226 protein-coding genes, 6 tRNA genes, 1 other RNA gene, 1 pseudogene and 1 other annotated feature (2 of these 235 only partly in view) are annotated in these 224,947 nt (G+C 61.4%); of the genes and pseudogenes, 137 read left to right on the top strand and 97 right to left on the bottom strand.

All coding sequences use genetic code 11. The features are described from left to right. The 35 genes from L9O85_RS14280 to L9O85_RS14110 all read left to right on the top strand — a co-directional run. A protein-coding gene (locus L9O85_RS14280) for a hypothetical protein (RefSeq protein ID WP_301579006.1) crosses the window boundary here: on the top strand, positions 1 to 197 show its 3' portion. 40 nt of this gene lie to the left of the window's left edge; 197 of the gene's 237 nt are visible here — the last part of the coding sequence; its start codon lies off the left edge, out of view; it ends in the stop codon at positions 195 to 197. After that, positions 194 to 895 carry a hypothetical protein gene (locus L9O85_RS14275; RefSeq protein WP_301579004.1) on the top strand — a complete coding sequence of 234 codons (702 nt, stop codon included), beginning with the start codon at positions 194 to 196 and terminating at the stop codon, positions 893 to 895. The genes L9O85_RS14280 and L9O85_RS14275 overlap by 4 nt, the downstream gene beginning before the upstream one ends. Before the next feature lie 393 nt (positions 896 to 1,288). Further along, positions 1,289 to 1,603, top strand: a complete 315-nt coding sequence (gene rpsJ, locus L9O85_RS14270; RefSeq protein ID WP_050623197.1) for a 30S ribosomal protein S10 — start codon at positions 1,289 to 1,291, stop codon at positions 1,601 to 1,603. A 146-nt stretch (positions 1,604 to 1,749) separates the two neighbouring features. After that, the gene (gene rplC / locus L9O85_RS14265) at positions 1,750 to 2,481 is read left to right on the top strand and encodes a 50S ribosomal protein L3 (protein ID WP_050623198.1); all 732 of its coding nucleotides are present in this window, start codon (positions 1,750 to 1,752) and stop codon (positions 2,479 to 2,481) included. A 19-nt stretch (positions 2,482 to 2,500) separates the two neighbouring features. Further along, entirely contained in the window at positions 2,501 to 3,121 is a 621-nt protein-coding gene (rplD, locus tag L9O85_RS14260; RefSeq protein WP_050623199.1) for a 50S ribosomal protein L4, read from the top strand. Then, entirely contained in the window at positions 3,121 to 3,414 is a 294-nt protein-coding gene (gene rplW / locus L9O85_RS14255) for a 50S ribosomal protein L23 (protein WP_050623200.1), read from the top strand. The genes rplD and rplW overlap by 1 nt, the downstream gene beginning before the upstream one ends. Before the next feature lie 15 nt (positions 3,415 to 3,429). After that, the gene (rplB, locus tag L9O85_RS14250) at positions 3,430 to 4,263 is read left to right on the top strand and encodes a 50S ribosomal protein L2 (protein WP_050623201.1); all 834 of its coding nucleotides are present in this window, start codon (positions 3,430 to 3,432) and stop codon (positions 4,261 to 4,263) included. Between the two features lie 14 nt (positions 4,264 to 4,277). Then, positions 4,278 to 4,550: a 30S ribosomal protein S19 gene (gene rpsS, locus L9O85_RS14245; RefSeq protein WP_050623202.1), complete on the top strand. Its 273-nt coding sequence runs from the start codon at positions 4,278 to 4,280 to the stop codon at positions 4,548 to 4,550. 14 nt (positions 4,551 to 4,564) lie between these two features. Continuing rightward, a complete protein-coding gene (gene rplV, locus L9O85_RS14240) occupies positions 4,565 to 4,897 on the top strand; it encodes a 50S ribosomal protein L22 (protein ID WP_050623203.1) in 333 nt (110 codons plus the stop codon). A gap of 15 nt (positions 4,898 to 4,912) precedes the next feature. After that, a complete protein-coding gene (gene rpsC / locus L9O85_RS14235; RefSeq protein ID WP_256183297.1) occupies positions 4,913 to 5,779 on the top strand; it encodes a 30S ribosomal protein S3 in 867 nt (288 codons plus the stop codon). Further along, on the top strand, positions 5,779 to 6,210 hold the full coding sequence (gene rplP / locus L9O85_RS14230) for a 50S ribosomal protein L16 (RefSeq protein WP_050623205.1): 432 nt from the start codon (positions 5,779 to 5,781) through the stop codon (positions 6,208 to 6,210). The genes rpsC and rplP overlap by 1 nt, the downstream gene beginning before the upstream one ends. Beyond that, positions 6,210 to 6,407: a 50S ribosomal protein L29 gene (rpmC, locus tag L9O85_RS14225; RefSeq protein WP_050623206.1), complete on the top strand. Its 198-nt coding sequence runs from the start codon at positions 6,210 to 6,212 to the stop codon at positions 6,405 to 6,407. The genes rplP and rpmC overlap by 1 nt, the downstream gene beginning before the upstream one ends. Positions 6,408 to 6,423: 16 nt before the next feature. Then, positions 6,424 to 6,684, top strand: a complete 261-nt coding sequence (gene rpsQ / locus L9O85_RS14220; RefSeq protein WP_050623207.1) for a 30S ribosomal protein S17 — start codon at positions 6,424 to 6,426, stop codon at positions 6,682 to 6,684. A gap of 12 nt (positions 6,685 to 6,696) precedes the next feature. Beyond that, complete coding sequence (gene rplN / locus L9O85_RS14215) at positions 6,697 to 7,065, top strand: 50S ribosomal protein L14 (protein ID WP_050623208.1); 369 nt, start codon at positions 6,697 to 6,699, stop codon at positions 7,063 to 7,065. A gap of 15 nt (positions 7,066 to 7,080) precedes the next feature. Then, positions 7,081 to 7,398: a 50S ribosomal protein L24 gene (gene rplX / locus L9O85_RS14210; protein WP_108980320.1), complete on the top strand. Its 318-nt coding sequence runs from the start codon at positions 7,081 to 7,083 to the stop codon at positions 7,396 to 7,398. 20 nt (positions 7,399 to 7,418) lie between these two features. Further along, positions 7,419 to 7,970, top strand: a complete 552-nt coding sequence (gene rplE / locus L9O85_RS14205; protein WP_108980321.1) for a 50S ribosomal protein L5 — start codon at positions 7,419 to 7,421, stop codon at positions 7,968 to 7,970. A 15-nt stretch (positions 7,971 to 7,985) separates the two neighbouring features. Continuing rightward, complete coding sequence (locus tag L9O85_RS14200) at positions 7,986 to 8,171, top strand: type Z 30S ribosomal protein S14 (RefSeq protein ID WP_050623210.1); 186 nt, start codon at positions 7,986 to 7,988, stop codon at positions 8,169 to 8,171. Between the two features lie 428 nt (positions 8,172 to 8,599). Then, the gene (gene rpsH / locus L9O85_RS14195) at positions 8,600 to 8,998 is read left to right on the top strand and encodes a 30S ribosomal protein S8 (protein ID WP_050623211.1); all 399 of its coding nucleotides are present in this window, start codon (positions 8,600 to 8,602) and stop codon (positions 8,996 to 8,998) included. 13 nt (positions 8,999 to 9,011) lie between these two features. Next, a complete protein-coding gene (gene rplF / locus L9O85_RS14190) occupies positions 9,012 to 9,557 on the top strand; it encodes a 50S ribosomal protein L6 (protein ID WP_050623212.1) in 546 nt (181 codons plus the stop codon). Between the two features lie 14 nt (positions 9,558 to 9,571). Further along, positions 9,572 to 9,931, top strand: coding sequence for a 50S ribosomal protein L18 (gene rplR, locus L9O85_RS14185; protein WP_050623213.1), 360 nt, complete (start codon positions 9,572 to 9,574; stop codon positions 9,929 to 9,931). 17 nt (positions 9,932 to 9,948) lie between these two features. Continuing rightward, positions 9,949 to 10,449 (top strand): 30S ribosomal protein S5, encoded by a 501-nt coding sequence (gene rpsE / locus L9O85_RS14180; RefSeq protein ID WP_050623214.1) that lies wholly within the window; start codon positions 9,949 to 9,951, stop codon positions 10,447 to 10,449. A gap of 13 nt (positions 10,450 to 10,462) precedes the next feature. After that, complete coding sequence (gene rpmD, locus L9O85_RS14175) at positions 10,463 to 10,645, top strand: 50S ribosomal protein L30 (protein ID WP_050623215.1); 183 nt, start codon at positions 10,463 to 10,465, stop codon at positions 10,643 to 10,645. Positions 10,646 to 10,664: 19 nt separating this feature from the next. Then, positions 10,665 to 11,105 carry a 50S ribosomal protein L15 gene (gene rplO, locus L9O85_RS14170; RefSeq protein ID WP_050623216.1) on the top strand — a complete coding sequence of 147 codons (441 nt, stop codon included), beginning with the start codon at positions 10,665 to 10,667 and terminating at the stop codon, positions 11,103 to 11,105. Further along, positions 11,106 to 12,476, top strand: a complete 1,371-nt coding sequence (secY, locus tag L9O85_RS14165) for a preprotein translocase subunit SecY (RefSeq protein WP_108980322.1) — start codon at positions 11,106 to 11,108, stop codon at positions 12,474 to 12,476. Positions 12,477 to 12,494: 18 nt separating this feature from the next. Continuing rightward, positions 12,495 to 13,127, top strand: a complete 633-nt coding sequence (locus L9O85_RS14160; RefSeq protein WP_050625386.1) for an adenylate kinase — start codon at positions 12,495 to 12,497, stop codon at positions 13,125 to 13,127. An 11-nt stretch (positions 13,128 to 13,138) separates the two neighbouring features. Then, positions 13,139 to 13,903, top strand: a complete 765-nt coding sequence (gene map / locus L9O85_RS14155) for a type I methionyl aminopeptidase (RefSeq protein WP_050625387.1) — start codon at positions 13,139 to 13,141, stop codon at positions 13,901 to 13,903. After that, positions 13,896 to 14,195, top strand: coding sequence for a KOW domain-containing RNA-binding protein (locus L9O85_RS14150; protein ID WP_050623218.1), 300 nt, complete (start codon positions 13,896 to 13,898; stop codon positions 14,193 to 14,195). Before map ends, L9O85_RS14150 begins: the two co-directional genes overlap by 8 nt. Continuing rightward, on the top strand, positions 14,182 to 14,400 hold the full coding sequence (gene infA / locus L9O85_RS14145) for a translation initiation factor IF-1 (RefSeq protein WP_050623219.1): 219 nt from the start codon (positions 14,182 to 14,184) through the stop codon (positions 14,398 to 14,400). The genes L9O85_RS14150 and infA overlap by 14 nt, the downstream gene beginning before the upstream one ends. A 228-nt stretch (positions 14,401 to 14,628) precedes the next feature. Continuing rightward, positions 14,629 to 14,742, top strand: coding sequence for a 50S ribosomal protein L36 (rpmJ, locus tag L9O85_RS14140; protein ID WP_008982609.1), 114 nt, complete (start codon positions 14,629 to 14,631; stop codon positions 14,740 to 14,742). Between the two features lie 19 nt (positions 14,743 to 14,761). Further along, the gene (rpsM, locus tag L9O85_RS14135) at positions 14,762 to 15,130 is read left to right on the top strand and encodes a 30S ribosomal protein S13 (RefSeq protein WP_050623220.1); all 369 of its coding nucleotides are present in this window, start codon (positions 14,762 to 14,764) and stop codon (positions 15,128 to 15,130) included. Positions 15,131 to 15,142: 12 nt separating this feature from the next. Continuing rightward, the gene (rpsK, locus tag L9O85_RS14130; protein WP_050623221.1) at positions 15,143 to 15,544 is read left to right on the top strand and encodes a 30S ribosomal protein S11; all 402 of its coding nucleotides are present in this window, start codon (positions 15,143 to 15,145) and stop codon (positions 15,542 to 15,544) included. A gap of 25 nt (positions 15,545 to 15,569) precedes the next feature. Next, positions 15,570 to 16,172 (top strand): 30S ribosomal protein S4, encoded by a 603-nt coding sequence (gene rpsD / locus L9O85_RS14125; RefSeq protein ID WP_050623222.1) that lies wholly within the window; start codon positions 15,570 to 15,572, stop codon positions 16,170 to 16,172. 81 nt (positions 16,173 to 16,253) lie between these two features. Beyond that, positions 16,254 to 17,207 (top strand): DNA-directed RNA polymerase subunit alpha, encoded by a 954-nt coding sequence (locus tag L9O85_RS14120; RefSeq protein WP_050623223.1) that lies wholly within the window; start codon positions 16,254 to 16,256, stop codon positions 17,205 to 17,207. 153 nt (positions 17,208 to 17,360) lie between these two features. After that, a complete protein-coding gene (rplQ, locus tag L9O85_RS14115) occupies positions 17,361 to 17,705 on the top strand; it encodes a 50S ribosomal protein L17 (protein WP_050623224.1) in 345 nt (114 codons plus the stop codon). A gap of 175 nt (positions 17,706 to 17,880) precedes the next feature. Then, on the top strand, positions 17,881 to 19,437 hold the full coding sequence (locus L9O85_RS14110; RefSeq protein WP_301578985.1) for a MerR family transcriptional regulator: 1,557 nt from the start codon (positions 17,881 to 17,883) through the stop codon (positions 19,435 to 19,437). A gap of 47 nt (positions 19,438 to 19,484) precedes the next feature. Here the strand turns inward: L9O85_RS14110 and L9O85_RS14105 are convergent, their stop codons facing one another. Beyond that, positions 19,485 to 20,906, bottom strand: a complete 1,422-nt coding sequence (locus L9O85_RS14105; RefSeq protein ID WP_050623226.1) for a glycine--tRNA ligase — start codon at positions 20,904 to 20,906, stop codon at positions 19,485 to 19,487. A gap of 81 nt (positions 20,907 to 20,987) precedes the next feature. Next, positions 20,988 to 21,194, bottom strand: a binding site (T-box leader). A gap of 171 nt (positions 21,195 to 21,365) precedes the next feature. Here L9O85_RS14105 and L9O85_RS14100 point away from each other — a divergent pair. The 12 genes from L9O85_RS14100 (at position 21,366) to L9O85_RS14045 (ending at position 29,063) form a co-directional block, all read left to right on the top strand. Then, a complete protein-coding gene (locus L9O85_RS14100; protein WP_301578984.1) occupies positions 21,366 to 22,124 on the top strand; it encodes an alpha/beta fold hydrolase in 759 nt (252 codons plus the stop codon). 152 nt (positions 22,125 to 22,276) lie between these two features. Then, positions 22,277 to 22,534, top strand: a complete 258-nt coding sequence (locus L9O85_RS14095; protein ID WP_133248287.1) for a hypothetical protein — start codon at positions 22,277 to 22,279, stop codon at positions 22,532 to 22,534. Positions 22,535 to 22,629: 95 nt separating this feature from the next. Next, positions 22,630 to 23,007: a RidA family protein gene (locus L9O85_RS14090; RefSeq protein WP_050623228.1), complete on the top strand. Its 378-nt coding sequence runs from the start codon at positions 22,630 to 22,632 to the stop codon at positions 23,005 to 23,007. 283 nt (positions 23,008 to 23,290) lie between these two features. Next, positions 23,291 to 24,388: a redox-regulated ATPase YchF gene (gene ychF / locus L9O85_RS14085; protein ID WP_050623229.1), complete on the top strand. Its 1,098-nt coding sequence runs from the start codon at positions 23,291 to 23,293 to the stop codon at positions 24,386 to 24,388. Positions 24,389 to 24,482: 94 nt separating this feature from the next. After that, complete coding sequence (locus L9O85_RS14080; protein ID WP_050623230.1) at positions 24,483 to 24,929, top strand: GNAT family N-acetyltransferase; 447 nt, start codon at positions 24,483 to 24,485, stop codon at positions 24,927 to 24,929. 74 nt (positions 24,930 to 25,003) lie between these two features. After that, complete coding sequence (locus L9O85_RS14075; protein ID WP_082203499.1) at positions 25,004 to 25,489, top strand: NUDIX hydrolase; 486 nt, start codon at positions 25,004 to 25,006, stop codon at positions 25,487 to 25,489. Then, positions 25,486 to 26,364 carry an aldose 1-epimerase family protein gene (locus tag L9O85_RS14070; protein ID WP_301578982.1) on the top strand — a complete coding sequence of 293 codons (879 nt, stop codon included), beginning with the start codon at positions 25,486 to 25,488 and terminating at the stop codon, positions 26,362 to 26,364. Before L9O85_RS14075 ends, L9O85_RS14070 begins: the two co-directional genes overlap by 4 nt. 19 nt (positions 26,365 to 26,383) lie before the next feature. Continuing rightward, entirely contained in the window at positions 26,384 to 26,629 is a 246-nt protein-coding gene (locus tag L9O85_RS14065) for a hypothetical protein (protein ID WP_050623233.1), read from the top strand. A 507-nt stretch (positions 26,630 to 27,136) separates the two neighbouring features. Then, positions 27,137 to 27,370 carry a helix-turn-helix transcriptional regulator gene (locus L9O85_RS14060; protein ID WP_050623234.1) on the top strand — a complete coding sequence of 78 codons (234 nt, stop codon included), beginning with the start codon at positions 27,137 to 27,139 and terminating at the stop codon, positions 27,368 to 27,370. Next, positions 27,354 to 27,779, top strand: a complete 426-nt coding sequence (locus tag L9O85_RS14055; protein ID WP_050623235.1) for a hypothetical protein — start codon at positions 27,354 to 27,356, stop codon at positions 27,777 to 27,779. Before L9O85_RS14060 ends, L9O85_RS14055 begins: the two co-directional genes overlap by 17 nt. A 49-nt stretch (positions 27,780 to 27,828) precedes the next feature. Beyond that, the gene (locus L9O85_RS14050) at positions 27,829 to 28,563 is read left to right on the top strand and encodes a hypothetical protein (RefSeq protein WP_276758045.1); all 735 of its coding nucleotides are present in this window, start codon (positions 27,829 to 27,831) and stop codon (positions 28,561 to 28,563) included. 86 nt (positions 28,564 to 28,649) lie between these two features. After that, positions 28,650 to 29,063, top strand: a complete 414-nt coding sequence (locus tag L9O85_RS14045; protein WP_050623237.1) for a DUF2178 domain-containing protein — start codon at positions 28,650 to 28,652, stop codon at positions 29,061 to 29,063. 116 nt (positions 29,064 to 29,179) lie between these two features. Here the strand turns inward: L9O85_RS14045 and L9O85_RS14040 are convergent, their stop codons facing one another. Genes L9O85_RS14040 through L9O85_RS14030 form a run of 3 tightly spaced genes read right to left on the bottom strand, consistent with a single transcriptional unit; the run spans position 29,180 to position 32,547 of the window. Continuing rightward, positions 29,180 to 29,809 (bottom strand): MBL fold metallo-hydrolase, encoded by a 630-nt coding sequence (locus tag L9O85_RS14040; RefSeq protein ID WP_157954700.1) that lies wholly within the window; start codon positions 29,807 to 29,809, stop codon positions 29,180 to 29,182. Next, positions 29,806 to 31,098, bottom strand: a complete 1,293-nt coding sequence (gene mtaB / locus L9O85_RS14035; RefSeq protein ID WP_050623239.1) for a tRNA (N(6)-L-threonylcarbamoyladenosine(37)-C(2))-methylthiotransferase MtaB — start codon at positions 31,096 to 31,098, stop codon at positions 29,806 to 29,808. The genes L9O85_RS14040 and mtaB overlap by 4 nt, the downstream gene beginning before the upstream one ends. Before the next feature lie 45 nt (positions 31,099 to 31,143). Beyond that, positions 31,144 to 32,547, bottom strand: coding sequence for an AAA family ATPase (locus L9O85_RS14030; RefSeq protein WP_050623240.1), 1,404 nt, complete (start codon positions 32,545 to 32,547; stop codon positions 31,144 to 31,146). Between the two features lie 253 nt (positions 32,548 to 32,800). On the opposite strand from L9O85_RS14030, the gene L9O85_RS14025 reads away from it, so the two are divergent. From L9O85_RS14025 to L9O85_RS14000, 6 genes are all read left to right on the top strand, one after another. After that, entirely contained in the window at positions 32,801 to 33,724 is a 924-nt protein-coding gene (locus L9O85_RS14025) for an SH3 domain-containing protein (RefSeq protein WP_050623241.1), read from the top strand. A gap of 123 nt (positions 33,725 to 33,847) precedes the next feature. Further along, on the top strand, positions 33,848 to 34,222 hold the full coding sequence (locus L9O85_RS14020) for a BlaI/MecI/CopY family transcriptional regulator (RefSeq protein ID WP_050623242.1): 375 nt from the start codon (positions 33,848 to 33,850) through the stop codon (positions 34,220 to 34,222). A 1-nt stretch (position 34,223) separates the two neighbouring features. Beyond that, complete coding sequence (locus L9O85_RS14015; protein ID WP_301578979.1) at positions 34,224 to 36,152, top strand: M56 family metallopeptidase; 1,929 nt, start codon at positions 34,224 to 34,226, stop codon at positions 36,150 to 36,152. Positions 36,153 to 36,260: 108 nt separating this feature from the next. Then, complete coding sequence (locus tag L9O85_RS14010) at positions 36,261 to 38,183, top strand: NAD(+) synthase (RefSeq protein WP_050623244.1); 1,923 nt, start codon at positions 36,261 to 36,263, stop codon at positions 38,181 to 38,183. Between the two features lie 101 nt (positions 38,184 to 38,284). Beyond that, complete coding sequence (locus L9O85_RS14005; protein ID WP_301578977.1) at positions 38,285 to 38,893, top strand: chromate transporter; 609 nt, start codon at positions 38,285 to 38,287, stop codon at positions 38,891 to 38,893. Continuing rightward, the gene (locus tag L9O85_RS14000) at positions 38,890 to 39,456 is read left to right on the top strand and encodes a chromate transporter (RefSeq protein ID WP_050623246.1); all 567 of its coding nucleotides are present in this window, start codon (positions 38,890 to 38,892) and stop codon (positions 39,454 to 39,456) included. The genes L9O85_RS14005 and L9O85_RS14000 overlap by 4 nt, the downstream gene beginning before the upstream one ends. Positions 39,457 to 39,500: 44 nt before the next feature. On the opposite strand, the gene L9O85_RS13995 is transcribed toward L9O85_RS14000, so the two are convergent. The 4 genes from L9O85_RS13995 to L9O85_RS13980 all read right to left on the bottom strand — a co-directional run bounded on the left by L9O85_RS13995 (position 39,501) and on the right by L9O85_RS13980 (position 44,429). Then, on the bottom strand, positions 39,501 to 40,556 hold the full coding sequence (locus tag L9O85_RS13995) for a DUF4340 domain-containing protein (protein ID WP_301578975.1): 1,056 nt from the start codon (positions 40,554 to 40,556) through the stop codon (positions 39,501 to 39,503). Then, entirely contained in the window at positions 40,556 to 42,592 is a 2,037-nt protein-coding gene (locus L9O85_RS13990) for a DUF7088 domain-containing protein (RefSeq protein WP_077138693.1), read from the bottom strand. Before L9O85_RS13990 ends, L9O85_RS13995 begins: the two co-directional genes overlap by 1 nt. Continuing rightward, positions 42,589 to 43,644 carry an ABC transporter ATP-binding protein gene (locus L9O85_RS13985; protein WP_301578973.1) on the bottom strand — a complete coding sequence of 352 codons (1,056 nt, stop codon included), beginning with the start codon at positions 43,642 to 43,644 and terminating at the stop codon, positions 42,589 to 42,591. The genes L9O85_RS13990 and L9O85_RS13985 overlap by 4 nt, the downstream gene beginning before the upstream one ends. A 173-nt stretch (positions 43,645 to 43,817) precedes the next feature. Then, a complete protein-coding gene (locus L9O85_RS13980; RefSeq protein ID WP_050623248.1) occupies positions 43,818 to 44,429 on the bottom strand; it encodes an MBL fold metallo-hydrolase in 612 nt (203 codons plus the stop codon). Between the two features lie 109 nt (positions 44,430 to 44,538). On the opposite strand from L9O85_RS13980, the gene L9O85_RS13975 reads away from it, so the two are divergent. From L9O85_RS13975 to L9O85_RS13935, 9 genes are all read left to right on the top strand, one after another. Continuing rightward, positions 44,539 to 44,721, top strand: coding sequence for a hypothetical protein (locus L9O85_RS13975; protein ID WP_050623249.1), 183 nt, complete (start codon positions 44,539 to 44,541; stop codon positions 44,719 to 44,721). A gap of 85 nt (positions 44,722 to 44,806) precedes the next feature. After that, positions 44,807 to 45,295 (top strand): tRNA (cytidine(34)-2'-O)-methyltransferase, encoded by a 489-nt coding sequence (locus tag L9O85_RS13970; protein WP_301578972.1) that lies wholly within the window; start codon positions 44,807 to 44,809, stop codon positions 45,293 to 45,295. Positions 45,296 to 45,349: 54 nt separating this feature from the next. After that, positions 45,350 to 46,546: a phosphoglycerate kinase gene (locus L9O85_RS13965; protein WP_256183141.1), complete on the top strand. Its 1,197-nt coding sequence runs from the start codon at positions 45,350 to 45,352 to the stop codon at positions 46,544 to 46,546. 314 nt (positions 46,547 to 46,860) lie between these two features. Further along, entirely contained in the window at positions 46,861 to 47,634 is a 774-nt protein-coding gene (gene tpiA / locus L9O85_RS13960; RefSeq protein ID WP_050623252.1) for a triose-phosphate isomerase, read from the top strand. A gap of 203 nt (positions 47,635 to 47,837) precedes the next feature. Further along, positions 47,838 to 49,352, top strand: a complete 1,515-nt coding sequence (gene gpmI / locus L9O85_RS13955) for a 2,3-bisphosphoglycerate-independent phosphoglycerate mutase (protein WP_301578970.1) — start codon at positions 47,838 to 47,840, stop codon at positions 49,350 to 49,352. 109 nt (positions 49,353 to 49,461) lie between these two features. Next, complete coding sequence (gene eno, locus L9O85_RS13950; protein WP_050623254.1) at positions 49,462 to 50,763, top strand: phosphopyruvate hydratase; 1,302 nt, start codon at positions 49,462 to 49,464, stop codon at positions 50,761 to 50,763. A gap of 206 nt (positions 50,764 to 50,969) precedes the next feature. Then, positions 50,970 to 51,542, top strand: coding sequence for a prolyl-tRNA synthetase associated domain-containing protein (locus L9O85_RS13945; protein ID WP_050623255.1), 573 nt, complete (start codon positions 50,970 to 50,972; stop codon positions 51,540 to 51,542). A 147-nt stretch (positions 51,543 to 51,689) separates the two neighbouring features. After that, positions 51,690 to 52,598 carry a PstS family phosphate ABC transporter substrate-binding protein gene (locus L9O85_RS13940; RefSeq protein ID WP_276758013.1) on the top strand — a complete coding sequence of 303 codons (909 nt, stop codon included), beginning with the start codon at positions 51,690 to 51,692 and terminating at the stop codon, positions 52,596 to 52,598. Positions 52,599 to 52,600: 2 nt separating this feature from the next. Then, the gene (locus tag L9O85_RS13935) at positions 52,601 to 53,926 is read left to right on the top strand and encodes a hypothetical protein (RefSeq protein WP_276758010.1); all 1,326 of its coding nucleotides are present in this window, start codon (positions 52,601 to 52,603) and stop codon (positions 53,924 to 53,926) included. 162 nt (positions 53,927 to 54,088) lie between these two features. Here the strand turns inward: L9O85_RS13935 and L9O85_RS13930 are convergent, their stop codons facing one another. From L9O85_RS13930 to L9O85_RS13920, 3 genes are all read right to left on the bottom strand, one after another. Continuing rightward, positions 54,089 to 56,440, bottom strand: a complete 2,352-nt coding sequence (locus tag L9O85_RS13930) for a stalk domain-containing protein (protein WP_301578966.1) — start codon at positions 56,438 to 56,440, stop codon at positions 54,089 to 54,091. Positions 56,441 to 56,642: 202 nt separating this feature from the next. Continuing rightward, positions 56,643 to 57,350: a coenzyme F420-0:L-glutamate ligase gene (locus L9O85_RS13925; RefSeq protein WP_256182272.1), complete on the bottom strand. Its 708-nt coding sequence runs from the start codon at positions 57,348 to 57,350 to the stop codon at positions 56,643 to 56,645. Between the two features lie 155 nt (positions 57,351 to 57,505). Then, the gene (locus L9O85_RS13920) at positions 57,506 to 58,270 is read right to left on the bottom strand and encodes a tRNA 2-thiocytidine biosynthesis TtcA family protein (RefSeq protein WP_108980340.1); all 765 of its coding nucleotides are present in this window, start codon (positions 58,268 to 58,270) and stop codon (positions 57,506 to 57,508) included. Between the two features lie 266 nt (positions 58,271 to 58,536). On the opposite strand from L9O85_RS13920, the gene rplM reads away from it, so the two are divergent. Both rplM and rpsI read left to right on the top strand, forming a co-directional pair. After that, complete coding sequence (gene rplM, locus L9O85_RS13915) at positions 58,537 to 58,965, top strand: 50S ribosomal protein L13 (RefSeq protein ID WP_301578963.1); 429 nt, start codon at positions 58,537 to 58,539, stop codon at positions 58,963 to 58,965. 18 nt (positions 58,966 to 58,983) lie between these two features. Then, positions 58,984 to 59,388, top strand: a complete 405-nt coding sequence (rpsI, locus tag L9O85_RS13910) for a 30S ribosomal protein S9 (protein WP_050623262.1) — start codon at positions 58,984 to 58,986, stop codon at positions 59,386 to 59,388. Between the two features lie 110 nt (positions 59,389 to 59,498). On the opposite strand, the gene L9O85_RS13905 is transcribed toward rpsI, so the two are convergent. The 6 genes from L9O85_RS13905 to L9O85_RS13880 all read right to left on the bottom strand — a co-directional run bounded on the left by L9O85_RS13905 (position 59,499) and on the right by L9O85_RS13880 (position 66,903). Then, positions 59,499 to 60,350, bottom strand: coding sequence for an MBL fold metallo-hydrolase (locus tag L9O85_RS13905; RefSeq protein ID WP_276758605.1), 852 nt, complete (start codon positions 60,348 to 60,350; stop codon positions 59,499 to 59,501). Positions 60,351 to 60,382: 32 nt separating this feature from the next. Next, the gene (locus L9O85_RS13900) at positions 60,383 to 61,423 is read right to left on the bottom strand and encodes a TRAP transporter substrate-binding protein (protein ID WP_276758603.1); all 1,041 of its coding nucleotides are present in this window, start codon (positions 61,421 to 61,423) and stop codon (positions 60,383 to 60,385) included. Positions 61,424 to 61,452: 29 nt separating this feature from the next. After that, positions 61,453 to 62,739 carry a TRAP transporter large permease gene (locus tag L9O85_RS13895; RefSeq protein WP_276758601.1) on the bottom strand — a complete coding sequence of 429 codons (1,287 nt, stop codon included), beginning with the start codon at positions 62,737 to 62,739 and terminating at the stop codon, positions 61,453 to 61,455. After that, a complete protein-coding gene (locus L9O85_RS13890) occupies positions 62,736 to 63,239 on the bottom strand; it encodes a TRAP transporter small permease (RefSeq protein ID WP_108980344.1) in 504 nt (167 codons plus the stop codon). The genes L9O85_RS13895 and L9O85_RS13890 overlap by 4 nt, the downstream gene beginning before the upstream one ends. Before the next feature lie 256 nt (positions 63,240 to 63,495). Continuing rightward, positions 63,496 to 65,787, bottom strand: a complete 2,292-nt coding sequence (locus L9O85_RS13885; protein ID WP_301578958.1) for an AraC family transcriptional regulator — start codon at positions 65,785 to 65,787, stop codon at positions 63,496 to 63,498. Positions 65,788 to 66,243: 456 nt separating this feature from the next. Then, complete coding sequence (locus tag L9O85_RS13880) at positions 66,244 to 66,903, bottom strand: helix-turn-helix transcriptional regulator (RefSeq protein WP_108980346.1); 660 nt, start codon at positions 66,901 to 66,903, stop codon at positions 66,244 to 66,246. Between the two features lie 239 nt (positions 66,904 to 67,142). On the opposite strand from L9O85_RS13880, the gene L9O85_RS13875 reads away from it, so the two are divergent. From L9O85_RS13875 to L9O85_RS13860, 4 genes are read left to right on the top strand one after another with little or no spacing between them, the layout of a single operon-like run. Further along, positions 67,143 to 68,465, top strand: coding sequence for a metal-dependent hydrolase family protein (locus L9O85_RS13875; RefSeq protein ID WP_050623264.1), 1,323 nt, complete (start codon positions 67,143 to 67,145; stop codon positions 68,463 to 68,465). Positions 68,466 to 68,507: 42 nt separating this feature from the next. Then, positions 68,508 to 68,888 (top strand): RidA family protein, encoded by a 381-nt coding sequence (locus tag L9O85_RS13870; protein WP_050623265.1) that lies wholly within the window; start codon positions 68,508 to 68,510, stop codon positions 68,886 to 68,888. A 54-nt stretch (positions 68,889 to 68,942) separates the two neighbouring features. Then, the gene (locus tag L9O85_RS13865) at positions 68,943 to 70,238 is read left to right on the top strand and encodes a GntP family permease (RefSeq protein WP_050623266.1); all 1,296 of its coding nucleotides are present in this window, start codon (positions 68,943 to 68,945) and stop codon (positions 70,236 to 70,238) included. Between the two features lie 4 nt (positions 70,239 to 70,242). After that, positions 70,243 to 71,472 (top strand): pyridoxal phosphate-dependent aminotransferase, encoded by a 1,230-nt coding sequence (locus tag L9O85_RS13860; protein WP_050623267.1) that lies wholly within the window; start codon positions 70,243 to 70,245, stop codon positions 71,470 to 71,472. 68 nt (positions 71,473 to 71,540) lie between these two features. On the opposite strand, the gene L9O85_RS13855 is transcribed toward L9O85_RS13860, so the two are convergent. The 6 genes from L9O85_RS13855 to L9O85_RS13830 form a co-directional block, all read right to left on the bottom strand. Then, complete coding sequence (locus tag L9O85_RS13855; protein WP_276758596.1) at positions 71,541 to 72,458, bottom strand: NAD(P)/FAD-dependent oxidoreductase; 918 nt, start codon at positions 72,456 to 72,458, stop codon at positions 71,541 to 71,543. A 127-nt stretch (positions 72,459 to 72,585) separates the two neighbouring features. After that, the gene (locus L9O85_RS13850; RefSeq protein ID WP_301580172.1) at positions 72,586 to 74,961 is read right to left on the bottom strand and encodes a ribonucleoside triphosphate reductase; all 2,376 of its coding nucleotides are present in this window, start codon (positions 74,959 to 74,961) and stop codon (positions 72,586 to 72,588) included. 277 nt (positions 74,962 to 75,238) lie between these two features. After that, positions 75,239 to 75,928, bottom strand: coding sequence for an anaerobic ribonucleoside-triphosphate reductase activating protein (locus L9O85_RS13845; protein WP_301578954.1), 690 nt, complete (start codon positions 75,926 to 75,928; stop codon positions 75,239 to 75,241). 47 nt (positions 75,929 to 75,975) lie between these two features. Then, complete coding sequence (locus L9O85_RS13840) at positions 75,976 to 77,307, bottom strand: MATE family efflux transporter (protein WP_301578952.1); 1,332 nt, start codon at positions 77,305 to 77,307, stop codon at positions 75,976 to 75,978. Positions 77,308 to 77,718: 411 nt separating this feature from the next. Continuing rightward, positions 77,719 to 78,381: a hypothetical protein gene (locus L9O85_RS13835; RefSeq protein WP_301578950.1), complete on the bottom strand. Its 663-nt coding sequence runs from the start codon at positions 78,379 to 78,381 to the stop codon at positions 77,719 to 77,721. Positions 78,382 to 78,496: 115 nt separating this feature from the next. Next, complete coding sequence (locus L9O85_RS13830) at positions 78,497 to 79,756, bottom strand: HlyC/CorC family transporter (RefSeq protein ID WP_108981548.1); 1,260 nt, start codon at positions 79,754 to 79,756, stop codon at positions 78,497 to 78,499. Between the two features lie 233 nt (positions 79,757 to 79,989). On the opposite strand from L9O85_RS13830, the gene L9O85_RS13825 reads away from it, so the two are divergent. Both L9O85_RS13825 and L9O85_RS13820 read left to right on the top strand, forming a co-directional pair. After that, positions 79,990 to 80,427: a LytTR family DNA-binding domain-containing protein gene (locus tag L9O85_RS13825; protein WP_050623272.1), complete on the top strand. Its 438-nt coding sequence runs from the start codon at positions 79,990 to 79,992 to the stop codon at positions 80,425 to 80,427. A 14-nt stretch (positions 80,428 to 80,441) separates the two neighbouring features. Next, complete coding sequence (locus tag L9O85_RS13820) at positions 80,442 to 80,897, top strand: DUF3021 family protein (RefSeq protein ID WP_050623273.1); 456 nt, start codon at positions 80,442 to 80,444, stop codon at positions 80,895 to 80,897. 64 nt (positions 80,898 to 80,961) lie between these two features. Here the strand turns inward: L9O85_RS13820 and L9O85_RS13815 are convergent, their stop codons facing one another. The 3 genes from L9O85_RS13815 to L9O85_RS13805 all read right to left on the bottom strand — a co-directional run bounded on the left by L9O85_RS13815 (position 80,962) and on the right by L9O85_RS13805 (position 83,075). After that, a complete protein-coding gene (locus L9O85_RS13815; protein ID WP_050623274.1) occupies positions 80,962 to 81,393 on the bottom strand; it encodes a flavodoxin in 432 nt (143 codons plus the stop codon). A 101-nt stretch (positions 81,394 to 81,494) separates the two neighbouring features. Then, the gene (locus tag L9O85_RS13810; RefSeq protein WP_050623275.1) at positions 81,495 to 82,079 is read right to left on the bottom strand and encodes a DUF3793 family protein; all 585 of its coding nucleotides are present in this window, start codon (positions 82,077 to 82,079) and stop codon (positions 81,495 to 81,497) included. A gap of 189 nt (positions 82,080 to 82,268) precedes the next feature. Next, on the bottom strand, positions 82,269 to 83,075 hold the full coding sequence (locus tag L9O85_RS13805; protein ID WP_050623276.1) for an EcsC family protein: 807 nt from the start codon (positions 83,073 to 83,075) through the stop codon (positions 82,269 to 82,271). Positions 83,076 to 83,311: 236 nt separating this feature from the next. Between L9O85_RS13805 and htpG the strand changes: the two genes are divergently transcribed. The 3 genes from htpG (at position 83,312) to L9O85_RS13790 (ending at position 87,267) form a co-directional block, all read left to right on the top strand. Further along, a complete protein-coding gene (gene htpG / locus L9O85_RS13800) occupies positions 83,312 to 85,228 on the top strand; it encodes a molecular chaperone HtpG (protein ID WP_277102566.1) in 1,917 nt (638 codons plus the stop codon). A gap of 314 nt (positions 85,229 to 85,542) precedes the next feature. After that, a complete protein-coding gene (locus tag L9O85_RS13795; protein WP_277102565.1) occupies positions 85,543 to 86,082 on the top strand; it encodes a flavodoxin family protein in 540 nt (179 codons plus the stop codon). Positions 86,083 to 86,094: 12 nt separating this feature from the next. Then, positions 86,095 to 87,267: an iron-containing alcohol dehydrogenase gene (locus L9O85_RS13790; RefSeq protein ID WP_276758582.1), complete on the top strand. Its 1,173-nt coding sequence runs from the start codon at positions 86,095 to 86,097 to the stop codon at positions 87,265 to 87,267. A 64-nt stretch (positions 87,268 to 87,331) separates the two neighbouring features. On the opposite strand, the gene L9O85_RS13785 is transcribed toward L9O85_RS13790, so the two are convergent. The 3 genes from L9O85_RS13785 to L9O85_RS13775 all read right to left on the bottom strand — a co-directional run bounded on the left by L9O85_RS13785 (position 87,332) and on the right by L9O85_RS13775 (position 90,066). Beyond that, positions 87,332 to 88,123 carry a TIGR03915 family putative DNA repair protein gene (locus tag L9O85_RS13785; RefSeq protein ID WP_301578944.1) on the bottom strand — a complete coding sequence of 264 codons (792 nt, stop codon included), beginning with the start codon at positions 88,121 to 88,123 and terminating at the stop codon, positions 87,332 to 87,334. Continuing rightward, positions 88,120 to 89,391, bottom strand: coding sequence for a putative DNA modification/repair radical SAM protein (locus tag L9O85_RS13780; RefSeq protein ID WP_276758578.1), 1,272 nt, complete (start codon positions 89,389 to 89,391; stop codon positions 88,120 to 88,122). The genes L9O85_RS13785 and L9O85_RS13780 overlap by 4 nt, the downstream gene beginning before the upstream one ends. 165 nt (positions 89,392 to 89,556) lie before the next feature. Continuing rightward, on the bottom strand, positions 89,557 to 90,066 hold the full coding sequence (locus tag L9O85_RS13775; RefSeq protein ID WP_276758576.1) for a hypothetical protein: 510 nt from the start codon (positions 90,064 to 90,066) through the stop codon (positions 89,557 to 89,559). A gap of 126 nt (positions 90,067 to 90,192) precedes the next feature. Here L9O85_RS13775 and L9O85_RS13770 point away from each other — a divergent pair, with 126 nt between their 5' ends. Continuing rightward, entirely contained in the window at positions 90,193 to 90,495 is a 303-nt protein-coding gene (locus L9O85_RS13770) for a helix-turn-helix domain-containing protein (RefSeq protein ID WP_050623283.1), read from the top strand. 51 nt (positions 90,496 to 90,546) lie between these two features. On the opposite strand, the gene L9O85_RS13765 is transcribed toward L9O85_RS13770, so the two are convergent. From L9O85_RS13765 to L9O85_RS13700, 14 genes are all read right to left on the bottom strand, one after another. Further along, entirely contained in the window at positions 90,547 to 91,515 is a 969-nt protein-coding gene (locus L9O85_RS13765) for a lysine exporter LysO family protein (protein WP_301580170.1), read from the bottom strand. A gap of 871 nt (positions 91,516 to 92,386) precedes the next feature. Then, a complete protein-coding gene (locus L9O85_RS13760; protein ID WP_301578940.1) occupies positions 92,387 to 93,823 on the bottom strand; it encodes an aldehyde dehydrogenase family protein in 1,437 nt (478 codons plus the stop codon). 225 nt (positions 93,824 to 94,048) lie between these two features. After that, positions 94,049 to 94,273 (bottom strand): hypothetical protein, encoded by a 225-nt coding sequence (locus L9O85_RS13755; RefSeq protein WP_256182971.1) that lies wholly within the window; start codon positions 94,271 to 94,273, stop codon positions 94,049 to 94,051. Positions 94,274 to 94,280: 7 nt separating this feature from the next. Further along, complete coding sequence (lepA, locus tag L9O85_RS13750) at positions 94,281 to 96,089, bottom strand: translation elongation factor 4 (RefSeq protein ID WP_050623286.1); 1,809 nt, start codon at positions 96,087 to 96,089, stop codon at positions 94,281 to 94,283. 95 nt (positions 96,090 to 96,184) lie between these two features. Continuing rightward, positions 96,185 to 98,290 (bottom strand): penicillin-binding transpeptidase domain-containing protein, encoded by a 2,106-nt coding sequence (locus L9O85_RS13745; RefSeq protein WP_108980360.1) that lies wholly within the window; start codon positions 98,288 to 98,290, stop codon positions 96,185 to 96,187. Between the two features lie 29 nt (positions 98,291 to 98,319). Continuing rightward, the gene (locus L9O85_RS13740) at positions 98,320 to 98,832 is read right to left on the bottom strand and encodes a rod shape-determining protein MreD (protein WP_108980361.1); all 513 of its coding nucleotides are present in this window, start codon (positions 98,830 to 98,832) and stop codon (positions 98,320 to 98,322) included. A gap of 57 nt (positions 98,833 to 98,889) precedes the next feature. After that, entirely contained in the window at positions 98,890 to 99,732 is an 843-nt protein-coding gene (gene mreC, locus L9O85_RS13735; RefSeq protein WP_050623289.1) for a rod shape-determining protein MreC, read from the bottom strand. After that, positions 99,729 to 100,325, bottom strand: a complete 597-nt coding sequence (locus L9O85_RS13730) for a Maf family protein (RefSeq protein ID WP_050623290.1) — start codon at positions 100,323 to 100,325, stop codon at positions 99,729 to 99,731. Before L9O85_RS13730 ends, mreC begins: the two co-directional genes overlap by 4 nt. 39 nt (positions 100,326 to 100,364) lie before the next feature. Continuing rightward, positions 100,365 to 101,285, bottom strand: a complete 921-nt coding sequence (locus tag L9O85_RS13725; RefSeq protein ID WP_301578939.1) for a DUF2262 domain-containing protein — start codon at positions 101,283 to 101,285, stop codon at positions 100,365 to 100,367. A gap of 29 nt (positions 101,286 to 101,314) precedes the next feature. Then, positions 101,315 to 101,764, bottom strand: a complete 450-nt coding sequence (gene dut, locus L9O85_RS13720) for a dUTP diphosphatase (protein WP_108980363.1) — start codon at positions 101,762 to 101,764, stop codon at positions 101,315 to 101,317. 37 nt (positions 101,765 to 101,801) lie between these two features. Next, positions 101,802 to 103,088, bottom strand: a complete 1,287-nt coding sequence (locus L9O85_RS13715) for an acyl-CoA reductase (protein ID WP_256182968.1) — start codon at positions 103,086 to 103,088, stop codon at positions 101,802 to 101,804. After that, entirely contained in the window at positions 103,085 to 104,209 is a 1,125-nt protein-coding gene (locus L9O85_RS13710; protein WP_301578937.1) for an acyl-protein synthetase, read from the bottom strand. The genes L9O85_RS13715 and L9O85_RS13710 overlap by 4 nt, the downstream gene beginning before the upstream one ends. A 30-nt stretch (positions 104,210 to 104,239) precedes the next feature. After that, positions 104,240 to 106,324 carry a U32 family peptidase gene (locus L9O85_RS13705; protein WP_050623295.1) on the bottom strand — a complete coding sequence of 695 codons (2,085 nt, stop codon included), beginning with the start codon at positions 106,322 to 106,324 and terminating at the stop codon, positions 104,240 to 104,242. An 89-nt stretch (positions 106,325 to 106,413) separates the two neighbouring features. Continuing rightward, positions 106,414 to 106,728 (bottom strand): cell division protein ZapA, encoded by a 315-nt coding sequence (locus L9O85_RS13700; RefSeq protein ID WP_050623296.1) that lies wholly within the window; start codon positions 106,726 to 106,728, stop codon positions 106,414 to 106,416. Between the two features lie 183 nt (positions 106,729 to 106,911). Here L9O85_RS13700 and L9O85_RS13695 point away from each other — a divergent pair, with 183 nt between their 5' ends. Together L9O85_RS13695 and L9O85_RS13690 are read left to right on the top strand one after the other, a co-directional pair. Further along, positions 106,912 to 107,862: a DnaD domain protein gene (locus L9O85_RS13695; RefSeq protein WP_108980366.1), complete on the top strand. Its 951-nt coding sequence runs from the start codon at positions 106,912 to 106,914 to the stop codon at positions 107,860 to 107,862. A gap of 3 nt (positions 107,863 to 107,865) precedes the next feature. Then, entirely contained in the window at positions 107,866 to 108,870 is a 1,005-nt protein-coding gene (locus L9O85_RS13690) for an ATP-binding protein (RefSeq protein WP_276854139.1), read from the top strand. Positions 108,871 to 108,919: 49 nt separating this feature from the next. On the opposite strand, the gene L9O85_RS13685 is transcribed toward L9O85_RS13690, so the two are convergent. Next, the gene (locus tag L9O85_RS13685) at positions 108,920 to 109,315 is read right to left on the bottom strand and encodes a hypothetical protein (protein WP_050623298.1); all 396 of its coding nucleotides are present in this window, start codon (positions 109,313 to 109,315) and stop codon (positions 108,920 to 108,922) included. Between the two features lie 158 nt (positions 109,316 to 109,473). On the opposite strand from L9O85_RS13685, the pseudogene L9O85_RS13680 reads away from it, so the two are divergent. The 3 genes and pseudogenes from L9O85_RS13680 (at position 109,474) to L9O85_RS13670 (ending at position 112,789) form a co-directional block, all read left to right on the top strand. Further along, positions 109,474 to 109,957, top strand: a pseudogene (locus L9O85_RS13680) (deoxycytidylate deaminase). Between the two features lie 400 nt (positions 109,958 to 110,357). Then, on the top strand, positions 110,358 to 111,902 hold the full coding sequence (gene rny / locus L9O85_RS13675) for a ribonuclease Y (protein WP_050623300.1): 1,545 nt from the start codon (positions 110,358 to 110,360) through the stop codon (positions 111,900 to 111,902). Between the two features lie 155 nt (positions 111,903 to 112,057). Then, positions 112,058 to 112,789 carry a TraX family protein gene (locus L9O85_RS13670; RefSeq protein WP_301578935.1) on the top strand — a complete coding sequence of 244 codons (732 nt, stop codon included), beginning with the start codon at positions 112,058 to 112,060 and terminating at the stop codon, positions 112,787 to 112,789. Between the two features lie 57 nt (positions 112,790 to 112,846). Here the strand turns inward: L9O85_RS13670 and L9O85_RS13665 are convergent, their stop codons facing one another. Next, a complete protein-coding gene (locus tag L9O85_RS13665; RefSeq protein WP_301578934.1) occupies positions 112,847 to 113,752 on the bottom strand; it encodes a LysR family transcriptional regulator in 906 nt (301 codons plus the stop codon). Positions 113,753 to 113,894: 142 nt separating this feature from the next. On the opposite strand from L9O85_RS13665, the gene L9O85_RS13660 reads away from it, so the two are divergent. The 7 genes from L9O85_RS13660 (at position 113,895) to lepB (L9O85_RS13630) (ending at position 122,190) form a co-directional block, all read left to right on the top strand. After that, positions 113,895 to 114,578 carry a DUF6198 family protein gene (locus L9O85_RS13660; RefSeq protein ID WP_336454702.1) on the top strand — a complete coding sequence of 228 codons (684 nt, stop codon included), beginning with the start codon at positions 113,895 to 113,897 and terminating at the stop codon, positions 114,576 to 114,578. Between the two features lie 3 nt (positions 114,579 to 114,581). After that, a complete protein-coding gene (locus L9O85_RS13655; RefSeq protein WP_277102852.1) occupies positions 114,582 to 116,510 on the top strand; it encodes an FAD-dependent oxidoreductase in 1,929 nt (642 codons plus the stop codon). A 230-nt stretch (positions 116,511 to 116,740) separates the two neighbouring features. Next, positions 116,741 to 117,520: a TIGR00282 family metallophosphoesterase gene (locus L9O85_RS13650; RefSeq protein ID WP_108980371.1), complete on the top strand. Its 780-nt coding sequence runs from the start codon at positions 116,741 to 116,743 to the stop codon at positions 117,518 to 117,520. A 47-nt stretch (positions 117,521 to 117,567) separates the two neighbouring features. Continuing rightward, positions 117,568 to 118,656, top strand: a complete 1,089-nt coding sequence (locus L9O85_RS13645) for a metallophosphoesterase family protein (protein WP_301578931.1) — start codon at positions 117,568 to 117,570, stop codon at positions 118,654 to 118,656. Next, positions 118,653 to 120,926 (top strand): AAA family ATPase, encoded by a 2,274-nt coding sequence (locus tag L9O85_RS13640; RefSeq protein WP_301578929.1) that lies wholly within the window; start codon positions 118,653 to 118,655, stop codon positions 120,924 to 120,926. The genes L9O85_RS13645 and L9O85_RS13640 overlap by 4 nt, the downstream gene beginning before the upstream one ends. Next, complete coding sequence (lepB, locus tag L9O85_RS13635; RefSeq protein WP_301578927.1) at positions 120,923 to 121,483, top strand: signal peptidase I; 561 nt, start codon at positions 120,923 to 120,925, stop codon at positions 121,481 to 121,483. The genes L9O85_RS13640 and lepB (L9O85_RS13635) overlap by 4 nt, the downstream gene beginning before the upstream one ends. 95 nt (positions 121,484 to 121,578) lie before the next feature. Continuing rightward, positions 121,579 to 122,190 carry a signal peptidase I gene (gene lepB / locus L9O85_RS13630; protein ID WP_050623308.1) on the top strand — a complete coding sequence of 204 codons (612 nt, stop codon included), beginning with the start codon at positions 121,579 to 121,581 and terminating at the stop codon, positions 122,188 to 122,190. A gap of 47 nt (positions 122,191 to 122,237) precedes the next feature. Here lepB (L9O85_RS13630) and mnmE read toward each other — a convergent pair whose 3' ends face one another. The 5 genes from mnmE to L9O85_RS13605 all read right to left on the bottom strand — a co-directional run bounded on the left by mnmE (position 122,238) and on the right by L9O85_RS13605 (position 127,423). Continuing rightward, positions 122,238 to 123,620, bottom strand: coding sequence for a tRNA uridine-5-carboxymethylaminomethyl(34) synthesis GTPase MnmE (mnmE, locus tag L9O85_RS13625; protein ID WP_301578925.1), 1,383 nt, complete (start codon positions 123,618 to 123,620; stop codon positions 122,238 to 122,240). A 382-nt stretch (positions 123,621 to 124,002) separates the two neighbouring features. Further along, a complete protein-coding gene (locus L9O85_RS13620) occupies positions 124,003 to 125,403 on the bottom strand; it encodes an NAD(P)/FAD-dependent oxidoreductase (protein ID WP_108980375.1) in 1,401 nt (466 codons plus the stop codon). Between the two features lie 127 nt (positions 125,404 to 125,530). After that, positions 125,531 to 126,049, bottom strand: coding sequence for a Gx transporter family protein (locus L9O85_RS13615; RefSeq protein WP_242850279.1), 519 nt, complete (start codon positions 126,047 to 126,049; stop codon positions 125,531 to 125,533). After that, positions 126,030 to 126,404 carry a NusG domain II-containing protein gene (locus L9O85_RS13610; protein WP_108980377.1) on the bottom strand — a complete coding sequence of 125 codons (375 nt, stop codon included), beginning with the start codon at positions 126,402 to 126,404 and terminating at the stop codon, positions 126,030 to 126,032. Before L9O85_RS13610 ends, L9O85_RS13615 begins: the two co-directional genes overlap by 20 nt. Next, on the bottom strand, positions 126,401 to 127,423 hold the full coding sequence (locus L9O85_RS13605; protein WP_256183239.1) for an FAD:protein FMN transferase: 1,023 nt from the start codon (positions 127,421 to 127,423) through the stop codon (positions 126,401 to 126,403). Before L9O85_RS13605 ends, L9O85_RS13610 begins: the two co-directional genes overlap by 4 nt. Before the next feature lie 349 nt (positions 127,424 to 127,772). Between L9O85_RS13605 and L9O85_RS13600 the strand changes: the two genes are divergently transcribed. The 8 genes from L9O85_RS13600 (at position 127,773) to L9O85_RS13565 (ending at position 133,928) form a co-directional block, all read left to right on the top strand. Next, complete coding sequence (locus L9O85_RS13600) at positions 127,773 to 128,165, top strand: zinc ribbon domain-containing protein (protein WP_050623313.1); 393 nt, start codon at positions 127,773 to 127,775, stop codon at positions 128,163 to 128,165. Between the two features lie 10 nt (positions 128,166 to 128,175). Beyond that, a complete protein-coding gene (locus L9O85_RS13595; RefSeq protein WP_301578922.1) occupies positions 128,176 to 129,000 on the top strand; it encodes a purine-nucleoside phosphorylase in 825 nt (274 codons plus the stop codon). A 51-nt stretch (positions 129,001 to 129,051) separates the two neighbouring features. Continuing rightward, positions 129,052 to 129,282 carry a hypothetical protein gene (locus L9O85_RS13590; protein WP_108980380.1) on the top strand — a complete coding sequence of 77 codons (231 nt, stop codon included), beginning with the start codon at positions 129,052 to 129,054 and terminating at the stop codon, positions 129,280 to 129,282. A gap of 11 nt (positions 129,283 to 129,293) precedes the next feature. Then, complete coding sequence (locus tag L9O85_RS13585; protein ID WP_256183237.1) at positions 129,294 to 130,598, top strand: amidohydrolase family protein; 1,305 nt, start codon at positions 129,294 to 129,296, stop codon at positions 130,596 to 130,598. A 33-nt stretch (positions 130,599 to 130,631) separates the two neighbouring features. Further along, entirely contained in the window at positions 130,632 to 132,443 is a 1,812-nt protein-coding gene (locus L9O85_RS13580; RefSeq protein WP_242850280.1) for a putative polysaccharide biosynthesis protein, read from the top strand. A 41-nt stretch (positions 132,444 to 132,484) separates the two neighbouring features. Then, positions 132,485 to 133,273, top strand: a complete 789-nt coding sequence (gene mazG, locus L9O85_RS13575) for a nucleoside triphosphate pyrophosphohydrolase (RefSeq protein ID WP_301578919.1) — start codon at positions 132,485 to 132,487, stop codon at positions 133,271 to 133,273. Positions 133,274 to 133,350: 77 nt separating this feature from the next. Beyond that, positions 133,351 to 133,626: an HU family DNA-binding protein gene (locus tag L9O85_RS13570; protein WP_050623318.1), complete on the top strand. Its 276-nt coding sequence runs from the start codon at positions 133,351 to 133,353 to the stop codon at positions 133,624 to 133,626. Between the two features lie 59 nt (positions 133,627 to 133,685). After that, positions 133,686 to 133,928 (top strand): RNA-binding S4 domain-containing protein, encoded by a 243-nt coding sequence (locus L9O85_RS13565; protein ID WP_108980383.1) that lies wholly within the window; start codon positions 133,686 to 133,688, stop codon positions 133,926 to 133,928. A gap of 53 nt (positions 133,929 to 133,981) precedes the next feature. Here L9O85_RS13565 and L9O85_RS13560 read toward each other — a convergent pair whose 3' ends face one another. After that, positions 133,982 to 135,625, bottom strand: a complete 1,644-nt coding sequence (locus tag L9O85_RS13560) for a Na/Pi cotransporter family protein (RefSeq protein ID WP_050623320.1) — start codon at positions 135,623 to 135,625, stop codon at positions 133,982 to 133,984. A gap of 549 nt (positions 135,626 to 136,174) precedes the next feature. Here L9O85_RS13560 and L9O85_RS13555 point away from each other — a divergent pair. After that, on the top strand, positions 136,175 to 140,182 hold the full coding sequence (locus tag L9O85_RS13555; RefSeq protein WP_301578915.1) for an S-layer homology domain-containing protein: 4,008 nt from the start codon (positions 136,175 to 136,177) through the stop codon (positions 140,180 to 140,182). A 57-nt stretch (positions 140,183 to 140,239) separates the two neighbouring features. On the opposite strand, the gene L9O85_RS13550 is transcribed toward L9O85_RS13555, so the two are convergent. Next, positions 140,240 to 140,827, bottom strand: a complete 588-nt coding sequence (locus tag L9O85_RS13550) for a hypothetical protein (protein ID WP_256183312.1) — start codon at positions 140,825 to 140,827, stop codon at positions 140,240 to 140,242. A 612-nt stretch (positions 140,828 to 141,439) separates the two neighbouring features. On the opposite strand from L9O85_RS13550, the gene L9O85_RS13545 reads away from it, so the two are divergent. From L9O85_RS13545 to L9O85_RS13535, 3 genes are read left to right on the top strand one after another with little or no spacing between them, the layout of a single operon-like run. After that, complete coding sequence (locus L9O85_RS13545) at positions 141,440 to 141,868, top strand: hypothetical protein (protein ID WP_301578913.1); 429 nt, start codon at positions 141,440 to 141,442, stop codon at positions 141,866 to 141,868. Next, entirely contained in the window at positions 141,865 to 142,395 is a 531-nt protein-coding gene (locus tag L9O85_RS13540; RefSeq protein WP_050622769.1) for a hypothetical protein, read from the top strand. The genes L9O85_RS13545 and L9O85_RS13540 overlap by 4 nt, the downstream gene beginning before the upstream one ends. 44 nt (positions 142,396 to 142,439) lie before the next feature. Beyond that, positions 142,440 to 143,066 (top strand): hypothetical protein, encoded by a 627-nt coding sequence (locus tag L9O85_RS13535; protein WP_301578911.1) that lies wholly within the window; start codon positions 142,440 to 142,442, stop codon positions 143,064 to 143,066. Positions 143,067 to 143,570: 504 nt separating this feature from the next. Here L9O85_RS13535 and ssrA read toward each other — a convergent pair. From ssrA to L9O85_RS13475, 12 genes are all read right to left on the bottom strand, one after another. Then, positions 143,571 to 143,936, bottom strand: a transfer-messenger RNA (tmRNA) gene (gene ssrA, locus L9O85_RS13530). A 188-nt stretch (positions 143,937 to 144,124) separates the two neighbouring features. Then, the gene (locus L9O85_RS13525) at positions 144,125 to 144,652 is read right to left on the bottom strand and encodes a peptidylprolyl isomerase (RefSeq protein WP_050625366.1); all 528 of its coding nucleotides are present in this window, start codon (positions 144,650 to 144,652) and stop codon (positions 144,125 to 144,127) included. 26 nt (positions 144,653 to 144,678) lie between these two features. Beyond that, positions 144,679 to 145,140 (bottom strand): SsrA-binding protein SmpB, encoded by a 462-nt coding sequence (gene smpB / locus L9O85_RS13520; protein WP_050622771.1) that lies wholly within the window; start codon positions 145,138 to 145,140, stop codon positions 144,679 to 144,681. A 102-nt stretch (positions 145,141 to 145,242) separates the two neighbouring features. After that, entirely contained in the window at positions 145,243 to 146,055 is an 813-nt protein-coding gene (locus L9O85_RS13515; protein WP_050622772.1) for an NYN domain-containing protein, read from the bottom strand. A gap of 53 nt (positions 146,056 to 146,108) precedes the next feature. Further along, positions 146,109 to 146,777, bottom strand: a complete 669-nt coding sequence (locus tag L9O85_RS13510; protein WP_242850264.1) for a thiamine diphosphokinase — start codon at positions 146,775 to 146,777, stop codon at positions 146,109 to 146,111. 302 nt (positions 146,778 to 147,079) lie between these two features. Further along, positions 147,080 to 148,240 carry a molecular chaperone DnaJ gene (dnaJ, locus tag L9O85_RS13505; protein ID WP_050622773.1) on the bottom strand — a complete coding sequence of 387 codons (1,161 nt, stop codon included), beginning with the start codon at positions 148,238 to 148,240 and terminating at the stop codon, positions 147,080 to 147,082. A gap of 176 nt (positions 148,241 to 148,416) precedes the next feature. Continuing rightward, positions 148,417 to 150,273: a molecular chaperone DnaK gene (dnaK, locus tag L9O85_RS13500; protein ID WP_050622774.1), complete on the bottom strand. Its 1,857-nt coding sequence runs from the start codon at positions 150,271 to 150,273 to the stop codon at positions 148,417 to 148,419. A 41-nt stretch (positions 150,274 to 150,314) separates the two neighbouring features. Further along, positions 150,315 to 150,452: a hypothetical protein gene (locus L9O85_RS13495; protein ID WP_154669718.1), complete on the bottom strand. Its 138-nt coding sequence runs from the start codon at positions 150,450 to 150,452 to the stop codon at positions 150,315 to 150,317. Positions 150,453 to 150,480: 28 nt separating this feature from the next. After that, positions 150,481 to 151,041 carry a nucleotide exchange factor GrpE gene (gene grpE, locus L9O85_RS13490; RefSeq protein ID WP_050622775.1) on the bottom strand — a complete coding sequence of 187 codons (561 nt, stop codon included), beginning with the start codon at positions 151,039 to 151,041 and terminating at the stop codon, positions 150,481 to 150,483. Positions 151,042 to 151,057: 16 nt separating this feature from the next. Then, a complete protein-coding gene (gene hrcA, locus L9O85_RS13485; protein ID WP_050622776.1) occupies positions 151,058 to 152,131 on the bottom strand; it encodes a heat-inducible transcriptional repressor HrcA in 1,074 nt (357 codons plus the stop codon). 206 nt (positions 152,132 to 152,337) lie between these two features. Next, positions 152,338 to 153,186 (bottom strand): MBL fold metallo-hydrolase, encoded by an 849-nt coding sequence (locus tag L9O85_RS13480; RefSeq protein ID WP_301578907.1) that lies wholly within the window; start codon positions 153,184 to 153,186, stop codon positions 152,338 to 152,340. A gap of 53 nt (positions 153,187 to 153,239) precedes the next feature. Further along, entirely contained in the window at positions 153,240 to 154,379 is a 1,140-nt protein-coding gene (locus tag L9O85_RS13475) for a cysteine desulfurase family protein (RefSeq protein WP_301578906.1), read from the bottom strand. Positions 154,380 to 154,725: 346 nt separating this feature from the next. On the opposite strand from L9O85_RS13475, the gene L9O85_RS13470 reads away from it, so the two are divergent. From L9O85_RS13470 to L9O85_RS13455, 4 genes are all read left to right on the top strand, one after another. Continuing rightward, positions 154,726 to 155,388 carry a hypothetical protein gene (locus L9O85_RS13470; RefSeq protein WP_108979952.1) on the top strand — a complete coding sequence of 221 codons (663 nt, stop codon included), beginning with the start codon at positions 154,726 to 154,728 and terminating at the stop codon, positions 155,386 to 155,388. Between the two features lie 293 nt (positions 155,389 to 155,681). After that, entirely contained in the window at positions 155,682 to 156,527 is an 846-nt protein-coding gene (locus L9O85_RS13465; protein ID WP_050622780.1) for a transketolase, read from the top strand. A gap of 1 nt (position 156,528) precedes the next feature. Then, the gene (locus L9O85_RS13460; RefSeq protein WP_050622781.1) at positions 156,529 to 157,473 is read left to right on the top strand and encodes a transketolase family protein; all 945 of its coding nucleotides are present in this window, start codon (positions 156,529 to 156,531) and stop codon (positions 157,471 to 157,473) included. Positions 157,474 to 157,616: 143 nt separating this feature from the next. Beyond that, entirely contained in the window at positions 157,617 to 157,886 is a 270-nt protein-coding gene (locus L9O85_RS13455; protein WP_301578905.1) for a helix-turn-helix domain-containing protein, read from the top strand. Positions 157,887 to 157,946: 60 nt separating this feature from the next. On the opposite strand, the gene L9O85_RS13450 is transcribed toward L9O85_RS13455, so the two are convergent. Genes L9O85_RS13450 through L9O85_RS13435 form a run of 4 tightly spaced genes read right to left on the bottom strand, consistent with a single transcriptional unit; the run spans position 157,947 to position 160,641 of the window. After that, positions 157,947 to 159,794 carry a heavy metal translocating P-type ATPase gene (locus tag L9O85_RS13450; RefSeq protein ID WP_276758415.1) on the bottom strand — a complete coding sequence of 616 codons (1,848 nt, stop codon included), beginning with the start codon at positions 159,792 to 159,794 and terminating at the stop codon, positions 157,947 to 157,949. Positions 159,795 to 159,846: 52 nt separating this feature from the next. Then, a complete protein-coding gene (locus L9O85_RS13445; RefSeq protein WP_050622784.1) occupies positions 159,847 to 160,068 on the bottom strand; it encodes a heavy-metal-associated domain-containing protein in 222 nt (73 codons plus the stop codon). A gap of 40 nt (positions 160,069 to 160,108) precedes the next feature. After that, positions 160,109 to 160,270: a hypothetical protein gene (locus L9O85_RS13440; RefSeq protein WP_276853671.1), complete on the bottom strand. Its 162-nt coding sequence runs from the start codon at positions 160,268 to 160,270 to the stop codon at positions 160,109 to 160,111. Positions 160,271 to 160,287: 17 nt separating this feature from the next. Then, entirely contained in the window at positions 160,288 to 160,641 is a 354-nt protein-coding gene (locus L9O85_RS13435) for an ArsR/SmtB family transcription factor (RefSeq protein ID WP_050622785.1), read from the bottom strand. Between the two features lie 207 nt (positions 160,642 to 160,848). Here L9O85_RS13435 and L9O85_RS13430 point away from each other — a divergent pair, with 207 nt between their 5' ends. The 5 genes from L9O85_RS13430 to L9O85_RS13410 all read left to right on the top strand — a co-directional run bounded on the left by L9O85_RS13430 (position 160,849) and on the right by L9O85_RS13410 (position 165,354). Beyond that, complete coding sequence (locus tag L9O85_RS13430; RefSeq protein ID WP_108979955.1) at positions 160,849 to 161,376, top strand: nitroreductase family protein; 528 nt, start codon at positions 160,849 to 160,851, stop codon at positions 161,374 to 161,376. A 116-nt stretch (positions 161,377 to 161,492) separates the two neighbouring features. Continuing rightward, positions 161,493 to 162,461, top strand: coding sequence for an Ig-like domain-containing protein (locus tag L9O85_RS13425; RefSeq protein ID WP_301578903.1), 969 nt, complete (start codon positions 161,493 to 161,495; stop codon positions 162,459 to 162,461). Between the two features lie 66 nt (positions 162,462 to 162,527). After that, a complete protein-coding gene (locus tag L9O85_RS13420; protein ID WP_108979957.1) occupies positions 162,528 to 163,931 on the top strand; it encodes an MBOAT family O-acyltransferase in 1,404 nt (467 codons plus the stop codon). Positions 163,932 to 163,943: 12 nt separating this feature from the next. Next, positions 163,944 to 165,071: a DHHW family protein gene (locus L9O85_RS13415; RefSeq protein WP_276758410.1), complete on the top strand. Its 1,128-nt coding sequence runs from the start codon at positions 163,944 to 163,946 to the stop codon at positions 165,069 to 165,071. 106 nt (positions 165,072 to 165,177) lie between these two features. Beyond that, positions 165,178 to 165,354, top strand: coding sequence for a hypothetical protein (locus L9O85_RS13410; RefSeq protein ID WP_170116196.1), 177 nt, complete (start codon positions 165,178 to 165,180; stop codon positions 165,352 to 165,354). 667 nt (positions 165,355 to 166,021) lie between these two features. Here the strand turns inward: L9O85_RS13410 and L9O85_RS13405 are convergent. The 5 genes from L9O85_RS13405 to L9O85_RS13385 all read right to left on the bottom strand — a co-directional run bounded on the left by L9O85_RS13405 (position 166,022) and on the right by L9O85_RS13385 (position 168,988). After that, positions 166,022 to 166,642, bottom strand: a complete 621-nt coding sequence (locus tag L9O85_RS13405; protein ID WP_301578900.1) for a TatD family nuclease-associated radical SAM protein — start codon at positions 166,640 to 166,642, stop codon at positions 166,022 to 166,024. Positions 166,643 to 166,711: 69 nt separating this feature from the next. Further along, positions 166,712 to 167,476 (bottom strand): TatD family hydrolase, encoded by a 765-nt coding sequence (locus tag L9O85_RS13400; protein ID WP_301578899.1) that lies wholly within the window; start codon positions 167,474 to 167,476, stop codon positions 166,712 to 166,714. Between the two features lie 11 nt (positions 167,477 to 167,487). After that, positions 167,488 to 168,012: a DUF4352 domain-containing protein gene (locus L9O85_RS13395; RefSeq protein WP_082203469.1), complete on the bottom strand. Its 525-nt coding sequence runs from the start codon at positions 168,010 to 168,012 to the stop codon at positions 167,488 to 167,490. A 107-nt stretch (positions 168,013 to 168,119) separates the two neighbouring features. Then, positions 168,120 to 168,548 (bottom strand): cupin domain-containing protein, encoded by a 429-nt coding sequence (locus L9O85_RS13390; RefSeq protein WP_050622793.1) that lies wholly within the window; start codon positions 168,546 to 168,548, stop codon positions 168,120 to 168,122. A 35-nt stretch (positions 168,549 to 168,583) separates the two neighbouring features. Continuing rightward, positions 168,584 to 168,988, bottom strand: coding sequence for a MerR family transcriptional regulator (locus L9O85_RS13385; protein WP_050622794.1), 405 nt, complete (start codon positions 168,986 to 168,988; stop codon positions 168,584 to 168,586). A 463-nt stretch (positions 168,989 to 169,451) separates the two neighbouring features. Between L9O85_RS13385 and L9O85_RS13380 the strand changes: the two genes are divergently transcribed. Then, complete coding sequence (locus L9O85_RS13380; RefSeq protein WP_301578898.1) at positions 169,452 to 172,988, top strand: S-layer homology domain-containing protein; 3,537 nt, start codon at positions 169,452 to 169,454, stop codon at positions 172,986 to 172,988. A 70-nt stretch (positions 172,989 to 173,058) separates the two neighbouring features. Here the strand turns inward: L9O85_RS13380 and L9O85_RS13375 are convergent, their stop codons facing one another. Further along, complete coding sequence (locus L9O85_RS13375) at positions 173,059 to 173,280, bottom strand: hypothetical protein (protein ID WP_301578896.1); 222 nt, start codon at positions 173,278 to 173,280, stop codon at positions 173,059 to 173,061. Positions 173,281 to 173,869: 589 nt separating this feature from the next. Beyond that, a tRNA-Leu gene (locus L9O85_RS13370) sits at positions 173,870 to 173,957 on the bottom strand. A 351-nt stretch (positions 173,958 to 174,308) separates the two neighbouring features. On the opposite strand from L9O85_RS13370, the gene L9O85_RS13365 reads away from it, so the two are divergent. Continuing rightward, positions 174,309 to 174,869, top strand: coding sequence for a manganese efflux pump MntP (locus L9O85_RS13365; protein WP_050623323.1), 561 nt, complete (start codon positions 174,309 to 174,311; stop codon positions 174,867 to 174,869). Positions 174,870 to 174,998: 129 nt separating this feature from the next. Continuing rightward, positions 174,999 to 176,219, top strand: a complete 1,221-nt coding sequence (locus L9O85_RS13360) for a dicarboxylate/amino acid:cation symporter (RefSeq protein ID WP_050623324.1) — start codon at positions 174,999 to 175,001, stop codon at positions 176,217 to 176,219. A gap of 155 nt (positions 176,220 to 176,374) precedes the next feature. Here L9O85_RS13360 and L9O85_RS13355 read toward each other — a convergent pair whose 3' ends face one another. Further along, a complete protein-coding gene (locus tag L9O85_RS13355) occupies positions 176,375 to 177,301 on the bottom strand; it encodes a hydroxymethylglutaryl-CoA lyase (RefSeq protein ID WP_336454703.1) in 927 nt (308 codons plus the stop codon). Positions 177,302 to 178,051: 750 nt separating this feature from the next. Here L9O85_RS13355 and L9O85_RS13350 point away from each other — a divergent pair. From L9O85_RS13350 to L9O85_RS13255, 20 genes are all read left to right on the top strand, one after another. Then, positions 178,052 to 178,891, top strand: a complete 840-nt coding sequence (locus L9O85_RS13350; RefSeq protein WP_050623325.1) for a sugar phosphate isomerase/epimerase family protein — start codon at positions 178,052 to 178,054, stop codon at positions 178,889 to 178,891. A gap of 61 nt (positions 178,892 to 178,952) precedes the next feature. Beyond that, positions 178,953 to 179,813: a shikimate dehydrogenase family protein gene (locus L9O85_RS13345; protein ID WP_050623326.1), complete on the top strand. Its 861-nt coding sequence runs from the start codon at positions 178,953 to 178,955 to the stop codon at positions 179,811 to 179,813. 199 nt (positions 179,814 to 180,012) lie between these two features. After that, complete coding sequence (locus L9O85_RS13340; protein ID WP_276854321.1) at positions 180,013 to 180,573, top strand: TRAP transporter small permease; 561 nt, start codon at positions 180,013 to 180,015, stop codon at positions 180,571 to 180,573. Next, complete coding sequence (locus L9O85_RS13335) at positions 180,573 to 181,865, top strand: TRAP transporter large permease (RefSeq protein WP_050623328.1); 1,293 nt, start codon at positions 180,573 to 180,575, stop codon at positions 181,863 to 181,865. The genes L9O85_RS13340 and L9O85_RS13335 overlap by 1 nt, the downstream gene beginning before the upstream one ends. Positions 181,866 to 181,958: 93 nt before the next feature. Further along, positions 181,959 to 183,074 (top strand): TRAP transporter substrate-binding protein, encoded by a 1,116-nt coding sequence (dctP, locus tag L9O85_RS13330; protein WP_301578891.1) that lies wholly within the window; start codon positions 181,959 to 181,961, stop codon positions 183,072 to 183,074. A gap of 191 nt (positions 183,075 to 183,265) precedes the next feature. Further along, positions 183,266 to 184,174: a DMT family transporter gene (locus L9O85_RS13325; RefSeq protein ID WP_256183483.1), complete on the top strand. Its 909-nt coding sequence runs from the start codon at positions 183,266 to 183,268 to the stop codon at positions 184,172 to 184,174. Positions 184,175 to 184,282: 108 nt separating this feature from the next. Continuing rightward, complete coding sequence (locus L9O85_RS13320; RefSeq protein ID WP_050623331.1) at positions 184,283 to 185,206, top strand: LysR family transcriptional regulator; 924 nt, start codon at positions 184,283 to 184,285, stop codon at positions 185,204 to 185,206. A gap of 353 nt (positions 185,207 to 185,559) precedes the next feature. Beyond that, complete coding sequence (locus tag L9O85_RS13315) at positions 185,560 to 187,392, top strand: thiamine pyrophosphate-binding protein (RefSeq protein WP_301578888.1); 1,833 nt, start codon at positions 185,560 to 185,562, stop codon at positions 187,390 to 187,392. Positions 187,393 to 187,653: 261 nt separating this feature from the next. Beyond that, the gene (locus L9O85_RS13310) at positions 187,654 to 188,358 is read left to right on the top strand and encodes a 5-bromo-4-chloroindolyl phosphate hydrolysis family protein (RefSeq protein ID WP_301578886.1); all 705 of its coding nucleotides are present in this window, start codon (positions 187,654 to 187,656) and stop codon (positions 188,356 to 188,358) included. A 163-nt stretch (positions 188,359 to 188,521) separates the two neighbouring features. Beyond that, complete coding sequence (locus tag L9O85_RS13305) at positions 188,522 to 189,727, top strand: toxic anion resistance protein (protein ID WP_108980399.1); 1,206 nt, start codon at positions 188,522 to 188,524, stop codon at positions 189,725 to 189,727. Between the two features lie 36 nt (positions 189,728 to 189,763). Then, a complete protein-coding gene (locus L9O85_RS13300) occupies positions 189,764 to 190,855 on the top strand; it encodes a TPM domain-containing protein (protein ID WP_256182856.1) in 1,092 nt (363 codons plus the stop codon). Positions 190,856 to 191,234: 379 nt separating this feature from the next. Then, positions 191,235 to 192,467 (top strand): aromatic amino acid transport family protein, encoded by a 1,233-nt coding sequence (locus tag L9O85_RS13295; protein WP_256182857.1) that lies wholly within the window; start codon positions 191,235 to 191,237, stop codon positions 192,465 to 192,467. 18 nt (positions 192,468 to 192,485) lie between these two features. Continuing rightward, entirely contained in the window at positions 192,486 to 193,379 is an 894-nt protein-coding gene (locus L9O85_RS13290; RefSeq protein ID WP_301578884.1) for an acetamidase/formamidase family protein, read from the top strand. 181 nt (positions 193,380 to 193,560) lie between these two features. Beyond that, positions 193,561 to 194,601, top strand: coding sequence for a sensor histidine kinase (locus L9O85_RS13285; protein ID WP_301578883.1), 1,041 nt, complete (start codon positions 193,561 to 193,563; stop codon positions 194,599 to 194,601). Then, positions 194,582 to 195,292, top strand: coding sequence for a response regulator (locus L9O85_RS13280; protein WP_050623338.1), 711 nt, complete (start codon positions 194,582 to 194,584; stop codon positions 195,290 to 195,292). The genes L9O85_RS13285 and L9O85_RS13280 overlap by 20 nt, the downstream gene beginning before the upstream one ends. 343 nt (positions 195,293 to 195,635) lie before the next feature. Further along, positions 195,636 to 199,709 (top strand): S-layer homology domain-containing protein, encoded by a 4,074-nt coding sequence (locus L9O85_RS13275; protein WP_301578881.1) that lies wholly within the window; start codon positions 195,636 to 195,638, stop codon positions 199,707 to 199,709. Between the two features lie 715 nt (positions 199,710 to 200,424). Next, positions 200,425 to 200,652 (top strand): hypothetical protein, encoded by a 228-nt coding sequence (locus L9O85_RS13270; protein WP_301578879.1) that lies wholly within the window; start codon positions 200,425 to 200,427, stop codon positions 200,650 to 200,652. Then, a complete protein-coding gene (locus tag L9O85_RS13265) occupies positions 200,649 to 200,996 on the top strand; it encodes a hypothetical protein (protein WP_301578877.1) in 348 nt (115 codons plus the stop codon). The genes L9O85_RS13270 and L9O85_RS13265 overlap by 4 nt, the downstream gene beginning before the upstream one ends. Next, on the top strand, positions 200,989 to 201,309 hold the full coding sequence (locus tag L9O85_RS13260) for a hypothetical protein (RefSeq protein WP_050623343.1): 321 nt from the start codon (positions 200,989 to 200,991) through the stop codon (positions 201,307 to 201,309). The genes L9O85_RS13265 and L9O85_RS13260 overlap by 8 nt, the downstream gene beginning before the upstream one ends. Before the next feature lie 11 nt (positions 201,310 to 201,320). Further along, entirely contained in the window at positions 201,321 to 201,980 is a 660-nt protein-coding gene (locus tag L9O85_RS13255) for a CHAP domain-containing protein (RefSeq protein ID WP_108980420.1), read from the top strand. A gap of 308 nt (positions 201,981 to 202,288) precedes the next feature. Here the strand turns inward: L9O85_RS13255 and L9O85_RS13250 are convergent. From L9O85_RS13250 to pyrB, 7 genes are all read right to left on the bottom strand, one after another. Next, positions 202,289 to 202,364: transfer RNA gene (locus tag L9O85_RS13250), tRNA-Lys, on the bottom strand. Between the two features lie 67 nt (positions 202,365 to 202,431). Then, positions 202,432 to 202,506: transfer RNA gene (locus L9O85_RS13245), tRNA-Gln, on the bottom strand. Between the two features lie 78 nt (positions 202,507 to 202,584). Further along, positions 202,585 to 202,661: transfer RNA gene (locus L9O85_RS13240), tRNA-His, on the bottom strand. A gap of 27 nt (positions 202,662 to 202,688) precedes the next feature. Next, positions 202,689 to 202,765: transfer RNA gene (locus L9O85_RS13235), tRNA-Arg, on the bottom strand. A 3-nt stretch (positions 202,766 to 202,768) separates the two neighbouring features. Then, a tRNA-Gly gene (locus L9O85_RS13230) sits at positions 202,769 to 202,842 on the bottom strand. 113 nt (positions 202,843 to 202,955) lie between these two features. Beyond that, complete coding sequence (locus L9O85_RS13225; RefSeq protein ID WP_256183519.1) at positions 202,956 to 204,290, bottom strand: hemolysin family protein; 1,335 nt, start codon at positions 204,288 to 204,290, stop codon at positions 202,956 to 202,958. Between the two features lie 288 nt (positions 204,291 to 204,578). After that, positions 204,579 to 205,640, bottom strand: a complete 1,062-nt coding sequence (pyrB, locus tag L9O85_RS13220; protein WP_050623345.1) for an aspartate carbamoyltransferase — start codon at positions 205,638 to 205,640, stop codon at positions 204,579 to 204,581. 236 nt (positions 205,641 to 205,876) lie between these two features. On the opposite strand from pyrB, the gene L9O85_RS13215 reads away from it, so the two are divergent. Next, entirely contained in the window at positions 205,877 to 206,422 is a 546-nt protein-coding gene (locus tag L9O85_RS13215) for a putative ABC transporter permease (RefSeq protein ID WP_050623346.1), read from the top strand. Between the two features lie 77 nt (positions 206,423 to 206,499). Further along, positions 206,500 to 206,664, top strand: coding sequence for a hypothetical protein (locus L9O85_RS13210; RefSeq protein ID WP_187120328.1), 165 nt, complete (start codon positions 206,500 to 206,502; stop codon positions 206,662 to 206,664). Positions 206,665 to 206,898: 234 nt separating this feature from the next. Here L9O85_RS13210 and L9O85_RS13205 read toward each other — a convergent pair whose 3' ends face one another. The 5 genes from L9O85_RS13205 to nrdD all read right to left on the bottom strand — a co-directional run bounded on the left by L9O85_RS13205 (position 206,899) and on the right by nrdD (position 213,539). Then, positions 206,899 to 208,239 carry a butyryl-CoA:acetate CoA-transferase gene (locus L9O85_RS13205; RefSeq protein ID WP_276757283.1) on the bottom strand — a complete coding sequence of 447 codons (1,341 nt, stop codon included), beginning with the start codon at positions 208,237 to 208,239 and terminating at the stop codon, positions 206,899 to 206,901. Positions 208,240 to 208,271: 32 nt separating this feature from the next. Further along, a complete protein-coding gene (locus L9O85_RS13200) occupies positions 208,272 to 210,104 on the bottom strand; it encodes a DEAD/DEAH box helicase (RefSeq protein WP_108980421.1) in 1,833 nt (610 codons plus the stop codon). Between the two features lie 85 nt (positions 210,105 to 210,189). Further along, the gene (locus tag L9O85_RS13195; protein WP_108980422.1) at positions 210,190 to 210,696 is read right to left on the bottom strand and encodes a shikimate kinase; all 507 of its coding nucleotides are present in this window, start codon (positions 210,694 to 210,696) and stop codon (positions 210,190 to 210,192) included. 136 nt (positions 210,697 to 210,832) lie between these two features. Beyond that, positions 210,833 to 211,354 (bottom strand): anaerobic ribonucleoside-triphosphate reductase activating protein, encoded by a 522-nt coding sequence (gene nrdG, locus L9O85_RS13190; protein WP_301578871.1) that lies wholly within the window; start codon positions 211,352 to 211,354, stop codon positions 210,833 to 210,835. A gap of 58 nt (positions 211,355 to 211,412) precedes the next feature. Continuing rightward, complete coding sequence (gene nrdD, locus L9O85_RS13185; protein ID WP_050625397.1) at positions 211,413 to 213,539, bottom strand: anaerobic ribonucleoside-triphosphate reductase; 2,127 nt, start codon at positions 213,537 to 213,539, stop codon at positions 211,413 to 211,415. Between the two features lie 308 nt (positions 213,540 to 213,847). Here nrdD and mnmA point away from each other — a divergent pair, with 308 nt between their 5' ends. Genes mnmA through L9O85_RS13165 form a run of 4 tightly spaced genes read left to right on the top strand, consistent with a single transcriptional unit; the run spans position 213,848 to position 216,606 of the window. Continuing rightward, positions 213,848 to 214,924, top strand: a complete 1,077-nt coding sequence (mnmA, locus tag L9O85_RS13180; RefSeq protein ID WP_050623351.1) for a tRNA 2-thiouridine(34) synthase MnmA — start codon at positions 213,848 to 213,850, stop codon at positions 214,922 to 214,924. Next, a complete protein-coding gene (locus L9O85_RS13175) occupies positions 214,921 to 215,235 on the top strand; it encodes a hypothetical protein (RefSeq protein ID WP_050623352.1) in 315 nt (104 codons plus the stop codon). The genes mnmA and L9O85_RS13175 overlap by 4 nt, the downstream gene beginning before the upstream one ends. Before the next feature lie 7 nt (positions 215,236 to 215,242). After that, positions 215,243 to 215,809: a DUF3795 domain-containing protein gene (locus L9O85_RS13170; RefSeq protein ID WP_108980424.1), complete on the top strand. Its 567-nt coding sequence runs from the start codon at positions 215,243 to 215,245 to the stop codon at positions 215,807 to 215,809. Positions 215,810 to 215,844: 35 nt separating this feature from the next. Beyond that, positions 215,845 to 216,606 (top strand): class I SAM-dependent methyltransferase, encoded by a 762-nt coding sequence (locus tag L9O85_RS13165; RefSeq protein WP_301578869.1) that lies wholly within the window; start codon positions 215,845 to 215,847, stop codon positions 216,604 to 216,606. Positions 216,607 to 216,991: 385 nt separating this feature from the next. Here L9O85_RS13165 and obgE read toward each other — a convergent pair whose 3' ends face one another. The 6 genes from obgE to L9O85_RS13135 all read right to left on the bottom strand — a co-directional run bounded on the left by obgE (position 216,992) and on the right by L9O85_RS13135 (position 221,512). Continuing rightward, positions 216,992 to 218,272: a GTPase ObgE gene (gene obgE / locus L9O85_RS13160; RefSeq protein ID WP_050623356.1), complete on the bottom strand. Its 1,281-nt coding sequence runs from the start codon at positions 218,270 to 218,272 to the stop codon at positions 216,992 to 216,994. 112 nt (positions 218,273 to 218,384) lie between these two features. Continuing rightward, positions 218,385 to 218,669, bottom strand: a complete 285-nt coding sequence (gene rpmA / locus L9O85_RS13155) for a 50S ribosomal protein L27 (RefSeq protein ID WP_050623357.1) — start codon at positions 218,667 to 218,669, stop codon at positions 218,385 to 218,387. A gap of 3 nt (positions 218,670 to 218,672) precedes the next feature. Further along, a complete protein-coding gene (locus L9O85_RS13150) occupies positions 218,673 to 219,002 on the bottom strand; it encodes a ribosomal-processing cysteine protease Prp (RefSeq protein WP_050623358.1) in 330 nt (109 codons plus the stop codon). Positions 219,003 to 219,004: 2 nt separating this feature from the next. Beyond that, entirely contained in the window at positions 219,005 to 219,316 is a 312-nt protein-coding gene (gene rplU / locus L9O85_RS13145) for a 50S ribosomal protein L21 (protein ID WP_050623359.1), read from the bottom strand. Between the two features lie 146 nt (positions 219,317 to 219,462). Then, positions 219,463 to 220,380 (bottom strand): DUF2156 domain-containing protein, encoded by a 918-nt coding sequence (locus tag L9O85_RS13140; RefSeq protein WP_050623360.1) that lies wholly within the window; start codon positions 220,378 to 220,380, stop codon positions 219,463 to 219,465. Positions 220,381 to 220,384: 4 nt separating this feature from the next. Further along, positions 220,385 to 221,512: a metallophosphoesterase gene (locus L9O85_RS13135; RefSeq protein WP_301578867.1), complete on the bottom strand. Its 1,128-nt coding sequence runs from the start codon at positions 221,510 to 221,512 to the stop codon at positions 220,385 to 220,387. A gap of 298 nt (positions 221,513 to 221,810) precedes the next feature. Here L9O85_RS13135 and L9O85_RS13130 point away from each other — a divergent pair, with 298 nt between their 5' ends. Next, entirely contained in the window at positions 221,811 to 222,398 is a 588-nt protein-coding gene (locus tag L9O85_RS13130) for a GNAT family N-acetyltransferase (RefSeq protein WP_256183351.1), read from the top strand. 561 nt (positions 222,399 to 222,959) lie between these two features. On the opposite strand, the gene L9O85_RS13125 is transcribed toward L9O85_RS13130, so the two are convergent. The 3 genes from L9O85_RS13125 to L9O85_RS13115 all read right to left on the bottom strand — a co-directional run. After that, the gene (locus L9O85_RS13125) at positions 222,960 to 223,835 is read right to left on the bottom strand and encodes a prephenate dehydrogenase (protein WP_108980430.1); all 876 of its coding nucleotides are present in this window, start codon (positions 223,833 to 223,835) and stop codon (positions 222,960 to 222,962) included. Positions 223,836 to 223,936: 101 nt separating this feature from the next. Continuing rightward, positions 223,937 to 224,629: a polysaccharide deacetylase family protein gene (locus L9O85_RS13120; protein WP_301578864.1), complete on the bottom strand. Its 693-nt coding sequence runs from the start codon at positions 224,627 to 224,629 to the stop codon at positions 223,937 to 223,939. 177 nt (positions 224,630 to 224,806) lie between these two features. After that, positions 224,807 to 224,947, bottom strand: partial view of a phosphoglycerate dehydrogenase gene (locus L9O85_RS13115; RefSeq protein ID WP_050623365.1) — the final stretch only. Its footprint extends 1,032 nt past the window's final position; 141 of the gene's 1,173 nt are visible here — the last part of the coding sequence; its start codon lies off the right edge, out of view — the gene reads right to left on this strand; it ends in the stop codon at positions 224,807 to 224,809.

Genomic DNA, 224,947 nt, shown 5'->3' with positions numbered 1-224,947 from the left:
GGCCGGATTCCCCGGAGGACCCGGAAACGGGCGGACTGCTGAACGGGATGAGCCAAATGGGCTTCGGGCCCTTCCACAGCGGCTATGAACTGTATCTGGAGGACTGGGACCCGGAGGCGGAGTGGGTCCGGCTGGACTACGGCCCAGGGAGCCCGATATTCACTTTTACTGTGGACTTGGAGGAGGAGAGGGCGTGAAGGGAGCGTGGAGGGCGCTGTGGGAGCGCCGCCCCCGGCTGGGGCACAAGGGAAGGGCTGCCCGGAACCTGCTGCTGGTCCTGGCGCTGGCCGCCCTGGTGTGGGGGCAGTACGGCTGTCCCATGCCCACAGCGGAGATGGCGTTCCGGCAGCTGGAGGGGCAGTATCTGCTGCCCCGGAGCGAGATCGTATATCAGAGCGGCTTTTGGAATACCGGAGATATAGGGAGTGTGGAGAGCCGGGATGGGACCTATCTGAGTGTGTTCGATCCGTTTGTGGTGGGTGTTGCCCAGAATCGGGTCTATTCTGTCACCTTGGACCGGCCCGGGCGGCAGGTCCTGGGGGTCTTTCCCCTGGGGGAGGGGCCGGCTCCGGTCCCGATCAACGGTGTGATTGCCTGGGTCCCGGAGCCCGGAAGGACGCGGATGAGCGGCTGCAACCTCCTGTTTCTCCAGATCCCAGGGGAGCCGGCCCGGGCGGAGCTGGATGTGGACACCGCGCTTCCGGGGGGCGAGCGCTTCCTCCGCCGCGCCCAGGAGGGCTTCTGTCTGGAGGACGGCGTGTGGCTGTTTCCGCTGGAATCACCGGAGGGAGCGTACTCCGGGGACTGGTACGAGGGGGCGGCGTACACCCTCCGCCTGTACCGGGAGGATGGGGCGCTGCTCCTGGGGCAGAGCGGCACGGTGCGGGAGTCCTGAGCGCAGGCGGCGGGCCGCCCTGGCAGGATGCCCAAAGAGGCCGGAGGAAAAAGCCGGGGAAATTGGCGGAACACCGCCGAAAAATTTTCAAAACACCCTTGACACACACGGGGGTGTTGTTGTATGATAGCAAAGCGCCTGTGAGGGCGCAGTCTGCGATGATGCGGGAGATTGCTCGGAAACGAGGTAACTTCCGCGGAGTATGTCCGAGAATCGGGCGGCTGAGAGGATCCGTGTCACGGCGTATATCGCCTGGCAGGGATAAAACCGGCCTGTCTATGCGCCGGTTTTCTTCATGACCCGGAGTGATACGCACGATAGCGTGGACGGAGATCTCTCACCGTACGAAGCGCGACAGAGTCAACTTCGTATGTATGTTAAGGAGGAACACCCATGGCAGCTCAGAAAGAAATGATCCGCATCCGTCTCAAGGCCTATGATCATCAGCTCATCGACCAGAGCGCTGAGAAGATCGTGGAGACCGCCAAGCGCACCGGCGCCACTGTCTCCGGCCCCATCCCCCTGCCCACCAAGAAGGAAGTCGTCACCATCCTGCGGGCCGTCCACAAGTACAAGGACAGCCGTGAGCAGTTCGAGCGCCGCACTCACAAGCGCCTGATCGACGTCATCAAGCCCTCCCCCAAGACTGTGGAGGCCCTGATGAGCCTGGAGCTTCCCGCCGGCGTGGAGATCGAGATCAAGCTGTAAGCGCTGAGATCTCCCCTAACCCTGTTGAACCCGCAGTCCGCCGCGTCATGGAGGCGGACGGGTCAAGTCGTCGGAGCAATGGCCCCCAGCCCGATGGGGCGACCAACTACGCCGACCAATAACCTTTATATAGGAGGAAATCCAATATGGAGAAAGCGATCATCGGCAAAAAGATCGGCATGACCCAGATCTTCGATGAAGCCGGACACGCGGTCCCTGTGACCGTGATCGAGGCCGGCCCCTGCACCGTGGTGCAGAAGAAGACTGCCGAGAAGGACGGCTATGAGGCCGTTCAGCTGGGATTCCAGACCATCCCCGAGCGCAAGCTCACCAAGCCCGAGGCCGGCCACCAGAAGAAGGCCGGCATCACCGAGTTCCAGAAGGTGCTGAAGGAGTTCGCCCTGAAGGACAGCGAGAAGTACAACGTGGGCGACAAAGTCACCGCTGACACCTTCGCCGCCGGCGACTTTGTGGACGTGACCGGCATCAGCAAGGGCCACGGCTACCAGGGCGTCATCAAGCGCCACGGCGCCCACCGCCTGAAGGAGACCCACGGCTCCGGCCCTGTGGTCCGCCACGCCGGCTCCATGGGCGCCAACAGCAGCCCGTCCAAAATCTTCAAGGGCAAGATCGGCGCTGGCCAGATGGGCGACGAGCAGGTCACCGTCCAGAACCTGGACGTGGTCAAGGTGGACCCCGAGTACAACCTGATCGCGGTCCGCGGCGCCATTCCCGGCCCCAAGGGCGGCATCGTGTTCGTGAAGAGCACTGTCAAGACTCACGTGGAGAAGAAGGGCCCCGCCGCCGGCATCAGCAACAACCCGCAGAAGGCTTCCGCACGTGTCAACCCGCAGAAGGCCTCCGCCCGCAACAAGTAAGGAAAGGAGAGTGTAAATCATGGCGAAAGCAAACGTGTACAACATGGCCGGCCAGCAGGTCGGTGAGATCGAGCTCTCCGAGGCGGTCTTCGGCATCGAGCCCAACCAGGCTGTGGTCCATGAGGTGGTCAAGAACCACCTGGCCAACTGCCGTCAGGGCACTCAGTCCGCTCTGACCCGCGCTGAGGTCTCCGGCGGCGGCAAGAAGCCCTGGCGCCAGAAGGGCACCGGCCACGCTCGTCAGGGTTCCACCCGGGCTCCCCAGTGGACCCACGGCGGCATCGTGTTCGCCCCCAAGCCCCGCTCTTACAGCTATGCGCTGAACAAGAAGGTGAAGCGCCTGGCTCTGAAGTCCGCCCTGTCCGCCAAAGCCGCCTCCGGCGACATCAAGGTGGTGGACGGCCTGAAGCTGGACGAGATCAAGACCAAGACCATGCGCGGCTTCCTCGCCGGTATCGGCGCCGGCAAGTCCGTGGTCATCACCCCTGAGGTGGATGAGATCGTGGTCAAGTCCGCCCGGAACATCCCCGGCGTGGTCACCACCACCGCCAAGGTCCTGAGCGTCTATGACATCGTCAACGCCAACCAGCTGGTCATCGATAAGGCCGCGCTGGCCATCATCGAGGAGGTGTTTGCGTAATGACCGCTTATGATATCATCAAGCGCCCCATCATCACCGAGCAGTCCATGGCGGATACCGAGATGAAGCGCTACACCTTCGAGGTGGCCAAGTCCGCCAACAAGATCGAGATCGCCAAGGCGGTGGAACAGATCTTCGGCGTCAAGGTCGCCAAGGTCAACACCCTGAACATGCAGGGAAAGCTGAAGCGCATGGGTGCCCGGCCCGCCGGCCGCCGCCCCAGCTGGAAGAAGGCCATGGTCACCCTGACCGCCGATTCCAAGGCCATCGAGTTCTTCGAGGGCATGGTGTAAGGAGGAAATTGAACAATGGCTATTAAGACTTATAAGCCCACAACGCCCTCCCGCCGTCACATGACTGTGTCCGCCTTCGAGGGCATCGATAAGAAGGCCAAGCCCGAGCGCAGCCTGACTGAGGTCCTCAGCAAGCACGCCGGCCGCAACAGCTATGGCCGCATCACGGTCCGCCACCGCGGCGGCGGCAACAAGCAGAAGTACCGCATCATCGACTTCAAGCGCGATAAGGAAGGGAAGGCCACTGTGGTGAACCTGCAGTATGACCCCAACCGCTCCGCCAACATCGCCCTGATCGAGTATGAGGACGGCGAGCGCCGCTATATCCTGGCCCCCAACGGCCTGAAGGCCGGCCACATCATCATGACCGGCCCCGACGCCGACATCCTGCCGGGCAACTGCCTGCCCATCGCCAACATCCCCGTGGGTGAGATGATCCACAACATCGAGCTCTACCCCGGCAAGGGTGCCCAGCTGGTCCGCGCCGCCGGCGTGGCCGCCCAGCTGATGGCCAAGGAGAATGGCATGGCCCAGGTCCGCCTCCCCTCCGGTGAGGTGCGCTATATCCGGGAGAACTGCAAGGCCACCATCGGCCAGGTGGGCAACACCGACTGGGCCAACATCCAGATCGGCAAGGCCGGCCGCAAGCGCCACATGGGCTGGCGGCCCACTGTCCGCGGCTCCGTCATGAACCCCTGCGACCACCCCCACGGCGGCGGCGAGGGCAAGAGCCCGGTGGGCCGTCCCGGCCCTGTCACCCCCTGGGGCAAGCCCGCCCTGGGCTACAAGACCCGCAAGACGAAGAACCGTACTGAGAAGTTCATCGTCAAGCACCGCAACGCGAAGTAAGGAGGCAGTAAAAGATGAGCAGAAGTATCAAGAAAGGCCCCTTTTGCGCCCCTGAGCTGCTGAAGCGGGTCGATGAGATGAATCAGACCGGCGAGAAGAAGGTCCTGAAGACCTGGAGCCGCGCCTCCACTATCTTCCCCGCTTTCGTGGGCCACACCTTTGCTGTCCACGACGGCCGCAAGCATGTCCCCGTCTATGTGACCGAGGACATGGTGGGCCACAAGCTGGGCGAGTTCGTGCCCACCCGCACCTTTAAGGGCCACGCGGGCAGCAAGACCGGTAAGTAAGGAGGAGAGAAAAGATGGAAGCAAAAGCCAACCTGAAATATCTGCGGATCTCTCCCCGTAAGGTGAAGATCGTCCTGGACCTCATCCGGGGCAAGGACGTGGCCACCGCCACCGCCATCCTGCTGAATACGCCCAAGGCTGCCTCTGAGCCCGTGCTCAAGCTGCTGAAGAGCGCCGCCGCCAATGCGGAGAACAACCACCAGATGGACCCTGAGAAGCTGTATGTGTCCGCCTGCTACGCCAATCCCGGCCCCATCATCAAGCGCATCATGCCCCGCGCCCAGGGCCGTGCGTACCGGATCAACAAGCGCACTTCTCACGTCACCATCGCGGTGAGCGAGCGCTAAGGGAGGAGGAGAACTATGGGACAGAAAGTTAATCCCCACGGCCTGCGCGTGGGTGTCATCAAGGATTGGGACTCCCGCTGGTATGCCCGCAACGAAAAGGTGGGCGACCTGCTGGTGGAGGACAAGAAGATCCGGGACTACCTGAAGAAGACCCTGTACTCCGCCGGTATCCCCAAGATCGAGATCGAGCGCGACAACGCCAAGGTCCGCGTGTATCTGCACTGCGCCCGGCCCGGCGTGGTCATCGGCAAGGGCGGCGAGGAGATCAACAAGATCCAGGCCGGCCTGACCGCCATGGTGGGCAAGCCCGTTGACCTGAAGATCATCGAGGTGCGCAACGCCGACATGGACGCCCAGCTGGTGGCGGAAAACATCGCTCAGCAGCTGGAGAAGCGCATCGGCTTCCGCCGCGCCATGAAGAACGCCATGGGCCGCGCTATGCGCGCCGGCGCCCGCGGCATCAAGACCTGCTGCTCCGGCCGCCTGGGCGGCGCTGAGATCGCCCGCACCGAGCACTATCACGACGGCACCATCCCCCTGCAGACCCTCCGCGCCGACATCGACTACGGCTTCGCGGAGGCCGCCACCACCTACGGCCGCATCGGCGTGAAGGTGTGGATCTACAAGGGCGAGGTCCTGACTCAGACCCTGCGCACCACCCCCCGCACCCTGGATACCAGCAAGCCCTATCAGGAGCGCCGGGAGCGTCCCCGCCGGGACCGCCGCGACGGTGACCGCCGTCAGGGCGGCTTCAACCGGGACCGCCAGGGCGGCGGCTTCAACCGCGGCCCCCGTCCCGCCGGTCAGGGTGGTTTCAATAACAATCGTGGCCCCCGTCCCGCCGGTCAGGCCAATGCTCCGAAGGAAGGAGGCGCTCAGTAATGCTGCTGCCTAAGCGCGTAAAGTACCGCCGTGTCCACCGCGGCCGCATGAAGGGCAAGGCCAGCCGCGGCAACACCGTCACTTACGGCGAGTGGGGCCTGCAGGCCATCGAGCCCAGCTGGATCACCAGCAACCAGATCGAGGCCGCCCGTATCGCCATGACCCGCTACACCAAGCGCGGCGGTAAGGTCTGGATCAAGATCTTCCCCGACAAGCCGGTCACTGAGAAGCCTGCCGAGACCCGCATGGGCTCCGGTAAGGGCTCCCCTGAGTACTGGGTGGCCGTGGTCAAGCCCGGCCGCGTCATGTTCGAGATCGCCGGCGTCTCCGAGGAGGTCGCCCGCGAGGCTCTGCGTCTGGCCAGCCACAAGCTGCCCGTCAAGTGCAAGATCGTCAAGCGTGAAGAGACCGAGAAGGGTGGTGAAGCGTAATGAAGGCCAATGAAGTTCGTAAGATGTCCGCCGCCGAGCTGGAGAGCAAGCTGGTGGACCTGAAGAAGGACCTGTTCAACCTGCGCCTCCAGCACGCCACCAACCAGCTGGATAACCCAATCCGGATCGCTCAGGTCAAGAAGGATATCGCCCGGGTCAAGACCATCATCCGCGAGCAGCAGCTCGCCGGCCGCTAAGAGGAGGAACTAAGACATGGAAAACAGAACTTCTTCCCGCAAGACCAGAGTCGGCCTGGTGGTTTCGGACAAGATGGACAAGACCGTGGTGGTCGCCATCGCCGACCGCGTGGCCCATCCTCTGTACAAGAAGATCGTAAAGAGAACCTATAAGCTGAAGGCTCACGATGAGAACAACCAGTGCGGCGTGGGTGACCGCGTCCGCGTCATGGAGACCCGCCCCCTGTCCAAGGATAAGCGCTGGCGCGTGGTTGAGATCATCGAGAAGGCGAAATAAGGAGGTGCCGGCATGATCCAGGAAGAAAGCTATCTGAAGGTCGCCGACAATACCGGCGCCAAGGAGATCAAGACCATCCGCGTTCTGGGCGGTTCCAAGCGCAAGTTCGGCAACATCGGTGATGTGGTCGTGGCTTCCGTGCGCAAGGCCGCTCCCGGCGGTCAGGTCAAGAAGGGCGAGGTGGTCAAGGCCGTCATCGTCCGCTCCGCCAAGGGCGTGCGCCGCGCGGACGGCTCTTATGTCCGGTTCGACGACAACGCCGCCGTCCTCATCAAGGAGGACAAGAACCCCCGCGGCACCCGTATCTTTGGCCCAGTGGCCCGCGAGCTGCGTGACAAGGATTACATGAAGATCCTGTCCCTGGCTCCCGAAGTGCTGTAAGGGAGGGTTTGAACGATGAATAAAATGAGCATCAAGAAGGACGACGTGGTCGTGGTCCTGTCCGGCAAGGACAAGGGCAAGCAGGGCAAGGTGCTGGAGGTCCAGCCCAAGGCCGGCAAGGTCATCGTGGAGAAGGTCAACGTGGTCTCCCGCCACACCAAGCCCCGCAAGCAGGGCGACCAGGGCGGCATCCTGAAGAAGGAAGCCCCCATCTATGCCTGCAAGGTGCAGCGCGTCTGCCCCAAGTGCAATAAGCCCACCCGCCCCGCCCACAAGCTGCTGGCGGACGGCAAGAAGGTCTGCGTCTGCAAGAAGTGCGGCGCCGAGATTTGAGAGAGGAGGAGTGAATCGAAATGGCTAACACGCCCAACCTGAAGAAGCTGTATCAGGACGAGGTCGCTCCTGCTCTGATGCAGAAGTTCGGCTATAAGTCCACCATGCAGATCCCCCGCCTGGAGAAGATCGTCCTCAACGTGGGCTGCAGCGAAGCCCGGGAGAACGCCAAGGTGCTGGATGCCGTGGTGTCCGACCTGACCGCCATCACCGGCCAGAAGGCCGTGGTCACCAAGGCCAAGAAGTCCGTGGCCAACTTCAAGCTGCGTGAGGGCATGCCCATCGGCGCCAAGGTCACCCTGCGGGGCAACAAGATGTGGGAGTTCCTGGACCGCCTGTTCAACGTGGCCCTGCCCCGCGTCCGTGACTTCCGCGGCATCTCCGCCGATTCCTTCGACGGCCGCGGCAACTACGCCCTGGGTGTCAAGGAGCAGCTGATCTTCCCCGAGATCGAGTACGACAAGATCGACAAGATCCGCGGCATGGACATCGTGGTGTGCACCACCGCTCAGACGGACGAAGAGGCCCGGGAGCTACTCAAGCTCGTCGGCGCCCCCTTTGCCACCCGCTAAGGAGGAGGAGAAGTTATGGCTAAGAAATCCATGATCCTGAAGCAGCAGAGAGAGCCCAAGTTCTCCACCCGGCAGTACAACCGCTGCAAGCTGTGCGGCCGCCCCCACGCCTACCTGCGTGACTACGGCATCTGCCGTATCTGCTTCCGCGAGCTGGCTTACAAGGGCCAGATCCCCGGCGTGAAGAAGGCCTCCTGGTAAGGGGCGCTCTGACTGCCTGGCAGTTTGTTCCCTATAAGATCTTCAGGGAAGGGGCCAAATCCTGGCCCCTTCCCAAAGAATCTTTCCACGCACTCACGAGTGCGTGATTAAAAGCCCTTGCCAACCGGGAAAAACAGGGGTATAATAAACCGATTGCGTCTCAAGGGCGCAGAAAAGAATTTCCCACGCTTTCAGGTGTGCGAAACCCGTAATCCGCTGGACGCAGTCCGCGGCTACGGGGCTTTGCGCTGCTGTGAGCGCGCGGCCGCCCGAGGCGGTCGCCAGTGGTGGTCAACTCCGTCTGCGGGCGGTTTTGATAGATGCGCCCAAAGGGCGCAGAGGCGGTCAACAGGTCGGGGACGAGCCTAATTCCCGATACCTTGCCGTCTGTACCGGCTTGCCGGTAATCTGAATAGGAGGTAAGACTCATGCACATCACCGATCCCATTGCGGATATGCTGACCCGGATCCGCAACGCGAACAACGCCAAGCATGACACCGTGGATGTCCCCGCGTCCAACATGAAAAAGGCCATCGCGCAGATCCTGCTGGAAGAGGGCTATATCAAGAACTTCCAGCTGATCGACGACGGCACGCAGGGCGTGATCCGCATCACCCTGAAGTACAATGCCGGCAAGGAGAAGGTCCTCAGCGGCCTGCGCCGGGTGTCCAAGCCCGGTCTGCGCGTCTATGCCGGTGCCGATGAGCTGCCCCGCGTCCTGCGCGGTCTGGGTACTGCCATCGTGTCCACGTCCAAGGGCGTCATGACCGACAAGAAGGCCCGCGAGGCCCATGTCGGCGGCGAAGTCCTGGCATTCATTTGGTAAGGAGGGTATAGGAATGTCGAGAATCGGAAGAGCTCCTATCGCCATCCCTGCCGGCGTGGAGATCAAAATCGAAGAGAACAACGTGGTGACCGTCAAGGGCCCCAAGGGCACCCTGACCCGTCAGTTCCACCCCAACATGACCATCGCCCAGGAGGGCGCCGAGCTGAAGGTGACCCGTCCCAACGACGCCAAGGAGAACCGCGCGCTCCACGGCCTGACCCGCACTCTGCTCCACAACATGGTGGTGGGTGTGACCGAGGGCTTCAAGAAGGAGCTGGACGTGAACGGCGTGGGCTACCGCGTGGCCATGGAGGGCAGCAAGCTGGTCATGAACCTGGGCTTCTCCCATCAGGTGATCGTGGAGGAAGTCGAGGGCATCAAGATCGAGGCCCCCACCCCCAACAAGATCATTATCAGCGGCTGCGACAAGCAGCAGGTGGGCCAGTTTGCCGCCGAAGTGAGAGAGAAACGTCCCCCCGAGCCTTATAAGGGCAAGGGCATCAAATACACCGACGAGGTCATCCGCCGCAAGGCTGGTAAGACCGGCGCCAAGAAGTAAGGAGGTGTGCCACTATGATCAACAGACCTGATACTCGTTCCCAGCGCATCAAGCGCCACAAGCGTGTGCGTGCGAAGATTTCCGGCACGCCCGAGCGTCCCCGCCTGAACGTCTTCCGCAGTGAGACCAACATCTACGCCCAGATCATCGACGATGTGAACGGCAAGACCCTGGTCTCCGCTTCTTCCCTGGAGAAGGATTTCTCCTGTGAGGGCACCAAGACCGACGCCGCCAAGCAGGTGGGCGTCAACGTGGCCGAACGTGCCAAGGCGAAGGGCATTGAGAACGTGGTGTTCGACCGCGGCGGCTATGTGTACCATGGCCGTGTCAAGGCTCTGGCCGAAGGCGCCCGTGAGGGCGGCCTGCAGTTCTAAGGGAGGAGGAAACGACAATGGCTAGATTTGAGAGAGAACCCAGCGAGTTCGTGGAGAAGCTCGTTTCCCTGAACCGCGTATCCAAGACCGTCAAGGGCGGCCGCGTGATGAAGTTTGCCGCCCTGATGGTGGTGGGTGACGAGAAGGGCCGTGTGGGCTTCGGCACCGGCAAGGCCGCCGAAGTGCCCGAGGCCATCCGCAAGGGCATCGAGGATGCCAAGAAGAACATGATCACTGTGTCCCTGGCGGGCACCAGCATCCCCCACGAGGTGATCGGCGAGTTCGGCGCCGGCCGCGTGCTGATGAAGCCCGCCGCCCCCGGTACCGGCGTCATCGCCGGCGGTCCCGTCCGTGCGGTCATGGAGGCCGTGGGGATCAAGGACATCCGCACCAAGTGCCTGCGCTCCAACAACCCGCAGAACGTGGTCTCCGCGACCTTTGAGGGCCTCAAGTCCCTGAGGAGCCCCGAGGAAGTGGCCCGCATCCGCGGTAAGAGCGTGGAAGAGATCGTGGGTTAAGGAGGACGTTCCAATGGCTAATCTGAACATTAAGCTGGTCAAGAGCCTGAACGGCCGCATCGCCAAGCATCAGGCGACTGCCGAGGCCCTGGGCCTCCGTAAGATCGGCGACACCACCGTGCAGCCCGACAACGCGGCTACCCGGGGCAAGATCGCCCACATCGGCTACCTGCTTCAGGTCACCGAGGAAAACTGACGAAGGAGGCGCTCGAGAAATGAATCTGCATGAACTCTCTCCCGCAGCCGGCGCGAACAAGCAGCCCTACCGCAAGGGCCGCGGCGCCGGTTCCGGCAACGGCAAGACCGGCGGCCGTGGACACAAGGGCCAGAAGGCCCGTTCCGGCGGCGGCGTCCGCGTCGGGTTCGAGGGCGGCCAGATGCCTCTGGCCCGCCGCCTGCCCAAGCGCGGTTTCCACAACATTTTCGCCAAGCCCCTGGAGTCCATCAACGTCTCCGCTCTGGAGAAGTTCGAGGACGGGGCTGTGGTCAACGCCCAGGCTCTGCTGGAGAAGGGTATCCTCTCCAAGTGCCAGTACGGCGTCAAGATCCTGGGCAACGGCAATCTGACCAAGAAGCTGCATGTCCAGGCTTCCGCCTTCTCCGCTTCCGCGAAGGAGAAGATCGTCGCGGCTGGCGGAAAGTATGAGGTGATCTAAGTGATCGAAACAGTACGCAACGCGTGGAAGGTCCCTGAGTTGCGCAAGAAGATCATGTTCACCATCTTTGCGCTGCTGATCTTCCGCCTGGGTTCCGCCGTGCCGGTGCCCTATATTGACTCCACCACCCTGGAGACTTATCTGGCGGCTCAGAGCGGCACCATCCTGGGCTTGATGAACGCCATGAGCGGCTCCGCCTTCTCCATGGCCACCGTCTTCGCCCTGAGCATCCAGCCCTATATCAACGCATCCATTATCATCCAGCTGCTGACCGTGGCCATTCCCGCTCTGGAGCGGCTGGCCAAGGAGGGCGGCGAGGAGGGCCGCAAGAAGATCGCCTCCATTACCCGGTACACCACTGTGGCCATCGGACTTCTGCAGGGCTTCGGCTACTACACCCTGATCAAGAGCTACGGCCTGGTGGAGAGCGGCAGCGTCAACGGCATCTGGGCGGGCATCGTCATCGTCCTGTCCTTCACCGCCGGTTCTGCCTTCCTGATGTGGCTGGGTGAGCAGATCACTGAGTTCGGTATCGGCAACGGCATCTCCATCATCCTGTTCGCGGGCATCGTCTCCCGCGGTCCCCAGATGGTGGGCGACATCTACACCGGCGTGACCAGATGGGCCGCCGGCCTGAGCGCGGAAGAGCTGACCCAGATGGGGATGAGCGAGACCGCTATCACTGCCTACCAGAAGAGCCTGCTGCCCCCCTGGGTGGTGGCCCTGATCGTAGTGGGCATGCTGGCCCTGGTGATCTTCATCGTGTTCATCTCCAACGCTGAGCGCCGCCTGCCTGTGCAGTACGCCAAGCGGGTTGTGGGACGGAAGATGTACGGCGGCCAGTCCACTCACATCCCTATGAAGGTGAACATGAGCGGCGTCATGCCCATCATCTTTGCCCAGTCCATTGCCTCTCTGCCCGCCACCATCGGGGCCTTTACCGGCCACACCATGGATTCTCCGGGCTTCTGGGGCGGCTTCCTGAAGCTGTTCGACACCAGCAAGCCGTTCTACAGCATCCTGTATTTCCTGCTGATCATCGGCTTCAGCTATTTCTATGCCACCATGCAGTTCAACCCCATTGAGGTGGCCAATAACCTGAAGAAGAACGGCGGCTTCATCCCCGGCTTCCGTCCCGGCAAGCCTACCGCTGACTTCATTACCAAGGTGCTCAACAAAATCACCATGTTCGGTGCGCTGTACCTGTCTGTGATCGCCATCGCGCCCATCATCACCGGGAACCTGGTGGGTTACAGCTCCCTGGCCATCGGCGGTACTTCCGTCATCATCGTGGTAGGCGTGGCCCTGGAGACCGTCAAGCAGCTGGAGGCCCAGATGCTGATGCGCCACTACAAGGGCTTCCTGGAGTAAGGGGCTTTGATCATGGGTATGAAGCTGATCATGCTGGGCGCCCCCGGTGCGGGCAAGGGTACACAGGCTGAGATCCTCAGTGCCAAGCTGGGCATTCCGACCATATCCACCGGCAATATCCTCCGCGCCGCCATCAAGGACGGCACGCCCATCGGGCTCCAGGCCAAGTCCTATATGGACGCGGGCAAGCTGGTCCCCGACGAGGTCATCATCGGCATCGTGGCCGAGCGCCTGGCTCAGCCCGACTGCGCAAGCGGCTTCATCCTGGACGGGGTGCCCCGCACCATCGGCCAGGCCGAGGCCCTGGATCAGGCCGGCGTCACCTTTGATCACGTGCTCTCCATCGAGATCTCCGATGCGGAGATCGAGGAGCGCATGGAGGGACGCAGAGTCTGCTCCACCTGCGGCGCACCCTACCACATTCACGCCAAGCCCCCCAAACAGGAGGGGATATGCGACAGCTGCGGCGGCGTACTGATGCAGCGCGATGATGACAGGCCGGAGACGGTGCGTCACCGCCTGGAGGTCTACCACAGCGAGACCGAGCCGCTGAAGGGGTACTATGAGTCCAAAGGGATCCTGAACCCCATCCCGAATCAGCCCACTATAGAGGGGACCACTGAGGTCATCATGGAGGCGCTGAAGGCGTGAAAGGCGTAGAACTGATTTCCATTAAATCTCCCAGGGAGATCGAGGCCATGCGCCGGGCCGGGCGGATCACCGCCCAGGCCCGGGCCCTGGCTGGTTCCATGGTGGCACCCGGCGTCACTACCCATGAGATCGATACAGCGGTCCGCCGCTTTATCGAGAGCCACGGGGCCAAGCCCTCTTTTTTGGGCTACGGCGGTTTTCCCGGTTCGGCCTGCATCTCGGTGAACGACGAGGTGATCCACGGCATCCCCGGTCCCCGGAAGCTGAAGGAGGGCGACATCGTCAGCGTAGACGTAGGTGCTTTCATCGGCGGCTTCCACGGCGACTGTGCCGCCACCTATGCCTGCGGTCAGATCAGCGATCAGGCAAAAAAGCTGATCGAAGTGACCCAGCAGAGCTTTTGGGAGGGCATCAAAATGGCTCGGAAGGGCTGCCGGGTGTCCGATATCGGCCATGCGGTCCAGGCCTATGTGGAGGCCAACGGCTTCTCTGTGGTCCGGGACTATGTGGGTCACGGTGTGGGCGCAAAGCTCCACGAGGCCCCGGAGGTACGTAATTTCGGCCCCGCAGGCCACGGCCCCCGTCTGCTGCCCGGCATGACTCTGGCGGTGGAGCCCATGGTCAATGTGGGCGATTGGCAGATCCGGGTGCTGCCCGACGGCTGGACCGTCAAAACGCTGGACGGCTCTCTGGCCGCCCACTATGAAAATACGATCCTCATCACCGAAGGTGACGCCGAGGTCCTCACAGTCACCGAGGATGGAGCCTATGTTTGATTACACAGGCCAAATCGTCCAGGCGACCGCCGGACGGGATAAGGGCGGCGTGTTCTGCGTCGTTGCTATGGACCAGCGGCAGGAGCGACTGCTGCTGGCAGACGGGAAACGAAGAAAGGTCTCCCGGCCAAAGGCAAAGAAGCTGGGCCATGTACGGCAGCTGACCGAGGTCCGGCAGGAGTATGACCACCCGGCCATCCACAAGCTGAGACAAGGGGAACCGGTATCAGACCGAGAACTGAGAAGGGCGCTGGCCGCCTTCAAGGAGGGAATCACGCTTGGCGAAAGATGATATGATTGAGCTGGAGGGAATCGTCACCGAATCCCTTCCCAATACCACCTTCCATGTGGATATTGGCAATGGCCACATCATTCTGGCCCACATCTCTGGGAAACTTCGCATGAACTTCATCCGTATCCTGCCCGGGGACAAGGTGACCGTGCAGATGTCACCCTACGACCTCACCCGGGGCCGTATCACCTGGCGTTCTAAGTAACTATTAACGACCGCGCTGTCACAGGCTGGTTCCTCTGGAGCCTTGCCTCCGGGGAATCCGTTCCCTCAGCGGCCGCAGGCCGCCTTAAAGCGAAGCCCAGCGAAGCGGGTCCGCTTTGGAGAGGAGGGGCAGTGAAGCGAACGAACATTCAGCTCTGGCTGGATGTGAGCGATGCGAAGCTTGTGACAACGACGGGGCCATTCAGGCATTCATCAGGAGGTTATCACAATGAAAGTAAGACCGTCCGTGAAGCCCATGTGCGAGAAGTGCAAAGTCATTAAGCGCAAGGGCAAAGTCATGGTAATTTGCGAAAACCCCAAGCATAAGCAGAGACAAGGTTAAATTGGAGGTGCTGTAATAAATGGCTCGTATTGCCGGTATTGACCTGCCGAGAGAGAAGAGAATCGAGATCGGCCTCACTTATATCTACGGCATTGGGCGCACCAGCGCCAACAAGATCCTGGCCGAGGCCGGGATCAACCCTGATACCCGCGTGAAGGACTTGACCGAGGAGGACGAGGCCAAGCTGCGTGAGGTCATCGGCCACAGCTACGTGGTGGAGGGCGACCTGCGCCGCAATGTGGCGATGGACATCAAGCGGCTGACTGAGATCGGCTGCTATCGTGGCATCCGCCACCGCAAGGGCCTGCCTGTCCGCGGCCAGAGATCCAAGACCAACGCCCGTACCCGTAAGGGTCCCAAGCGTACCGTCGCCAATAAGAAGAAGTAAGGAGGGATAAGCATGGCTACTGCTACTAAGGGTAAGAAAGTTATCCGCAAGCGCCGCGAGCGCAAGAATGTTGAGAAGGGCCAGGTGCATATCCGCTCCTCCTTCAACAACACTATGGTCACCGTGACCGATATGCAGGGCAACGCCCTGTCCTGGGCCTCCTCCGGCGGCCTGGGATTCCGCGGTTCCCGGAAGTCCACCCCCTTCGCCGCTCAGACCGCCGCCGAGACGGCTGCCAAGGCCGCGATGGAGTTTGGCCTGAAGAGCGTGGAGGTCTTTGTCAAGGGCCCCGGCGCCGGCCGTGAGGCCGCCATCCGTGCGCTGCAGGCCGTGGGCCTGGAGGTCACCCTGATCAAGGACGTGACCCCGGTCCCCCACAACGGCTGCCGCCCCCCGAAGCGCCGCCGCGTCTGATCTGGAAGAAGGAGGTTTTTGACACATGGCTAGAAATATGCAGCCTATTGCCAAGCGGTGCAAGGCCCTGAACCTGTCCCCCGCTGCCATGGGCTATGCCAAGAAGAACACCAACCGCAACCCCAAGGGTCAGATGCGGAAGAAGCAGTCCGAGTATGCCCTTCAGCTGACCGAGAAGCAGAAGGTCAAGTTTGTCTACGGCATCATGGAGAAGCAGTTCCACATGTACTATGAGAAGGCTTCCCGGATGCCCGGCAAGACCGGTGAGAACCTGCTGACCCTGATCGAGCGCCGCCTGGACAACGTGGTGTACCGCCTGGGCTTCGCCATGACCCGCCGTGAGGCCCGTCAGCTGGTGACCCATGGCCACTTCACCGTGAACGGCCAGCGGGTGGACATCCCCTCCTTCCTGGTGAAGGTGGGCGACGTCATCGAGGTCCGGGAGAAGAGCCGTTCCTCTGTCAAGTTCAAGCGCCTGCTGGGCGAGGACGCCATCCAGGTCAATGTGCCCAAGTGGCTGGACCACGCGAAAAATACCCTCCAGGGCAAAGTCGTTGCTATGCCCGCACGGGACGACATCGACTTCCCCGTGGAAGAGCACCTCATCGTCGAGCTGTACTCTAAGTAATTCGCTTAGAAAACCCTCAGAATTGGTGAGCTGAATGAGACAGTGCTTGCAAGCTGTCGCGAAAAGGAGGGTATATAGCATATGGTAGAAATCGAAAAGCCCCGCATCGAATGTATTGAGAACCCCGGCGATAATTCCTATGGCAAATATGTAGTGGAGCCGCTGGAGCGAGGCTATGGCACCACGCTGGGCAACTCTCTGCGCCGCATCCTTCTCTCCTCTCTGCCAGGTACGGCGGTGACTTCCATCAAGATCGCCGGCGTCCAGCATGAGTTCACCACCATTCCAGGTGTGAAGGAGGATGTGACCGAGATCGTCCTCAACGTGAAGAGCATCATTGCCAAGCTGTACAGCGAAGGCGTCAAGACGGTCTACATTGAGGCAAACGGCGAGTGTGAGGTCACGGCCGGCGATATCAAGTCCGACGGCGAGGTGGAGATCCTCAACCCGGACCTGCACATCGCCACTCTGGGCCCCGACGCCAGCCTGAACATGGAGCTGACCCTGTCCCACGGCCGCGGCTATGTCCCCGCCGACAAGAACAAGACGCCCCAGACTGTCATCGGTGTGATCCCGGTAGACTCCATTTATACCCCGGTGCGCAAGGTCAACTACACCGTGGAGAACACCCGTGTGGGCGACGCCACCGACTATGACAAGCTGACCCTGGAGGTCTGGACCAACGGCACCATCGATGCCCGGGACGCCGTTTCCCTGGGTGCCCGCATCCTGTGCGATCATTTCGCCCTGTTCACCGACCTCAGTGAGACCATGGGCAACCGCTCCACCGTGGTGGAGAAGGCGGAGACCCAGCGGGACAAAGTGCTGGAGCTGACCATCGAGGAGCTGGACCTGTCCGTCCGTTCCTTCAACTGCCTCAAGCGCGCCAATATCAACACGGTGGAGGACCTGATCTCCAAGACCGAGGAAGAGATGATGAAGGTGCGCAACCTGGGCCGCAAGTCCCTGGAAGAGGTCATCAACAAGCTGGCCATGATGGGCCTGTCCCTGGCCAGCGACGACAGCAACGGCTGAGAGGCGTCCCGCCTCCCGGGACAGGGCGGAGGTATGTAACGTTCCGCTTCGCCTGGCAGGGTCCTCCCTGTCCCCGCAAGGGTGTCCTCCGGGGCCGTCCGGCCCCTGAACGAATTCAGAAATTTCGCCGCGCGAAATATAGGAGTGTCTGATATGTCTCTGAAACACCGTAAACTGGGCCGCACCAGTGACCAGCGCCGGGCCATGCTCCGCGCTATGGTGACCTATCTGCTGGAGAACGGCCAGATCAAGACCACCATCACCCGCGCCAAGGAGGTCGCTCCTCTGGCCGAGAAGATGATCACCCTGGCCAAGCAGAACGACCTGGCTGCTTACCGCCAGGCTCTGGGCTTCATCACCAAAGAGGATGTGGCCAAGAAGCTGTTCCAGGAGCTGGGCCCCAAGTATGCCGGCCGCAACGGCGGCTACACCCGCGTTGTCCGCATCGGTCCCCGCCGCGGCGACGCCGCTGAGATGGCCATCATCCAGCTGGTGTAACAGCAAGATTTCCCAAAGTGAGTCCCCGCCTGCTTTCCGAGCAGGCGGGGCTCTTTTCTTTTAGGGCAGGGAGAGGGGGGCGGTGCTGGAAGGGCAAAAAAGGAGGAGAAAGGAAATTTCCTCTTGACTGTCAACCTGGTGCATACTTTATACTGGGGACAAAGGAGGGAGGACCATGACCATTAAGGAGCTGGAGCGGCAGACCGGCCTGCCCCGGACCACTATTCGCTTCTATGAACAGGAGGGCCTGATCGCTCCGGAGCGCCGGGAGAACAACTATCGTGACTACTCGGAGGAGGATGCGGCGACTCTGGAGAAGATCAAGCTGCTGCGGAAGCTGAGCCTGGAGGTGGGGACCATCAGCCGGCTGAAGGCGGGAGAGCTGACCCTGTCTCAGGCCCTGCGGGAGCAGGCCGCCGTGCTGGAGGCAGACCGGGGGGATCTGGAGCGCTACGCCCAGGTGTGCCTGGAGATGAGCCGGACAGAGGTGGACTTCGGGACGCTGGACCCGGAGCCCTGGCTCAAGGAGCTGGAGAGCCGGCCCCTGCCGCCCTCCCGGCAGGTGGACCTGTCTCGGGACTCCATTGCCGCCGCCCCCTACCCCTGGAGAAGATACTTTGCCCGGGGGCTGGATGTAGGGCTGTGCACCTGTCTGTGGATGGCCGTGCGCTATCTGGTGCTGGAATGGTATGCCCCCGACCAGGTCCTGGATGGGGCGCTGAGAAGCCTGGCTGATATGTACGGGGGCTGGCTGTTCCTGTTCCTCCTGGAGCCGATCCTGCTGGCCGCCTGGGGTTACACCCCCGGCAAGTGGATCATGGGGCTGCGGGTACGGCGGGAGGACGGCCGGAAGCTGACATGGGAGGAGGCGGGCGACCGGCTGGTGGGCGTTTTCTTCCGCGGGACGGGGCTGGGCATCCCTATCTACAACATTGCCCGCCTTTGGGACTGCTATGAGAAGTGTGCCAAGGACCAGGTAATGTCTTGGGACCAGGGGCTGAGCTATACCGCCCGGCCCATGAAGTGGGGGCGGGGGGCAGTCCTGGCGGCGTTCTGCCTTCTGGTCACGGCCGCAGAATTTCTGGTGACCGACCGGAGCTATCTTCCCCCTTATCCCACGGAGCCGCTGACCGCAGAGCAGGCAGTGGAGAACTATAACTGGTATGAGAGACGCCGGACGGAGCTTCTGGGGACTACACCCAGGACCTCTCTGAACAGAGACGGGAGCTGGGCGGTCCAGCCCTCCGCCTATGTCAGCTGGAGTCAGTGGATCGAACTGGAGAAGGGGGCTGGGGAGTGGAGCCCGGTCGCCTGGACAGTGGACCAGGATGGCCGCGTGACCGGATGGAGCGTGACATGGGACGCGGCGGGCAACCCCTACCAAACGGAACTGGAAGTGCTGGAGCCGGCCATGAACATTTTGTCCCCCCTCCTCTTCGCCCTGGCCCCAGAGGCTGGGGAGGGGAGCTTCCTCTGCCAAGAGCGCTTTACCCAGGCCCGGCGGGCATCGCTGCACATGGTGTTGAGCATCCTTGAGGACACCCGCCTCCAAGGGGCGGGGACTCAGGGGAAAGTCCAGGGGATGGGGGGCGTCACCCTGGAACTGGAGGTGCTCACCGCCCGGGGATATAGCCGCACCTCGTACAGCGATGGGATGACCAAGCTGGATCAGGAGGACCCCGGCGCGGGAGATCTGGTCATTCGGTTTACGGCCTCCCTGACGGAGGGATGAAAAAGAGGCCCCCTGGAGCTCCAGGGGGCCTCTTTTGATAGGAAAGATCAGTAGGTCAGCTTCTCCTCCAGCCAGCTCTTCAGCTCACTGATGGGAACACGCACCTGCTCCATCGTGTCACGGTTCCGGATGGTGACTGCGTTGTCCGCGGGGGTCTTGTCGTCGCCCACGGTCTGGAAGTCCACGGTGATGCAGTAGGGAGTGCCGATCTCATCCTCACGGCGGTAGCGCTTGCCGATGGAGCCGGCGTCGTCATAGTCCACCATGAAGTACTTAGACAACTCGGCCTGGATCTCCCGGCCTTTGTCGCCCAGCTTCTTGGACAGAGGCAGCACAGCACACTTGAAGGGGGCCAGGGCGGGGTGGAGGCGCAGGACGGTGCGGACATCGTTCTTCTCGGCATCCACCACCTCCTCGTCATAGGCGTCCACCAGGAAGGCCAGGGTGACCCGGTCGGCGCCCAGGGAGGGCTCGACTACATAGGGGATGTAGTGCTCGCCGCTCTCCTGGTCAAAGTAGGTCTGATCCTTGCCGGAGGTGTTCTGGTGGGCGGTCAGGTCGAAGTTGGTGCGGGAGGCCACGCCCCACAGCTCGCCCCAGCCGAAGGGGAAGACAAACTCAAAGTCGGTGGTGGCGTTGGAGTAGTGGCTCAGCTCCTCGGGGTCGTGGTCCCGCAGACGCAGGTTCTCGTCCCGGATGCCCAGGCCCAGCAGCCAGTCGTGGCAGAACTGCTTCCAGTAGGCGAACCACTCCAGCTCAGTCCCCGGCTTGCAGAAGAACTCCAGTTCCATCTGCTCAAACTCACGGGTGCGGAAGGTGAAGTTGCCCGGGGTGATCTCATTGCGGAAGGACTTGCCGATCTGACACACGCCGAAGGGCAGCTTCCGGCGGGTGGTGCGCTGGACGTTCTGGAAGTTGACAAAAATGCCCTGGGCGGTCTCGGGGCGGAGGTAGACGGTGTTCTTGGCGTCCTCGGTGACCCCCTGGAAGGTCTTGAACATCAGGTTGAACTGGCGGATGTCCGTCCAGTTGAACTTGCCGCAGGTGGGGCAGCAGATGTTGTGCTCCTCCACAAAGGCCTTCATCTCCGCCTGGCTCATGGCGTCCACGCTGTGGCCCAGCTCGAAGCTGTTCTCCTGACACCAGTCCTCGATGACCTTGTCGGCGCGGAAGCGCTCCTTGCACTCCTTACAGTCCATCAGGGGGTCAGAGAAGCCGCCCACATGGCCGGAGGCCACCCACACCTGGGGATTCATCAGGATGGCGGCGTCCAGACCCACGTTATAGGGGTTCTCCTGGACAAACTTCTTCCACCATGCCTTCTTCACATTGTTTTTCAGTTCCACACCCAGAGGACCGTAGTCCCAGGTGTTGGCCAGGCCGCCATAGATCTCAGAGCCGGAGAAGATAAATCCCCGTCCCTTGCACAGAGCGACGATCTTTTCCATGGTCTTTTCACTGTTTTTCATGTGTCAAGCTCCTTTTTGTCGTGATTTTAGTTGTACACGGTCATTCCGGCGGGGCAAAAAAAACGCCCTGAGCCGGTGTCGGCTCAGGGCGAACAAAAACTTGTCCGTGGTTCCACCTGAATTCGTGCCTGGCTGGCACGCACTCTGACCCGATAACGGCGGGGGACCGGCGGGCCATTTCCTGCCCGCGGCTCCAGGGGGCCTTCACCCGCGCCATCGGAGGACTCGCACTGTCCGTCCTCTCGCTGCACCCCGGCGGGGGTTACTCTTCCCTTTCAAAGCCATGCGGCTGTTTTTAGATACAGCATCATTCTACTATAAAAAAAACACGGCGTCAAGGGCCGACGGGCCTTTTCCCCGCTTGTGAGGCGGCAGGGAAAGTGGTATCATGGAAAAAATGAAGGAGGGGTAGCGGTGCTTGGCGTGGAGCGCGGAACCGTGCGGGGGGAGGGCTGGGAGATGGATCACATCCGATTTGGAGCGGGGGGACGGGTCCTGGTCATCCTCCCTGGACTGGGGGACGGCCTGAGGACCGTCCGGGAGACGGCCCTGCCCCTGGCGGCAGCCTGCCGGGAGTACGGCAGGGAGCGGAAGGTCTATCTGTTCAGCAGGAGGCGGGGGCTGGAGCCCGGGGCCACCATCCGCGGGATGGCGGAGGACCAGGCGGAGGCCATGAAAAAGCTGGGGCTCTGGGGTGCGGATGTGCTCGGCATCTCCCAGGGCGGAATGGTGGCGCAGCACCTGGCGGCGGAGGCACCGGGGTTGGTGAGGCGCCTCGTCCTGGTGGCGACAGCCGGCTGGGCCAACGAGACGGTGCAGGAGACCGTGGGGCGCTGGCTGCTGCTGGCGGAACGCGGGGATTACCGAAGGCTGATGCGGGACACAGCGGAGCGCTCCTACTCCCAGCGGTATTTGCGGCGATACCGGCTGCTGCTGCCCCTGCTGGGCACCATCGGGCGGCCCAGGAGCTACCAGCGCTTCCTCATTCAGGCCAGAGCCTGCCTCGGGCATGACGCCCGCGGCGCGCTGGGACGGATCGGCTGTCCTGCACTGGTGGTGGGCGGCGGCCGGGATCAAGTGGTGGGGGCAGAGGCGGCCGGGGTGCTGGCAGAGCACTTGAGCCAAAGCCGGCTGTGGATCTATCCCGAGCTGGGACATGGACTCTACGAGGAGGCCGCAGACCTCCCAGCGCGGGTACTGGCATTTTTGTCCCAGTGAATCGAAAATATGTTCCATTTCTCTTGACAAAATAGAACATATGTTGTATTCTAAAAGTAGAACATATGTTTTCTTGCAGGGCAGAGAAAAAGTCCGGTTTTTGGGACCGGCACACTGTCATACTGCAGATAAGATTCAGGAACGGAGGGAACATGATGCAGACCCTGTACTATACCACCCATAATTTCGTCCGCCGCTCCGGCAATGTGATCGATCTGTGCGAATACCGCAGCCGGATGCAGGACGTCCAGGAGGAGCCGGTTTCCGCCGCTCCCGCAGCCCGGACAGAGCGCACACGCCGCCGCCATCCCCACCAGAACGCCTTTGCCCTGCTGATGGACAGCTTTGCCAGCATGAGCGTGATTCTGATGACCCTGACTTTCACCTTCTGGGTGCTGGACAAACTGTGAGGTTGCGCCCGTGGGGGAAACGTGCTACAATGACGGCAGCCGCCGGGCACCGCCGCCCCGGCGCAAATCGGATCGATCGAGAGGAGCTTGATTCCATGAAGGAAGCCATTCATACTGACCGGGCCCCCGCCGCCATCGGGCCCTATTCCCAGGCCGTCCGGGCCGGAGGGTTCCTGTTCACCTCCGGGCAGATCCCGGTGGACCCCGCTGCCGGGGATATCCCGGCGGGCATCAAGGCCCAGGCCCAACAGTCTCTGAATAACATCGCCGCCATCCTGGCCCAGGCCGGGCTGGACCGGTCCGCCGTGGTGAAGACCACCGTGTTTCTCAAGGACATGAACGATTTCGCCGCCATGAACGAGGTGTACGCCCAGTTCTTTGAGGGACCCGCCTATCCTGCCCGCTCCGCGGTGGAGGTGGCCCGTCTGCCCAAGGATGTATTGGTGGAGATCGAGGCCGTGGCCCTGCTGTAAGGGGACGGAATGCACAGAAAAAGCGCTCGGGAGGCCGGCTTGTCCAGCCCCGGGCGCTTTGCGCGTCCAGAGACAGGGGCCTCTGTGGCCCCGCCGGACACATCTCCCCGGCGGCGGGCCGCCTGCTTTGCCGACGGGGACAAGACAGGCTGCCCCGCATAATGGGGGCCCCAGCCCGCCGAGGGGAAAGACGGCGGGAGTTGGGCCGGAAGCCCTTGCAAGACAGAGAAAAATCCGATATAATAACAGGCACTGAATTTTAAGAGAAAAGAGGGCTTCTGCCGTGAAATTAGGTATCGTGGGTCTGCCCAACGTGGGCAAGAGCACCCTGTTCAACGCGATCACCAACGCCGGCGCCGAGAGTGCCAATTACCCCTTCTGCACCATCGACCCCAATGTGGGCATGGTGGCTGTCCCTGACCACCGGCTGGACAAGCTTTCCGAGATGTACCACCCCAAAAAGACCACCCCCGCAGTCATTGAGTTTGTGGACATCGCTGGTCTGGTAAAGGGCGCCTCCAAGGGCGAGGGACTGGGCAACAAGTTCCTGTCCAACATCCGTATGACCGATGCCATCGTCCATGTGGTCCGCTGCTTCGACGACGAGAACGTCATCCACGTGGAGGGCTCCACCGACCCCATCCGGGACATGGATACCATTGACCTGGAGCTGGTCATGTCCGATATGGAGATGGTGGACAGGCGCATTGACAAGGCACAGAAGGCCGCCAAGGGGGACAAGAAGTTTCTTCATGAGGCGGAGGTGTTCCAGGGCCTGCGGGAGTGGCTCGACCAGGGCAAGTCTGCCCGGGGCTATCTGCCCCAGGTGCCGGAGGATGATGCCGCCCTCATCGCCACCAGCGAGCTGCTCTCCCTCAAGCCGGTGATCTACGCCGCCAATCTGGATGAGGATGGCTTCTCCGACCCGGAGGCCGTCCCCTACTACCGGCTGGTGGAGGAGCGGGCCGCCGCCCAGGGCGCCCAGGTCATCCCGGTCTGCGCCAAGCTGGAGGCGGAGATCGCCGAGCTGGATGCGGAGGAGAAGAAGATGTTCCTGGACGATCTGGGGGTGGCCGAGTCCGGCCTGGACCGCCTGGTGAAGGCCAGCTACACCCTGCTGGGCCTGATCTCCTACCTCACCAGCGGCGAGGACGAGTGCCGGGCCTGGACCATCCGTAGGGGGACCAAGGCCCCTCAGGCCGCCGGCAAGATCCACTCCGACTTCGAACGGGGCTTTATCCGGGCTGAGGTGGTCTCCTACGACGACCTGATGGCCTGCGGCTCCATGGCCGCCGCCCGGGAGAAGGGCCTGATCCGCTCCGAGGGCAAGGAATACATCGTCCAGGATGGCGATATCATCCTGTTCCGGTTCAATGTATGACCGGCATCCCGCTATATTCTGATCTGCACCCATTTAAGCTCGGTCCGGGCCCCGAAGGGGCCCGGACCGTTTTTCCCGAAAGGAGCCTTTTGCCTTGAAACTTTTGGAAATCAATGCCCGCTCTCAGGAGCTGCTCACCTGCCTGTGCCAGGTGTGGGAGTCCTCCGTCCGGGCCACCCACCACTTCCTGTCCGAAGAGGACATCCGTTCCCTGGCCGTCTACGTCCCCCAGGCTCTGGCCCAGGTCCCGGTGCTGGTGGTAGCCTTCTCCGATCAGGGCATCCCCGTGGGATTTATGGGCATCGACGGCACCAGGCTGGAGATGCTCTTCCTCTCCCCAGACGTGCGGGGGACCGGTCTGGGCCGGCAGCTGCTCCAGCGGGGCATCCGGCGGTACGGTGTCACCTCTTTGTGCGTCAATGAGCAGAACCCTCAAGCCCTCGATTTCTATCTCCACATGGGTTTTCAGGTCCGCAGCCGCACGGAGACAGACGAGCAGGGCAATCCCTTCCCTCTCCTCTGCATGTCCCTGCCGGGATAGGCGCCTCCCTTGCGCCCTTCTTCCCGCCGTGCTATACTGAGGGCAGCACTATTATGGAAAGGCGGTATCCTGCCATGATCAACACCACCCTCTGCTACATCCGTCAGGGCGGTCAGTGTCTGATGCTCCACCGGGTCAAGAAGGAGAATGATCTGAATCAGGGCAAGTGGATCGGCATCGGCGGCAAGTTCGAGGACGGGGAGAGCCCCGAGGACTGCATGTTCCGGGAAGTGAATGAGGAGACCGGACTCACCCCAGCGGAATACCGCTATCGGGGGCTGGTCACTTTTGTCTCCGACCGCTGGCCCACGGAGTACATGCATCTGTTCACCATCGACCGCTTTACCGGAACCCTGAGGGCCGACTGCCCGGAGGGCGACCTGGAGTGGCTGCCCTGGACACAGCTGTGCACCATCCCCCACTGGGAGGGGGACGAGATCTTTCTGAGGCTCATTGAGGAGGATGTCCCCTTCTTCTCTCTGAAGCTGCGTTACCGGGGGGACATACTGGAAGAGGCTGTCCTCAACGGCCGGCATGTGAAGGGAGGGCCCCAGCTATGACCTATACGCTCTCCAACGACCTGCTCACCGTCTCCATCCAGGACGCCGGTGCCCAGCTCTGCTCCGTCCGGAGCGCTGGGGGCACTGAGTACCTGTGGCAGGCCGACCCCGCCGTCTGGGGCAGGCATGCCCCGCTGCTATTCCCCCTGATCGGCCGGCTCCAGGACAGCCAGTACACCCTGGACGGCCGGGCCTGGTCCATCTCCACCCATGGGTTTGCCCGGGACGCTCAGTTCCAGGTGTCAGAGCAGGGCCCCACCGCCCTCTCCTTCCAGCTGGAGGACAGCGAGGAGACCCGGCGGGTGTACCCGTTCTCCTTTGTCCTCACCGTCACCTACACACTGGAGGGCAGCCGCCTCACCAAGGCCCACCGGGTGGAGAACCGCTCCGCCGTTCCCATGCTCTATGAGCTGGGCGGACACGACGGCTTCCGGACCCCCCTGGAGCCCGGAGAGACTATGGCGGACTACGCCGTTACCGTCTCCGGGGTGGAGGAGCTCCGTCCCTACGGCATGGACAGCAGGTGTATGCTGACCATCGGAGAGGCCCGCTTTCCCCTGGAGGGAGGGCGCATCCCCCTGTCCCCCAGGGCCTTCGGGCTGGACACCATTGTCCTGGACCTGGAGGGGGAGCGCCGGGCTGCCCTGGTGGACCGCTCCGGCCGGGAGCGGGTGGTGGTGGAGTGCCCCGATTTTCCCTATCTGGGACTGTGGACGGCGGACAAGCCCTTTGATACCGGCTACTTCTGTATTGAGCCCTGGTCTGCCCTCCCCGACGCGGTCTTTGTGGGCCGGGGCCTGGAGGACAAGGCGGGCATCCGCCGGCTGGAGCCGGGGGGCGTCCATGTCCTGACCTATACCACCACATTTCAGTGAATCGGAAGGAGAAGATCCCATGAAACCGGAATACGCCAACACCTTCGGCCTGCGCAAGGTCGCTGACCCCCAGGGCCAGATCCTGGAGGTCACCCTGGATATCTCCTATAAGTATATGGAGAATGCCCTCACCGTCACCTCCAACGGGCTGGAGAACGTCTCTACGCCCAATGCGGATCACGTGGCCTCCATCGTTATGAACCGGCAGAGTGCCATTTCTCTGCGCAACCTCCTTATCCAGTCCCTGGGGGACGAGACTCTCTGAGCCGGGTGGAAAGGCCGGAGCCTTTTGATGGGACAACGGCCATTCGGCCAAAAGGTCCGCAGCTGCGGAAGAAAATATTGAAAACAGGTAAATTGCGGCGGAGAGGACGTGTGTCCTCTCCGCCGCCCAGCTTGTGGGTCCCTCTTTTTCAGAGAAAGATGGTTCAGGATCAGGCGGGGGAGCTCGAGGGGGCGGAAGCCCGCCTCGAGCTCCCCTGCCTCCCTTGCACAGCAAGGGAGGCGGCGAGCAAAGCGAGGACTTTTCCGCCCGGGCGGGGCGGAAAAGCAACGGGATACAAGGCTGTGGAAAAAGTCCACCAGGGACGGGACTTTTTCCACAGCCTGAGCGGCGGAGAGGACGCGTGTCCTCTCCGCCGCCTTTTTGTACAAGAAAAAATATTCTTTCAGGCGGGGCTTGACAGACGGGCGGACCTGTGTATAATATGAAGTACACTTCACGTGAAGCTAACTTCATGTTTTGGAGTGAAGTGAAAGGGGGGAGAGGGACATGAAGAACCGGGTGAAGGAGCTGCGCACCGCCGCGGGGATGACGCAGCAGCAGCTGGCCGACCGGGTCCACGTCTCTTCCCGCACCATTATTTCCCTGGAAAAGGAGCTGTACAACCCCTCGCTGCTGCTGGCCTATCGCATCGCGGAGCTCTTCGGCGTGACGGTGGAGGACCTGTACTGCCTGAAAGAAAATAGGGAATTGGAGGACCGGCAGTATGAAGATCTACAATAAGAAAAAGTTTGCGGACGGATGTTTTTTCCTGGTCCTTGGAGCGGCCCTGGCTGGGGCCATGATCTGGAAGCGGGAGATAGATGGAAAGAGTGTGGTGCTTGCCCTCATAGCCCTGGTCATCGGGGCAGACGCATTGGTCCGCAGCCTCTCCAGACGCCTGTCTTACCAGGACAAGGTGGAGGCACTGGACGAGCGCAACATCCAGGTGGAGTTGCGGGCCAGGAGCCGGACGCTCTCCCTGCTGCGGGGCACCCTGATGGCGGTGCTGATCCTCAGCCTGATCGGCGCCCTGGCCAACCCGGAGGGCGAGCTGGTGTACGGCGGGATGATGGTCGTATCCGGCGTGCTGTACACCCTCTCCCTGTTCATTGAGCTGGCATGCAGCTTCTATTATGAAGGCAGGATATAGGGATCGGATCACGGAAGATCCGGATGAAAAGGAAAGCGAGGAATTCCATATGAGCCATACCCGTGAAGAGGAGTGGAAGCAGGTCCGGGCGCTCCACCTGGTCCGGGACGAGCGGGACCGGGAGGTGGGGGCCGCGGCTAAAGGCCGGGCGGGGGATGCGGTGCTGGCTGCCTCCCAGCTGTTTGCGGCGGTCTGTCTCCTGAGGGGGGACCCGGCCTGGGCCGCCTTCCTGTCCCTCACCTTCGTGGGGGGCGGGGCGCAGTGCCTTCATCGGTTCTGGGAGGATAGGGAGAGGTTTTTCCTGATCTGCGGCCTGGCCGCGTCGGCCTGCGGCGCGGCGCTGGGATGCTGGTATCTGCTCCAGGACCCGGGGACAGGGCCGTCCCTGGGGCGGCTGGCGGCCTTTGCCCTGCTGATCAGCCTGCTGACCAGCCTGTCCGGCCTGATATTTGTCCCCCTTCTGCTGGGGGCCGTATGGCTCAAGTATAAGGTGGGCCGTATGGATGGGGAGGCGTGGGAGCACTATTTCCAGTCCGTGTCCACGGTGGGGCTCCTGCTGCGGGGCGGCGTGCTGCTGCTGTTGGCCCTGGGGCTGACCGCCCTGCTGAGCTGGCCGCTGTTCGCCCTGCTGGGCTTCCCCATGCCGGAGCGGCTGGCCCTGCTGTTCTTTTTGATCGGGGGCGCGGACCTGTTCCGCAAGCTGAGCCAGGAGCGGGACGAGCTGGTGCGGAAGCTGCTCCGGCTGAAGCTCCCCGGGGGGCGGAAGGGCGTCACGGAGCAGTGAGTGCCCCTCCGGACGGAAAAGAGGGCCGTATGGGGCCTGCGGGGCGCTCTGGCCCGATCTGTTAAGCGGGAAAGGAAGGGATCGAATTGAAGGTCAAAAACATCCGGCACCTGATGCTGGGGATCATCTGCCTGGTGCTGGCGGTGATCTGTCTCGCGGTGGGGGCGGCAGGCGGATCTGCGCCCAAATATCTCATCAGCGCCGTCCTGCTGCTGGCTCTGGGCGCTGTGAACTTTCACGGCGCGCTGAAGGGCGGGGCGGAGCAGGAGCTGCTGCGCTGGACGGACGAGCGGGACCGGCTGGTAGCCATGCGGAGCTGCCAGATCACCCTGCAGGTGATGAACGGCCTGCTGTTCGGCGGCGCAATGACCGCGCTGCTCTGCTACGCCATCACCCGCAGGGCCCTGTTCCAGACAGTGGGCATCACGCTGTGTGCCGTGATCCTTACACTGTTTTTTGTGACGATGGCCGCCAACCGCTACTTTGAGCGGCGGATGTAAGATGGGAAAAGTCCCGGTGCATTTTCTGCACCGGGACTTTTCAGCTTGTAGAAAAAGCCGCGCAGAGTTCGCGCCCGCGCGCGGCAGACTGCGATATTCTCGAAAAGGCGGTTTCCTTATCCAGGGAGGTGAGCTGGACGGCCATGGCCGAAATAGAGGGATCTGGGACCGAGAGAGCGGATGCGGGCGATGCTGTCCCGCTGGGCGGCGGGGTCGGAGCAGAGGCAGGAGGGGCCCGGGCGGAACAGGTTCATCATGGCGTCCCCCACAATGAGGGAGTGCCCCTCCACGTCCAAGCCAATGGAGCCCGCCGTATGGCCGGGCAGCTCCAGAACCCGGGCGTCCACACCCCAGGGGGCCAGGCTGTCCCCTTCCCGCAGCTCCACTGTGGGTGTAAAAGGGAGGAACGCCTGGGTCTGGAAGCTGTGACGGGAGAGAGACAGCAGGAGCCGGCCCGCCGGTCCCTGGGCGGACAGGGGCTGAGATTGCTGATCGGTGAGCAGGCCCAGATCCGCCGGATGGAGGGCGGCGGGAACGCCCAGCCGCTCCATGAGCAGGGCGGTGTTCTGAATGTGGTCCAAGTGGCCGTGGGTCAGCACGATCAGCCGCACCCCGGCCCCCAAGCAGGTATCCAGCAGGCGCTCCACGTAGCCGGTGTAGCCGGTGTCCACCAGGACGGCGCCCTCCTCCCCCTGCACCAGATAGCAGTTCACATTGCCGCAGGGGATGCGGCGGATGCCCCTCACAGGACCACCCCCTTGAGGGTGTTCCCCTCCAGCCCCTCCAGCTGTACCTGTACCAGGCAGTTGTGAAGATCCCGGGGACTGGGAGCGGCCACAGCGCAGTAGTGGGCGGTATGGCCCCGCCAGAGACCGCCCTGCTCCTCCTCGAAAAGCACCGGAACGGTCTGCCCCACCCACTGGGACAGATAGGTGTGCTCCATCTCTGCGGCTGTCTCAGCGGCCCGGCGGGCCCGCTCTTCCTTCACGGCGTTGAGGACCTGGCCGGGCATTTTGGCCGCCGGAGTGTCGGGGCGCTTGGAGTAGGGAAAGATATGCATGGCGGCGAAGGCGCACCTATGGAGGAATGTCAGGGTCTGTTGGAACTCCTCCTCCGTCTCACCGGGGAAGCCCACGATCAGGTCTGTGGTAATGGCGGGGCGGTCAAAGTATCCATGGAGCAATTGGACGCTCTCATAATACCGCGCGGAATCATATTTCCGATTCATCCGGGCCAGAACGGCGTCACAGCCGGACTGCATGGACAGATGGAAGTGGGGGCACAGATTGGGCAGGGCGGCCGCCCGGCGGCAGAAGTCAGGGGTGATGGTGCGGGGCTCCAGGCTGCCCAGGCGGATGCGGACCTCTCCGGGCAGGTCCCGGCAGACGGTTTCCAGCAGGTCGATAAGGGTCTGCTCCCCTGGCAGGTCCTGTCCCCAGGAGGAGATCTCAATGCCGGTGAGGACGATCTCCCGATACCCCGCCTCCAGCAGCCGCTCCAGCTCCCGCCGGGTGTCCTGGGGGGAGAGGGAGCGCACCCGCCCCCGGGCGTAAGGGATGATGCAGTAGGAGCAGAAGTTGACGCAGCCGTCCTCGATCTTCAGCATGGCCCGAGTGCGGCCCTCCAGGCCGCCGGCGGGCAGGATCTCAAAGGAGCGGCGGTCGAAGGCGTTGTCCAGGGCGGTGACGGGCTGGCGCTCCTGCCAGGTGCGCTCCAGCAGACCGGCGAAGCCCAGCCGGTCCCCGGTGCCGGACACCAGATCCACCCCCAGGCCGTCCATGGCGTCCGGGTGGGTCTGGGGATAGCAGCCGCACACAGCGATGACAGCGTCGGGGGCGGCCTTGCGGGCCCGGCGGATCATCTGCCGGGATTTCTTGTCACTGACGGCGGTGACAGTGCAGGTATTGATAATATAGGCGTCGGCCTCCCCGTCGAAGGGGACCAAGGTGTGGCCCCGGCCGGTGAGCACCTGTTCCAGGGCCTGGGTCTCATATTGATTCACTTTGCATCCAAGGGTATAAAACGCGATCTTCATGGTCAGGGCACCTCATGTTCCGGCGGAGCGGGGCGGCCGCGCCCATCACGCCGTCTCTGTCTCGTTCAGGTCCTCCACCCGCAGCTCCATCAGCTGCTCCCGGGTGGGGGACTCCAGCTGGGCCACCCGGTCGGACTGGCGGGACACCGCCTTCTCGAACAGGTTGCGTACGTCCCGGGCATTGCCGAAGTTCTCGTCCCGGCCTTCATAGAGGGAGAGAAAGTCCTGCTCCGCCCATTGGGCGGCCTCCGGGGAGAGGACATACCCGTTTTTTTGGCACATGGACTGAAAGATCTCCATGAGCTGGGGACCGGTGTAATCCTCGAAATAAAAATATTTGTTGAAGCGGGACTCCAGGCCGGGGTTGGAGTGGATGAACTTCTCCATCAGACCGGAGTAGCCCGCCGCAATGACGATCAGGTCATCCCGGTGGTCCTCCATGTTTTTCAGCAGGACCTCGATGGCCTCACGGCCGAAGTCGTTGCCGTTCTCCTGGTTGACCAGAGCGTAGGCCTCGTCGATGAACAGCACACCCCCCAGAGCCTTCTGGACGGCCTCCTGGGTCTTGATGGCGGTCTGGCCCACGAAGCCGGCTACCAGGCCGGAGCGGTCCACCTCCACCAGCTGGCCCTTGGAGAGGATGCCGATGGCGTGGTAGATCCTGGCCAGCAGACGGGCTACGGTGGTCTTGCCGGTGCCCGGGTTGCCCAGAAAGACCAGATGGAGAGACATGGGCGAGACGGGCAGGCCCTGCTCCTGGCGCAGCTTCTGCACCTTCACCAGGTTGATGAGACTCTTGACATCCTTCTTCACCCGCTCCAGGCCGCACAGGGCGTCCAGCTCGGCCAGCACCTGGTCCAGGTCCGGGGGAGGGAGAGGCTTGTCCTCCGCCGGGGCGGGCTCCTCTTCCGGTGGAGCGCTGGTCCGGGGCCGGGTGACGAACTCGTCTGCTTTCAGGGCGGGCCGGTCTCCCTCCAGGCCTCCGCACAGGGCCAGCAGGAGGTCGGAGCAGGCATTGACAAAGCCGGCCTCCGGCTCGCTGACCACGTCATCCACCGCAGCAAAGAGCAGCAGGAGCAGTGTCAGCTGGTCAATGAAGGTGCGGGACAGACGGCTGTGGGTGAGGCGGTCATACTCCCGGAGACGGTCAAAAAAGGCGGGGGGCTGGAACTGGTCAAAGCCGGCTACCCCGGTGGCCACCTCCCAGTACAGGGCGGAGGGGGCGGAGGAGCCGTTGGTATAGATGGCGTTGTAGAACTCCACATGACGGGGGGTGATGGAGCTGGCGTTGTCCGCCTGCCACACCCCCAGGGCGCAGCGGCGGAAATAGCCGTCCGCCTCCCCATCGAACCGCGCACGCAGGGCCGGGTCCGCGATGAGCCTGCGGAATGCGGAGACCACCTCATTGTACTGCTTGTGGACGGTAGCTGCGGACATGGTTCCTTTCATAGCGGTCACCTCTTCAGGGTTAGTGGTGCGGGGCCGGGGCCCCAGCGGGCTGACAGATTTCATTATAAGAGGCCGGGCCCCGGCGGTCAAGGGTGAGGGAAGAAAGAAGTAGACATAAAAACGGAGAAAAACAATTATTTCATGGTTTTCCGTTGACGCACCTGTAAATTCACGCTAAAATAGAGACAAGTACCCGGCTGCCAGGCCGCAGGCCGGGCCATCCTGATCCAAGATTAAGGCGGAGGTGCGTGCCATGGCCAGCAGCCCCAAAGATCCCAAGCAGCAGAAGACGAAGCCCATTCGGCGCAACGACGTGATCCACTGTGAAAACTGTGGCGAGGACTACTCCGTCACATATAAGCGGTGCCCGTTCTGCGACGAGCGGCCGGCCAAAAACGGGCGCCCCAGAACAGCGGGTGGCCGCAGAGTGGCCGGCGGAGGCCGGAGCGGCCGGCCGGCCAACCCCCTTCAGGTGGCGGCGCTGGTGGGCTCCCTGGTGCTCATCATCGTGGCCATGTATATTGTCTTCACCTCCCTGGCTCCCCTGTTCAGCAAGGGAGAGGATGATCCCGGCGGGAGCCAGGCAGACCCCGGCGCCTCCACCAGCCAGACCGGTCCTGATGCCTCCAGCACCCCCAGCGGCTCCCAGGGAGACATCTCCCAGCCTGAGCCCGAGCCCCCGGTGACGGTGGATGTGACCTCCCTGACGCTGGATAAGAGCGACTTCACCCTTCAGGCCGGGGAGTCCGCCACCATCCAGGCCGCCGTGGTTCCCGCCGACGCAGAGATCACCTGGAGCAGCAGCGACGAGTCTGCGGCCACCGTCAGCCCGGAGGGCGTGGTGTCCAACGTGAACACCGGCTCCTCCCAGGTGAAGGTGACCATCACCGCCACCGCCGGGGACAAGACGGCGGAATGTGTCGTCTTCTGCCGCGCCGGCGGCGGGGCCGGGTCGTCCTCCTCCGGCACCACCGGAACAGTGACCGGCGCAGGTAGCGGCCTGTTCGTCCGCTCCGGACCGGGCAGCGGCAATGAGGCCATTGCCACCATTCTGGAAGGAAACACCGTTACCATTCTGGAGGACATGGGCAACGGCTGGTACCGGATCAGCTTTATCGGAAGCGGCGGCAGAGCCACAGAGGGCTATGTGTCCAAAGATTATATCAAGGTCTCCTGAACTGCTGTGTTCCGGGCCGTCCCCCAGGGGACGGCCCGGAATTTTTGCAGTTTTCGGCTTGACAAAATAATTAGACAGTTGTAAAATCTAAAAAGACAAACGTCTAATAAAGGGGGAGATGACATGAAGCAGATCTCACGTCTGCCCGACGCGGAGCTGGAGGTGATGCAGGCCCTGTGGGCCGTCCCAGAGTATCCGGCCCGCACCAGCGATCTTGCGGCTCGGCTGGACCGGGACTGGAAAGCGCCCACCCTGCTCAAGCTCCTGTCCCGGCTGGAGGAGCGGGGCTTTGTCCGGGGGGAGAAGGAGGGGCGGTCCAACGGCTACACCCCTCTGGTGAACCGGCCGGACTATCTGGCTGCGGAGAGCCGATCCTTCCTGGAGCGGGTCCACGGCGGTTCCCTGTCCAGCCTGATGGCTGCCCTGTACCCAGAGAAGGAGCTGAGCCGGGAGGACATCGCCGAGCTGGAACGCATCCTGGAGAAAGGGGGGAAATGAGGTGCTGGAGCAACTGACGGCCCTGCTGGCGGCCAGCCTGGGGGGTGGGGCAGCCATCCTGGTGCTGCTGACCCTGGGCCCTCTGCTGACGCGGAAGGTCTCACCGCACTGGCGGTATTGGGCCTGGGCCGTGGTGGCTGTCAGCCTGATGGCCTATCCCATTCTCGGCCCCGTATTGGGGGCCCTCTTTCCCGCTCCCATTCAGCTGGATGTCCCCCAGATGGTGGCTCATGGCGCCTATGACCGGTACAACGCCTATCATTTGGATAACCAGCGGATCGTGGAGGCCGGAGCAGGGGGAGCAGGAGGGACAAATACCTACGTGGACGGAGAACAAATGTGGTACAGTCATCACGTCCACTATACAGACCGGCAGGGCAGGGAGGTGAGCATCCGGGACAACGACTACCTCCGCACCGTCACTGTGGAGGGGGTGACCTCTTACACCGTCCACTGGACGGGGGTGATCTATGGAGCATATCGGGGGGTGGCCGTCCTCTTTCTCCTGTGGATGGCTGCGGGCTATGGACTGGGCCGCCGGCGACTGCTGCGGTGGAGCACCCCGGCGGGGGAGGAGGATCTGGCCGCGCTGGAGCGGGCCAGGCAGGAGACGGGCTGCCGGAAAAAGGCGTCCCTGTACCGCTGCCCCAAGGCAGGCTCCCCCCTGCTGCTGGGCTTTGCCCACCCGGTGATCCTTCTGCCTGAGACTCTGCAGGAGGGGGGACGGGAGGCCGCCCTGGCCCACGAGCTGACCCACCTGAAGCGGAGGGATACAGGCTATCTGCTCCTGCTGACCTGTGTCCGGTGCATCCATTGGTTTAACCCACTGGTGTGGAACATGGTCCGGACGGCCCGGCGGGACATGGAGCTGTGCTGTGACGATGATCTGCTGGCGGGCCGGGACCAGGAGGCCCGCCGGGCCTACGGCCGGGCGATCCTGGACCAGATGACCGCCGGAAAAGGGGGGAGGACCGGTCTGACTACCGGCTTTACTGGGGACCGGGGAGGGATCTTTCTCCGGTTTCGGGCCATCATGGACACCACGCCAAAGAGGAGGGGACGCCTGCTGCTGGCCTCTGCCTCCATCCTGATCCTCCTGGCCGGGGGACTGGTAAGCTGTGCGCCCGCCGCGGCAGAGAGCAGCGGAGGCGCGTTGGAACTGTCGGGAGCGGACGCGGGACCCGGGGAGATGCTGCCCTTGGAAGAGCGGTTTGAGTCCTACAACCGGGAAAGAGGACGCTCCCTCCCTGTTTCCCGGGGGGAGTGGGCTGGAGAGGTCCGCTACCGCTTTGCCGACCAGGAGCAGGGGGTGGAGGTGCTGGTCGGACTCAGCCCGGGGAAGGGGGACCCCTTTCCTGCGGAGGTCCTGTTCCAGAGGCGGAGCTTTGGCTTCGACATGCCAGTCCTTCCGCTGGCCCAGGGCGGCGCAGAGGGGAGTGCCTCTTTGTCCCTGGCCGACCTGACGGGAGACGGCGTCCCGGAGCTGGTGTACATCTGGGGCGGCGGCGGGACCGGCGCCTGGGAGGACAACTGCCGGGTATTCGACCTGTCTACCGGGGAGGAGTACCCCATCATCCTGGACCCGGAGCTGATGCTCTCCCAGGTGCGGGCGGAGCGGCTGGAACGGCGGGAAGATCATCTCATTTATCAGGTCACCGGCCCCGGCGGTCAGTCGGGGGAAGCAGCCTTGTGGTGCCCCGAGTCTGACCAGGAGCCGGAAGGGGGACCAGCCCTGGGGCAGATCAGCCTGATCCGGATGAACGAAACGGGGGATGCGCTGGAGTGGACCGCCTCCCTGACGCTGGAGGGCCCGCCGGTCCTGTACGGGAACAGCCTGGGTGAGCTGACGGCGGTGCTGGAGTTCTCCCCCTCCCTGCGGGCGTTCACAGCGGCACCGCCCTGGGGGATGGTGCTCTACCCCCTGGAATAACACAAAATTTTTAAGGGGAGGGCCCTGGAGGGGGGCCCTCCCCTTGTATTTGCCCCCAAATTACGGTATGATATCCCTTGATGCAAAGACCACAAAGGAGGGTTTTTTATGCGGGACGGATTTATCAAAGTGGCAGCGGGCACCCCGAAGATCCGGGTGGCGGACTGCCGCTATAACGCGGAACAGATCTTTACCATGATGCGGGAGGCGGACAAGCAGGGCGTCAAGGTCCTCTGCCTGCCGGAGCTGTGCCTCACCGGCTATACCTGTGGGGACCTGTTTTTGCAGGACACCCTGCTGTGTGGGGCGGAGGAGGGGCTTCAGACCATCCTGGAGGCCACTCGAAACTTGGATATGGTGACCGTGCTGGGCCTGCCGGTGCGGTGCAAATGGGACAACAAGCTGTATAACTGCGCCGCAGTCATCCAGAGCGGCGAGATCCTGGGACTGGTGCCCAAGACCTATCTGCCCAATTACGGGGAGTTTTATGAACAGCGGTGGTTTGCCTCCGGAGCGGGTGTGGAGACCAGTGTGGACCTGTGCGGGGAGACCGTGGACATGGACGCCGCGGGGCTCTTTGCCTGTGAGACAGTGCCCAACCTGGTCCTGGGCGTGGAGATCTGTGAGGACCTGTGGGCCACCGAGCCCCCCTCCGCCCGGCTGGCCCGGGGCGGGGCTACGGTGATCCTGAACCTGTCGGCCTCCAACGAGCTGGTGGGCAAGTCTGGATACCGCCGCAATCTGGTGGTGGGGCAGTCAGGGCGCCTGGTGTGCGGATATGTGTACGCCGATGCTGGGGAAGGAGAGTCCACCACCGACCTGGTGTTCACCGGCCACAACATGATCGCCGAGAACGGTGCCCTGCTGGCGGAGCGGCGCTTTGCCACGGGGCTCACCATCAGCGAGATCGATGTGGACCGGCTGGCCTATGAACGCCGCCGGATGACCACCTTCAACGGCCAGAGACAGGCGGATCTCTGGCGGGCCTCCTTCTCCCTGCCCCTGGAGGAGACACGGCTCACCCGGGCGGTCTCTCCCGCCCCCTTCGTCCCCGCTGATGCGGAGGACCGGGCGGAGCGGTGCAATGAAATTTTGAAAATTGCGGCCCTGGGCCTGAAAAAGCGTTTGGAGCATACCGGGGCCAGGACGGCGGTGGTGGGCCTGTCCGGCGGGCTGGACTCCACCCTGGCCATTCTGATCACCGCAGTGGCTATGAAGCTGCTGGACCGCCCGGCCAGCGATATCATCGCGGTGACCATGCCCTGCTTCGGAACCACCGACCGTACCCGGGATAACGCCGTGGAGCTGGCCGAGCGCCTGGGGGCCACCCTGAAGCGCATCGACATCGGCAGCGCGGTAAAGGTCCACTTCAAGGACATCGGCCAGTCCATGGAGGACCACTCGGTGACCTTCGAGAACGGCCAGGCCCGGGAGCGGACCCAGGTGCTCATGGACATCGCCAATCAGAACGGCGGGCTGGTCATCGGCACCGGCGACCTGTCCGAGCTGGCCTTGGGCTGGGCCACCTACAACGGGGATCACATGTCCATGTATGGGGTCAACGCAGGCATCCCAAAGACTCTGGTGCGCCATCTGGTGGCCTTCGTCTCCGACGACAAGGGCAGCGAGGACCCACGCCTGTCCGCCGTACTGGACGACATCCTGGACACCCCAGTCTCCCCGGAGCTGCTGCCCGCCATCGAGGGGAAGATCAGTCAAAAGACGGAGGACCTGGTGGGCCCCTATGAGCTCCACGACTTCTTCCTGTACTACGCCATCCGCTGGGGCTTCCCTCCCAGGAAGGTGTTCCGTCTGGCGGAGCACGCCTTGGGCCGGACCTACGACCGGGCCACCATCCTGAAGTGGCTGAACAGCTTTTACCGCCGGTTCTTCACTCAGCAGTTTAAACGTTCCTGCCTGCCAGACGGCCCCAAGGTGGGCTCTGTCACCCTGTCCCCCCGGGGCGACTGGCGGATGCCCAGCGATGCGGTGGCGGCGCTGTGGCTGGAGGAATTGGAGGGCCTGGAGTAAGAGCTCTCCCGATCCGCCGGCCGCCGCGGCCGGGGCACCGCGGGGGTCGGGCCGGGCGGGCCGCACTTTGCTGAAAAATTTATGGAGAGGACGTTGATCTGTTGAACCTTTATTTGGACCTGTTTCTGACCTTTGCCAAGGTGGGAGTATGTACCTTCGGCGGTGGCTACGCCATGCTGCCCATCCTCCAGCGGGAGGTGGTGGAGAAAAAGGGCTGGGTCACAGAGGAGGAAGTCACTGACTACTTTGCCATCGGACAGTGCACTCCGGGCATCATCGCCGTCAACACATCGGTTTTTATCGGCCACCGTCAGCGGGGGGTCCCAGGAGGAATTGCCGCCGCCCTGGGAGTGGTGTTTCCCAGCTTTGTGGTCATCACCATCATAGCCGCATTCCTCACAAAATTTGCGACCTATCCGGTGGTTCAGCACGCCCTGGCGGGCATCAATGCCGCAGTGGTGGCACTGATTGCAGTCAGCGTGCTCAAGCTGGGAAAGACAAATTTGAGGGGGAGACCCGCAATATGCATCTTTTTGGGAGTTCTGGTGCTGGGAGAGCTGTCCGGGCTGCTGGCTGTGGACCCGGCCACCCCGCTGGGAGCGGTGCTGGATCTCCTCTCCAATCCTGCATTCCTTGTGGTGGCAGCCGGAGCGACAGGCTGGCTGCTGGGCCGGGTGAAGCTCCCATCCCAAGGAGGTGAGGATACATGATCCTGCTGCGCCTCTTTTATGAGTTTTTTAAGACTGGTCTGTTCTCTGTGGGCGGGGGTATGGCTACGATTCCCTTTCTGCAGCATATGGGGGAGACCACCGGCTGGTTCACCAATCAGGATCTGACTACTATGATCGCGGTTTCCGAGTCCACACCGGGCCCGCTGGGGGTGAACATGGCCACCTATGTTGGCTACCAGACCGCTGGAGTCCCCGGGGCGCTTGTGGCAACGCTGGGGGTGATCACGCCGGGGGCCATACTGATCCTGATAATTGCGGGATTTTTGCAGAAGTTTCGGAGCAACCGGAGCGTGGAGGCGGTGTTTGCCGGGCTGCGTCCCGCCTCCACTGCGCTGATCGCGGCAGCGGGCCTGAGTGTGGCGTATTCAGTTTTTACGGCATCAGACGCCCTCTCACCGAACAGCTTTCCGGCCATTCAGTGGACAGCGGTGGTGCTGACGCTGGCGATGTTCGCAGCAATGAAGTGGACGCCCCTGAAAAAACTTCACCCTATCGCCTTTATTGCGGCAGGAGCGGCAGCCGGCATTTTACTTCAGCTCTAAACGAAAAAAGTGTCCTCTTCCCATGGCGGGAAGAGGGCACTTTCTTATTCCGCCTCTTCATCGGCGGACAGGGACTCATAGTTCAGATCCGACAGGGTCCGGGCCTTATCGGCTGAGATGAGGAAGAGGTCGCAGCCGGGGGCGGGTGCCTCCAGGGCGGCGTAGACGTAGCTGCCATCCTCGGTCTGGCCGCCGATGGCCAGGGTGAAGGTCTCGCCGGAGGTCAGGGAGACGGTGAGAAGGGAGGCGCCGTCCATGCCGCAGGCGGACAGCTCCTCCTGGTCCGCCTTAAAAGCGGAGCAGCTGTCCAGGTATAGGGTGGACAGGTCGTACAGCCAGTCCTCCAGCCCGACGGCCCCCTCGGGCAGCGGCTGCCCGTCCAGCGACCATAGGGTGATCTCCTCCGTCTCCGTGGTGGTCTCATAGATGGGCTCCCTGTTCTCGTCGGTCTCGCCGGTTTCGGTCTCCACCTCCGTCTCCCGGGTCTCCACAGCGGAAGTCAGCTGGCGGACAGTGCCGTCGCTCAGCTCCAGCTGGGCGGAGGTGATGTTCTTCTCGTCCAGGTCAGGCAGCTGGGGCAGCTCCATCAGGTCCAGCAGTTCGCTGTCCAGGGAGGAGGTGATGGAGCCGTCCACCGTGTAGACCTCCGTCCCCCCGTCGAGCATGGCGTACCGGTGGCTGCCCCCAGGGTCCAGGCTGCCCAGAAGCAGGGTGGTGGACTCCCCGGAATCAGTGCGGGCGGTGAGGGTGTAGGCGGGCTCCTCCAGGCCGTAGTCGGCCAGTGCGTCGGGTTCCGGAATGATCCGCTCCGCCTTCAGGGCGGCCAGGTCCTCTCGGAGGGCGTCCAGCTCCGTGCCGTTCACCGGGAACTCGCTGTCCCCGTCCCAGGTCCAGCCCGTCTCCTCCAGGGTGAAGGAGAGGGGGCCGTCCCCGGAATCAAAGGAGAGGGCGGTGACATCGCTGAGCTGGAGCACATAGTCGGCCTGGGCGGCCTCCCGCTCCTCCTCCCCCGCGTTCCAGACCCGCAGGGCGGCGTAGGCGCCCAGCCCGACGGCGAGGACACCGGCGAGAGCCAAAAGCTGTTTTGTCTGTCGGTTCATCACAGTTTCCTCCGCTTGATCCAGTAGGCCAGGCCGCCGATCAGGACCCCCAGGGGGATGACGGCCAGATAGAGGGTGCTCCACATGCCCGGGTTGAGAACGGTGTTATAGGTGATCTCCAGGCTCTTGGCGGGGATGGAGATGGCGGAGATGTCCTCCATGCCGGAGGTGGCCGCGTTGAGGAAGATGTCCAGGTTCACCATGCTGGGGTTGAAGGTGAGGATGCTCTGGTCCACTACGCTCTCGGTGGTGAAGACGGTGAGGCGGGCGGTGCCGCCGTCGGTCTCCTCCTCCGCCTGGGCGCCCAGGATATAGGTGCCGGTCTGCCCGCCGGCGTCGGAGTAGCCGCTCTCCGTGGTGGTCATGAAGGGGGTCACGGTGATGGTGTCACGGACCGGATCGCACTGGGTCATGCCGTGGGCGCCGTAGATCAGAGTCAGGTCGTCGTCCCCGAACTGAGCAGTGATGGGGCTGGAGGCGGACAGGGTGGCGCTGAAGTAGAAGCGGCCGTACTGGGCATAGTACCGGGCGGTGTCCCCGATATAGCCCTGGGCCATGGCGAGGCCGTAGTCGGCGAGGATGGCATTGAAGTTGGCCAGGTCCGTGCGGGTCAGCAGGATCATCACCTGGCCGCCCCCCTCCAGGTAGTCCCGAACCATCTGGGCCTCGTCGGCGGACAGGTCGGTCTGGGGCTGGTTGAAGACCAGCAGGGAGCAGTCGTCAGGCACCCCGTTGTCCAGCAGGAGGCTGACGGTGGAGGTAGACAGGTTGGCCTTGCTGATGGCGTCGGTGACCGAGCCGCCCAAGGCGCTCTCCCCGTGGTTTTCGGCGAGATAGAGGATGTGGCTGTTGTCTGAGGTGACGTAGTCCACCGCGGAAGTAAGCTGCCCCTCGGCGTCGAACTCGGAATAGGTATAGGTGCCATAGGTGTAGTAGGACATGAGATCGGCCACCAAAATGTCGGAGAAGGGGACCACCCGCTGCCTGCCGGTGTCGGCACAGCGGACCACGACAGTGTTCTGGTCTGCCTCATACTCCGTCAGGGCGGAGGGGTGCTCCACAGGGTCCACGAAGGAGAGGGAGAGATGGCCGGACAGGGCGGCATAGTTGTGCAGAAATTTGGTGATGCGCTGGTCCGTGGTGTCCTCGCTGGCCAGGACGACCAGCTCCACGTCCCGCTCCAGGGCGGAGAGGTAGTCCACAGAAGTGTCGCTGACGGTGTAGAGACTGTTGTCCGAGATGTCCCGCTCCACCAGGTCAGAGGGCAGCTGCCCCACCACCAGGTTGACCACCACGGCGATGGCCAGCACCACCGCAGTGGTAGCGGCGGAGGTGATCCCCTTCCGGCGCTGGAGGACCTGCACGGTGAGGAAGACGAAGACGGCCGCCATGGACAGATAGAGCAGCAGTCCCCCCAGATCGAACACGCTGTAATAGGCGAAGTTGTCCAGCACGCCCTGGAAGTCGAAGCTGGAGAGGAGCTGGGCCAGGGAGTCGGGGAGAAAGGACACCAGATCGGTCCACAGGTAGAGGACCAGCAGCGCGGCAAAGGTGCCCACGGCGGCGATGATCTGGCTCTCGGTGAGGGCGGAGACGAACATGCCTACGGCGATGTACACGCAGCCCATGCAGAAGAAGGCCAGGATAGCGGCGTAGTCCGCCGTCAGAGTGGCGGAGCCGTTCATGGCGATGATGAGCGGGCAGAAGCAGATCAGCAGGATGGGGACCAGCAGCACGGTGACCATGGCCAGATATTTGCCCAGGACGATGCCGGTGAGGGAGACGGGGGAGGTGAGCAGCAGCTGGTCGGTCTTGCCCCGCCGGTCCTCCGCCATGGAGCGCATGGTGAGGATGGGAACGGCCACCATGAAGATGATGGTGCAGCTGAGCAGGACATAGCCGAAGGAGGGGTAGCCGCCGAACAGGTTGTAGGCCATGAAGTAGATGCCTACAAAAAAGATGAGGATGGCGATGAACACATACCCCACCATGGAGGTGAAATAGGAGCGCAGCTCCCGCTTGTAGACCGCAGTCATGGCTCCGCCTCCTCTCCGTGTTTCGTGATGGCTGTCTCCGGAGCGGGAGCGGGCTCCGGCTCCGCCGAATCTCTGCGCCCGAAGGGGCGCCTGCGGCCGCCAGCCTGTCCGGCGGCGGAGGCGTCGGAGGTCAGCTCCAGGAAGATCTGCTCCAGGGACAGGGACTCCCGCCTCATCTCCAGGATCGGCAGGTCCGCCCCCGCACAGGCGTGGAAGACGGCCTCCCTGGGATCGGCCCCCTCCGCGGGAGTCAGGCGCAGCAGGGCAGCGCCCGCCTCCCCGCAGGGCAGCGGCGCCACCTCCGCTACGCCGGGGACGCCGGAGAGCAGGACCCGGCCTTCCTCCGGGGCGGCCTTGAGCAGCAGGGTGATGGCAGGGGTGCCTGCCAGCTCCCGCTCCAGCTGGGCCGGAGTGCCTTGGGCCACCAGCCGGCCGTGGTGGATGATAAAGATGTGGTCGCAGACCTCCTGGACCTCGGAGAGAATGTGGGAGCTGAGGATCACCGTGTGCTCCTGGGCCAGCTCCCGGATCAGGGCGCGGATCTCCAGGATCTGTTTGGGGTCCAGGCCTACAGTGGGCTCATCCAGGATCAGGATGTGTGGAAAGCCGATCAGCGCCTGGGCCAGCCCCACCCGCTGGCGGTAACCCTTGGAGAGGTTGCGGATCAGCCGGCCGGACACGTCGGCGGTCCGGGTCATCTCCAGGATGCGGTCCAGCTGAGCGGCCCGCTCTCCCCTGGGGATCCGCTTGAGCCCGGCGGCGAACTCCAGATACTCCCGCACCGTCATGTCCACATAGAGGGGCGGCTGCTCCGGCAGATAGCCGATGCAGGCCTTGGCCCCCGCCGGGTCCTGAGTCACACTGTGGCCGTCTACCCGGACCTCCCCTTCAGTGGGGGCGAGATAGCCGGTCATCATATTCATGGTGGTGGATTTCCCGGCGCCGTTTGGGCCCAGGAAGCCGCAGACGCAGCCCTTCTCCACTGTGAAGCTCAGGTGGTCCACCGCCAGATGGCCGCCGTACCGCTTCACCAGATTTTCTACTTCGATCACGGTCTAACCTCCCGTTCCAAATCAAAGATCAGGAACAGGATAACACCCAAAGCTGAAAGAAACCTGAAAGGCTGGCCGAAATTTTGTAAACATTTTGGGAACAAAAAGGGCGCGTCCCGGAACGAAAGTGTCCCAGGACGCGCTGAGAGCGGGAAGGGGCTGTCCAGGCAGGCTCAGCCCAGATAGGTGAGCACCGCCGTCTGGGCGGGGGTGTCTTGGGTCAGCTCCAGGACGTTGCCCTCATAGCGCACCACGCCGCTCTGAAGGGCGAGGAAATCCTCCACCGGACCGATGACCTCGTAGCCGAAGTCCTTGCCGCGGTAGTGCATGGGAACGACCACCCGGGGCTTGAGCTGGTCCACTACCGCCTTGGCCTGGCCGGCATCGATGGTGTAGAAGCCGCCCACCGGGATGAGCAGAGCGTCCAGACCGGACAGGGCCTCTGCCTGCTCCGGTGTCAGGCCGCAGCCCAAGTCTCCTAGATGGGCCACCCGAAGCCCCTCGGCAGAAAAGATGCGCATGGTGTTCGGGCCCCGCTTGGCGCCCTGAACCTCGTCGTGCCAGGTGGCCAGCTCTTCCACCTCCACGGCACAGGGCTTCCCGCTGAGGGCCACCGCGGCCCGGTTGCCGTGGTCCCGGTGCTCGTGGCTGCAATAGACGGCGTCAGCCTCCAGATGGAGGGGGGACAGACCGGGGACGGAGCCGTCCTCATAGGGGTCGATGACAAGGGTGCCCGCCTCAGTGGCCAGGGTGAAGCAGGAGTGGCCGTTCCAGATCAATTTCATTTCAAAATACCTCCTGATATGGGTTTGGATGGGCAAAATATGGAGAGGAATAATAAAATTATAGCACGCTTTTCTCCGTTTGAAAACAGAAAATCCAGGAGGCCCTTCTTTGAAGGCGGAAAAAGGCGGGAAGGCAGCTGCTGATGGGCGGATGGGCAGGGGAAGCGGCAGGTTGAGGGGAAGGAAAAGAAAACAAGGAGAGGAAAAAACAGAGAATCGGGAAAAAGAGAACGAAAATGCGCATAGAAGAACTTCAAAATTGCACTTGAAGCTATTTTGGGGGAAATTTTGATTTTTTTGCATTTTTTCGACCAAATTACAGTTGAATTTCCGGGCGAATTGGAATACAATGATAGCCGAAACGCGAGGTGGACCCATTGCTGAACATCGTATTGGTAGAGCCGGAGATCCCCCAGAACTGCGGGAACATTGCCCGGACCTGCGCCGCCACCCGCAGCCGCCTCCACCTGATCCGCCCTCTGGGGTTCGACATCAGTGAGAAGGCGGTGCGCCGGGCCGGGCTGGATTACTGGCCCATGGTGGACCTGCGGGTCTACGACGGACTGGAGCAGTTTTTTACCGAGCATCCCGCTCCCGACCTCTGGCTGGCCACCACCAAGGCGCCCCGAAGCTATGACCAGGCCCAGTTCCGGGATGGCTGCTACCTGTTCTTTGGCAAGGAGACTGCGGGCCTCCCCCTGGGCTTTCGGGAGGAGCACAGGGAGCGGTGCATCCGCATCCCTATGCGCCCTGACACCCGCAGCCTGAACTTGGCCAACTCTGTGGCAGTGGTGGCCTACGAGGCCCTGCGCCAGCTGGGCTTTCCCGGGCTGTCCGGGCAGGGCGAGATGGCGGAGGGGCTGTGACCTGTTTATTTCCCTTTCCCACGCCTGACGAGAAAGAAAGGAGCTCATAGAAGAATGAACTACAACAAGAAGACAGTGCGCGACATCGATGTGGCGGGCAAAAAGGTGCTGCTGCGGTGCGACTTCAACGTGCCCATGGCCAAGGACGGCAGCGGCGTCATCACCGACGACAAGCGCATCCGTGCCGCCCTGCCCACCATCCAGTATCTGCTGGAGCAGAACGCTGCGGTGGTCGCCTGCTCCCACATGGGCAAGCCCAAGGGCGAGGTCAAGCCCGAGCTGTCTCTGAAGCCGGTGGCCGCCCGCCTGAGCGAGCTGCTGGGCAAGCCGGTCATCATGGCGGAGGACGTGGTGGGCCCCGATGCCCAGGCCAAGGCCGCCGCCCTGAAGCCCGGCGAGATCCTGCTGCTGGAAAATACCAGATTTGAGCCCGGCGAGACCAAGAACGACCCCGCCCTGGCCAAGGCCATGGCCTCTCTGGCCGACGTGTACGTGTCCGACGCCTTCGGCGCGGTCCACCGCGCCCATGCCTCCACCGCCGGCGTGGCCGACTACCTGCCCGCTGTGTCCGGCTTTCTCATCCAGAAGGAGCTGGAAGTTATCGGCGGCGCCCTGGCCGATCCCAAGCGCCCCCTGGTGGCCATCCTGGGCGGCTCCAAGGTATCCAGCAAGATCGGGGTCATCAACAACCTGCTGGAGATCGCCGACACCATCATCATCGGCGGCGGCATGGCCTACACCTTCTCTGCCGCCCAGGGCGGCAAGGTGGGGGACTCCCTGCTGGAGGCCGATTGGGAGAGCTACGCCAATGAGATGGTCCAGAAAGCGGCGGCTAAGGGCGTGAAGCTGCTTCTGCCGGTGGACACCGTGTGCGCCGACGCCTTTGCACCCGACGCCAACAGCCAGGTGGTCAAGGCCGGGGAGATTCCCGACGGCTGGCAGGGCCTGGACATCGGACCCGAGACCGTGAAGCTGTACTGCGGCGCCGTAGCCGGCGCGGGCACAGTGATCTGGAACGGCCCTATGGGTGTGTTCGAGTTCCCCGCCTTTGCCAAGGGGACTGAGGCGGTGGCCGAGGCTCTGTCAAAGACGGACGCCATCACCATCATCGGCGGCGGCGACTCCGCGGCCGCAGTGCAGCAGCTGGGCTATGCCGACAAGATGACCCACATCAGCACCGGCGGCGGCGCCAGCCTGGAATTCATGGAGGGCAAAGAGCTGCCCGGCGTAGCCTGCCTGCTGGATAAATAAAGAACTGCCCGGGCAGCTCCGGGAACCCGCGCGAGCCCAGCGAAATGGGGATGGGCTTTCACCGGCAGGCGAAAGTGAAAAATATGGCGCATGCTTTGACGACGCTGAGATACAGGAAAGAGGGATCGTGCATGAACAAAAAAATGAGAAATATCCTTCTGACCATTCTGGGGGTCCTTCTTGTAGTGATGCTTTTAAGTTTTGCGGCGTAGTGCGGGACAAATCACAGCTGGGAAGCCAAGATCCGGGCAGACTAGGCTCAAGTGTGTAACAAACTAGGAAGAGAAGGAAAAATAGAAAGGGGCTTTACCGCCATGAACAGAAGATATCGCAAGACCATTATTGCCGGAAACTGGAAGATGAACAACACCCTCTCCCAGACCAAGCAGTTCGCCGAGGAGATCAAGCCCATTATGCCCCGGGGAAAGTGGTGCAACGTGGTCCTGTGCGTCCCGGCCGTCAATATCACCACCGCCGTCCGCCTGTTCAAGGACTGCCACATCGCCATTGGCGCGGAGACCTGCCACTATGAGGACCACGGCGCCTATACCGGTGAGATCACTGCGGAGATGATCAAGGAGGCGGGGGCCAAGTATGTTATCATTGGCCACTCTGAGCGCCGCCAGTACTACAACGAGACCGACTTCACCGTCAATAAGAAGGTCCACGCCGCCCTGGAGGTGGGGCTGAACCCCATCGTCTGTGTGGGCGAGAGCCTGGAGCAGCGGGAGCTGGGAGTGACCATGGAGCTGATCGCCTATCAGGTGAAGGCTGCCTTGGCCGGCGTGCCCGCCGACAAGATGCGCCATGTGGTCATCGCCTATGAGCCTCTGTGGGCCATCGGCACCGGCAAGACCGCCACCGCCGAGCAGGCTGGTGAGGTGTGCCAGGCTATCCGTGCTGTCATCCGCAAGCTGTACGGCGCCCATGTGGCCCGCTCCGTCACCATCCAGTACGGCGGCTCCATGAACGCCAAGAACGCCGCCGAGCTGCTGGCCCAGCCCGACGTGGATGGCGGCCTGATTGGCGGAGCCTCCCTGAAGCCTGCGGACTTCGTGGAGATCATCAACGCGGCAAACCAGGAGTAAGCGAGCCGTCCATGCCGGATGGGTCCCCAACGAAAGCCCAGCGCAGCGGGTTTTGTTGGGAGAGGCGGAGCGGGGGAGCGGCAGGCATTTTGCCTCTCCCCATCCCGCACCATCGAAACACACGGAGAGGAAGACACGGAATGCGGAGCGGGAGCCTGCTCTTCATGCCCCTTCCCTCTGGATTCTCTCAAGAAAGGGTTTCTATGAAAACACCAACAACTTTGATCATCATGGACGGCTTTGGCCTGGGCCCCAAATATCCGGGCAATGCGGTGGAAAATACGCCGAAGCCCCATCTGGAGAATATCTTCAAGGAGTGTCCCGGGTGCCGCCTGTCTGCCTCCGGCCTGGACGTGGGCCTGCCTGAGGGGCAGATGGGCAACAGCGAGGTGGGCCACACCAACATCGGCGCGGGCCGGGTGGTATTCCAGGACCTGCCCCACATCAGCCGGGACATCGACAGCGGGGAGTTCTTCAAGAATCCTGCCTATTTGGAGGCCATGGAGCACTGCCGGGAATGGGGGACCGCCCTGCACCTGATGGGCCTGCTGTCCGACGGCGGCGTCCACAGCCACATTACCCACCTGTTCGCCCTGGTAAAGATGGCCAAGGAGCAGGGGCTGGAGAAGGTGTATGTCCACTGCTTCCTGGATGGCCGCGACGTGCCCCCCAGCTCTGGAAAGAGCTATGTGGAGCAGCTCCAGGCCAAGCTGGATGAGCTGGGCACCGGCAGGATCGCCACCGTCATGGGCCGCTACTACGCCATGGACCGGGACAAGCGGTGGGACCGGGTGCAGCGGGCCTATGATGCCATCGCCCTGGGGGAGGGGATCTTTGAGGAGAACCCCGCCGCCGCTGTCCAGAAGTCCTATGACTCCGGCGTCACCGACGAGTTCATGGAGCCGGTGGTCTGCGCCAAAGGGGCTCAGGTCCGGGACAACGACTCCATCATCTTCTACAACTTCCGCCCCGACCGGGCCCGGGAGATCACCCGCTGCTTTGTGGATGAGGACTTTCAGGATGTGGAGCGGAAAAAGGGCTTCGTCCCGGTGGATTTTGTCTGTACCACCGAGTACGACGCTACCATGCCCAATGTGACGGTGGCCTACCCCCGGCAGAAGCTGGAGAACATCTTCGGCGAGTATATCAGCAAGCTGGGGCTGACCCAGCTGCGCATCGCTGAGACGGAGAAGTATGCCCACGTCACCTTCTTCTTCAACGGCGGCGTTGAGACGGTCTTTCCCGGGGAGGACCGGGTGCTCATCGCTTCCCCCAAGGTGGCTACCTACGACCTCCAGCCGGAGATGAGCGCCTATCAGGTGACGGAGGAGGCGGTCAAGCGCATCGAGAGCGGAGCCTATGATGTCATCATCCTGAACTTTGCCAACTGCGACATGGTGGGCCACACCGGCGTGTATGAGGCTGCCTGCAGGGCGGTGACTGCCGTGGACGAGTGCGTGGGCCGGGTGGTGGAAGCCACCTCCCGCATGGGCGGCGTCTCTCTCATTACCGCCGACCACGGCAATGCCGAGCGGATGGCGGACGAGGATGGGGAGCCCTTCACCGCCCACACCACCAACCTGGTGCCCTTCTATATCGTGGGGGCCAGCGTCCGCCTGCGGGACGGCCGCCTGGCCGATATCGCCCCCACCATGCTGGACCTGATGGGCCTGGAAAAGCCCAAGGAGATGGACGGGGAGACTCTGATCGTCAACTGACGGACTGGGCCCCCGCTGGACCGATGCACCGGTGCGGAGCTGCTGCACAGGGCATATACGCTCCGGGCGGGAGGACCCGCCCATAAAAGAAAAAAGGAGACTGATTATCATGAAGCAGATCATTGAGATCGTAGACGTTTTGGGCCGCGAGATCCTGGACAGCCGGGGCAACCCCACCGTGGAGGTGGAGGTCTACCTGGAGGACGGCACTGTGGGCCGCGCCGCGGTCCCTTCCGGCGCCTCCACCGGCATCTATGAGGCCTGCGAGCTGCGGGACGGCGACAAGGGCCGTTACCAGGGCAAGGGCGTGGTGACCGCGGTGAACAACGTGAATACCGAGATCGCTGAGGCCCTCATCGGCACCAACGTGCTGGACCAGGTGGCCATCGACAAGATGCTCATCGACCTGGATGGCACTCCCAACAAGAGCCGCCTGGGCGCCAACGCTATCCTTGGCGCCTCCCTGGCCTGCGCCAAGGCCGCGGCAGAGAGCCTGGGTGTCTCCCTGTACAGCTACATCGGCGGGACCAACGCTAAGATGCTGCCTGTGCCCATGATGAACATCCTAAACGGCGGTGCCCATGCCACCAACAACGTGGAGATCCAGGAATTCATGATCATGCCCGTGGGGGCCCCCAGTTTCCATGAGGCTCTGCGCATGTGCACTGAGGTGTTCCACACTTTGAAGAACACCCTGAAGGAGAACGGCACCCCCGCCGCCGGTGTGGGCGACGAGGGCGGCTACGCCCCCAACCTGAAGAAGGACGAGGATGCCCTGAAGGTCATCGTGAAGGCCATCGAGGAGGCCGGCTACAAGCCCGGTGAGGACTTCAAGATCGCCATCGACGCCGCCTCCTCCGAGTGGTGGGACGAGGAGCAGAAGTGCTATATCCAGCCCAAGTCCGGCAAGAAGCTGACCCAGCAGCAGCTGGTGAACATGTGGAAGAAGTTTGCCGACACCTACCCCATCGTCTCCCTGGAGGACGGCATGGCCGAGACCGACTGGGAGGGCTGGGCTATGCTGACCCGTGCCATCGGCGACAAGGTCCAGCTGGTGGGCGACGACCTGTTCGTCACCAACGTGGAGCGCCTGGCCACCGGCATCGAGAAGAAGGTGGGCAACTCCATCCTCATCAAGGTCAACCAGATCGGCACCCTGACCGAGACCCTGGATGCCATCCAGATGGCAAACCGGGCCGGCTACACCGCCATCGTGTCCCACCGCTCCGGGGAGACCGAGGATACCACCATCGCCGACATCTCCGTGGCTACCAACGCCGGTCAGATCAAGACCGGGGCCCCCAGCCGCACCGACCGAGTGGCCAAGTACAACCAGCTGCTCCGCATCGAGGAGGAGCTGGGCGACATCGCGGAGTACCCCGGCATGAAGGCGTTCTTCAACCTGAAGTAAGTTTTCAAATTTTGCTGCAAAGCCGCCCAATCGGGCGGCTTTGCTCTTCCTGTCGTCCAGCTCCTGGGGGCCCCATCGCAGATGGGGCGCGCCGTGCACTGGGAAGCGGCGACGGCCATCCAGTCCCTTCTGTGCCGCCGGACTGTACTTTTTGTTCCAGCTGTGGTATGATGCAGCAAGACCATTGAAGAAAAGGAAGGACCGCTATGTACATCGACCCCACCGTCTACCAGGGACGCCCCTCCGATGACCGTATCCCCCAGGAGCTGGCTGTCTACGACAAACTGGAAGAGCTGGGCATCTCCTTCACCCGGGTGGATCACGACCATGCCGACACCATGGAGGACTGCCTGCTCATCGAGCGGACCCTGGGGGCCCGCATCTGCAAGAACCTGTTTCTGTGCAACCGGCAGCAGACTGACTTTTACCTGCTGATGATGCCGGGGGACAAGCCCTTCAAGACCAAGGACCTCTCCCCGCTGCTGGGCTGCTCCCGACTCTCTTTTGCCGGCCCGGAGCATATGGAGCGCCTGCTGCGCACCATCCCCGGCTCGGTGAGCGCCCTGGAGCTGATGTTCGATACGCAGGCACAGGTACGGCTGGTCATCGACCGGGACCTGCTGAAGGACCGGTATCTCAGCGGACACCCGGGGATCTCCACCTCCACCCTGTGCCTGGAGCGGGAGGAGATGATCCGCTTCGTGGAGGCCACCGGCCATACCCCCACCTATCTGGACCTGCCGGACCCGCGCCTGTCGGAGCAGGGCGGAGGTCTGTAACGAAATCGTAGCCGTTTTGTCTCTCTTTGCCACCGGTTTGCAAACCTTTCGCAACCCCTTTTTCCCCTGGCTCTGGTATGATGGAGGCAGAAGGAAAAAGGGGCTTTCCTTTTGCCCCGAGCCATGCTGGAAGAGAGGAGGATCAGGATGAAGAAGACCCGCGTATGGCCCGCCCTGCTGGCGGCCCTGGTGATCCTGGCGGGATGCGCCGCCGCTCCGCCGGAGGAGAGCGATCCGCCGACAGAGGAGTTCGTCTTTACCCGGGAGAATATGCCCCGGCTCAACGGGTCCACCTCCGCCGTCCCCCTGGCGGAGGCGGTGTGCTCCGTCCTGCTGGGAGAGAGCCGGGAAGAGGTGGCCGATCTGGTCCAGTTCTCCCGCACCACCGCCTCCTATGAGGCACTTATGGCGGGGGAGGCCGACCTGCTGCTGGCCGGCGAGCCAGAGCAGGCGGTGATGGAGCGGCTGGAGGCGGGGGACCGGTGGCTCCTGACCCCCTTCGCCACCGACGCACTGGTCTTTGTAGTCAACGCGGACAACCCGGTGGACGGCCTGACCACGGAGCAGCTCCAAAAGATCTATACCGAGGAGATCACCAACTGGAGCCAGGTGGGGGGCGAGGACCGGGACATCATCCCCTTCCAGCGCAACCCGGAGGCAGGGAGCCAGGCCCTGATGAAGAAGCTGGTGATGGACGGCCTGGAGATGATGGAGCCTCCGGTAGACTACACGGCGGGCTCCATGTCCTCTCTGCTGGAGGGGGTGCGGCAGTATGACAACAGCCCCGCCGCCATCGGCTACACCGTCTACTACTATGCCCACGATATGGAGATGGCCCAGGGACTGAAGCTGCTCTCCATCGACGGGACCGCCCCCAGCCCGGACACCATCCGCAGCGGGGAATATCCTTTCCTCAATCCTTACTACGCTGTCATGGACAAGGACGAGGCGGAGGACAGCCCCGCCCGCATCCTCTACGACTGGCTGCTGGGAGAGGAGGGCCAGTCCCTGGTGGCCCAGGAGGGCTATGTGTCCATTCTGGAACAGGAGGGGTGAATATGAGAGGGCGCGGCGCGGCCTGGGTCCTGGCCCTGGTGCTGCTGGCGGGGTGCGCCCCCGCCCCGGCGGCGGAGCCCCCGGAGGAGCCGGAGGTCCGGGTGCGGACCCACTGGGAGGCTCTGGAGACCCGGGCGGGGTCCCTCCCCGACGTGGAGACTCCGTGGCCGGGCGGGATCGGGGAGGATCTGATCCCCGGGGAGGACTACGGCCCCCTCTACCCCTATGCGGGGACAGTCATCAATGCGGCAGAGTGGGAGGGGGGTCCCTTTCGCTATGACAGTTTGACCTACGGCCTGATGACCCGGGCGGGGGAGCTGGTGACGGAGTCGGTGTACACCCGGGTGGAGGTCCCTACCTATTACGACAGAGAGGGGACGGATGTCTTTCTCCCCCTGCTGGTGCTGAAAAAGTCGGTGGGAGAGGGAGGCTGGCCCTATGGGGACGGCACCCTTTTGGCGGTGGCCGCCCGGGACGGCAGCTGGCGCACCCCCGCCCGGTGGTGGACCTATGCCGCCGGGGCGGAGGGCCTGATCCTCTACGGGCCGGAGGGGGTCTGCTGGCTGGGCACGGACGGGACCGTCCAGGGGGAGTGGCCCTGGGAGGAGCTGGTGGCCGTTCCGGAGATGGCGGCCGAGGTGATGAACTGGGAGCGGCTGATGTTCGAGCCGACCTGGCGGGATGACTTGGTGTGGATGGGCTGGACCGACGAGAGCCGGAGCCGGAATCGGCTGCTGGACCTGTCTCTGGGCCGGGTGCGGGAGGAGGAGCCGGGGGAGTGGCGTGCCATCCAGGACACCTGGCTCGTGGGCCGGGGGGAGGGCTACACCTACTTTGACGGGGAGGATACCTTCGACGGCAGCTGCACCCGCCTGGAGATCGGCGGGCAGATCTGTGAGATCCCCTACGGCGGCACCGAGCTCTACTGCACCCTGAAGCGGGGCCTGCTCTTTTTCAATGACAGCAGCTCCCGGCAGAGCTCTCCGTCCGGGGCGGTCTACCGCCTGGACGGCATGCCGGTGGTGGAGGCCGGGACCTATACATCCATCTCCCTCGTGCGGGACGAGATGGGGGAGGAGGGGCCCGTCCTGCTGATGGGAGAGCGGACTGACGGGAGCTGTGACCTGCTGGATGAGGACGGAGCGCTGTGGATGGAGGATGTGCCCTCCTATACTTACCCTTACCTTACAGGTGAGATCCTGCAGCTGGAGGAGAAGGTCTCCGGCCGGCAGGTGGTGAGCTGCTATGACACAAGGACGGGAGAGCTCCTCTACCGCCGCACTCTGGGCCTGGGGGACGACCAGCAGGAGCCCTTGGAGGACTGGTGAGCCTTGACAGGGGGACGGACAGGAGGGATCCATTCTGGCGGCATGGAGACTGCATAAGATCACGCGCCCCGGAGGAAAGCCTCCGGGGCGCGCGTGTCATACTTTGCAGATGATCATCAGACGCTTTGGCGGATCAGCGGAGCGGGACGCAGTGCCAGAGAATCAGGCGCCAAACTGGATCAGGACCTGATCGTCCCGTTCGAAGGCGGAGGCACTGTAGTAGCGGGCGGTCACAGCGCCGTCTTCGTCCCGCTCACAGCGGTAGTGCTCCAAGAAGTCCCACAGCATGGGGATCTCGGAGGTCAGGCAGTTGTGGGGGCGGTACAAGCTGTTGGTGTACTGGACCAGGGGAATGTCCTGTCCATTGATCCAGGTATAGGTCTCGAAACGGTCATAGGGGCCTGTGACGGTGAAAACAGGCTCGGAGACAGGCACGCCGAAGGTGGTGACTGTTCCGTCAGCGGCGTAAACCGCCGGGGTGTACACAAAGCCGTTGACTCGCAGGAAATACTGTGCCCAGTCGTCTGTGCGGTTCCAGCGGTCGTCATAGGGGGTGCCGGTGTCATCTTTGCCATTGCCCTCGCCATTGATCAGGTAAGTGGGGATGGGCTTGTCAGAGTGGGCGTCGGGATAGTCCTGATAGAAAGAGGTGGAGGCTACAGCGGCGTAGTAATCCGGGGTCTCCTGGGCAAACTGCTGAGATTCCATAGAGCCCATGGACTGGCCGGTGCTGTAGATCCGGCTGAGATCAAACTGGAATTTGCCGGAGTCATTCCAACCCTCCAGGAGATCCAGCATGGCGTGGTAGCAGGCATCCACATCGGCGGGGGTGACAGCGACAGAGGTGTTGTAGGCTTCGTTGGTAAAAATCAGCGCGATGCCGTTTTGGTTTGCAGTTTCCCACCAGCAGGTGGAGTCAAAGAAGATGATGTTGGTCTGGCTGCCGCCAGCCCAGACGGTGATGACAGGGGCGCCGTCGGGCTGGAGTTCGGATGCGTTGTCAGGGATGTAGAACAGGATCTCGCGGGGCTCGCCCTCGATGTCCACGATGGTGCAGATCATTGTGGCGGTCGCGCCATCGGGCATAGTGACCTTCTGTTCAGCATAGCGGTCAGGGGACTTGTGGGCGTTGACGATCACGTCGGTATAATCCCCCCGCAGCATCAGGGCATTTCCGTAGGCGGAAGTGTTGTCATAGCGGGTGTAGCAGGTCAGGAAATCATGGATCTCCCGGCCGGAGAGGGACTGTCGGCTGTCCACAGCCACCTTGGAGATGGGGCCCGCATACTGGGTCTGCCAGGCGTCAGAGTCCCCGGCCTGGACATATACGGTGCCGTAGTCGGCGTTCTGGGTGCCGGAAGGGGAGCAGTCGTTGGCAGTCTTCCAATACTGAAGGCTGTGGTCCGCGGCATCATAGTTGACGAACCAAGTGGGAACAGGGATGTCCTGATTGGTGATCATCTGATCGCCGCGGGCCGCCAGGCGGCTCTTCACATTCTCTGTGATGTCATAGCCGTTGGTGCCTACCGCATAGACCTGGCTGCCTACTTCGGACAGATATGCCTCGCCGGCGCTGACGCCGTTCAGATACACCTGAGCGATGACGAAGATGGGATTTTTGGCTGACCAAGCCTCCAGAGGGGCACACCCTTCACCATAGCCTACAAAATACCACTCGCCAAAGGCGGACCAGTAATTTTTGTTTTTGTCAGGCGCGTTGGGATCGGCCTCGTCGGCCACAGGCGTGTTCAGCCAGGAGAGAGCGGCAGTCAAGAAAGGCAACTCTTCCTCCACGGACCCCCAGCCGCCGCTGCCGGGGGCCAGCACAAACAGACATTCGCCGTTTTCTTCCGCCAAATCGAACCAGCCATTTTCCATCAGAAATTGGGTGGGATCGACCTTGTCGGGCAGGGCGATCACGTAAAAATAGGGCCGACAGGAGGCATGCTCGGAGATATAGATGTAGGCCTCTCGCTGGGCCGAGTTCCCCTGGAGATCGGGATAGGTCAAAGTCTTGCTGAAATAGCCCGTCATGGGCAGCTGGTTGGCATCGGAGTAATCAAAGGCGGGGGCCGGTACGCCATCCAGCGAGATGGGGCCTGTGGAGGTGGTAGACACAGAGACTGCCTTGGAACCTGCATCCCAGGAGACCGGCATGTTGTAAGCCTGGGCCAGATAAGCGAGGGGGACGTACAAGGTCCCATCCCGCAGAGCAGGGACAGTGTCCATCTCAGAGCCGGAAAAAGTGGCATCGCTACCGGTGAAATAGGTGCTGACGCCGTTCCGGGTGAACTGTACTCTGGAGCCTTCCTGCTTCTGAGTCAGTCCCAGAGCGTCCGCGATATCCGGCGAGACCATGGTGCGGTCGTTTTGATCAATGTATGCGGCGGACTGTACCGTCTTGCCGTCTACCTGCACAGAAACACTGCCCTCTGCCGAGGCGGAGGAGATGAGCCCCAGGGCAAGAGACACACCGAGGGTAAGGCCAAAGAGATGTTTGATCGATTTCCTCATGAAGATGCTCCTTTCAGATAGATCCCTGGATTTGTGCTGTTTAAATAAAAAGTGGAGAGATATAAATAAATTATATCACGGATAAAATAAACTTTAACTCTAATTTTTGCATAAATTCATGAAAGATATAAATGAATTCAAGACAAAGAGGGAGTAAAAAGCGGCGCCCCGGAGGATTCCCTCCGGGGCGCGGGCTCGTATGTCATACTTTGCGGATGATGCCCATTGGGGTGCACTCACTGGACTGACCCAAGGGGTTGTCCCCCAGGATCCTGGCCAGCAGGGCCATGGAGGGCTCCTTCTGGGAGCAGCCCAGGATGTTGGCCCCCAGGTCGTTGATGTCCACGATTGCCACCGGGTGGCCCAGAGCCTGGGCCAGCCTGCGGGAGGTACCCATGGGGTCGGCGGGGGTGAGGACCACGTAGTGGTCATAGGGAGGGATGGTGCCCTCGGTGGGGCCGTCGATGCCCCGGGCCTTGGGCCCGGCCACGATGTAGAACCAGCCCTTCCGGCGTAACAGCTTGCCAATGACGCTGCAGAAGGCGGCGAACAGGATGCGCAGGGTGCCGCACTCCCGCAGGGCCATCTCCATAGTCTCCGGGATGCCCAGACCGATGCCGGCGGGGGTCTTGGTCACATAGCGGCTGAGGGTGACGGCCAGCTTCCGGGGCTTGATGTCCTCCATGGGGATGGCCCGGTTCTGGGTGCAGGCCACCGCCTTCTCGGAGATGAAAAGAATGTCCCCCTCCTGCATCCGGTCCTTGGCGTAGCGGACCACCACGTCGGCCATGTCGTCAGTGTTGGTGATCAGGTGGGTCTTTACCGGGATACGCTGGTAGTCCACCCCGTCCACCGTGCGGACCAGCTGCTTGCCGGGGTTTGCGGAATAGGTGCTCTGTTCTTCGCTCATGGAGATGCTCCTCTCAGGCGGCAGTCCTGCCGCTGCGTTGTATCAAGGTAAGGATGCCCAGTTTTCCAGGGCATCCAGTCCTGTGCGTTGATTTGATTTTCCTATTATATCACCAGGGGCTCCTGTTTTCCACGCTTTGGCGCAAGTTTTCCCGCTTATTCGCCGATCTCTTCCGGCAGAGGGCGGCGGCGGTGCTCCACCGGGCCCCACTCGGGCAGGGGGAGGCGCTGCATGGAGCCGAAGACCCGGGACTTGAGTCCGGGGTAGCGGCCCTGGAGCTCGTAGATCAGCTCCTTGATCTCCTGGCGCTTGGTGTTGCCGTTGGCAGGGCAGGGGTTCTCCACCACCGGGAGAGAGAGGCGCCGGGCGGTGTGACGCACCAGATTCTCCCCGCAGTAAAGCAGGGGGCGGATCTGGGTGATCTGAGTCCGGTCCAGCCAGGTGACAGGCTGGAAGCAGGACAGGCGGCCCTCAAAGATGAGGGACATGAAAAAGGTCTCCACTGCGTCATCGTAGTGGTGGCCCAGTGCGATCTTGTGGATGCCCCGCTCCAGCAGGGCACTGTGGAGGGCCCCCCTCCGCATCTTGGCACACATGGAGCAGGGGTTTTTCTCCTTCCGCACATCAAAAATGATGTGCTGGATCTCACTGCCGAGGATGGTGTAGGGGACCTCCATCTCCCGGCACAACTGGGCAATAGGAGAAAAGTCCATCCCGGGCCGGCCCTCTGCCGCCCCCATGTCCAGGGTGAAGGCCTCCACTGTGAAGGGGATGGGGTAGAATTCCCGCAGCTTGGCCAGCGCCACCAGAAGGGTGAGGGAGTCCTTGCCGCCGGAGACCCCCACCGCCACCCGGTCGTCAGGCTGTATCATGTCGTAGTCCTCCACACAGCGGCGGACCAGAGAAAGGATTCGGTTCATAGGGCCTCCTTTTCAGGTTTTTTCCTCATTTTCACAACTTTTTTCAAAAAATAAAATTCAAATTGAAAATGAGATAAAAAGAGATAATAACAGAAAACAAGAGAAAACGGGAGATTATGAAATAGAAATTAAAAAAGATGGAAAAACCCGTTGACATTGGGATTCCCAAATACTATAATACAAAACGCTCCGCTTGTACAGGGGAGCGACTGATTTTGTCTGCAAAATGATTTTTCAGATAAGGAAAGAAAATGGAGGTCTCACCTATGTCCACTTTTATGGCCAACAAGGGGAACATCGTGCGTAAGTGGTACGTCCTCGATGCTGCTGGCAAGCCTCTGGGCAAGACCGCTGCCGCCGCCGCCAACCTGCTGCGGGGCAAGCTGAAGCCTGAGTACACCCCCCACACCGACTGCGGCGACTTCGTCATCATCATCAATGCGGAGAAGGCCGTCCTCACCGGCAAGAAACTGGAGCAGAAGTATTACCGCACCCACTCCGGCTGGATCGGCGGCCTGAAGGAAGTGCAGTACAGCACCCTGATGCGGGAGCGCCCCGAGCTGGCCATGAAGCTGGCTGTCCGCGGCATGATGCCTCGCAATGTGATCAGCAAGGATTCCATGTCCCGCCTGAAGATCTATCGCGGCGGTGAGCATGAGCACGCCGCTCAGAAGCCTGAGCTGTGGGCTCTGTAAGCAAGGAGGTAGACGAGCATGTATAAGAGCAAGAAGCCTTATTTCTATGGCACTGGCCGTCGGAAGTCCTCCGTGGCCCGCGTTCATCTGTTCCCCAACGGCACTGGCGCCGTGACCATCAACGGCCGCGACATCGATGAGTATTTCGGCCTGGAGACCCTGAAGCTGCTGGTCCGCCAGCCCCTGGTGACCACCGGCAGCGAGGGCAAGTTCGACATCGTGGCCACCGTCTCCGGCGGCGGCGTCACTGGCCAGGCCGGTGCCATCCGCCACGGTGTGGCCCGCGCCCTGCTGCTGGCTGACGAGAATAACCGCGCCGCCCTGAAGGCCGCCGGCTTCCTCACCCGTGATCCTCGTATGAAGGAGCGCAAGAAGTACGGTCTGAAGGCCGCCCGCCGTGCGCCCCAGTTCAGCAAGCGCTGATTTTTTCCTACAAGTGCTCCCAGAGGGACGCCGCAGAAGCGGCGTCCCTCTTTTGTAGCAAACAAAGTTACTTTTTAAGCAGTAAATTTTTAAAAAAGTGGGCCCAACATTTAAGAAGAACTTTTAGCGCTGTATTTGAAAGGAACAACAAAAGGTTCCCCTGGGGCTAAAATAAGACCACGTTGTAATGAATTTGTAATATAGGGATAAATATCTTCAGGTTCTCCACAGTGGGCTGCTACAGTGGGACAGTCATAAGTACCATAATGAAAAGGAAGCAAATAGGCCTTTGGAAAATGATTTGCCAGTACAATAGCAGATGTGTGGTTCAAGTGATACTCGCAGGTAGAAACATCCAGCGCCAAAACATCAATATCTGAGAGAGAAAGATGATATTCCATCAGGCGCGTATCTCCCGGAAAGTAGAGACGACCCTCCGGTGCATCTATAAGAAAGCCACAGCATTCTCCCATCCGGTAGGGAGGGCCACCCCGCTCTAAGTCCTTAAGCTGCCAGGGATGGTCAGCAGGAACAGAATGTATCTGGACTCCGGAAATATCCATATGTTCATGAATACGCAGAATCTGAATATTTTCATGAGGAACACCGAGTCGAACAAGACGTTCAAAGACACGCAAAGTGCCTACCATAGTAATATTTTTTTTTGCCAGCGCCAGTGCTGTACCAGGGCCTAGGTGATCTGCGTCAGCATGGGTATAAAGGATGATAGATCGATCAGGAATTAAGTCAGGATCCAGAGGGAGGGTGACTTTGAGCGGTAGGCCAGACTCGCTGCGGGAGGCATCGCCTGATGCTGTCATAAGAACAGGGTCGATCAAAATACAAGTTCCATGACAGTTAATCAAAAAGCCAGCCCCAGACAACCAGTAAATGGTAGTGCTTCCGGTATTACAGAAATCGTATGCCGTCATAATGCGGGATGGTTTGCGAATATTTTTCATAATAAAAAATTCTCCTTCCGGCATCCGAGCAATTATTTCCCAGCAGCATCGATAGCAGCAAGGTAGTCATCTACCAGATCTGCACCCACATCTTCCCGGATCATATCGTAAACAGGCTGGGCTTTCTCACGCATCTGAGATAAGGTAGTATCATCTAAGTCGATAATGGTTACGCCAGTATCTCGGACAGCCTGAAGGTTGGCCTCCTCTGCCGTTTGGCCCAATTGAGTACCATACTGGCCAATTTCAACAAAGCACTCATTCAGAATTTCCTGCAAGTCGCTGGGCAGGCTATCCCAGGTGTCTTGGTTCATTAGCAGAGTTGCGACAAATACATTGTGTTTGGTGTTGATGACATAGTCCTGCTGCTCATAGAACTTTGAACTCAGAAAAATATCCAAAGGATTTTCCTGTGCATCTACCAACCCCTGCTGCAAACCGATATAGAGCTCACTAAAATCGAGCGGGGTTGCAGTAGCACCGAGGGAATTCCAATAGGCCATATGATAAGGATTGGTCATAGTACGAATTTGAATACCGGAAAAATCATCAATACTGTCGATGGCCTGGCTGCACGACATATAGCGAAATGCGGTTGGAAATATCTGGCACAAATGCAGGCCTGTATTATCAAAGCTAGGGATCATTTTTTCGGTAAAGTCAGAGAGTACAGTCTGCGCCTGAGTAATATCTACATAGGTGTTTGGAAGGTCAAAGAGGGCAAGATCCGGAACAAAAGTGACCTGGGGTGCAGTATTGCCGATCACCATAGTAATACTACCCAGTTGGACCCCCTCTACTAGTTCGCTGTCTGATCCTAACTGAGAATCAGGATAGCAGGTCACCGTGATTCGACCATCAGTGCGCTCTGTAATGAGGTCGGCCGCGTATTGCATGGTTTGTCCAATTGTAGAATCTTTGGTAGCGGAGGTACCTATTGTAAAGTTATATTCCCCAGAGGAAGAAGCTGTTGAAACAGAGGAGCCTGAGACCGCAGGATTGGTGGGCGCATTGGAGGAACAGCCGCTGAGGATGAGTGCGGCAGACATAGCCAGAGCAAATATTTTTTTCATATAAATTACTCCTTATAAAAAATAGAGATTTAAACTAAGCACAGGGAAATGGATGGAACAAATGTAATCAAAATCAGAGCTACAAGAAATGCAAGGATAAAGGGCACGACCTTTCGGCTGATCTCCATAATGGGGGCCCCATTTGTGGAACTGGCTACAAACAGATTCAGACCGAAAGGAGGAGAAGCAAGGCCGACAGCTAGATTACACACCATGATAATGCCAAGATGAACAGGATCTATACCGAACTGCTGGGCGATAGGCATAAGTAGCGGGGAGAGAATAAGAATGGCGGGTGCACCGTCAATAAACATACCTAAGATCAGGAGTACTATATTAAGTAAAATAAGGAAAGAAATGCGACTGGAAATTATACCAGAAAGGAAGGAAGCCAAGACCTGTGGGGCATTGAGCATGGTCAGGATCCGGCTGAAAGCAGTTGCAAGAGCGAGCAATGCACAAAGAGGCGCGCAGGCGTGGACCGACTCCAGCATAAGAGTCCAAAGTTGCTTTAGGGAAATGGTGCGGTAAATAAAGACAGAGACCAGAGCAGCATATACAACAGAAATACAGGCTGCTTCTGTGGGGGAGAAGATGCCGCTGTATATTCCTCCCAAAATAATTACAGGGGAAAGCAAAGCCCAGAAGGCGCTGCGTAGTACCTGAAAAATTGTTCGGCGGTGGAGCTGCTCATAGTTTTTGCGGATCTTTTCCTTATCTTCCCCGTGAACACGGCAGTAAATGTAACAATACAGCATTAGGCATCCACCAATAAGACATCCGGGCAGGATTCCTGCCATAAATAGGGAGGTAACAGAGGTACCAGTGACAAGGGCGTAATTAACAAATGAAATGCTGGGAGGAATAATTAAGCCCAGGCCTCCAGCGGTGGCCACCATTGCGGAACAGAACGCCTTATCATAACCAAGAGAGACTAACAGAGGAATGGCCATAGCTCCTACAGCGGCACAGGTTGCCGGACCAGAACCGGAGATTGCACCGTAAAAAAGACAGGTCGCAATCGTAGCACATAACAGACCGCCAGTTTTATTTCCTAAGAAATAGGAGAATACATCGAAGAGCTTTCCGGAGATCCCCCCCTGAGCCATCATAGTACCCGAAATAATGAATAAGGGAATGGCTAGAATAGGAGTGGAATCAATGCCTACCACCATTGTCCGGATAATATAGACAAAATCAGCTGAGAAACTTGAGTCTATTAAGGCGGGAACACAGGAAGAGAGACCCATAGCAATGGCTACCGGAAAGGAGAGGATTAGGAACAAAATAAATGCCAAAAACATAGCCGCTGTCATAAGGATAATACCTCCCCTTTTTTAAAATGCCCTGCGAGAGCACGCCAGATACGCTGTGCTGTACGGAAAAGGGCCAATGCGAAACCGACCGTAGTAGAAAGATAAATATAAAAATATGGAATACCTAACGCGGCACTTACTCGGCCAGTCTCTCTCATTGATTGAAGCAAGTCAAAAGAGTATAAAAGCATGATGAGAAAAAATGCTGCTGAGATTAGGATAACTATAACCTGAAGTACATCCCAAGCTTTTTTCGGCAGTACCTCTTTGATAATATCTAACCGAAGCATAGAGTCATGCTGAATACAGTAACCAAAGGTTAAAAAGGTAATATAAACGAAACAGTAGCGGCTAAATTCTTCCGGCCAAGATAAGGAGTGCTGAAATACATATCGCATTACAATTTGAAGAAGCATAACGAATGTAATTGCAATTAAAAACAGTGCGATTAGATACTCTTCCAAATGCTGATTCAGGGCGCGTAAAAATTTTTTAAACATGCAGACTCTCCTTTCACAAAATTGTTACTCAGGCCTTGAGTGCCTTCAGTATAAATGGAGAGTTAAATGCTGAAAACTCAGAATTTTTGATTATTTCATTTTTTGCCGATAAAAAGAACAAAAATGAAGACTATAGTAAAAAAATTTGAGTATTACTGCACAATGGGACGAGGGGTAAAAAATCCGTTTGTGGCAGGTTGCCTTTTCCAATAAAGAGGATCGGCCAAACCCTGCCACAAACGGTGAAATGGTCCTATCAAGAAACGTCCTTTTGTTTAATCCGATATTCACCCGGGGGATCACCCGTCATGCGTTTAAAGATTCGGAAAAAGTTCTGTATGGAGTGAAAACCAGTTTGATATGCGATATCCTTAATTTTTAGCTCTGATTGAGCCAAAAGAAACTTGGCTTTCTGGACTCTGACTGTATTGACATAGTCCACAAAAGAACTCCCGGTTTCCTTTTTAAATAGGCGGCTTAGGTAAGAGGAAGTGATGCCAATTCGCTCTGCGACGGATTCCAAAGATAGTGTGCTGTCAGAATAGTTTTCCAAAATATACTCCTGTACCCGGGCAATATGCTGTGAGGCACGAGTACGGTCCTTACGTTCAATGTTATGAAGCAGATCATATACTGCATTGATCAAAGGACCTTCTTTTGGGGGAAAAGAAGCACTTTCAAGAAGCTCTAAGATAACTTGTTCCTGTTGTAGCAGTTCTTCTCTATCTCCCATGCGCAGAGTATCAGCCAATTCAAACAGAGTGCGAAAAAAAGAGCGATATTGTCTGCGCTGTTCCTGAATATCTGGATTGCATCTGGAGAGTGTGTTCATGTTTTGCATGAGTTGCTCATAGGCGGAGATAGGGTCTCCAGCTTGAATAGCAAGCAAAATTTTTTGGACAGACTCAAAATAGCGGTTATGGGAAGGAAAAAGGTCCGATGAGTCCTCAATATCCTCGTCCTGGTAGAAACGACGGCGGCTTTGGGCTTTCTGTGCCTCGAGGTAGGAATACTGGAGGTCGGAGAGATGGTGATAAAGATTCCCACAACTTAAATCTAAATGATAGGGGGGAATAGAGAGCCTCTGAGAAATCTCCTTAATAGATGCCTGAACCATGAGTTGGATTGAGGTTTCGGAAATATCGCAGGGAAAGACCAGTACAATGGCAGCAGAAGAAAATTCTTGTGGGACAAGGTAACTGGAACTGGGGGGAGACAAAAGTTGATGCAATTGTTCCTGGATCTTACTGAGCAAAAGATTGCACTCCAATGGGGTAAGACTACTGGGAGAACTGCTGGAGATTGTGAGAGCCATGGCCAAAAAAGTTGCTTCCTGGGGAAAAGGATTGCCGATGCCGGACAGGATAGAGGAGATATGTTCTTCACTAAGGGGACGTCCGCTGAGCAAATGCCCAAACAGACGCTCTAGCACCAGCGGAGTGATGCCCTGAATTGCTTGGCTGAGTTCCTCGTTTTGTCGGGTGGTATATGAATAAGTTTTGGAGAGGTAGTCCACTTCATTTTCTGCATCCACATCGGGAGAACGAGAGGAAGGACCAGCCTCAAAAAGCAAGCGGCGGATAGGTTGATTGGCCTTGGATGCGATTAGAACAGAGAGAAGCACCGAACATACCAGACCTAAGATGCAAAACAGGATGATTTGAGACAACGGGGTATAAAATTGAAGTTGGCTGGTACTGATTTGTAAAATATAGGACCAGCTGGTGGAAGAAGAACGGTGATAAAAGTAGGTCAAGCCGTTTTGGGCATAAAGGACTGTCTGTGCAGGGACAGAGGATAGTGCTGCCAGAGGAAAAAGAGAGGCAAGGGAGGACGGGAGTTCTCCCCTGAAAATAGGCAATCCGTTTGTATCAGTGATGAAACAGGGTAGCCTTGAGCTCGATTCTGGATTAAAAATGGAAGACAGAGGAAAGGATGCTAGGTCCAACTCTATAATTAGGGCCCCTAGACTATCCAGATAATCGGGATAAAGATGCTGACAGATAATGGTTTTACCAGCTAATTGTTTTATAAAGAAGGATGTATGGGACTTAGAGAGTCTGGCACCAGAGTAGGATAAAAGATGCTCAGGATTCTGAAAAAGCTCGTTAGAAGCTTCTTCTACCGGTTGATAGGTCAGATCGGAACCATATACCATTTGAGATGTAGGGCAATATAGGAAAGCTGATCGAATGAAAGGATAAACATCAACAAGTTGCTGAAGATGTTCTAAAATATTTCGGGTGCGGTCATAGGTATCATCAAAAGGGACTACAAGGGCATTTGTAAAGTCGGAAGTCCAGATGGTATCCAGCATAATCTGCTGTAGATTTTGCATAGTCAGCTCTAGCGTAGTGCTAGTACTCTCCAAAATGTTAAGATAGGAGTGCTCTGCTGCCTGTTGAAGATTATGGTTTTCCTGTCGAAAGACATATACAAAAAATATTCCTAATGTCATCGAAATAATAAGAAAAAGAATCGAAAAGATTTGAAGAAAAGAGCTGTAAAAGCGGAGGCACTTACGATACTGTGAAAAAAACTGTTTCATAAAAATACGCCCGCCCTTTTTAGAAATGTGTATTTTTATCATAAACTAAAATGTTGTGGAAATCAATGGAACAAAAAGGGAGCTAAAATCTTTTTTAAAATTAAAAGACAGAAAATAACTTTTGCGATAATTGCATCGGAAAGAATTAGATGGAGTAGTGAGAGGGCTGCCGCCCGCTATGGATCGGCCTTAAGCAAAAAGACTGCGGGTCTGCGTGCTGTCAGACTGGCAGATAAGCCTTTTTATCTTGGCTGTTCTCTGCCTGAGCATCTGTTTCTGCCGGTTTGGTCAATAATTTTCACATATAGAATTGGCTAAAAAAGTGTGAAATCTATTTTTATACAAAAACGGCATTGATAATTTGAGTTATGTGCTAAAAGAATAATTTATAAAGGGCTCCTGACAGTTTAAAACTGCCAGGAGCCCTTTGTAATCGTCATACTAAGAGTTTCACTGCTACTCTAAAGATTTCAAATGCAGATACACCGTATTTTTGGAGATATTGAGGATCTTCGCCACGCTGGTGACTGCGCTCTTGATTTGGAAGATCCCCTGACTGCTGCATCGCTTGATGATCTCCTTGTTTTTTAGAGAAGGAAGAATATGGATGTCCTGCTCCACTTCATCCCTGATTTGTTCCACGACCCGGGTAAGCAGTTCCTCCGCATTGTCCACAAAAGTTTCTGTCAGCATAGGGCGCTCATCCATCGCATCTTCGGTCAGATGGCCGATCAGTTTATAGAGGGGGGTGTTCAGATAAAAGTTGATACACAGCAGGCCAATGGCCCGGCGGTTTTCACCATAGATAACGATGGTAGTGGAGCGCAGCGGTTCGCCGCTGCGGTTGCGGGAAAAATAGGAAATATGGCTTTTCCCATCCTCCTGCTGGATGGAGCGAAGCATATCCAGGGCCAGATCAGTAATGGGAGAACCCTCGTGACGATTTGTATAGTGCCCATTGGCGATGGCAATGACAGAGTGCTCCATGGACTCCAGGCTGTGCAGCACGATCTCATATCCTATGCCCAGATAATCCTCCAGACCGCACACCAGATCCCGGTAAGAGTTCAGGATCAGCCGCTCCGCGGGAGTCAACACGATTTCTGTCTGTTCCATAACATCTTCCTTTCCTGAAAGCCTGTTAAATTCAAAATATCACAAACGAAAATGGCGCACAACCTTTTTTGCAAAAAAAGAGTTTATTTATGAAAAAGAAACAAAAATAAAAGGGAGATATAGTAGGAATCAGACATTGACATGATAAAAATTCAGTATATAATAAAATTTATTACAGTATATGAAGAGCAAGTGATTTGCTGCTAAGAACGGAAAGAAATTTGAAAGGAGCATCAATCATGTCACGCACCTATCTGAAAAATGTCCGCATCGTGGATGGAACCGGCGCACCGGCCATTGAAAACGGCCTCTATGTCTTTGACAATATAGAGGACAAATTCAATGAGGACGTGGTGGAGTATGTGGGAGAAATGGACCAGAGTGTCCTGGCCAAGGCGGGGCCCGAGGATGCGGTCTTTGACCTGTCCGGGCACACCATTCTGCCCGGACTGATCAACTGCCATGTCCATCTGGACCTCATGCTCCCCTATCGGGGGCTGGGCAACAGCTTTGATGAGTTTGGCATCCCCTACCGCACACTGCTGAGCTACCGGCGGGCGGCCGAGGCGCTGGACTGCGGCGTTACCACCATCCGCAGTGCCGCTATTCCCGATGACATCGACATTGGACTGAAAAAGGCCATCAACAAGAACATGCTCTGCGGCCCCAACATCATTGCCTGCGGAAAGGGACTGGTGGCCCACAATGGACACGGCTCAGAGGAAAACTCCGTGGTCATGTGCAGCGGTGTAGACGCATTTATGAAGGCTGCCCGGGAGCAGCTGGCGGCAGGGGCAGACCAGCTGAAGATGATGTACACCGGGGGAATGGCTTCCGCGAATGAGGGCCTGTGCGATATGCAGATGACGGATGAAGAGGTAAAGGCAGTGGTGGACGTGGCCCACCGGGCCGGAAAGAAGTGCTTCGCTCATCTGTCCAACGACAAGGCCATCCGTCAGTCCGTCCTGCTGGGGGTGGATTCGGTGGAGCACGGCTACACGCTGTCTGAAGAGACTGCCAAGCTGATGGCAGAGCACGGCACCTATTTTGTCCCAACGATCTCTGTCTCCTCCAGCGATGATTATCTGCTGGCCCACGGATGCCCGGCTCACCAGGTGGAAAAGGGGCGCGAGGCCGCCAAGACCCACCGGCAGGGCGTGACCTGGGCCCATAAGCACGGCGTAAAGATCTGCGTGGGCACCGATCTTCTGCCCTCTGACCCGGTGGACGGCACCAACGCCACCGTCCGGGAGATCGAGCTGCTGGTCCAGTGCGGCCTGTCTCCGATGGAGGCCATCAAGGCAGCTACTTCCACCGGTGCGGAGCTGTGTGGGCTGCAGGATGTGACCGGCACCCTCAAGCCCGGACTGATGGGCGACTTCATTGTGGTGGAAGGCAAGCCGGATGAAAATATCTCTGATCTGCGGAAGCTGCGCCTGGTGGCCAAGCACTGCAGGCTGATTTGGAGCACCCTGCCCAACCTGAATGTCCGCCGCTTCAGCGTGCTGGCCCCCGGCTATGAGATGAAGGGCGGCACCTTCTGCGATTGGCGCCTGATCTGAGTGAGGAGACAAACCATATCACGGTAAAAAGGAGAGGAAACCATGACAAAACGCATCAATACCGAAAAGGCCCCTGCCGCTATTGGCCCCTATTCTCAGGGGGTAGCAGCGGGAAATTTCCTGTTCGTTTCCGGCCAGCTGCCGATTGACCCCAAGACCGGCAGCATCGACGCGGACAACGTGGCCGACCAGGCGAGACAGTCCCTGACCAATCTGTCTCAGATCCTGGAGGCCGCAGGCACCTCCATGGACAAGGTGGTCAAGACCACCGTATTCATTCAGCATATGGATGACTTTGCGGTGATGAATGAGGTCTATGCCCAGTTCTTCCAGGGAGAGGTCCTGCCTGCCCGCAGCGCTGTGGAGGTAGCCAAGCTGCCCAAGGGCGCACTGGTCGAAATCGAGGCGGTCGCGGCGCTGTGATGCTGCGGCCCAGCTCTCCCACCCAATCATAGAAATTAGAAAGGCGGGAACTCCATGGAAATTATCAGCTTTATTGGCATCGTAGCGGCACTGATCCTGATCATCCTCGGCTCCGTCCGAGGCTATTCCCTGATCCTGCTGTCCACTGTGGCGGCTCTGCTGGTGGCAGCCACCGGCGGCGTGAATGTGTTTGAAAATTACGCCAATGTCTATATGGGCGGCGTGGCCAACATGGTGCTGGCCCTGTTCCCCATCTTCCTGGGCGGCCAGATGTTCGGCAAGATGCTGGAGATGTCCGGCCTGCCCATGGCGGTGGCCAGCGGCGTGTTCCGCAAGCTGGGGCCCGCCAGCGCGGTGGCGGCGGTCTATCTGGCTACCCTGGCCATGTCTGTGGGCGGCATCGACGTGTTCGTCATTATTTTCACCATGTATCCCCTGGCCGCTGCCTTCTTTAAGGCTGCCGGCATCTCCCGCAGCCTGATCCCCGCCTGCGTATTGGGCGGTGCGGTGGCAATGCAGACCCTGCCCGGCATGCCTATCAACAACATCGTGCTCCCCGCCAATGCCTTCGGCACCACTCCCATGGCCGGTTTCTGGATGGCTATCGCCGGCTTTGCCATCGTGGGCGGCGGCAACCTGTGGTATCTCCACCGGGCAGGACAGAAGTACATCGCCAAAGGGGAAGGCTTTATCCCCCGTGAAGGCGACACCGACGACGTGGATCTGAACACTGAGGGACTGCCCAACCCCTTCCTCCTGCTGATCCCCATGGGTATCGTGGTCCTTCTGCTCAACCTGATCCACTGGCCCGCCTGGGCGGCCCTGTTTATCGGCTGTGTTGTGCTGGCACTGATGTTCTGGAAGCGATACGAGGGCTTCCACAAGATCGTCAATACGATGGCAGAGGGAGCGAAGAACTCTCAGTCTGTGATCCAGACTGCCGCTATCTGCGGCCTGGCCTCTGTGGTGGGCGCGGTGCCCGGCTACAACCTGCTGCTGGGCCTGCTGGAAAAGGCCTCTTTTGGCAGCCCATACATCATGCTGTTTGTGTGCATCGCGGTGATCGCTGGCTTTACGGGCAGCGCCACCGGCGGCCTGGCCTTTGTCCTGGACAATTTTACGGACAAGCTGGTAGCTATGGGCGGCAATCCGGAGGCGTTGACCCGGATCGCCAACATCTCCCAGATCACCTTTGACTCCCTGCCCCACAACAGCGCGATTGTCCTGACCCTGTCCTACTGCGGCGTGACCCACAAGGAGGGCTACAAGCACCTGTTTGTGGTGACTGTCGTTACTACCACACTGGCCACGATCGTCAACATCATCATGGCCCATTTGGGAGTGATTTGAGCTTATGAGCATAAGAGACAAGATGCGGCCCCTGTTCCGTACCCTGGACGGCGGCCTGTTTTCTGAAAAAGCGGGAAAGGCAGACGTGGGAGATGCGGTGTCCAAGCTCCAAGCGGAGGGCGGCACCCTGATGTGCTGGGCGGACCCTTTCTATCCAGACCGGGTGATCCCACAGAAGGTACTGGAGCGCAGTGTGGAGGTCATCCAGCAGGGGGTGGCCTGCCACTATACCCCGCCCATCGGCAATGCGGACCTGAAAGAGGTCATTGCGAAAAAAATCGAGCGGGACAACCACATCAAAGTAAACCCCCAGCGGAATATCATCATCAATCCCGGCTCTGACGTGGGCCTGTATTTTGCCATGACCCCCTTTATTGAGCCGGGAGACGAGGTGCTGGTCCACGACCCCAGCTATCCAAGCAATTTCCTGGACCCCCAGCTGCTCAACGGCGTGGTGGTGAAGGTGCCCACCTATGAGGAGGACAATTACCGCCTGCGGGTGGAGGAGTATGAGAAGCGGCTGACGCCCAAGACGAAGATGGTGCTGCTCTCCTCCCCCAACAACCCCACCGGCCGGGTGTTCACCCGGGAGGAGCTGACAGAGCTGTCCCAGTTCATCATCAAGCATGACCTGATCTGTGTCTGCGATCAGGCCTTTGAGGATACCGCGTTTCCGGGACATGAGATGGTCACCATGGCCTCACTGCCCGGCATGTGGGAGCGCACGGTCACAGTCTGTTCCTGCTCCAAGGGCATGGCCCTGAGCGGCTACCGGGTGGGCTATATCTTCGCGGATGATGTGATCATGGACACCATGTACGCCACTGCGGTGAATATCCAGGGTGCGGCCAATACCATGGTCCAGATGGCCATGATCCCCGCCTATGAGGACACATCCTTCATTCAGGACTATGTGGCGGAGCAGGACTTCCGCCGCCGCTATGCCTATGAGAAATTCAATGCGGTGCCCGGAGTATCCATGCCCCTGATGGAGTCGGGCTTCTATGGCTGGGTCAATGTCAGCCGCTTGGGAGACTCCAGCGAGATCACCGCCTATCTGGCGGAGGAGGCCAAGACGCTGGTCAACGACGGAAAATTTTACGGAGACCAGGGAGCCGGCCACCTGCGCATCATCTACGGTGTGTTCGCTGACCGACAGAAGAGCCTGGACGGGATCGACCGCCTGTGCGCAGCTCTGGCCAAGCGGGCCGCCCAGCTGGGCATCACAGAATAAGAAAGAGATCTCCCTCCCTGCCGGTGTCTCCGGCGGGGAGGGAGATCTGTGTTTTGGAGGGTGAAGATTCAGCCTTGTCCGTCCTCTACGAACCGGGCGGCGGCCAGGCCGGCCACCGCGCCGTCGCCCACAGCGGTGGCCAGCTGGCGCACCTCCTTGGCCCGGCAGTCCCCGGCCACAAAGACGCCGGGGAGGCGGGTGCGGCAGTCCTCACCGGAGCGGAAATAGCCCTCATCGTCCAGCTCCAGCTGGGCCCGGAAGGGGGCGGTGCCGGGGACCCGCCCCACGGCGGCGAACACCCCGTCCAGGGGGAGCTCCAGGGTCTGTCCGGTGGAGGCCTGGCGGACCCTCAGACCGGTGAGCCTGCCCTCCGCCTGGAGCAGGGCCTGCGGTGTATAGCCCAGCAGCAGGCGGATATTGTCCCGGGTCCGTACCCGCTCCGCCAGCTTTGGACTGCCCCGGAACTCCAGCCGGCGGTGGATCAGGGTCACCCGGCGGCACACGCCGGAGAGGAACAGGGCCTCCTGCAGGGCGGTGTCCCCGCCCCCCACGATGGCGGTGTCCCGGCCCTGATAGAAGGGGCCGTCACACACGGCGCAGTAGGACACCCCCTGTCCGGTGAGGGCCTCCTCCCCCTCCAGGCCCAGAGGGCGGTGCCGGGTGCCAGGGGCGAGGATCAGGGCGCGGCAGTGGAGGGGGCCGCCGTCGGTCTCCACGGCAAAGCCCCCCTCCTCCGGGCGGAAGCCCAGCACCTGGGCATAGTCCAGCTCCACCCCCTGCTCCTCCGCCTGGCGGGTGAGGGCCTCAGAGAGCTGGAGGCCGCTGACGCCGGGCAGGCCGGGGTAGTTCTCCACCAGGGGGGAGAAGTTGATCTGTCCGCCGGGAGCGGCCTCCTCCAGGACCAGCACGGAGCGGCCGGCCCGGACGGCGTACAGGGCGGCAGTGAGGCCGGCGGGGCCGCCCCCCGCCACGATGATATCAGTCATAAGGGTCCTCTCTCCTTTGAAAAAGCGGCTCCAGGAGACCCGGAGCCGCTCTCTTTTCCTGATGTCCCGATCCGTCTCAGTGCCCCCGCCGCCGCAAGGGGGGAGGGAACTTGGGATCAAGGCGCGGTCAGCCTACTTCCCGGGCCCGGTGCTCCTCCGCGAACCGCTTGATGGGGCCCAGTCCGGTGATGCTCTCCCCCTGGACCACCAGGGTGGGGGCCTGACGCACCCCGTACCGGGTGGTCAGGTCGGGAGACTCCTCTGCCACCACCTTCTGATAGGGCACTCCCGCCTTCTGGAGCAGGGCCTCCGCCTGACGGCAGTTGGGGCAGGTACGGGTGGTGAACAGCAGGGACTCCCCGCCGGACGCCTGGGGGGCGCCCTCCTGGGAGAAGGTCACCTGGCTGCCGGCCCGGCCCGCCTTCCGCAGGTGGGAGGCGGTGAGGTCATATACCTTCCGGTCCTTGAACTCCTGGGTCTTGCCGTCATTCCAGTTCTGCACCGGCCGGTAGTAACCGGTGATGCGGCTGTACACCTCCGCAGGCTTGCCGCAGATGGGGCAGGTGTGCTGCTCCCCGGACAGATAGCCGTGGTCGGCGCACACGGAGTAGGTGGGGGACATGGTATAGTAGGGCAGCTTATAGTTCTCTGCGATCTTCCGCACCAGCTCCGCCGCCGCCTTCCAGTCAGGCAGCTTCTCCCCCAGGAAGGCGTGGAACACGGTGCCGGAGGTGTAGAGGGTCTGAAGCTCGTCCTGCACGTCCAGAGCGGAGAAGATGTCCTCGGTGTAGCCTACGGGCAGGTGGGAGGAGTTGGTGTAGTAGGGAGTTCCGTTCTCGTTGGCGGTGATGATGTCAGGAAACTCCTCCTTGTCGTGCTTGGCAAAGCGGTAGGTGGTGGACTCGGCGGGGGTGGCTTCCAGGTTGTAGAGGTCGCCGTACTGCTCCTGATAGTCGCTCAGCCGCTCCCGCATGTGATTGAGCACGTCTTTGGTGAACTGCTGGGTCTCCTTGTGGGTCAGGTCGGCCCGGAGCCACCCGGCGTTCAGTCCCACCTCGTTCATACCGATGAGGCCGATGGTGGAGAAGTGGTTGTCAAAGGTCCCCAGATAGCGCTTGGTATAGGGGTAGAGCCCCGCCTCCAGCAGCTTGGTGATGACGGTGCGCTTGGTCTTGAGGGACCGGGCGGCGATGTCCATCAGCTTGTCCAGCCGCTGGTAGAAGTCGGACTCGTCCTTGGCCAGATAGGCGATGCGGGGCAGGTTGATGGTGACCACCCCCACGCTCCCAGTGGACTCGCCGGAGCCGAAGAAGCCGCCGGACTTTTTCCGCAGCTCCCGCAGGTCCAGGCGCAGACGGCAGCACATGGAGCGCACGTCGGAGGGCTCCATGTCGGAGTTGATGTAGTTGGAGAAGTAGGGGGTGCCGTACTTGGCGGTCATCTCAAACAGGAGCTTGTTGTTCTCCGTCTCAGACCAGTCGAAGTCCCGGGTGATGGAGTAGGTGGGGATGGGGTACTGGAAGCCCCGTCCGTTGGCGTCGCCCTCGATCATGATCTCGATGAACGCCTTGTTCACCATGTCCATCTCGGTCTTGCAGTCCCCGTAGGTGAAGTCCATCTCCCTGCCCCCCACGATGGCGGGCAGGTTCTCCAGATCCTTGGGCACGGTCCAGTCCAGGGTGATGTTGGAGAAGGGAGCCTGGGTGCCCCAGCGGCTGGGGGTGTTCACCCCGTAGACGAAGGACTGGATGCACTGCTTGACCTCTTTCTGAGTCAAGTGATCCACCTTGACAAAGGGAGCCAGATAGGTGTCAAAGGAGGAGAACGCCTGGGCCCCTGCCCACTCGTTCTGCATGATGCCCAGGAAGTTGACCATCTGGTTGCACAGGGTAGACAGGTGACTGGCCGGGGAGGAGGTGATCTTCCCCGGGATGCCCCCCAGCCCCTCCTGGATAAGCTGCTTCAGAGACCAGCCGGCGCAGTAGCCGGTGAGCATGGACAGGTCGTGGATATGGATCTCGGCATTGCGGTGGGCGTTGGCCACCTCCTGGTCGTAGATCTCGCTGAGCCAGTAGTTGGCGGTGATGGCGCCGGAGTTGGACAGGATGAGCCCGCCCACCGAGTAGGTGACGGTGGAGTTCTCCTTCACCCGCCAGTCGTTGATCTGGAGGTAGTTGTCCACCAGCTCCCGGTAGTTGAGCAGGGTGGAGTTGACATTGCGCACCTTCTCCCGCTGCTTCCGGTAGAGGATGTAGGCCTTGGCCACATCGGCGTAGCCCGCCTCGGACAGCACCTTTTCCACGCTGTCCTGGATGTCCTCCACCGCGATGCGGCTGTCCCGGATCTTGGGCTCGAAGTCGGCGGTGACCCGCAGAGCCAGCATGTCGATCACGCTGGGATGATACTGCTTTTCCAGCGCCTCAAAGGCTTTGGTAATGGCGGCGCTGATCTTGCCGATCTCAAATTGGGCGGCGGTGCCGTCCCGCTTGGTCACCTGATACATCACACGGTCCCTCCACATTCTTCAGTCCCGCGGCGGCTTGGCCGCCGCGACTGTTCCTACTATACCATGAAGGAAATGGCTCGTCAATATCTTGTGCAAAATTCCGGCGGAAACACAATATTTTGTTTTCCTGAAGCGAAAAAGCAGGAAGCGCCGGCACATGTTTTGGGAAGAAACGGGGCAAAAACCGGCGATTTTTTTGAAAAAGAACACTCCCGCGCCCCGTGGGACGGGAGTGCTCTGCCATAAAAATTAGCCAAAAACGCGGAGGGGGGGTTCAGATGCCCCGCAGCTCCACTGCCGGGACCCAGGGGCGGACCAGAGCGGCGAACCCCTCCATCTCCTCCCGGGACCAGGCGCTCAGACCGGGCCGGAGCACGGTGTCCCGGTCGATGAAGGCCTGAAGAAAGTACCGCCGGGCGCCGGAGATCCAGGGGCCGATGGCGCGGAAGGAGGCGCTGTCATGGAACTGGCGCACCACGGTGGTGCGGAACTCATAGTCCACATGGCCCTCCAGCAGCCAGGACACGCTCTCCCGGATGGGCCCCAGGTCCAGGCCGGGGACCCCTGCGGTCTCTCCGTACCGCTCCGGGGAATTTTTGATGTCCATGGCGGCGTAGTCCACCAGCCCCAGGGACCGCAGCCTGGCCAGGAGCTGGGGGTGGCTGCCGTTGGTGTCCAGCTTGATGGGGAAGCCCAGGGCCTTGATCTCCTCCAGAAGTGCCTCCAGCCCGGGGCGGAGCAGGGGCTCTCCGCCGGTGACGCAGACCCCGTCCAGCAGCCCCTTCCGCTTGGCGAGGAAAGCCAGCAGCTCCCCGCTGTCCATGGCGGCGGGGAGGGGGCCGGTCACCAGGTCCCGGTTGTGACAGAAGGGGCAGCGGAAGTCACAGCCCCCCAGGAAAATCGTGCAGGCCACCCGGCCCGGCCAGTCCAGCAGCGTCAATTTTTGCAGTCCCTGAATGTCCATGGTCAGCGCTCCTTTTAGCTCTATTGTAGCGGCGGGAGGGGGAGCCGTCAAGACCGGCGGCACCGGAGACGGAAATAGCACAGCCCCGCCAGGGCGGGCAGGATGGGGGAGAACGCCTGGCCCAAGTAAATGCCGGCGGGGCCCAGGGCGAGGGGGAAGGCCAGCAGCCAGCACAGGGGCAGACGGAGCAGGGCCGCGTCCAGCATGGCATTGCACATAGCCACCCAGGAAGCCCCAGAGCCGATGGCGAAGGAGTCGAAGACATACATGGCAGCGTAGATCAGTCCGTTGACGGAGCAGCAGATGCGGAGATAGCGCACCCCCTCTGCCGTCACGGCCGCGTTCTCCGGTTCGAAGAGGGCGATGATGGGGGCGGCGGCCAGCTGGACGAGGGCGGTCAGAAGGGCAGTGGCCCCCAGACTGAGGAGAAGGCCGCTCCTGACGGTCTGACGCACCCGGTCCGGATCGCCGGCACCCAGGTTCTGCCCCACCATGGCGGTCACCCCATAGCCCAGCGCCCAGCAGGGCATCCCGGCGAAGGTGCTGACCTTCAGGCCGATGCCGGCCGCCGCCGCCACGGAGACGCCGAAAGGGTTGAGCAGGCCGGTGAGGATCAGGTAGGAGAGGTTGACCACCGCCATCTGGACGGCAGAGGGGAGGCCCAGCCGGAGAAGGGAGAGGAGGGCGGCGGGGCGGAGGGGGAGACGCCGGAGGGAGAGGGGGACACAGCGGTGCAGGTGGGCCAGAGAGAGCAGAAAGGAGACGCCTTGGGCCGCCACGGTGGCCCAGGCGGTCCCGGCGGTTCCCAGGCCGCAGGGACCTGCCAGGATCAGATCCAGGAGGAGATTGACCACAGCGGCGGCGGCCACGAACCGGAGAGGACCGCGGGAGTCGCCCCGGCCCTTCAGGATGGCGCAGACGGCGTTGTATCCAAAGACAAAGGGGGTGCCCCAGCAGAGGATGGCCATATAGCCGCAGGCGTCCCCCATAGCCCGGGAAGGCAGGGCCATCAGGGTGAACAGCGGGCAGTAGCAGAGCAGGGCGGCCGCCGTCAGCAGGGCGGAGCCCGCCAGCGCCAGCAGGAGCAGCGCGGAGGCGGCCTCCTCCTCTTCCAGGCGGTTCCCGGCGCCCCGGGCCCGGGCGGTGAGGACCGTCCCACCGGCGGAAAAGCCCATGCACACCGCGTTGAGGAGGAAGCACAGGGTGGAGGCGCTGCTCACAGCGGCCAGGCCGGTCTCACCCACGAAGCGGCCCACCACCAGCAGATCCGCCATGCTGTAAAAGGACTGGAGCAGATTGGCCAGCAGGAGAGGGAAGGAGAATCGGATCAGGCAGAGGGGGACGCTCCCCCGGGTCAGATCCAGCGTATCGGAGTTCATATCCATCGTTCCTTTCTCAAGACAGGTATAGAAGTGGGCGAAGGGCGGGGATACAGGCCCTCCGCCGGAAACGGGCGCGAAAAAGCCGCGGACAGAACACTGTCCGCGGCCTGAGTCATGAGAATGGAACAGAAGGGACCAAAAAGGCGCTCAAGCCCTTCTTGCGGGCCTGCGCGTGCCAGATCCCATCCCGTCAGGCTCCGTACAACGCTCTGTCACATCGGGTCGTCCGGAGCCGGATACAATGGCAAATTTTCCGTAGAGCCTCATGGGAGCCCTCCTCTCCTGGTGGATAGCTCTATTATAAAAGCGGCGGGCGGATCTGTCAACCGGGATCGGGGGCGGTGGGCTTGAAACAGGCACAAAAAGGCGGCCAGTCCGGAGGACTGACCGCCCAAGGTCCGCGCCGCTTCAGATGACAAAGGCCGCCAGCATAGCCAGATAGGAGGTGCGGGCATCCCGCCCCAGCAGGACATATATCGCCCCGTACATCAGCCCGAAGGCCATCACCCCCAGGCCGGTGGAGAGGCTCCCCCTGGACAGCGTGTGGATGGCGCCCCAGGTGCAGCACAGCACCACGCCGCCGAAGGGGAACTGGCTCCGCCCTTTCCTCAGCGCCTCCCAGAACTGCTGTCCAAAGGCTGCGATCAGAAGGACCAGGACCACCTCAAAGGCGTAGTAGAGATACTGGCCGGCGAACAGGAGGGGCCCCTTCTTCTGAAACTCTCCGATCACCTTCAGAGTCCCCCAGTCCAGCGCGTTCAGCAGGATGCACAGGGCGGCCAGCCCAATGGCGAGCCCCGCCCCCTTCCGGGGGACAGGCCTGGCCTCCAGCAGGGAAAAGCCCAGCTTTTTCTCCGCCTGTCTCACCAGCAGGGCGGCTGTCAGCCCCCAGCAGGCCATAGTCATCCCCCAGTGGAGAAGCGTATGGGCGGCGGTATAGCGGGAGGGCGGCGTACCGCCGAAGAGGGCCGGCTCCACTCCGCCCATCAGCACCAGCTCCAGTCCCAGTCCCGCGAAGGCGTACAGGGCGTACCACAGAAATTCCCAAGGGGAGCTCTTGTCCCGTTTCACGGCCATTCCTCCCGTCTCTCAAATCAGGGCTATGATACCACGCTTCTCCCCTAGACGCAACGGCCCGGGTGCGAAAAGCCCCCGCCCGCGGAGCCGCAGGCAGGGGCAGTGTTCTTTATTTAGCCTCGGGCTCCTCCTCGGGCAGTACCCGCACCTGGATCTCGATGACCCGGCGGTGCTCCACCCGGGTAACGATGACATCCAGGCCCTCGGCCTGGAAGTGGTCCCCCTCCTCGGGGACCCGGCCCACCTGCTCCATCACCCAGCCGGAGACGGTGGTGGCGGCGCAGGCGCCCTTGACGGCGAACAGGTCGAACATATCGTCCAGGTCGGCGGAGCAGGCGATGAGATAACTGCCGTCTTCCTGCTTTTTGAACTCCTCGATGACCTCGTCGTGTTCGTCCCAGATGTCGCCCACCAGCTCCTCCACGATGTCCTCCAGGGTGGCAATGCCCTCCGTGCCCCCGTACTCATCCACCACCACGGCCATGTGGGCCTTGTTCCGCTGGAGGATGCGCATCAGCTCGGAAATCTTGGTGTTGCCGGTGGTGTAGAGCACCGGGGCCTTCAGGGCGGAGATCATGGTCTCCCCCCGGTAGCGGGCGGCGTAGAAGTCCTTCTCATGGATCACGCCCACGATATTGTCGATGCTGTCCTGATAGATGGGCAGGCGGGAGTAACCGCTCTCCGCAAAGAGGGAGCCCACCTCCTCCATGGTGCTGTTCTCCTCCGCCGCCACGATATCCACCCGGGGAGTGAGGATCTCGGACACCTCCAGGTCGTGGAACTCGATGGCGTTGCGGATCAGCTCGCTCTCGTGCTCGTCCAGGCCGCCCTCGTTCTCCGCCTGGTCCACCATAGTGACCAGCTCCTCCTCGGTGATGCCGTCCTCCTCCCGCTTGTGGATGATCAGGGAGAGCAGGCGCTTCCACTGGGTGAACAGGAAATTGGCCGGGGTCAGCACGGCTACAAAGGCCCGCAGCAGGGGGGCGGAGAGCATGGCCCAGGCCTCCGGGCTCTCCTTGGCCAGGCTCTTGGGCGAGACCTCGCCAAAAATCAGGATCACCACAGTGAGCACGATGGCGGACACCGTGGGCCCCCGCACGTCATCCAGCAGCCGGATGAACAGCACCGCGCCGATGGTGGTGGCCACGTTGTTGACGATGTTGTTTCCAATGAGGATGGTGGACAGCAGCTTGTCATAGTCCTCCGCCAGAGCCAGGGCCCTGGCAGCCCGCTGGTCCCCGTTGTCCGCCCGGCTCTTCAGGCGGATCCGGTTCAGGGAGGTAAAGGCGGTCTCTGTGGCGGAGAAGTAAGCGGACATGGCCACGAGGATGACAAGAGCAACGGTCATTCCAATACTGGTACTGTCCATGGGGGACAAATCAACTCAGCTTTCTGTCATAAATTCCCGGTCTTCCGGGTGCTTAGCACAGGAGTATATCACAGATATTAAAAAAATGCAAATCTTATACCGGACAAATTCCGCTGTATCCCGGCAAAATTTGGCCTGGAGGCAGGCTGCCGCCCCCAAATGGCATCCTGGCGGCTCCTGGCTTGCTCTGGCGTCCCGGTTCTGGTATGCTCACAGAGAAGGGAGGTTTTTCTATGAAAGTGAGGGTGGAATACGCACCCGTGCTGGAAAACGAGGTGGTCCTGCGCTGCCCCCGGCTGGATCAGGAGATGCTCCGCGTCCTGTCTCTGGTGCGCTCCGGCCTTCAGAAGCTGTGCGTATGGGATGAAAACCGGGAGATCATCCTGCTCAGCCCGGATGAGACGCTCTACTGTGAGAGTGTGGACGAACATACCTTTCTCTATACCGCCTCTGCCTTTTATCAGACGGCCCTCACCCTGGCGGAGCTGGAGGGGCGGTATGGAGAGCTGGGCTATCTCCGGGTCAGCAAGTCCGCTGTTATCAACCTGCACCGCATCCGCAGCCTGAAGAGCCGGACTGGCGGCCGCATCGAGGCCTCCCTGGAGAACGGGGAGCGGCTGGTGGTCTCCCGGCACTACGCGCCCCTGCTGCGGGAGCGGCTGGGACTATAAAAAGGAGGTCCATCATGGGAGAATTTATCCGTTTCTACAGCTGGGGCCTGTCCATGAAATTTCATATGGCTGTCTATACCCTGGCGCTGGTCTTTTTCAAGGCCATCTTCAACGCCCTGGCCGGCGAGGGCTCCGTATCCTCGCTCACCATGCTCCAGATGCTGCTGGTCTCCATGGCGGTGGCCATTCTGGAGTCCTTCCTTTTCCCGGAGGGCCGGGAGCTGGAGCCGTCCGCCCTGCGGGTGCGGACCGTCTGGTGGGGGCTGCTGTGCAACCTGGGGTTTGTGGGCGGCGCGCTGGCCCTGGGCTGGTTTTCCAATGTGCCGCTTTGGGGAGGCATCTTCCTGGTGCTCTTCCTGGAGTGGGGCTTGTCCGCCATGTGGTTCGGCCTCCATGTGGCCCTGCGGCGGGACACCCGCTCCCTGAACCGGAAGCTGAGCGAGTACCAGAAGCGGGGACCGGAGAGTTAGAGAAAAAAGAGGACGGATGCCCTCTTGGGGAGACATCCGTCCTCTTTTTCTTGATCCGGTCCCTTTAATACTTGGCAAAGCCCGCCCCGAAGGTGCGGCACTGCTCCAGCCCCTCCTCATCGGGGGTCAGGTGGAGGATCAGGCCCTCGTCCTGGTACACATTGGCTCCGGCACTGTCCGCCCGCTGGGCCCAGTCCCGCATCCACTGACCGTCGCCCCAGTCATAGGAGCCGAACAGAGCCACCTTTTTGCCGCCCAGACGGCCCTCCAGTTCGGTGAAGAAGGGTTCAAATTCCGCCTCCTCCAACACCTCCGCCCCCATGGCGGGGCAGCCCAGTGCCAGCAGTCCATAGCCCAGCGCCTCGTCCACCGTGGTGTCGCACACCTGCTTCACATCCACTTCAGCTCCGGCCCCGGCGGCCCCCTCCGCGATGGCGTTGGCCATCGCCTCCGTGTTGCCTGTCATGGACCAGTAAATCACTGCCATCCTGCTCATGTATGTGACCTCCTGAAAATAAAAATTTGGTTTGTATAGCAAACGGGGGGGCGGGCCCATCCGGGCGCCGCGGATATCCCCGCCTCTATCCCCTATCTCCGTCAAGCTGTCCGAAACAGCTGGACCAGCCGGCAGCCGGCCTCCAGGCGGCGGCACAGGGCCCTTCGGCAGCAGCCATACTGCCGGAAGCATCTCTGGGCCCTCTCCACGTCGGAATAGACCTTCCACAGCCCGCTGTATTTATAGCCCTGGCCGCCATGCCGGCGAAAGCCCTCCACATCCTCGGCGGGATATCCCAGGAACAGCCCCACCTCATGGGGGAACCCACCGCTCCCCGCCATCCGGGACGCCAGATGGTCCAGCATGGCCTCCAGCCCGCCGGCCAGGGGATAGCCGTCCCGCTCCAGCAGACGGGCCACCTCCTCCTGCTCCAGCTGGCGCTCCAGGCGGTCCCGCCGGTACACCAGTACCAGACAGCGGCTGCGGCACCGGCACAGGGGCCGCAGAGAGATCCCCGCCCCAGCCAGGGCGGCGGAGTAGGACGCCAGCAGGGCGTCGGTCTCATCTCCTTCCCCCGGGAGGGCAATGAGATCCGCAGGCTTGATGCCTGCCAGGGCCGGCGCACAGTGAAAGGCCAGGGTCAGCTCAAAGCGCGCTTCGGCCGGCCGGACCTCAGAAGTTAGCATAAGCTAATCCCTCCCCTTTGAAAAATCGCGCCTTTCGGCGTTTGGCCGTAAAAGTTTAGTCCCTTTTGTTAGCTGGTGCTAACCAATAAAAATCTACCACAGTTTTTCCTTCCTGTCAACCACTGATTTTGCCCGCTCCCGTTTTGGCGGGGGCGGGCACCTGGGATGCGGGAGGGACATGACCCTGCTCTATGCGAAAGGCCGGGGATCGGGCCGGTGGTCCAGGAGAAAGCGGCGATGATAGTTTAACCCGGCATAGCGCTGGACCCTTTCCAGACAGAGGGCGTCAGAGATGCCCCCAGCCATGCCTAGGATGGGGATGCCCTGGACAAATTTCATCACCAGCAGGCGGTCGGCTAGGAGAGAGGCAGTCCGGCGGATCTGTGTCCCCTGGTCATAGTCCTCCGGCGGACAGGGGGTGAGGGCAAACTCGTCCAGCAGCGCGGTGCATGCGGCCAGCTCCTCCCCATAGGACAGGGCGCCCTGGACCAGAAGGAGCAGATAGTACCGTTCTGCCGGGGTATCCCACCCGTAGCCGTAACGGGCAGCCATTTGGTAGAGGCTTTTCAGCAGGACGCCGGTAAAGAGCGGGATATCGGGCAGGCCGATCCCCAGCAGCCCCAGGAGAGTGCCCTCGGCCCCGGAAAGGGCCAAATTGAGGGCCCCGGTCCGTCCCGCTCGGCGGGAAAAGACCCGCAGAGAGCTCCGGTCCCCCTTCAGCTGGGCGGCAAACTGGTCGATCTCAAACTGCTGCCGGGCCGCCTCGGCATCAAAGGTGCGCTCCAGAAGCCCGGTCCCCCGCTGGAAGACCAGATCAAATGCCTTGACAAAGGCGGAGTTAAGGGCCTCCCGGAGTTTGGGCGGCACCTTGTCCTCCAGCGCCCGGTCCAGCCTGGACTCCGGCGGACGGGCATGGCGGGCCTGATAGGCTCTCCTGCGGCGCTCCAGCCGGGCAAATTCCTTTTCCCAAGGTGTGACAGCTTTCTTCTGCGGCACGGCTCTCCCTCCTCTGTGCATAATGGATGAGGTGAGGATATCACACAGCCGGGGCGCCTGTCCTGAAATTGGGATTAAAACTTGTCACTTCCCCGGCCCGAATGACGAAATTTTGTAAAAAAATTATGAACGCTCTTGCATTTTTCCGCAAGTGGCGGTATAGTAATTTAGCACTCATAAATATTGAGTGCTAAATTTACAAAAACTTAGATTTTACGATATAGGAGGCATCCATCATGGCAAAGAAACAGTTCAAGGCGGAGTCCAAGCGGCTGATGGATCTGATGATCAACTCCATCTACACCCACAAGGAGATCTTTCTGCGGGAGATCATCTCCAACGCCAGCGACGCGGAGGACAAGCTGGCCTACCGTGCCCTCACCGATGACAGCGTAGAGGTCAAGCGCAAGGATCTGAAGATCACCATCGTTCCCGACAAGGAGAAGCGGACCCTCACCGTGTCCGACAACGGAGTGGGCATGACGAAGGACGAGCTGGAGTCCAACCTGGGCACCATCGCCAAGAGCGGCTCCCTCCAGTTCAAGCAGGAGCTGGAGCGGGACGACAAGGCGGCCTCCAAGGTGGATGTGATCGGTCAGTTCGGCGTGGGCTTCTACTCCGCCTTTATGGTGGCGGACGCGGTCACCGTCATCTCCCGGGCCTATGGCGCGGAGGAGGCGTGGATGTGGCAGTCCGCTGGCACGGATGGCTACACCGTCACCCAGTGCGAGAAGGAGACGCCGGGCACCGATATCATCATGCACATCAAGCCCAACGCCGACGAGGAGAACTACGATCAGTATCTTGAGACCTATAAATTACAAGAGCTGATCAAAAAATACTCCGACTATATCCGCTATCCCATCGTGATGGAGGTGGAGGACTACCGTCAGAAGGAGAAGCCCGCCGACGCCGGAGAGGACTACAAGCCCGAGTGGGAGACAGTGAAGGAGTGGAAGACCCTCAACTCCATGGTGCCCCTGTGGCAGCGGCAGAAGAGCAAAGTGAAGCCGGAGGAGTACAACGCCTTCTACAAGGAGAAATTTGGGGACTGGCAGGACCCCCTGACCGTGATCCACACCAGCGCCGAGGGCGCCGTCACCTACAAGGCCATGCTCTATATCCCCTCCCACACCCCCTACGACTTCTATACCCGGGAGTATGAGAAAGGGCTTCAGCTTTACAGCTCCGGCGTGCTCATCATGGACAAGTGTGCCGACCTGCTCCCTGACCACTTCCGCTTTGTCAGGGGCGTGGTGGACTCCCAGGATTTCTCCCTGAACATCAGCCGGGAGGTGCTCCAGCACACCCGCCAGCTGAAGGTCATTGCCTCTGCCCTGGAGAAGAAGATCAAGGGGGAGCTGATGAAGCTCCAGAAGGAGGACCGGGAGAAGTACGAGACATTCTGGAAGTCCTTCGGTACCCAGATCAAGTATGGCGTGGTAGCCGAGTACGGCCAGCACAAGGAGCTGCTCCAGGATCTGCTGCTGTTCTGGTCCTCTAAGGAGGGGAAGGACACCACCCTGGCGGAGTACCGGGAGCGGATGCCAGAGGATCAGCCCTATTACTACTACGCCTGCGGCGAGAGCGCTGAGAAGATCGCAAAGCTGCCCCAGGTGGAGCGCATTTTGGACAAGGGGTACGAGATCCTGTACTGCACCGAGGACGTGGATGACTTTGTCATGCGCGGCCTGGGAGAGATCGACGGGAAGGCGTTCAAGTCGGTGAATGACGAGGATGCCCTGCCCCAGAGCGATGAGGAGAAGAAGACGGCCGAGGAGAAGGCGGAGGCGGGCAAACCTGTGCTGGAGGCTGTCAAGGAGACCCTGGGCGAGGAGGTGAAGGAGGTCCGTGCCTCCTCCATCCTGAAGTCGGGGGCGGTGTGCCTGACGGCTGACGGCCCGGTCTCCCTGGAGATGGAGAAGTATATGCGGAAGGTGGATGGGGACCGCGCCGCCCGGGCCCAGCGGGTGCTGGAGCTCAACCCGGATTCCGCTCCCTTTGCCGCGCTCCAAAAGGCGGTGGAGGCAGGGGACAAGGATACGGTCTCCAAATACGCCAAGCTACTCTACGGACAGGCTCTCCTGCTGGCAGATCTGCCGCTGGAGGACCCGGCGGAGTACGCGCAGCTGGTCTGCTCCCTGATGGTGTGAGCCGGAAGGCTTTCCCCAAGTTCCAAGTCTCGATCTGTTTTTGAGTCCCCGCCACCGGGAGATGGGGACACCGGGGGAGGGCTCTGTCCCGGGAGTGCGATCGAGATCAAGAAAACTGAAAACGCACGATTTTTGTGCCGGCCGGCGCAGCCAAAGAGCTGCGCCGGCCGGCCTGTTTTGCTTCAGGGGACATCGGGGGACGGGAGACCGGCTCCCCCAAAAAAAATCAGTAAAAAAACGCTTGACTTGAAGTGGACTCCAGGGTTTATGATGGGTCCGCAGATGCAGCAGAACAGGAATAAGGAGGAACGAATATGTCAAAACGAATTTTGGTTATTAGCACCAGCCTGAGGGAGAAGAGCAACTCCCAAGCCCTGGGGGACGCCTTTGCCGCCGGCGCGCGGGAGGCGGGTCACCAGGTGGAGCAGATCTCCCTGCGGGGAAGATCCATCGCCTTCTGCACGGGCTGTCTGGCCTGTCAAAGCGCCGGCCAGTGTGTGATCCAGGACGACGCAGTGGAGATCGCGGAGAAAATGGGGGTGGCAGAGGTCATCGCCTTTGCCACCCCCATTTATTACTACGAGATGAGCGGGCAGATGAAGACCCTGCTGGACCGAGCCAATGCCCTGTTTGCGTCGGACTACGCCTTCCGGGACATCTATCTGCTCACCGCGGCGGCGGAGGAGGATGACCAGGTCCCGGCGCGGGCGGAGAGCGGCCTGACCGGGTGGATCGACTGTTTTGAAAAGGCCAGACTGGCAGGGACAGTCTTTGCCGGAGGAGTGAATGGACCGGGGGAGACTGCCGGGCATCCCGCCCTGGAGCGGGCCCGGGCCATGGGCCGTCAAGTATAAGGAGGAACTGTCATGCTGGGAAATTTTACTTACTGCAACCCCACCAAGCTGTACTTTGGAGAGCAGTCGCTGGAGGGGCTCCACAAGGAGCTGCCCAAATATGGGGACCGGGTGGTCCTCATCTACGGCGGGGGCTCCATCAAGCGCAACGGTATCTATGACGCCGTGCGGGCCATTCTGGACCAGGAGGGAAAACAGGTGGCGGAGATCGCCGGAGTCATGCCAAACCCCACCCTGGCCAAACTGTATGAGGGCATTGGGGTCGCTCGGGCGCACCGGGCTGACCTGCTGCTGGCGGTGGGCGGAGGCTCGGTGTGCGACTATGCCAAGGCGGTCGCTGTGTCGGTCCACTGTCCGGAGGACCCATGGGAGAAATACTATCTCCGCTTTGAGGAGCCAGAATGCCCCATCCTGCCGGTGGGCTGTGTGCTCACCATGGTGGGCACTGGCTCAGAGATGAACGCCGGCTCGGTGATCACCAACCAGGAGACCCGGCAGAAGATCGGCCACGTCTTTGCTGACGAGGCGGTGATGCCCCGCTTCTCCATTTTGAATCCCCGCTTCACCCTCACCCTGCCCCGGGAGCAGATGGTCGCGGGTATCTACGACATCTTCAACCACATCTGCGAGCAGTACTTCTCCGGGGAGGATGACAACACCAGCGACTATCTCAGCGAGGGGCTGATGCGCTCCCTCCTGTGCTCCAGCCGGGCTGCCAACCGGGATCCCCAGGACTACGAGGCCAGGAGCAACATCATGTGGACCGCCACCTGGGCGCTGAACACCCTGGTGTCCCGGGGCAAGTCCACCGACTGGATGGTGCACATGCTGGGCCAGGCGGTGGGGGGCTACACCAACGCCACCCACGGCATGACGCTGGCGGCGGTCTCCCTGCCCTACTACCGGCACATCCTCCCCTATGGGCTGGACAAATTCAAGCGGTTCGCCGTCCAGGTATGGGGAGTGGACCCGGCGGACAAGACCGACCTCCAGACGGCGGAGGAGGGGCTGGCGGCCATGGAGGGCTGGATGAAGGAGCTTGGGCTGACCATGAATACCAGTGCGCTGGGCGTGACGGAGGACATGCTGGAGGGGCTGGCTGACGTGACCATCCACCTCACCGGGGGCTACAAGGATCTGGATCGGGAGGAGATCCTTCAGATCTTCCGGGAGAGCCTGGGCTGACCAGACAGAAAGCTCTGCAAATAAGGCGCAGCGCCCGGAGTATTCTCCAGGCGCTGCGCTTTTTTCACCATCCCTTCCCCCGCGGTCCAGGGGCGGGGAGTGCGCCCTCGTCGGGCTGGAATTCCGTCATAGTGCCCCAGAACCGCTTTGGCATGTTGGTCATCCGGCACCGGGGATTTTCCCGTTCCCGGATGGCGATGGTGTCATAGAACCGCCTCCACAGACGCCGGTAGGTCACCTCCTCCTGCCCCGGCGGGGCAGGGGCAAAGTCTTCCGCGGGCAGAATGGCCCACCGACCGGGCTGATGGATCAGCAGCTCCCGGTGGGTGTGGTCGTAGATGAGGAAGTGCTCCCCGGAGTACCGGGTGCAGAAGTGGGGGCGGAGGAGGGGAAGCACCCGGTTTTTGGGCTCGATCTCCCCTACCAGCACCCCCTGCTGATCGGAGAAGCGGAGGAACCCCTTGAGCAGATGGGCCTCGCTCCCCAGGTGCTGCACCGCCTTCCACAGCACGTGGACCCGGTCGTCGGTGAGATCCCGGGTGATGTCCGCCCCCCGTTGGTAGCCCAGCCGCAGGAAACGGTACATGTGCAGCTCCCGCTCGGGCAGACAGGTGAGAAAAGCCTGGGTCACCAGCCGGCAGGCCTGGGGGGAGATCTTTTTGGACAGAGAGCGGTACACCCGCTCCGCCTTGGCCTGGTCGGTGTCCACATGCCGCTCCGGCCAGAGGGTGAGGCGGTCCTCTTCCGGTGAGGTGAAGCAGACGGCCTCCTCGCGGTGGGCATAGCTCTCAAACACACAGGTGAGAAAGCCGGGATAACTGCCGTCATAATCGAAGCAGACCTGCTGCCAGCTCATGAGGCCCCCTCCTCTCCAAAGAGGGAGAGCTGCTCCGGCTGGACCTGGGCCAGGGCGGGGCGATCCAGGGCAGCCAGATGGGACAGGATGCCATCCTCCCGCACTCGCAGACCCTCCAGCATGCGGCCGGAGCAGGTGATGAAGTACTGGGCCCGCTTGAGGACCACCCCCAGCTTTTTCAGGCCGGAGAAGGACAGGGGTCCGGCCCGCCGGGCTGTGAGGATGCGCTTGGCGCTGGTGACCCCGATGCCGGGCACCCGGAGCAGGGCCTCATAGTCGGCCCGCTGGACCTCCACAGGAAACTGGTCCAGGTGGCGCAGGGCCCAGCCGCACTTGGGGTCCAGACGGAGGTCGAAGTCGGGCCGCCCCTCGTCCAGCAGCTCCTCGGCCCGAAAGTGGTAGAAGCGCAGCAGCCAGTCCGCCTGATACAGCCGGTGTTCACGCAGCAGGGGCGGCTGAAAGCCCTGGGGAGCGGGGAGCAGGGAGCTGGAGGAGACGGGGATATAGGCGGAGTAGAAGACCCGCTTCAGATGGTACTTGTCGTAGAGCCCCTGGGTGAGCATCAGGATGTGGCGGTCGCTCTCCGGCGTGGCACCTACGATCATCTGAGTGGACTGGCCCGCCGGGGCGAAGCGGGGGGCATGGTGGTATTTGGCCAGCTCCTGCCGGGACTGGGTGATCCCATCCCGGATCTGGGCCATGGGGGCCAGGATACCGGCCCGGCCCTTGTCCGGGGCCAGCAGGGCCAGGCTTTTGGCGCTGGGCAGCTCGATGTTGACGCTGAGCCGGTCGGCCAGCAGGCCCAGCTGCTGGGTGAGGAGGGGATCTGCACCTGGGATGGCCTTGGCGTGGATATAGCCGCCGAAGCCATAATCCTGGCGGAGCAGGCGCAGTGCCTCGATCATCCGCTCGGTGGTATAATCCGGGTCCCGCAGCACGGCGGAGGAGAGAAAGAGCCCCTCAATATAGTTGCGGCGGTAGAACTGGATGGTGAGTTCGGCCAGCTCCCGGGGAGTAAAAGCAGCCCGGGGCGGATCGTTGGACCGGCGGTTGACACAGTACTGGCAGTCGTAGGCGCAGATGTTCGTATAGAGGATCTTCAGGAGGGAGATGCACCGCCCGTCAGCGGAGAAGGAGTGGCAGCAGCCCGCCGCCATGGTGGAGCCCAGCCGGCCCGCCCGTCCGGCCCGGTCCAGTCCGCTGGAGGTGCAGGCGGCGTCATACTTGGCGGCGTCCGCCAGGATGGTCAGCTTGTCCATCAGGTCCATGGGGTCTCCCTCCCTTGAAATCGAACATATGTATTATAATAGACCAAACATATGTTTCTGTCAAGGGGAGAGAACATGCCAAAACCTTTCCAATGGGGGAAGGTGATACGGTGCCCATATTGGAGGAGCGCGGGGCCCGATCTGCGGATCGGGCCCCGCGCCCTTTTAGTGCTCTGGAGTGCCATGGAGAGGGGAGAAGTCCGCACGGAGACACCGGGGGCCGGCGGAAGTGACCTCCGGTGCGCCCCGGTAATACACCTGAAGAGCGGCGAGGAGAAAATGAGTCAGTTGGGCCGCCTCCGATCCGCTGAGGGGCAGCGCACCCGGGGGCAGGAGGGGCAGGCGCCTGCGGATCTGGAGGCGTCCCAAGTTTCCAGGAGAAAAGAGACCAGCCCGGAGCAAGAGGTCACAGTCCTTGATCTCGATCCAGCACAGGTCCGTCGTGCCGGCGTCCAGCGCACTCCCGGCGGCCCAGTCCCGCCGGTTATCCAGGAAGACGATGGTCTCCTCCAGGGCCTGGCGGAATGCCGGGGGTATCTCTGAGTTTCCATGAAAAAAGTCTCGGGTCAGCGGCCCATGAGCCGCCCTCCTGTGGGCGATATAAGAGGCACTGTGAGAAAGGACCCATCCTCCCACCCCTAATATCATCAAAAGCAGAATGACGGACTTCATCATAGACGGCGGCCTCTTCGTCTCAGGTATCTTTTTTTGGTTATCTTATAGATACTATGCTAGCACTCTTTCAGATAATTCGCAAGGGAAAAGATTATCTGTAAGATAACGGAGAGGGAGTTGTCAGAAATGAGCATGGAAACAAGGGCCCTGGGGGATGCCATCCGCGCGGCCCGCATGAAGAAGGGGCTGACTCAGGATGCGCTTTCGGAGCTTCTGGATATCACGCCCACTCATTTGAAGAATATCGAGGGCTCCCGTCGGAAGCCCTCGGTGCCTCTTCTGTTCCAGATGATGGAGCTTCTGGATCTCTCCGTGGATGCTCTGGTGTTCCAGAGCAGGGAGGAGAGCAGGTGTCTGCGGATGGACGGCCTTTCGGAGCGGGAGGCGGAGGCGCTGGAGCGTCTGGTGGACGCCATGCGGGAAAAATAGAGCACCGGCTTGGGCGTGGGCCTGAGCCGGTGCTCTTGTTCTGGAAAGTGTTCAGAGGGGGAGCGCGATGATGGCGGGGACCAGCACTGGGACGGCTAGGGAGAGAATCAGTCCCGAGGCAAAGGAGTAGATGGCCATGCGGTCGGCAGTGGCGCTGACTACCACCGGTAGCAGGGTATCCATAGCTGTGGCACCGGGGAGGGCCACCGCCTCGATATAGCCCAGCTTCTGGGCCACGATGGGGACGGCCACAATGGAAAACAGCTCGTGCATGATGTTGGACAGGAAAGCGGTGGCAGATACGGTGAGGGAGTACGGAGCCAGCAGGGTGGGGGCCAGGGAATACCAGCCGAATCCGGCCGCTGCCGCTACGCAGTCCTTGGGGCCCAGGGGCAGGAACAGCCCTACCAGGGCCGTCACCGCAAAGGTGCCCGCCATAACCGCCAGCGGGACCAGAAGGACCCGGAGCCCGGCGGCCCGAATATCCCGGATCAGGTTGCCCTGCCGGCCCATATCCAGGCCCACCAGAAAGAGGAGCAGGTACAGCCCCCAGCGGATGACCGTGCCACAGTGGGCTACGGCGGCGTCGGGGAGCAGGAAGCGGCCCGCCAGAATGCCCGCCGCTACGGTGAAGACGATGGCGAAGGTCAGGCTGTGGTCCACGTGGACCGCCTCCCCGGAACCCGGGTCGCTGTCCTCCGGTGCCTCCTGGCAGGAACGGCCCTGAGCGTTCAGCTTCAGCAGATATTTTCTCAGGGCGTGGACAGCCAGCATGCTGCCCACCATGGAGGTGAGGGTGACCGCCAGGGCGTTGAGCCCAATGGTGCCCAGGGAAGAGATGATCTCCTCGTTGGACCCCAGCTCGGCCCCCAGGGTCACGATCAGCAGCAGCAGAGCCGCCGTCTGAAACCGGCCCAGCCAGGGCATGGGAAGGGACTGGATCTGGGGGCGGGAGCCCAGAAAGGCCCCAAGAGCCACCAGAGCCAGATAGAGGATCAGATCAAGAAGGGTGCCGGACATCTGCTGCAACGGGATCACTCCTGACATGAATAGACGAAAAGAAACGGAGGGCGGGTCTCCTGCCCTCCGGACGCGGACAAAAAATTATTATAGCATGGGTGAAGAAAAAAGTCCAGAAAAATGGGGAAAGGTCCCTGTTCAAGCTAAGTGCTGATGATTCCAACTCCGGCGATTTCACCAGTGTGCCTTGCACAAAACATGTTTATATTTTATAATGATAGAAAATGAAACACCAAAGAATTTTTGCTATCATCATAAATAAAGTAGTTAGACAAATCTGATAAAGGAACGTGATTGTATGGATTGGTATAAAAATATGACCAAACAGCAAAGGGAAGATTTTTGGAAAGTTATAACTGTAAGTGTAACAGGAGCAATTATAGTTTTACTTGTTCCTACAATTTTTCATATAGTTTGAAGCTAAAAATCCCATTTTGACCGTTATTTACTCCGTTGAAAAGCCAAACAAGGCAAAAATTATCTGATACATAGCAAGAACACCCGGCAAATCGACGAAAGATTTGCCGGGTATCCTTATATCAACACAAATCTAGAACAGGGAGGGGGAAAGTCCCCGCGGCCTGTCCCGCCTCATTGGGAAACACCACAAACGCCCGGTCCGAAAGGACCGGGCGTTTGTGGGAAGAAGGAGACAATACAAAAGGGGACCGGGCCCCGGCCTGCCGACTGGCAGGCATGTCCGGCGGCCTTCTGTACAGGGGTAGCGATGGAAACGGAGGTCAGCGGCCCCCTTCGGGGCCCCGGCCTCGGCTTTCCGCCTTGGACCTTTCAGCGGCCTCGCGCCGCCTCTCTGGAAAACCGTGCCGGCCCGGCCGGGCCGGCACGGAATGGATCAGAACTGGCTCTCAGATCACTCCACGTCCATGTCCGGCTTGTTGAACTCGCCGAACAGCTCCTCGTTGCTGGGCATATCCTCGGGCAGAGGACGGGCCACCCAGGTGGTGTTCATGTAGTGCTTCAGGCAGATGTTCTCGGACACGATGTTGCCGCCCCAGGTGCCGCACCCCATGGAAGACGTGGGAGGCATGCCGTTGGTGGAAGAACCGGAGTTGCCGCGGTTGTTGGGCTGGCGCACCATGATGCGGGACACGGGGGCGCACATGCCCAGACGATGGATGTGGTCGTCGTCGAAGGAGTAGATGCCGCAGCTGTGGCCCTTGCCGCCCACGTTGAACATGGCCTGCATCATGGTCAGTGCGTTCTCAAACTCCCCGTAGTACTTGAACAGGGTCAGCAGAGTGGTCAGCTTCTCGCTGGAGAAGAAGTGCTCCTTGCCCACGTTCTCGATGCCGCCGCCGGTCACAGCGATGAACTTCCGGTCAGCCGGGATCTCGAACCCAGCGGCCTCCGCCAGCTTCTGCGGGCTGATGGCCACGGTGTTGGGCAGACGGTGCCCAGCCTCGTCCCACATGACGGCCTTCAGCTTCTCAGCCTCTTCCTCGTTGGCCAGGTAAGCGCCCTCCTTCACCAGGGCGGCTACGAACCCGTCGTACACGTCCTCGTGGATGATCAGGTTGCCGTCGCAGGAGCAGCCGGAGCCGAAGTCGGAGCACTTGGAGATCCGGGTGTTCATGGCAGCCTCAGCCTGACGCTCGGCGGTGTTGCAGGTGTTGTCGATGATGACAGTCGCGTTGCCGGCGCCGGAGCCGTAGGCCGGCACACCGGAGGAGTATGCGGACTTGACCATGGGACGGCCGCCGGTGGCGATGACCAAGTCGCAGCGCTTCATCAGCTCCTGGGTCAGGGTGATGCTGGGCTCCTCGATGCCCTGGATGATGTCGGCGGGAGCACCCTCACGCACCAGGGTCTCACGGATGATGTTAATGCACTTGTTGGTGGTCTTCTTCGCGCGCGGATGGGGGCTGCAGATGATGACGTCACGGGCCTTGATGGCATAGATCACCTGGCCGGCAGGGGTCAGGCAGGGGTTGGTGGTGGGCACCAGAGACGCGATCACGCCCACAGGCTTGGCATACTTCACGATGCCCTTCTCAGGGATCTCCTCGATCACGCCCACGCTCTTCTGACGCAGGCAGTCCCGCAGGATCAGCTTCAGCTTGTTCCGCTTGTTCCGCTTGGTCACCTTGTCGCCCAGGCCGGTCTCGTCCACTGCCTCGTCAGCCAGGTTCGCCCAAACCTTCATGTCGATCACAGAAGCGGCGACCGCCTGGCACAGCCGGTCCACGCGCTCCTGGTCATAGGTGGCGATGATCTCCGCCGCAGCGCGGGCCTTAGCGACCATCCCGTCCAGCATTTCGATCTGCTCAGGAGTGACTTCTTTCGCCATTGTAATGATCTCCTTTTCCTTATTATTTGCCGGACCTCCGTCCAGCTTTCCTTACTGTCGCCATTATACCACTTCTTCCTCTCCCGTCCAATACTTCATTTCAATGGTCTTGATAGAAGTTTTTTATCCTGACACTGGAACACCAGGCTGGAGAGAAAAAAGCACCTTCCTCCGGCGTATGGGACAGCGCGGGAGGGAAGGTGCTTTTGGCAGGGAGGGATATCCTTAAGGTTTACGGATAAAGGCCTCGTACAGGCAGATGACAAATCCAATGACCCCCATAGCGCAAAAAACGAGGTAGGGGATCAGCAGCTCGTTGCCAAGCAGCGCTGCAAGGGTGCCCGTCATGCCGTTATAGGTATATTGATTTTGGGACAGATACAAGCTGAAGATAAGGTATCCGAGGCTGCCTGTCAGAAACAGCATAACGCCGAAATGGGATCTTTTCATAGGTGTCTCACTCCTCGTCCAGCTTGAGGACTGCCATGAAAGCTTCAGTGGGCAGTTGGACTGTGCCCAAGGTACGCATTTTCTTTTTGCCTTCCTTTTGCTTCTCCAGCAGCTTCTTCTTGCGGGTGATGTCGCCGCCGTAGCACTTGGCCAGCACGTCCTTCCGCATGGCCTTGACGGTCTCCCGGGCGATGATCTTGCCGCCGATGGCCGCCTGGACCGGGACCTCAAAGAGCTGGCGGGGGATGTTTTCCTTCAGCTTCTCGCAGATGCGTCGGGCCCGGGCATAGGCCTTGTCCCTGTGGGCGATGAAGCTGAGGGCGTCCACCTGGTCTCCATTGAGCAGCAGGTCCACCTTGACCAGTTCGCTGGGCTCATAGCCCTCCAGCTCGTAGTCCAGGGAGGCATAGCCCTTGGTGCGGGCCTTCAGGGCGTCAAAGAAGTCGTAGATGATCTCGCCGATGGGCATGGAGTAGTGCAGCTCCACCAGGTTGGTGTCCAGATACTGCATGTCCTTAAACACGCCCCGGCGGTCCTGACACATGGGCATGATGTTGCCCACATAGTCGGGGGGAGAGATGATGGAGACCTTAGCATAGGGCTCCCGGGCCTCCAGGATGGCGCCGGGATCGGGGTAGTTGTGGGGGTTGTCCACCCGCACCACGGTGCCGTCCGTCTTGGTGACCTCGTAGATCACGGAGGGGAGGGTGGTGACCAAGTCCAGGTCGAATTCCCGCTCCAGCCGCTCCTGGATGATCTCCATGTGGAGCATGCCCAAAAAGCCGCAGCGGAACCCAAAGCCCAGGGCAATGGAGGACTCGGGTTCGAAGGACAGGGAGGCGTCGTTGAGCTGGAGCTTATCCAAGGCGTCCCGCAGATCAGGATATTTGGAGCCGTCCTCGGTGTAGATGCCGCAGAAGACCATGGGCTGGGCCGGCCGATAGCCGGGGAGGGGGGCTGCAGAGGGACAGTCGGCGCCGGTGATGGTGTCACCCACCTGAGTGTCCTTTACGTTCTTGATAGAGGCGGTGAACCAGCCCACCTCACCGGCGGTGAGCTGCTGGCAGGAGTCCATGCCCAGGGGGCGGAGATACCCGCAGTCCAGCACCTGATAGCTGGCACCGGAGGCCATCATTTTGACCCCCATGCCCTTTTTCAGCGTGCCCTCCATCACCCGGAAATAGACGATGACGCCCAGATAGGGGTCATACTGGCTGTCAAAGATCAGGGCTTTCAGAGGGGCGTCCGGGTCGCCGGCGGGGGCGGGGACGTTCTGCACGATGTCCTCCAGCACAGCGGGGATGTTGATCCCCTGCTTGGCGGAGATCTCCGGCGCGTCCAGGGCGGGCAGGCCGATGATGTCCTCCACCTCGTGCTTGGCCTTCTGGGGGTCGGCGGCGGGGAGGTCGATCTTGTTGAACACGGGCAGGATCTCCAGGTCGTGCTCCAGGGCCAGATAGGTGTTAGCCAGGGTCTGGGCCTCCACACCCTGGGTAGAGTCCACCACCAGCACCGCGCCCTCGCAGGCGGCCAGGGACCGGGACACCTCATAGTTGAAGTCCACGTGGCCCGGGGTGTCGATCAGGTTCAGGGCATAGGTCCTGCCGTCCTCCGCCTTGTAGTCCAGGCGGACGGCCCGGGCCTTGATGGTGATGCCCCGCTCCCGCTCCAGATCCATGTTGTCCAGCAGCTGGGACTCCATCTCCCGCTGGGGGACGGCGTCACACAGCTCAATGAGCCGGTCAGACAGCGTGGATTTTCCGTGGTCGATGTGGGCGATGATGGAAAAGTTGCGGATCAAAGATCGGTCAGTCATAAAAGGAAACCTCCTTGGGAAGATCCACGGCCCCGTGGAAGCGGGGCGTGTGGGAAGAAGAGGGCTCTACTCCGATAGGATCAGCGGCCCCTATTTTACCGGATAAGGGTGTTCTCCGTCAAGGTCTCTTCCCGGGATTCCTCGGCGGAGAAGTAGTAGCGCAGGATGTCCGCCGCGATGCTGGCCAGAGTGGAGCCGCTGCCGCCCTTCTCCACCACCAGGGAGATGGCGATCTGCGGATCGTCATAGGGGGCGAAGCAGACGAAAACAGCGTTGGATTCCGTCTCGGCGTTCACCTGGGCGGAGCCGGTCTTGGCGCCCACCTGGACAGGAAGGTCCTGGAAATAGCGGGCCAGAGAGCCCTTCCCGGTGGTCAGGGCCAGCATCCCCGCTTTCACCGCATCCAGATTCTCCGGCTGGATGTCGATGGAGTCCAGCACCTCCGGTTCGTAGGTGTAAAGCACCTGGGAGAAGTCGCTGGATTTGACCTCCTTGAGGAGATGGGCAGAGTACCGGGTGCCCCCGTTGACCAGGGTGGCGATGTAGTTGGCCAGCTGGAGGGGGGTGAACTGGCTGCTCTCCTGGCCGATGGCCACCGACAGGGTGCTGCCCTCGTACCAGGTCTGCCCCATGGACTGAGTGTACTCCGGTCCGGCCATGACGCCGGTCTCCTCATACAGCTCGATGCCGGTGGGCTCCCCGAGGCCGAATTTGGCGGCAAACTCCTGGAGCCCCTGAATGCCCACCCGGCGGCCCACATCGAAGAAGAATACGTTGCAGGAGACCTCCAACGCCTCGGACACATTCACCAGGCCGTGCTTGCGCCGGTACTGGCGCCAATACCAGCACTGGGGGCCGTCGTCCTGATAATACGTGTAGACGCCAGTGTCCATGATCTCGGTATCCGGCTCAATGATCCCGCTCTCCAGTCCGGCGACAGCGGTGACCATCTTAAAGGTGGAGCCGGGGGCATAGACACCCTGGAAAGCACGGTTCAGGAAGGGCTTGAGGGGATCAGCGCTGTTCTCCGCCAAATCGGCAGAGTAGGTGGCCAGGTGATAGGAGGGGTAGGAGGCGGAGGCCAGCACCTCTGCCCGGTTCACGTCCATCACCACGCAGGCTGCGCCCTCTGTGTCCTCACTGGCCAGCTGGGGAATAGCCTGGGAGAGGATGTCCTCCACCTGCTTCTGAAGGTCGATGTCGATGGTGAGCACCACGTTGTCCCCCGGCTGGGGGGCGGTGGTCCACTTCTCGGACACCACCTTGCCGCTGGTATTCCGCTCCACCTCCCGGACCCCGGCGGTGCCCCGCAGGTAGGACTCGAAAGCCAGCTCGGCCCCCTCCTTGCCGACAGTGTCGTCCATCTCATAGTCCGGCGTGCCGTCCCCGTCCAGATCCAGGTCCTTATATGCATCCCAGTTCTCAATGGCCCCCACCCGGCCCAGCAGATGGGCAGCGTATTCGGTGTTGTAGGTGCGGACGGTGGCGGCCTCGATCTCCACGCCGGAGAGGCCCTGCTCCTTCACCTTAGAGATGAAGTCGATGTCTACGCCCTCCGCAAAGACATAGGGAGGCCAGCTGTTCACCATGGAGCGGTAGTACAGCTCGTACAGTACTCCGGCCACGGCGCGCATATCCGCGCCCTCCAACTCCAGCTGAAAGCTCTCCCGCATTTTTTCCAGCAGTTCCTCGGCGGTGGGAAGGGGGGCGCCCTGGGCCCCGTCGGCGGTGGGGTCATCGATCCACTTCATCTTTACCGCCAGCCGCCCCAGGCGGGTGAGGCTGGTGGTGGGGCTGCCCTCTTCATCGGTGGTGGGATACTGGAAGGGGGTGTCCGTGGTGTAGCGGAAGGGGGGCTGGGCGGTAATGGGGAGGGTGTCCTCCCACTCCACGCCGGCATCCCGGGCAATGCGGATCAGGGCCAGGAGGATGTCGTTGCGGTTTTTCTCCATGGCGTCGGTGTTCAGGGCGACCTGATAGGTGACCCGGTTGGAGACCAGCACCCGGCCGTACCGGTCCAGGATGTCCCCCCGGGCGGCCTCCACGGTCTGGGTCTCCGCAATGCTGTTCTGGGAGCGGGCCAGATACTCCGCCCCGTGGATCATCTGGGCGTCATAGAGGGAGGAGCCCAGCCCGAACAGAATGACGGCCAGCAGGAGGAGCATCCCCAGCCCCCGACGGTGAAATTGTTTTTTCTCCATGGCGCACGCCCCCTTTCAGAGCGGACAGGTCACGCCAGGCGGGTGCCCCCCACCCGGCGGAAGATGGATCGGAAGATGAGATAGACCAAGGGCATCCAGCACAGAGACCAGAGGAACTCCGGCACCGCCACCTGGAGCAGCGACTGGATGGGGGCGATCTGGGTGAACAGGCCGGCCAGCAGGCGGACGACCTCCTGCACGGCCAGGACAGCCGCGGAGCAGATCAGGCAACCCAGGAAGTTCTGGTTCAGGGCATACTGGGAGACGATGCCCACCAGGAAGCCGGCCAGCGCCATGCCGAAGACCAGCAGGCTGCTGCTGCCCGGGTAGGCCAGCGTCCAGAGCAGACCCACCGCCAGTCCAAAGCCGGAGCCGGGAAGGGCCCCCTCCAGCACCGCCACGGCGGAGACCGCCAGAGGCAGAAGGGTGGGAGTGATCCCCAGCAGGGGATAGCGGCTGAGGACAAAGGCGTCCAGCACCCAGATAGGGAAGAGCCCCAGGGCGTAGATGCACCACTTATAGATTTGGTCTCGTCGGGTCACAGGGGCGCCCCCTTTTCGGAAAAGATCGGGAGAGAGACGGCAGGAAACGCGGCGGCGTCACTCCACGATGTCAAAGCTCTTGATGACAAAGACTTCCACCAGGCTGTCCAGGTCCACATCGGGCTCCACCACCGCGTAGCGGTTCATGCCGGAGGGGTCGGTGAAGACGGCCTCCACGGTGCCCACCACCAGGCCGGAGGGGAACACGTCCCCCTTGCCGGAGGTCACCACCTCGTCCCCTGCTACCAGCTGGGCACCGTCGGGCAGATAGCTCAGCTTCAGCTTGCCCTGGCTCATCAGGGTGAAGTCTCCCTCCAGGATCCCGGCACTGTAAGTGCGGGTGACCTGGCCGCCGATCTCGATGTCGGTATTGATCAGGGTGGAGACCTTGGACCAGTTCAGACCCACCTCAGAGACCACCCCCACCAGGGTGCCTGTCTCGGTGATCACGCAGTCATTGACCTCCAGACCCGCGCTGCTCCCCTTGCCGATGGTGAGAGTGGAGTCCCAGTTGGTGGAGGAGCGGGCGGTGACCTTGGCGGACTCAAAGACGAAGTCCCTCCGCTTGGCCTGCAGATCCAGCAGCTCCCTCAGCTGCTCGTTCTCCCGGCTGGCCTCCTGGCCCTCCCGGGCCTGCTCCTCCAGCTCAGCGACCTGGCGCTCCAGGTCCTGGATCTGCTGCTCCATCTCCTCATAATGAAAGACATAGGCACGCACGCCGTCGGCCCAGTCCAGCACGGCGCTCACCCCATTGCGGATGGGGGTGGTGATGAAGCCCACCGCGTTGGAGAGAGGGTCGGCGTTGCCCCCCATCACGGCGGACACGATGCCGATCAGCACCGACAGCAGCAGGGCGATGATCAGGAGCAGCAGGCCATTCTGCCGCAGAAAATGTTTCATGGACGCCCCTCCTGTCCTCCAGTGAGCACATCGATCCCCACCTGGCGCAGCATGCCGGCCAGCAGGCAGGTGGGCAGGCCAACCACATTGTGGTAATTCCCGTCGATCCCCTCCACCAGCACACAGCCCCGGCCCTGGATGCCGTAGGCCCCGGCCTTGTCCATGGGCTCGCCGGTGGCGATATAGGCCGAGATCTCAGACTGGGTCAGCGGGCGGAAGCGGACCTGGGTAGCCTCGTGGGCGGTGCGGCTGAAGGTCCCCCGCCGGACCGTAACCCCGGTGTAGACTGTGTGGGCCCGGCCGGAGAGCAGGGAGAGCATCCGGGCGGCATCCGCTGGGTCCCGGGGCTTGCCCAGCACGGCACCGTCCACCGCCACCACCGTGTCGGCGGCAATGACCACATCGTCCGGCCCGGCCTGGACAGCCACCTCCTCCGCTTTCTGGCGTGAGAGGACCTCCACCAGCTGGGCGGGGGACAGGCCCGGGGAAGCGATCTCCTCCCCCAGGGCGGGGACGACTTCAAATTGTGGGACCCCCATCTGGGCCAGCAGCTCCCGCCGCCGGGGGGATTGGGAAGCCAGGATAATGGACATGAGAACACCTCGAAATTCCATGAATTGGAGCGCGGGGACTCAGCCCTCCATCTGGGCGCTCTCCGGCCCTGACTCCAGGGAGCCGGTGACGTGGATGGAGTGGCCCCAGAACAGATCCCCGTCGTTGAACCAGAACTCGAACCCGCCCTGGGGCAGCAGCTGGATGGACTCCAGCTCCATGCGCTCCATGAACTGCTCCTGGGTGACCAGCGGCGCGCCGCTGTCCTCGTCCTCCTCCTCCCGGGCGTCCGCCGCCCAGTCGTTGGCCAGGGAGAGCAGCTCTTGGGCGGCATAGGAGCGCACCCGGTGGTCCCAGTCCGCCTGACTGGCCATCAGGGCCCGTCCGGTCTCCTGGGCGGAGGCCATCTCCTCCGGCACGCCCCGGTCGAAGTCCAGGGCGATCTCGCTGCCCAGCCAGTCCACGGTGGCCTCGAACCAGTCCACAGTGCGGTTCAGGGTGAAGGTGCCCAGCCCCTCCACCCAGGTGCTCACAGGCTTTTTCTGCTCATCCAGGATGGCCTTCAGGTCGGGGTCGAAGCCGGGCTGGGGCAGCTCCAGCATCAGCAGGCGGCTGCCGTCCACAGAGAGCCGGGCCCGGCACTTGATAATGAAGTCCCGGGGCACCCGCTGGCGCAGATAGTCCATCAGACGGTCGTCGGCCAGGGCTACCAGGCGGAAGTCACCCTGGTGGATGTCAGGGCTGTCCTCCTCCATCCAGGCGGTCAGGCCGATGGAGGCGGTCCACAGCTTCTCCCCCTGGCTGCGCCCGCCGCCGAAGCCGCTGGCCCCGGTGACGGCCAGGATGTTCAGCTCCTCCGGCAGAAAGTCCTGGCCCAGGGCGCGGAACTCCTGGGGGACCTCCGCGGCGTCCTGCCGCGTCTGCCCCTCCTGAGCCCCCCTCTGCTGCCGCTGCTGTTCCTCGGGGATCTCCCCGCCCTTTTTTTTGAAAAATCCGAACATGGCCCAAACCCTCCTCTCTCAGCGGATCTCTATTTCCCGGTGGAGCCGAAGCCACCGGCGCCCCGCTGGGTCTCATCCAGCTGGTCCACCATCTTCACCTGGGCCTGGACCACCGGGACCACCATCAGCTGGGCGATGCGGTCAGCGGGCTGGATGACGTAGTCTGCGTCCCCGGAGTTCTGGAGTCCCACCAGGATCTCTCCCCGGTAGTCGCTGTCGATGACGCCCACGCAGTTGGCAGGGGCGATGCCGTGTTTGATGCCCAGGCCGCTGCGGGCGAAGACCAGGGCCACATAGCCGGCGGAGGGGAGGGCGATGGCGATGCCAGTGGGGATCACCGCCCGCCCGCCGGCGGGGATGGTCACCGCCTGGTCCACACAGGCATGCAGATCCATGGCGGCGGCGCCGGCGCTGGCGTAGAAGGGGGCGGGGATCTCTGTCCCGATCTTGGGGGAGAGGGCTTTGACGTTCAGTTCCATAATGATCGGCTCCTTTGCGGTCAGTTAGTATCAACAGTCAGATGGGGCGGTCCGGGGACGGCTCCTGGATGTCCACCGTCCGGACGTACCGCCGCAGGGGGAATTCCCCGTCGTGTCCCTCCCCGGAGAGAGTGCGGGACATGCTGCCCGGCGGGGCGATCCGGGTCACTCCGGCCCGGGCGAGGAGCTGGGTGAGGGCGGGCCGGTCCTGGGCCGGACAGAGCAGCCCCGCGGTCTGGAGACGGCCCTTCTGCCGCCTCAGGACAGGGAGCAGAGCCTTCTGGGGCAGACACTTCACCAGCACATTGCCGTGGAGGGGGGAGAGCTCCAGCTCCCGGTCCTCCCGCAGGGTGAGGGAGCAGCCCCGGCCGGGAAACAGGGTGCCGGGCAGCCGGTCGGCGGCGTGCTCCAGCCGGGTCTCCCAAGCGTACAGGCTCCCCTCCCCCTTCTCCCCAAGGGCAGCACGGAAGCGGTCCGCTGCCCGCTCCAGCAGGGGGAGAAAGCTCCGGCAGAAGGCCTCCCCCTCCCCGAGGGCGTCCGTGTCCAGAAAGATGACCTGGCAGGAGGAGCAGAGCAGTCCCCCGGTCTGGATGAGGTGCTCCGCCAGAGCGGAGAGAGCGTCCTCCTCTCCCTCCCACCGGGACAGATAGGCAAAGCTGAGGCGGTGGCCCCACTCCATCAGCTTGCAGCCGGGCGGGGCCAGCTGCCGCAGGGCAGTCACCGCCCCGTCGCCGCCCCACACCACCGCCCCGTCTGCCAGATCTGCCAGCCGTCGCAGGGCGGCGGTGTCCCGGGATGGGATCTGGAAGGCGTAGAGGAAGGGGGCCAGACGGGGCTCCTGCTCCGTCAGCAGCTGAAAGACGGCCAGGGAGAGCCCCTGGTCCCCGGAGGGCAGCTTCACCAGATTGATATTGCCGGTGAGCAGGCCCTCCACTGCGCTGAAGGCGGGCAGGCCGTCTACATTGCCGGCGGTGACATGGAACAGGGTGCCCAGAGGAACGGTCTGGGTGCGGCCGAAGGGCCGCTCCTGAAAGGAGTAGAGCGGGATGCCCAGCTCCACGGCCAGCTTGTATTCCAGGGCCTCCCGCCGGAGCAGGGGGCGGATGTGCGCCACCTCCCGGCGCCCGCCGGGACCGGCGTACCGGAGGATGAGCGGGTCCAGCTCTCCCCGATCCAGCCGCTCCCCCACAGCCTGGAGGGCGGAGATGACGGTCTCCGGCTCCAGGGTCCGGCAGGCGCGGGTCTCATTGACCGCCTCCTCCAGCTCCTCCAGCACCTGGGACAGCTGGCTGTCCGGGAGCAGGCGTCCGTTGGCGAAGATCAAAACCCCTCCCCCTTTCCCAGCAGGTCCGCCGCGCCGGCGGCGCAGGTCTTGATGTCCCCCAGGCCCACCCGGCCCAGCAGGGTCAGGTAGGGGGAGGTCAGGCCGCACCCGCAGGCATCCCCCGGGGTGAGATAGCCCAGGTCGTCAGTGACCACGCTGGTGACCGGAGTGGCCCGGATGAGGGGGGAGATGAGGTTGACCAGCCCCACCTGTCCCATGGGCAGGGGCTCCAGGGTGGCCGGGTCACGGATCAGGACCCGGGAGTAGATAGGCACATGGAAGTGGTGCCTGGGGCAGGTGTTATAGAAGATGGGGTGCTCTACGGCGCCGAACAGCTCATGGATGTCCTCCTCCCCCACCCCCAGCACCCGCCGGACCAGGGAGTAGAGCACTGACTTGTCCACCTGCTGCTGCCAGTGCTGCTTCCAGCCCCCGGCCAGCAGGATCTTGGAACCGGGCCGCAGGCGCAGAGAGATGCCCAGCTCTTCCATCCGCTTCAGTCCGAACCAGAGATAGGAGGGGAAGCCCACGATCCGGGTGGGGAAGGGAGAGTGGGAGAACCGCTCCAGGGCCTCCACCGCACCGTCCAGGTCAGGGACGTAGCCCTCCCCCTGCCAGCGGAGGGCATAAAAGCGGCGGAGGGGCGGGGCGAAGAAGGTCATGCCGAACATGGTGCGGGTGACGCCGGCAGAGCTGCGCCGGTCTGGCTTGTAACCCAGCACCACATAGTTGGCGGGGCGGAAAGAGATGAGCCGGTGCCGCCAGCCCAGCCGGAGGACCATGGGGACCTCCGCCCAGACGCAGCCCAGGTCGAAGCCCACCTGGCTGAAGGTGCCGCTGGTCCCCGAGGAGGTGACCTTCATCACCATCCGCCGCCGGGGCATGGAGAAGAGGGCGTGGCGCTTGAAGAACAGGGTGGGCAGCATGGGCACCCGGACCAGGTCGTCCATGGTGCGCAGCTGGTCCGGGGAGAAGCCCAGGTGCTCCGCAATGGCCCGGTACTGGGGGCAGCGGGCCATGTGGAAGGCGCAGCAGTCCGCCGTCGCCTGGAGAAAGAGCTGGTCTGTGCTGGGCAGGTCATAGGGCCCGCGGTGCCAGAACAGGCGCTGCCGGCTGAACATAGGGGGGACCTCCTCTCCGCGTTCCGCGCTTTATTCTACCCCCCGGTAATACAGGCCCCGGGTGTAGTCGTTGGGCTGATAGCTGCCCCGGCCCAGGTAGCGCTCCAGCACCTGGACGCACTCCCGGGCGTTCTCGGTGGTGAACATCAGACGCCCTGCCCAGAGACCCAGGCGCTGCCAGTCTCCGGCCTTGTCCGCCAGGAACAGCTTCTTGGAATTGAGGATCTCATTGCGGCAGCCCGGGGCTTTCACCACAGGGAAGCGCTCCCCCTTCCGGTCGGTAAGGAGGTTCACGTTGGCACAGGTGTGCCGGCCGCTGTGGTTGTGGATGATACAGTTCTCGGTGATCATCAGGGGCAGGCGGCCGTAGACCACCAGCTCGGTGTCCAGCCCCTTGGACAGGTCCCGGATCTGGGCCAGCTTCAGCTCAAAGGAGAGAGTGGCGGAGCGGAAGCCCAGGCGCTTGAGCTCCTTCAGCGTCTGGCCGTTGAATACCCCCAGACCGTAGTCCCCCCGCAGGGTGAAGCCCAGCTCCGCCGCCCGGCGGGCACTGTCCAGGGTGCCGGCCAGGGCGTCGATCACCCCCATCGCCCGCAGCCGTTCCAGCTCCTGGAAGAGGGTGGGTGCCTCCCGGTCGGTGCAGATGCGGGGCAGCAGGGCGGCCACCCGCACCCCGGCCTTCTGGGCCTGCTCCACCACCTCCGGGTGGGCCGCCCCCTCCCCGGCGGGGAGGTAGAGGAGGGCGGGGGCGAGGCGGAGCAGCTCCGGGCTGACCTGTTCGGCGGCGCGCACAGAGAGGGTGTAGACAGGGGGCTGCTTCCGGTTCTCATAGCGCACCCCGGGGCGGAAGGGCTCGCAGCGGCGCTCCGGCAGTGCGGTGCGCTGCCGGCCCAGCTCCTCCAGAGCCTGCCGGCGCAGGGCGTTGAGAGCCGACAGGGGGAGGGAGAGCCCTTCATCCACGTGGACGGTGACCTTCTCACAGGAGAAGGGAGTCCCTCCGGTGCGGGAGAGCTGTCCCTCCACCTTCTCACGGGTCAGGGGGACGTTCACCGCCTCCTCCGGCACCGGGCCGGTGACGGAGGCCAGATGCTCCTGAGCGTCCTGGACGGCCACCTGGGCGGGCTCCCCCCGGCGGAGCATGGCGTACATCCGCACCGGCTCCTTCCGGTTCTCCCCGCTCTCATAGGTGGCCCGGGCCTGGGTGAACAGCTCCCGGGGCTCCGCCTCGTCCTGACGGGTGCCGAACATCTCCGGCCCCGTCTGCCCCAGAAAGTAGCCGTCCGTGAAGCCGTCCCGGGAGAAGGCGGAGCGCAGCTGCTCCAGCTCCTCGGCCGTGGGCTCCCGCCCCTCCCGGATGGCCCGGGCATAGATGCCAGTGACCACGGCCACATACTCGGGGCGCTTCATCCGCCCCTCGATCTTAACACAGGCCACCCCCATCTTCCTCAGTTCCCGGAGGTGGCCTGCCAGGGACATGTCCTTCAGGGACAGGGGGCTGCCGTCTGCCTTGTTCCCCCAGCCGTACTTCAGCCGGCAGGGCTGGGCACACAGCCCCCGGTTGCCGCTGCGTCCCCCGATGACGGAGGAGAAGAAGCACTGGCCGGAGTAGCACATGCACAGGGCCCCGTGGGCGAACACCTCGATCTCCACCGGAGAGCGGGCGCAGATGTACTCGATCTGGTCCCGGGACAGCTCCCGGGAGAGGACCACCCGGCTCATCCCCAGGTCGGCGCACTGCTTCACCCCGTCCAGGCTGTGGACTGTCATCTGGGTGGAGGCATGGACCGGCAGGTCGGGCACCGTCTGCCGAAGCATCCGCAGCACCCCCAGATCCTGGACCAGTACCGCGTCCACCCCCATGGCGCTGGCCTGGGCGGCCTCCTGAGCGGCGCCGGCCAGCTCCCGGTCGGTGAGCAGGGTGTTCAGGGTGAGGAACACCTTGACGCCCCGCAGATGGCAATAAGAAACCGCCGCCGCAGCTTCATCCCCGGTGAAGTTCTTCGCGTTGCGGCGGGCGTTGAAATCCCCATATCCCAGATAGACGGCGTCTGCCCCGTTCTGCACGGCGGCGGTGACCGCCTCCATGGACCCGGCAGGGGCGAGAAGCTCCAGCATAAGGCACCTCCCGTAAAGATCCGCCCTCAGGCGGCGCGTCCGCAGGGAAGAGGGGCCCCCGTCCCCGGCGGGGAACCCCTCTCCTGCGCTTATTTGTGGTTCTGGAGCTTGAAGATCTCCCGCTTGGCCTCGGAGAGCTCCATTTTCAGCTTGGTGGCCTCCTCCAGATACTCCTTGATCTGGCGGCGCAGGTTTTCGGCGGCCTCCTGCTCCTTGAAATACTGATCCGCGATGTTCATGGCGGCCAGAACGGCGCCGTCCGCCTGGGAGAGACGGCCCTGGGAGAGGACCTCCCGCATCTGGCTGTCCACATGGGCGGCCACCCGGCGGACATAGTCCTCGCCCTCGGCGGCCACCATGGTGTATTCCTGTCCCGCGATGGAGACGGTGATCTTGTTTTTCATCGTGAAGCCCCTCCCGGTCTCTGCTGTTTCAAGATGGCAATCATTATACCACAGAACAGGCCGCTTGAAAAACAAATTTACCATGAATTTTTTATTTTTTTGCCCTTGGGATTTTGGAGGTTTACGCCGGGGCGATTTTAGAGTAAAATGGTCGCAGACTTTTGTGGAAGGGAGGGGCATGGGATGACCGGACCCCTGATGCCGGGCAGCATCCTGTCCATGCCGGCGGCGGCGGCCGAGCGGCTGATCCGGCTGGACAGCGGAGACGCCGCCCTGCTGTATCTCTACCTGCTGGGCCACGGGAACGCCGCCGGCCTGAACTGGCCCCGGGAGCGGCTCCAGGGGGCGCTGGACCTGCTCTCCGCCCAGGGAATGGCGGGGGCGGAGGCCGCTCCGCCGCCCCCGGCACCCCCTGTTCAGGAGGCGCTGCCCCCCGAATACACCACCCAGGACGTCACTGCCGCCCTCCAGGAGGCGGGCTCCACCTTCTCCGCCCTGGCGGACGAGGTGGAGCGCCGCCTGGGCAAGCGGCTGTCTGCCAATGACCTGAAGATCCTGCTCACCCTGTATGACCACCTGGCCCTGCCCGGCGAGGTGATCCTGATGCTGGTCACCTGGTGCATCGAGGAGACGGAGCGGAAGTACGGGCCGGGGCGGCGCCCCTTCCTCTCCCAGGTGCGCAAGGAGGGCTTTGCCTGGTCCAGGCAGGGCATCGACACCGTGGAGGCGGCGGAGGCCCACCTGAAAAAGCTGGCTCAGCTGCGCACCCGGGAACGGGAGGTGCTGCGGCTGCTGGACATCCCGGCCCGCCCCCTGGTGGAGCGGGAGAGGACCTATATCGCCGCCTGGCAGGATATGGGCTTTGACAACGAGGCCCTGCGCCTGGCCTATGAGAAGACGGTGATGAAAAAGCAGTCTATGGACTGGGGCTATATGAACGGCATCCTGCGCCGCTGGCACGAGAAGGGGCTGCACACCGTGGCGGCCATCCAGGCCGGGGACGGCCTGCGCCGGAACCGGGGCGGGGCGCCGACCCAGGGGCGGACTCCTCAGCCCGGAGAGGAGCGCCGGGTGCGGGAGGACATGGAGCGGATGCGCCGCCTGATGGAGCAGATGAAGCGGGAGGAGGAATAAGAGATGTCATATGACCCTGCGGTCCTGCGCCGGGCCACCGCCCGGCTGGAGGGGGAGCGCCGCGCCCGGGAGGAGCGGCAGCAGGCCCTGCGGCGGGCCGCTTGTCAGCGCCAGCCCCGGCTGTCGGAGATCGACCGGCAGCTGCGGGGCACCATGACCGAGCTGTTTGCCGCCTCCCTGCGCCGGGGGGAGGGGGGCGCTCCCACGGTGGAGGAGGTGCGGCGGAAGAACCTGGCCCTCCAGCAGGAGCGGGCGGAGCTGCTGGCCCGCATGGATCTGGCGGAGGACGCCCTGGATGACAAGCCCGCCTGCCCCCTGTGCGGGGACACGGGCTGGAGGGGCACTGAGATGTGCCGCTGCCTGCGGGCGCTGTGCGCCCAGGAGCAGATCCGGGAGCTGTCCAAGCTGCTGGACCTGGGGGAGCAGTCCTTCGACACCTTCCGGATGGACTATTACAGCACCAGCTTCTGGCCCGAATGGGGCACCTCCCCCCGGGAGAACATGGAGCTGGTGTACGAGGTGTGTCTCAACTATGCCCAGAAGTTCGGCCGCTTCTACTTCAAAAACCTCTTCCTCAGCGGGGCCCCCGGGCTGGGCAAGACCTTCCTGTCTGCCTGCATCGCCCGCACTGTGTCGGAGAACGGACATTCGGTGGTGTATGACACAGCGGGGAACGTGTTCGCGCAGTTCGAGGCCCGGAAGTTCCTCCGGGACAGCGACGACGGCCGGGAGGCCCGGGACGAGACCCGGCGCTATCTGGGCTGTGACCTGCTGATCCTGGACGACCTGGGCAGCGAGCTGACCACCCAGTTCACCCAGTCCGCCCTCTACGAGCTGATCAACGGGCGGCTGGTGGGGGGAAAGCGCACCGTCATCTCCTCTAACCTGTCTATGGAGGAGGCTGCTGTCCGCTACTCCCCCCAGATCGCCTCCCGGCTGGAGGGGGAGTACCACCTGCTCCACTTCTTTGGGGAGGACATCCGGCTCCTGCGGAAGAAACAGCTTTGAAGAAAAAGACCGCCCAGGCCGGGAAAGGGCCTGGGCGGTACGTGTATCTTCAGCTTTTTTCCTGGAAGACGGCGCCGCAGCTGCGGCAGGTGACGGTGATCTTTCCCTTGCCCTTGGGTACCCGGAGCTGCTGACCGCAGCTGGGGCAGCGGAAATAGCGGTGCTCCTTGTCCCGGTGCATGGTGCGGCGGAGGTGGAACCAGTTGATGGCCGGTCCGGCCAGCTGCATAAACTTGGCGTTCTCCGCCCGCCGGCGGGGGAGATTGCGGGACAACATTCGAAAAAGTCCCCAGACGATCACAACGAGAGACAGCCAGTACAGGGGGAGAAAATTGGTCCAGATAGAAATAAAATAAAAGATCAGATACAGGACCAGCAGGAAAACATTGAGCTGGTCGCCGCCGTACCGGCCGTACATAAAGCGCTGAATGGCATTCCGGATCATGAAAGAGCCTCCTCTGGAAAGCGGGAACCGTCAATTTGGCATGTTGATATGATACCGCGGGAAATGGCGGCGGTCAAGGAACCAATCGTAAACAAAATGTAAACTGTCTTGCGCGGACGGACAAATTGGGCTATACTGTCGAAAAAAGGAGGGCGGCCATGAAGCGGATCGACAAGGAGAACTACTATCTGGACATCGCGGAGACGGTGCTGGAGCGCTCCACCTGCCTGCGGCGGTGCTACGGAGCCATCATCGTCAAGAACGACGAGATCGTTTCCACCGGGTACAACGGCGCGCCCAGGGGGCGGAAAAAACTGCATGGATCTGGGCTACTGCACTCGGGAGGCCATGAATGTGCCCAGCGGAGAGCGGTATGAACTGTGCCGCTCGGTCCATGCGGAGATGAACGCCATCATCTCCGCCGCACGGCGGGACACCTTGGGGGCCACCCTCTATCTGGCCGGACGGGAGGCCAAGAGCGGCGAGCTGCTCCATGACGCCACCTCCTGCTCCATGTGCCGGCGCCTCATCATCAACGCGGGCATAGACCGGGTGGTCATCCGAAACACCGAGCGGGAGTACTCCGTAGTCCATGTGGAGGACTGGGTCCGGGAGGATGACTCCCTGCCCCAGCAGGTCTGAGCGGGAAGGCCCGGCGCGCCCATCCGGCGTGCCGGGCCTTTTTCTGCCCTCCGGGCGGAGCGGAAAATCCCCCAAGCAAAAAATATGAGAGAAATGCTGGCAAAATAAATAAAAAATTTGTCGAAATATGGGAGCACGTTATGAAAAGAGTAAAAATGTCTGACAATAAATTTGTGGTAAATGTGAATAAATCTTGACAGAGACCGCAGTTGCCTTTACAATATGAACAGGACACAAATGAAAAACATGGGGGAAGTTTTTCAGTTGTCGCAAGGATGCTCCGCCGCTGTGCGGCACGGCGCGCCTTGCGGCTCATTTTATGCCGAAAAGGCAGCCGCGGCGGTCCGCCGCAGGGAACGCAGGTTCCAAGATCTGAAATTTATGGAGGTGTAAAAACCCAATGTTACCCTATATGATCGGGGGCGTCGTGGCTGTGCTGGCCTTTGTGCTGGGCGGCCTGTTCGGATACCAGCGGCGCAGGGCGACGGCGGAACGGGAGATCGGCTCCGCGGAAGAGGAGGCCAAGCGCATCGTCAACGAGGCGTACAAGAGTGCCGAGAGCAAGAAGCGCGAGGCGCTGGTAGAGGCGAAGGAGGAGATCCTGAAGGCCCGCAACGAGTACGAGCGGGAGGAGAAGGAACGCCGGGCCGACCTGCAAAAGCAGGAGCGCCGGCTGCAGCAGAAGGAAGAGAACCTGGACCGCAAGACCGAGAACATGGAGCGCAAGGAGGAGCATCTCTCCAACCGTTTGGCCAAGCTGGAAGCCACCCAGGCCGAGGCGGAGGAGATCAAGCAGAGCCAGATGGAGGTCCTGGAGCGGATCTCCGGCTTCACCGCCGAGGAGGCCAAGAAGTATCTGCTGGATCAGCTGGAGGCCGATGTGACCCACGAGTCTGCCATGAAGATCAAGGAGATCGAGGCCCGCTTCAAGGACGAGGCGGACACTAAGGCCCGGGAGATCATCTCCCTGGCCATCCAGCGCTGCGCCGCCGACCACGTGGCGGAGGCCACCGTGTCTGTGGTCCCTCTGCCCAATGACGAAATGAAGGGCCGCATCATCGGCCGCGAGGGCCGCAACATCCGCACCCTGGAGACCCTGACCGGGGTGGACCTCATCATCGACGACACGCCGGAAGCCATCACCGTCTCCTGCTTTGACCCCGTCCGCCGGGAGATTGCCCGGCTGGCCCTGGAGAAGCTGATCCTGGACGGCCGCATCCACCCCGCCCGCATCGAGGAGATGGTGGAGAAGGCCAAGCGGGAGGTGGACGCCACCATCAAGGCCGAAGGGGAGCGCGCGGTCTTTGAGACCAATGTCCACGGTCTGCACCCCGAGCTGGTCAAGCTGCTGGGCCGGATGCACTACCGCACCAGCTACGGACAGAACGTGCTCAACCACTCCATCGAGGTCTCCCACATCGCCGGCCTGCTGGCCGCCGAGATCGGCGCCAACGTGGCCGAGGCCAAGCGGGCCGGACTGCTCCACGACCTGGGCAAGTCCATCGACCACGAGGTGGAGGGCTCCCATGTCACCATCGGCGTGGAGCTGGCCAAGAAGTACCGGGAGAGCGAGGGCGTCATCCACGCCATCCACGCCCACCACAATGATGTGGAGCCCAAGACCATCGTCGCCTGCCTGGTCCAGGCGGCCGACGCCATCTCCGCGGCCCGGCCCGGAGCCCGGCGGGAGAATCTGGAGAACTACATCAAGCGTCTGGAGATGCTGGAAGAGATCACCTCCTCCTTCCCCGGGGTGGAGAAGTCCTTCGCCATCCAGGCGGGCCGGGAGGTCCGCATCATGGTCAAGCCCGAGGTGGTCAGCGAGGACCAGATGGTGCTGCTGGCCCGGGACATTGCCAAGAAGATCGAGGACGAGCTGGAGTACCCCGGCCAGATCAAGGTGCATCTGCTGCGGGAGACCAAAGCCATCGAGTACGCGAAATAAGAGCAGGGCGCGCTTCTTTGGAAGCGCGCCCTGATTTTTGTCCCATTTTCAGAAAACTTTCATCTCTCTTTGACCTGCCTTTTATCGGCCTGTGCTATCCTGGACCTACAAAAGACGCTCCGGCATTGGGCGCCGGAGCGGGGGGAGGAAGAGAAATGGACCAAAGGACAGCGCGGCGTCAGCCGACCCCGCGGCTGCGCACCAACCTGGACACCGATTTTTTGAAGCTGATCGCCATCCTGTCCATGCTGCTGGACCACATAGGGGCCGTGTTTTTTCCAGAGCACCCCGCCTTTCGCTGGGTGGGGCGGCTGGCCTTCCCCATCTTCTGCTACTGCATGACGGTGGGGCTGCTCTACACCCGGGATATCAAGCGATATCTGGGCCGGCTGGGCCTCTTTGCTCTCATCTCCCAGCCCTGTTACATCCTGGCCACCCACCCCTGGGACTGGCAGACGGAGTGGATGAACTGGAACATCTTCTTCACTCTGTTCCTCAGTCTGCTGGCCATGTGGGGCTTCCAGACGCGGCGGTGGTGGCTCTTTGCCGCAGCATTCCTGTGCGTCAGCCTCTTCAATTTTGATTACTCCGGCAACGGCATCCTGCTGATGCTGATCTTCTTCCTGTGCCGGGAGCGGCCGGGGCTGGGGGCGGGGCTCTATATCCTGTTCTGGCTGCCCGCCCTGTGGAGCGGGAGCCCGGAGGACCCCCGTGCCCTGCTGGCGGCAGGGCACGCGGTGGACTGGACCGCCTTTGCCCTGTTGGCGGCTCCCTTCATCTTCCTCCCCGCCCGGACGGGGATCAGGGTCCCCAAATGGTTCTTTTACGCCTTTTACCCGGCTCACCTGCTGACCATCGGCGTGATCCGGCTGGCCGCCGGGATATGAGGAGAAAGGGAGCGCGGCTGGCCTCGTTTTGGCGGGGGCGGCCGTGTAGACTGTCGATCAGCATTTCTGCACGGTCTCCGTCTCCCCGCCCTGCTGCTCCAGCACGAACCGCTGGAAGTTGCGGACCACAGGAGAGAGGTAGATCCGCTCGTCGCTGACCATGTAGATGCTCCGCTCCCAGGCGGGGCGGGCGATGGAGATGACCTTCAGGGGCAGCTGGTCCAGCAGGTCCATCCGGGGGACCACCGCGATGCCGAAGCCCCGGGCGGCCAGACCGGCCACCACCTCCATCTCCTCCGTCTCGCAGGAGATGCGGGGGCGGGCCTGGAACTGGCCGAACAGGGCGTCCACCGTGTCCCGCATCCCGGAGCCCCTGGAGAAGGAGACGTAGGGGTAGGACAGGGTCTCCTCCAGATCGATGGACTTCCGCCCGGCCAGAGGGTGGTCCGGGGGCACCACCAGCACCAGGTCCTGACGGACCACCGGCCGGGCACTCAGCCCCAGCTCCGCCGGAGGCATAGAGGAAAAGACCAGGTCGTAGCGCCGCGCCAGAAGGCCGTCCAGCAGCTGCTGAGTGACCCCGGTGCCGAAGGTGAAGTGGATCTCTTTCCCTGGATTCTCCGCCAGGAAGCGGGCGGCCAGGTCGGGTATGAAGTCCACCCCCAGGGGGCGCACCAGCCCCAGGCGGATCAGCCCCTCCCCCTGGGCGCTGCGCCGCAGGGACTCCACCCCGGAGTCCAAGGTGGAGAGGGTGCGCTCCGCGCACACCAGAAACTCCTCCCCCAGCCGGGTGAGAGTGGTGTTGCGGCCGCTGCGCTCGAAGAGGGGGACCCCCAGCTCCGACTCCAGCTGGCCGATGGCGTGGCTCAGGCTGGGCTGAGTGATGAACAGGTGCTCCGCCGCCCGGGTGTAGTGGCGGGTGTGGGCCAGCTCCACAAAGTAGCGCAGATGTGACAGATTCACAAAGGACCCCTCCTTTGGGCCAGTGTACCATATTTTATAGAAAAAATCTATTTTTTGATAAAAAGAATTGATTTGTTTATTTTCCCGCCCTGCGCTACATTGTAGGTAAGAAAAACATGCGCTCCGGCGCGGGAGGATGACAATGATGGAAGAGAGACAGACGGTGCTCCGGGGGGAGCTGGCCCTTTTGCTGGCGGTGGTGATCAACAGCTTTGGCGTGGTGCTGATGCTCCGCTCGGGCTCAGGGATCTCCGCCATTTCCAGCGTGCCCTATGCATTTTCTGAGCTTTTTCCCCGGGTCTCCATGGGGACCTGGACCTATATCTTCCAGGGGCTGCTGGTGCTGAGCCTGATGGTCCTGCGGAAGCGGTTCGTGCCGGAGTACCTGTTCAGCTTTGTGGTGGGCTTCTTCTTCGGCATCATGATCGACTTCCACGAGCTCTGGATCAGCTGGCTGCCCCAGACCCTGCCTCTGCGGGTGTTGTACTTCTGCATCAGCTACCTGGTCATCTGTTTCGGCATCGCCCTGTCCAACCGCTGCAGAATGCCCATTATCCCCACCGACCTGTTTCCCCGGGAGCTGGCGGAGATCACCGGAACGGCCTACTCCCGGATCAAGATCTCCTTTGACGTGATCTGCCTGCTGACGACGGCGGTCCTTACCTTTTTTGGCCTGGGCCGGATCATGGGGCTGGGTGTGGGCACGGTGCTGGCGGCCTTCACCATGGGCAAGTGCATCGGACTCATCGGCGGGTGGATGGACCGCAGGGTGAGCTTTGTCTCTATCCTGAGCCGCCGTCAGGCGGCCGCAGCAGAGGAGGGCTGAACGATGAGATTCCCCACCATGTTTTCGCCCATTCAGATCGGCAGCGTGACGGTGCCCAACCGGTTCGTGGTGCCCCCCATGGCCAATAACTTCTCCGACCCGGACGGGTGCCTCAGCCAGCGGTCCCTGGCTTACTACGCCGCCCGGGCCAGGGGGGGCTTCGGGCTGATCACCATCGAGTCCGCTGTGGTCTATGAGCAGGCCAAGGGCGGTCCGCGGAAGGCCTGTCTCTTTGCCGACCACACCATCGACAGCTTCCGCCGGGTGGCGGAGGCCTGCCACAGCTATGGGGCTAAGGTATCCGTCCAGCTCCAGCACGCGGGGCCGGAGGGCAGTTCTGCCCTCACCGGCCACCCCTTGAAGGCGGCCAGCCCTGTCCCCGCCGCCTGCGGGCGGGAGATCCCCTGGGAGATGCCCAGGGACGAGGTCTACCGCCTGATCGAGTGCTATGGGGACGCCGCCCGCCGGGCCCAGCTGGCGGGGCTGGACATGGTGGAGGTCCACTGTGCCCACGGCTATCTGGTGAGCACCTTCCTGTCTGAGCGCACCAATCACCGCACCGACGAGTTCGGCGGCTGCTTCGAGAACCGGCTCCGCCTGCCCCGGCTGATCGTGGAGAACATCCGGCGCAAGACGGGCGGGATCATGCCCATCCTCTGCCGCATCAACGCCAGCGACGAGCTGGACGGCGGTCAGAGCGTCCAGGACGCCGCCGCGGTGGCCGCCTATCTGGAGCAGGAGTGCGGTGTGGATGCCATCCATGTCTCCCGGGCGGTCCACCTGCGGGACGAGTTCATGTGGGCGCCGGGACAGTTCCACGGGGGCTTCAGCGCCCCGCTGGTGGAGGAGATCAAGCGGGCGGTGACGGTGCCCGTCATCGCGGTGGGCCGCTTCACCGAGCCCCAGTACGCCGAGCTGCTGGTCCGGCAGGGGCGGGCCGACCTGATCGCCTTCGGGCGGCAGAGCATTGCCGATCCGGAGCTGCCCAACCGGGCCAGGGACGGGCAGCTGGAGACCCTGGCCCCCTGCATCGGCTGTCTGCTGGGCTGCGTGCCCAACATGCTCTCCGGCAGGCCCATCACCTGCGCGGTCAACCCGCTGGTGGGCCGGGAGCTGGAGTGGGGCCCGGCAGGGCAGAAAAAGCGGGTGGCCGTAGTGGGCGGCGGTCCCGGGGGACTGTACGCCGCCTGGGCCTGCGCCCGGCGGGGGCACCAGGTGGTGCTTCTGGAGCAGGGGGAGCAGCTGGGCGGCACCCTGCGCATCGCCTCCTTTCCCACCGGAAAGGGGCAGATCTCCGCAGCGGTGCGGTCCATGATCGTCCGCTGCCAGCAGGCCGGAGTGGAGATCCGGACCGGCACCCGGGCCACACCCGAGCTGCTGCGGCAGCTGGCCCCCGACGCTGCCATCCTGGCCACCGGTTCCGGGCCGCTGATCCCGCCCATCCCCGGCCTGGACAGCTGCGGCTTCGTCACCGCCCAGGACATGCTGGAGGGCAGGGCAGTGGTGGGCGCCGGGGTCCTGGTGGTGGGCGGCGGCATGATCGGCTGTGAGGCCGCCGAGTTCCTGGGAGAGCGGGGCCACCGGGTGGCGGTGGTGGAGATGAAAGAGGACATTGCCGCCGATGTGCGGCCGGAGCACCGCCGCTGTCTGTTGAAAAACCTCCGGGAATCCCAGGTGCTGGTGCGCACCGGCGCCCGGGTGGAGCGGTTCTACCCCGACGGGGTGGATTATGTCCTGGCCGACGGGACAGAGGGCTCCCTTCGGGGATATGACAGCGTGGTGCTGGCCATGGGGACCCGCAGCCGGGAGGAGCTGAGGGAGCGTATCGCCGCTTTTGTGCCCCAGGTCCTGGTGGTGGGCGAGGCGGCCAGCGCCCCTGGAAATGCCGTCCGGGCCACCGGAGACGCCCTGGATGCGGCGCTGTCCATCTGAGACGGCAGCTCTAAATAAGAGACAGCGCCCCCGCCGGGCAGAAAAGTCCGGCGGGGGCGCTTTGTGTACAGAGGCGGCGCTCGAAGGGGGGAGGCCGGAAAAGGTGCCGCGGCCAAACAGATGTTTGCGCTTTGGGGCAACATGCCGTATAATAGGAAAAACAGTGCCCCGGAAAGGGGAGGGAGGCGGGCCGCCGGGCGGCGGAGCTGCGCTCCAGGGAGGAGACGAACATGCTGCTTCACATATTGGCGGTGGGAGACGTGGTGGGCGAGGGGGGACAGGATATCCTGTCCCGCCGCCTGAGAGAGATCCAGGAGCGGGAGGACATCCACTTCACCGTGGTCAACGGGGAGAACGCCTCCGGGGTGGGCATAACCCCCCGGCAGGCCCGGGGCATCCTGGAGGCCGGGGCGGACGTGATCACCCTGGGCAACCACACCTGGAACCGCCTTCAGATCGCGGACTTCCTGGACAGCGACGGTCATATCCTCCGGCCGGCCAACTACGCCGGCCGGGTGCCGGGCCGGGGCTTCGGTGTATTCCGGGGACCGGCGGGGGTGCGCATCGGCGTGCTGAACCTGATGGGGCGGCTGGAGCTCAACTCCAACCTGGACAGCCCCTTCCAGGCGGCGGACCGGCTGCTCCGCGGTGCCCCCTGCGACGTGGTGCTGGTGGACTTCCACGCGGAGGCCACCAGTGAGAAGGGGGCTATGGCCTGGTATCTGGATGGCCGGGCTCAGGCGGTGTGGGGCACCCACACCCACGTGCCCACCGCGGACTGCCAGCTGCTGCCCAAGGGGACGGGGTTCGTCACCGACCTGGGCATGACGGGCCCCTACCGCTCGGTGCTGGGCATCCGGCCGGAGCACTCCATGAACCTGTTCCTGGGCGGGCTGCCCCGCCGGTATGAGGAGGCGGAGGGCCCCTGCAAGCTGGAGGCCTGCCGCTTCACCATCGACACGGAGAAGAAGCGGTGCGTGGAGGTGCGCCGGGCGGACCTCTGGGAGTGATGCCGGCGGACCGGCCCATTTTGAACGACCAAGAAAGGAATGGAACCATGCTGAAAGTGCTCCACGGGGCTGACTTCCATCTGGACAGTCCCTTTTCCGGCCTGAAGCCTGATGCGGCCGCCCGGCGGCGGGGCGAGCAGCGGGAGCTGCTGGCCCGGCTGACCGATCTGGCCCGGGAGCGGGAGGCCGACCTGGTGCTCCTCTCCGGGGACCTGCTGGACGGGGACCTGGTGTTTCGGGAGACCGTCCAGGCCCTGGCCCGGGCCCTGGGAGAGATCCCCTGCCCCGTATTCCTGGCCCCGGGCAACCACGACTGGTACGGTCCCCAGTCCCCCTATGCCGCGCTGGAGTGGCCGGGGAACGTCCACCTGTTCACCGGCCCGGAGCTGGGGGCAGTGCGGCTGCCGGAGCTGGGCTGTACGGTGTGGGGAGCGGCCTTCTGCGCCCCCCGGCAGAGCGCCTCCCCCCTGCGGGGCTTTCATGCCCCGGCGGAGGGGGTCCAGCTGGCCGTCCTCCACGGGGAGGTGGCCGCCCAGGGGGACTACGGCCCCATCTCGGAGGAGGACATCGCCGCCAGCGGGCTGGACTACCTGGCCCTGGGCCATGTCCACCAGTACAGCGGCCTGCGCCGGGCAGGGGAGACTTTCTGGGCTTACCCCGGCTGCCCCGAGGGGCGTGGCTTTGACGAGCTGGGAGAAAAGGGCGTGCTCTGGCTGGAGGTGGAGAAGGGGCGGACAGAGGCGGAATTCGTCCCCCTGTGCCGCCGGAGGTATCAGATCCTGTCCGTGGACCTGACGGGGCAGGCGGACCCCGCCGCCGCCGTGCTGGCCGCGCTGCCCACACAGACGGGGGAGGACATCTACCGCCTCCTCCTCACCGGGGAGCGGGGACTGGAGGGGCTGGATCTGGGGGAGCTGGAGCGGGAGCTCTCCCCCAGGTTCTGGGGCCTGACCCTGCGGGACCATACCCGGGCGGCCCGGGCCCTGTGGGAGCGGAGGGGGGAGGACACCCTCACCGGCCTGTTCCTCCGGGAGATGGAGGGGCGCTGTCAGGCGGAGCCGGAGAATGAGGCGGTGCAGCTGGCGGTCCGGTTCGGACTGGCCGCTTTGGAGCATGGGGAGGACGTGGCACTGTGAAGATCAAACGCATGACAGCCTCCTTCGGGGGGCTGGAGGGGGCGCGGCTGGAGCTGGGCCCCGGACTGAATGTGATCCAGGCCCCCAACGAGGGGGGAAAATCCACCTGGGCGGGCTTTTTGAAGGCCATGCTCTACGGCATCGATACCCGGGACAGGGACCGGAAGGGCTATCTGGCGGACAAGAACCGCTACCAGCCCTGGTCCGGGGCCCCCATGGAGGGGGAGCTGGTCCTCACCTGGCACGGGCGGGACATCACCCTGCGCCGGGGGCGTCAGGGGAACAGCCCCTTTGGGGCATTCTCCGCCGTCTACACCGGTACCGAGGAGCCGGTGTCCGGCATGACCGGCGACACCTGCGGCCAGCTCCTGCTGGGGGTGGGGCAGGAGGTCTTTGAACGCTCCGCTTTCGTGGGCCAGGGGGGCTCCCTGGCCGTCACCTCCGTGCCGGAGCTGGAGCGGCGCATCGCCGCCCTGGTTTCCTCCGGGGAGGAGGACGTGTCCTTTTCCCAGGCGGAGGGGCAGCTGCGGGAGTGGCTGAACCGGAGGAAGGTGAACAAGAGCGTGGGCCTGATCCCCAGACTGGAGGGGGAGCTGGCCGAGACCGGGGCGGTGCTCTCCCGGCTGGAGGAGGCCAACCGGACCCTGTCCCGCCTGGAGGGGGAGAAGGCGGAGCTGGAGGGCAGGAAGACTGTCCTGGAGGCGGAGCGGCGGACCCACCGCAGGCTGGATGCCCTGGAGCTGGACCGCCGGTACACCCAAGCACGGCAGGATTTGGAGGCTGCCCGGCGGCAGGCTGACGCTTTGGAACGGGAGCAGGCCCGGTACGGCGCCCTGCCGGAGCGGGAGGAGCTGAAGCGGGCCCAGGGAGAGCTGCAATACCTGAAGGTGCTGGAGGAGGAGATACGCCAGGGTGAGGGGGCGCTGCGGGAGGCCGAGGAGGCCTATGAGCAGGCCCGCCGGGAGGCCCTGGACGACCGCTTCAACGGGATGAGCGGGGAGGAGGCCGTCAGCCGGGCGGCCGCCGACGGGGCCCTCTGGCGGGAGGCACTGGAGCGCGCCCGTAGGGAGAAGCGCCGCTTTCCCCTCCTTCTGAGTGTAGGCCTGGCGCTGCTGGTCCTGTCCGCAGCCCTGGGCGCCGTACTGGACGGCAGCTTCCTGCCCTGGCTCCTGGGCGGCGCGGCCTGCTGCGGGGCGCTGGCCCTGGCCGCAGTCCTGGCCCTGCGCCGGGCGGGGCGGGCCTCCGCCCAGGCGGACCAGGTGCTGGCCCGGTATAGGGCGGGCAGCGGGGAGGAGATCGCCGCCCTGGCGGAGGACTACCGCCGCCGGGACGAAACAGCCCAGGAGGCCTCCCGACAGGCGAAGGTGGTGCGGGAGACACTGGCGGACCGGAAAGCCCGGCGGGAGAACAGCCGGGTCGATCTGCTCTCCTTTGTCCACACCTTTGCCCCGGAGGTGTCCGACCTGTTTGGCTGCTCCGCCGCCCTCTCCCGGGCCCTGAACCTGGAGGAGCGGCAGGGTCTGGCCCGGACCAGGCTGGAGGGGGCCAGAAGGCTGTTTGACGAGCTGGCGGCCCAGGGCGGGCAGGCCCTGGAGGCCATGCCGGAGGGCCTGACGCGGCCGGAGCGCCCCCCGGAGGAGACGGAGGAGCAGCTGGCGGCCGTCACCGCCGCCCTGGAGCGGGTGGAGCGGCTGAGGAGCATGGCCCTGGGGGAGCAGCGGGCGGTGGGGGACCCCGCCGCCCTGGCCGCCCGCCGGGAGGAGCTCCAGGGGGAGCTGGACCGGCGGAAGACGGAGTATGAGGCCATCAGCATCGCCCTGGATGCCCTGAAGCGGGCCAACACCCAGCTCCAGGAGCGCTTCTCCCCGGAGCTGAACCGGCGGGCGGGGGAGTGGATGGCCCGCCTGACGGGGGGAAAGTACGCTGCCGTCTCCCTCACCCGGGAACTGGAGGCGGCCGCCCTGGAGCGGGACAGCGTGCTGCCCCGGCGGTCCCTGGCACTGTCCCGAGGGACAGTGGACCAGCTGTATCTGGCGGTGCGGCTGGCGGTGTGCCAGCTCTGTCTGCCCGGGGAGGACCCTGCCCCCCTGGTGCTGGACGACGCGCTGGTCACCTTTGACGACCGGCGGATGGCTCTGGCCCTGGACGCCCTGGCGGAACTGGGCCGGGAGCGGCAGATCCTGCTGTTCACCTGCCAGGAGCGGGAGGGAAACTACCTGGAGGGCAGGCCCGGGGTGACCCGCACCGCCCTGAGGGGAGGAGGCGCATGAGGGGAGCAATGGCGGAGAAGGAGCCGGGAAGGGGGCTGTTCGAGTGGCTCCAGACCCTGATGACGGCCGTTGTGTGCATCGTGCTGCTGTTCACCTTTGTGGGCCGGGTGGTCCGGGTGGACGGCCGCTCCATGGACCCCACCCTGGCCCACGGGGAGCTGCTGCTGGTCTGGTCCATGGGCTATGAGTCCAGGGCCGGGGATATCGTCATCGCCAGCAAGACCACGGCGGAACCCCTGGAGGGGGAGGCCGTCGTCAAGCGGGCCGTGGCTCTGGCGGGGCAGACGGTGGAGCTGGACTACGGGGAGGGCCGGGTACTGGTGGACGGACAGGCCCTGGCGGAGCCCTACCTTCTGGAGCCCATGGCCCTGCCCCAAAAGCCGGAGATGCAGGGGACGCGGTTCCAGGTGGAGGCGGATTCCCTGTTCCTGCTGGGGGACAACCGCAACGGCTCCACCGACAGCCGGCACAGCGGGGTGGGCAGCGTGCACCGGGACTGCCTGCTGGGCCGGGCGGTGGCGGTGATCTGGCCTCTGGACCACCTCCGGCTGCTGTGACGGGAATTTCCCTTGCAATCCCGGCCGGGAGCCGGTATAATAAGAGACCGATCAACACAGTGCGCTCCGCCCGTCGGAGCGGGAGGAGCTTGCCAATGTCGGAAGAATTTGAGGCCCGGGCCGGAGCGCCCCAGCAGCCCCCTCAGGAGGGGGCGGAGGAGCAGGAGAAGCTGCCCCAGGAGGAACTGTTCTACTGGCTCCAGACCCTGGTAACTGCCATCGTGTGCATCGTACTGGTGTTCACCTTCCTGGGGCGCATCACCCGGGTGGTGGGCCACTCCATGGATGACACCCTGGCGGACGGAGAGCTGCTGGCGGTTTGGTCCCTGGGCTATGAGCCGGAGCAGGGGGACATCGTGGTGCTGAACAAGACCACTGCCGACTTCCTGGAGGGGGAGGCCATCGTCAAGCGGGTCATCGCCCTGGAGGGACAGACGGTGGACATCGACTACGACGCGGGCACAGTGGCGGTGGACGGACAGGTGCTGGACGAGCCCTATATTCTGGAGGAGATGCTGTGGCCCTCCTCCAGCCACATGCAGGAGACCCACTTCGAGGTGCCGGAGGACTCCATTTTCGTCATGGGAGACAACCGCAACGGCTCCACCGACAGCCGGCACGAGTGGCTGGGCGCCATTGATGAGGACTATATCCTGGGACAGGCGGTGGCGGTGCTGTGGCCGCTGGGGCGGATCGGCCTGCTGTAACGGGGAAATAAGCTGAGCGCGCGGACCGGAAGGTCCGCGCGCTCAGCTTATTTTCCAACGCAGAAACGCTGGAAGATCCGGTCGGTGATGTCCTCCCGCACGGAGGCGCCGGTGAGCTCCCCCAGGGCGGAGAGGGCCTCCTCCACGTCGGTAAGCAGGGCGTCCGGGGTGACGCCGGCGGACAGTCCAGCCTGGGCGCCCTCCAGCCGCTCCAGCGCCCGGGAGGCCGCCTCCTCCTGGCGGGCGTTGGTGAGCAGCTCCCCATAGGCCTCCTCCCCGGTCTGCCGGGGCAGTGCGGAGCGGATGGCCTGTTCCAGCTCCTCCAGGCCCTGTCCTGTCCTGGCGCTCAGCTCCACCACAGGGGGCATGGGGTCCAGGGACAGGAGGGGGAGGGGGGCGGAGAGGAGGTCAGACTTGCTCCGCACCAGCACGGTGGGAGCCAGAGACGTGGCCTGACACAGAAGCTCCCCGTCCTCCTGTGTCACAGGGGAGGAGCTGTCCCAAAGCACCAGGATCAGCTCCGCCGACTCCATGGCAGCCCGGCTGCGCTCCACGCCCATCTGCTCTACCCGGTCCGGGGTGTCCCGCAGGCCGGCAGTGTCGATCAGCCGCAGCAGGGTGCCCCCTACGGTGACGGTCTCCTCCACGGTGTCCCGGGTGGTGCCGGGGATCTCAGTGACAATGGCCCGTTCGTAGCCCAGCAGGGCGTTGAGCAGGGAGGACTTGCCCGCGTTGGGGCGGCCCACGATGGCGCACCGCAGGCCGTGGAGGATCTGGCTGCCCCGGCGGCAGGTGGCCAGAAGGGCCCGGAGCTGAGCGGCCTGCCGGGACAGGACCACCTCCAGTTCGCTCTCCCGGAAGGGGTCGATGTCCTCGTCCGGGTAGTCCAGCACCGCGTGGAAGTGGGCCATCACGTCTACCAGGGCGGAGTAGATGCCGCCGATCCGCCGGGACAGGGCCCCGGACAGCTGCCCGGCGGCGTGGCGGGCCCCCTCCCGGCTGGAGGCTTCCAGCAGATCGCCCACCGCCTCCGCCTGCACCAGATCCAGACGGCCGTTAAGAAAGGCACGGCGGGTGAACTCCCCCGGTCCGGCCTGTCGGGCCCCGTGGGAGAAGAGGGACTCCAGCCCCAGAGAGAGCACCATGGGGGCGCCGTGGCAGTGGAGCTCAGCGGTGTCCTCACCGGTGTAGGAGGCCGGGCCCCGGGTATAGGTGGCCAGCACCTTGTCGATGACCGCCCCCTCCCGGTCCAGCAGGTCGCCGTAGATCAGGCGGCGGGGGGGATGGGCCTCCAGCGGCCGGCCGTCCGCTGCCCGGAAGGCGGCGGACGCGGCGGAGACGGCCTCCGGCCCGGACAGACGCAGGATGCCGATAGCCCCCGGCCCGGCGGGGGTGGCCACGGCGGCAATGGTGTCGGTGGTTCTCTCCATCAGAACGATACTCCTTCCTGGCGGCGCGCTTCGACAGGAAACGCAGCGGTTCCTGCAAAAAATATTTTTGTGCAAACTGGGAGGAAAAAACCCCTTGACAGGCGTTATGAAAACCGCCGGGCTGCATACGGACAGCAGAGAGTCAACATAACACCCTGTGGAAAACCCTGTGGAAACTGTGGAAAACCCGCCCGGCGGTGGAAAAGAAGGAGGGAGAGGCAGTTTCCAGGGGTATGCATCGCCCTGTATATCCGCATGTCAAAAAATCCGGAGGCGGAGTGAGGACAGGGACGGAGCGGAAAAAAAAAGCGAGGAAAAAATGAAAGAATACCGCCGTGTCCGCCATGCGGCGAATACGGCGGTCCTGACTGTGAGGGGATGCTCAGACCTGCTGGGAGATGCGGCGGCTGATGGCCCGGGCGGCCTGGACGCCGGAGGCGCCCGCCTGGGCCAGGCCGCGGGTGACGCCCGCCCCGTCACCGGCGGCAAAGAAGCCGGGGATGGAGGTCTCCAGCTCGCCGGACAGCTCCAGACGGGAGGAGTAGAACTTCACCTCCGCCCCGTAGAGCAGGGTGTCGTGATTGGCGGTGCCCGGGGCGATCTTGTCCAGGACGTAGATCATCTCAATGATGTCATCCAGCTGCCGCTTGGGCAGGGCCAGGGACAGGTCCCCGGGGACGGCAGCGGTGAGGGTGGGCCGGGTGAAGGACTTGCCTAACCGGTGTTCATTGGTGCGCACGCCCTTCACCAGATCGCCGAAGCGCTGGACGAGCACGCCGCCTGCCAGCATGTTGGACAGGGAGGCGATGTGCTTGCCGTAGCGGTAGGGCTCGTTAAAGGGCTGGGTGAAGCGGTTGGACACCAGAAGGGCGAAATTGGTGTTCTCGCTGCGCAGCTTGGGGTCGGCGTAGGAGTGGCCGTTGACGGTGTTGATGCCCTCCACGTTCTCCGCCACCACGTGGCCGTAGGGATTCATGCAGAAGGTGCGCACCTGATCCCCGTACCCTTTGGTGCGGTAGACAAGCTTGGACTCGTAGACTACGTCAGTGATGTGCTCAAAGACCTGGGCGGGCAGCTCCACCCGTACGCCGATATCCACTTGGTTGTTGATGAGGTGGATGCCAAGGCCCTTGCACTCCTCGGCGAACCACTCGGCGCCGGAGCGGCCGGGGGCGGCGATGAGCCAGCGGCAGGAGAGCTCCTCACCCTTGCCCAGGGTCAGGCGGAAATCCTCGCCCTCCCGGGCGATGTGGGTGACGGGGGTGTTGAACCGGAACTCCAGCTTGTCCTTCAGCCCCTCATAGATGTTCTGGAGGATGCGCAGATTGTTCTCTGTGCCCAGGTGCTTGCACCGGGCCTGGAGCAGATGCAGGTCATAGGCCAGCGCCCGGCGCTCCAGGGCCCTGGCCTCGGGGGTGGAGGTGGAGAAGCACTCGGTGGTGGCGCCGTGGGCCACGTTGATGGAGTCCACATAGTCGATCAGCTCCATCACCTCCCGGGCGTCCATGAAGTCGGTGAGCCAGCCGCCGAACTGGGTGGTGAAGTTGAACTTTCCGTCAGAGAAGGCCCCGGCCCCGCCGAAGCCGCACATGGTGTCGCACACCGGGCAGTGGATGCACTCCTTCACCTTGCCCGCCACGATGGGGCAGCTGCGGTGGTAGATATCCCGCCCCTGGTCCAGGGCGGTGATCTTCAGGTCGGGATGGAGGCGTGCCAGCTCATAGGCGGCAAAGATGCCCGCCTCGCCGCAGCCCAGGATGACGACGTCGTACATGGGGTTCATGGGAGAGCTCCTCTCATAGTGTAGTAGAAAACAGATGGCAGGCCCGCCCAACAGGACAGACACATCTATGATAGCACAGAAATGAGAAAAAGAAAAGGGAATTGGACAAAAACAGGAGGGAAGGAGATCAATTCCGGGACAGGCGGCCCACCACCAGTTGGGCGCACAGGCCGGTGAGGGTGCCGGTAATAAGCCCGGCCAGCACCAGATAAGGGAGATAGACCAGCACCACCCAGCTCTTGGCGATGGCGGCGGCGGCCAGCAGCTGGCCCAGGTTGTGGCATACGGCGGACAGGGGGCTGCTGACCCAGAGCTGGCCCCGGCCCAGCACCCGGCGCAGGAGGAGCAGGGCGAGATAGCTGAGCAGGCCGCCCCCCAGGCTGTACAGCAGGGTCATCATCTGGCCGGAAAACACCGCGCCCAGAAAGATCCGGGAGAGGAGGATGAGCAGGGTGTCCCGGGGCCCCAGGACGAACATGGCGTAGACGGTGACGATGTTGGCCAGCCCCAGCTTGATGCCGGGGATGGGGACCGGAGGGGGCAGCTGGGCCTCAGCCAGAAAGATGGTCAGGGCGATGGCGGTGAGAAGGGCGGCCCGGGTGAGGCGGCGGGCCTGGGAGGGGCGCTTATCCTGTGGCGGAGTCAAGACCATCCCCTCCTCCCTCGATTTGAATGACCAGCCGGTTGGGCAGGCAGACCACGGGGACGGTGCCGTCGGAGATCCATCCCTGGTCCACACAGACCTGGTCCGGGCAGTCCGCGGACTCCACCCTGATCCGGCCCGGCTGGGCGGTGATGGTGTTGGTCCGTCCCTGGAACTCCACTGTAAAGGTGAGAGGGGCGGAGAGACTGTCCAGATCGATCTCCCGGATCAAGACACCGTCCTGATAGATACGGGCCATGTGCCCGCCCCCGGACCAGCGGCCCAGCAGGAGGATGGCGCCGACGGACAGCAGGGCGGCGGCGGCCAGCACGCCTACCCAGAATCTCGTGCGTTTCATAGCTGGATCACCGTCACCTCCAGGTCCTGATAGTCCTCTGCCAGCGTGAAGGAACCAGCCAGACCGGCAGTGACCCACAGGGAACCGTCCTCCAGCACCAGCACCATCTCAAAGTCCTGATGGGTCCGCCAAAAATCGGCCCCCCAGTCTGCCCCCCGGACGAACACGGCGGTGGAGAGAGCGTCGCAGTACACCCCCAGAGGGGAGACGATGGTGACGCTCTTCAGGCCGGACCGGGCGGGAGCGGCGGTCTCCGGGTCCATGATGTGCCAGTAAGTCTGGCCGTCCTCCTCAAAGTAGCGCTCATAGCCGCCGGAGGTGATGACCGCCTGGCTGCCGGTGAGCTCCAGGACCCCCAGGTAGCCGGAGCTCCCCGCCTCCGGGGTCTGGATGCCAATGCGCCAGGGAGAGCCGTCCGGCTTGTCCCCTGCGGTCCGAACGTTGCCGCCCAGATTGAAGATGGCGGGTTCCCCGCCGGCCAGCTCCGCCAGCAGATCGCTGGCCCAGCCCTTGGCGATGGAGCCCAGGTCCAGCTGCATCCCCTGGGGCAGGCGGACCCGGCAGCCCTCCGGGTCCAGCTCCACCTGGGTGTAGTCGATGCGGGCGGCCAGCTCCGCCAGCTCCTCCGGTCCGGGGACACGGTACTCGCCGGTGGTGAAGCCCCAGGCATGAACGGCGGAGTAGGCGGTGATATCCAGGGCCCCCTGGGTCTCCCGGCCATAGGAGAGGGCCAGGGAGAGCAGCTGGAAGGTCTCCTGAGAGACCGGGACCCAGGCCCCTTCCCCATGGTTGATGGCGGAGATGTCGCTGTTCTCGTCGGTAACGGAGAGCAGATGCTCCAGCTGGTAGATCCTCTCCGTAGCCTGGTCCAGCACCTGCTGGCCGCTGTCACCATAGGCGGTGAGCTCCATCACGGTGTTCATGGCAAATATGGTAGAGGAGGTCTCCCTGGTCTGGGCGCAGCCGGACAGCAGCAGGGACAGCACCATGGGCAGGAACAAGAATCGGACAGAGTGCACAGCGTTACCTCCAAAGATCGGGATGTTCTGCATACACAGTGATTATTATTTTAACATATGGCCGGGGCTTTGTCATGAAAAATTGAAAAAGATATGGAGAGCCATAGATCGGAGGAGCAGGGGCCGCCTGGACGGAAATGCTGAGGGGTGGACCTGAAATACCTTTTCCGTGGAGGGGAGGTGCCCCGCGCATGCGCAGGGGATGAGAGGGCGTCTTTTCTCTCCGGGGCAGGGGGCGGAGCGTGCCGGGAGGCTGGACTTTTCAAGGGGCGGGGCCCCTTTGTCGTTGCTTTTTTCCTCGATTTGGTGTAAACTAAGGTATCATTTTATTGTCAGGAGGAGAACATCTATGGATGACAAGGTAAAAGAACTGCTGGACCGCATCAGAGACACCGCCTCCGCAGCCGCCGACACCGCGGCGGACACCGCCCGGGTGGCCGGACGGAAGGCCGGCCAGATGGTAGACGTGGCCAAGCTGAACGTCCAGCTCTTTGACCTGAACGGAGAGTTCTCGGACATTCTGAAAAAGCTGGGACAGGTGATGTACGACACCCACAGGGGCCAGGGCGGAGAGAGTGCCGACGTGGCCGGCCTTCTGGAGCGGGCGGACGAGGTCTCGGAAAAGATCAGAGAGGTGAAGGCCCGCATCTCCGATCTGCGCCAGAGCCGGACCTGCCCTGCCTGCGGCGCCTCCTGCGGCAAAGAGGACAAATACTGCCGGGGCTGCGGCGCCCCTCTGTAAGGAGACGGAGATGGACTTCACATTCCAACAGTATGAAGAGAGCGCCCAGGCCATCCGCGCCCGGATGGGCGGCTTCGCGCCCAAAGTGGCTATGATCCTGGGCTCCGGCCTGGGTTACCTGGGGGACCAGGTAGAGGGGGCGGTGACGGTCCCCTACGGCGAGATCCCTTATTTCAAATCCTCCACCGCCCCGGGGCACAAGGGCCGGCTGGTCTTCGGCACTCTGGAGGGCCAGCGGGTGGCGGTGATGCAGGGCCGCATGCACCACTATGAGGGCTACTCCTATGAGGAGGTCTCCTACGCGGTCCGGGTGCTCCGGCTGCTGGGGTGCGACACCCTCATCGTCACCAACGCCGCCGGCTGCGTCCATACGGGCTGGCAGGCGGGGGACCTGATGCTCATTACTGACCACATCAAGCTGTTCTCCCAGTCACCCCTGCGGGGGGAGAACCTGCCGGAATTCGGAGTGCGTTTTCCAGACGCCTCCAAGCTCTATACGCCCCGCCTGCAGGAGCTGGCCCGGCAGACCGCTCAGGAGCAGGGCCTCACCCTGCGGGAGGGGGTCTACTTCTACTGCTACGGCCCGCAGTACGAGACCCCTGCGGAGGTGCGGGCCGCCCGCATCCTGGGGGGTGACGCAGTGGGCATGTCCACCGCGCCGGAGGTCGTCGTGGCCGGACACTGCGGCATGGAGGTGCTGGGGATCACCCTGCTGTCCAACATGGCCGCCGGCATCCTGGACCAGCCCCTCTCCGAGCGGGAGGTGCTGGACGCCGCCGAGGCGGCGAAGGAGAAGTTCTCGGGGCTGATCCGGGCCTGTCTGCGGCGGATGTGAGCCGCACCGGCGCGCCCCTGTTCCGCAGCTTGAGGAGAAGGGAGCGTCTCTATGCTGACACTTTTTAACCGCGCGGAGCTGCTGGTCACCTGTGACATGATCCGGCTGGCCCGGGTCCGGGAAGCTCTGGCTGCCGCTGACATCGATTATATCTGCCGAGCCAAGGACCTGTCTGGCCGCGGGGGGCATACCTCCAGCTTTGGCGTGGGCCCCGGGGCCCGGGTGGAGTATAAGGTCTATGTGAAACGGACGGACCTGGAGCGGGCCAAGACTGTTTTGTAAGGAGCGAGAGGATGCCCATTTTATTTTCTGACGTGACCGTTGTGCCCATGGACGGGGCGCCGCAGGTGCTGGAACACGCCTATGTGGCGGTAGAGGGGACGAAGATCGCCTCCGTGGGGACCGAGCCCCCCGAGGGGACCTTTGACCGGGTGGTGGACGGCGCCGGGAAGGTGCTCCTCCCCGGCTTTGTCAACGCCCACACCCACCTGCCCATGACCCTGATGCGGGGCTACGGCGGGGGATGCGACCTGCACACCTGGCTCAACCAGTATATCTTTCCTGCCGAGGCGCGCCTGGACAGCCGGGCGGTGGCGGCGGGGGCCGGGCTGGGCCTGGCGGAGATGATCGCCTCCGGCGTCACCTGTGTAGCTGATATGTATATGCACACCGGGACCATCGCGGAGCAGATCCTGGAGGCGGGCATCAGTGCCAACCTGTCCTGCGGCGGGGTGTACTTCGGTGCGCCAGAGGATTTCTCCCCCGAGACCTGCGGCGACTGCCGGAACCAGGCCGCCCTGACAGAGGAGTGGCATGGGGCGGGGGCGGGCCAGATCCTGGTGGACGCCTCGGTCCACGGGGAGTACACCTCCAATCCCCCTCTGTGGCGGTGGATGGCCGAGTACGCCGCAGAGCACCGACTGGGGATGCACGTCCACGTCTCTGAGACCCAGTCGGAGCACCAGGCCAGCCTGGAGCGGTGGGGCAAGACCCCCATCCAGGCCCTGGACGGGTGCGGGGTGTGGGACTGCGGCCGCTCACTGGCGGCCCACTGCGTCTACACCACGGAGGAGGACTGGGCTCTCATGGCGGAGAAGGGGATCTCCTGTGTCCACAACCCCTGGTCCAACCTGAAGCTGGGCTCCGGGGTGGCCCCTATCCCGGCCATGATGCGGGCGGGAGTCAACGTGGCCCTGGGCACCGATGGCATGTCCTCCCACAACAGTGCCGATCTCTTCTCCGATATCAAGCTGGCCGCCGTCCTGCACAACGGGGTGGAGCGGGACCCCATGGCCGTGAATGCCTGGGCCGCCCTGGAGATGGCCACCGTCAACGGCGCCCGGGCCCTGGGCAGGGATACCGGGGTCATCGCCCCGGGAAAGACGGCGGACCTGATCCTGGTGGACCTCTCCGCCCCCAATCTCATCCCCTGTCACGACCCGGTGGAGGACCTGGTCTTTTCCGCCCACGGCTCTAATGTGGAGATGAATATGGCCCGGGGACAGGTCATATATGAGAAGGGGAGCTTTCTCACCCTGGACCTGGAGCGGGTCCGCTGGGAAGTGGAGCACTACGCCCTCCCGCTGATCTTCGGGTGAGGACCCAGTCTCACAAATTGAGGAGGATACACTATGACCCGACAAGACCAAGCGCCCCGCCGAATGGCAGCGGCCAAACCGAATACATTTTTTGGAGGAGCCGCCATCCTGGCAATGGGGATCTTGGTGGTAAAGGTCATCGGCCTGTTCTATAAGATCCCGCTGGTCAACATCATCGGCAGCGAGGGAAGCGCCGATTTCAACAACGCCTACAACATCTACTCAGTGCTGCTGACCATCTCCACCGCCGGCCTGCCGGTGGCGGTGTCCAAGATGGTGTCGGAGGCCAACGCCCTGGGGCGGCAGAACCAGGTGCACAAGGTGTTCCGCCTGTCCCTGGCAGCCTTCCTGACCCTGGGTGTGGTATCCTTCCTGATCATGTATTTTGGCTCAGAGCAGCTGGCCGGCATGATGCACGACTCCCTTGCGGCGGCGGGCATCCGCGCGCTGGCGCCAGCGGTGATCTGCGTGGGCTGCCTGTCCGCTTTCCGGGGCTATGCCCAGGGCCACGGGAATATGACGCCCACCGCGGTCTCCCAGATCCTAGAAGCGCTGTGCAAGCTGGTCATCGGACTGGGGCTTGCCTACTGGCTGGTGCGGGCAGGCCAGCCCAGCCATGTGGCGGCGGCGGGGGCCATTACCGGCGTCACGGTGGGCACCATCCTGGCCCTGGCCTATATGATCTTCAACTTCGTCTCCACCCGCATGCGGGAGGAGAAGGACACCCAGGACGCTCCGGACTCCGCCCGGCGCATCCTGTCCACCCTGATGAAGATCGCCATCCCCATCACCATCAGCTCCTCCATGGTGGGCATCGTCACCGTCATCGACTCCGCCCTGGTCCAGGGACAGATCCAGAAGGTGCTCATCTCCGACCCGGACAGCTGGGCGCTGTACCAGCAGGTGGTGGACTTCGCCCCCCTGGAGGCGGCACGGGACGCCTGGCAGCAGGCCGTGAGCTCCGGCGCGGCGGCGGAGGCGGTCTCCCAGCTCTACGGGGCGGTGGAGCTGGCGGCGGAAAATATCAGCCGTAGCCTCTATGGGAATTACAGCGGCGCACTGACCATCTATAACCTGCCCCTCTCCCTGATGGCCGCCATCACCGCCTCGGTCATCGCCGCAGTCTCCGCGGCCCTGGCCCGGCGGGACCGCCGGGGGGCGGCCAGGATCACCGGCTCCGCCCTGCGGATCACCGCTCTGCTGGCTTTCCCTATGGGGGTGGGGCTCTTCGTGCTGGGCACCCCCATCATCCGACTGATCTTTCCGGAGCTGGACGCCTCTGTGGCGGGGCCCCTGTTGTCTACCCTGGGCATCGCCTCCATCTTCGTCTGCCTGATGCTGGTGTGCAACTCTGTCCTCCAGGCCCATGGCTTCATCAATCTGCCCGTGGTCATCATGGCACTGGGGGGCGTAGTGAAGATCGTCACCAACTACAACCTGGTAGCCGTGCCCACCATCGGCATCTCCGGGGCACCGGTGGGCAATGTGCTCTGCTTCGGACTGTGCATGGTACTGGACTTGGTGGTCATCGCCCGGGTGATCCACGGCCGGCCGGACTACCTGCCTCTGCTGGCCAAGCCGGCAGCCGCGGCGGGCGTGATGGGGCTGGGGGCCTGGGCGGTGTACGGCCTGCTGTCCAAGCTGCTCAGCTATGAGGAGGTTACCCAGGCGGGGGAGACGATCCAGACCCTGGGGAAGACCGGCAACGGGATCGCGGTGATGGGAGCCATCCTGATCGCGGTCATCATCTATGCGGTTTTGGTGGTGGCTCTCCGCGCTATCTCCCGGGAGGACCTCTCCCTCATGCCCAAAGGGGACAAAATCGCGAAAATTTTGAGGCTATGAGCTGATTTCTAGTGAAAATACCTTGCAGAGGATGAGAAACTGTGGTAAATTTTCAAAGTATGGAACGATACAGCTTCCAGGACCTGAACCGGATCATGGCGCTGCTGCGCCAGCCGGGCGGCTGTCCCTGGGATCGGGAGCAGACCCACGAGAGCATCCGGCGGAACATGCTGGAGGAGGCCTATGAGGCGGTGGAAGCCATCGACGAGAAGGACCCCGGACACCTCAAGGAGGAGCTGGGGGATGTGCTGCTCCAGGTGGTTTTCCACGCCAGAATGGCGGAGGAGGAGGGGCTCTTTACCCTGGACGATGTGGTGGACGGCATCTGCAAAAAGCTGGTGTACCGCCACCCCCATGTCTTTGGCACAGTGGACGCCCGGGACTCCGGCCAGGCGCTGAACACCTGGGACGCCCAGAAGCGGGAGGAGAAGGGGCAGCGCACCGCTGCCGACACTCTGGACAGCGTGGCCAGATCCCTGCCTGCCCTGATGCGGGCGGAGAAGATCCAGGACAAGGCCAGAAAGGCGGGCTTTGACTGGGCGGAGATGGGTCCGGCGCTGGACAAGGCGGAGGAGGAGCTGGGTGAGCTGCGCCAGGCCGTGGAACAGGGGGCCAATGTGGAGGAGGAGCTGGGCGACCTGCTCTTCGCCGCCGTCAAGGTGGGCCGCTTTGCAGGGCTGGACAGTGAGCAGGCCCTGCACGGCACCTGTGAAAAGTTTATCCGCCGCTTCCGGCGGGTGGAGGAGCTGGCCGGAGGACGGCCGCTGGACAGCCTGGGACTGCACCGGCTGGAGGAGCTGTGGCAGCAGGCCAAGCAGGATGAGGCTTAAAGGCTGAAAAGCTTTAAGTAATATTATTCAAAAGACTGGCGCACAGGCGCCGAAACATGCTTTAGGAGGAAATCACAATGAATAAGACCGAACTGATCAATGCCGTGGCTGAGAAGGCTGAGCTGTCCAAGAAGGACGCGGAGGCCGCCGTGACCGCCATGATCGACGCCATTACCGGCGCTCTGGTGGAAGGCGAGAAGGTCCAGCTGGTCGGCTTTGGCGCCTTTGAGGTGAAGGCCCGTGCCGAGCGTGTCGGCCGCAACCCCCAGACCAAGGAGACCATCACCATCCCCGCCTCCAAGACTCCCGTGTTCAAGGCTGGCAAGGCCCTGAAGGACGCCGTCTCCAAGTAAGCAGGATTATAGAAAAAGGGGGTGCCTCCGGCACCCCCTTTTCTCCATGGAGGAATACGATGCGATTGGATAAATGGCTGAAGGTATCCCGCCTGATCAAGCGGAGGACCGTGGCAAATGAGGCCTGTGACAACGCCCGGGTCATGGCAAACGGACGGCCGGTGAAGGCCAGCTATGACGTAAAGGAGGGGGATGTGCTGGAGCTGCGGTTCGGAGAGAGAACGGTCAAGGTGGAGGTGCTGGTAGTGGCAGAGCACATGGGCAAGACCGAAGCGGCCGCTATGTACCGGGAGATCCTTTAGAGAAATAAGAAAGCGCGCTACCCCCAAAAACAGGGGCGGCGCGCTTTTGTCATTCAGCTGTGTTCCCGGATGCTGGACATCTCCTGGGCGATGTTCAGGACATGGTCGCCAATGCGTTCGAAGTCGGTGAGCAGCTCAGAGTAAAGGATACAGGCCTCATCAGAACAGGTCCCGGCCTTCATCCGCTCCAGCTGATCCTTGCGGAACAGGTCGGTCATGTCATCGATGCGCTGCTCCAGAGCAGAGACATCCGTCAGCCAGAGCAGGTCGCCAGCCTCCCGCTGATGCAGGGCGTTCAGCGCCTCCAGACAGATGTCCCGCATCTGGCAGATCTCCTCCTGAGCCTGGGCGGAGAACTGGATGTGCCGTTCCTCCAGCAGCTTGGAGTAGCCGCAGATGTTGATGGCGTGGTCGCCGATGCGCTCGATATTGCCGGTGATGGTAAAATAGCTGCTGACGATGCTGGAACCCTGCTCGTTGGTCTCATAGGTGATGAGACGGGAGATATACTTGGAGATCTCCTTATTGAGGAAATCCAAGTAGCTCTCCATCTTCTCGGCCTTGGTCAGAAGACTGCTGTCCCGACTGAGCACCGCGTCAAAGCTGGTCTCGATGTTGTCCTGGGCCATATCCAGCATCCGATCCAGCTCCTGCTGCAGCTGGCCGATGTGGATAGCGGAGGCGCCCAGGTTGCCGTCCTTGCTGCTGACCTGAACGGGGGTCAGGTATTCCAAGTGCATCTCGTCCCGGTTCTCCTCCGGCTGCTCGGGCAGGATACGCACCGCCAGGCTGGCCAGTTGATTGCCCAGAGGAAGCAGCAGAAGGGTAGTGACAATATTGAAAATAGTGTGCATGTTGGCAATCTGGGCAGCCGGTGCATCAGGGGTAAAGGAGGCCACCAGATCGGCCAAGGGAAACAGGATGCAGAGGATGGTAAAGAGCACCGTGCCGATGATGTTGAACATCAGGTGGATGATAGTAGCACGTTTGGCGCTGCGGCTGGTGCCGATGGAGGCCAGGACCGCAGTGATACAGGTACCGATATTCTGGCCAAAGAGGATGAACACAGAACTGGAAAAGCTGATGGCACCGCTGGTGGCCAGAGCCTGAAGGATGCCCACTGAGGCCGAAGAGGACTGGATCAGGGCGGTAAACAGGGCGCCCACGGCGATGCCCAGCAGGGGGTTGGAGAATCTGGTCATCAGGTCCACAAAGGCCTGGGAGTCACGCAGAGGCATCATGGAGGAGCTCATCATCTCCATGCCGATAAACAGCACGCCGAGACCGGCCATGATCTGGCCGATGTGGTGGGCCCTAGGCATCTTGACAAAGACCACCATGGCCACGCCGATGAAAGCGAAGAGAGGGGCAAGGGCGCCCACGTCCAGAGCAATCAGCTGTCCGGTGATAGTGGTGCCGATATTGGCGCCCATGATGATCCAGACCGCCTGGTTCAGGGTCATCATCCCGGAATTGACGAAGCCCACCACCATGACTGTGGTGGCGGAGGAGGACTGGATCACGGCGGTGATGCCCGCGCCCACCAGGACGCCCAGAAAACGGTTGGCAGTCAGCCGCTCCAGGATCAGCTTCATTTTGCTACCGGCAGCGGCCTCCAGGCCGGAGCTCATCATCTGCATGCCGTACAGGAACAGCGCGAGACCGCCCAAAAGACTCAGAAGGCCTGAAACAGACATAGGGATTCCTCCTTCAATCAACACAGCTTCCGCCGAGAGGAGCGAAACAAAGGGCATGGAAAAAGCATAACCCACATCATAAGATGATCGGCGCGGGCTATGCTTGAAAACTGTACCAACAGGGTTCCACATCAAGACCATGTTCAATACCGGAATATTCTGCAATGATATTATAAGGGGGAAGGTTTCCCAGTGTCAATACCATTCTTGGACAAAATTTGACAGACGGACCATAGGACTGTTTTGCGAGATGCGCACACTGAGGTAGAAAAGCGAAATGTCTACCAAAAGTCTACCAAAAAAGGGCGGCGGTGGCCTGGAGTTTCAGCGCCTCGCCGCCCCTTCTGTTTTCATGTGTCTACCAAATGTCTACCAGGGAAACTTTTTAGGCGTGATCTCGGGGATTTTTCCCCTGATCTCCCCCTTTTTATAACCAATTTCTCCTGTGTCAGAAGTGTTGTACAGGCATAGTGGGCCGAAATGTTCTGGAAAAGGCCCGATTTGTCAGAAAACAGCGACTTTTGTCAATATAAAAAGGAGGAATATCCAATGAGAAACCTGAAGCGTGCTCTCAGCCTGGCTCTGGCTTCCGTTATGCTCCTGGGCATGATGGTCGTGGGTTCCAGCGCTAAGGGCCTTGACGACTTCAGCGACAACGCTGAGATCGTCAACAAGGACGCCGTGGCGGTCACCTCTGCCATCGGCCTCTTTGACGGCTACGAGGACGGGTCCTTCGGCCCCGAGAACGTAGTCACCCGCGCCGAGATGGCCGTTATCATCAGCACCATGCTGTACGGCGCCGGTGTGAACGTCAACCAGTTCGCGGAGACCAATGTGTTCACCGACGTCCCCGCCTGGGCGCAGGGCTATGTGAACCTGTGCTCCAGCCTGGGCATCGTGGCCGGCGTGGGCGACGGCAAGTTCGACCCCAACGCCACTGTGACCACCGCGCAGGCCGTTCTGATGCTGTGCCGCGCCCTGGGCTACTTCCAGAGCGCCGCTGACTTCGGCGACAACTGGATGCTGGCTGCCACCGCCAAGGGCACCGCTCTGGGCCTGTACGGCGACCTGAAGCTGGCCGCCAACGAGGGTCTGACCCGCGACAACGTGGCTGAGCTGGTGTTCAACGCCCTGACCAAGGCTGTGCCCGTTCAGTACAATGAGCTGCTGGGCGTGTACTACAACGAGAACAAGGGTATCCTGTACTCCCTGACCTACTACTACACCGATACCCTGGGCTACAAGAACTTCGACCTGGTCTACAAGACCAACGAGAACACCGATTACGGCCGTCCCGGCACCACCTGGGGCATCGGCTCCTATCGGATGGACGGCAACCCCTCCGGCGAGGGCAACAAGGAAGGCGTTCTGAATGAGGACGGCTCCCTGATCCCCGAGCGGGTGAAGATGACCTCCGATGATGAGATCATCACTGTGGCCGACACCCCCGACTTCACCTACACCGCCAACACCAAGGAGAACGTGATCTACAAGGCTGTTGGCAAGAGCGTGGTGGACGACTACACCTGGAATGTCTATGTGGACGGCGCTGAGCAGGCCGGCGACGATCTGGCTCCCGCCAACGACAAGGACACCGACTACGCCTACACCGCCAAGGGCGCCACCACCGAGATCTATGTGGACGACGTGAACGACACCGTCACTGTGGTCATGATCAACTACTACATGGCCGAGGTCACCAAGGTCAAGGACGGCGAGGTCACGGTCCGCGTGCTCAGCGACAAGGCCAAGACCAACCCCATCGACGAGCGCACCATCACCGCCGACGGCTTCGCTGAGGACGACTATGTGGTCATTACCGTGGACGTGAACGACGATGACGACTCCTTCGTCGCTTCCATCGCTGATCCCGCCACCGCTGAAGGCAGCGTGACCTATGTCGCCAAGGCTTCTGAGCCCGAGGATGAGGACAAGGGCAGCTATGTCAAGCTGGACGACGGCAACAAGTACACCTATTCCAAGTACACCGCCTCTGATCTGGATGACATCAACGAGGTCCATCCCACTCTCGATATTGCCTACCGTCTGTATCTGGACCCCAACGGCTATGTCATTGGCTTCCTGGCGATGGATGACTACTATGCCAACTATCTGTATGTGGATACCGCCGACAGCTACCTGAAGACCATCGAGGCCAAGGTCGTCTTTACCGACGGCACCGAGAAGAAGGTCACCATTGACAACGAATGGGTCAATGGCACCGAAATGAACGTGGCCGACGTGGAGAAGGCGTACAACAATGGCGGCCTGGTGGGCGGCGTGTATGCCTATTCCGTGGACGACGATGTCTACACTCTGCGCCCCATCCTGGACATGGATGACCAGGCGGACCGCGAGAACCAGAACAGCCTGTACAAGAACTACAAGGATGTGGCCTCCAATGTGACCGGCGCAGGCGCCGAGATCATCAATGACGCGGCCTACATCACCGCCGATGGCAAGACCTATATTGTGGACGAGGACACTGTCTTTGTTGATGTGGATGAGAATACCATCTACACTGGTTTTGAGAATGTTCCCGATTATAAGAAGGTCGATTCCAACGACGAGGACGTGAAGTTCTGGGTCATCGATACCCGTGAGAACGATGGCGTGCTGGACGTGGTGTTTATCTACTCCGGCGAGGCCAGCAACAGCAACGACACCTACTTCTATGCCGCTACCACCGACTATGAGACCTATGACAAGAACAAGAACTACAAGCAGCACGAGGTCTATGTGGACGGCGAGAAGCAGACCCTGGTCTTCAGCCAGACCGGCCATGATCCTGTGAACGCCAAGGGGCTTTACAAGGTCCTGAAGACCAACGGCGAGAATGTGGTGACCTCCGTCGAGCCCATCGCGGAGAGCCAGTTCAGCGCCGTCAAGTCCGTGGGCAGCCGCAGCTTCTACCTGACTGAGACTGTGGGCGGCGTCCCGAAGGATGTTCAGTATGTCACCAACAGCGACAGCGTGGTCGTGGTCGTCACCTATGACCTGAAGACCAATGGCGTGGATTACCAGAGCCCCGATGTCTCCAAGGCCACTGATCTGAAGGATATGAAGGCCGACGAGGACTACACCACCACCGTCTATGTGGCGAACAAGTCCGACGACGGCAAGACCGCCGATCTGGTGTACGTCCTGAAGAAAGAGATCCCCACCTATGACAACACCATCACCTTCAACGGCGACGGTTTCACCGTTGTCAAGGAGGAGGGCAAGTTCGAGGTCGTTGATGGCAACAAGATCAAGGTCAACGACAATCAGGACGTAAAGTTCAAGCTCAACATTACCTCCGGCTATGAGCTGGTGTCTGTGAAGCTGGGCGACGAGGTCCTGACTGCCAGCAATGGTGTTTACACCATCAACAATGTCACCAAGAACCTGACCGTCACCGTGACCACCAAGCCCGTGGCTCAGGCCAAGGGGACCGTGGGCATCGTGGACGAGAATTCTGACGCTCAGGCCCTGGGCGTGGCCTATCAGGGCGACAAGCCCACCCTGGATGAGGCTCTGGCCGCCGTCCGCAAGTATATCACCGACAAGGGCTTCGTGATCGACGACGCCAACTCCTCCGTCGATGCCGCTGGCAAGTACACCTTCGCAGTGACCAAGGGCGGCTACAAGGCGCCTGCCTTCACCTTCGACAGCCAGGGTGCTGTGACCGAGGGCTATATCGTGACCATTGATGGGGAGGAGAAGATCCTGGCCAACGCCGCCGCCATCATCCAAGACACCAACAACATGAAGATCACTGCGCCTGACGGCACCGTGAGCTATGCCAAGACCGTCACCATCGACGCCAACGGCTATGTGATCGAGAAGGGCTACAGTGTGACTGTCACTGTGGATGGTGAGCCTCAGTACTTCAAGGCTGTCGGTCAGCAGAAGACCCTGCCCAACAACGGCAAGGGCACCGGCTGGCTGAAGGATGGCACCACCTATGTTGCCTATACCTCCACCTCCAACTTCGCTGACGGTGAGGAATATGTGTCCGGCTATGTGGCTGTCACCGGCGGAGTAGCTACCGAGAATTATGTCGAGGCCGGCAAGGAGGCCACTCTGAACGGTGTGACCAGCGGAAAGTTCTATCGGATCACCATTGGTGGCGAGGTCTATGCTGAGAACGAAAAGGCCCAGGGCACTTCCCTGACCATCCCCGCCGGGGAGGTCACCGGGGATATCGAGGTCACAGAGGTTTTTGCCGCTGAGCTGAAGGCGGATATCAAGGATGTCGCTTCTACCGGCATGAGCCTGACCTGGTTCGTGAATGGCAGAGAGGCCTCCGGCACGGTCTATGTGACCGGCGATGATGAGATCAGCGCTGTGGTTACCGTAGACGGGACCGGGTTCACCGCTGCGAGCGGCGATGATAAGCTGACGGCCGACCCCACCACAGTTGAATACATCGCGAGCAGCAAAGTCGGAACTGACGGAAACGACGGCTCCTTCACCTTTAAGGATGGGGCCATCAAAGATGCTGAGATCGAGATCGTCTTCGATGCGCTCAGCAGTTCTGATACCCTGGAGATCACCTACGACGCTGGAACTTGATTTTCCTGAGAGATGATCTCTCCGCACCCCCCGGAATCATCCGGGGGGTGCCTTTTCTTACCTCAGACCGTAAAGTCTGATCTGGGACCCCGCATCCACGGTGGACGAACCGCTTCCCAGAACGAAGAGCTGGCGAATGGAGGTCCAGAGAATGGAGGGGTTGCAGCCCATAGAGCGGATGGACCGAAAGGTGCTCCCCTCCCGGGAGATGCTGTTGATGCAGATGCCTACGTTGCTGTCTCGCCCAAAGGGAAACAGCGTCGCAGTTCCCCCTCCTTCCCCTGTGGTCTGAAGCAGCGTGAACTGCTTGGAGGTGACGGAGACGGTCCCACTTTCCGTCAGGGTGATGTAATTGGAATTATCCCCCGGGGACGCCAGCAGGATCAGATCCTGTCCCTTGGCCATGGACGCCTGAAAAATCAGCTGCAGCGATCGGTAGCGGCCGATGCTGGGGACGTGGATAGAGAGGGACATTTGTGGGATACCTGCCCTTGTCTCCCCAATTTTTTCCCACACAGCCCCTTCCGCCAGGGTGTGGAGCGCTCCGTCGATCTTGGCGTTGTCGGAGTTGAAGTCCACCCGCTCCACCTTGTCCGCGGCCTCCCACTGGGAGAGCCCATAATACTGAGTCTGTCCGCTTGCCATAAAAAATCCCTCCTGTCCTGACTGGGCCCGGCAGATCCGGACCCGCTCAAAACCGGAGGGAAAAGCTGTTTTGTGAGACGTTTCAATACAAATTATGGAAGTGAAGCGGAACTGCGCCCATTTCCGCCCCGCCTGTGCGGAAGCCCCGGTATTGAGAGAGGCGGCCCGATGGCGGCAGCGGTGTGAGACGCTGGTCAGTGCGAAAACCTTGCCTTGCCGTGCCGGTCAGGTCCAGGAGAGCTCCGCTCGGTGACTCCCGTACCGGGGGTCTGGGAAAGACGGAAGAACACCCCATCATCTGTCACGGCTTCGCCATGAAACCTTCCCCCTAAGGGGAAGGTTTTGGGCATGTGCCGGGATACCCGCTTCTAAAGGGAAGGGCCCTCCGGGCGTCCCTGGGACCCGTCCCCGCAAGATACGCCCCGTTTGAACAAGATGCATAAAAAATAGTTAAACTTTAAGTATGCGCCAATATAGCTTATAATTATTCATAGAGTATGCACACATTTAAGGGAAAACTGTCGAAAATAATCGTATGACTTGACTCTTTCCTTTTATATTGCACCCCACTATAATTTTCCATATCGTATATTTAAAAGGGGGTAAAACCTTATGAACTTCTCAGAGCTGGATTTTGAGGCACTGGAGGACATCCCGCCGCTGCGCCGGCATTATGATGTCCCCCGGATCTCCATTACAGAAAAGGGAATGGTCTCGATGAACGGAGCCTTGAAAAGAGGGGTGGGTGCACAGAGAGAATTTCGTGCAAAAACTAGCCCAGACGGCCGCTACTTGCTCCTGTGCTCCGAGGAGACGCCCAACATCTGTTTTTCCGCCAAAGGAGGAAATGTGCTCCATCTTGACTTCAAACAGTACCTGGAAGCAAAGGGGCTCTCCCTGCCTGCCCTTTACACGATGGAGTGGTGCCAGGAGCGGCGGGCCTGGATCGGCTGCTGTCAGGACCTGCCCGAACCCCCGGCCCTCTCTGCGCTGGATCAGCCCAAGAAAGTCCGAAGATCTGCGGCGAGGAGGAGCAGATGAAACGTAAAAAACGAGATTTTTCGCCCCGGGAACGCCGGCTGATCGATGGATTTATTAAAGATATCTGCCGGTCCATAGGGCTCCCCCAGGGGATCAGGGATCTGCACCAGTGCGCGTGGGAGGCATTTCTCTCAGTCTACCGGGACGCCCCCTTCGCGTTCTGCGGGGACGGCATTTCGGGTTGGAAAAGGGCTTACCTTATCATTCGGGAGGCCCTCCTTCAGGAGAAACGAGACCTCGATTTCTGGCTCTATGAGCAGGAGTCCCTGGATATCCCGGTGAGTCCGGAGATCCCAGTCCCACGGCTCGAGCTGCTGTCCATGCCCCATGGTGATTTTCAAAACAGCGTCTGCCTCCATGACTTTCTACACCGTATAAAGTCCCGGGATACCCGTCTTATGGCCTACGACTTGATGGCTGGAGATACCATCGACGAGATCCGGACATACCGCCGCTGGAGCAGGGATCACACCTATCGAACTTACAACAGACTGAGACTGAGAATGGAGGAGTATTTGAGCATATAAATCTGAAAAAAGAGAAGAGAGACGAAACAACGGCCAGCAGGCACATGAGCTACCTCACTATCCTGGGGACCTATATGACCATCTTTGGGACGGTACTGGGTCTGGTGCTGACGGTACTGGGTCTGGTGCTGTCCTGGGGCCAGCTGCGCCTGGCACACATCGAGTCGGAACGGGCCAGACGGGCCGAACCGTTGTCGTACTCTTTAGAGGCTGTAGACACCCATTACCAGTATGAGATCCAAAAAGATGGGGCGCCCATGTCTATCCCAGCCCCCTCCACCCGCCTACAGGTCAGCCATGGCAGCCTCCACTCCATCACTGCCATCTGTTTTGATGGGACGACCATGCATGAGCTGGCGCAGCTTCCCATCCAGGACAGTTGGGATGGGTGCGTTGTGGATGTCACTATGCCTCCAAAGGCCGTGATCCCAGAGGAGGGGCTGATCCATGACTATTTCTTCCTTTTCCTGGAGCCCACAGAGGGAGAGGGACGGCTGGATCTGATCTGCAATACCATTTCGCTGGAGACGCAGGAGGTGCAGAGCAGGGTATATCACCCCATCTCCCTGATCCAGCTGGGCTATCTCCCCGAGGGGCCGGTGCGGGAAATGCTCTCCGCCTATGCCGTGCTTCAGGAGAGGCTGGGAGATCTGGGCCTGATATCGGCCTGAAAAACAGCACAGGATCGAAGCGCGAGCCCAACAGGACGGGGGCCGCAGGACCAGTGCCGGCTTGCCGGTGGACGGCAAAGCCCCCAAAGGAGGCCGGCGAGCTGTATGGAGAAGGGGTAAAACCGATAGTTTGGCATTCCGAAACGGCGGCAGGAGGACTGCCCAACCGGCCGGCGCATGAATTCGGTGCAAAGCGGTGAGTTGCCCGGGGGCGGCTTTGCCGCCCCCGGGCATTGAAGTCACGAAGGGTGGAGCGACTAAAGGGCGCGAAACTCAAAAGAAAATGCGACTTGTCAAAACAAGCCGCATTTTCTTTTGCAAAGAGCGGTTAAAACCAATATTTCTGCCAGAAACGAAAAATAGCCGCCCGCAGGGCCGCCCACCACCTGCGAGCCCAGCGAAGCGGGTCGCAGGTGGAAAGGAGGAGCAGCAAAATGAGCGCGCTCTGACTTTTCGTGCGAAGCATAAAAAGTCGGAGCAAGCGATATGACGCTTGCTCCGACGTGGTGGAGGCGGGGAGAGTCGAACTCCCGTCCGAAAACGCTTCCCCAGGAACTTCTCCGGGCGCAGACGGTTATTTTGGGAGTCTTGCTCTCCCAGTTCCCTTTCCTGCCGGCAAGCCGTCACGCCGACGGGTCAGGTGAGCTTCATCATTCATGGCCGGTTCAAAGCTTTGCCGGCGCACGTGCACCACGAAACGACGCCTGTTCCCGGGCCGTGGTCCTCCCGGGTCAGACGGCCGCTATTTAAGCAGCGGCGAGAACGGTATCGTTATCGTTCTTTAATTTATAAGTTGCCCGTTTTCAGGTGGTCAGGCGCCACCGCCCGCTATTCCTGCTTCCGCGTCCCCGTCGAAACCGGTACGCCCCCTCGTCGTCACAAAGTCTGCTCAGCTCCGTTTCCGCCTGGCGGCGAAAGCTTCGCTGGCTCCCTTGCTCCTCCTCACCGAACCGGCCCCGCTTGCGCTGGGCTCCGCTTCGGATGGCGGCTGCGCCGCCGGGCGAGGAGTTCATATTTTAACCCTGCGGGGCATTCCGCCCCGCAGGCTTAAAATTAAATCAGCACTTCTCCGGCTCGGGATAGTCCACACCGAAGGTCTCCACCGTGACCCGCTTCATGCGCTGGGGGTCACGGGGCTTGTCATTCCAGTCCCGCTTGGCGGAGACAATGGCGTCGGCCACCTCCATGCCCTCGATGACCTTGCCGAAGGAGGCGTACTGGCCGTCCAAATGCGGGGCCTGCTCCACCATGATGAAGAACTGGCTGCCGGCGGAGTTGGGGTCCATCGCCCGGGCCATGGACAGGACGCCCCGGTCGTGCTTCAGGTCATTGGGGAAGCGGTTTTGAGTGAATTCCCCCTTGATCTGCCAGCCGGGGCCGCCCATGCCGCTGCCGTCAGGGCACCCGCCCTGGATCATGAAGCCAGGGATGACCCGGTGGAAGATCAGGCCGTCATAAAATCCCTTCTGGATCAGGTGGATGAAGTTGTTCACGGTGTTGGGCGCGATCTCGGGGTAGAGCTCCGCCTTGATAACGCCGCCATTTTCCATTTCAATGGTGATGATGGGATTGCTCACTGGGATCATATCCTTTCTTATCCCCGCGGAGGGGGTCATCGGTTTCGGCTCTTGATAGCCCGGTCCATCTCCCGCTTGGCGTCCCGCGCTGCGGCGGAGTCACGCTTGTCATAGAGCTTTTTGCCCTTTGCCAGCCCCAGCTCCAGCTTGACCCGGGGGCCCCGGAAGTAGATGGACAGAGGGATCAGGGAGTAGCCGTCCTGCTTGATGCGGGCAAACAGCCGCAGGATCTCCCGCTTGTGCATCAGCAGGCGGCGCTGGCGCATGGGGTCCTTGTTGAAGATGTTCCCCTTCTCATAGGGGCTGATGTGCATCCCGATCACGGACATCTCTCCGTCCTTGACGACGCAGAAGGAATCCTTCAGGTTCACATGGCCCAGACGGATGGACTTGACCTCGGTGCCTGCCAGTTCGATCCCGGCTTCGTATTTATCCTCAATGAAGTAGTCGTGGTAGGCTTTGCTGTTTTTAGCCACGACTTTGACGGAATCGGCCACAGGAACACCTCCTCTCCATCTGCGCCTCCAAATACCTGGGGAGAATATAATGTACCACAGCCGTGGGGAAAATACAAGTGGAATCTGTGAACAGAGGGCCTTTTATTTATCCTTTCCCTGCTTGTCCCGCACATAGATGTCGGTGTTGTTGTCACCCACCTGGCGCACATCCACCTCGAAGCGGTCCAGAGATTTGATCATCTTGCTCAGCTTGGAGAAGCCGTAGTTCCGGGGGTCAAAGTCGGGCTGCTTCTTCATCAGCAGATTGCTCAGCTTGCCCATCAGCGTGTAGCCGTCCTCATCACACAAGTTCTCTAGGGAGTCGGCGATCAGCTCCACCATGTCCTGAGGCACCGCGCTGGCGGCAGGAGCGGAAACCGCCTGCTGGGCCGCCTTCTTGCTGCTCTTCTTGGAGCTCTTCTGGGGAACGGATTCCTTCTCCTGCTGGGCCGCCTGCTGGGCCGCGGCCCGGATGACCTCGATGTAGACAAATTTGTCGCAGGCCACGATGAAAGGCTTGGGCGTTTTTTTCTCCCCCATGCCGTACACCTTCATCCCCGCCTCCCGCAGGCGGGTGGCCAGCCGGGTGAAGTCGGAGTCGCTGGACACCAGGACGAAGCCATCACAGTTGCCGGAGTAGAGGATGTCCATGGCGTCGATGATCATGGCCGAGTCGGTGGCGTTTTTTCCGGTGGTATAGCTGTACTGCTGGATGGGGGTAATGGCGGTCTCCAGCAGGATAGACTTCCAGGTGGACATGTTGGGACTGGTCCAGTCGCCGTAGATGCGCTTGATGGTGGGGGTGCCGTAGACGGCCACCTCAGCCATCACATCCTTCATGGCGGTGCGGGAGGCGTTGTCCGCATCGATGAGCACGGCCAGCCTCAGGTCCTTCTCGCTGCTCTGGTCAGGCATGGGGGAGCTCCTCCCTTATAACAAAATAGTATTTCATTGCAAATTGCTCCTTTTCAGTCGCTCCACAGGGTGGGAAGCAGGTCATCCAGGGTCCCCCGGTCCTCCCAGGCCACCAAAAGGGAGCCCTCCTCCACGGAGATCCGGGCGGGCAGGCCCACGAACTCATTGCTGACCCCCAGGGGGAAGTCGCTGGTGAGCTCCGCGTGGTCCAGGGGGTATTTCAGACCCTCCAGGGTGACGCCCCGGGCAGTACCGCCGGCGCAGAACACGGAGACGAAGCCCTCCATGGAGGCGGGGAAGGAGAGCGTCCCTTCAGTGACCACGGCTGCCGCCTCGCCTTCTCCCAGCAGAACGCCCTGGGCCCCTTGGGCGGAGAGCCAGGAGAGCAGCTGAAGATTGGCCACCGTGTGGTCCAGACGCCCGCCCAGACAGCCCAGCAGCACAAAGCGCCGGTATCCCCGTTTCAGCCCCTGGCGCAGGGCGAAGCCGGTGTCCGTCTCGTCCTTGATCCTGGGGAGGCGGAGGACCTGGGGATGGTCTGGGACGGAGCCCAGCGAGTCGAAATCCCCTACTACAAGGCCGGGGTGGACGCCCAGCCGGGACAGGGTCTCATAGCCCTTGTCGGCCGCAATGACCAAGTCGCCAGGGACAGGCGTGAGGATGAAACCGGGGTCCAGGGGCATGGCCCCCACCACATAGCAGAGCGATGCATCGTTTGTCATATGGGTCTCCCTTCCGTGGACAGCAGAGCTGAGATGGGTGCCGGCCCCCAGGCAGGGATGGCGCTGGCAAGCTGAATGAGATCACGTTTTTTCTATTATAACATAAAATTTCCCCTTGTGGAGAAAAACATATACAGAAGGGGCGGAGAAAAGGAAACAGAAGGACATGCGCCCCGCAGAGGAAGAACGAGGCTGGGTCAAAAAATACGGGGCGCACGATGTGCGCCCCGCAAAGCTCCCGGCAACAGGGGTCCGGGGCGGCCCTGTACGGCCGCCCCGGACTCGCCGATTAAGATCCGAACCTATTTTTTCCGTTTCCGCTTGTCAAAGAAGCCCTTGAGCCCCTCTTCCTCCTCCTGCGCAGGGATCTCTCCCATAGCGGCGGCGAAGGCCCTCAGGGCCTCCTTCTGCTCTCCATTCAACCCAGTGGGCACCGCCACCCGGACGGTGACGTACTGATCGCCCCGCCCGCGGCCCCGAAGCTCCGGGATGCCCTTTCCTCTCAGCCGGAAGGTGGTGCCGGTCTGAGTGCCGGCGGGCAGGTTGTACTTTACCTTTCCGTCAATGGTGGGGATCTCCAGCTCAGCCCCCATGGCCGCCTGGTAGAAGGAGATGGGCTGCTCATACAGCACCGTGGTCCCGTCCCGCTGGAACTGGGGATGGGGCTGGATATGGACGCCTACGATCAAATCGCCGGCAGGACCGCCGTTCTTGCCTGCATTCCCCTGTCCGCGCAGAGAGACAGCCTGGCCGTCATCGATGCCGGCGGGGATGGTCACAGCGATGCGCTTCTGCTTCCTCACGCTGCCCGCCCCCCCGCAGGCCTTGCAGGGGCTGTGGATGATCTTGCCGGTCCCCCGGCACTTGGAGCAGGGCGCCGTACTGGTGAAGGCAAAGCCGCCCGCCCCCCGCTGGATGCGGACGGTCCCGGTGCCCCGGCAGTCAGGGCAGATCTCCGCTGTGGTTCCTGACTCACAGCCGGAGCCGTGGCAGGCGTCACACTCCTCGGTGCGGTTCAGGTTGATCTCCTTCTCGCAGCCGAAGGCGGCCTCCTCAAAGGTGATGGTGAGGCTGGCCCGCAGGCTCTCTCCCTTCTGGGGGCCATTGCGCCGGCCAGCGGAGGACCCGAAGCCCCCTCCGCCGAAGCCGCCGAAGAAGGAGCCGAACAGGTCGCCCAGGTCAATGTCTCCAAAGTCTCCAGTGAAGCCGCCCCCGCCAGCGCCGTAGTTGGGGTCCACCCCGGCGTGGCCAAACTGGTCATACCGGGCCCGCTTCTCCTTGTTGGACAGGATCTCGTAGGCCTCGTTGACCTCTTTGAACCTGGACTCCGCTTCTTTGTCCCCCGGGTTCATATCCGGGTGGTATTTTTTGGCCAGCTTCCGGTAGGCCTTTTTGATCTCTTCGTCAGAGGCACCTTTGCTCACGCCCAGGACCTCATAGTAGTCTCGCTTCTGTTCTGGCATAGTATCACCTCTATTCAGAGTGAAAAACGGAGCTGGGAAGGTGGAGATGAGCTCCTGCCTCCCCAGTGAAACGGGGTGCTCATCTCTTCACTCGCCACACTTCGCTCTTCCCTCTTATGGAAACGCAAGGGCGCGCAGGCGGGGCGATGCCCCGCCCGCGCGGACCATGAACGTTTTTATTTCTTGTCGTCGTCCACGACCTCATAGTCGGCGTCCACCACGTCGGGTCCGGCGCCGCTGCCGCCCGCCTGGCCGCCGAAATTGGCGCCGCCCATGTCCGGGCCGGGGCCGGCCTGACCGCCGTTCTGCTGATACAGCTTCTCGCTGACGGCGTAGAACGCCTTCGTCAGCTCCTCGGTAGCCGCCTTGATGGCCTCCACGTCGCTGCCCTTCTGGGTCTCCTTCAGGTGGTTCAGTGCGCTCTCCACGCTGTTCCTGTCGGACGCGGGGATCTTGTCGCCCATGTCCTCCAGGGTCTTTTCCGTCTGGAACACCATCTGGTCCGCCTGGTTGCGGATGTCGGCCGCCTCCCGCTGTTTCTTGTCCTCGGCGGCGAACTGCTCCGCCTCCCGCACGGCCTTGTCGATGTCGTCCTTGGACATGTTGGTGGAGGATGTGATGGTGATGTGCTGCTCCTTGCCGGTTCCCAGATCCTTGGCGGACACGTTCACGATACCGTTGGCGTCGATGTCGAAGGTGACCTCGATCTGCGGCACGCCCCGGCGGGCGGGGGCGATGCCGTCCAGGTGGAAGCGGCCCAGGGTCTTGTTGTACTGGGCCATCTCACGCTCGCCCTGGAGCACGTGGACCTCCACGGAGGTCTGGTTGTCGGCGGCGGTGGTGAAGATCTGGCTCTTCTTGACCGGGATGGTGGTGTTGCGCTCAATCAGCTTGGTCATCACGCCGCCCATGGTCTCAATGCCAAGGGACAGGGGGGTGACGTCCAGCAGCAGCAGGTCCTTTACGTCGCCGGTGAACACACCGCCCTGAAGGGCCGCGCCCATGGCCACGCACTCGTCGGGATTGATGCCCTTGAAGCCCTCCTTGCCGGTGAGCTTCTTCACCATCTCCTGCACGGCGGGGATACGGCTGGAGCCGCCCACCATCAGCACCTTGTGGATGTCACTGCCAGACAGGCCGGCGTCGTTCATGGCCTGACGGACAGGGCCGGCGGTGGCCTCCACCAGGTGGGCAGTGAGCTGGTCGAACTTGGCCCGGCTCAGGGTCAGGTCCAGATGCTTGGGGCCGGTGGCGTCGGCGGTGATATAGGGCAGGTTGATGCTGGTGGAGGTGACGCCGGAAAGCTCGATCTTAGCCTTCTCGGCGGCCTCCTTCAGGCGCTGCATCGCCACTTTGTCGCCGGTGAGGTCGATGCCCTCGGTCTTCTTGAACTCGGCGGCCATCCAGTCCATGACACACTTGTCGAAGTCATCGCCGCCCAGGCGGTTGTTGCCGGCGGTGGCCAGCACCTCGATGACGCCGTCATCGATGTCCAGGATGGATACGTCGAAGGTGCCGCCGCCCAGGTCGTAGACCATGACCTTCTGGGACTCCTCCTTGTCCACGCCGTAGGCCAGGGCCGCGGCGGTGGGCTCGTTGATGATCCGCTTCACATCCAGGCCGGCGATCTTGCCCGCATCCTTGGTGGCCTGGCGCTGGGCGTCGGTAAAGTACGCGGGGACGGTGATGACCGCCTCAGAGACGGTCTCACCCAGATAGGCCTCGGCGTCCGCCTTCAGCTTCTGAAGGATCATGGCGCTGATCTCCTGAGGGGTGTACTTCTTGCCGTCGATGCTCACCTTGTAGTCAGAGCCCATCTCACGCTTGATGGAGATGATGGTGCGGTCGGGGTTGGTGATGGCCTGGCGCTTGGCCACCTGGCCCACCATACGCTCGCCGTCCTTGGAAAATGCCACTACAGAGGGGGTGGTGCGGTTGCCCTCCGCGTTGGGGATGACGACGGCCTCGCCGCCCTCCATGACAGCCACACAGCTGTTTGTCGTACCTAAGTCGATACCAATGATCTTGGACATAATTTCGTTCCTCCAATATGAAAAGATTTGTATTTACAAGGTCAAAAGATGAAAGAGAGCAGATAAAAGACAAAAGAGAACAGGAAGCACATGCTGGCCGTCAGAAACAGGGCGTAGACGGCCGGGTCCAGGCAGAGGCACTGCCGGCAGGCTTTTTTCCGGATCATGGGATCTCTCACTGAGCTGTCTCCTCCATTCTGTTTTCCGTCAGTTGGCGACCTTCACCATGGCAAAGCGGACCACCTTGTCTCCCAGCCTGAAGCCGGCCTGGAACACCTCGGCCACGGTATTTTCTCCAAAATTCTCATCTTCAATGTGCATTACCGCGTTGTGAAGGGTGGGGTCAAAGGGCTGTCCCAGGGCCTCGATCTCGGTGATGCCCAGCTTTTCCAGCACAGTCTTCAGCTGGTTCATGGTCATCTCCACGCCCTTTTTATACGCCTCGTCTGCAGTCTCCTGCTTCAGGGCCCGTTCCAGATTGTCGTACACCGGGAGGAATGCCAGCGCGGCGTCCGCCTTGGCGTCGTTCCAGATGGCCTCCTTCTCCTTGGCAGTCCGCTTGCGGAAGTTGTCGTACTCCGCCGCCAGCCGGAGATATTTCTCCTCCTGCCGGGCCGCCTGGTCCTTCAGCGCCTCCAGCTCATCCATCAGAGGGTCGGTGGCCCCGGCCTCCGCTTCGGCCGGCTCCTCAGCCGCTTCCTTCGCGGCCGCCTCCTCCAGCTGATCGTCCAGCTCGGGGGGCGTCTTGTTCTTTTCTTTCTGACTCATGGGCTATCCTTTCCTCCTATTCCTGCGCCTGCCCGTCCCCGTCTCCTTCTCCGGAGGGGAGCTCTCCCTTGCCGAACATCCGGGTCAGGCTGTCGGCGAAGTAGGACAGGCGGGCGGTCACCTTTGCATAATCCATACGGGTGGGGCCCACCACACCAATGACGCCCCGCATGTTGTCGCCGATGTCATAGCTGGCCATCACCACGCTGGTGTCCTTCAGGGCCTCGTTCACATTTTCCGGGCCGATAAGGATGTTCATGTTCCTGCCGCCGTCCAGGGCGACCGGCAGCTTGGATGCCTCCGACTCCTCTGAAAGATAGGTCATCAGCGGCTTAGCCTTGTCCAGGCTGTGATACTCCGGGTGCTCCAGCAGGTGGGTGATCCCGGCGGTGTGTACTGTCTTGCGGCTCTGCTCCTCCAGGATCTCCATGGCAAAGTCCACCACCAGGGAGATCATCTCAAAGGCACCTGGGGCGGAGTGGGCCTCCATCTTTTCCAGTGCCTCCAGCATCTCAGCCAGTTCCAGCCCCACAAAGGAGCTGTTGAGCACGGCGGAGAGCAGCTGGAGCTGAGTCTCGGACAGCTCTCCCGGCACCCGGATGATCTTGTTTTTCACCACGCTGGTGTCGGTCATCACCACCACGATGAAAGCGCCCTTCTCCACCATCAGCAGATCGTACCGCTTCACTGTCACCCGCTCTGGGCCGGCCGCGATGGAGAACACCGGGTAGTCGCTGATCTGGGAGAGGACCTTGCCGGCCTGGTCGATGACCCGGTCCAGCTCCTCCATCTTCAGGTTCAGCGCTCTGTTGATCCGCTCCGTCTCCTGAAGGGTCAGCTGGTGCTGCCCCATCAACTCGTTGACATACAAACGGTAACCTGCGGCGGAGGGGACCCGCCCGGCGGAGGTGTGAGGCTGTTCCAGCAGCCCCATCTCGGTCAGGTCTGCCATCTCATTGCGAATGGTGGCGGCGGACACATCCAATCCAGCCAGCTGGGCGATGGCCTTGGAGCCCACCGGCTCGGCGGTGTTGATATAGGTCTCCACGATGGCCCGCAGGACCCGCTTTTTCCGGTCGGTCAGTTCCATTGCACGCTCACCTCGGTGTTTTTCTAATTTTAGCACTCATATTCCCTGAGTGCTAACGATAGAGTACCACCGGACCTCCAAATTGTCAATAGTTACTTTATGAATTTATTTTGAACAAACGGAAGAAGCCCTCTGCGATCTGTTTTTTGCAGAGGGCTTCTGAAATTGCTAATGAGTCCGTCCAAACATGGACGATATCCCGCTCCTTAAATACCCAGCCGCATTCCGCCGGTGAGGGGCTCCACCCGGTCCCCCAGCTCCTCCTTCAGCAGTGCAAAGGCGGCAGGACCAGTGCAGTGCCCCGTCCACAGGTGCTCCACACCCAGCTCCAGCAGCGCGGCGGCCACCTGGCGGACATAGTCCGGGGGACAGTTGAGCGCATTGGCCCCAGGACTGAGCATATGCAGGCCGCCCAGCAGGGCATACACCCGCTGTCCCGGGAACTGGTCCAGCACGCCCTTCACGATGTTTACCACACCCCCATGGCAGCAGGAGTTGAGCACCACCAGCCCCCGCCCGGTCTCCAGCACCATGGACTGCTCGTGGGAAAAGTCGTCGGGCAGGAACCGGTCCTCCCCCACCTTGCGCAGCAGATTGGGCTCCCGGCTGGCAAAGGGCCCGCCCCGGACGGTCTCCGGCGCCAGCCAGGCCCCGGGGCAGAGGGGGTACAGCCCATCCACCGGCACGAAGCGGTCCCGGAAGCCCTCCCAGATCTCCCGATGGATGCCCACAAATCTGGGGGAGCCTCCCGACTTGGAGTAGTAAGCCTCCCCCGCCTGGGGCCGTATATACACCGGGGCCCTGTCATTGAGGGCAAAAAAGGCCCGCAGGCCGTCGGCATGGTCGTAGTGTCCGTGGGACAGAGCCGCCAGTTCTACCCCATCCAAGTCCACCCCCAGCTTTTGGGCATTGTCCGCAAACCGGCCGGAGGAGCCCGCATCCAGCAGAAAGCGCCTGCCCCGGTACTCCAGGAAGAAGGACAGGCCGTGCTCCGCCTCCAGCCCCTCCCGGGCCGTATTTTCCATCAGGACCGTGATCCGCAGGTCCGGTGTCATCCCGCTCCACTCCTTTATTCTTTATTTGTTTTCTTCTGTGTCTGACGCTCCCCTCAGGACAAACTGGTGAACAGCTGGGCCTGAGCCTCCTTCAGCCCCTGGACCAGGGCGTCCACGTCCTCCCGGGCGGTGTCGTAGGAGAAGCTGATCCGCAGTATGCCGTCCAGCTGGGGTTTGGGCAGCTTCAGGGCCGCGTACACATGGCTGGGCTTGCCCTTGTGGCAGGCGGAGCCGGAGGAGACATAGATCCCCCTGTCGCTGAGGAAGCGGAGCACCACCTCGCTCTTGTAGCCGGGCAGGGTGACAGGGAGGATGTGTGGGGCGGTCCCCGCCCCGATCAGCTCCAGCCCCGGCACCTGCTCCCGCAGGGTGCGGGCGGCGTAGTCCTTCAGTTCCCGCATGTGGGCCAGGTCCCGCTCCAGGCTGGCCCGCCCCGCCTCCACCGCGGCGGCAAAGGCGGCGGTCTGGGCCGTGGGCTCCGTGCCGGAGCGCAGTCCCTCCTCCTGTCCGCCCCCCCGGATCAGCGGCGGCAGCCTCAGCCCCCGGCGGATATACAGGGCCCCGATGCCCTTGGGAGCGTGGACCTTGTGCCCGCTCACCGCCAGGGTGTCCACCCCCAGCTCCTCCGGGGTGAAGGGGACCTTCAGAAAGCCCTGGACCGCGTCACAGTGGAGCAGGGCGGGGCAGCGGGCCGCACGGATGGCGCGGGCGGTCTCGGCCACCGGGAGGACGGTGCCCAGCTCGTTGTTCACCAGCATCATGGCCACCAGGATGGTGTCCGGGCGCAGGGCCGCCTCCACCTGCTCTGCCGTGATGATCCCTTGCTGGTCCGGCTGGAGCCAGGTGACCTCATAGCCCTGCCGTTCCAGCTCCCGGATGGGCTCCAGCACCGCGGCGTGTTCGATGGCGGTGGTGATGATGTGTTTTCCTTTCCGCCGGTTCTTCTCCACTGCGGCGGCAATGGCCCAGTTGTCCCCCTCAGTGCCGCAGGAGAGGAAGTACACTTCCTCCGGGCGGCAGCCCAGGCCGGCGGCCACTTGTGCCCGATGCTCCTTCAGCCGTCCCGACGCCTCCTGGCCGAAGGCGTACCGGGAGGATGGGTTGCCCCACTCCTCCGTCATGGCGGTCACAGCCGCCTGAGCGGCCTCCGGCCGGGTCTGTGTGGTGGCGGCATTGTCCAGATAGTGAAACATAGTTCTGATTTCCCCCTGACGATCAAGTATTTTTCATAATATGCCCACTTCTGCGGAAAGTCAAGAAATCCCGCCTGCTCCGGCCTGACAGAAAAGCGCCCCAGTCCTTCCCCTCCAGGGGAGAAGGCATGGCACTGCCTCGCCCCTTTTCCCAAATTCGTCCATTTGATAAAATATTCCTCCGGTCAGAGAGCGGGCTTTTTTGACCGGGCGGTAAAGATTCCGTGACCAAAGTGTGAAGGTTGGGGAAAATTCCTTGACGGCGGAGGCGGATGTGGCTATGATAGCCCCAATCACTCCAGAGCGGAGTGAGAGACCCAAGGCCATCGTGGAAAAGGAGGAAACGATGAAAAAGCTAGTATCTGTATTTTGTGCCGGAGCCCTGCTGTTTAGTCTGGCCGCCTGCGTCGGAGGCGAGACGCCGACAGGGAGCGCGTCCGGGAGCCCGGACCCCGGCACCTCCGCCCAGGAGCCGGCAGGCTCCCAGTCCTCCGCCGGCAGTTCCAGTCAACAGGCGGACGGCTCGGCCGGCGGGAGCCAGGCCCAGCCCCAGGGGACAGAGTACACCCTGTACATCGGCATGGATGGGACATTTCAGGAATACCCTATGACCTATGAAGGGGAGCTGGACGAGCAGGGCCTGGTGCCCGCGGAGGCCATGATCGCCGGTATGGCGGAGCTCACCGGCTGGAACCTGGATCTGGCGGACGAGATCACCAGCGGTCCGGGCGGCATGACGGTGTCTTTTGCCGACACCTGCTCCATCTTTACCGGTCCGCCGGACCCCCAGAAGGAGGAGTTCCACGTGTATGACGCGGGGGAGCTGGCGGCCACCATCCTGGACAGCATCCAGCATACCCTCCAGTACAACTTTGTGGACCCGGAGAAGGGGGAGCCCTCTTCCCTGGACATCTACTACTGTGACGCCGCCGGGGAGAGCATCACCATCCCAGGCCTGGACGTGACCATCCCCATGGACACCCCTTACTCCGGGCTGGCGATGGCATGAGACGGTCGAAAAAGCGGCAAAGCCGCTTTTTCGAGAAAGATGCAGTCTGCCGCGCGCAGGCGCGAACTCTGCGAGGCTTTTTTCGGCAAACTGAGGCTCCCTGTCTCCCCCTTTGGGAACAGGGAGCCTCTTTTCTTTTTTATGCATGGGTCCATCCCATCGTTTCATGGAAAGTAAGCGGACGGTCCCTTGCACTTTTGGAAGGACTGTTTTATAATACGCATAGAAACGCTCCGGCCGCGGGAAGAGAGAGAAGGACCTGCGACCGGAAATCGAAGAAGAAGGAGAACGTCATGACAGCCAGTGAGAAAAAGCAACTGATGGCCAACGCCTGCAAGGTGCGCATGGGCGTCATCGAATCCACCTATGGCGCCAAATCCGGCCATCCCGGCGGAAGCCTGTCCGCCTCGGACCTGTTTACCTATCTGTACTTCCGGGAGATGAAGGTGGACCCCGCCGACCCCAAGTGGGAGGAGCGGGACCGCTTCGTCCTTTCCAAGGGACACACCGCCCCCGGCCTGTACGCCGCCCTGGCCCTGAAGGGCTTCTTCCCCTGGGAGGAGCTGAAGACCCTGCGCCACATCGGCAGCCGCCTCCAGGGACACCCCAACATGAACGAGACCCCCGGCGTGGACATGTCCACCGGCTCCCTGGGCCAGGGCGTGTCCGCCGCCGCCGGCATGGCCCTGGCCGCCAAGTACCAGGGGAAGGACTGCCGGATCTACACCCTGCTGGGTGACGGCGAGATCGAGGAGGGCCAGCCCTGGGAGGCCTTCATGTTTGCCCACCAGTATAAGCTGGACAACCTGTGCGTCATCATCGACAATAACAACCTGCAGATCGACGGGAAGATCACCGACGTGATGAGCCCCTACCCCATCCCGGAGAAGCTGCGGGCTTTCGGCTTCCAGGTCCGGGAGATCGACGGCCACGACTTCGAGCAGATGGAGTCCGCCTTTGACGAGGCCAGAGCCACTAAGGGCGTCCCCTTCGCCATCATCATGACCACCATCAAGGGCAAGGGGGTCTCCTTCATGGAGGACGTGGCAGGCTGGCACGGTAAGGCCCCCAACGACGAGGAGTACAAGACCGCCATGGACGAGCTGAAAGCCCGCCTGGCAGAAGTGGAGGGGATGTAAGATGGCAGATGTGAAGAAGATCGCGACCCGGGACAGCTATGGCAGCGCGCTGGCTGAGCTGGGCGCCTCCCATCCCGACCTGATCGTGTTCGACGCCGACCTGGCCGGCGCCACCAAGACCGCCGTATTCAAGAAGGCGTTCCCCGACCGCCACTTTAACTGCGGCATCGCCGAGGCGGATATGATGTCTGCTGCCGCCGGCGCCGCCGCCATGGGACTGGTCCCCTTTGCCTCCAGCTTCGCCATGTTTGCCGCCGGCCGCGCCTTTGAGCAGGTGCGCAACTCCATCGGCTACCCCCACCTGAATGTGAAGATCGGTGCCACCCACGGCGGCATCTCCGTGGGCGAGGACGGGGCCTCCCACCAGTGCTGTGAGGACTTCGCCCTGATGCGCACCATCCCCGGCATGGTGGTCATGTCCCCCTCCGACGACGTGGAGGCCCGGGCCATGGTGAAGGCGGCCTATGAGCATGAGGGCCCCGTATACATGCGCTTCGGCCGCTCCGCCGTGCCGGTGTTCCACGAGGAGGATGGCTTCACCTTCCAGATCGGCAAGGGCGAGGTGCTCATGGACGGCTCCGACGTGGCTATCATCGCTACCGGCCTGCTCTCCTATGAGGCGCTGGAGGCGGGCAAGGCCCTGAAGGAAGCCGGGATCAGCGCCCGGATCATCAACATGGCCACCATCAAGCCTCTGGACGAGGAGCTGGTGCTGAAGGCGGCCCAGGAGTGCGGAAAGATCATCACCTGCGAGGAGCACTCCGTCATCGGCGGCCTGGGTGAGGCGGTGTGCGCCCTGCTCAGCGAGAAGTGCCCCACCCTGGTGCGCCGCATCGGTGTCAACGACGAGTTCGGACACTCCGGCCCCGCCGCCGACCTGCTCAAGCAGTTCGGCCTGAGCGCGGAGCATATCGTGGAGGTCGCCAAGGACTTCTGCGGCAAATAAGTGGACGGCGGCCCCCTGTTCCCCCTCGGGACAGGGGGCTTTTATTGGGCAAAAATATAATTATCGCCAGATAGTGATCATTGCGCCATAGCATTTGCTGTGATCGAGAAAATCGCAATAGCAATAATTTGAAAGGAGCGATTATGGCAAAGCTGATACAGGAACTCAGCATCGGCGGGAACCTGCGGAAACTGCGGGAGGCCCGGGGGCTGACCCAGGAGGATGTGTGCGCCAGGATGGCACAGCTTGGCAGGCCCATGCTCCAGTCCGCCTATTCCCAGATCGAGACCGGGCGGAGAAATCTGTTCGTCAGCGACCTGATTGCCCTGAGGACCGTGCTGAACGCCCAGTACGACGATTTTTTCCGGGGGCTGGTGCCCATCGACCGGTACAAGGATGAGACGCAGACGTGAGAAAACCAGGTGCCGCCCCGGGGGCGGCACCTGGTTTTTTAGTCTTAAAAGGGACCTTTGTCATTTTGCCCGCAGCATCCGGCTGGCGTTGAGGATGGCCAGGACCGAGACGCCCACGTCGGCGAAGACGGCCCACCACATGCCCACATAGCCCAGAGCGGACAGGACCAGCACCAGCCCCTTCACCGCCAGGGCGAAGACGATGTTCTGACGGACGATGGACAGGGTCTTGCGGGCGATGCGCACCGCCTGGGCCAGCTTGGAGAGGTCATCGTCCATAAGCACGATGTCCGCCGCCTCGATGGCCGCATCAGAGCCCAGCGCTCCCATAGCCACACCGATGTCCGCCCGGGAGAGGACGGGGGCATCGTTGATGCCGTCCCCCACAAAAACAAGATTTTCCTTGGGCTGCTTCTGGGCCAGCAGGCGCTCCACCTGGTCCACTTTGTCTCCGGGCAGCAGCTCGGCGTGGAACTCATCCAGACCCAGCTCCCGGGCCACGCCCTCGGCGGCGCTCTGGGCGTCGCCGGTGAGCATGACCGTGCGGCGGACTCCGGCGGCCTTCAGGTCAGAAAGGGCCTGGGCGGCCTCCGGCTTGGGTTGGTCGGAGATGACGATGTGACCGGCGTATTCCCCATCCACCGCCACGTGGATGATGGTGCCCATGTGGCGGCAACGGTCCTCAAAGGAGATCTGGAACTGGTCCATCAGTTTCTGATTGCCGGCCAGCACGGTCCTGCCATCCACCACGGCCTGGACGCCCCGGCCGGCGATCTCCTTGACGTCGGTGACCCGGGCCGGGTCTGGGGCGGGCCGGCAGGCGGCCTGGATGGACAGAGAGATGGGATGGGTGCTGAAATGCTCCGCCAGGGCGGCCAGCTCCAACAGTTCCTGTTCGCTGAGCTGCTGGGGGTGGATCACCGTGACCTCGAAGGTGCCCCGGGTGAGGGTGCCGGTCTTGTCAAAGACCACGATGCCTGCCCGAGCCAGGGCCTCCAGGTAGTTGCTGCCCTTCACCAGAATGCCATGCTTGGAGGCACCGCCGATGCCGCCGAAGAAGCTGAGGGGGATGGAGATCACCAAGGCGCAGGGACAGGACACCACCAGGAAGTTCAGCGCTCTGGGGACCCACACGCCCCAGCCTCCCTCAAGCAGCAGGGAGGGGATAACGGCCAGGGCCAGGGCGGCAAAAACCACGGCGGGGGTGTAGTACCGGGCGAATTTAGTGATAAAGTGTTCCGCCTTGGCCTTCTTTTCGCTGGAATTCTCCACCAAGTCCAGGATCTTGGCCACGGTGGATTCCCCAAAGGGCCTGGTGACCCGGACATGGAGCAGGCCGGACAGGTTGACACAGCCGCTGATCACCTCGTCCCCGGCGGCTACGTCCCGGGGAAGGGATTCCCCGGTGAGGGCGGCGGTATCCAGCGCGCTGTTTCCCTGGGTGACTATGCCATCCAGGGGGACCCGCTCGCCGGCCTTGATGACGATGGTGTCTCCCACCGCCACCTCATCCGGGTCCACCTGGACCAGCTGGCCGTCCCGTTCCATATTGGCATAGTCAGGACGGATGTCCATCAGGGCGGCGATGGACTGCCGGCTGCGCCCCACAGCCACGCTCTGGAAGAGCTCGCCCACCTGATAGAAGAGCATGACGGCCACGGCCTCGGGGTACTCCCCGCAGCCGAAAGCGCCGATGGTGGCGATGGACATGAGAAAGTTTTCGTCAAAGACCTGGCCGTTGCGGATGTTCTTCACCGCCCTCCACAGTACATCCCAGCCGATAACAGCATAGGGGATGAGGTAGAGCAGGAGAAGGACCACCCCCTGGGCGGGGACGGTGTAGAGGAGCAAAAAGAGGACGGCGCTGATTAGGATGCGGGAGAGCATTTTTTTCTGCTTTTTTGTCATGGCGGTTCCCTCCAGAGTCGGGGACAGAGGGGAAGCTCCCCTCTGTCCTGTTTTATTTCACCAGGATCTCGCAGTCAGGCTCCACTTTTTTGCAGACCCTGACTGCCTCCTTCACGATCTCATCAAAGCGGGCGTCATCCCCCTCGATGGTCATCTTCTGGGCCATAAAGCTGACGGAGGCAGCGGTGACGCCGTCGATCTTCTGGACGGCGGCCTCCATTTTGGCGGCGCAGTTGGCACAATCCAGGTCTACCAGTTTGAACGTCTTTTTCATCTTCAACACTCCTCAAAACTTTTGATGGGTCATGGTCTCATTACCACCGAGTCCACCGGGATACAGCTGGACGGGACGGAACACGGTTGGAGGGAGGCACCGCCCCCTCCAGAAAGGCGCAGCAGGCTGGCACGGCGGTCTCCTCCGCCACCGCCCGGCGGTCCCCCTCTTCGGCCAGGGCATAGGCAAACGTGATCCGCAATGAAAGAAAGCCACCGCTCACTCTTCCACGTGTTCCATCCCCTGGCTGATGATGCGGCAGACGTGCTCGTCGGCCAGGGAATAATAGAGGGTCTTGCCATCCCGGCGGAATTTGACCAGCTTGCTGCTCCGCAGGACCCGCAGCTGGTGGGAGATGGCGGACTGGGTCAGTCCCAGCAGATCAGCGATGTCGCACACGCACAGCTCGGACCGGAGCAGGGCGTAGAGGATCTTGATCCGGGTGGAATCCCCGAAGATCTTGAACAGGTCGGCCAAGTCGCTGAGCACCTCATCCGGCGGCAGGACCTGACGGACCTGGTCCACCGCGCCCTGGTGCACCTGGGTGATCTCACAGTGATCGACGAATTCCATAGCGGTCTCCTTCCTAACGATTAAACATATGAGCGCTTGTTCATATATTATACTATGACAAGGGAGCCCATTTGTCAAGAGGAATTTTTAAATTTTCCAAATACCGGTGGAGATTTGGAAAAAAGGCTGATATAATGAGGGCTGCCCCCGAAAAAGGGCCAAAAACAGACGCCGGGGACAGAATGACGGAGAAAAGGAGCATGTTCCATGAATGAGATGTTGAAGCTGATGCACGACCGACGCAGCACCCGGGCCTACCGTCCCGAGCCGCTGCAGGAGGCGGTGATCCAACAGATCCTGGAGGCCGGCCGTTTCGCGCCCAGCGGGATGAACAAGCAGCTGAACCATTTTTATGTGATCACGGATCCAAATTATTTGGCAGACCTCACCGCTCTGGTCAGCCGCAAGATGGAGAACTACCGGGACAAGGACTTCCGCTATGGAGCCCCGGTGCTGGTTCTGGTGACCAACCAGAAGGAGAGTACCACCTGCGTCCAGGACGCCTCCTGTGCCATGGAGAACATGATGCTGGCCGCCTTCTCCTTAGGAGTAGGCTCCTGCTGGATCAACCAGCTCTACCGCACCCGGGAGGACCGGGAGGTCCAGGAGAAGCTGGCGGAGATCGGCGTGACGCCGGAGGAGATGCCGGTGGCCGCACTGGCCCTGGGCTGGCCCGCCGTGGACTTCCCCGGCCCCCGGGAGAAGACCGGGAACCTGGTGTCTTGGGTCCGCTGAGGCGGGGAACAAAAATTTTTCAGATCAGGGGGAACTTTTTGGGCAGGACCGTCGTCCAATGTAGGGTAAGACGATCCCAGGCGGATCGATCCCCCTAAAAAGGAGTTTGATCTGAAATGATGAAGCATCGCACCTTTGCCCTGTTTTTGGCCCTTGGCCTTTCCCTCTCCCTGCTCTCTGGCTGCGGCCCCAAGGAGAGCGGCAGCACCTCCCAGCCTGGCGGCAGCACCTCCTCCAGCCAGGGGAGCCCCGACGCCTCCCAGCCCGACATTTCCCTGCCGGATGCCAGCGCCCCGGACACGAGCACACCGGAGGAGAGCGCACCGGAGGCCCCCCAGCCTCCGGTGGACGAGCCGGAGGCGGTAGCGGCGCTGGCGCTGGATAAATCCGACTTTTCCCTGTTCAAGGCCGGGAGCAGCTATCAGCTGAAGGCCACAGTGTCCGGGGTGGATGCCCCCAAGGTGACCTGGACCTCCAGCGATGAGACGGTGGCGGCCGTGTCCCAGGACGGCACCGTCACCGCAGTGGCCCGGGGCACAGCCACCATCACCGCCGCTGTGGAGGGGACGGAGCTGCGTGCCTCCTGCACCGTCCGCTGCAAGCTGCCGGAGGATCAGCCCGTTTCCGGCGGCGGGAACAGCTCCTCCCAGGGGAGCGGGAATGGAGGCAGCTCCTCCCAGGCGCCCGCGGCGGACCAGGCAGACCTGTCCGCTTTTTATACCCAGCTGTCCGGGGACTATGAGTTCCCCTCCTTCATGCAGCAGGCCGACCAGGAGCTGATGGATATCTTCTACCCCGGCCTGAGCGCCGTCTCCTCCCAGCAGATGCTGGTCTATGTGAACCAGATGAGCATGAACATGGGGGAACTGGCCCTGATCGAGGTTACGGACAGCAAGGACGTGGATGGGGTGAAGGCCATCCTCCAGGCCCGGATCGATGGCATGATCAACGGCGGCGCCTGGTATCCCGAGCCCACCCGTATCTGGACCGAATGCTCCCGGGTGGTGTCCAACGGAAACTACATTTTGATGGTGGTCCATGAGCAGTGCGATGCCATCGCAGACGACTTCAACGCGCTCTTTTGAATCTGAAGCACCCATTCCGCAGGCGGGCGAGCTTTCGCCCGCCTGCGCTTTGAGGAGGACTCTCTTATGGTATTTTCCACCCCCCTGTTTCTGTTTGTCTATCTGTCACTGACCTTGCTGCTCTACTATGCGGTCCCGCTGAAGGGGCGGAATTTGGCCCTTCTGGCGGTAAGCCTGTTCTTTTATGCCTGGGGCGAGCGGATCTATGTGGTCATCATGGTAGCTTCCACCCTGATCGACTACACCCATGGGATGCTGGTGGAGCGATGTAAGGCCCGGGGCAACGACCGAGGCGCCCGCTGGGCGGTGGCGTCGTCGGTGTTTTTCAACCTGGCGCTGCTGGGCTTTTTTAAATACTGGGACTTTTTGGCCGCCTCCTTTCAGGCGGTGGGGCTGAACTTCATGCCGGTCCTGAACGTCCATCTGCCCATCGGCATCTCCTTTTACACCTTCCAGACCATGAGCTACACCATCGATGTCTACCGGGGGGACGCCCGTGCTCAGCGGTCGCTGGTCAACTTCGGCACCTTCGTTACCCTGTTCCCCCAGCTGATCGCCGGCCCTATCATCAAATACAAGGATCTGGGAGATCAGATCGACAGCCGGACCTGCACCGTGGAGAAGTTTGCCTCCGGCGTCCAGATGTTCGTCATCGGCCTGGGAAAAAAGGTGCTCATCGCCAACAACGTGGGCATGCTGTGGGAGAGCTACAAGGCCATGGCGCCGGGGGACCTGACCGTGGCCGGGGCCTGGCTGGGCGTGCTGGCCTTTGCCATCCAGATCTACTTTGACTTCTCCGGCTATTCGGATATGGCGGTAGGCTTGGGACGGATGCTGGGCTTTGAGTTCATGCGCAACTTCAACTACCCCTATATCTCCAGGAGCATCACCGAATTCTGGCGGCGGTGGCACATCTCTCTGTCCACCTGGTTCCGGGAGTACCTGTATATTCCTCTGGGGGGCAACCGCTGCTCCAAGGGGCGGTGGGTCCTGAATCTGTTCCTGGTGTGGGCGGCCACCGGCATCTGGCACGGGGCCAGCTGGAACTTCGTGCTCTGGGGATTGTACTTTTGGGTACTGCTGCTGGTGGAGAAATTTGTCCTGCTCCGGTGGCTGAAGCGGGCCCCCGGTGCGGTAGGCCATCTCTACACCCTGTTTTTTGTGCTGGTGAGCTGGACCATCTTCGCCATCGAGGACTTCGGACAGCTGGGGGAGTACCTGAAGGTGATGTTCGGTCTGGGAGGCGTGCCCCTGATCGATGGGGCTTTCAAGTACTACGCGGCCAACTATCTGCCGGTCCTCTGCATCTCTGCCCTGGCTGCCACCCCGCTGGGGGCGGCGGTCTACCGCAGGCTGAATGTCCGCACGGCCCATATCCTGGGGGCGGTACTGATCCTGGCAGGGCTGTTGTTGTGCACTGCCTATCTGGTGGACGGGACCTATAACCCCTTCCTGTACTTCCGGTTCTGAGGAGGAGATATCATGACCAAAGCGTACAGCATTTTTCTCACCGTACTCTTCACGGTGTTCATCGGGGGCGTCCTGGTGATCAGCGCCCTGCTGCCCAAGGAGGAGTTCTCTGAGATGGAGAACCGCTTCCTCCAGAAGCCGCCGGAGCTGAGCATAGAGACCGTGAAAAATGGGAAATTCATGGAGAATGCAGAGAAGTATGTCAGCGACCACATCGCAGGCCGGGACCTCTGGGTAGCCGCAAAGGCGTGGGGGGAGCGGCTCAGCGGCAAGCAGGAGAACAACGGGGTCTATTTTGCGGCCCAGGACACCCTGATCAACCGAGTGGAGGAGCCTGACGGGGAGACCTGGGAGCAGCTGGACCAGAATCTGGAGTATCTGGACCAGCTGGTGAGCAACGCCGGGGTGCCGGTTTACTTCGGCCTGATCCCCTCCGCCGCCCAGGTGTGGCACGACCGGCTCCCTGACGGGGCCCCCACTGCCGACGAGGCGGCCATCATTGAGACCCTTTACAGCCGGACCGCGGCCCGCACGGTGGATCTGCTCTCCGTCCTCTCCGCCCACAGCGGGGAGGAGCTCTACTACCGCACCGACCACCACTGGACCAGCCTGGGCGCCTATTACGGCTACACCGCCCTGATGGAGGCCATGGGGATGGAGCCGGTGGATCTGGCGGACTATGAGAGGACGACTGTGACCGACCAGTTCTATGGGACCATCTTCTCCGCCTCCGGGGTGCGCTGGGTGGCCCCGGACCGGATCGACACCTACATCCCGGCGGATGGGGTGAAGGTGACCTCCTATTTTGACGGGACCCCATCCCAGGGAAGCCTCTATGTGGACAGCTATCTGGAAGTAAAGGACAAATACTCCTACTTTCTGGGGGGTGTCCAGCCCCTGTGCGTGGTGGAGACCGGCCTGACCGACGCCCCCCGCCTGCTGCTGATCCGGGACTCCTACTCCGACAGTCTGACCCCCTTCCTGACTCAGAGCTTCTCCCAGATCCACCTGTTTGACCCCAGGTATAACCTGAGCAGCATCCAGGGCTATATCCAGGACAACGGCATCGATGCGGTGGCGGTGCTGTACAGCATCCCCAACTATATCGCCGATGAGTATCAATTCGTGCTGTCCCGCTGATGCCCGGAAGAAAAGGGCACATGAAAATTTGGAAAAACGATTGTAATTTTCCAAAGAATCGTGTACACTAGAGACACGAATCACCGGAAAAGGAGGCATCCCGTTTATGAAGGTCGCCCGTTTCGTACTGAAGATCGTGGCCCTGTCGCTTACCACCGCCGCCGTGGTATGCGCGGTCATCGCCTACTGGGATAAGGTGGCGGAGTTCTGCGGCTGCGCCGGAGAGAAGCTGAGAAAGAAAACCGGCTGTCCCTCCGAGTATGACGACTACGTAGAGGAGTAAAGAAGATCGGCTGAACTTTTCAAGTTCAGCCGATCTTCTTTTGCGCTTGGGAGGGGGCGCATGGCGTGCACACCCCACGGCGGCATTGCGCCTGCCCTGGCAGAACAGGGGGCGGTAGGAAGCTGGCGGGCTCGCAATGCGCGCCCCTACGAAGTGACTGAAGGTGCCATATAAGGGCGGCTCCCAGAGCTGCCCTCAAGCCCCTCCCCCCCCTCCTGGGGGAAGGTGGCACGGCGTGAGCGGTGACGGATGGGGGGCCTTTCCCCGCGCCGGACCGAAACCGGCGTGAAGGACCAAGTCTGTCCCTGCGCGAGCATCAAGAGAGGACAGTCCTGTAAGACCATGTCCCCGTGACGTCCTGCAAAAAACAAAATACTCTCTTCCTCCGCCGCGATAAAAGTCCGGTTTATAGGACTTCTTTTCCGCTATACTGAGAGCACAGAAAACGGAAAGGAGCAAGACAGTATGGATTATAACATCGTATGGGTAAGGGGCCACGTGGAGGTCTACGACTGGGCCGGCCGGTTTTGCTTCTCGGCCGACAATGAACGGGAAGCGCTGGAGGAGCTGGAGCTGACGGCGTAAAAATCACAGTAAAAGAGGCTGTCCATACCCCGGCGGGATGGACAGCCTCTTTTATTGCATGGGTGCAGGGCCGGACAACACCTCAGGAGTCGATGAAGCTGCGGATACGCAGCTTCACCCCCAGCTCAGCGGCGATCTGCCTGCAGGTCTCGATCTCCTCCGAGCTCTTGTCCTTGTCCACAATGGTAAGCACCACATGGGGGACATACCGGGTGGCCTCCCGGGCGAAGTCCAGCATAGCCTGATAGGCCGCCTCTCCCTGAGCAGGATGGCACAGAGCCGTATATTCTGCAGCAGTGACCGCATTGAGGGAGATGGAGAGAGTGTCGATGCGGCCCTTCAGCTCGGGCACCACGTCCCGGCCGAGAATCAGGTTTGCGTGGCCGTTAGTATTGATGCGCACAGGTGGCAGCCTTCGGCCGAAACGCTCCTTCAGCTGGTCTACCAGCCAGAGGATATCGTCCAGGCGGTAGGTGGGCTCCCCATAGCCGCAGAAGACGATCTCCCGGTAGGAGCAGACGTCCCGGCTGAGGAAGCTGTCCAGCGCCTCCTCCCGGGTGGGCTCCCGTTCCAGCCAGAGGGAGTCCTCCGTATAAATGGAGCCTTCCTTCTGGCCGTGACGCAGGCAGAATTCGCAGTTGCAGTTGCACTTGTTGGTGAGATTCACATAGAGGGCGTCTTCATACTCGTAGGTTATGGTCATGAGAAAACATCCTTTTTTTAAAATAGCCCAGGGGCCGCCGTTCTGGCGGCCCCTGCTTGATGCGTCACCTTAGGAAATGCCAAAAAACCGCCGGCCATTTTCCAGCGTCACCGCAGCGACCTCCTCCGGGGGGACCCCCTTCACCTGGGCGATGGTCTCTGCCACCAGATGGACATAGCCGGAGTCGTTCCGCTTGCCCCGGAAGGGCTCGGGGGTCAGATAGGGGGAGTCAGTCTCGATCATGATCCGGTCCATAGGGAGCCAGTCGATGACCTCCAGGGCCTTTCGGGCGTTCTTGTAGGTGATGACTCCCGTAAAGGAGAGCATCCACCCAAGCTTGACCAGCACCTTGGCATCCTCCAGGCTGCCGGAATAGCAGTGGTACACCCCGGTGACCTGGGGATGCTCCCGCACGATGGAGAGGCAGTCCTGGTGGGCCTCCCGGTCGTGGACGATAACGGGCAGGCGGAGGGACTGTGCCAGCTCCAGTTGGCGGTGGAACACGTTCTGCTGGAGAGCCCGGGGCGGGTTGTCCTTCCAGTAGTAATCCAGGCCGATCTCTCCGATGGCCCGCACCTTGGGGCGGGAGGCCAGCTGCCGCAGCTCCAGCAGGGTCCCCTCCCCCCATTCTCCGCAGTCGGAGGGGTGGACCCCCACCGCGGCGTAGACATGGGGAAATTCCTCTGCCAGGGCCACTGCGGTGCGGGAGCTCTCCAGGTCGCAGCCCGGGTTGACGATCAGCTCCACCCCCTTCTGGGGCATAGAGGCCAGAAGTTCCTTCCAGTCGGCGTTGAAGGCCCCGGAGTCGTAGTGGGCATGGGTATCAAAATACATGAAATGATTCCTTATTCAGCGGTAAAGTACACCACATACAGATCACCGACGGACTCATCCTCATAGTACTCCTCAAAGCCGAGAGCAAAGTCCTTCTGATCAGAGGGGACCTCAAAGACCAGAGAGCCTTCCGCACTGCCGGCAATGGGAATCTCATACTCATCAGCCAGTTGGGACTCACAATACTGGTTCAGAGGATAGGCAAAGTCCTCATCTCCGTCACCCCAGGCGATCATAAAATCATATTGTCCCATTGGCATGGAATAAGTCTCGGTGTTCTTGATAGTCAAATCGGCCACCACCAGCTTATAGCCGTCCTGGGCAGTGTAACCCTCATGATCGGCGGAGGCCACGGCGCTGTTGACTGTAAAATCAAAGAAAGCGGTGGAAATGGTATCGCCTACATGGTAGGTGCCGTCGCTGCTGCTGGCACTGCCGCCGGAGGAGCTTCCCCCCTCCATGCCGGGGATGGAGCCGCAGGCGGAGAGCAGGAGCAGAATGCTTGCCATAAGGGAAAAAACGATTCTCTTTCTCATAATTACAACACCTCAATTTAATACGTCGTTGCGGGGGGAGGATACTGCGCTCATTATACCAGAGGAAGAGAGGGAACGCAAGCATGAACGGGAGAAAGAGAAGATGCTCAAAGTGCTTCCGATAAGTTTAATTTGGAATATTCCTCATCGCTGACCGGCTCACACCATTCATTGCGGGTGCCTTCCCCTGGGACCTCCACTGCCAGATGGATGAACCAGCTGTCCGCTTCCGCCCCATGCCAGTGTTTGACGCCTGCTGGGATATGGACCACGTCCCCGGCACGCAGCGCGCGGGCGGGCTGCCCTTCCTCTTGGTACCACCCCCGGCCGCCAGTGCACAGCAGGATCTGTCCCCCTCCTTTGGAGGCATGGTGGATGTGCCAGTTGTTACGGCAGCCGGGCGCAAAGGTTACGTTGCCGATGGCTACTCCCTGGGTGGAGAGCATATTCAGATAGCTCTGTCCCACAAAATACTGGGCAAAGGCAGTATTCTCACCGCCGCGTTCAAAAATTGTGTGAATGATCTCATGTTTCATAGGGATGTCCTCCTGCATTTTATCCAGTTCCAGGTTTAGTCTGGCCGGGACTGCTGCGACTGGAGATGACGGAGCAGATGCTCCTTGGTCATCAGCCCCTGATCGTACCGTTCGATTTTGTCATTCAGCCGGTCCAGAGAGCGCTGCATCTCCGCCATCCGCTCCACAAGCTGATCGCGCTGTTCTATCAGCAGAGCCTTGCGGGCACCAATGGTCTCATCCCCCTGCTGGAACAGGGCGACATATTCGATCAGAGCCTCGATCTGTACCCCGGCGGAACGCATGCACTTCATCAGCTCGACCCACTGGCAGGACTCTGTATCGTAGTCTCGTATCCCGCTTTTATTGCGGGGAACAGGGGGAACTAGGCCGATTCGTTCATAATAGCGCAGTGTATCTGCGGACAGCTCATATTTTTTGCTGACCTCCGCAATAGTCATAGAAACCGCCTCCTGCTGCAATTAGACAGCGGCTCACGCAGGACCGCCTGATAACAGATTAGCACCTGGAGTCCACTCCATGTCAAGTACCCCCTGAAAATTTTTTGATCCATGGCTGCTGAGAACTACCGGCAAAGCAGGGGGTTTATCCCGGAGGGAAGTGCCGCAGCGGTGAAATGTAAAAAAGCGAAATGTCTACCAAAAGTCTACCAAAAAAGGGCGGCGGGAGCCTGGAGTTTCAGGGCCCTGCCGTTCCTTCTGTTTTTGCATGTCTACCAAATGTCTACCAGGGAAACTTTTTAGGCGTGATCTCGGGGATTTTTTGCTTGATCTTCCCCTTTTTATAACCAATTCCTCCTGTGTCAGAAGTGTTGTACAGGCATAGTGGGCCGAAATATTCTGGAAAAGGCCCAGTTTGTCAGAAAACAGCGACTTTTGTCAATATAAAAAGGAGGAATATCCAATGAGAAACCTGAAGCGTGCTCTCAGCCTGGCTCTGGCTTCCGTTATGCTCCTGGGCATGATGGTCGTGGGTTCCAGCGCTAAGGGTATCGACGATTTCACCGACAAGGCCGAGATCGTCAATCAGGATGCCGTGGCGGTCACCTCTGCCATCGGCATGTTCGAGGGCTACGAGGACGGGTCCTTCGGCCCCGAGAACGTAGTCACCCGCGCCGAGATGGCGGTCATCATCTGCACCATGCTGTATGGTGCCGGTGTGAACGTCAACCAGTTCGCGGAGACCAGCGTGTTCACCGACGTCCCCGCCTGGGCGCAGGGCTATGTGAACCTGTGCTCCAGCCTGGGCATCGTGGCCGGCGTGGGCGACGGCAAGTTCGATCCCAACGCCACCGTGACCACCGCGCAGGCCGTGCTGATGCTGTGCCGCGCCCTGGGCTACTTCCAGAGCGCCGCTGACTTCGGCAGTGACTGGATGCTGGCCGCCACCGCCAAGGGCACTCAGCTGGGCCTGTATGGCGACCTGAAGCTCACCGCCAACGCCGGGCTGACCCGCGACAACGTGGCTGAGCTGGTGTTCAACGCCCTGACCAAGACTGTGCCCGTCCAGTACAACGAGCTGCTGGGTGTGTACTACAACGAGAACCAGGGCATCATCTACTCCCTGGAGTTCAACTACCTGCAGACCCTGGGCTACAAGAACTTCGACCTGGTGTACCGCACCGACACCGAGACCATCTATGGCCGTCCCGGCACTACCTGGGGCACTGGCTCCTACAACGTGCCCACCAACGCCGGCACCACTCAGAAGGACGAGTATCTGACTGAGAACGGCGGCCTGATCGCCGACAAGGTCCGGATGCTGGATAAGAACGAAATCATCACTGTCCCTAACACTCCCGACTATGTCTATACCGCCAACACCAAGGAAGAGGCCGTGTACGACGATCTGGGCTCTACCGTCTGCAACGACACCAAGGGCGACGACAAGTACACTTGGACTGCCTTCATCAACGGTGAGGAGCAGGATGAAGCTGTCATTCCTACTGAGAACGAGGACGACAAGTGGGTCTACACCGATAAGGGCGCTGTCGTGGAGGTGTACATCGATGACTACACCCTGGACGTGACCGTGGTGGAGATCAACTACTACCTGGGCGAGGTCTCCAAGGTGGACGGAGACGAGGGCACCATCAATGTCCGTGCTCTGTCTTCCGAGGCTAAGCTGGACGACCGCACCTTTGCTACCGCTGACTTCGAGGAGGACGACTATGTTGTCTTCACCGTGGACTACAACGACGACGAGGACTTCTACATCTGCGAGCTGATGGCCCCCGAGACTGTCAGCGGTGAGGTCACCCGCGTGGATAAAGACGCTGAATCCAACAGCGCCAACAACGACAACGACGACAGCTATGTCCGCATCGACGGCAACAAATACTCCTACGCCAGCAAGAACCACAACGTCTATGATCTGGACGAGGGAAAGAATGTTCACCCCGTTCTGAACGAGAACTACACTCTGTACCTGACTCCCGAGGGATACATTCTGGGTTATGCTCTGGCTGACCAGTCCCCCGACCAGTACCTGTACGTGGAGGACTCCGACGAGGAGCTGGGCGACTGGGTCGCTAAGGTGGTCCTGGAGGACGGCACCTCCTCCAAGGTGGAGCTGAAGAACGACTACGTCAAGTCTGATAACGGTGACTACGACATCAAGTGGGTGAAGGACGACGGTACCGACTACGGTCCCAGCGACCAGATCCAGAAGGTCCGCACCAACATCGACAAGCATGTCTTCGCCTACACCGTCAATGATGCCGGCCTGTACACCCTCACCGAGGCCGATCATCTCTGCTATGACACCGTGGATACTCAGACTACCGTGACCGGTGTCCAGATCCACAACGGCAAGGCCTACATCGAGACCGGTGCCAACAGCATCATCGTGGACCGGGATACCATCTTCGTGGACGTAGACAACAACGTGGCTTACACCGGCTATGATGAGGTCCCCAACGTGGATGACGCCGACATCGCCTATGTCAAGGACGGCCGCACCGCCGAGGTGGTCTTCATCGTCAATGGCGAGATCTACGACGAGAACAGCACCTACTTCATGCTCACCGATAAGACCCGTGAGTCCCTGAACAAGGACGAGGACTTCTGGGAGTACAGCAAGGCCTATGTGAACGGCCAGAAGCAGACCATCACCGTGGCCTATGACGCGGTCCAGATGTGGGATGCTGCCAAGGGCGAGTGGGTCAAAGATACCAGCAAGGTGAACAAGGTCCTGGAGGTCGGCGTGCTGTACAAGGCAGTCAAGAGCAACGACGACGGCTACTTCACCGCCATCCGGCCCGTGAAGCTGGACAACGAGTTTGTGACCGAGGTCGCCCATGACGCCTTCTGGATCACTGACAATCACAACTACGCCGAGGACAAACAGGTCAAGTACGACACCGACGGCGAGACCATCTTTGTCGTGGTGGAGCAGACCTATAAGAAGAACGGCGATGAGGATAAGCTGGTCATCGACGACGGCGACATCAACGACATGTTTGAGGGTGTGGACGACGACGGCATGATCTCCTATGTCTCTGTCATCGAGGAGGATGAGGAGTACGCCGAGCTGGTCTACATCTGGCTGGAGAAGGCCCCTGTTTTCTCTGATGACGCTTCTGTGAAGTCCATTAAGGTCAAAGAAAAGCCTGTTACCGAGGCGTCTTCTGAGGACGGCGTAGACTATGAGATCAGCCTGTCCAGCACTGTTGCGGCCAGCAGCAAAGTGGTCTTTGATGTGACCGCCAACAATCCCAATGCCTCCGTTGCTCTGTACGTTGGAAATGCCACCCAGTTTGCTGATGACGATTGGACCGCCTATGACAACACAAAGACTGAGTCTGTCGCCGGCTGGGGCACCTTCTATCTGAAGGCTGTGATCACTGCCGAGGACGGCAAGTCCAAGAACACCGTCGTTGTTAAGGTCGAGGTGGCCGCCGGTGCGACCGAAGTCACCACCAGCGATGAACTGGCCGCCGCTCTGGTCAACACTGATGTGGACACCATCTATCTGGCCGATGGCAACTACCAGCTGACCACTAGCAACAATCAGATCAATCGTGATTTGACCATCATCGGCTCTGAGAACACCCGGATGTTCGCTGCTGATGGTTCAGGCCAGGATAGCCTGCTGATTGCCGGTGGAGAGGTGACTATCAAGAACATCACCTTTAAGGGCAGTAAGACCGCAAGCCAGCATGGTCTGACCGTAAACGGTAGCAGCAAGGTTGTGATTGAGAACTGCGTGTTCGATGATCTGTACTCCGGCATCTGGTTCAATGGTGGCGAGGGCAGTGTCAAGAACTGTGAGTTTACCTATTCTGGCACTATGAATGCTATGAATGTTGATGGCCTGTCCGGTGTCCTGACCGTTGAGGACTGCGCCTTCGATGGCCCTGCCACTCAAAAGGATATTTACTGTGCCAATGCGTCTACTGCCATGAAGGTAGAGGGCGAGGGCTTTACGATTGGTTTCTAATCATAATTAGATAACTATCTTGTAAAGTGCAATTGACGGCCCCCCGGAGTATTTGCTCCGGGGGGCTCTCTCACCTCTCCTCCAGCTTATCCACCCGGGCAGACAGGGCGTTGATATCACTGCGCAGCTTATCCAGTACCACATTGAGAACGCTGGGGCTGACGATCAGATCCCGCATGGCTTTCAGCGCCCCGTCGATCTTTTGATTATCCGCGTTAAACTCCGTCTGGAGCACCTGGTCCGCGGCCTCCCATTGATTCAGTCCATAATACTGCGTTTGCCCCCTTGCCATAAAAATTCCCTCCTGTCTTGACTGGGCCCGGCAGATCCGGACCCGCTCAAAACCGGAGGGAAAAGTTATTTTGTGAGACGTTTCAATACAAATTATGGAAGCAAAGCAAAACTGTGCTCATTTTGCCCCGCCTGTGCAGGGCTCACGGGCATTTTTTGAGGGGAGTGCTGGGATACGGCCCGATGAGGACATCGGACCCCGCAAAAAGGGAGGCATCTGTGGACGCAGATACCTTCCTTCTTGATGAGACAGTCGGGGAATACCGCCCGCAGGCCGGCCCCGCCCACTGCGAGCCCGACGAAGCGGGATGCAGTGGGAAAGAAAGGACAGCAAAACGAGCGTACCCTGACTTATAAAATAAGTCGGAGCAAGCGATACAAAACTTGCTCCGACGTGGAAGGGACGGTTAAAATCTGGGCTATAGAGATGTCAGACCGGTCTTCTGACCGGCGGCGCTGATGCGCCGTAAATTCGCAGGTCCGCAGGACTAAACAATTGCGCAGGGAGGGCTTTGACCGACAGGGCATCGAAATGCCAAAGGGAGCGGCACCCAAAAAGAAAGACACGACAAAAGTCGTGTCTTTCTTTTTGGTGCGCGAGGCGGGACTTGAACCCGCACGTGCGTAATGCACACTAGAACCTGAATCTAGCGAGTCTGCCAATTCCACCACTCGCGCATATTGGCGGCACACAGAAAACGCTCAGTGCAGGTGATATATTAGCATAACTTGGTCCTGCTGTCAACACTTTTTGCGGAAAAACGTCAGCCGAAATGAAAAAAGATGGGTGCATAAAGAGAGGAGCAGTACAATAAAAATGATTGACAGAGCGTGGTCCCGCGTGGTAAGCTAGATAAACATATAAGGGAGTAGTCGGCGCGCCGCGCGGCAGAGTCAACAAACTGGAGGAAAGTCCTCCTGGCTCTGCATGAAACGATGAGACTTATCTGTCGTGGGGACAGATAGGTCTTTTCTTTTGCCCGTTCCAGGGTCGGGGAGGACCGGCTGCGTGTGAGGAGGAACCACAATATGAGCCTGTGGGAATTGTTTGTTATTGCGGTAGGACTGTCTATGGACGCCTTTGCAGTGGCCATATGCAAGGGACTTTCGGTGGGGCGGGTCAGGGGAAGCCACGCCGTGACGGCAGGAATCTATTTCGGCGGCTTTCAGATGCTGATGCCTCTTCTGGGCTATCTGCTGGGGGTGCGCTTTCAAGAGATCATCGCAGGAGTGGACCACTGGATCGCCTTCCTCCTGCTGGGGCTGATCGGAGCGAACATGATCCGGGAGTCCCGGGGCGGGGAAGAGCACGTGGACAGCTCCTTCCGCCCCCGGTCCATGCTGCCCCTGGCGGTGGCCACCAGCATCGACGCACTGGCGGTGGGAGTGACCTTCGCCTTTCTACGGGTGGAGATCGGGCCGGCCGTTTCCTGTATCGGTGTCATCACCTTCCTGCTGTCGGCGGCGGGCGTGTATATCGGCGGAGCTTTTGGGGACCGCTTCCAGGGCAAAGCGGAGCTTGCCGGCGGGGTGATCCTGGTCCTGATGGGGAGCAAGATCCTGCTGGAGCATCTGGGGTTCCTTGGCTGAGGGGAGAGAAAGACAGGCTCCATTCTTGTACAGGGAAGCATAATGTGGTATAGTGGTCCTGACAGCGGCGCTCCGCGTGCTGTGTGAAGGCGGGGCGGCTTCTGAACTGGGAAATGGAGTGTGGAGAGTATGAAAAAAATACTGAGCAGTCTTCCCGTCCGTCTGATCATCGGCGTGGTGATCGGCATCATCATCGGTCTGGGCTCTGCGGACCTGTGGATCGGAGGCACCGACGTGGGCGGCACGATCATGCAGGTGGTACTGACGCTGAAAAACCTGCTGGGCTCACTGATCAATTTCTGTGTCCCGCTGATCATCATCGGCTTTATTGCCCCGTCTATCACCCGTCTGCGGAGCAATGCCTCCCGGATGCTGGTCCTGGCGCTGGCACTGGCCTATACCTCCTCAGTATGCGCCGCACTGATGTCAATGGGGGCCGGCTACGCCATCATCCCCGGCCTGTCCATCCAGTCGGCGGCGGAGGGGCTGAGGGAGGCGCCGGAGCTGCTGTTCAACCTGGACATCGCGCCCGTCATGTCGGTGATGTCCGCGCTGGTCTTTTCTGTGCTGGTGGGCCTGGCGGCCACCTGGACCCGGGCCAAGGTCATCACCCAGGTGCTGGAGGAGTTCCAGCGGGTGGTGCTGGCGGTGGTCTCTCGGGTGGTGATCCCCATCCTGCCCTTCTTTATCGCGGGCACCTTCTGCGGGCTGGCCTATGAGGGCAGCATCACCCGCCAGCTGCCCGTCTTCCTCATCGTGATCCTGATCGTGATGGTGGGACACTACCTCTGGCTGGCAGTTCTGTATCTGCTGGCGGGGCTCTACTCCGGGGAGAAGCCCTGGGAGGTCCTGCGCCACTACGGGCCCGCCTACCTCACCGCGGTGGGCACTATGTCCTCCGCGGCCACCCTGGCCGTGGCCCTGGAGGGAGCACGGAAGTCCAAGGTGCTGCGCCGGGACATGGTGGACTTCGGCATCCCCCTGTTTGCCAACATCCACCTGTGCGGCTCAGTGCTCACCGAGGTGTTCTTCGTGATGACGGTGTCCAAGGTGCTCTACGGTGAGCTGCCCTCCCTGCCCACAATGATCCTCTTCTGCTTCCTGCTGGGTGTCTTTGCGGTGGGGGCGCCCGGCGTGCCCGGCGGCACGGTGATGGCCTCCCTGGGCCTGATCATCAGCGTAGTGGGCTTCGACAATGACGGCACCGGCCTGATGATGACCATCTTTGCGCTTCAGGACAGCTTTGGCACCGCCTGCAACATCACCGGAGACGGGGCGCTGACCCTGATGCTCACTGGATATGCCAAGAAGCACAACATTCAGGAGGCACCTGGAAATCCGTTGGCCTGACACAAAAAACAGCGCGCGCCGGGGGGGAGTTTCCCCGGGGCGCGCTGTTTTGTTCCGGAAATGGGCTGGAACCACAGCGCCCGGCCTGTTTACACAGGCCGGGCGTTGTGGAGAAGAGAATAAGAAGACAGGAAGCGAAAGTAACAGGGGTCCCCTTACTTGACCGTCTGGAGCAGGTCGCTGGAGCAGCCTGCCCGCAGGAGGTAGCTGTCAGTGGTGTGGCCCAGAATGGTCTGCACCTTTCTGGAGATGGCCATCACCTTGCGCACGTCGATGCCGGTGGTGATACCGGACTCGTCGCACATGTGGATCACATCTTCAGAGGAGATGTTGCCGGCAGCACCGGGGACAAAGGGACAGCCGCCAAGACCGCCAAAGGAGGTGTCAAAACGGGTCATGCCGGCCTCCATGGCGGCCATGATATTGGCCATGGCAACGCCGCGGGTGTTGTGGAAGTGGAGCCACCAAGAGACAGTGGGGAATTTGGTGTGGACATGGGAACACATCTCATAGACCTGGTTGGGGACGCCCATGCCAGAGGTATCGGACAGGGAGATCTCGGTGATGCCCACGTCCAGATATGCATCGATGATGGAGTCGATCTCGGACTGAGGGATGCGGCCGTCCCAGGGGGAGCCGAAGGGCATGGAAATGGAGCCGGAGACCTCGATCCCGTGCTCCGCGGCGGCCTTGACACAGTCGGCAAAACCGGCTACACTCTCCTCAGGAGTCATATTCAGATTCTTCAGGTTGTGCTCACGGCTGGCGGAGACATTCAGCTTCACCTTTTTGCAGCCGCAGTCCGCGGCGCGCTGGACGCCCCGCAGATTGGGGATCAGAGCGCGGAACTCCACGCCGGGGAATTCATTGACCAGAGCCTTGAACAGGTCATCCGTATCTGCCATCTGGGGCACCTTTTTGGGGTGCATGAAGGAGCCGACCTCGATCACGGGGAAGCCGGCGTCCACCAAGTCCCGCAGAAGGGAGAGCTTATCCTCGGTGGAGACGATGGTCTTTTCGTTCTGGAGGCCGTCGCGCAGGCCCACCTCACAGATGGTGATTTCAGAGGGTAGATTCATCATAGCTGGGGAAACCTCCTTGATAATGCCGGCACGGCGGCGAGGTTTTGTGGAAAATGTGCGAAACGCCTGCCGGATGCCGGAACATTCATTAGCATCTTATACGATTATCATACTGTATTGGTCTCCATTATTCCAATATAAGTTTTACATTAAACTATGGAAAATTTCGATGGTTGAGGCGCGGCGGCGGGCCGTCAAAGAGCTCCGTGCCCCTTGCCCTGGGGCTGCCGGCGGCCTGGAAGCGGGACCGGGAGGGGCTTGGAGAGCCCCAAAGGGGGAAAATCGTCAGACATCATGGAGAAATAGGGGAGCTTAAATAAAGTTGAGCGATTTGCACAATCGAAAAATTTGCATGTCCAAATCCTTAAAAAAACCAAGGTTCCTGTATGGGTGCACAATTTTGATAGGGTAAAACTATACAAATGGAACAATAAATTGGGATGAGAAGCGGGTAAAGCATGCGAAGTATTGATGAAATTATGAAGAGTTCGCAGTAGACGAATTTGTAGTTTTGAAATAAAATGGGAGACAACGAAAAGAGGGAATTGGTGATAGTGCCACAAGGGTGATATTTCCAGTGCCCTCTCCTCATGTTTGCCGCCGGGATTGTTTATTTTTATGGCAGCCATCGGCGTGCCGGCCCGGGCGGGCAGGGGGGACGGATGTTCCCGCCGCCTCCAGCTCAAAGGCCGGGAAACGGCCCCTGCGGGACCGAATACAATATGATATTAGAATTCGGAGGAATGCAGTATGTCCAGAAAGTTTTCGTTGGCCTATTTGACCATCCCCGGTACCGCCCCTGTGGACCAGATCCGCATCGCCAAGGAGGCGGGGTATGACTTCGTCAGCCTGCGCACCATCCCGATGCACCTGCCCGGAGAGCCGGAGTTCCTGCTCCACAAGGACGCCAAGCTGTTCGAGGAGACCCGCCAGGCTCTGAAGGAGTACGACATGCCCGTGATGGACATCGAGCTGGCCCGCGTCCGCCCCGACCTGGACATCAACGAGTATGACCCCGCGTTTGAGAAGGCAGCCGAGCTGGGCGCCACCGACGTGCTGGGCAGCATCTGGACCCGGGACAAGGCCTACTACATCGATCAGGTGGCCAAGATCGCCGAGATGGCCAAGAAGTACGGCCTGAAGTATAACGTGGAGTTCCTGCCCTGGGCCGGTGTCCGCAACCTCCAGGAGGCCATCACGCTGGTGGACACTGTGAAGGCGGACAACCTGTACATCATGGTGGACACTCTCCATGCCGGCCGCGCCGGTGTCACCGGTGCCGAGCTGGCCCGCACCGATCCCAAATACTTCAACTTCATCCACCTGTGCGACGGCCCCGCCGGGCCCGACGGAGACCCCGTCCTGGACAACATCAAGGACGAGCTGATGCTCTTCACCGCACGTGAGGGCCGCCTGTACCCCGGAGAGGGTGCCATGGACATCGCCGGCATGGTGAAGGGGATGCCCGAGATCCCCCTGTCCATCGAGCTGCCCAACCTGAAGCGGATCGAGGAGCTGGGTGTGGCCGGCCATGCCAAGCGCTGCCTGGATACTGCCAAGGCTTACTTTAAGGAGCACGGCATCGACTGAGTCCTGCCGTCTGATATCACCGCAATAAAACTTTTTTGAAGAGAATGAGAGAGGGATCGTTATGAAGATCGACATCAACACCAAAATGATCACCCTGCTGGGCAAACCTCTGGGCCAGTCTTTCGCCGCCCGGATGCAGAACGCCGGTTATGAGGCCGCCGGTCTGAACATGCTTTACTTCTACACCGAGGTGGACAAGGACCACTTGGGCGATGTGGTCAACGGCCTGCGCTACATGAACTTTGCCGGCTTCGCCGTGACCAAGCCCAACAAGGTCCGCGTGCTGCGCTACCTGGACGAGCTGGACCCCCTGTGCAAGAAGATGGGCGCCAGCAACACCGTGGTCAAGACCCCCGAGGGCAAGCTGATCGGCTACAATACCGACGGCGTTGGCTTCTACACCTCCCTGGTGGAAGAGGGCAAGATCAACGTGGAGGAGTCCACCTTCTTCTGCTTCGGTGCCGGCGGCGCCGGCCGTGCTATGTGCAGCGTGCTGGCCTATCACGGAGCCAAGAAGATCTATATCACCGATTTCTATGAGCCCTGCGCTGAGTCCCTGGTCATGGACATCAACGAGAACTTTGCCCCTGTGGCTGAGCTGGTCCACCACGGCGACTACGCCAAGATCGCTGAGTGCAACGTGGTTATGAACGCCAGCGGCATCGGCATGGGCTCCACCATCGGCCAGACTCCCATGCCCGTGGAGCACATCCAGCCCGGTCAGTTCTATTTTGACGCCTGCTACAACCCCGACAAGACCCAGTTCCTGCTCAACGCGGAGGAGAAGGGCTGCCAGGTGCTCAACGGTCTGGGCATGTCCCTGTATCAGGGCGCCGCACAGATCGAACTGTGGACTGGCGAGAAAGCCCCTGTGGAAGCCATGCGCAAGGAGCTCATGGACATCCTGGCGGAGAGCAAGTAAGGACCCCCCATCTGCGCTGTGCGCTGTTTTGAATGAGAAGACAAGAAGAGAGAGAGGAGGAAACCACGCATTGGGGTATTTCCGCATTCCGGGGGGAGAAGAGATCGGGATGCGGAGCAGTCCGGCCCCCCGCCGGACATGTCTGCCGCCGGAAACAGCCCGGTGAAAGACGTTGTAAGTAGTAAAGAGGAGGTAAAACATGAAAGTCATCAAATGGCTGGATGAGCACTTTGAAGAGACCTTCCTGGTCTTTTTCCTGGTCCTCATCTCCTGCATCACCATGCTGCAGATCATCGCCAGAACCTTCTTCGCCGCGCTTTCCTGGCCGGAGGAGTTCTGCCGCTACTGCTGGATCTGGAGCGTGTTCATTTCCCTGCCCTACACCATGCGCAAGGGCAACATGCTGCGCGTGAACGTGCTGGTGGACCTGCTGCCCACCAAGGCCCGCAACGCGATCAACATCGTGATCGATCTCATCAACACCGTGGTGATGGCGCTGTTTTTCAACGGATCCATCACCGTGATCCAAAATGCCCTGAACAGCGGTCGTACCTCTCCCGCCATGGAGCTGCCCATGGCCGCTGTGTACATCTGCCTGCTGATCGGCTTCGGCCTGGGCTTCATCCGCGGCATCCAGCAGGTCGTGCTTCATGTCATGAACTTCAATAAGAAGGAACTGACCACTCTGGAGCAGGCTATGGCGGACGCCGCCGAGGAGGCCGCCGCGGCCAAGGGTGATCTGGAAGGAGGCGCGAACTAATGGCAGCATTAATGGTATTTATCGTATTTCTGATCGCAATCGCCGTGTCCGTGCCCATTGGCGTGGCCATGTGCCTGGGCACCCTGTTCCCCCAGTATTTTATGAACGCCGGAGCACCGGTGGACCAGCTGATCAACTTCACGCTGTCCGGCGCTGACTCCACTCCCATCCTGGCGGTGCCTCTGTTCATCCTGGGCGGCGTCATCATGGCAGAGGGCGGCATCTCCCGCCGGCTGTTCAACTTCTTCTCCTACTTCGTAGGAAACATCCCCGGCGGTGTGCCCTGCGCGGCCATCCTGACCTGCCTGTTCTACGGCGCCATCTCCGGTTCCGGCCCGGCCACCACCGCCGCCGTCGGCTCCATGTGCATCCCCTTCATGGTGGAAATGGGCTATGAGAAGCGCTGGAGCGCCGGCCTGATCGCCGTGGCCGGCGGCCTGGGCGTCATCATTCCGCCCTCCATCCCCTTCGTGCTCTACTCCCTGGCCACCGGCGTTTCCACCGGCGACCTGTTCCTGGCCGGCGTCATCCCCGGCATCCTGATCGGCCTGTTCATGATGGCCTATGCGGTGATTTTCTGCATCACCAAGGGCGAGGACAAGCAGCGCATCCGCGCCAAGATGTCCGAGCTGCGGGGCAACGGCTTCCTGAAGCTGTTTGCTGACAGCTTCTTCGCCCTGCTGTGCCCCATCATCGTGCTGGGCGGCATCTACTCCGGCATCGTCACCCCCACTGAGGCGGCCTGCGTGTCCGTGTTCTACGCTCTGTTCGTCTCCCTGGTGGTGTACCGCTCCATCTCTTTGAAGGACCTGATCCCCTTCCTGGCCAGTTCTGTCAAGACTTACGGCGGCCTGGCTTTCGTGCTGGCTTTTGCCACCGCTTTCGGCCGCGTGCTGTCCCTGACCCGCGCCACCAAGGTGATCGAGGACTTCATCGTGGGCAACTTCACCACCTCCTGGAGCGTCCTGTCTGTCCTGGTCATCCTGTTCCTGATCCTGGGCATGGTCATGGATACCGGCCCCGCCATCGTCATCCTGGCCCCCATCCTGCTGCCCGCTGTGCAGGCCCTGGGCGTGGACTCCGTCCACTTCGGCGTCATCCTGGTGTGCTGTCTGTCCATCGGCCTGGCCACGCCTCCCTTCGGCCTGGACCTGTTCGTGGCCGGAAACCTGGCGGAGGAGCCGCCCATGGCGGTGGCCAAGCGGGCGGTCCCCTTCATCATCTCCTTCCTGCTGGCCCTGGCTCTCATCACTTATGTGGAGCCGGTCAGTCTGGCGCTGTTGGGCCGCTGACCACTGACTTCGGTTCACCCTTGACCCGGTCGGCCCTTGGCCGGTCGGGCAAGTGAACAAATAAAACATACCATTTAAGAGGAGGAAACAAACATGAAGAAATTTGCAGCTCTTGTCCTGGCTGGCGCCATGACTCTGGGCCTGGCCGCCTGCGGCGGCGGCAACACCAGCACCCCCGCCGCCAGCTCCACCCCCGATGCCAGCACCCCTGCTGCCAGCACCCCCGCTGCTAGCACCGGTTCTGACTACGCCAGCCTGGACCCCGTGGTCCTGCGCGGCGCTGACTCCGCCGGCGTGGGCGCCGCTGCCCAGCAGCTGGGTGAGCTGGTTGCCGAGAAGGTGGACGCCATCACTGGCGGCCAGCTGACCGTTGAGTACTATCCCAACAGCGAGATGGGCGGCGACATGGATATCCAGCAGCAGATGCTGGACGGCACCCTGGACTATGTGGTGCTGCAGACCGCTCCCACCGTCTCCTTCGTGCCCGCCGTGGCCGTGTTCGATCTGCCCATGGTCTTCGCTCAGTATGACGGCGACACCATCGACCAGGTGCTGAACGGCGATGACAGCGAGTTCCTGAAGGCCATTGCCCCCAAGTATGAAGAGAAGAACATGAAGATCCTGGGCTACCTGCAGAACGCCACTTACCGTCTGACCACTTCCAATGTGAAGCTGGACACTCTGGATGCGTTCAAGGGCCTGCAGATCCGCACCATGGAGAACCAGAACCACATGGCTTTCTGGTCTGCTCTGGGCGCTGCCCCCACTCCTCTGGCCTGGCCTGAGGTGTACATCTCCCTGCAGAACGGCACCATCGACGCTCAGGAGAACGCCGCTGATACCTGCATGACCTCCAACTTCCAGGAGGTCCAGAAGTATCTGAACTTCACCAACCACATCCTGTACCTGAACCAGATCATCATCAACAATGACAAGTTCAACAGCCTGGACCCCCTGTATCAGGATGCCCTGACTCAGGCCGTGGAGGAAGCCATTGCTGAGCTGCGTCCCGCTCTGACCGAGCTGGATAAGAGCAGCAAGGACACTCTGGCTGCCGGCGGCATGGAGATGGTGGAGTACGCTCCCGAGTTCTATGACGAGATCCTGAATCTGCAGGGCGTGCAGGACCTGTACACCAAGATCGACGGCGAGGTCGACGGTCTGGGTACCATCCTGCAGGACGAGCTGGCCGCTGTTGCCGGGGCCTGATCCCCAGCTGCGGACAAGCGCGTACCCATGAATTTCAAACGGGCCGGCGCCCCAGCGGCGCCGGTCCGTTTCTTCCTTTGGGTGGCCCCGTGGGTCTGCTCCCGGCAGATAAATATTCCGGAGGCGGTCCCATGCGTCCAGCCAGAGCTGATCCGCTGAAAGACTGCTGTGTTTTGGAGAGGAGCGTTTCTATGGAGCTGCTGAAGAAAAGCCGGGCATTTCTGCTTCTGTTTGTCACCTTCTTCTTCTGGGGGAGCGTGTACGTGGGGGGGAAGCTGATCTCTGACGATGTGCCCGCCCCCCTGCTGGGCTGCCTGCGGTGTTTTGTGGCCTCATTTCCCCTGATGCTCATGGCCCGGAAGCACTTCGGCGTGAAGATCGACCGGGCGGACTGGAAATACTTTGCCGGGGTGGGGGTCATGGGCTATTTCCTCACTATCTTCCTCATCCAGCTGGGGATCTCCCTCACCGGGGCCTCTATGGCCTCCCTGGTCAACTCGGTGACACCAGTGGGGGTCACCATCTTCGCTGCCCTCCACCTGAAGGAAAAGATCACCCCCACCAAGGTGCTGTGTCTGGTGCTGGCACTGGTGGGCACCTTCGTCATCACCACCGGCGCCACCGGCCAGGGGGAGATGGCGGGCATCCTGGTGGTGCTGGCGGCAGTGGTCACCTGGAGCGTGGCCTCTGTCTTCATGCGCCAGCTCACCGCCAAGTATCCCCCCATTCTGGTCACAGCCTACGGCATGGTCATCAGTCTGATTTTCCACATCCCCACGGGGGTGGCGGCCGCGGTGCAGGCAGGGGGCACCGGCCTGAGCTCCGCCAACATCCTGGTGGTGCTCTATCTGGGGCTGGTGGGCTCCGGGCTGGCCCAGTACACCTGGACGGCCAGTCTGGCCGAGCTGCCTGCCAGCACCTGCTCCCTCTTTTACCCTCTCCAGCCCATGTTCTCTGCCCTGCTGGGCATGCTGCTGCTGAACGAGACCTTCACCCCCTCCTTCCTGGTGGGATTGGTGCTCATCTCCGCTGATGTCATCCTCAGCACCCTGGAGACCCGCAAGCTGGCAAAGCAGGCGCAGGCCGGGTCAGACCGATAAGATATGCTTTTTCTGTCCCGAACTGAAAAATATATTTGATTTTTTCATCGAATTATGGCATAATTGAATCAATATATTAAGATCCGGGACAGAAAGGGGGAGCGCCGTATGAATTTACGGCAGCTGCAATATTTCAAGACCATCGCCGAGCTGGAGCACTACACCCGGGCGGCGGAAAAGCTGTATGTCAGTCAGTCCAACCTGAGCCACTCCATTCAGGAGCTGGAGGACGAGCTGAATGTGGAATTTTTTGTTCGAAAGGGACGCAACATCAAACTGACCAAATATGGGGAGCTGTTCCTCCCCTATGTTTCCCAGGCCCTGAACCTGCTGGACACCGGAGTGGCCCGACTCCAGGATTATATCAACCCAAACAGCGGAACGGTGGTAATGGCCTGCTTTCCCTCCCTGGCGGAGTTCGCGCCTGAGCTGATCGTGCGCTATTTATCCGAGACCAACCGGGTGGGGGTGCGCCTCCAGTTCAACCAGGAGGCCACCTTCATGCAGCTGCGGGACAAGCTGCTGGCCGGGGAGATCGACCTGCTCTTCTGTACTAAAATCGACGACCCCCGGGTGGAAGGGGCCCTCATCGGTGAGCACCAGATCGTCCTGCTGGTCCCGGAGAGCCACCGGCTGGCTCAGCGGGAGTCGGTGGACCTGCGGGAGCTGGACGGGGAGCCCTTCATCTCTTTCGACAACAACTGCCAGCTGCGCTCCGTCACCGACGAGCTGTTCCGGAGCCTGGGCATCCAGCCCAAGATTACCATGGAGACAGCCCAGGACGTCATTATGTACGGCATGGTGGCCGCCAATCACGGCGTCGCTATCGTTCCCAGGCCCCTGGGCGGGACCCCCTACAATGTGAAGGTGCTGCCCATCGAAAATGAAATCCCCGCGCGGAAGCTGTATATCCAATGGAACAAGGAGCAGTATATGCCCCCCGCCGCTGAATATTTCCGGGATTTTATTATCCGCAGCGGCCTGATCTTCAACCACTTCTTGGAGCGGCACAATCTGAAAGAGGGCTCCTGAAGCGAAATGACCGGACAAAAGACTTGGCCGGCCTGTCCCACCTCGGACAGGCCGGCCTTTTTTGGCACATCCCATGCAGGAATTTGAACAATGAATGAAAACTAGCTATTTGACAAATAAGAGGGAATATACTATTCTTTGTATGGTAGTAGTAGACAGAAAAAAGAGAGATGCCCTGTGGCTGTTGCTGGAAAATAGCCAAAGCGGAAGGACCAAAAAATCCCCTTGATCTATGAATCGATTCCATAGGAAATGGGGAGAGACCGCCGGGCAGAGACACTGTTTGGGAGAAGCGGGCGAAAGCCTGATAAGAGATTGCTGATCCAAAAAAATGATATGGAGGATTTCACACAATGAGCAAGAAACTGGTATCTGACCTGTTGGTGGACTACCTGGAGCGCCGGGGCGTCACCAAGCTGTTCGGACTGTGCGGCCACACCGTCATCGGCATGCTGGACGCCCTTTCCCGCAGTAAGAAGATCGAGTACATCGGCACCCGGCATGAGGCCGTGGCTTCCACCGCGGCTGACGGCTACGCCCGCATCACCCACAAGGCCTCCGTGGTCATGTGCCACCTGGGCCCCGGCCTGACCAACGTGCTCACCGGCGTGGCCAACGCCTCCCTGGACTCCATCCCCATGGTGGTCATCGCGGGCGATGTGCCCAGCTACTACTTCGGCCGTCACCCCCATCAGGAGATCCAGATGCATGAGGACGGCGACCAGTACAGCATGCTCAAGCCCGTGTGCAAGCGCAGCTGGCGCGTGGACGATGTGGAGGCCCTGCCCTACATCCTGGACAAGGCGTTCCGTCTGGCTGAGGCCGGCCGTCCCGGCCCCGTCCTGGTGGACGTGCCCATGGACATGTTCTCCCGTGAGATGGAGGAGGAGCTGTGGGCCCGCACCTACAAGGACAGCCATGTGACCATGAAGCCCGCCCTGGACCCCGCTGCCGCCAAGGCCATCGCCAAGAAGCTGGTGGAGGCCAAGAACCCCGTCCTCCACGCCGGCGGCGGCATCCTGCTGGCTCAGGCCTCCGAGGAGCTGGCCGCTCTGGCCGAGTTCCTGGATCTCCCTGTGTCCCGCACTCTGGCCGGCCAGGGCTGCCTGTCCGACCAGCACCCCCTGATGGTGGGCCAGACCGGCTTCTGGGGCCTGGAGTTCACCCACTCCCTGACCACCAATGCCGACGTGATCCTGGGCCTGGGCACCCGCTTCGGCGAGGCCGACAGCTCCAGCTGGTATCAGGGCGTCACCTTCGATCCCGATAAGACCACCTTCCTGCAGATCGACATCGACCCCAACGAGATTGGCCGCAACTACGCTGTGGAGATCGGCGCCATCGGCGACCTGAAGATCGGCCTGGCCCAGATCCTGGAGGAAGTGAAGAAGATCTGCCCCGAGGGCAAGAGCAACCCCGAGCTGCGTGAGCAGATCGCTGCCGCCAAGGCCGCGTTCAAGGCCAGCAACGAGGCCATCTCCAACGACGGCCGCTTCCCCATGACTCCCCAGCGCATCCTGAAGGACGTGAAGGAGGTCATCCCCGAGGACGCCATCATCTTCACCGATGTGGGCTGGAACAAGAACGGCGTGGCCCAGGAGTTCGACATCACCGTTCCTGGCACCATCCACCACTCCTCCGGTCTGGCTACCATGGGCTTCGGCGCTTCCGCCGTCCTGGGCGGCAAGCTGGCTGCCCCCGATAAGATCGTGCTGACCCTCACCGGCGACGGCGGCTTCGGCGTCAACCCCACCTGCATGGCTACTGCCGTGGAGAAGGGTATCGCCTGCACCTGGGTGGTCATGAACAACTCCGCTTTCGGCACCATCGCCGGTCTGGAGAACGCCAATTACAAGACCAAGTTCGGCACCGTGTTCCACACTCCCGATGGGGAGTCCTACAGCCCCTGCTGGGCCGACGTGGCCAAGGCCTACGGTGTGGACTCCATCCGCTGCTCTACCGCTGACGAGTTCAAGCCCGCCCTGGAGAAGGCCGTCGAGGCCAACAAGGCCGGCAAGCCCTTCCTGGTGGAGGCCCCCATGGAGAACATCGTGGTGCCCACCCCCGGCTGCTGGAACATCAACGACATTTACAGCCCCAACGAGCTGGTCAAGGAGGGCAAGCTGGTCAAGAAGGAGAACGGCCAGTACGTCGCCCCCAGCCACTCCAAGTCCCACAACGCCTAAGTTTGCCCCGCACTTCCTTCTTGTGTGTGTTTTTTCAGAGAAATGCCGCCCCACTTGGGGCGGCATTTCTCGTCTTTCTAGAAAAGGGCGCAGAGAATGTAAAAAATTGAGACCACAGATTGGACGGCCGGAAGTTGCGGCTAATTTCCTTGACACCCCATCTCCGTGGGGGTACAATATCTCACAACAGAACATATGAAGGCAGCTTTGCAGGCCGGACCGGGTAAGGGGCCGGCCTGCGGAAGTGGAGGAAGTTCAGATATGGCAAAACATGTAAAGCGGTCGGTGGTCCCCATCTATCTGGTGGGTGCGGTCTGGCTGGCCTATGCGCTGCTGTTCCCACTGTACCAGCCGGTCCATTACCTGCTGTGCGGGGCGCTTTCGGCGGCGGCCTTCATCGTGGGGAAGGGCCTCTTCCCCAATAAGGTGTATGAGGTGCCCGGAGAGCCGGAGGAGAACAAACAGGAGGAGCCCGAGAAGAAGGAACCTCCTAAAAGTACCGGCGATCCGGAGATCGACGCCCTCATCAAAGAGCGGGACCGGGCGGTGGGTGAGATGCGCCGCCTCAACGACAGCATCGAGGACGAGGAGATCTCCGCCCAGATCGATCATCTGGAGGAGGTCACCCGGAAGATCATCGACCTGGTGGTGAAGCAGCCTAAAAAGCTGCCCCAGATCCGCCGGTTTCTGGATTACTATCTGCCCACCACCCTGAAGATCCTGAATGCCTATGACCGTATGGATGCGGCCGGCATCTCGGGGGAAAATATCGACGCCACCAAGAAGAAGGTGGAGCAGATGATGGCTACCATCTCCCAGGCTTTTGACAGGCAGCTGGACGCCCTGTTCGGGGATGAGGCACTGGACATCTCTACCGATATCACCGTTATGGAGCAGATGCTCCAGCGGGAGGGGCTGAGCGGCCAGAAGAAGGACGGAGACGGAGGCGTGTCCCTGGAGCTGTGAGCGGAGAAGAGTGGGGGAGACCGTGGAACAGGTGGAGAAACTGATCATGGGGCGATGGAGATGGCCGTGCTGACGGGATATGACTTCTGGAAAGCGGGGACCGAGGTCCCGTGATATCTAGGACAATGAGATCAGAAACGTGACGATACAGGAGGAAACGACAATGAGCGACAATCTGGATATGACCCCTCAGCTGACTCTGACGCCGGAGGCGGACACCGCTGCGGCCGCGGCACCGGCCGCCCCGGAGGCCCCCACCTTGACCCTCGAGCCTGCAGCGGCGGACCCGGCTGACGAGGCCGCAGCCCAGAAGGAGCGGGACGCTCACGCCGTCAAGCTGGATGAGAGCCAGCTCACGGAGGCGGAACGGAAGATGGTGGATGAGTTCTCCCAGAAGATCGACATCACCGACTCCAGCGTGGTGCTCCAGTACGGCGCCGCCGCCCAGAAGAACATCGCCGGCTTCTCGGAAAACGCACTGAACAACGTGCGGACCAAGGATCTGGGCGAGGTAGGGGAGGCCCTGTCCTCTCTAGTGGTGGAACTGAAGGGCTTCGGCAAGGAGGAAGACGAGGGCGGCTTCCTGGGCTTCTTCAAAAAGAAGCGGGATAAACTGGAGGCCATGAAGACGAGCTACGCCAAGGCCGAGGTCAACGTGGACAAGATCGTGCGGGTGCTGGAGAACCACCAGGTGGTGCTGATGAAGGACATCGCCATGTTGGACCAGATGTATGACCTCAACACCAAATACTACAAAGAGCTGACTATGTATATCATCGCGGGGAAAAAGCGGCTGGAGCATGTCCGGGCCCACGACTTGGAGGAGCTGAAGAAGAAGGCCGCCGAGACCGGGGCCCAGGAGGACGCACAGAAATACAACGACTATGCCAACCTGTGTAACCGCTTTGAGAAGAAGCTCCACGATTTGGAGCTCACCCGGATGATCTCCATCCAGATGGGCCCTCAGACTCGGCTGATCCAGAACAACGACACCCTGATGCTGGAGAAGATCCAGTCCTCCCTGGTCAACACCATCCCCCTGTGGAAGAGCCAGATGGTGCTGGCCCTGGGGCTGGAGCACAGCCGCCAGGCCACGGCCGCCCAGTCCGCAGTTACCGACATGACCAACCAGCTGCTCCAGAAGAACGCGGACCTGCTGAAGATGGGCACTATCGAGACCGCCCGGGAATCTGAGCGCTCCGTGGTGGATATCCAGACCCTCCAGCACACCAACCAGCAGTTGATTTCCACCCTGGACGAGGTGATGAAGATCCAGCAGGAGGGCAGCCAGAAGCGGAAGGAGGCCGAGCTGGAGCTGGGCCGCATTGAGGGCGAGCTGAAGCAGAAGCTGCTGGAGCTGAGAGGCTGAGGCCGGCGGTCCTGTCCCGCTGCGTGAGGTGAAACGATGAACTTTTTGAAAAAGACTTGGGTGGCCATAGCGCTGACTGTGATCATGGTCGTGGCGGCTATCGGCGTGGGTCAGCTGCGGGCTCCCGTCCCCGGACTGCCCACAGACACATCCAACAGTGCCTCCGGCGCGCTGGACACCTCCCTGTCCACGTCGGAGTATGACACCTGGATCTCAGATCAGGCCGGGGTGCTGTCCTCCTCCGCAGAGGAGCAGATCAGCCTCTATAACGCCAACTGGGACTATCGGTACAACAGTCTGATCGCCGTACTGATGGTGGACAGCCTGGATGGGCAGGACATCGAAAGCTATGCTTACGACCAGGGGACCCAGATCGGCCTGGGCCAGGGCGACGCCCTGCTGGTGGCTGCGGTGGATGACGAGCTCTATTACGTGGCTACAGGCAACGACTTCTCCACCATCCTGACCAGCAGTGTGACTTCCCGGCTGGATGGGATGCTTTCCAGCAACTTCGGTGCCCAGCGCTTTGAAGAGGGTGTGCTGTCCTTCTTTGCGGAGATGAACCAGGTATATATAGACAACTTCGGACTGGGCAACGCCGGAGGGGGAGGGAGCTACCAGGTCAATGAGCGGACCATGGGGGTGATCTCCCTGCTGGTCCTTCTGGTGGCGGCCCTGATGGTGCTCTCCGCCATCGACCGGGCGCGCTACAACAGCTACCGGGCACGTTTTTATGGGGTGGCCTCCCCACCCTATGTGTTCCGGCCTATCCTCTTCTGGCATGGTCCGGGATACGGCTGGTACCGGCGCCATTGGCACCGTCCTCCGCCGCCACCGCCCGGAGGTCCGAGAGGGCCCAGAGGACCAGGTGACCCCGGTGGATTTGGCGGGATCGGCGGCGGCAGCCGTCCGCGGAGCGGAGGATCACGTGGCGGCGGATTTGGCGGCAGCGGTGGTTTCGGAGGCTCCTTCGGCGGCAGCCGCGGCGGAGGCTTCGGCGGTTCCCGCGGCGGAGGCTTTGGTGGGAGCTTCGGCGGTCGTGGCGGAAGCTTCGGTGGCCGTGGCGGAGGCTTCGGAGGTGGCTTTGGCGGCGGCGGTGGTCGCGGCGGCGGATTTGGCGGCCGGTGAGTGCTGAACAGCAGAATGCCCCGTCCCGCCGTCACCGGTCCGCGTCTGGCTGGTCCCCAGCATGGGCGGGGCTTCCTCCCAAGAGGGCCGGAGACCCGGCCAGGGCCCAGAGGACCTGAAAGAAATGCAAGCAGACAGCCCCTTAAGGGGCCCTGAAAAGTTTGGGATCTCTCCCCTTTTCGGGCCTCTTAAGGGGCGCTTTTTATGCCTGCGGCCTGTAAGGAGACAAAAAAGCAAAAAATAAATGTTGCGATTATGTTGCTATTATATAAAAATTAGTGAAAATATTGTGAACTAAATCAATTGAATTTTGGAGCCCGACTTTCTATAATGAGATCATACCACTCCGGCAAAAAATAAAAGCTGAGGAGAGATGAACATGGGCGAAGAAAAAAGTAATGTTGTCATTACAGAGGAAGGAGCACTCAGCGTGAAGAAGCTGACCTTCTGGGAAGCAGCTATGATCATCGTGGGTGCAAATATCGGAGCCGGTATTTTAGGACTGGCTTATTCCTCCCGGAAGGCCGGATGGCCTATCCTGCTGATGTGGCTTATTATCGCGGGGGTATTTACGACGGTCTCCATGCTGTATGTGGCTGAGACTACCCTCCGCACGAAAAAGCCCATGCAGCTGCCGGGGCTGGCAGAACGATATGTGGGAAAATTGGGGGCGGTACTGGTCTTTATTTCTGTGTGCGCCAACTCCATTGGCTGCATGATCTCCTATACCAGCGGCAGCGGAGAAATTTTAGCTGAGCTGCTGGGGATCTCCCCCACACTTGGAAGCCTGATCTTTACTGTGCCGGCCGTAGTAGTAGTGTGGCTGGGACTGAAAGCAACCGGCCTGGCAGAAAAATTTATCAGTACCGGCATGATCGTTTTGCTGGCCGTTATTATCGGGGTCTCCTTCTTATCTGGGAAAGCGGATATCAGCCAGGCGATCTACACCAACTGGACCTATGCGGTGCCTGTGTTCAACGTGGCGATCTTCTGCTATATCGCCCAGTATGCAGTCCCTGAACTGGCCCGCGGCCTGCGGCATAATGCTCGCGCACTGCCCAAAGCGGTCACCATCGGCATGCTGATCACCGGGATACTGCTGGCACTGGTCCCTCTGGCTGTCATTTCCCTTACTGGACCGGACAATGTCACGGAGGTAGCGACGCTCGCCTGGGGCCAGGCGCTGGGCAGCTGGGCAATGTTTGTAGCCAACATTTTTGCCCTGTGCGCCATGATGACCTCTTACTGGGCAGTGGGCGGCTCTATGCTAACGAACATTGTGGACATGTTCAAGTTCAAGAGCGAGAATCATGTGCCGACCCGCCTGATCTCGCTGGCATGTGTGGCTCTGCCTCCATTCATTTTAGCTTACAGCGGCTTGGTCAGCTTTGTAGACGCCATTTACTTGGCTGGGACCTTCGGTGGTGTCATTATGTCCATTCTGCCTGCGCTGATGGTAAACAGTGCCCGGAAAAACGGCGACATGGAGCCGCCCTGGAAGTGCGGCTGGTACTCTGCGCGGTGGGTCCAGGTGCTCATCATCACGCTCTTCTGTGCGGCAGCCCTCTATGCGGTTTTGGATCTGGTGGGGATCCTGCCCTCAGGCTGGTAAAAGAGGGAGGAAAATGCAATGCGTGTCATTCCCAAAGACAAAGTGGTCTTCAGCTTCAATGCGGAGCATCCCTGTCAATATAGCGTCGAGGATGGGGAGACCTTCTGGGTGGAGACAGATGACTGTTACGGCGGCCAGATCACAGACGCCTCGGTAAAGCGTCCGGATATCGATATCACGATCATGGACTGCTCTGTTGGGCCGATCGAGGTGCGGGGTGCCAAGCCGGGAGATACCCTGTGTGTGGAGATCCTGGCCATTGAGCTCGGCAGACAGGGGGTTATGGTGACCTCAAAGGGATTGGGCGTACTGGGGGACCGGATCACAGAGGCTGACACTAAGGTGATTCCCATTGAGGATGGATTTGCCTGCTTTTCTGACAAGATCCGTCTCCCATTGACCCCAATGGTGGGCGTGTGCGGGGTAGCCCCCAGACCTGGGCTGGATATCCACTGTGCAGTGCCGGGGGATCACGGCTCTAATATGGATACGAAGATGGTGAAGGCGGGGGCCCGTGTCTATCTTCCTGTGTCGGTCCCAGGAGCCGGCCTGGCAGTGGGGGACCTGCACGCCTGTATGGGTGACGGGGAATTAAGCGGGACCGGGATCGAGACACCCGGCCGGATCTGTCTCAAAACCACGCTTTACAAGGACCGGCCGGTGAGCAGACCGGTCATCGAGACAGTGGAAGCCCTCTATTTTACAGCATCCGCTGTGACTTTGGACGATGCTATTCGATTGGCGGTATCTGATACAGTTGCCTTTCTGGAGAAAAAACTGAAACTGGATTTTCCGGATGCATACCGTTTGCTAAGTGCGACTTGTGACATTCAGATCAGTCAGGTAGTCAATGATTTGAAGACAGTCCGGGTCCGCTGCCCCAAATTTGATACAGGGATCCCCACGCTGTGAGGCGCGGCCAATGTCCAGACAGCCCCTGACCGGGGGCTGTCTGGCATTTTTGCACTTATACGTCCGGCTTGAACGCTTCAGCGTTCCATGATATACTGACTTTGACCCGGTTAGAAAGGGGGGAGGTGGGCCTGTGCTCGGTAAGATAAGGCGGATGTGTCCCCTCTGCTGGCAGGACAGCGTGATTTTAGTGGTGACCATGGCGGTGGTATTGGACCTGGGTCTGCTGCTCCAGCCCGTAGGGGCGGATGACTGCCATGCAGCCTTGCTTTTTGTGACAGGTGTCTTGGTGGTGGCCCGTTCTACCAATGGATATTTTTATGGGATGACGGCGAGCCTAATCGCCGCAGTGGTCGTGAATTATGCCTTTATGGAACCCTATTACCGGTTTGAGCTGCGGGGGGCTGGTTACCCATTCACATTTGTCACACTGTTTAGTGTCTCTATCGTGACCAGCGCGCTTACTACCCATATCAAAGAGCAGGAGGAGGTCCAAATCGAGGCGGAGCGGGAGCGACTGCGCGCCAATCTGCTCCGGGCAGTGGGGCATGACCTGCGGACTCCGCTGACTTCCATCATCGGATCAGCAGAGGCGATCCTCAGTCCGGGAAATTGTCTGAGCGATGAGGAGAACAGGACCCTGCTCCGCAATGTGTGCAGTGAAGCAGAGTGGATGATCCGTATGGTAGAAAATTTATTGTCTATCACCCGTGTAGGCGGGGCGTCTTACCACTTGAAAAAGAGTCCGGAGATGCCAGAGGAAGTAGTGGGTGAGGTAATGGAAAAATTCCAAAAGCACTTCCCCAATACCACAGTGGAAGTAGAGGTGCCTGACGTCCTGCTGGAAGTGCCTATGGATGCGATGCTGATCGAGCAGGTGCTATACAATCTGATGGAAAATGCGGTGATCCATGGGATGGCGGAGAAGATCCGGATTCGGGTAGATGCGGGAAAGCACTGGGTCCGTTTTTCTGTCAGTGACGACGGGGCGGGGATCCCGCAGGAAAAGTTGGAGCATCTATGCAGGGACTATATGGAATTGGCAGATACCAGTTCTGGAGATAAAAAACACAATATGGGTATTGGGCTGATCGTCTGCCGCGATATTATCAAGGTACACGGAGGAAATTTTGAAGGCAGAAATCAGCTGGAGGGAGGCACGGAGTTTTGGTTCACGCTTCCCTTAAAGGAGGAACGGCAGTATGGCGGTCATAAAGGATAAAATTTTAGTGATCGAAGATGAAAAAAGTATCAACTATCTGATCGGAACGGTCCTGACAGCCAATGGATATGATGTCATCAAGGCCTATACCGGAACAGAAGCGTGTCAGATGCTTGACGCCTACTGCCCTGACTTGATTATTCTGGATCTGGGGCTCCCAGATATGGATGGAGTGGATATCATCCGACGTATTCGAGGGTGGAGCGTTGTTCCAATTATAGTGGTATCTGCCAGGACCAGAGAACGAGACAAGATCGAAGCATTGGATCTTGGCGCGGACGACTATCTGACCAAACCTTTCGGCGGAGGAGAACTGCTGGCGCGTATCCGCACCGCTCTGCGCCATACCAGGACGCAAGCCGCCGATCCTGGATTGGCGCGTACAGGGATCTACCGGTGTGGCCGGCTGCGAGTCGATTTTGACAGCCATCTGGTATGGCTGGGAGAAGAGAACGTGCATCTGACTCAGAGTGAGTATAGGATCGTTGCTCTGTTGACCCAATATGCCGGAAAAGTTTTGACATATGATTTTATCATTCGAGAGATCTGGGGGCCGAATGCTGTAGGAGATACTCAAAATCTGCGGGCCAATATGGCAAAGATCCGTCGCAAACTAGAAAAGAACCCGGCGAAACCCCAGTATATTTTTACTGAGGTAGGTGTGGGTTACCGCATGGCAGAAGGAGATTGAGGTCCCTTGCAAATGAAAAACAGCATATTATAATTGTAAGAGCTCCAATCATATTCTTGACAAAAAGCGCGATGTCTACCAAAAGTCTACCAAAAAAGGGCGGCGGTGGCCTGGAGTTTCAGGGCCTCGCCGCCCCTCTTGTTTTCATGTGTCTACCAAATGTCTACCATGTAAACTTTTTAGGCGTGATCTCAGGGATTTTTCCCCTGATCTTCCCCTTTTTATAACCAATTCCTCCTGTGTCAGAAGTGTTGTACAGGCATAGTGGGCCGAAATGTTCTGGAAAAGGCCCGGTTTGTCAGAAAACAGCGACTTTTGTCAATATAAAAAGGAGGAATATCCAATGAGAAACCTGAAGCGTGCTCTCAGCCTGGCTCTGGCTTCCGTTATGCTCCTGGGCATGATGGTCGTGGGCTCCAGCGCTAAGGGCCTTGACGACTTCAGCGACAACGCTGAGATCGTCAACAAGGACGCCGTGGCGGTCACCTCTGCCATCGGCCTCTTTGACGGCTACGAGGACGGGTCCTTCGGCCCCGAGAACGTAGTCACCCGCGCCGAGATGGCGGTCATCATCAGCACCATGCTGTACGGCGCTGGCGTGAACGTCAACCAGTTCGCGGAGACCAATGTGTTCACCGACGTCCCCGCCTGGGCGCAGGGCTATGTGAACCTGTGCTCCAGCCTGGGCATCGTGGCCGGCGTGGGCGAGGGCAAGTTTGACCCCAACGCCACCGTGACCACCGCGCAGGCCGTGCTGATGCTGTGCCGCGCCCTGGGCTATTTCCAGAACGCCGCTGACTTCGGCGACAACTGGATGCTGGCCGCCACCGCCAAGGGCACCGCTCTGGGCCTGTATGGCGACCTGAAGCTCACCGCCAACGAGGGCCTGACCCGCGACAACGTGGCTGAGCTGGTGTTCAACGCCCTGACCAAGGCCGTGCCCGTTCAGTACAACGAACTGCTGGGCGTGTACTACAACGAGAACAAGGGTATCATCTACTCCCTGACCTTCTACTACACCGATACCCTGGGCTACAAGAACTTCGACCTGGTCTACAAGACCAACGAGAACACCGATTACGGCCGTCCCGGCACCACCTGGGGCACCGGTTCCTACCGGGGCACCTCCGCCACCACCGAGGGCAATGACTCCTACGGCCTCAATGAGGACGGCAGCCTGAAGCCCGAGAACGTGAAGATGACCTCCGATGACGAGATCATCACCGTGGCCGACACCCCCGACTATGTCTACACTGCCGGGACCAAGGAGAACGTGATCTATAAGGACCTGGGCAAGACGGTCGTCGAGGGCACCGAGAAGGGCGACTATGTCTATGACTGGGTCGCCTATGTGGACGGCGCCGAGCAGGAGGTTGCCGGCCGGCCCGAGAACGAAAAGGACCCCACCTACGAGTACACCGACAAGGGTGCCACCACCGAAATCTATGTTGACGAGGTCAACGAGACCGTCACCGTGGTGAAGATCAACTACTACCTGGCCGAGATCACCGACATCCGCTCCGACGATGACGGCGAGTTCGCCACCGTCCGCATGCTGGGCACCCAGGACCCCCTGGGCGACTCCGTGGACACCCGGAAGATCTACTGCAAGGGCTTCGCTGAGGACGACTATGTTGTCGTCACTGTGGATGTGGACGAGGACGGCGACGCCTTCGTGGCCACCATCAACGATCCCGCCACCGCCGAGGGCACTGTGACCCGCGTCAAGAAGGACGCCGATCCTGAGGAGGATCAGGGCAACTACGTCAAGCTGGACGACGGCAACCAGTACAACTACTCCAAGTGGACCGAGGGTGATGTGGACGGCATCAACGAGAAGCACCCCACCCTGGATATCGGCTACCGCCTGTTCCTGGACCCCAACGGCTATGTCATCGGCTTCATCGCCCTGGATGACTACTATGCCAACTACCTGTATGTGGACGCCGTTGACGTGTCCCTGAAGACCATCACCGCCAAGGTCGTCTTCACCGACGGCACCGCCAAGACCGTGGAGATCGATGACGAGTACATCGACCTGCACTCCGACAGACAGGACTTCACCATGACCCAGGCTGCTGTCGAGGCCATGCTGGAGGAGCACGTCTTCGCCTGGACCGTGTCTGACGACGTCTACACCCTGCGTCAGATCCTGCCCTACGCGAACGTGAACGACCGAGATGACGGCGACCTCTATGAGGACAACAACTACAAGGATACCGAGGATCACGCTGTCGGCAACGGAAACAACACCGCCGCCATCAACAGCGACAAGGCCTTCATCTATGTGAACGGCACCAAGTACATCGTGGACGAGAAGACCGCCTTCATCGACACCGATGAGAAGGTCCTGTACACCGGCTTCGAGAACGTCCCCGACTACGTGGACAACGATGCCACCGATCCTGTGAAGTTCTGGGCCATCGACAAGAACAGCGACGGCGCCCTGGACGTGGTCTTCGTCTACTCCGGCGAGGCCTCCAACAGCAACAAGACCTACTTCTATGTGGCTGATTGGGAAGCCTATGAGTCCTATGACAAGAACAAGATGTACAAGGAAGCCACCGTGTATGTGGACGGCGAGAAGACCACTCTGATCTTCACCGCCGATGCCCACCAGGAGATCACCACCGGCAAGTCCGGCCTGTATGTGGTCAACCGCACCAACGGCTCCGGCGTGGTCACCGACGCGGACAAGATCGCGGTCAGCGCGGTCCCCGAGGTGGTGGGCTCCAGAGCCTTCTCCCTGGGCGACAGCAACGCCGACCAGTGGACCGCCAACAGCGAGACCATCTTCGTTGTGGCCACCTATGAGCTGAAGAACAACGGCAAGGACCTGAAGAGCTCCGCTGACGTGCGCGTTGGCGACCTGAAGGACATGGAAGAGGACGACGACTACTACACCTATGCCTATGTTGCCAAGCCCGACGACAGCGATGACCCCGCCGAGCTGGTGTACATCGTCAAGCAGGAGAAGTCCGAGTACAAGGCCATCTCCCTGACCGTTGACGGCACCGCCGTGAGCGCCGCCGCCGCCACCCTGAAGGCTGGCGAGACCTACTCCTACACCTACACCGCCCCCGATGGCAAGCTGATCGACACCGTGGCCGGCATCGCCGCCGCTGACTACACCGTAGCCGCGGACGGGAAGTCTGTCGCCATCAGCTTCAAGGTGAAGGACAAGACTGACATCGCCATTGCCCTGAAGAATGAGCCTGCGGCTCCCGAGACCCGTACCCTGACTCTGGACAGCACCCTGAACAACGCCAAGGTCTGGAGCGCGGACGGCAAGACTCTCATCTCCTCCAGTGCTTCCACCGCCTTCGGCACGGAGTACCAGGTGGCGGAGGGCACCACTCTGCTGATCCAGGATTCCAGCTTCTCTACTGTCGGCGCCCAGGTGCAGGACAGCCAGGGCAACTTCATCGGCGAGGTGGAGAAGGCCGGCTTCCTGACCCTCACCGTGAACGAGGATATGACCCTGAGCAAGACTGATGTGGTCAGCGTCTATGCCATCCACGTGGGCGAGGGCGTGACCCTGAGCAAGGTGGAGAATGGCTCCGGTACTGAAGTGACCCCCGTTTCCAAGAACGAGAACGTCTGGTACGTCAAGGCCTCCGACAATGCCCAGAAGTTTACGGTCAAGACCGCTGATGCCAATGCCGTGATCCTGGTCACCGGCAGCGATGTGAGCAACAGCACCGCCGAGACCGGCACCAAGGCCAGCGCTCAGGTGCTGGATAACTCCAGCGCCATCAGCGCGGATGTGTATCTGTATGCGGCTTCCAAGGTGACCCTGACCAACGCCACCTCCACTGACATTACCTCCAATGACTATGTCAAGGTGGGAGAGACTATCGCTGTGGCTCCTGCTCGCGGCTACGCCGGTGTCATTGACAACGCCGACGTGGGCGACAACCTGGAGGAGTACACTGTTGGCAACGCGGATGTCACCCTGAATGGCGGACGTGAGGTCACTCTGAACGGTGTGACCGCCACCGTCAACAGCAAGGCTGTGACCAGCGGCCAGATCGTGGCAAATACCTCGGATAACCTGGTGGCTGCGGCTGTGGAGAGCGGCATGTCGGTGATCGACACCACCGGTGGTGCCAAGTTTGATGATACTGTGTACTCTGCCGCCGCTGTGTCTGCGGACATCGAGCTGAGCGCCGCTGCCAAGCTGAACCTGACCAGCGTGACTGTCTCCTATGTGAGCCAGCCTTCCGGCAAGCCCGTCGAGATCGCGGATAGCATGGACACCGAGGTTTATGTTGTGCCCGGCACCGTGATCGTGGTTGAGGGCTCCGCTCCCGTGACTGTGACCGACGGGTCTGATCCTGTTGAGGTCGACGAGCGCGATGACGTTACCAACTGGGTGAAGCTGACCGTCGGCACTGTGGAGCTGACTATTAGCTAAGTCTCGAGCATAAAAGGGATACCCCTGTTATATGGCGGGGGGAAACCCCGGACCCATTTGGGTCCGGGGTCCCTTTTTACTTGCTTCGGGTCTGTTCCTCTTACACGGTGCAAACGGGGGGACCAGGGGGAAACGTCAACCCCCTGCCTGCCCAGGCCCGGGACGCCAGGCGCAAAGCCGGAACAGCGCATTGACCCAAATGACGCAGGGCATCAGCGGCAGCGGCGCGAGACGCTGGTCAGTGCGAAAGCCTTGCCGCGCCGCTCAGGTCCAGGAGATCTCCGCTCGGTGTCTCCTGTACCGGGGGGCCGGGAGCGTCCCCCGGCGTCTCTTTGGTCCCTTTCTGGACGTTCAGAAAGGGACCCGCCCCGCAGGGCGGGCACCTCTATAGTCCGCCCGCGTGGGACGGGCGGAAGGGCGCCACCTCATTCGTCACGGCATCCGCCGTGACGCCTTCCCCCGAGGGAAAGGCTTTTGGGGGACACAGCGTGGGCCGAGCCACTCTCCCACAAGGGGAAGCTGCCTAAACAAGATGGAAGCGATCGTTTGGAAGGGGCGCACACTGTGCGCCCCTTCTGCTGTTTTTTGTGAAATTGGATTGACGGGAACATACAATTTTGGCGCCGGGGCTGGGAGTGGTAGGGGGCGCCGGGGCGGGCAGAGCTTTGGAGAGGAGAACGCTGTGGGCCTTTCAGAGAAAGGAGGGGGAGAGGGGATGGATCTGACGACGCTGGCTGTGGCGGGGATGTCGCTGATCGGGACGCTGGCGGGGACCTTTGGAGGCATCCTGGTGTCCAACAAGCTGACCACCTACCGCATCGAGCAGCTGGAGCAGAAGGTGTCCGCCCACAACAGCCTGGTGGAGCGGACCTACAAGCTGGAGGGGCAGATGACGGAGGTGCAGCACGACATCCGGGACTTAAAATCGGAGGTCCGGACATGAGCAGCACTGTGATCCTGGCCGCGGCAGCGGCCTTCGCACTGGGGTGCGTGTTCTGTCTGGGGCTGTGGTGGCTGTCCACCCACCGGTCCAAAAGGGGCCGCACAGAGACCATGAAGGCCACCGTCTGGCTGTGCCTGTGCAATGGCTGCGCCTGGGTGTGGTGCTCCTATCTGCTGGCCTATCTGGGCCGTGAGCAGATCGCAGAACAGCTATCCGGGAAAGCCGTCACAGAGATCATTGCCGTGATCCTGGCTTACGCCATCAAATCCCTGGTGGAGAATCTGAGCAAACATAACAACTGGCCGGATAGATCCGGCAAAAAGGAGGAAACCACCCATGAATGAACTGACCAACTATCTGCCCATGCTGCTGGCCCTGGTGCTGGCGCTGACCCTGGTGACCAACATCATCGTACAGGTGCTCAAGAGCCTGCTGTACGATATGCTCCCCACCAACCTGCTGGCCTTCCTGGTGGCCGCGGTAGTGACGGTGGGGGCGGGCTTCGGCCTGTGGTCCTATTACCGCTTTGCCATCACCGGCTGGATGATCGTGGCGCTGATCGCCCTCATCTTCCTGGTGGCCTTCTCTGCGATGTTCGGTTATGACAAACTGGTGCAGCTGATGGAGCAGGCGGGGTGGATCAAGGCACAGAAGTGAGGAGGCGCACTATGGCAACCGCTGAAAAGATATTGGAGATCGCCCGGTCGCAGATCGGGACCAGAGAATCCCCGGCCAACAGTGACAATGTAAAGTATAACACCGCCTACTATGGGCGGGAGGTGTCCGGAAAATACCCCTGGTGCGCCGTGTTCGTCTGGTGGGTATTCCGGGAGGCCGGGGCTCCCGAGTTGTACTACGGCGGCGGAGAGACCGCCTACTGTCCCACGCTGATGTCCTTCCACAAGAAGCAGGCGGTGACTGACTACCGGCCGGGAGACATCGTGTTCTTCAACTTCTCCGGCAAGAGCTCCGCCGGTCATGTTGGCATCTGTGAGAGCTGGGATGGGACCTACATTACCACCATTGATGGCAACACCGGCGGCGCCAGCGAGGACAACGGCGGGGCGGTGATGCGCCGCAGGCGGCATAAGAAATACATCGTGGGGGCATATCGCCCAGACTATGAGGAGGAAGAGAGCGTGACCTACGAGCAGTGGCTGGAGTACCTGGAGAGATACCGCAGGGAGGCGGCCGCCAAGAAGGCGTCCATGCCGGAGCTGTTGGAGGAGGCTGTGGAGCTGGGCCTGACGGACGGCAGCCGCCCCCGGGATCTTATGACCCGGGAGGAGGGCGCGATCATGGCCCGGGCAGCGGCGAAGGCCAGATAAAGCAGAGGAGCCGCCCCGATATGGGCGGCTCCTGACATCAAATTTGACATGATTTTATATGGGTAATTTTGATGCTGAATAATCATCCAATTAGAAAAAGAAAAATTAGAAAAGCCTTACAGCTCAAGGGGGGAGGTGAAGTTGACAAACAGTTTCGAAGACGCACCTCAAGTCTGCGCCCCAACCCAAATCGCGACCCAGCGTAAGCGGTTGCGATCTGGAAAGGAGGAGCAAGGGAGCGGGCGGATGACGCTTTTTTGTGCGTGAGCATAAAAAAGCGCCGGAGCAAAGCGGACTTTGCTCCGGCGTGGTGACCCAGCGGAGATTCGAACTCCGGACACCCTGCTTAAAAGGCAGGTGCTCTGCCGACTGAGCTACTGGGTCATGAAATCAATCAAACGAAAAACAGGACTGCCTCCGCAACTGCCGGACCAGAAAACACAGAAAAAAGTGGCAGGGATGGCTGGACTCGAACCAGCGAGTGAGGGAGTCAAAGTCCCTTGCCTTACCACTTGGCTACACCCCTGTATCTCCGTCAGATGGGGAGAAATTGAAAAGGCAAGGACCGGAGCCGACGCTCCGGCCCTTACGCCTTGAGGTCATATGGGGTGGGTAAAGGGACTCGAACCCTCGACCCTCGGAACCACAATCCGATGCTCTAACCAACTGAGCTACACCCACCATATAACAGCGACAGCAGAGGGAAGATGGCACGCCTGAAGGGACTCGAACCCCTGGCCCACTGCTTAGAAGGCAGTTGCTCTATCCACCTGAGCTACAGGCGCATATGGAGCGGGTGATGGGAATCGAACCCACGCGACCAGCTTGGAAGGCTGGGATTCTACCATTGAACTACACCCGCATGGGCGCCTCACTCTCTGTGTCAGCTTGAAAATGATACCACATGGAAGGGCGCTTGTCAATCCCTTTTTTCGATTTCGCCCTGCGGAGGACCTCCGCAGGGCGAAACAAGGATCACTGGGGGTGGGGAGCGGCGGGCTGGGAACGGCGGACCAGCACCCACTGGATCCGGTGGTCAGCTACCTGCTCCACCTGGAGGTCCAGGCCACCCGCCTCTACATGGGGACGGCTCCCATCTTCCGGAATGGTGCGGAGGCAGCTGAGCACCATCCCGCCCACGGTGTCGTAGTCCGCGTCCTCCGGGGGATCGAATCCCAGCTCTTCCGCCAGAGTGTCAACGCTGAGGCCGCCGCTGCACCGCCAGACACCGTCCTCCAGATGCTCCAGCTCCGGGGGCTCCGCCGGGTCGAACTCATCGTAGATATTGCCTACGATCTCTTCCAACAGATCCTCCAGGCTCACGACACCGGCCAATTCGCCGTACTCGTCGATGACCACCGCCAGATGTACCTTTTTGTGCTGCATATCCCGGAAGAGGTCGTCCGCAGAGAGAGTCTCCGGCACCAGGTAGGCCGGACGCATCAGCTCCCGCACAGTGCGGTGCCGGGAAGAGGCCATATCCAGCAGAAGATCCCGGGCGTTCAGGATGCCCAAAATATCATTGAGATCGCTGCCATAGACCGGGAAGCGGGACAGCCCGGTGGCGCGGATGACGTCCAGGACCTCGCCGGGCGGGGTGTCCACCTGAATAGCGGTGACATCGCCTACCCGGGTCATGGCGTCGCTGACCGAGAGGTCGCCGAATTCAAAGACGTTCTGGAGCAGTTCCTTCTCCTCCGCATCGATGGCTCCGTTCTCGTTACCCAGGTCGATCATCATGCGGATCTCATCCTCGGTGACCTGTTCCTCCTCGTCCTCGGTCTTCATGCGGAGCAGACGGAGCACTCCATTGGTGGACAAGGAGAGAAGGGCCACCACAGGCCGGGCGATGAAGGCAAGCGTGGAGACCACCCGGCAAGAGAGACGTGCCATCTCCAGGGACTTCTGCATGGCGATGCGTTTCGGGACCAGCTCGCCGAAGATCAGAGTAAAGTAGGAGAGGATCAGAGTGATGACGACCACCGAGAAGGTATCCACCACGGAGATGGGGAGGGCGGTAAAGCCAAGATCCTCACAGATCCAGCGGACCAGATACTCGGAGAAGCTGTCCGCCGCAAAGGCGGAGCCGAGGAAACCGGCCAGCGTGATGCCGATCTGGATGGTGGAGAGGAAGCCGGCTGGCTGCTCCAGCATTTTCAGCAGCCTGGGAGCCAGCTTGTCCCCGCTCTCTTCCAACATCCGCAGCTTGTTTGCGTTGAGGGAGATCACCGCGATCTCGGTAGCCGCAAAAAAGGCATTGATCAGGATCAGGATGACCTGGACCAGCAGTTGTATGGCAATAGTTGACACGGATCGTTCCTCCTCAAAATTGGACATCAGGATGCAAAAAAGCACAGCCGGCCCTATCCTGGATAGGGCAGCTGTGCTTTTTTACAGTAATAAATCGGGTCGGGCGCAGTCGCTGTCTGTGTCCATAAACGCGGATAACTCCTTCGAGCCGGTCCGACCCCGAAGGGGAGCGGCCGGCGATCCTTTCCCGCTGAGGGGCGGGATGATAAAAAGGATAAAGGAAAGAGGGGCCTGCGTCAAGAGAAAAGAGGCGGAATTAACGGCATTTTTACAGGGAGAGATCAAATCTTAGCACAGAGCGGCGTCACAGAAGCCGCAGCAGTCCACGCCGCCGATTTTTTTGACCAGAGGCGGGAGATAGTGCTCGGTCTGGGTGATGCAGCGGGGGTTGGTACAGACGGGCTTGGTTCCGATCTCCACAGCGGGAGGAGCGTCATCCCGGGGTTGGAGGGCCAAATGCTCCAGAAGGGCCATCCGGGCAAACATCCCGTAGCGGGCCTGCTGGAAATAGACGGCCCGGGGATCGTCATCCACATCGATGGAGATCTCATCCACCCGGGGGAGGGGATGCATCACCAGCATGCTGGGCTTGGCCCGTTCCAGCTTGCGCCGGGTGAGGATATAGATTCCCTTGTTGCGCTCATACTCCAGGGGGTCTACAAACCGCTCCCGCTGGATGCGGGTCATGTAGAGGACATCCAGCTGGGGGATGACGGACTCCAGACCGGTGACCTCGGTGAACCACATATTGTTCTCACGCATGAAGACCCGCATATATTCGGGAACGGCCAGATCCCGGGGAGAGATGAGGAAAAACTTGATATCCCGGAACTTGGCCATGGCCTTGATGAGGGAGTGTACCGTGCGTCCGTTCTTCAGGTCGCCGCACAGGCCGAGAGAGAGGCCGTCTACGCCCCCCCGCAGGCGGGTGATGGTGGTCAGATCAGCCATGGTCTGGGTGGGGTGCATGTGGCCGCCGTCGCCGGCATTGACCACGGGGACGGCGGAGTAGAGGGAGGCGGCCTTGGCCGAGCCCTCCCAAGGGGTGCGCATCACCACTACATCGGCGTAGCCGGAGACCATCTTGATGGTGTCCTTCAGGGTCTCTCCCTTGGCAACGGAAGAGGAGTTAGGATCGGCGAAGCCGAACACCGTCCCGCCCAGGCGCAGCATGGCGGTCTGGAAGGAGAAGTTGGTGCGGGTGGAGGGCTCGTAAAACAGATTGCACGACACCCGGCCCTTACACACGTCCACAAATTGGGATGGGTCATCCATGATCTGGCTGGCCCGGGCATACAGGGCGTCCCACTCATGGCGGGGCAGGTCCCCAAAATCGATCAAATGACGCATCGCGCTCCACTCTCCTATCATCCGTATTCTTCGAGTAATCCTACCACAAACCGCCCTTTTCCGCAAGGCATCATGGAAAAGTCTGCCCCACTTTTTCCAAGGATGGACTCAGCTTCCGGGAAAACAGACCGCAGGCAGAAAAAGGCCCGGGACCTGGCCGTTAATGACAAAATTTGCCCGCATGAAAGCCACTCATTTTCGCTACCCTATGTAGCAGAGAAATGGAGGGCTGACCTTTGATCTGGGTTTGGAACTTTATCCTATACAGCTTTTTCGGCTTCCTGCTGGAGGTGGCCTACGCCCGGGCAACTGGAGGGCGGGGGGACCGAAAAAGCCTGCTTGTGCTCCCGCTGTGCCCGGTGTACGGCGTGGGGGCCTGCCTGATCCTGCTGCTCCCGCGGACTGTCATCCAGAATCCCTTTACGCTGTTCCTGCTGGGGGGCCTGGCGGCCACGGCGGCGGAATATGGGATGGCAATTTTGTACGAGCGGGGACTGGGCGTCTCCTTCTGGGATTATACCGGCCTGCCGGGCAGCATCCAGGGGAAGATATGCCTCCCCTTTTCCCTGGCCTGGGGGGCGCTGGCCCTCCCACTCATCTACTTCGTCCATCCAGCGGTGGCGCGGCTGACCGCCCTGATCCCGCCTGGAGTGACCTGGACGGCGGCCGCCACGGTGGCAGCGGACATGGCGGTGTCTGGGGTGCTGATGAAGGTGACTGGGAACCGGGACTGTCTGCGGTGGTATCAAAAGCGGGCGGAAAAGGCCCGGGAGGGTGGTTGACAGCCCACTGAGAAACCGGTACACTGAAGCTGACCGCGGCAAGCGGGATCGGAGCTGGAAGGACTGGAGGGCCGGAAATGGAGGCAATTTACTATACTGTGAGCAATATTAATGGAGATTATGCCGAAATGGTATCGGATGATGGGCAGAAACACTCCCTGACCATGTTTCTGCTCCCGGAGGGGACCACGGTGGGGAGCCGGCTGAAGCTGGAGAACTTTCAATGGAGCCTGTGTGGATGAACAGAGCGGTCCGCGGATGGACCACTCTGACTGCGGGAAAAGTCCTCGATTTGCTCGCCGCAGCCCTTGCTCTGCAAGGGCTAGGGGATGTGATCCCATTCCAGGCGGGCTGCCGCCCCCTCGCGCTCTCCCGTCTGATCCTGAAACATCTGCCACGGGAAAAAGGAGATTCGAAATATACAGGGCCGCGGATGCACAGCATCCGCGGCCCTGTATATTTGACGGGAAAAAGGATCACTTATTGCTCCGGCGCCAAATGTGCATTTTTTCGGCGTCGGCAATGAGCTGCTCCCGGAAGTCGGGGTGGGCGATGGAGATGATGGCCTCCGCCCGCTCCCAGGTGGACAGGCCCTTCAGATTGATCATGCCGTACTCCGTGACCACATAGTGGCCGCAGGAGCGGGGGTCGGTGCAGATGGAGCCCTGGGTCAGGGTGGGGACGATGCGGCTCTTGACAGTACCGTCCTTGCCGGTGACGGTGGAGGACATGCAGATGAAGCTTTTGCCGCCGTTGGACAGGTAGGCGCCCATGGCGAAGTCCAGCTGGCCGCCGGTGCCGGAGATGTGCTTGATGCCGGCGGACTCGGCGTTGATCTGGCCGAACAGGTCTATGTCGATGGCGTTGTTGATGGAGATGAAGTTGTCGATCTGAGCGATGACCCGCACATCGTTGGTGTAGTCTACCGGGGCACCCATCACGTCGGGGTTGCGGTCGACGTAGTCATAGAGCTTCTGGGTGCCGGCGGCGAAGGCGAAGACCTGGCGGCCCTTGTCAAGGGCCTTGTGCCGGCCGGTGATCTTGCCGGCGGCCGCCATGTCCACGAAGCCATCCACATACATCTCCGTGTGGACAGACAGGTCCTTCAGGTCGGACTGGGCGATCATGGCGCCGATGGTGTTGGGCATGCCGCCGATGCCCAGCTGGAGGCAGGCCCCGTTGGGAATCTGGGGCACCACCAGGTTGGCCACGGCCCGGTCCACGTCGGTAGGCTCGCCGCCTGCGCCCAGCTGAGCCACGGGGGGATTGTCCCCCTCCACGACATAGGTCACGTCCTGGATGTTGATCTCGGTGCCGGTGAGGCCGTACACCCAGGGCATATTCTCGTTGACCTCCACGATAATGCACTTGGCACGGGACATCAGGTCGGCCAGGTGGGAGGCCGCCAGGCCGAAGTTGAAGTTGCCATGGGCATCCATGGGGGTGGTCTGGAGCATCACCACGTCCACAGGGGCCAGATTCTCCCGGTAGAAGCGGGGCAGCTCGGAGTAGCGCATGGGACTGAAGTAGCCCATGCCCTTGGTGATGATCTTGCGGTCGATGCCGCTGCAGTGCCAGGAGTGCCAGGTGAAGTGGTCGCCGGCGTCCTCCGCCTTGGCGATCTCGGGCATCCACATGGTGACGCCGCCCCGGACCTTTACATCGGTGAGCTCATCCTTGCGGGCGGCGAGAGCCTTGTCCAGGGCAATGGGGTGGTTGGTGCACCAGGTGTAGTCCACCCAGTCGCCGGATCTGACCACCTTGACGGCCTCCTCGGCCGTGGTCAGCTTCTGCTGGTACATTGCTTGATAATCCATGAAATAACCTCCAAACTCATCTGTATTTGCGGTCAGATATCCAGGTAATAGGGCTTCATCAAGCTTTCCTGCTCGGTGGAGTCCTTGGGATGTCCGGTGGGACGGGGCGGGTCCTGGAAGGAGCGGCGGCGGTCCTGCCCGCGGCCCTGGGAGGACTTTTTATGCTTGGACGGCGCCGGCTTCCGGCTCTCCGCCTGGGGGGCGGTGTGGGCAGAGCGGCCCTTCTGGCCCTCGCTCTTCTGGCGGGGCTGAGCGGCCTGTCCAGCAGAGCGCTTTCGGGGGCGCCCGTGCTCCTCCCTGGAGGATACCGGGGAGAGAGTCAGCCGGCGGGGAGCCAGCAGACGGGCAGTGGCGTCCATGATCCGGTCTCCAGCCAGGGGGTCGGGGCGGTCGAACTCAGTGCAGGGCATGGCGCTGCCCGTCTCCAGGCGGGTGCCGGGCCGGGTCAGCTTGGGGCGGGCGGGAGCCTGAGCGGGCAGCGGGGACTCCGCCGGGGCGGCGGGCGCCTCCCCCTTGGACTTGCTCCGCCTGCGGCGGCGCTTCTTCTTCTCTCCGCCCTCCACCGTGGCCTCTGGGGACGGGGCAGAAGCCTGAGCGGACTTCTCCTGTTTCTCCTGAGCTGCGGCCTGGCGGGCGGCCTCCCGCTCCCGGCGCAGCTCACGGGCGGCGGCTCGGGCCTCGGCGTCCTCCTCATTGATAGTGCGGCCGTTCTTATCCTTTTTGGGAAGCTCGAAGACCTGCATGGGCCAGGGGTGCTCCTCCACCACGGGGATGGAGCGGTGGGTCAGCTTTTCGATCTCCCGGAGCAGAGGTTTCTCGGAGAAGTCGCAGAAGGCGATAGCCTCGCCGCCACGGCCCGCCCGTCCGGTCCGGCCGATTCGGTGGACATAGGTCTCAGGCACCTCGGGCAGATTGTAGTTGAAGACATGGGACAGCTCTTCGATGTCCAGCCCCCGGGCGGCGATGTCAGTGGCCACCAGGGCCTGGAGTTTCCCGGCCCTGAAGTCGGCCAGGGCCTGCTGGCGGGCGGTCTGGCTCTTGTTGCCGTGGATGGCGGCGGCGGTGATCCCGTACTTGCTCAGCTCCCGGGCCACCTTGTTGGCCCCGTGCTTGGTGCGGGTAAAGACCAGGGCGTTTTTCACCGCCAGCTCCTGGATCAGCTGGGCCAGCAGCCGGGTCTTATTGCCCTTGTCCACGAAGTACACCGACTGCCGGATGGCCTCCACAGGGGAGGAGACCGGGTCCACCGCCACCCGGACAGGGGAGCGGAGGAGAGAGTTGACCAGATCGGCGATCTCCGGCGGCATGGTGGCAGAGAAGAGCATGGTCTGCTTCCGGGCGGGCAGCCACTTCAGGATCTTCTTCACGTCGTGGATGAAGCCCATGTCCAGCATGCGGTCGGCCTCGTCCAGCACGAAGATCTCCAGCTGCTCCAGATGGACGAACCCCTGGTCGTGGAGGTCCATCAGCCGGCCGGGGGTGGCCACCAGGATGTCCACCCCCCGGTTGAGGGCCTCCACCTGGGGGTTCTGGCCCACACCGCCGAAGATGACAGCGTGGCGCAGGGACAGATGGCTGCCATAGGCCTGGAAGCTGTCACCGATCTGGATGGCCAGTTCCCGGGTGGGGGTGAGGATCAGGGCGCGGATGGGGCGGCCCTTCACCGGGGCGGCACTGAGCCGCTGAAGGATGGGGGCGGCAAAGGCGCAGGTCTTGCCTGTGCCGGTCTGGGCACAGCCCAGCACGTCACGCCCTTCCAGGGCAGGGGGGATGGCCTTCTCCTGAATGGGGGACGGCCGGGTGTAGCCCTGTTCCTCCAGGGCGGAGAGGATGGGGGCGATGAGCCCTAAGTCGCGAAATGTCATTCAGCTCTTCCTTTTTCATGATCCGGGCGCGGTCAGCGCCGCGCCGGGCCCCCATTTCCCCGGGGGCTGGGGCGGGCTGCCGGGATCACCGGCGGCCGTTCAGAAGGGCCAGGACCATCTGAGTGGTCTGGGCCAAGGTCTGCCCAGGAAGGCAGTCCACCGTCAAATCGGCATAGCGCTCGTAGAGGGGGGCGCGCTGGGCCAGCACGTCCGCCAGGGTCTGCCCCGGCTCCATGGCGATCCCCCTGGTGGCCAGGTTCTGGATGCGGCTGGTCAGCTCCTCCATAGGGACCCGGAGATAGACCACGGGGCCCAGCTCCTTCAGGTGGGCCATGGTCCCCTCCCGGCAGACGGCGCTGCCCCCTGGGGCGATGACGGTGCGGCGGCAGTCCACGGTGCGGATGGCCTCCTCCTCCACCTGGAGGAAGTGCTTCACCCCGAACTGGTCCAGGATGTCCTGGAGCAGCAGGCCCTCCCGCTGCTGGATCACCAGGTCGGTGTCCAGAAAGCCGTAGCCCAAGGCTTTGGCCAGAAGAACGCCCACAGTGCTCTTGCCCGAGCCGGGCATGCCGATGAGAATGATGTTGTCCAAAGCGTGATCCTACCTCTGTACAGACTGATATCCGAATTAGTTTAACACAAAAACCCGGAAAAAGGAAGGGGAAATGTACGCCCAGCAAGATAAAAACAGGAGCGGCAGCCCTGAAAGCTCAGGGCTGCCGCTGGATTCAGTCCTGGGGGCTGTCCCACCAGAGGGCCTCCCCGGCCGCCAGGGACCGGGGAACATCCAGGATACGCTGGTTGGCACTGCCACGGAAACGGAGGCGGATGTCTGTCTGCTCCAGAAGGAAGGGGCCGTCCACCAGCACATCCAGCTCATGAAGAAGTTCCCGGTCCAGCGGACCCACCCGGCCGGCGGCCAGCTCCTCGTAGAGGTAGCCGGTGTAGCACCAGATATCCCTGCCGGGGAGCTCCTGCCGCACCCGGCGTACCAGGGAGAGCACCTCCGGCTGATTCGCCGGGGCCATGGGCTCGCCCCCCAGCAGGGTCAGCCCGCGGATATAGCCGGGGCGGAGCAGATCCAGGATGGAGCGGACCTGTTCCTCCCCGAATCCCTGGCCATATTGGAAATCCCAGGTCTCCGGATTGAAGCAGCCGGGGCAGCGATGGGGGCAGCCGGACACAAAGAGGGAGACCCGGACGCCCGGTCCGTTGGCCACATCAATGGGGCGGATGTCGGCGTAGTTCATAAAAACCTCTTACTCATATGTATCTCCGCCCCGCAGGGCAGAGATACATCCTATATTTTTATAGGTGCAGCACCCGGGACTTGATCTCCTTGGTCTTGCCCACGTTCCAGTAGTTCTCTCCCAGGTAGCCGCAGGTGCGGCGGGTGACGTTCATCTTGGCCTGGTCGGTGTTGTGGCACACCGGGCACTCCCACTGCAGGTCGTCGTTGATGGTGATCTCCCCATCATAGCCGCAGCACTGGCAGTAGTCGCTCTTGGTGTTGAACTCGGCGTACTGGATGTTGTCGTAGATGAACCGGACCACCTCTTTCAGAGCCTCCAGGTTGTGGCGCATGTTGGGGATCTCCACATAGGAGATGCATCCGCCGGTGGAGATCTTCTGGAACTGGCTCTCAAAGGTGAACTTGGAGAAGGCGTCGATGTGCTCCCGCACGTCCACGTGATAGCTGTTTGTATAATAACCCTTGTCAGTTACATCTGGTATCGTCCCGAAGCGCTCCTTATCAATGCGGGCGAAGCGGTAGCACAGGGACTCGGCGGGGGTGCCGTACAGGGCAAAGCCGATGTTGGTCTCCTTCTTCCAGGTGTCGCAGGCGGAGCGCAGACGCTCCATCACCTTCAGGGAGAAGGCCTGTCCCTCAGGGGTGGTCTGGGAGCAGCCCTTCACCAGCTTGGTCACCTCGTACAGGCCGATATAGCCCAGGGAGATGGAGGAGTAGCCGCCGTAGAGCAGGGGCTCGATGGGGGCCCCCTTGGGCAGGCGGGCAATGGCGCCGTACTGCCAGTGGATGGGGCTGGAGTCGGAGCGCACGTTCTTCAGGGCGTTGTGGCGGCACATGAGGGCCTCGAAGCACAGCTGGAGCCGCTGGTCCAGCAGCTGCCAGAACTTCTCCTCATCCCCCCGGGCCAGGATGCCGATCTGGGGCAGGTTCAGGGAGACCACGCCCTGGTTGAAGCGGCCCTCAAACTTGTAGTTCCCATTCTCGTCCTTCCAGGGGGAGAGGAAGGAGCGGCAGCCCATGGGGGAGAACACGTTGCCCTCGTAGTTCTCCCGCATCTTCTTGGCGGAGATATAGTCGGGGTACATCCGCTTGGCGGAGCACTTGACGGCCAGCTCGGTAATGTAGTCATACTTGCCGCCCTTCAGGCAGTTGTGCTCGTCCAGCACGTACACCAGCTTGGGGAAAGCGGGGGTGATGTAGACCCCCTTCTCGTTCTTGATGCCCTCCAGCCGCTGGCGCAGCACCTCCTCTACGATCATGGCGTTCTCCTCCAGATAGGGGTCGCCTTCCTGAAGGTTCAGGAACAGGGTGACGAAGGGGGACTGGCCGTTGGTGGTCATCAGGGTGTTGATCTGGTACTGGATGGTCTGAACGCCGCTCTTCAGCTCGTCCTTCAGCCGGTCGGCCACCAGTCGCTCGATGGTGGCGTCGTCCACCTGACCGGCGCACTCATAGGTGATGTGCTTTCTGAACTTCTCCTTGCTGCGGCGCAGGTACTTGCCCAGGTGGCTCATATCCACGGACTGCCCGCCGTACTGGTTGGAGGCCACACAGGCGATGATCTGGGTGGTGACGGTGCAGGCCACCTGGAAGCTCTTGGGGCTCTCAATGAGCTTGCCGTTCATCACGGTGCCGTTGTCCAGCATGTCCCCGATGTTGATGAGGCAGCAGTTGAAGATGGGCTGGATGAAATAGTCCGCGTCGTGGAAGTGGATGGCTCCCTCGTCGTGGGCCTTGGAGATGTACTCGGGCAGCAGGATGCGCCGGGTCAGGTCCCGGCTCACCTCGCCGGCGATGTAGTCCCGCTGGGTAGCAGCGATCATGGTGTTCTTGTTGGAGTTCTCCTCCGCCAGCTCCTTGTTCTCGTTGCGCAGCAGGGAGAGGATGGACTCGTCGGTGGTGTTCTGCTTACGGACCAGGGCGCGGGTATAGCGGTAGATGATGTAGGTCTTGGCCAGCAGGAACTTATTCTCCGCTACCAGGGCCTGCTCCACCATGTCCTGGATGTCCTCCACCAACAGGCGCTGGCGCCTGCGGGCCTCGATGCTGTCGATGATGGAGTCGATGCGCGCCTCCTGGATGCGGTCCTCCTCCGGGACCTCGGCGTTGGCCTTTTGGATGGCGAGCTTGATCTTGCTGCGGTCGTAGTCCACGATGGTCCCGTCCCGCTTGATGACTTTGATGGCGCTCATGGCGTACTCCTCTCCCTTGAATCCTTTGTAAGTGGGTGAGCGGGGGCCGGGGCCGCCCGCATAAAACTCTGCCGGGCCCTGATTATACCATAAGCGGCATGTGGTGTCCACTATATCTTGTGGATGATTTTTTTAAAAACAAAAAAAGACCACAAAATCTGTTTTGCCAGGGAAAGGGCGGAAAATCGGGGGGTGCGGGAGTTTTCCGCCGGCGGGAGGTTGCCCCGGCGGGAAAAACGTGATATACTGGACTCAAATTTTCAGCGTTTTGACGATTTTCATCTGGGAAGGAGAGACCCATGGGAGAGCGGATCGCAGTGGCGATGAGCGGAGGAGTGGACAGCTCGGTGGCGGCATGGCTGCTCCAGCGGGAGGGGCATGAGCTGATGGGGGTGACCCTGAGGCTGTTCGACCGGGAGACGCCGGAAGGGACATGCGGCGCCAGTGACGACCTGGCGGACGCTCGGGCGGTGGCGGAGCGGCTGGGGATGCCCCACCAGGTGCTGGACTGCCGGACCTGCTTCCGGGAGCGGGTGATCCGCCCCTTCGCGGCGGCCTATGAGGCGGGCTGCACCCCTAACCCCTGCGTGGACTGCAACCGGGGGATCAAGTTCGGGGAGCTGCTCCGCAGGTCCCTGGAGCTGGGGGCGGAGGCGGTGGCCACCGGCCACTATGTGCGCATGGAGCGGGACGGCGCCACTGGCCGCTGTCTGCTGAAAAAGGCCCTCCACCCGGAGAAGGACCAGAGCTACGTGTTGTACAGCCTGACCCAGGAGCAGCTGTCCCGCAGCCGATTCCCCCTGGGGGGGCTGTCCAAGGAGGAGATCCGGGCCATTGCCGCACGGCAGGGCTTCGGCAACGCGGAGAAGAAGGAGAGCCAGGATATCTGCTTCATCCCAGACGGGGATTATGCCGCTTTCCTCCGCCGGTACATGGGGAGGGAGTACCCTCCGGGGCCCTTCCTGGATCAGAACGGCAGGCGTCTGGGTACCCATGAGGGGATCGTCTCCTATACGGTGGGCCAGCGCAGGGGACTGGGGATCTCCTCGGAGGGGCGGCTGTATGTGAAGGAGCTGCGGCCGGAGGACAATGCGGTGGTCCTGTCGGACAACGCCGCCCTGTTCACCCGCGTCCTGACAGCGGACCGGCTGAACCTGATCCCCACAGACAGCCTCAGTGCGCCTATCCGGGCCAAGGCCCGTATCCGCTACCGCCAGCAGGAGCAGCCCTGCACCATTGAGCAGACGGGACCGGACACCGTGCGCGTGGAGTTCGACCAGCCCCAGCGGGCGGTCACCCCGGGCCAGGCAGTGGTCTTTTACGACGGCGACCTAGTGATCGGCGGGGCCACCATTCAGAAAGGAAGAGAGTCATGAGCAAAAAGCGCAGCCAGAGAAAGAATTCCAACTACAATTACCGCCCCGGCCAGAAGGCGGGAGAGGACCCCCAGGCGCTCCAGGAGAACAGCCGGACCAAGAAATTCAGCCCCGCGGCCCGGAATCTGCTGTTCGTGGACCTGATCTTCCTGGCGGTGTGCCAAATGATGGAGTCCGGCGGCCTGCTGGACGACGTGCTCTCTGCGTGGCTCACCCTGGTGGGCCTGATCCTGCTGCTGGTGGCGGTGGGCATCCAATTCCAGTTCTGGCGGGGCCCCAAGTCCAAGATCCCCAAGGGGCCCAGGAGCTGAACGGCCTATGAAGCGGGAGTATCGGAGGAGTGAGCCGCTCTTCTCCCAGTGCGGGCTCAACTGCGGCCTGTGCCCCATGTACCACATCCGTGAGGAGTCCCACTGTCCGGGCTGCGGCGGGCCGGGACGGCCATCCTGCCCCATACTCCGGTGTGCCGGTGAGCACGGCGGGGTGGAGTTCTGCTCCCTGTGTCCGGACTGGCCCTGCCAGCGGTATGTCCAGGAGCAGGCCGACTCCTTCATCCCCCACCGGAACGCCCGCAGGGACCTGGAGACGGTGAAGCGGGTGGGCCTGGAGCACTACCGGGAGACGCTGGGCAAGAAGATGGAGGGGCTGCGCTTCCTGCTGGAGCGGTGCAATGACGGACGGCGGAAGTCGCTGTTCTGCACCGCTGTCAACCTGCTGGAGCTGGAGGATGTGGAGGCGGTCATAGCCAGGCTGGAGGAGGAGTTCGGCCCAGAGTATCCCCCGGAGGAGCAGAAGGACCGGGGGAGCCGGGCGGCTGAGCTGTTCCGGGAGCGGGCGCAGACCAGGGGGGTCTCCCTGAAGCTGGAGCGGCAGCGGAAGCCCTGAACTGGAAAGAACGTGGAAAAGGTGGAGAAAGACCGATGAATATTCAGTGGGAAGCGGGAAAGTACACAGAAAACTTTGATTTTGTCCACCGATACGGTGAGAGCGTGCTGGAGCTGGTGGAGGCGGAAGCAGGAGGCCTGGTGGTGGATCTGGGGTGCGGCAACGGGGCCCTGACCCAGAAGCTGGCGGACCGAGGATACCGGGTGCTGGGGGTGGACGACTCCGCCGAGATGGTGGCCGAGGCCCGGGCCCTTCATCCCGGACTGCCCTTCCAAAAGGGGGATGCGGTCACCTTCCAGCTGGAGGAGAAGGCAGACGTCATTTTTTCTAATGCTGTGCTCCACTGGATCGACGGGAGCCGGCAGCAGGCCCTGGCCCGCAACGTGGCCGCCCAGCTGAAGCCGGGCGGGCAGTTTATCTTTGAATTCGGCGGGAAGGGCTGCGCGGAGCGGGTCCACTCGTCGCTGGAGCGGCAGTTCGCGCGGAGGGGGCTGGCCTATCCCAGGACCTTCTACTTCCCTACTATCGGGGAGTACGCCCCCATTTTGGAGCGGGCGGGCTTCCGGGTGGAATACGCGGTGCTGTTTGACCGGCCCACAGAGCAGAAGACGGGGGACGGCCTGGCCGACTGGGTCCGCATGTTCGTCAAAAAACCCTTTGAGGGGTTGGAGCCTGCCCTGGGGGATGAGATCCTCCGGGCGGCGGTGGAGGAGCTGCGGCCTGCCCTGTTCCGCGACGGGAAGTGGTTTGTGGACTACGTCCGCATCCGCATGAAGGCAAGGAAGACGGCCGGATGACCAAGCTGGCCGGGGGCACCGGTGTGCGGTGCACACGGAGACGTGGTGCGGAGGGGAGAGCCAAAGCAGTAGATGATTATGCCTTCATACAAAGTACCGCATATGTTCTTTCATTATTTGCTGGATCATTTTTAAGATGGGAGAGAGTGGGTATTTACTTCAAAGAAAGAATTTAATTTGACATTTAAGTCTTACCACTTCTAACATCTTAATATCTGCTCGTTTCCTTCTCTAGGCCCATAGATTTGCTGACTGCGCGACCTCCAGAACGAAAAACAGAAGGGTATGCCATCTGAGGCATACCCTTCTGCGTTCTCGTAAAGATGTGTGTGGGAGGAACCTATAAGGGGACAAAGAAAGAGGAGACCGAGAAAGCTGGCGGCGGTTATCTCTGGTACTCGAACTCCAGGTCATACAGGGAGACGATATCTCCGTCCTGGATGCCCATCTCCTCCAGTTTGTCGAACAGACCGGACTGGCGCAGCTTCTGGTCAAACCAGTTGCGGGACTCGAAATCCCCAAAGTTGACGCTGGCAATGAGCTGCTGGAGCCAAGGGGCCTCCACCACCCAGGTGTCGTCGAACTTCTCGATGGACACGCTGCCGTTGGTGTCCACCTCGGGGGGACGCTCCACGTAGGTGGGCTCGTAGACCACCACAGGGGGCAGCTGCTGGAGCTCCTGGGCAGCCCGCTTCACCAGCTCCCGGGTGCCCTGGTGGGCGGCGGCGGAGATCTCGAAGAGCTCCATGCCCTGGGACTCCACATGGGCGCGCAGCCGGTCCAGCAGGGCGGGGTCCTCCATGATGTCCACCTTGTTGGCGGCCACGATCATTTTCCGGCCGGCCAGCTCGGGGGAGTACTGCTTCAGCTCGGCATTGATGGCCTCGAAGTCCTCCACCGGGTCCCGGCCCTCGGAGCCGGACACATCCACCACGTGGATCAGCAGCCGGCAGCGGTCCACATGGCGCAGAAAGTCGTGGCCCAGGCCGGCACCGTCGGCGGCGCCCTCGATGATACCGGGGATATCGGCCATGACGAAGGAGACCCCCTCCTCCACATAAACCACCCCCAGATTGGGGAACAGGGTGGTGAAGTGGTAGTTGGCGATCTTGGGCTGGGCCCGGCTGACCACGCTGAGCAGGGTGGACTTGCCCACGTTGGGAAAGCCCACCAGCCCCACGTCGGCCAGCAGCTTCAGCTCCAGCACAACCTCCCGGCTCTCACCGGGCAGGCCGGGCTTGGCGAAGCGGGGGACCTGGCGGGTGGGGGTGGCAAAGTGCTGGTTGCCCCATCCGCCCCGGCCGCCCCGGCACAGGATAAAGGGGGTCTCGTCAGACATATCCCGGATGATCTCGCCGGTGGCGGCATCCCGGATGACGGTGCCCCGGGGCACCTGGAGGAGCAGGTCCTCCCCGTCCCTGCCGGTGCGGCGGTTGCCGCCCCCGGGGGCGCCGTTGCCCGCCACGTATTTCCGCTTATAGCGGAAGTCCATCAGGGTGGACATGTGATCGTCCACGGTGACCACCACGTTGCCCCCCCGGCCGCCGTCGCCGCCGTCCGGGCCGCCGGCGGCCACATATTTTTCCCGGTGGAAGGAGACCACGCCGTTTCCGCCGCTGCCGGAGCGGACGGTGATCTTCGCGGTGTCTACAAAGGGTGCTGCCATAACAGGCACCTCCTTTTCAGGGTTGGAAGTGACGCCGGACGGGGCCCGGCGGCGGAATGAGAAAAAGAAAGCCGCAAACGCCATCCGTTTGCGGCTTTTTTCAGCAGCTCAATTACTGAGCGATCTCCACGATGGAGACCTGCTTGCGGTCCTTGCCCAGACGCTCAAACTTCACCTTGCCGGACTTCAGGGCGAACAGGGTGTCATCGCTGCCCTTGCCCACGTTGACGCCGGGGTGGATGTGCGTGCCGCGCTGGCGGACCAGGATATTGCCGGCCAGCACGAACTGACCGTCGGCGCGCTTGACACCCAGGCGCTTGGCCTCGGAATCACGGCCGTTGCGGGTGGAACCCACGCCCTTTTTATGGGCGAAAAACTGCAGACCGATTTTCAGCATGTCTTACACCTCCAAGACGATAATGTGATCGGGGTACTCCTCATGCAGCTGGGCGAAGTGGACCATGAGAGCGGTCATCAGCGTCTGACAGGTGCTCTCGGCGGTCTGACCCAGCTTGGCGGGGAGCTTCAGGGAGAGATAGGCGTCCTTCTGCCGGACCTTGACGGCGGCCTCCAGCCCCAGCACGTCGTTGACGGCGCACTCGGCCAGACGGACCGCGCTGGTGACGGCGGCGCAGACGATATCCTCCCCCTCCGGGGCGTATCCGCTGTGGCCCTGCACTTCAAAGCTCACGATGCGGCTGCCCTCGGTATGAAAGGTCACGGTGGTCATGATCAGGCCTGGATGGCGCCGATCTGCACCTTGGTGTAGGGCTGACGATGGCCCTGACGCTTGCGATAGCCCTTCTTGGGATTGTACTTGAAGATCCGGACCTTCTTGCCCTTGCCGTTCTTCACCACAGTGGCGGCCACGGAAGCGCCCTCCACTACGGGAGCGCCGAAGGTAGCCTTGTCGCCGTCCAGGATGGCCAGGACCTTGTCGAAGGTGATGGCCTGTCCGGCCTCGGCCTCCAGCTTCTCGATGAACAGGGTATCGCCCTCGGTCACCTTGTACTGCTTACCGCCGGTCTCAATAATAGCGTGCATGTATGATTCAACTCCTTCATAACGGGCTCGCTGTCGGGGGCAGGGAGGCTGGCTCCCATTTTGTGGCCCATTCAAAGCGGCTCTGATAGTTTATCAATAGGACTTTGATTTGTCAAGGGGACGGGGAGTTTTTTTGGAAAATTATTTTAGGGACGGGCACCGGGAAGGGCCAGCACCGGGTCGGGCACAGTCACCACATACTTCTCCAGCAGGGCCACCGGATGGTAGGACAGCTTGGAGGTGCGCAGTCCCGGGTCGCCCACGTCGTCCTCACGGTTCAGGAAGGAGACCCCCTCCCCGGCATAGGCCTGGGCAAACTGGCTGACCAGCATCTGATAGGCACCAAAGATCTCCCGGTCCGCCTTCTCGATGTGGATGAACAGGGTGTCCCCCAGCACTTCTCCCAGAGAGAAGCCGGCCAGACGGTCCTCCACCATCAGCAGGCCGCCCTTCATGTCGTAGAGGTCCAGGTTGTTCAGGACCTCCTTGGTTTTGTTCAGGTCCTCCAGATAGGAGACGGAGTCCTTCTCGTGCTCCTGGACATAGCGGTCCAGAAGGGCGAGGATCATGGGCAGGTCCTCAGGCACGATAGGGCGGAAGGTCCAGGTCCCGTAGGTCTTGTGGAAGCGGTTGACGTGATTGCGCTGACCGCTGAGTTTTTTGCCCCGGAAAAACTTCAGGTCCTCGCTGCGGTAGAGATAGTCAAAGGTGTCCCGGTCCGCCTGGGCGGTGCTTCCAGGGAAAAAGTGGAGCATTCGGTCAAGCTCGTCCTTGGGGACGGGGACAAAACGCAGGGGCAGCTTGTTCTGCAGACAGTATTCGGCGATCTGCCGGAACTGCTCCAGCCTGCCCCCTCCCAAGGGAAGGGTAAAGGTGGGACCTACGCCAGGATAGTCCACCTTAAAATAGAGAGAGTTGTCCCACAGAGCGTATTCGGTGCGGTACATGTCCCGCCAGATGAAAACGGTGCCCGGTGTGGTGTCACACAGGCGGCTGCCGCTGTAAGCAAAATAGGGGCGCAGCCGGGGCAGGTCCTCCAGCTGCAGGGGTCGGAAATCCAGCATACGATCAAGTTCCTTTTGTTTCTCTTTTTGTCTCGTCATTCAGGCGGCCCTGGTACCAGCCGGTGACGCCGTTTTTCTTTACCAGGGTGCCCATCTCTCCGGTGCGGGCCACGATGGAAAGGCAGTCCCCCGGCACGACGGGCAGAAGGTAGTCAGTGGAGTCCTCGCACCGGAGCCCCTCCGGGCTGTCATAAAGATAGCTGGTGAGGATGGGGAGCACCCGTCCAGTCTCCAGATGGCGGCACAGAGATAACTCCGGTCCCCGCTCCAGCACCTCGACCCGGTTGCGGCCCCAGCGGATGTTCAGGGAATCCTCCGAAGGCGCCTGTGGGTCCAGGGCGCGGGCCGTGGGCAGCCCGTCGTAGGCGGTCCAGCTGAAGTCTGGAGAGGACTCCTCCGGGATGATAAGGGCGTTGAGCTGACCGTCCAGCTTGAGGACGCAGCCGCCGTCGATGGAGATGATGTGCCGTGCGCGGTCGATGATGGGGGCAGCGGAGGGGATGCGGGGGTCATACAGGGTGACGGGCCAGTGGCCCACCACCACATACTTGCCGGTGTGGGCAAAGGAGTGGTCCTGGCCCCAGTAGTCGTCGTTTTTCATGCAGTGCCAGGCGTCCAGCTCCTCCATGCGGTCCAGGGAGGGGACTCCGCCGTGGACAAAGACCAGGTGTTCGCTCTCCAGGATGGTGGGCAGGGAACGCAGCCAGTCCCAGACCCAGGGGAAGGTCCGGCGCAGGCACTCCCGCAGGCGGGGCAGGTCGTCCCAGCGGTCAAAGCCGGCTTCCCTGGCCATCTGGCGCAGGATACTCTCCGGGTGGGCGGGAAGATAGACCCGGAAAAAGCCTTGGTCCCACAGGTCATCTTCAAAGAAACGGAGGACCAGCCCATCACAGTTGCCGCAGACAGGGAGAATGGTGTGGTCCTGGGACAACTCCAGGATATCCCGCAGCAGGCCCAGACTGTCCGGCCCTTTCTCTAGGATGTCCCCTACCAGCACCAGAATATCACGGGACGAGAAAGCAGCTTTTTCCAGCAGACCGCGGAAAAAAGCGCGGTTGCCGTGGATGTCGCTGACCGCCAGGATGCGTCTGCTGGGGGCCAGGGCGGGGTGGACAACAGTGGCGAGGGCCATGAGGCGTGCTCCTTTCCGGGAGGGTGTGGGGACGGGAATGGGCCCGGTCCTGATGCTCTAACCTTTATCATAACACAGAAGCTGTGACAGAATCAAGCCAAAGGGGAGAGAAAAACCTATCGTTTTGCGGGGAGTTTTTAGCAGGAAGGGGAAAGAGGAGGGGGTCAGAATGGCAGGGGGGCGCATTCCCCGGCGGCGAGGTGGGCGGGCCATCTTGCAGGGGCCGCCTCCGATATGGTAGAATGACCTGACCGGAACAAAATGAGCCAACAGGAAAACAGAAGGGGAGCGGAGCGCAATGAATACACCGGAGCTGGAGACGGAGCGGCTGCGCCTGCGGCGGTTCACAGCGGAGGACGCAGCGGCCATACTGGCCATTTTTGGAGACGTGGAGGCCAATACCTTCCTCCCGTGGTTCCCCCTGAAGTCGCTGGAGGAGGCGAGGCAGCTCTTTGAAAGGCAGTACCAGCCGGTCTACCGGGCAGAGCGGGGATACCAATACGCGATCTGCCTCAAGGAGGACGACATCCCCATCGGCTACGTCAAGGTGGACCTGGACGAGAGCCACGACCTGGGCTATGGGCTGCGCCATGAGTTTTGGCATCGGGGCATCGCTGCGGAGGCAGCCCGGGCCCTGGTAGAGCAGGTGAGGCGGGACGGGCTGCCTTATCTCACAGCCACTCACGATGTGAACAACCCCAACAGCGGAGCGGTGATGAAAAAGTTGGGAATGGTCTATCAATACTCCTATGAGGAGCAGTGGCAGCCTAAGGACATCCCGGTGCTGTTCCGGCTCTACCAGATGGATCTGGACGGGAATAGCGGCAGGCCATACCTCCGATACTGGGAGCAATCCCGGGTCCATATGGTGGAGCAGGGCATATAGCCGGGCAGGGATTCTCTGTTTACAGAAAGTTCACAGGGATGACATGATTTCGCCTTAATTTCTGGGTATGATAACACCGTACCCAGAAGAAAACTCCCATTTCTCCCTCTCCTTTTACAACACACACAGGTCTGACACCCCGGTCCCATGGACCGGGGTGTCAGACTGTTCCGGTACAGGATGGGGCTATTTACAGAAAATTCACATTGCGGACATGATTTAGCAGTACTTCTCCGTTAAGATAAGACCGTACCCAGTTTTCATAGGATACCTCCCATTTCTCCCTCTCTTTACAACACACACAGGTGCAGCGCCCCGGTCTCAAGGCTGGGGCGCTGTGCTGTCCGGAGAGACGCGTGCTGTTTACAGAAAGTTCATAGGCAGGTCATGATTTCGACGTATTTCTTCGGTAGGATATCACTGTACCCAAGATCACAAAGAATTCTCCCATTTCTCCCTCTCCTTTACAACACACACAAGCAGAGAGCCCCGGCCTAACGGCCGGGGCTCTCTGCTGTCATTTGTGGGGAAAGAGATTCCCCCAGGCTCTCTGCCTGCTGGTCATGCGCCCCGGCCGGTGGCCCCCCGTTCTGCCTCCAGCTGGTTCATCTTCCGCTTCCGGGCGGCGGAGAAGGCCAGCTTGTCCGCCAGCTGACGGGTGTCCCCGGACTGGATGACCTGGCGGTAGAGGCGAAGGTTGTCCTCCAACGTCTCCAGCGCCTGGGTCAGGGCGGGAGCGTTCAGGGAGAAGAGCTGGGTCCACAGGGGGACGTCCAGGGCGGCCACCCGGGTGCAGCCCCGGAAGGAGTCCCCCTCGAAGCCCTGGTAGGCGAACAGGCTGGGGTCGTCGCACACCGAGACGGCGATGATGTGCATCATCTGGCTGGTATAGGCGATGATGGCATCGTGCTGCTCCGGGGTGGTGCGCACCACATCGGCACAGCCCAGGTGCCTGGCCACCCGCTCCATCAGCGCAAGATGCTCCGGCTGGGTCCCCTCGTCCGGGGTGAGGATGTAGTGGGCCCCCTGGAACATGTTGGGCAGGGCGTGCTGAATGCCGGAAAATTCAGTGCCTGCCATGGGGTGCCCTCCTAGAAAGGATACACTGGAGGGCAGGGTCCGGGCGGCATCCACGATGGCGCCCTTCACGCCGCATACATCAGTGACCAGGCTGCCGGGGCGGAAGTGGTCCCGATGCTCAGAGAGGAACTCCTGGATGCCCCGGGGATGCATGCAGAGGAACACCAGATCCGCCTGGGCCAGGGCCTCCCGGGGGTCCTCGCAGACCTGATCCACAATTCCCTGCTCCAGGGCGTAGCGAAGGGTGGGCTGGCTCACATCCACCCCCACCCGCTTAAAATCTTCAAACTCTTTCAGCCCCATAGCGATGGAGCCGCCGATCAGGCCCAGGCCGATGACCGCGATCTGTCTGCTCATAAACGATCTCCTCGATTCCAAAGTGCGTCTGTGGGAACGATAGCACTGTACCACGGTTTGGGGCGCAAATCAACACTTTAACACAAAAAAGCGTTAAATTTTTATTTTGCGCACCGGTAAACAGTCCCGTCCTGGGGCTGGATTCCCTTGGCCTGGAGGAGCTGCTCCACCGTGACAAAGCAGTAGCCCTGCCCGGAGAGGGCATCCGCGATCTGGAGAGCGGCGTCCACTGAGCTGTCGTAGATGTCGTGGAGCAGGATGATGCTGCCGTCCTCCACATGGCTGAGGACGGAGCCCACCACCCGCCCAGTGTCCTGGTCCTTCCAGTCCTCCGGGTCTACGGACCACAGGACAACGGGGGAGCCGGCCCACCGGAGCCCCGCATCGTCAATGATTCCGTAGGGCGGGCGGAGCCAGAAGTCACCGGAGCCCAGCACGGCGGAGAGGACGCCCCGGGTTCTGCCCACCTGGAGGTCGAAGTCCGCCCGAGAGAGGTCAGAGATGCAGCTGTGATCGTAGGAGTGAACGCCGATCTGGTGGCCGTCTTCCGCCATGCGCCGGACAAGGGCCTCCTGACCTTGGATGCGGTCGCCCACCAGGAAGAAGGTGGCCTGGATCTCCCGGAGAGCCAGACCGTCCAGCAGGCGGGAGGTGGTGGAGGTTCTGGGGCCGTCGTCAAAGGTGAGAGCCACCAGGGGGGGCTCCTCCGGCACCGTCACCGACCCGCCGCCCCCTGCCTCTGCGGCTGGACCTGGGCCGGGCCGGCACAGGGCCGCCAGAAGCAGTGCAGGCACAAGGACCCGCCAGTATTTAAAAAATTTTTTCCTGCACCACATGATGACCGCCGCCTTTCCCATCGCGCTCACTGTTCAGTATGTGCGCTTTTTCCGGCAGCTTGCTCAGAAATTTCTGACAGAAAAAATGCCCTCCGGCCGGGGCTGGAGGGCAGGGAAAGCGGATGGGGCGGCAGATCAGTGGTTCAGCACCCGCACCCGGATCACGCCGGGGATGGCGCGCAGCTCGTTGGCCACCTGGTCGGTGATGCGGGTGTTCACGTCCACGATGGTGTAGGCGTAGTCCTTTTTGGATTTGTTGGTCATGTTCTCCACGTT

The sequence above is a fragment of the Lawsonibacter asaccharolyticus genome (assembly GCF_022453915.1).
Classification (GTDB): domain Bacteria; phylum Bacillota; class Clostridia; order Oscillospirales; family Oscillospiraceae; genus Lawsonibacter; species Lawsonibacter asaccharolyticus.
The sequence above is the reverse complement of the archived record's forward strand: the minus strand, read 5'-3'. Positions and strand labels throughout refer to the sequence as shown.

Coding starts and splice junctions, on each gene's coding strand:
- rpmD (WP_050623215.1), top strand. CDS start 10,463: ATGGCTAATCTGAACATTAAGCTGGTCAAGAGCCTGAACGGCCGCATC.
- rpsJ (WP_050623197.1), top strand. CDS start 1,289: ATGGCAGCTCAGAAAGAAATGATCCGCATCCGTCTCAAGGCCTATGAT.
- rplB (WP_050623201.1), top strand. CDS start 3,430: ATGGCTATTAAGACTTATAAGCCCACAACGCCCTCCCGCCGTCACATG.
- L9O85_RS13150 (WP_050623358.1), bottom strand. CDS start 219,002: ATGACCACCGTGACCTTTCATACCGAGGGCAGCCGCATCGTGAGCTTT.
- rpmA (WP_050623357.1), bottom strand. CDS start 218,669: ATGCTGAAAATCGGTCTGCAGTTTTTCGCCCATAAAAAGGGCGTGGGT.
- L9O85_RS13895 (WP_276758601.1), bottom strand. CDS start 62,739: ATGACAGCGGCTATGTTTTTGGCATTTATTTTGTTCCTAATCCTCTCC.
- L9O85_RS14105 (WP_050623226.1), bottom strand. CDS start 20,906: ATGAAAAACAGTGAAAAGACCATGGAAAAGATCGTCGCTCTGTGCAAG.
- htpG (WP_277102566.1), top strand. CDS start 83,312: ATGGCAAAGAAACAGTTCAAGGCGGAGTCCAAGCGGCTGATGGATCTG.
- mreC (WP_050623289.1), bottom strand. CDS start 99,732: ATGAAACATTTTCTGCGGCAGAATGGCCTGCTGCTCCTGATCATCGCC.
- L9O85_RS13480 (WP_301578907.1), bottom strand. CDS start 153,186: ATGACACCGGACCTGCGGATCACGGTCCTGATGGAAAATACGGCCCGG.
- dctP (WP_301578891.1), top strand. CDS start 181,959: ATGAAGAAATTTGCAGCTCTTGTCCTGGCTGGCGCCATGACTCTGGGC.
- L9O85_RS13695 (WP_108980366.1), top strand. CDS start 106,912: ATGACCGGACCCCTGATGCCGGGCAGCATCCTGTCCATGCCGGCGGCG.
- L9O85_RS13760 (WP_301578940.1), bottom strand. CDS start 93,823: ATGGCGAAAGAAGTCACTCCTGAGCAGATCGAAATGCTGGACGGGATG.
- L9O85_RS13545 (WP_301578913.1), top strand. CDS start 141,440: ATGAACTTCTCAGAGCTGGATTTTGAGGCACTGGAGGACATCCCGCCG.
- L9O85_RS13445 (WP_050622784.1), bottom strand. CDS start 160,068: ATGAAAAAGACGTTCAAACTGGTAGACCTGGATTGTGCCAACTGCGCC.
- L9O85_RS13335 (WP_050623328.1), top strand. CDS start 180,573: ATGGCAGCATTAATGGTATTTATCGTATTTCTGATCGCAATCGCCGTG.
- L9O85_RS13340 (WP_276854321.1), top strand. CDS start 180,013: ATGAAAGTCATCAAATGGCTGGATGAGCACTTTGAAGAGACCTTCCTG.
- L9O85_RS13780 (WP_276758578.1), bottom strand. CDS start 89,391: ATGGACCTGATGGACAAGCTGACCATCCTGGCGGACGCCGCCAAGTAT.
- hrcA (WP_050622776.1), bottom strand. CDS start 152,131: ATGGAACTGACCGACCGGAAAAAGCGGGTCCTGCGGGCCATCGTGGAG.
- L9O85_RS13175 (WP_050623352.1), top strand. CDS start 214,921: ATGAGCAAAAAGCGCAGCCAGAGAAAGAATTCCAACTACAATTACCGC.
- rplW (WP_050623200.1), top strand. CDS start 3,121: ATGACCGCTTATGATATCATCAAGCGCCCCATCATCACCGAGCAGTCC.
- rplD (WP_050623199.1), top strand. CDS start 2,501: ATGGCGAAAGCAAACGTGTACAACATGGCCGGCCAGCAGGTCGGTGAG.
- L9O85_RS13785 (WP_301578944.1), bottom strand. CDS start 88,123: ATGAGCTGGCAGCAGGTCTGCTTCGATTATGACGGCAGTTATCCCGGC.
- L9O85_RS13405 (WP_301578900.1), bottom strand. CDS start 166,642: ATGACCATAACCTACGAGTATGAAGACGCCCTCTATGTGAATCTCACC.
- L9O85_RS13995 (WP_301578975.1), bottom strand. CDS start 40,556: ATGAACCGACAGACAAAACAGCTTTTGGCTCTCGCCGGTGTCCTCGCC.
- L9O85_RS13125 (WP_108980430.1), bottom strand. CDS start 223,835: ATGAGCAGACAGATCGCGGTCATCGGCCTGGGCCTGATCGGCGGCTCC.
- L9O85_RS13700 (WP_050623296.1), bottom strand. CDS start 106,728: ATGAAAAACAAGATCACCGTCTCCATCGCGGGACAGGAATACACCATG.
- rpsS (WP_050623202.1), top strand. CDS start 4,278: ATGAGCAGAAGTATCAAGAAAGGCCCCTTTTGCGCCCCTGAGCTGCTG.
- L9O85_RS13165 (WP_301578869.1), top strand. CDS start 215,845: ATGAATATTCAGTGGGAAGCGGGAAAGTACACAGAAAACTTTGATTTT.
- L9O85_RS13275 (WP_301578881.1), top strand. CDS start 195,636: ATGAGAAACCTGAAGCGTGCTCTCAGCCTGGCTCTGGCTTCCGTTATG.
- L9O85_RS14090 (WP_050623228.1), top strand. CDS start 22,630: ATGAAGGAAGCCATTCATACTGACCGGGCCCCCGCCGCCATCGGGCCC.
- rplE (WP_108980321.1), top strand. CDS start 7,419: ATGGCTAACACGCCCAACCTGAAGAAGCTGTATCAGGACGAGGTCGCT.
- L9O85_RS13375 (WP_301578896.1), bottom strand. CDS start 173,280: ATGGCAAGGGGGCAAACGCAGTATTATGGACTGAATCAATGGGAGGCC.
- rpmJ (WP_008982609.1), top strand. CDS start 14,629: ATGAAAGTAAGACCGTCCGTGAAGCCCATGTGCGAGAAGTGCAAAGTC.
- rpsH (WP_050623211.1), top strand. CDS start 8,600: ATGCACATCACCGATCCCATTGCGGATATGCTGACCCGGATCCGCAAC.
- lepB (WP_301578927.1), top strand. CDS start 120,923: ATGAGGGGAGCAATGGCGGAGAAGGAGCCGGGAAGGGGGCTGTTCGAG.
- L9O85_RS13210 (WP_187120328.1), top strand. CDS start 206,500: ATGGAGGCAATTTACTATACTGTGAGCAATATTAATGGAGATTATGCC.
- L9O85_RS13205 (WP_276757283.1), bottom strand. CDS start 208,239: ATGGATTATCAAGCAATGTACCAGCAGAAGCTGACCACGGCCGAGGAG.
- L9O85_RS13395 (WP_082203469.1), bottom strand. CDS start 168,012: ATGAGAAAGAGAATCGTTTTTTCCCTTATGGCAAGCATTCTGCTCCTG.
- L9O85_RS13410 (WP_170116196.1), top strand. CDS start 165,178: ATGAAGGTCGCCCGTTTCGTACTGAAGATCGTGGCCCTGTCGCTTACC.
- gpmI (WP_301578970.1), top strand. CDS start 47,838: ATGAAAACACCAACAACTTTGATCATCATGGACGGCTTTGGCCTGGGC.
- L9O85_RS13135 (WP_301578867.1), bottom strand. CDS start 221,512: ATGGCCCTCGCCACTGTTGTCCACCCCGCCCTGGCCCCCAGCAGACGC.
- L9O85_RS13965 (WP_256183141.1), top strand. CDS start 45,350: ATGAACTACAACAAGAAGACAGTGCGCGACATCGATGTGGCGGGCAAA.
- L9O85_RS13620 (WP_108980375.1), bottom strand. CDS start 125,403: ATGAACCCCATGTACGACGTCGTCATCCTGGGCTGCGGCGAGGCGGGC.
- tpiA (WP_050623252.1), top strand. CDS start 46,861: ATGAACAGAAGATATCGCAAGACCATTATTGCCGGAAACTGGAAGATG.
- L9O85_RS13510 (WP_242850264.1), bottom strand. CDS start 146,777: ATGACAAACGATGCATCGCTCTGCTATGTGGTGGGGGCCATGCCCCTG.
- L9O85_RS13310 (WP_301578886.1), top strand. CDS start 187,654: ATGGCAAAACATGTAAAGCGGTCGGTGGTCCCCATCTATCTGGTGGGT.
- L9O85_RS13390 (WP_050622793.1), bottom strand. CDS start 168,548: ATGAAACATGAGATCATTCACACAATTTTTGAACGCGGCGGTGAGAAT.
- L9O85_RS13845 (WP_301578954.1), bottom strand. CDS start 75,928: ATGGACATTCAGGGACTGCAAAAATTGACGCTGCTGGACTGGCCGGGC.
- L9O85_RS13420 (WP_108979957.1), top strand. CDS start 162,528: ATGGTATTTTCCACCCCCCTGTTTCTGTTTGTCTATCTGTCACTGACC.
- L9O85_RS13745 (WP_108980360.1), bottom strand. CDS start 98,290: ATGGAGAAAAAACAATTTCACCGTCGGGGGCTGGGGATGCTCCTCCTG.
- L9O85_RS14160 (WP_050625386.1), top strand. CDS start 12,495: ATGAAGCTGATCATGCTGGGCGCCCCCGGTGCGGGCAAGGGTACACAG.
- dnaJ (WP_050622773.1), bottom strand. CDS start 148,240: ATGCCAGAACAGAAGCGAGACTACTATGAGGTCCTGGGCGTGAGCAAA.
- nrdG (WP_301578871.1), bottom strand. CDS start 211,354: ATGAACTACGCCGACATCCGCCCCATTGATGTGGCCAACGGACCGGGC.
- L9O85_RS13515 (WP_050622772.1), bottom strand. CDS start 146,055: ATGCCTGACCAGAGCAGCGAGAAGGACCTGAGGCTGGCCGTGCTCATC.
- L9O85_RS13385 (WP_050622794.1), bottom strand. CDS start 168,988: ATGACTATTGCGGAGGTCAGCAAAAAATATGAGCTGTCCGCAGATACA.
- L9O85_RS13580 (WP_242850280.1), top strand. CDS start 130,632: ATGACCCGACAAGACCAAGCGCCCCGCCGAATGGCAGCGGCCAAACCG.
- L9O85_RS13930 (WP_301578966.1), bottom strand. CDS start 56,440: ATGAGGAAATCGATCAAACATCTCTTTGGCCTTACCCTCGGTGTGTCT.
- L9O85_RS13585 (WP_256183237.1), top strand. CDS start 129,294: ATGCCCATTTTATTTTCTGACGTGACCGTTGTGCCCATGGACGGGGCG.
- L9O85_RS13860 (WP_050623267.1), top strand. CDS start 70,243: ATGAGCATAAGAGACAAGATGCGGCCCCTGTTCCGTACCCTGGACGGC.
- L9O85_RS13645 (WP_301578931.1), top strand. CDS start 117,568: ATGCTGAAAGTGCTCCACGGGGCTGACTTCCATCTGGACAGTCCCTTT.
- L9O85_RS13540 (WP_050622769.1), top strand. CDS start 141,865: ATGAAACGTAAAAAACGAGATTTTTCGCCCCGGGAACGCCGGCTGATC.
- L9O85_RS13260 (WP_050623343.1), top strand. CDS start 200,989: ATGAATGAACTGACCAACTATCTGCCCATGCTGCTGGCCCTGGTGCTG.
- L9O85_RS13465 (WP_050622780.1), top strand. CDS start 155,682: ATGACAGCCAGTGAGAAAAAGCAACTGATGGCCAACGCCTGCAAGGTG.
- rplF (WP_050623212.1), top strand. CDS start 9,012: ATGTCGAGAATCGGAAGAGCTCCTATCGCCATCCCTGCCGGCGTGGAG.
- rny (WP_050623300.1), top strand. CDS start 110,358: ATGTTACCCTATATGATCGGGGGCGTCGTGGCTGTGCTGGCCTTTGTG.
- pyrB (WP_050623345.1), bottom strand. CDS start 205,640: ATGCGTCATTTGATCGATTTTGGGGACCTGCCCCGCCATGAGTGGGAC.
- L9O85_RS13550 (WP_256183312.1), bottom strand. CDS start 140,827: ATGGCAAGCGGACAGACTCAGTATTATGGGCTCTCCCAGTGGGAGGCC.
- L9O85_RS13770 (WP_050623283.1), top strand. CDS start 90,193: ATGAGCATGGAAACAAGGGCCCTGGGGGATGCCATCCGCGCGGCCCGC.
- L9O85_RS13300 (WP_256182856.1), top strand. CDS start 189,764: ATGAACTTTTTGAAAAAGACTTGGGTGGCCATAGCGCTGACTGTGATC.
- L9O85_RS13255 (WP_108980420.1), top strand. CDS start 201,321: ATGGCAACCGCTGAAAAGATATTGGAGATCGCCCGGTCGCAGATCGGG.
- rplM (WP_301578963.1), top strand. CDS start 58,537: ATGTCCACTTTTATGGCCAACAAGGGGAACATCGTGCGTAAGTGGTAC.
- L9O85_RS13350 (WP_050623325.1), top strand. CDS start 178,052: ATGTCCAGAAAGTTTTCGTTGGCCTATTTGACCATCCCCGGTACCGCC.
- L9O85_RS13685 (WP_050623298.1), bottom strand. CDS start 109,315: ATGATCCGGAATGCCATTCAGCGCTTTATGTACGGCCGGTACGGCGGC.
- L9O85_RS13650 (WP_108980371.1), top strand. CDS start 116,741: ATGCTGCTTCACATATTGGCGGTGGGAGACGTGGTGGGCGAGGGGGGA.
- L9O85_RS13820 (WP_050623273.1), top strand. CDS start 80,442: ATGGGAGAATTTATCCGTTTCTACAGCTGGGGCCTGTCCATGAAATTT.
- L9O85_RS13400 (WP_301578899.1), bottom strand. CDS start 167,476: ATGTATTTTGATACCCATGCCCACTACGACTCCGGGGCCTTCAACGCC.
- L9O85_RS14070 (WP_301578982.1), top strand. CDS start 25,486: ATGACCTATACGCTCTCCAACGACCTGCTCACCGTCTCCATCCAGGAC.
- L9O85_RS13345 (WP_050623326.1), top strand. CDS start 178,953: ATGAAGATCGACATCAACACCAAAATGATCACCCTGCTGGGCAAACCT.
- rpsC (WP_256183297.1), top strand. CDS start 4,913: ATGGGACAGAAAGTTAATCCCCACGGCCTGCGCGTGGGTGTCATCAAG.
- L9O85_RS13425 (WP_301578903.1), top strand. CDS start 161,493: ATGATGAAGCATCGCACCTTTGCCCTGTTTTTGGCCCTTGGCCTTTCC.
- L9O85_RS14020 (WP_050623242.1), top strand. CDS start 33,848: ATGAAGCAGATCTCACGTCTGCCCGACGCGGAGCTGGAGGTGATGCAG.
- L9O85_RS13935 (WP_276758010.1), top strand. CDS start 52,601: ATGAGAGGGCGCGGCGCGGCCTGGGTCCTGGCCCTGGTGCTGCTGGCG.
- L9O85_RS13755 (WP_256182971.1), bottom strand. CDS start 94,273: ATGAAAAGATCCCATTTCGGCGTTATGCTGTTTCTGACAGGCAGCCTC.
- L9O85_RS13870 (WP_050623265.1), top strand. CDS start 68,508: ATGACAAAACGCATCAATACCGAAAAGGCCCCTGCCGCTATTGGCCCC.
- mnmE (WP_301578925.1), bottom strand. CDS start 123,620: ATGGAGAGAACCACCGACACCATTGCCGCCGTGGCCACCCCCGCCGGG.
- L9O85_RS13855 (WP_276758596.1), bottom strand. CDS start 72,458: ATGACTGATATCATCGTGGCGGGGGGCGGCCCCGCCGGCCTCACTGCC.
- L9O85_RS14050 (WP_276758045.1), top strand. CDS start 27,829: ATGAGCCATACCCGTGAAGAGGAGTGGAAGCAGGTCCGGGCGCTCCAC.
- rpsI (WP_050623262.1), top strand. CDS start 58,984: ATGTATAAGAGCAAGAAGCCTTATTTCTATGGCACTGGCCGTCGGAAG.
- L9O85_RS13940 (WP_276758013.1), top strand. CDS start 51,690: ATGAAGAAGACCCGCGTATGGCCCGCCCTGCTGGCGGCCCTGGTGATC.
- L9O85_RS13430 (WP_108979955.1), top strand. CDS start 160,849: ATGAATGAGATGTTGAAGCTGATGCACGACCGACGCAGCACCCGGGCC.
- L9O85_RS13830 (WP_108981548.1), bottom strand. CDS start 79,756: ATGGACAGTACCAGTATTGGAATGACCGTTGCTCTTGTCATCCTCGTG.
- L9O85_RS13885 (WP_301578958.1), bottom strand. CDS start 65,787: ATGAAACAGTTTTTTTCACAGTATCGTAAGTGCCTCCGCTTTTACAGC.
- L9O85_RS13355 (WP_336454703.1), bottom strand. CDS start 177,301: ATGATGAATCTACCCTCTGAAATCACCATCTGTGAGGTGGGCCTGCGC.
- L9O85_RS13170 (WP_108980424.1), top strand. CDS start 215,243: ATGAAGCGGGAGTATCGGAGGAGTGAGCCGCTCTTCTCCCAGTGCGGG.
- L9O85_RS13890 (WP_108980344.1), bottom strand. CDS start 63,239: ATGTTTAAAAAATTTTTACGCGCCCTGAATCAGCATTTGGAAGAGTAT.
- L9O85_RS13470 (WP_108979952.1), top strand. CDS start 154,726: ATGAAAAAGCTAGTATCTGTATTTTGTGCCGGAGCCCTGCTGTTTAGT.
- L9O85_RS13455 (WP_301578905.1), top strand. CDS start 157,617: ATGGCAAAGCTGATACAGGAACTCAGCATCGGCGGGAACCTGCGGAAA.
- mtaB (WP_050623239.1), bottom strand. CDS start 31,098: ATGAAGATCGCGTTTTATACCCTTGGATGCAAAGTGAATCAATATGAG.
- L9O85_RS13730 (WP_050623290.1), bottom strand. CDS start 100,325: ATGTCCATTATCCTGGCTTCCCAATCCCCCCGGCGGCGGGAGCTGCTG.
- L9O85_RS13555 (WP_301578915.1), top strand. CDS start 136,175: ATGAGAAACCTGAAGCGTGCTCTCAGCCTGGCTCTGGCTTCCGTTATG.
- L9O85_RS13990 (WP_077138693.1), bottom strand. CDS start 42,592: ATGACTGCGGTCTACAAGCGGGAGCTGCGCTCCTATTTCACCTCCATG.
- rpsE (WP_050623214.1), top strand. CDS start 9,949: ATGGCTAGATTTGAGAGAGAACCCAGCGAGTTCGTGGAGAAGCTCGTT.
- L9O85_RS13690 (WP_276854139.1), top strand. CDS start 107,866: ATGTCATATGACCCTGCGGTCCTGCGCCGGGCCACCGCCCGGCTGGAG.
- L9O85_RS13810 (WP_050623275.1), bottom strand. CDS start 82,079: ATGCTAACTTCTGAGGTCCGGCCGGCCGAAGCGCGCTTTGAGCTGACC.
- L9O85_RS13280 (WP_050623338.1), top strand. CDS start 194,582: ATGGCGGTCATAAAGGATAAAATTTTAGTGATCGAAGATGAAAAAAGT.
- L9O85_RS13130 (WP_256183351.1), top strand. CDS start 221,811: ATGAATACACCGGAGCTGGAGACGGAGCGGCTGCGCCTGCGGCGGTTC.
- L9O85_RS13320 (WP_050623331.1), top strand. CDS start 184,283: ATGAATTTACGGCAGCTGCAATATTTCAAGACCATCGCCGAGCTGGAG.
- L9O85_RS14095 (WP_133248287.1), top strand. CDS start 22,277: ATGATGCAGACCCTGTACTATACCACCCATAATTTCGTCCGCCGCTCC.
- L9O85_RS13795 (WP_277102565.1), top strand. CDS start 85,543: ATGTCAAAACGAATTTTGGTTATTAGCACCAGCCTGAGGGAGAAGAGC.
- L9O85_RS13815 (WP_050623274.1), bottom strand. CDS start 81,393: ATGAGCAGGATGGCAGTGATTTACTGGTCCATGACAGGCAACACGGAG.
- L9O85_RS13265 (WP_301578877.1), top strand. CDS start 200,649: ATGAGCAGCACTGTGATCCTGGCCGCGGCAGCGGCCTTCGCACTGGGG.
- L9O85_RS13570 (WP_050623318.1), top strand. CDS start 133,351: ATGAATAAGACCGAACTGATCAATGCCGTGGCTGAGAAGGCTGAGCTG.
- L9O85_RS13655 (WP_277102852.1), top strand. CDS start 114,582: ATGAGATTCCCCACCATGTTTTCGCCCATTCAGATCGGCAGCGTGACG.
- L9O85_RS13525 (WP_050625366.1), bottom strand. CDS start 144,652: ATGATCCCAGTGAGCAATCCCATCATCACCATTGAAATGGAAAATGGC.
- L9O85_RS13725 (WP_301578939.1), bottom strand. CDS start 101,285: ATGTTCGGATTTTTCAAAAAAAAGGGCGGGGAGATCCCCGAGGAACAG.
- rpsM (WP_050623220.1), top strand. CDS start 14,762: ATGGCTCGTATTGCCGGTATTGACCTGCCGAGAGAGAAGAGAATCGAG.
- L9O85_RS13905 (WP_276758605.1), bottom strand. CDS start 60,350: ATGAAAAATATTCGCAAACCATCCCGCATTATGACGGCATACGATTTC.
- L9O85_RS13610 (WP_108980377.1), bottom strand. CDS start 126,404: ATGAAACGCACGAGATTCTGGGTAGGCGTGCTGGCCGCCGCCGCCCTG.
- L9O85_RS13360 (WP_050623324.1), top strand. CDS start 174,999: ATGAAAAAAATACTGAGCAGTCTTCCCGTCCGTCTGATCATCGGCGTG.
- L9O85_RS13600 (WP_050623313.1), top strand. CDS start 127,773: ATGGATGACAAGGTAAAAGAACTGCTGGACCGCATCAGAGACACCGCC.
- L9O85_RS13670 (WP_301578935.1), top strand. CDS start 112,058: ATGGACCAAAGGACAGCGCGGCGTCAGCCGACCCCGCGGCTGCGCACC.
- L9O85_RS13365 (WP_050623323.1), top strand. CDS start 174,309: ATGAGCCTGTGGGAATTGTTTGTTATTGCGGTAGGACTGTCTATGGAC.
- L9O85_RS13460 (WP_050622781.1), top strand. CDS start 156,529: ATGGCAGATGTGAAGAAGATCGCGACCCGGGACAGCTATGGCAGCGCG.
- L9O85_RS13920 (WP_108980340.1), bottom strand. CDS start 58,270: ATGAACCGAATCCTTTCTCTGGTCCGCCGCTGTGTGGAGGACTACGAC.
- L9O85_RS13140 (WP_050623360.1), bottom strand. CDS start 220,380: ATGCTGGATTTCCGACCCCTGCAGCTGGAGGACCTGCCCCGGCTGCGC.
- eno (WP_050623254.1), top strand. CDS start 49,462: ATGAAGCAGATCATTGAGATCGTAGACGTTTTGGGCCGCGAGATCCTG.
- L9O85_RS13415 (WP_276758410.1), top strand. CDS start 163,944: ATGACCAAAGCGTACAGCATTTTTCTCACCGTACTCTTCACGGTGTTC.
- L9O85_RS13775 (WP_276758576.1), bottom strand. CDS start 90,066: ATGATGAAGTCCGTCATTCTGCTTTTGATGATATTAGGGGTGGGAGGA.
- L9O85_RS13660 (WP_336454702.1), top strand. CDS start 113,895: ATGATGGAAGAGAGACAGACGGTGCTCCGGGGGGAGCTGGCCCTTTTG.
- L9O85_RS14010 (WP_050623244.1), top strand. CDS start 36,261: ATGCGGGACGGATTTATCAAAGTGGCAGCGGGCACCCCGAAGATCCGG.
- lepA (WP_050623286.1), bottom strand. CDS start 96,089: ATGACTGACCGATCTTTGATCCGCAACTTTTCCATCATCGCCCACATC.
- dut (WP_108980363.1), bottom strand. CDS start 101,764: ATGGAACTGAACGTCAAAGCCCTCTCCCCCAAGATCGGGACAGAGATC.
- L9O85_RS13560 (WP_050623320.1), bottom strand. CDS start 135,625: ATGTCTGTTTCAGGCCTTCTGAGTCTTTTGGGCGGTCTCGCGCTGTTC.
- L9O85_RS13290 (WP_301578884.1), top strand. CDS start 192,486: ATGCGTGTCATTCCCAAAGACAAAGTGGTCTTCAGCTTCAATGCGGAG.
- L9O85_RS13840 (WP_301578952.1), bottom strand. CDS start 77,307: ATGAACTCCGATACGCTGGATCTGACCCGGGGGAGCGTCCCCCTCTGC.
- L9O85_RS14060 (WP_050623234.1), top strand. CDS start 27,137: ATGAAGAACCGGGTGAAGGAGCTGCGCACCGCCGCGGGGATGACGCAG.
- L9O85_RS13295 (WP_256182857.1), top strand. CDS start 191,235: ATGGGCGAAGAAAAAAGTAATGTTGTCATTACAGAGGAAGGAGCACTC.
- L9O85_RS14025 (WP_050623241.1), top strand. CDS start 32,801: ATGGCCAGCAGCCCCAAAGATCCCAAGCAGCAGAAGACGAAGCCCATT.
- L9O85_RS13710 (WP_301578937.1), bottom strand. CDS start 104,209: ATGTTCAGCCGGCAGCGCCTGTTCTGGCACCGCGGGCCCTATGACCTG.
- L9O85_RS14200 (WP_050623210.1), top strand. CDS start 7,986: ATGGCTAAGAAATCCATGATCCTGAAGCAGCAGAGAGAGCCCAAGTTC.
- mnmA (WP_050623351.1), top strand. CDS start 213,848: ATGGGAGAGCGGATCGCAGTGGCGATGAGCGGAGGAGTGGACAGCTCG.
- L9O85_RS13850 (WP_301580172.1), bottom strand. CDS start 74,961: ATGTATCAGGTGACCAAGCGGGACGGCACCGCCGCCCAATTTGAGATC.
- L9O85_RS14150 (WP_050623218.1), top strand. CDS start 13,896: ATGTTTGATTACACAGGCCAAATCGTCCAGGCGACCGCCGGACGGGAT.
- L9O85_RS13900 (WP_276758603.1), bottom strand. CDS start 61,423: ATGAAAAAAATATTTGCTCTGGCTATGTCTGCCGCACTCATCCTCAGC.
- L9O85_RS13705 (WP_050623295.1), bottom strand. CDS start 106,324: ATGCTGGAGCTTCTCGCCCCTGCCGGGTCCATGGAGGCGGTCACCGCC.
- rplR (WP_050623213.1), top strand. CDS start 9,572: ATGATCAACAGACCTGATACTCGTTCCCAGCGCATCAAGCGCCACAAG.
- L9O85_RS14055 (WP_050623235.1), top strand. CDS start 27,354: ATGAAGATCTACAATAAGAAAAAGTTTGCGGACGGATGTTTTTTCCTG.
- L9O85_RS13380 (WP_301578898.1), top strand. CDS start 169,452: ATGAGAAACCTGAAGCGTGCTCTCAGCCTGGCTCTGGCTTCCGTTATG.
- grpE (WP_050622775.1), bottom strand. CDS start 151,041: ATGAGTCAGAAAGAAAAGAACAAGACGCCCCCCGAGCTGGACGATCAG.
- L9O85_RS13315 (WP_301578888.1), top strand. CDS start 185,560: ATGAGCAAGAAACTGGTATCTGACCTGTTGGTGGACTACCTGGAGCGC.
- L9O85_RS13595 (WP_301578922.1), top strand. CDS start 128,176: ATGGACTTCACATTCCAACAGTATGAAGAGAGCGCCCAGGCCATCCGC.
- L9O85_RS13435 (WP_050622785.1), bottom strand. CDS start 160,641: ATGGAATTCGTCGATCACTGTGAGATCACCCAGGTGCACCAGGGCGCG.
- L9O85_RS13200 (WP_108980421.1), bottom strand. CDS start 210,104: ATGACATTTCGCGACTTAGGGCTCATCGCCCCCATCCTCTCCGCCCTG.
- L9O85_RS13880 (WP_108980346.1), bottom strand. CDS start 66,903: ATGGAACAGACAGAAATCGTGTTGACTCCCGCGGAGCGGCTGATCCTG.
- L9O85_RS13565 (WP_108980383.1), top strand. CDS start 133,686: ATGCGATTGGATAAATGGCTGAAGGTATCCCGCCTGATCAAGCGGAGG.
- L9O85_RS13825 (WP_050623272.1), top strand. CDS start 79,990: ATGAAAGTGAGGGTGGAATACGCACCCGTGCTGGAAAACGAGGTGGTC.
- L9O85_RS14065 (WP_050623233.1), top strand. CDS start 26,384: ATGAAACCGGAATACGCCAACACCTTCGGCCTGCGCAAGGTCGCTGAC.
- rplO (WP_050623216.1), top strand. CDS start 10,665: ATGAATCTGCATGAACTCTCTCCCGCAGCCGGCGCGAACAAGCAGCCC.
- L9O85_RS14030 (WP_050623240.1), bottom strand. CDS start 32,547: ATGAAAGGAACCATGTCCGCAGCTACCGTCCACAAGCAGTACAATGAG.
- L9O85_RS13475 (WP_301578906.1), bottom strand. CDS start 154,379: ATGTTTCACTATCTGGACAATGCCGCCACCACACAGACCCGGCCGGAG.
- rplU (WP_050623359.1), bottom strand. CDS start 219,316: ATGCACGCTATTATTGAGACCGGCGGTAAGCAGTACAAGGTGACCGAG.
- L9O85_RS14000 (WP_050623246.1), top strand. CDS start 38,890: ATGATCCTGCTGCGCCTCTTTTATGAGTTTTTTAAGACTGGTCTGTTC.
- rpsD (WP_050623222.1), top strand. CDS start 15,570: ATGGCTAGAAATATGCAGCCTATTGCCAAGCGGTGCAAGGCCCTGAAC.
- L9O85_RS13875 (WP_050623264.1), top strand. CDS start 67,143: ATGTCACGCACCTATCTGAAAAATGTCCGCATCGTGGATGGAACCGGC.
- L9O85_RS13305 (WP_108980399.1), top strand. CDS start 188,522: ATGAGCGACAATCTGGATATGACCCCTCAGCTGACTCTGACGCCGGAG.
- L9O85_RS14075 (WP_082203499.1), top strand. CDS start 25,004: ATGATCAACACCACCCTCTGCTACATCCGTCAGGGCGGTCAGTGTCTG.
- L9O85_RS13535 (WP_301578911.1), top strand. CDS start 142,440: ATGAGCTACCTCACTATCCTGGGGACCTATATGACCATCTTTGGGACG.
- dnaK (WP_050622774.1), bottom strand. CDS start 150,273: ATGTCCAAGATCATTGGTATCGACTTAGGTACGACAAACAGCTGTGTG.
- rplQ (WP_050623224.1), top strand. CDS start 17,361: ATGTCTCTGAAACACCGTAAACTGGGCCGCACCAGTGACCAGCGCCGG.
- L9O85_RS13450 (WP_276758415.1), bottom strand. CDS start 159,794: ATGACAAAAAAGCAGAAAAAAATGCTCTCCCGCATCCTAATCAGCGCC.
- L9O85_RS13590 (WP_108980380.1), top strand. CDS start 129,052: ATGCTGACACTTTTTAACCGCGCGGAGCTGCTGGTCACCTGTGACATG.
- L9O85_RS14100 (WP_301578984.1), top strand. CDS start 21,366: ATGGATCACATCCGATTTGGAGCGGGGGGACGGGTCCTGGTCATCCTC.
- L9O85_RS14120 (WP_050623223.1), top strand. CDS start 16,254: ATGGTAGAAATCGAAAAGCCCCGCATCGAATGTATTGAGAACCCCGGC.
- L9O85_RS13790 (WP_276758582.1), top strand. CDS start 86,095: ATGCTGGGAAATTTTACTTACTGCAACCCCACCAAGCTGTACTTTGGA.
- rpsK (WP_050623221.1), top strand. CDS start 15,143: ATGGCTACTGCTACTAAGGGTAAGAAAGTTATCCGCAAGCGCCGCGAG.
- rplN (WP_050623208.1), top strand. CDS start 6,697: ATGATCCAGGAAGAAAGCTATCTGAAGGTCGCCGACAATACCGGCGCC.
- rplV (WP_050623203.1), top strand. CDS start 4,565: ATGGAAGCAAAAGCCAACCTGAAATATCTGCGGATCTCTCCCCGTAAG.
- L9O85_RS14110 (WP_301578985.1), top strand. CDS start 17,881: ATGACCATTAAGGAGCTGGAGCGGCAGACCGGCCTGCCCCGGACCACT.
- rplX (WP_108980320.1), top strand. CDS start 7,081: ATGAATAAAATGAGCATCAAGAAGGACGACGTGGTCGTGGTCCTGTCC.
- rpsQ (WP_050623207.1), top strand. CDS start 6,424: ATGGAAAACAGAACTTCTTCCCGCAAGACCAGAGTCGGCCTGGTGGTT.
- L9O85_RS13980 (WP_050623248.1), bottom strand. CDS start 44,429: ATGAAATTGATCTGGAACGGCCACTCCTGCTTCACCCTGGCCACTGAG.
- L9O85_RS13925 (WP_256182272.1), bottom strand. CDS start 57,350: ATGAGCGAAGAACAGAGCACCTATTCCGCAAACCCCGGCAAGCAGCTG.
- rplC (WP_050623198.1), top strand. CDS start 1,750: ATGGAGAAAGCGATCATCGGCAAAAAGATCGGCATGACCCAGATCTTC.
- L9O85_RS13765 (WP_301580170.1), bottom strand. CDS start 91,515: ATGTCCGGCACCCTTCTTGATCTGATCCTCTATCTGGCTCTGGTGGCT.
- rplP (WP_050623205.1), top strand. CDS start 5,779: ATGCTGCTGCCTAAGCGCGTAAAGTACCGCCGTGTCCACCGCGGCCGC.
- L9O85_RS13325 (WP_256183483.1), top strand. CDS start 183,266: ATGGAGCTGCTGAAGAAAAGCCGGGCATTTCTGCTTCTGTTTGTCACC.
- rpmC (WP_050623206.1), top strand. CDS start 6,210: ATGAAGGCCAATGAAGTTCGTAAGATGTCCGCCGCCGAGCTGGAGAGC.
- obgE (WP_050623356.1), bottom strand. CDS start 218,272: ATGGCAGCACCCTTTGTAGACACCGCGAAGATCACCGTCCGCTCCGGC.
- L9O85_RS13270 (WP_301578879.1), top strand. CDS start 200,425: ATGGATCTGACGACGCTGGCTGTGGCGGGGATGTCGCTGATCGGGACG.
- L9O85_RS13945 (WP_050623255.1), top strand. CDS start 50,970: ATGTACATCGACCCCACCGTCTACCAGGGACGCCCCTCCGATGACCGT.
- L9O85_RS13865 (WP_050623266.1), top strand. CDS start 68,943: ATGGAAATTATCAGCTTTATTGGCATCGTAGCGGCACTGATCCTGATC.
- lepB (WP_050623308.1), top strand. CDS start 121,579: ATGTCGGAAGAATTTGAGGCCCGGGCCGGAGCGCCCCAGCAGCCCCCT.